At 45.8% G+C, this 230,686-nt stretch carries 218 protein-coding genes, 1 pseudogene and 1 other annotated feature (2 of these 220 only partly in view); of the genes and pseudogenes, 184 read left to right on the top strand and 35 right to left on the bottom strand.

The genetic code is table 11. The features are described from left to right. Positions 1–778: the 3' portion of a divergent polysaccharide deacetylase family protein gene (locus NLX74_RS02560; RefSeq protein WP_254327857.1), read on the top strand. Its footprint begins 158 nt before the window's first position; 778 of the gene's 936 nt are visible here — the last part of the coding sequence; its start codon lies off the left edge, out of view; it ends in the stop codon at positions 776–778. Here NLX74_RS02560 and NLX74_RS02565 read toward each other — a convergent pair. Further along, positions 753–1,514 (bottom strand): N-acetylmuramoyl-L-alanine amidase, encoded by a 762-nt coding sequence (locus tag NLX74_RS02565; RefSeq protein ID WP_254327858.1) that lies wholly within the window; start codon positions 1,512–1,514, stop codon positions 753–755. The two genes, NLX74_RS02560 and NLX74_RS02565, sit on opposite strands and share 26 nt — an antisense overlap. 290 nt (positions 1,515–1,804) lie before the next feature. On the opposite strand from NLX74_RS02565, the gene NLX74_RS02570 reads away from it, so the two are divergent. Continuing rightward, entirely contained in the window at positions 1,805–1,996 is a 192-nt protein-coding gene (locus tag NLX74_RS02570) for a YqzE family protein (protein ID WP_029516735.1), read from the top strand. 96 nt (positions 1,997–2,092) lie between these two features. Here the strand turns inward: NLX74_RS02570 and NLX74_RS02575 are convergent, their stop codons facing one another. The 4 genes from NLX74_RS02575 to NLX74_RS02590 form a co-directional block, all read right to left on the bottom strand. Next, on the bottom strand, positions 2,093–3,148 hold the full coding sequence (locus NLX74_RS02575; protein WP_254327859.1) for a hypothetical protein: 1,056 nt from the start codon (positions 3,146–3,148) through the stop codon (positions 2,093–2,095). Positions 3,149–3,406: 258 nt separating this feature from the next. Further along, positions 3,407–4,357: a YqhG family protein gene (locus NLX74_RS02580; RefSeq protein ID WP_254327860.1), complete on the bottom strand. Its 951-nt coding sequence runs from the start codon at positions 4,355–4,357 to the stop codon at positions 3,407–3,409. A gap of 1 nt (position 4,358) precedes the next feature. Next, entirely contained in the window at positions 4,359–6,173 is a 1,815-nt protein-coding gene (locus tag NLX74_RS02585; RefSeq protein ID WP_069291644.1) for a DEAD/DEAH box helicase, read from the bottom strand. Positions 6,174–6,309: 136 nt separating this feature from the next. Further along, positions 6,310–7,149: a helix-turn-helix transcriptional regulator gene (locus NLX74_RS02590; protein WP_165175805.1), complete on the bottom strand. Its 840-nt coding sequence runs from the start codon at positions 7,147–7,149 to the stop codon at positions 6,310–6,312. A 163-nt stretch (positions 7,150–7,312) separates the two neighbouring features. On the opposite strand from NLX74_RS02590, the gene fabF (NLX74_RS02595) reads away from it, so the two are divergent. The 5 genes from fabF (NLX74_RS02595) (at position 7,313) to NLX74_RS02615 (ending at position 11,026) form a co-directional block, all read left to right on the top strand. After that, complete coding sequence (fabF, locus tag NLX74_RS02595) at positions 7,313–8,551, top strand: beta-ketoacyl-ACP synthase II (protein WP_235308046.1); 1,239 nt, start codon at positions 7,313–7,315, stop codon at positions 8,549–8,551. 146 nt (positions 8,552–8,697) lie between these two features. After that, on the top strand, positions 8,698–8,943 hold the full coding sequence (locus tag NLX74_RS02600) for a GNAT family N-acetyltransferase (protein WP_235308047.1): 246 nt from the start codon (positions 8,698–8,700) through the stop codon (positions 8,941–8,943). Positions 8,944–8,955: 12 nt separating this feature from the next. Continuing rightward, positions 8,956–9,204: a GNAT family N-acetyltransferase gene (locus NLX74_RS02605; protein WP_336076995.1), complete on the top strand. Its 249-nt coding sequence runs from the start codon at positions 8,956–8,958 to the stop codon at positions 9,202–9,204. 20 nt (positions 9,205–9,224) lie between these two features. Next, a complete protein-coding gene (locus tag NLX74_RS02610; RefSeq protein WP_235308370.1) occupies positions 9,225–10,178 on the top strand; it encodes a helix-turn-helix transcriptional regulator in 954 nt (317 codons plus the stop codon). Positions 10,179–10,285: 107 nt separating this feature from the next. Next, positions 10,286–11,026, top strand: coding sequence for a zinc ribbon domain-containing protein (locus NLX74_RS02615; protein WP_235308048.1), 741 nt, complete (start codon positions 10,286–10,288; stop codon positions 11,024–11,026). 85 nt (positions 11,027–11,111) lie between these two features. Here NLX74_RS02615 and NLX74_RS02620 read toward each other — a convergent pair whose 3' ends face one another. Continuing rightward, positions 11,112–12,347 (bottom strand): MFS transporter, encoded by a 1,236-nt coding sequence (locus tag NLX74_RS02620; RefSeq protein WP_254327861.1) that lies wholly within the window; start codon positions 12,345–12,347, stop codon positions 11,112–11,114. Between the two features lie 195 nt (positions 12,348–12,542). Here NLX74_RS02620 and NLX74_RS02625 point away from each other — a divergent pair, with 195 nt between their 5' ends. Genes NLX74_RS02625 through NLX74_RS02640 form a run of 4 tightly spaced genes read left to right on the top strand, consistent with a single transcriptional unit; the run spans position 12,543 to position 14,748 of the window. Further along, positions 12,543–13,130: a TetR/AcrR family transcriptional regulator gene (locus NLX74_RS02625; protein ID WP_254327862.1), complete on the top strand. Its 588-nt coding sequence runs from the start codon at positions 12,543–12,545 to the stop codon at positions 13,128–13,130. Positions 13,131–13,151: 21 nt separating this feature from the next. Further along, a complete protein-coding gene (locus NLX74_RS02630) occupies positions 13,152–13,544 on the top strand; it encodes a hypothetical protein (RefSeq protein WP_254327863.1) in 393 nt (130 codons plus the stop codon). A 32-nt stretch (positions 13,545–13,576) separates the two neighbouring features. Then, on the top strand, positions 13,577–14,152 hold the full coding sequence (locus NLX74_RS02635; protein WP_254327864.1) for an O-acetyl-ADP-ribose deacetylase: 576 nt from the start codon (positions 13,577–13,579) through the stop codon (positions 14,150–14,152). A gap of 35 nt (positions 14,153–14,187) precedes the next feature. Further along, on the top strand, positions 14,188–14,748 hold the full coding sequence (locus NLX74_RS02640; RefSeq protein WP_254327865.1) for a GrpB family protein: 561 nt from the start codon (positions 14,188–14,190) through the stop codon (positions 14,746–14,748). Between the two features lie 175 nt (positions 14,749–14,923). Here NLX74_RS02640 and NLX74_RS02645 read toward each other — a convergent pair whose 3' ends face one another. After that, on the bottom strand, positions 14,924–16,108 hold the full coding sequence (locus NLX74_RS02645; protein WP_061828572.1) for an aminotransferase class I/II-fold pyridoxal phosphate-dependent enzyme: 1,185 nt from the start codon (positions 16,106–16,108) through the stop codon (positions 14,924–14,926). Positions 16,109–16,151: 43 nt separating this feature from the next. Further along, positions 16,152–16,390 (bottom strand) — a binding site (T-box leader). Between the two features lie 188 nt (positions 16,391–16,578). On the opposite strand from NLX74_RS02645, the gene NLX74_RS02650 reads away from it, so the two are divergent. Beyond that, a complete protein-coding gene (locus tag NLX74_RS02650) occupies positions 16,579–17,187 on the top strand; it encodes a DUF1349 domain-containing protein (protein WP_254327866.1) in 609 nt (202 codons plus the stop codon). A gap of 93 nt (positions 17,188–17,280) precedes the next feature. Then, positions 17,281–17,991: a DUF1361 domain-containing protein gene (locus NLX74_RS02655; protein ID WP_254327867.1), complete on the top strand. Its 711-nt coding sequence runs from the start codon at positions 17,281–17,283 to the stop codon at positions 17,989–17,991. 56 nt (positions 17,992–18,047) lie between these two features. On the opposite strand, the gene NLX74_RS02660 is transcribed toward NLX74_RS02655, so the two are convergent. Next, positions 18,048–18,977, bottom strand: a complete 930-nt coding sequence (locus tag NLX74_RS02660) for an ArsR/SmtB family transcription factor (RefSeq protein WP_254327868.1) — start codon at positions 18,975–18,977, stop codon at positions 18,048–18,050. 508 nt (positions 18,978–19,485) lie between these two features. On the opposite strand from NLX74_RS02660, the gene NLX74_RS02665 reads away from it, so the two are divergent. The 11 genes from NLX74_RS02665 to NLX74_RS02715 all read left to right on the top strand — a co-directional run bounded on the left by NLX74_RS02665 (position 19,486) and on the right by NLX74_RS02715 (position 31,547). Beyond that, entirely contained in the window at positions 19,486–20,829 is a 1,344-nt protein-coding gene (locus NLX74_RS02665; protein WP_029516750.1) for an ABC transporter substrate-binding protein, read from the top strand. A gap of 93 nt (positions 20,830–20,922) precedes the next feature. Then, complete coding sequence (locus NLX74_RS02670; RefSeq protein ID WP_013309768.1) at positions 20,923–21,813, top strand: carbohydrate ABC transporter permease; 891 nt, start codon at positions 20,923–20,925, stop codon at positions 21,811–21,813. A gap of 27 nt (positions 21,814–21,840) precedes the next feature. Next, on the top strand, positions 21,841–22,683 hold the full coding sequence (locus NLX74_RS02675; protein ID WP_025723511.1) for a carbohydrate ABC transporter permease: 843 nt from the start codon (positions 21,841–21,843) through the stop codon (positions 22,681–22,683). A gap of 80 nt (positions 22,684–22,763) precedes the next feature. Next, positions 22,764–24,149: an arabinan endo-1,5-alpha-L-arabinosidase gene (locus tag NLX74_RS02680; RefSeq protein WP_254327990.1), complete on the top strand. Its 1,386-nt coding sequence runs from the start codon at positions 22,764–22,766 to the stop codon at positions 24,147–24,149. Between the two features lie 41 nt (positions 24,150–24,190). Continuing rightward, entirely contained in the window at positions 24,191–25,162 is a 972-nt protein-coding gene (locus tag NLX74_RS02685) for a glycoside hydrolase family 43 protein (protein ID WP_254327869.1), read from the top strand. A gap of 357 nt (positions 25,163–25,519) precedes the next feature. Beyond that, a complete protein-coding gene (locus tag NLX74_RS02690) occupies positions 25,520–27,628 on the top strand; it encodes a class I SAM-dependent methyltransferase (RefSeq protein WP_254325890.1) in 2,109 nt (702 codons plus the stop codon). Positions 27,629–27,718: 90 nt separating this feature from the next. Then, a complete protein-coding gene (locus NLX74_RS02695; RefSeq protein ID WP_254325889.1) occupies positions 27,719–28,258 on the top strand; it encodes a GrpB family protein in 540 nt (179 codons plus the stop codon). Between the two features lie 25 nt (positions 28,259–28,283). Beyond that, the gene (locus tag NLX74_RS02700; RefSeq protein WP_254327870.1) at positions 28,284–28,934 is read left to right on the top strand and encodes a hypothetical protein; all 651 of its coding nucleotides are present in this window, start codon (positions 28,284–28,286) and stop codon (positions 28,932–28,934) included. 91 nt (positions 28,935–29,025) lie between these two features. After that, positions 29,026–29,451, top strand: a complete 426-nt coding sequence (locus NLX74_RS02705) for a VOC family protein (protein ID WP_235308060.1) — start codon at positions 29,026–29,028, stop codon at positions 29,449–29,451. A 231-nt stretch (positions 29,452–29,682) separates the two neighbouring features. Further along, positions 29,683–30,156, top strand: a complete 474-nt coding sequence (locus tag NLX74_RS02710) for a MarR family transcriptional regulator (RefSeq protein WP_235308061.1) — start codon at positions 29,683–29,685, stop codon at positions 30,154–30,156. A 155-nt stretch (positions 30,157–30,311) separates the two neighbouring features. Further along, positions 30,312–31,547: an MFS transporter gene (locus tag NLX74_RS02715; RefSeq protein WP_254327871.1), complete on the top strand. Its 1,236-nt coding sequence runs from the start codon at positions 30,312–30,314 to the stop codon at positions 31,545–31,547. A 175-nt stretch (positions 31,548–31,722) separates the two neighbouring features. Here the strand turns inward: NLX74_RS02715 and nrdF are convergent, their stop codons facing one another. The 3 genes from nrdF to nrdI form a co-directional block, all read right to left on the bottom strand. Next, positions 31,723–32,688 (bottom strand): class 1b ribonucleoside-diphosphate reductase subunit beta, encoded by a 966-nt coding sequence (nrdF, locus tag NLX74_RS02720; RefSeq protein WP_254327872.1) that lies wholly within the window; start codon positions 32,686–32,688, stop codon positions 31,723–31,725. 218 nt (positions 32,689–32,906) lie between these two features. Beyond that, a complete protein-coding gene (gene nrdE, locus NLX74_RS02725) occupies positions 32,907–34,991 on the bottom strand; it encodes a class 1b ribonucleoside-diphosphate reductase subunit alpha (RefSeq protein ID WP_061828561.1) in 2,085 nt (694 codons plus the stop codon). After that, on the bottom strand, positions 34,978–35,337 hold the full coding sequence (gene nrdI / locus NLX74_RS02730; RefSeq protein WP_016819181.1) for a class Ib ribonucleoside-diphosphate reductase assembly flavoprotein NrdI: 360 nt from the start codon (positions 35,335–35,337) through the stop codon (positions 34,978–34,980). The genes nrdE and nrdI overlap by 14 nt, the downstream gene beginning before the upstream one ends. 405 nt (positions 35,338–35,742) lie before the next feature. On the opposite strand from nrdI, the gene NLX74_RS02735 reads away from it, so the two are divergent. From NLX74_RS02735 to NLX74_RS02745, 3 genes are read left to right on the top strand one after another with little or no spacing between them, the layout of a single operon-like run. After that, entirely contained in the window at positions 35,743–36,105 is a 363-nt protein-coding gene (locus NLX74_RS02735) for a DUF2500 domain-containing protein (RefSeq protein WP_336076919.1), read from the top strand. Between the two features lie 60 nt (positions 36,106–36,165). Beyond that, a complete protein-coding gene (locus NLX74_RS02740; protein ID WP_254327874.1) occupies positions 36,166–36,726 on the top strand; it encodes a GNAT family N-acetyltransferase in 561 nt (186 codons plus the stop codon). Positions 36,727–36,728: 2 nt separating this feature from the next. Next, positions 36,729–37,952 (top strand): MFS transporter, encoded by a 1,224-nt coding sequence (locus NLX74_RS02745; RefSeq protein WP_254327875.1) that lies wholly within the window; start codon positions 36,729–36,731, stop codon positions 37,950–37,952. Between the two features lie 72 nt (positions 37,953–38,024). Here the strand turns inward: NLX74_RS02745 and NLX74_RS02750 are convergent, their stop codons facing one another. Beyond that, complete coding sequence (locus tag NLX74_RS02750) at positions 38,025–39,716, bottom strand: ABC transporter substrate-binding protein (RefSeq protein ID WP_254327876.1); 1,692 nt, start codon at positions 39,714–39,716, stop codon at positions 38,025–38,027. Between the two features lie 280 nt (positions 39,717–39,996). Here NLX74_RS02750 and NLX74_RS02755 point away from each other — a divergent pair, with 280 nt between their 5' ends. The 6 genes and pseudogenes from NLX74_RS02755 (at position 39,997) to NLX74_RS02780 (ending at position 46,303) form a co-directional block, all read left to right on the top strand. Beyond that, positions 39,997–41,064 (top strand): LacI family DNA-binding transcriptional regulator, encoded by a 1,068-nt coding sequence (locus NLX74_RS02755; protein WP_254327877.1) that lies wholly within the window; start codon positions 39,997–39,999, stop codon positions 41,062–41,064. A 205-nt stretch (positions 41,065–41,269) separates the two neighbouring features. Continuing rightward, on the top strand, positions 41,270–43,822 hold the full coding sequence (locus NLX74_RS02760; protein ID WP_254327878.1) for a beta-mannosidase: 2,553 nt from the start codon (positions 41,270–41,272) through the stop codon (positions 43,820–43,822). 164 nt (positions 43,823–43,986) lie between these two features. Further along, positions 43,987–44,325, top strand: a pseudogene (locus tag NLX74_RS02765) (sugar phosphate isomerase/epimerase); the annotation flags it as partial. A gap of 312 nt (positions 44,326–44,637) precedes the next feature. Next, on the top strand, positions 44,638–45,378 hold the full coding sequence (locus tag NLX74_RS02770) for a DUF1361 domain-containing protein (RefSeq protein ID WP_165175775.1): 741 nt from the start codon (positions 44,638–44,640) through the stop codon (positions 45,376–45,378). A 64-nt stretch (positions 45,379–45,442) separates the two neighbouring features. Next, a complete protein-coding gene (locus NLX74_RS02775; protein WP_254327879.1) occupies positions 45,443–45,646 on the top strand; it encodes a YwbE family protein in 204 nt (67 codons plus the stop codon). 24 nt (positions 45,647–45,670) lie between these two features. Then, positions 45,671–46,303, top strand: a complete 633-nt coding sequence (locus tag NLX74_RS02780) for a DUF2238 domain-containing protein (RefSeq protein ID WP_254327880.1) — start codon at positions 45,671–45,673, stop codon at positions 46,301–46,303. A gap of 57 nt (positions 46,304–46,360) precedes the next feature. Here the strand turns inward: NLX74_RS02780 and NLX74_RS02785 are convergent, their stop codons facing one another. Continuing rightward, positions 46,361–47,530 (bottom strand): glycosyltransferase family 4 protein, encoded by a 1,170-nt coding sequence (locus NLX74_RS02785; RefSeq protein ID WP_254327881.1) that lies wholly within the window; start codon positions 47,528–47,530, stop codon positions 46,361–46,363. Positions 47,531–47,623: 93 nt separating this feature from the next. After that, positions 47,624–48,946 (bottom strand): MFS transporter, encoded by a 1,323-nt coding sequence (locus NLX74_RS02790; protein WP_483311643.1) that lies wholly within the window; start codon positions 48,944–48,946, stop codon positions 47,624–47,626. Positions 48,947–49,132: 186 nt separating this feature from the next. On the opposite strand from NLX74_RS02790, the gene NLX74_RS02795 reads away from it, so the two are divergent. The 5 genes from NLX74_RS02795 to NLX74_RS02815 all read left to right on the top strand — a co-directional run bounded on the left by NLX74_RS02795 (position 49,133) and on the right by NLX74_RS02815 (position 56,024). Then, on the top strand, positions 49,133–50,164 hold the full coding sequence (locus NLX74_RS02795) for an FUSC family protein (RefSeq protein ID WP_172828310.1): 1,032 nt from the start codon (positions 49,133–49,135) through the stop codon (positions 50,162–50,164). A gap of 354 nt (positions 50,165–50,518) precedes the next feature. After that, entirely contained in the window at positions 50,519–52,897 is a 2,379-nt protein-coding gene (helD, locus tag NLX74_RS02800) for an RNA polymerase recycling motor HelD (protein ID WP_254327882.1), read from the top strand. Between the two features lie 153 nt (positions 52,898–53,050). Beyond that, positions 53,051–54,892: an adenine deaminase gene (locus tag NLX74_RS02805; protein ID WP_254325876.1), complete on the top strand. Its 1,842-nt coding sequence runs from the start codon at positions 53,051–53,053 to the stop codon at positions 54,890–54,892. A 125-nt stretch (positions 54,893–55,017) separates the two neighbouring features. Beyond that, positions 55,018–55,599, top strand: coding sequence for a Crp/Fnr family transcriptional regulator (locus NLX74_RS02810; RefSeq protein WP_254327883.1), 582 nt, complete (start codon positions 55,018–55,020; stop codon positions 55,597–55,599). 83 nt (positions 55,600–55,682) lie between these two features. Then, a complete protein-coding gene (locus NLX74_RS02815) occupies positions 55,683–56,024 on the top strand; it encodes a darcynin family protein (RefSeq protein WP_254327884.1) in 342 nt (113 codons plus the stop codon). Positions 56,025–56,163: 139 nt separating this feature from the next. Here the strand turns inward: NLX74_RS02815 and NLX74_RS02820 are convergent, their stop codons facing one another. Then, positions 56,164–57,012: a copper amine oxidase N-terminal domain-containing protein gene (locus NLX74_RS02820; protein ID WP_254327885.1), complete on the bottom strand. Its 849-nt coding sequence runs from the start codon at positions 57,010–57,012 to the stop codon at positions 56,164–56,166. A 244-nt stretch (positions 57,013–57,256) separates the two neighbouring features. Here NLX74_RS02820 and NLX74_RS02825 point away from each other — a divergent pair, with 244 nt between their 5' ends. Together NLX74_RS02825 and NLX74_RS02830 are read left to right on the top strand one after the other, a co-directional pair. After that, positions 57,257–58,528, top strand: a complete 1,272-nt coding sequence (locus NLX74_RS02825) for an ABC transporter substrate-binding protein (protein WP_254327886.1) — start codon at positions 57,257–57,259, stop codon at positions 58,526–58,528. Positions 58,529–58,561: 33 nt separating this feature from the next. After that, on the top strand, positions 58,562–60,265 hold the full coding sequence (locus NLX74_RS02830) for a methyl-accepting chemotaxis protein (RefSeq protein WP_254327887.1): 1,704 nt from the start codon (positions 58,562–58,564) through the stop codon (positions 60,263–60,265). A gap of 95 nt (positions 60,266–60,360) precedes the next feature. Here the strand turns inward: NLX74_RS02830 and NLX74_RS02835 are convergent, their stop codons facing one another. Further along, a complete protein-coding gene (locus NLX74_RS02835) occupies positions 60,361–61,635 on the bottom strand; it encodes an oligosaccharide MFS transporter (RefSeq protein ID WP_254327888.1) in 1,275 nt (424 codons plus the stop codon). Positions 61,636–62,118: 483 nt separating this feature from the next. On the opposite strand from NLX74_RS02835, the gene brnQ reads away from it, so the two are divergent. Further along, positions 62,119–63,477, top strand: coding sequence for a branched-chain amino acid transport system II carrier protein (gene brnQ, locus NLX74_RS02840; protein WP_254327889.1), 1,359 nt, complete (start codon positions 62,119–62,121; stop codon positions 63,475–63,477). 16 nt (positions 63,478–63,493) lie between these two features. Here brnQ and NLX74_RS02845 read toward each other — a convergent pair whose 3' ends face one another. Next, entirely contained in the window at positions 63,494–64,414 is a 921-nt protein-coding gene (locus NLX74_RS02845; protein ID WP_235308075.1) for an AraC family transcriptional regulator, read from the bottom strand. A gap of 180 nt (positions 64,415–64,594) precedes the next feature. On the opposite strand from NLX74_RS02845, the gene yicI reads away from it, so the two are divergent. Continuing rightward, positions 64,595–66,919 carry an alpha-xylosidase gene (gene yicI / locus NLX74_RS02850; RefSeq protein WP_254327890.1) on the top strand — a complete coding sequence of 775 codons (2,325 nt, stop codon included), beginning with the start codon at positions 64,595–64,597 and terminating at the stop codon, positions 66,917–66,919. Positions 66,920–67,070: 151 nt separating this feature from the next. Here the strand turns inward: yicI and NLX74_RS02855 are convergent, their stop codons facing one another. Continuing rightward, the gene (locus tag NLX74_RS02855) at positions 67,071–68,015 is read right to left on the bottom strand and encodes a serine hydrolase domain-containing protein (RefSeq protein WP_254327891.1); all 945 of its coding nucleotides are present in this window, start codon (positions 68,013–68,015) and stop codon (positions 67,071–67,073) included. Positions 68,016–68,286: 271 nt separating this feature from the next. On the opposite strand from NLX74_RS02855, the gene NLX74_RS02860 reads away from it, so the two are divergent. Together NLX74_RS02860 and NLX74_RS02865 are read left to right on the top strand one after the other, a co-directional pair. Next, positions 68,287–70,005, top strand: coding sequence for a methyl-accepting chemotaxis protein (locus tag NLX74_RS02860; protein WP_254327892.1), 1,719 nt, complete (start codon positions 68,287–68,289; stop codon positions 70,003–70,005). 89 nt (positions 70,006–70,094) lie between these two features. Further along, the gene (locus NLX74_RS02865) at positions 70,095–71,402 is read left to right on the top strand and encodes an MFS transporter (RefSeq protein WP_254327893.1); all 1,308 of its coding nucleotides are present in this window, start codon (positions 70,095–70,097) and stop codon (positions 71,400–71,402) included. A gap of 91 nt (positions 71,403–71,493) precedes the next feature. Here the strand turns inward: NLX74_RS02865 and NLX74_RS02870 are convergent, their stop codons facing one another. The 3 genes from NLX74_RS02870 to fsa all read right to left on the bottom strand — a co-directional run bounded on the left by NLX74_RS02870 (position 71,494) and on the right by fsa (position 74,000). Beyond that, complete coding sequence (locus NLX74_RS02870) at positions 71,494–72,693, bottom strand: MFS transporter (RefSeq protein ID WP_254327894.1); 1,200 nt, start codon at positions 72,691–72,693, stop codon at positions 71,494–71,496. 1 nt (position 72,694) lies between these two features. Further along, the gene (locus tag NLX74_RS02875; RefSeq protein WP_254327895.1) at positions 72,695–73,150 is read right to left on the bottom strand and encodes a MarR family winged helix-turn-helix transcriptional regulator; all 456 of its coding nucleotides are present in this window, start codon (positions 73,148–73,150) and stop codon (positions 72,695–72,697) included. 202 nt (positions 73,151–73,352) lie between these two features. Beyond that, complete coding sequence (gene fsa, locus NLX74_RS02880) at positions 73,353–74,000, bottom strand: fructose-6-phosphate aldolase (RefSeq protein WP_013309811.1); 648 nt, start codon at positions 73,998–74,000, stop codon at positions 73,353–73,355. Positions 74,001–74,218: 218 nt separating this feature from the next. On the opposite strand from fsa, the gene NLX74_RS02885 reads away from it, so the two are divergent. Then, positions 74,219–74,896 carry a CBS domain-containing protein gene (locus NLX74_RS02885; RefSeq protein ID WP_254327992.1) on the top strand — a complete coding sequence of 226 codons (678 nt, stop codon included), beginning with the start codon at positions 74,219–74,221 and terminating at the stop codon, positions 74,894–74,896. Between the two features lie 23 nt (positions 74,897–74,919). After that, a complete protein-coding gene (locus tag NLX74_RS02890; RefSeq protein ID WP_254327896.1) occupies positions 74,920–75,540 on the top strand; it encodes a TraX family protein in 621 nt (206 codons plus the stop codon). Between the two features lie 91 nt (positions 75,541–75,631). Here the strand turns inward: NLX74_RS02890 and NLX74_RS02895 are convergent, their stop codons facing one another. The 3 genes from NLX74_RS02895 to NLX74_RS02905 all read right to left on the bottom strand — a co-directional run bounded on the left by NLX74_RS02895 (position 75,632) and on the right by NLX74_RS02905 (position 82,353). Beyond that, positions 75,632–76,630: a polysaccharide deacetylase family protein gene (locus NLX74_RS02895; protein ID WP_254327897.1), complete on the bottom strand. Its 999-nt coding sequence runs from the start codon at positions 76,628–76,630 to the stop codon at positions 75,632–75,634. Positions 76,631–76,749: 119 nt separating this feature from the next. Beyond that, complete coding sequence (locus NLX74_RS02900) at positions 76,750–80,445, bottom strand: non-ribosomal peptide synthetase family protein (protein ID WP_254327898.1); 3,696 nt, start codon at positions 80,443–80,445, stop codon at positions 76,750–76,752. Between the two features lie 138 nt (positions 80,446–80,583). Next, positions 80,584–82,353 carry a methyl-accepting chemotaxis protein gene (locus tag NLX74_RS02905; RefSeq protein ID WP_061831317.1) on the bottom strand — a complete coding sequence of 590 codons (1,770 nt, stop codon included), beginning with the start codon at positions 82,351–82,353 and terminating at the stop codon, positions 80,584–80,586. A gap of 467 nt (positions 82,354–82,820) precedes the next feature. Here NLX74_RS02905 and NLX74_RS02910 point away from each other — a divergent pair, with 467 nt between their 5' ends. The 10 genes from NLX74_RS02910 to NLX74_RS02955 all read left to right on the top strand — a co-directional run bounded on the left by NLX74_RS02910 (position 82,821) and on the right by NLX74_RS02955 (position 91,209). Further along, positions 82,821–83,291 carry a GNAT family N-acetyltransferase gene (locus NLX74_RS02910; RefSeq protein ID WP_061831318.1) on the top strand — a complete coding sequence of 157 codons (471 nt, stop codon included), beginning with the start codon at positions 82,821–82,823 and terminating at the stop codon, positions 83,289–83,291. Between the two features lie 60 nt (positions 83,292–83,351). Next, a complete protein-coding gene (rpiA, locus tag NLX74_RS02915; protein ID WP_254327899.1) occupies positions 83,352–84,020 on the top strand; it encodes a ribose-5-phosphate isomerase RpiA in 669 nt (222 codons plus the stop codon). After that, entirely contained in the window at positions 84,020–84,469 is a 450-nt protein-coding gene (locus NLX74_RS02920; RefSeq protein WP_061831320.1) for a VanZ family protein, read from the top strand. Before rpiA ends, NLX74_RS02920 begins: the two co-directional genes overlap by 1 nt. Positions 84,470–84,668: 199 nt before the next feature. After that, positions 84,669–85,130 (top strand): MarR family winged helix-turn-helix transcriptional regulator, encoded by a 462-nt coding sequence (locus tag NLX74_RS02925; protein WP_013309820.1) that lies wholly within the window; start codon positions 84,669–84,671, stop codon positions 85,128–85,130. Positions 85,131–85,322: 192 nt separating this feature from the next. After that, on the top strand, positions 85,323–86,387 hold the full coding sequence (locus tag NLX74_RS02930) for a cobalamin B12-binding domain-containing protein (protein WP_254327900.1): 1,065 nt from the start codon (positions 85,323–85,325) through the stop codon (positions 86,385–86,387). A gap of 48 nt (positions 86,388–86,435) precedes the next feature. Beyond that, entirely contained in the window at positions 86,436–88,151 is a 1,716-nt protein-coding gene (locus NLX74_RS02935) for an ATP-binding protein (protein ID WP_235308089.1), read from the top strand. Positions 88,152–88,205: 54 nt separating this feature from the next. Then, a complete protein-coding gene (locus tag NLX74_RS02940) occupies positions 88,206–89,459 on the top strand; it encodes an MDR family MFS transporter (RefSeq protein ID WP_235308090.1) in 1,254 nt (417 codons plus the stop codon). Positions 89,460–89,478: 19 nt separating this feature from the next. Then, the gene (locus NLX74_RS02945; protein WP_061831324.1) at positions 89,479–90,033 is read left to right on the top strand and encodes a nucleotidyltransferase family protein; all 555 of its coding nucleotides are present in this window, start codon (positions 89,479–89,481) and stop codon (positions 90,031–90,033) included. A gap of 43 nt (positions 90,034–90,076) precedes the next feature. Beyond that, entirely contained in the window at positions 90,077–90,499 is a 423-nt protein-coding gene (locus NLX74_RS02950; RefSeq protein ID WP_069291686.1) for a GNAT family N-acetyltransferase, read from the top strand. Between the two features lie 71 nt (positions 90,500–90,570). Next, entirely contained in the window at positions 90,571–91,209 is a 639-nt protein-coding gene (locus NLX74_RS02955) for a GDSL-type esterase/lipase family protein (RefSeq protein ID WP_235308091.1), read from the top strand. A 110-nt stretch (positions 91,210–91,319) separates the two neighbouring features. Here the strand turns inward: NLX74_RS02955 and NLX74_RS02960 are convergent, their stop codons facing one another. The 4 genes from NLX74_RS02960 to NLX74_RS02975 form a co-directional block, all read right to left on the bottom strand. After that, the gene (locus NLX74_RS02960; protein WP_254327901.1) at positions 91,320–91,997 is read right to left on the bottom strand and encodes a tetratricopeptide repeat protein; all 678 of its coding nucleotides are present in this window, start codon (positions 91,995–91,997) and stop codon (positions 91,320–91,322) included. Positions 91,998–92,166: 169 nt separating this feature from the next. Continuing rightward, entirely contained in the window at positions 92,167–92,538 is a 372-nt protein-coding gene (locus tag NLX74_RS02965; protein ID WP_254327902.1) for an iron chaperone, read from the bottom strand. 242 nt (positions 92,539–92,780) lie between these two features. Next, positions 92,781–93,311, bottom strand: a complete 531-nt coding sequence (locus tag NLX74_RS02970; protein ID WP_254327903.1) for a GNAT family N-acetyltransferase — start codon at positions 93,309–93,311, stop codon at positions 92,781–92,783. 211 nt (positions 93,312–93,522) lie between these two features. Further along, positions 93,523–94,557: a C40 family peptidase gene (locus tag NLX74_RS02975; protein ID WP_254327904.1), complete on the bottom strand. Its 1,035-nt coding sequence runs from the start codon at positions 94,555–94,557 to the stop codon at positions 93,523–93,525. Positions 94,558–94,808: 251 nt separating this feature from the next. On the opposite strand from NLX74_RS02975, the gene NLX74_RS02980 reads away from it, so the two are divergent. Next, a complete protein-coding gene (locus NLX74_RS02980; protein WP_254327905.1) occupies positions 94,809–95,960 on the top strand; it encodes an iron-containing alcohol dehydrogenase in 1,152 nt (383 codons plus the stop codon). Between the two features lie 95 nt (positions 95,961–96,055). Here NLX74_RS02980 and NLX74_RS02985 read toward each other — a convergent pair whose 3' ends face one another. Further along, on the bottom strand, positions 96,056–96,652 hold the full coding sequence (locus NLX74_RS02985) for a TetR/AcrR family transcriptional regulator C-terminal domain-containing protein (RefSeq protein WP_254327906.1): 597 nt from the start codon (positions 96,650–96,652) through the stop codon (positions 96,056–96,058). A 247-nt stretch (positions 96,653–96,899) separates the two neighbouring features. Between NLX74_RS02985 and NLX74_RS02990 the strand changes: the two genes are divergently transcribed. From NLX74_RS02990 to NLX74_RS03010, 5 genes are all read left to right on the top strand, one after another. Beyond that, positions 96,900–98,021, top strand: a complete 1,122-nt coding sequence (locus tag NLX74_RS02990; RefSeq protein ID WP_254327907.1) for an NADH:flavin oxidoreductase — start codon at positions 96,900–96,902, stop codon at positions 98,019–98,021. A 294-nt stretch (positions 98,022–98,315) separates the two neighbouring features. Then, on the top strand, positions 98,316–98,738 hold the full coding sequence (locus NLX74_RS02995) for a MarR family winged helix-turn-helix transcriptional regulator (RefSeq protein WP_235308101.1): 423 nt from the start codon (positions 98,316–98,318) through the stop codon (positions 98,736–98,738). 72 nt (positions 98,739–98,810) lie between these two features. Continuing rightward, a complete protein-coding gene (locus NLX74_RS03000) occupies positions 98,811–99,392 on the top strand; it encodes an NAD(P)H-dependent oxidoreductase (protein WP_235308102.1) in 582 nt (193 codons plus the stop codon). A 422-nt stretch (positions 99,393–99,814) separates the two neighbouring features. Beyond that, positions 99,815–100,252 carry a MarR family winged helix-turn-helix transcriptional regulator gene (locus tag NLX74_RS03005; RefSeq protein ID WP_235308103.1) on the top strand — a complete coding sequence of 146 codons (438 nt, stop codon included), beginning with the start codon at positions 99,815–99,817 and terminating at the stop codon, positions 100,250–100,252. Positions 100,253–100,273: 21 nt separating this feature from the next. After that, positions 100,274–101,104, top strand: a complete 831-nt coding sequence (locus NLX74_RS03010) for a DegV family protein (RefSeq protein WP_254327908.1) — start codon at positions 100,274–100,276, stop codon at positions 101,102–101,104. Positions 101,105–101,176: 72 nt separating this feature from the next. On the opposite strand, the gene NLX74_RS03015 is transcribed toward NLX74_RS03010, so the two are convergent. From NLX74_RS03015 to NLX74_RS03025, 3 genes are all read right to left on the bottom strand, one after another. Beyond that, positions 101,177–101,812: a BclA C-terminal domain-containing protein gene (locus tag NLX74_RS03015; protein WP_254327909.1), complete on the bottom strand. Its 636-nt coding sequence runs from the start codon at positions 101,810–101,812 to the stop codon at positions 101,177–101,179. A 210-nt stretch (positions 101,813–102,022) separates the two neighbouring features. Beyond that, a complete protein-coding gene (locus NLX74_RS03020) occupies positions 102,023–103,249 on the bottom strand; it encodes an MFS transporter (RefSeq protein ID WP_254327910.1) in 1,227 nt (408 codons plus the stop codon). 69 nt (positions 103,250–103,318) lie between these two features. Continuing rightward, positions 103,319–105,346 carry a beta-galactosidase gene (locus NLX74_RS03025; protein ID WP_254327911.1) on the bottom strand — a complete coding sequence of 676 codons (2,028 nt, stop codon included), beginning with the start codon at positions 105,344–105,346 and terminating at the stop codon, positions 103,319–103,321. 138 nt (positions 105,347–105,484) lie between these two features. On the opposite strand from NLX74_RS03025, the gene NLX74_RS03030 reads away from it, so the two are divergent. From NLX74_RS03030 to coaD, 9 genes are all read left to right on the top strand, one after another. Next, complete coding sequence (locus tag NLX74_RS03030; protein WP_254327912.1) at positions 105,485–106,321, top strand: helix-turn-helix domain-containing protein; 837 nt, start codon at positions 105,485–105,487, stop codon at positions 106,319–106,321. Between the two features lie 199 nt (positions 106,322–106,520). Beyond that, positions 106,521–108,338, top strand: coding sequence for an APC family permease (locus NLX74_RS03035; protein WP_061831344.1), 1,818 nt, complete (start codon positions 106,521–106,523; stop codon positions 108,336–108,338). Between the two features lie 138 nt (positions 108,339–108,476). Further along, positions 108,477–108,548, top strand: a complete 72-nt coding sequence (locus NLX74_RS25770; RefSeq protein WP_367987578.1) for a hypothetical protein — start codon at positions 108,477–108,479, stop codon at positions 108,546–108,548. Then, the gene (locus NLX74_RS03040) at positions 108,517–109,635 is read left to right on the top strand and encodes an acyltransferase family protein (RefSeq protein ID WP_254327913.1); all 1,119 of its coding nucleotides are present in this window, start codon (positions 108,517–108,519) and stop codon (positions 109,633–109,635) included. The genes NLX74_RS25770 and NLX74_RS03040 overlap by 32 nt, the downstream gene beginning before the upstream one ends. A 171-nt stretch (positions 109,636–109,806) precedes the next feature. Continuing rightward, on the top strand, positions 109,807–110,439 hold the full coding sequence (locus NLX74_RS03045; RefSeq protein ID WP_061831346.1) for a hypothetical protein: 633 nt from the start codon (positions 109,807–109,809) through the stop codon (positions 110,437–110,439). After that, positions 110,432–110,947 carry an accessory gene regulator ArgB-like protein gene (locus NLX74_RS03050; protein WP_336076992.1) on the top strand — a complete coding sequence of 172 codons (516 nt, stop codon included), beginning with the start codon at positions 110,432–110,434 and terminating at the stop codon, positions 110,945–110,947. The genes NLX74_RS03045 and NLX74_RS03050 overlap by 8 nt, the downstream gene beginning before the upstream one ends. A 5-nt stretch (positions 110,948–110,952) precedes the next feature. Continuing rightward, positions 110,953–111,075: a cyclic lactone autoinducer peptide gene (locus NLX74_RS03055; protein ID WP_023988155.1), complete on the top strand. Its 123-nt coding sequence runs from the start codon at positions 110,953–110,955 to the stop codon at positions 111,073–111,075. 315 nt (positions 111,076–111,390) lie between these two features. Continuing rightward, complete coding sequence (rsmD, locus tag NLX74_RS03060; protein ID WP_061831348.1) at positions 111,391–112,032, top strand: 16S rRNA (guanine(966)-N(2))-methyltransferase RsmD; 642 nt, start codon at positions 111,391–111,393, stop codon at positions 112,030–112,032. Next, positions 112,025–112,546 (top strand): pantetheine-phosphate adenylyltransferase, encoded by a 522-nt coding sequence (coaD, locus tag NLX74_RS03065; RefSeq protein ID WP_013309846.1) that lies wholly within the window; start codon positions 112,025–112,027, stop codon positions 112,544–112,546. Before rsmD ends, coaD begins: the two co-directional genes overlap by 8 nt. On the opposite strand, the gene NLX74_RS03070 is transcribed toward coaD, so the two are convergent. After that, positions 112,509–113,792 (bottom strand): nucleoside recognition protein, encoded by a 1,284-nt coding sequence (locus tag NLX74_RS03070; protein WP_254327914.1) that lies wholly within the window; start codon positions 113,790–113,792, stop codon positions 112,509–112,511. The genes coaD and NLX74_RS03070 overlap by 38 nt on opposite strands. 198 nt (positions 113,793–113,990) lie before the next feature. Between NLX74_RS03070 and NLX74_RS03075 the strand changes: the two genes are divergently transcribed. Beyond that, complete coding sequence (locus NLX74_RS03075; RefSeq protein WP_254327915.1) at positions 113,991–115,022, top strand: YlbL family protein; 1,032 nt, start codon at positions 113,991–113,993, stop codon at positions 115,020–115,022. Here the strand turns inward: NLX74_RS03075 and NLX74_RS03080 are convergent. After that, positions 115,012–116,244 carry a nucleotidyltransferase gene (locus tag NLX74_RS03080; protein WP_254327916.1) on the bottom strand — a complete coding sequence of 411 codons (1,233 nt, stop codon included), beginning with the start codon at positions 116,242–116,244 and terminating at the stop codon, positions 115,012–115,014. The genes NLX74_RS03075 and NLX74_RS03080 overlap by 11 nt on opposite strands. Positions 116,245–116,599: 355 nt before the next feature. Here NLX74_RS03080 and NLX74_RS03085 point away from each other — a divergent pair, with 355 nt between their 5' ends. The 28 genes from NLX74_RS03085 to NLX74_RS03220 all read left to right on the top strand — a co-directional run bounded on the left by NLX74_RS03085 (position 116,600) and on the right by NLX74_RS03220 (position 142,837). After that, positions 116,600–117,118, top strand: coding sequence for a YceD family protein (locus NLX74_RS03085; RefSeq protein WP_069291707.1), 519 nt, complete (start codon positions 116,600–116,602; stop codon positions 117,116–117,118). A 187-nt stretch (positions 117,119–117,305) separates the two neighbouring features. Beyond that, positions 117,306–117,479 carry a 50S ribosomal protein L32 gene (rpmF, locus tag NLX74_RS03090; RefSeq protein ID WP_007429979.1) on the top strand — a complete coding sequence of 58 codons (174 nt, stop codon included), beginning with the start codon at positions 117,306–117,308 and terminating at the stop codon, positions 117,477–117,479. 280 nt (positions 117,480–117,759) lie between these two features. Beyond that, positions 117,760–118,356 (top strand): transcription factor FapR, encoded by a 597-nt coding sequence (gene fapR, locus NLX74_RS03095; protein WP_007429980.1) that lies wholly within the window; start codon positions 117,760–117,762, stop codon positions 118,354–118,356. Beyond that, the gene (gene plsX / locus NLX74_RS03100) at positions 118,340–119,332 is read left to right on the top strand and encodes a phosphate acyltransferase PlsX (protein ID WP_061832012.1); all 993 of its coding nucleotides are present in this window, start codon (positions 118,340–118,342) and stop codon (positions 119,330–119,332) included. Before fapR ends, plsX begins: the two co-directional genes overlap by 17 nt. 8 nt (positions 119,333–119,340) lie before the next feature. Next, on the top strand, positions 119,341–120,330 hold the full coding sequence (locus NLX74_RS03105) for a beta-ketoacyl-ACP synthase III (protein ID WP_069291709.1): 990 nt from the start codon (positions 119,341–119,343) through the stop codon (positions 120,328–120,330). A gap of 81 nt (positions 120,331–120,411) precedes the next feature. Next, positions 120,412–121,356, top strand: coding sequence for an ACP S-malonyltransferase (gene fabD, locus NLX74_RS03110; RefSeq protein ID WP_254327917.1), 945 nt, complete (start codon positions 120,412–120,414; stop codon positions 121,354–121,356). 50 nt (positions 121,357–121,406) lie between these two features. Further along, positions 121,407–122,156: a 3-oxoacyl-[acyl-carrier-protein] reductase gene (fabG, locus tag NLX74_RS03115; protein ID WP_025721716.1), complete on the top strand. Its 750-nt coding sequence runs from the start codon at positions 121,407–121,409 to the stop codon at positions 122,154–122,156. Positions 122,157–122,264: 108 nt separating this feature from the next. Then, a complete protein-coding gene (locus tag NLX74_RS03120) occupies positions 122,265–122,498 on the top strand; it encodes an acyl carrier protein (protein WP_007429985.1) in 234 nt (77 codons plus the stop codon). 228 nt (positions 122,499–122,726) lie between these two features. Continuing rightward, entirely contained in the window at positions 122,727–123,965 is a 1,239-nt protein-coding gene (fabF, locus tag NLX74_RS03125) for a beta-ketoacyl-ACP synthase II (protein ID WP_061832008.1), read from the top strand. 12 nt (positions 123,966–123,977) lie between these two features. Further along, on the top strand, positions 123,978–124,676 hold the full coding sequence (rnc, locus tag NLX74_RS03130; RefSeq protein WP_013309856.1) for a ribonuclease III: 699 nt from the start codon (positions 123,978–123,980) through the stop codon (positions 124,674–124,676). 255 nt (positions 124,677–124,931) lie between these two features. Continuing rightward, positions 124,932–128,501: a chromosome segregation protein SMC gene (smc, locus tag NLX74_RS03135; RefSeq protein ID WP_254327918.1), complete on the top strand. Its 3,570-nt coding sequence runs from the start codon at positions 124,932–124,934 to the stop codon at positions 128,499–128,501. 38 nt (positions 128,502–128,539) lie between these two features. After that, complete coding sequence (ftsY, locus tag NLX74_RS03140) at positions 128,540–129,556, top strand: signal recognition particle-docking protein FtsY (RefSeq protein WP_061832006.1); 1,017 nt, start codon at positions 128,540–128,542, stop codon at positions 129,554–129,556. Positions 129,557–129,717: 161 nt separating this feature from the next. Beyond that, entirely contained in the window at positions 129,718–130,368 is a 651-nt protein-coding gene (gene trhA / locus NLX74_RS03145) for a PAQR family membrane homeostasis protein TrhA (protein WP_013309859.1), read from the top strand. 166 nt (positions 130,369–130,534) lie between these two features. Further along, positions 130,535–130,903 (top strand): putative DNA-binding protein, encoded by a 369-nt coding sequence (locus NLX74_RS03150; protein WP_069291713.1) that lies wholly within the window; start codon positions 130,535–130,537, stop codon positions 130,901–130,903. Between the two features lie 51 nt (positions 130,904–130,954). Beyond that, entirely contained in the window at positions 130,955–132,331 is a 1,377-nt protein-coding gene (ffh, locus tag NLX74_RS03155) for a signal recognition particle protein (protein ID WP_254327919.1), read from the top strand. A gap of 67 nt (positions 132,332–132,398) precedes the next feature. Then, complete coding sequence (gene rpsP / locus NLX74_RS03160) at positions 132,399–132,671, top strand: 30S ribosomal protein S16 (RefSeq protein ID WP_013309862.1); 273 nt, start codon at positions 132,399–132,401, stop codon at positions 132,669–132,671. Positions 132,672–132,694: 23 nt separating this feature from the next. Beyond that, positions 132,695–132,925 carry a KH domain-containing protein gene (locus NLX74_RS03165; protein WP_013309863.1) on the top strand — a complete coding sequence of 77 codons (231 nt, stop codon included), beginning with the start codon at positions 132,695–132,697 and terminating at the stop codon, positions 132,923–132,925. Between the two features lie 97 nt (positions 132,926–133,022). Further along, positions 133,023–133,538, top strand: coding sequence for a ribosome maturation factor RimM (rimM, locus tag NLX74_RS03170; RefSeq protein ID WP_069291714.1), 516 nt, complete (start codon positions 133,023–133,025; stop codon positions 133,536–133,538). Beyond that, on the top strand, positions 133,538–134,356 hold the full coding sequence (gene trmD / locus NLX74_RS03175; RefSeq protein WP_061832001.1) for a tRNA (guanosine(37)-N1)-methyltransferase TrmD: 819 nt from the start codon (positions 133,538–133,540) through the stop codon (positions 134,354–134,356). The genes rimM and trmD overlap by 1 nt, the downstream gene beginning before the upstream one ends. A 224-nt stretch (positions 134,357–134,580) precedes the next feature. Further along, the gene (gene rplS / locus NLX74_RS03180; RefSeq protein ID WP_010346403.1) at positions 134,581–134,925 is read left to right on the top strand and encodes a 50S ribosomal protein L19; all 345 of its coding nucleotides are present in this window, start codon (positions 134,581–134,583) and stop codon (positions 134,923–134,925) included. Between the two features lie 101 nt (positions 134,926–135,026). Continuing rightward, complete coding sequence (lepB, locus tag NLX74_RS03185; RefSeq protein ID WP_061832000.1) at positions 135,027–135,653, top strand: signal peptidase I; 627 nt, start codon at positions 135,027–135,029, stop codon at positions 135,651–135,653. 86 nt (positions 135,654–135,739) lie between these two features. After that, positions 135,740–136,600 carry a ribosome biogenesis GTPase YlqF gene (gene ylqF / locus NLX74_RS03190; RefSeq protein WP_235308115.1) on the top strand — a complete coding sequence of 287 codons (861 nt, stop codon included), beginning with the start codon at positions 135,740–135,742 and terminating at the stop codon, positions 136,598–136,600. A gap of 209 nt (positions 136,601–136,809) precedes the next feature. Beyond that, entirely contained in the window at positions 136,810–137,457 is a 648-nt protein-coding gene (locus NLX74_RS03195; RefSeq protein ID WP_254327920.1) for a ribonuclease HII, read from the top strand. Positions 137,458–137,547: 90 nt separating this feature from the next. After that, the gene (locus NLX74_RS03200) at positions 137,548–139,668 is read left to right on the top strand and encodes a DNA ligase (protein ID WP_254327921.1); all 2,121 of its coding nucleotides are present in this window, start codon (positions 137,548–137,550) and stop codon (positions 139,666–139,668) included. Continuing rightward, a complete protein-coding gene (locus NLX74_RS03205) occupies positions 139,665–139,964 on the top strand; it encodes an EscU/YscU/HrcU family type III secretion system export apparatus switch protein (protein ID WP_023988176.1) in 300 nt (99 codons plus the stop codon). The genes NLX74_RS03200 and NLX74_RS03205 overlap by 4 nt, the downstream gene beginning before the upstream one ends. After that, on the top strand, positions 139,964–140,347 hold the full coding sequence (locus tag NLX74_RS03210) for a YraN family protein (protein ID WP_250261692.1): 384 nt from the start codon (positions 139,964–139,966) through the stop codon (positions 140,345–140,347). The genes NLX74_RS03205 and NLX74_RS03210 overlap by 1 nt, the downstream gene beginning before the upstream one ends. Positions 140,348–140,502: 155 nt before the next feature. After that, positions 140,503–141,054: a nitroreductase family protein gene (locus NLX74_RS03215; RefSeq protein ID WP_254327922.1), complete on the top strand. Its 552-nt coding sequence runs from the start codon at positions 140,503–140,505 to the stop codon at positions 141,052–141,054. Positions 141,055–141,217: 163 nt separating this feature from the next. Further along, complete coding sequence (locus NLX74_RS03220; protein WP_254327923.1) at positions 141,218–142,837, top strand: YifB family Mg chelatase-like AAA ATPase; 1,620 nt, start codon at positions 141,218–141,220, stop codon at positions 142,835–142,837. Between the two features lie 369 nt (positions 142,838–143,206). Here the strand turns inward: NLX74_RS03220 and NLX74_RS03225 are convergent, their stop codons facing one another. Next, positions 143,207–143,635, bottom strand: a complete 429-nt coding sequence (locus NLX74_RS03225) for an organic hydroperoxide resistance protein (RefSeq protein WP_254327924.1) — start codon at positions 143,633–143,635, stop codon at positions 143,207–143,209. 147 nt (positions 143,636–143,782) lie between these two features. Between NLX74_RS03225 and NLX74_RS03230 the strand changes: the two genes are divergently transcribed. The 84 genes from NLX74_RS03230 to NLX74_RS03645 form a co-directional block, all read left to right on the top strand. Beyond that, positions 143,783–144,253: a MarR family winged helix-turn-helix transcriptional regulator gene (locus NLX74_RS03230; protein ID WP_069291720.1), complete on the top strand. Its 471-nt coding sequence runs from the start codon at positions 143,783–143,785 to the stop codon at positions 144,251–144,253. Between the two features lie 338 nt (positions 144,254–144,591). Further along, a complete protein-coding gene (gene sucC / locus NLX74_RS03235; protein WP_053325253.1) occupies positions 144,592–145,752 on the top strand; it encodes an ADP-forming succinate--CoA ligase subunit beta in 1,161 nt (386 codons plus the stop codon). Between the two features lie 49 nt (positions 145,753–145,801). Next, complete coding sequence (sucD, locus tag NLX74_RS03240; protein WP_254327925.1) at positions 145,802–146,731, top strand: succinate--CoA ligase subunit alpha; 930 nt, start codon at positions 145,802–145,804, stop codon at positions 146,729–146,731. Between the two features lie 227 nt (positions 146,732–146,958). Next, positions 146,959–148,077 (top strand): DNA-processing protein DprA, encoded by a 1,119-nt coding sequence (dprA, locus tag NLX74_RS03245; protein ID WP_254327926.1) that lies wholly within the window; start codon positions 146,959–146,961, stop codon positions 148,075–148,077. Positions 148,078–148,362: 285 nt separating this feature from the next. After that, positions 148,363–150,465: a type I DNA topoisomerase gene (topA, locus tag NLX74_RS03250; RefSeq protein ID WP_254327927.1), complete on the top strand. Its 2,103-nt coding sequence runs from the start codon at positions 148,363–148,365 to the stop codon at positions 150,463–150,465. Positions 150,466–150,492: 27 nt separating this feature from the next. After that, positions 150,493–151,833 carry an FADH(2)-oxidizing methylenetetrahydrofolate--tRNA-(uracil(54)-C(5))-methyltransferase TrmFO gene (gene trmFO, locus NLX74_RS03255; RefSeq protein WP_254327928.1) on the top strand — a complete coding sequence of 447 codons (1,341 nt, stop codon included), beginning with the start codon at positions 150,493–150,495 and terminating at the stop codon, positions 151,831–151,833. A 26-nt stretch (positions 151,834–151,859) separates the two neighbouring features. Further along, positions 151,860–152,402: an ATP-dependent protease subunit HslV gene (gene hslV, locus NLX74_RS03260; protein ID WP_013309881.1), complete on the top strand. Its 543-nt coding sequence runs from the start codon at positions 151,860–151,862 to the stop codon at positions 152,400–152,402. Positions 152,403–152,438: 36 nt separating this feature from the next. Further along, positions 152,439–153,839: an ATP-dependent protease ATPase subunit HslU gene (gene hslU, locus NLX74_RS03265; protein WP_023988186.1), complete on the top strand. Its 1,401-nt coding sequence runs from the start codon at positions 152,439–152,441 to the stop codon at positions 153,837–153,839. A gap of 408 nt (positions 153,840–154,247) precedes the next feature. Beyond that, on the top strand, positions 154,248–154,655 hold the full coding sequence (flgB, locus tag NLX74_RS03270; RefSeq protein WP_013309883.1) for a flagellar basal body rod protein FlgB: 408 nt from the start codon (positions 154,248–154,250) through the stop codon (positions 154,653–154,655). A gap of 6 nt (positions 154,656–154,661) precedes the next feature. Then, a complete protein-coding gene (gene flgC / locus NLX74_RS03275) occupies positions 154,662–155,114 on the top strand; it encodes a flagellar basal body rod protein FlgC (RefSeq protein WP_013309884.1) in 453 nt (150 codons plus the stop codon). Between the two features lie 39 nt (positions 155,115–155,153). Beyond that, on the top strand, positions 155,154–155,468 hold the full coding sequence (gene fliE, locus NLX74_RS03280) for a flagellar hook-basal body complex protein FliE (RefSeq protein WP_061831861.1): 315 nt from the start codon (positions 155,154–155,156) through the stop codon (positions 155,466–155,468). Positions 155,469–155,503: 35 nt separating this feature from the next. Further along, positions 155,504–157,087, top strand: coding sequence for a flagellar basal-body MS-ring/collar protein FliF (gene fliF / locus NLX74_RS03285; RefSeq protein ID WP_013309886.1), 1,584 nt, complete (start codon positions 155,504–155,506; stop codon positions 157,085–157,087). 11 nt (positions 157,088–157,098) lie between these two features. Next, a complete protein-coding gene (fliG, locus tag NLX74_RS03290; RefSeq protein WP_235308121.1) occupies positions 157,099–158,115 on the top strand; it encodes a flagellar motor switch protein FliG in 1,017 nt (338 codons plus the stop codon). Beyond that, a complete protein-coding gene (locus NLX74_RS03295; RefSeq protein ID WP_104495247.1) occupies positions 158,108–158,944 on the top strand; it encodes a FliH/SctL family protein in 837 nt (278 codons plus the stop codon). The genes fliG and NLX74_RS03295 overlap by 8 nt, the downstream gene beginning before the upstream one ends. After that, the gene (fliI, locus tag NLX74_RS03300; protein WP_029516991.1) at positions 158,931–160,250 is read left to right on the top strand and encodes a flagellar protein export ATPase FliI; all 1,320 of its coding nucleotides are present in this window, start codon (positions 158,931–158,933) and stop codon (positions 160,248–160,250) included. Before NLX74_RS03295 ends, fliI begins: the two co-directional genes overlap by 14 nt. A gap of 10 nt (positions 160,251–160,260) precedes the next feature. Further along, a complete protein-coding gene (gene fliJ / locus NLX74_RS03305) occupies positions 160,261–160,704 on the top strand; it encodes a flagellar export protein FliJ (RefSeq protein ID WP_013309890.1) in 444 nt (147 codons plus the stop codon). A 47-nt stretch (positions 160,705–160,751) separates the two neighbouring features. Further along, positions 160,752–161,735: a magnesium transporter MgtE N-terminal domain-containing protein gene (locus NLX74_RS03310; protein ID WP_069291726.1), complete on the top strand. Its 984-nt coding sequence runs from the start codon at positions 160,752–160,754 to the stop codon at positions 161,733–161,735. 26 nt (positions 161,736–161,761) lie between these two features. Next, entirely contained in the window at positions 161,762–163,219 is a 1,458-nt protein-coding gene (locus tag NLX74_RS03315; protein ID WP_254327929.1) for a flagellar hook-length control protein FliK, read from the top strand. Between the two features lie 19 nt (positions 163,220–163,238). Then, entirely contained in the window at positions 163,239–163,772 is a 534-nt protein-coding gene (locus tag NLX74_RS03320) for a flagellar hook capping FlgD N-terminal domain-containing protein (RefSeq protein WP_235308123.1), read from the top strand. Then, positions 163,769–164,149, top strand: a complete 381-nt coding sequence (locus NLX74_RS03325; protein ID WP_103047878.1) for a TIGR02530 family flagellar biosynthesis protein — start codon at positions 163,769–163,771, stop codon at positions 164,147–164,149. The genes NLX74_RS03320 and NLX74_RS03325 overlap by 4 nt, the downstream gene beginning before the upstream one ends. A 103-nt stretch (positions 164,150–164,252) precedes the next feature. Beyond that, positions 164,253–165,062 (top strand): flagellar basal-body rod protein FlgF, encoded by an 810-nt coding sequence (gene flgF, locus NLX74_RS03330; protein ID WP_254327930.1) that lies wholly within the window; start codon positions 164,253–164,255, stop codon positions 165,060–165,062. Positions 165,063–165,122: 60 nt separating this feature from the next. Beyond that, positions 165,123–165,347 (top strand): flagellar FlbD family protein, encoded by a 225-nt coding sequence (locus tag NLX74_RS03335; RefSeq protein WP_013309896.1) that lies wholly within the window; start codon positions 165,123–165,125, stop codon positions 165,345–165,347. Continuing rightward, on the top strand, positions 165,344–165,817 hold the full coding sequence (locus NLX74_RS03340) for a flagellar basal body-associated FliL family protein (RefSeq protein WP_023988194.1): 474 nt from the start codon (positions 165,344–165,346) through the stop codon (positions 165,815–165,817). The genes NLX74_RS03335 and NLX74_RS03340 overlap by 4 nt, the downstream gene beginning before the upstream one ends. A gap of 43 nt (positions 165,818–165,860) precedes the next feature. Further along, complete coding sequence (gene fliM, locus NLX74_RS03345) at positions 165,861–166,859, top strand: flagellar motor switch protein FliM (protein ID WP_235308125.1); 999 nt, start codon at positions 165,861–165,863, stop codon at positions 166,857–166,859. Then, on the top strand, positions 166,849–168,159 hold the full coding sequence (gene fliY, locus NLX74_RS03350; protein ID WP_069291729.1) for a flagellar motor switch phosphatase FliY: 1,311 nt from the start codon (positions 166,849–166,851) through the stop codon (positions 168,157–168,159). Before fliM ends, fliY begins: the two co-directional genes overlap by 11 nt. 29 nt (positions 168,160–168,188) lie before the next feature. Beyond that, positions 168,189–168,554 carry a response regulator gene (locus NLX74_RS03355; protein ID WP_010346372.1) on the top strand — a complete coding sequence of 122 codons (366 nt, stop codon included), beginning with the start codon at positions 168,189–168,191 and terminating at the stop codon, positions 168,552–168,554. 12 nt (positions 168,555–168,566) lie between these two features. Then, positions 168,567–169,100 carry a flagellar biosynthetic protein FliO gene (locus NLX74_RS03360; RefSeq protein ID WP_023988197.1) on the top strand — a complete coding sequence of 178 codons (534 nt, stop codon included), beginning with the start codon at positions 168,567–168,569 and terminating at the stop codon, positions 169,098–169,100. Then, positions 169,097–169,852 carry a flagellar type III secretion system pore protein FliP gene (fliP, locus tag NLX74_RS03365; protein ID WP_013309901.1) on the top strand — a complete coding sequence of 252 codons (756 nt, stop codon included), beginning with the start codon at positions 169,097–169,099 and terminating at the stop codon, positions 169,850–169,852. The genes NLX74_RS03360 and fliP overlap by 4 nt, the downstream gene beginning before the upstream one ends. Before the next feature lie 37 nt (positions 169,853–169,889). Next, positions 169,890–170,159: a flagellar biosynthesis protein FliQ gene (fliQ, locus tag NLX74_RS03370; protein ID WP_007430038.1), complete on the top strand. Its 270-nt coding sequence runs from the start codon at positions 169,890–169,892 to the stop codon at positions 170,157–170,159. A gap of 10 nt (positions 170,160–170,169) precedes the next feature. Then, positions 170,170–170,955: a flagellar biosynthetic protein FliR gene (gene fliR, locus NLX74_RS03375; protein WP_254327931.1), complete on the top strand. Its 786-nt coding sequence runs from the start codon at positions 170,170–170,172 to the stop codon at positions 170,953–170,955. Beyond that, complete coding sequence (gene flhB / locus NLX74_RS03380; RefSeq protein WP_254327932.1) at positions 170,955–172,067, top strand: flagellar biosynthesis protein FlhB; 1,113 nt, start codon at positions 170,955–170,957, stop codon at positions 172,065–172,067. The genes fliR and flhB overlap by 1 nt, the downstream gene beginning before the upstream one ends. 23 nt (positions 172,068–172,090) lie before the next feature. Further along, positions 172,091–174,124 (top strand): flagellar biosynthesis protein FlhA, encoded by a 2,034-nt coding sequence (gene flhA, locus NLX74_RS03385; RefSeq protein WP_235308127.1) that lies wholly within the window; start codon positions 172,091–172,093, stop codon positions 174,122–174,124. Continuing rightward, positions 174,121–175,563: a flagellar biosynthesis GTPase FlhF gene (gene flhF / locus NLX74_RS03390; protein WP_254327933.1), complete on the top strand. Its 1,443-nt coding sequence runs from the start codon at positions 174,121–174,123 to the stop codon at positions 175,561–175,563. Before flhA ends, flhF begins: the two co-directional genes overlap by 4 nt. Beyond that, on the top strand, positions 175,560–176,447 hold the full coding sequence (locus NLX74_RS03395) for a MinD/ParA family protein (protein ID WP_254327934.1): 888 nt from the start codon (positions 175,560–175,562) through the stop codon (positions 176,445–176,447). Before flhF ends, NLX74_RS03395 begins: the two co-directional genes overlap by 4 nt. A 30-nt stretch (positions 176,448–176,477) precedes the next feature. Beyond that, entirely contained in the window at positions 176,478–178,022 is a 1,545-nt protein-coding gene (locus NLX74_RS03400; protein ID WP_254327993.1) for a chemotaxis protein CheB, read from the top strand. Positions 178,023–178,055: 33 nt separating this feature from the next. Further along, positions 178,056–180,152: a chemotaxis protein CheA gene (locus NLX74_RS03405; protein ID WP_235308129.1), complete on the top strand. Its 2,097-nt coding sequence runs from the start codon at positions 178,056–178,058 to the stop codon at positions 180,150–180,152. Positions 180,153–180,214: 62 nt separating this feature from the next. Next, positions 180,215–180,676, top strand: coding sequence for a chemotaxis protein CheW (locus tag NLX74_RS03410; protein WP_007430046.1), 462 nt, complete (start codon positions 180,215–180,217; stop codon positions 180,674–180,676). Positions 180,677–180,679: 3 nt separating this feature from the next. Further along, a complete protein-coding gene (locus NLX74_RS03415) occupies positions 180,680–181,306 on the top strand; it encodes a chemotaxis protein CheC (RefSeq protein ID WP_061829449.1) in 627 nt (208 codons plus the stop codon). Beyond that, on the top strand, positions 181,299–181,796 hold the full coding sequence (locus NLX74_RS03420) for a chemotaxis protein CheD (RefSeq protein ID WP_010346358.1): 498 nt from the start codon (positions 181,299–181,301) through the stop codon (positions 181,794–181,796). The genes NLX74_RS03415 and NLX74_RS03420 overlap by 8 nt, the downstream gene beginning before the upstream one ends. A 2-nt stretch (positions 181,797–181,798) precedes the next feature. Beyond that, entirely contained in the window at positions 181,799–182,212 is a 414-nt protein-coding gene (locus NLX74_RS03425) for a hypothetical protein (protein WP_025722357.1), read from the top strand. Positions 182,213–182,226: 14 nt separating this feature from the next. Beyond that, on the top strand, positions 182,227–183,015 hold the full coding sequence (locus NLX74_RS03430) for a FliA/WhiG family RNA polymerase sigma factor (RefSeq protein ID WP_016820968.1): 789 nt from the start codon (positions 182,227–182,229) through the stop codon (positions 183,013–183,015). Between the two features lie 44 nt (positions 183,016–183,059). Continuing rightward, a complete protein-coding gene (locus NLX74_RS03435) occupies positions 183,060–184,469 on the top strand; it encodes a flagellar assembly protein A (protein ID WP_254325822.1) in 1,410 nt (469 codons plus the stop codon). A 79-nt stretch (positions 184,470–184,548) separates the two neighbouring features. Next, the gene (locus tag NLX74_RS03440) at positions 184,549–184,869 is read left to right on the top strand and encodes a hypothetical protein (RefSeq protein ID WP_061829447.1); all 321 of its coding nucleotides are present in this window, start codon (positions 184,549–184,551) and stop codon (positions 184,867–184,869) included. 41 nt (positions 184,870–184,910) lie between these two features. Next, on the top strand, positions 184,911–185,543 hold the full coding sequence (locus tag NLX74_RS03445) for a hypothetical protein (RefSeq protein WP_254327935.1): 633 nt from the start codon (positions 184,911–184,913) through the stop codon (positions 185,541–185,543). Next, positions 185,540–186,187 carry an endolytic transglycosylase MltG gene (locus NLX74_RS03450; RefSeq protein WP_061829445.1) on the top strand — a complete coding sequence of 216 codons (648 nt, stop codon included), beginning with the start codon at positions 185,540–185,542 and terminating at the stop codon, positions 186,185–186,187. The genes NLX74_RS03445 and NLX74_RS03450 overlap by 4 nt, the downstream gene beginning before the upstream one ends. A 253-nt stretch (positions 186,188–186,440) precedes the next feature. After that, positions 186,441–187,139, top strand: coding sequence for a 30S ribosomal protein S2 (gene rpsB, locus NLX74_RS03455; RefSeq protein ID WP_013309916.1), 699 nt, complete (start codon positions 186,441–186,443; stop codon positions 187,137–187,139). A 131-nt stretch (positions 187,140–187,270) separates the two neighbouring features. Continuing rightward, a complete protein-coding gene (tsf, locus tag NLX74_RS03460) occupies positions 187,271–187,921 on the top strand; it encodes a translation elongation factor Ts (RefSeq protein ID WP_013309917.1) in 651 nt (216 codons plus the stop codon). Positions 187,922–188,042: 121 nt separating this feature from the next. Then, the gene (gene pyrH / locus NLX74_RS03465; protein ID WP_013309918.1) at positions 188,043–188,771 is read left to right on the top strand and encodes a UMP kinase; all 729 of its coding nucleotides are present in this window, start codon (positions 188,043–188,045) and stop codon (positions 188,769–188,771) included. Beyond that, positions 188,771–189,325 carry a ribosome recycling factor gene (gene frr, locus NLX74_RS03470; protein ID WP_029517013.1) on the top strand — a complete coding sequence of 185 codons (555 nt, stop codon included), beginning with the start codon at positions 188,771–188,773 and terminating at the stop codon, positions 189,323–189,325. Before pyrH ends, frr begins: the two co-directional genes overlap by 1 nt. Before the next feature lie 84 nt (positions 189,326–189,409). Next, a complete protein-coding gene (locus tag NLX74_RS03475) occupies positions 189,410–190,177 on the top strand; it encodes an undecaprenyl pyrophosphate synthase (RefSeq protein ID WP_254327936.1) in 768 nt (255 codons plus the stop codon). Between the two features lie 17 nt (positions 190,178–190,194). After that, positions 190,195–190,986, top strand: a complete 792-nt coding sequence (locus NLX74_RS03480; RefSeq protein WP_029517015.1) for a phosphatidate cytidylyltransferase — start codon at positions 190,195–190,197, stop codon at positions 190,984–190,986. A 145-nt stretch (positions 190,987–191,131) separates the two neighbouring features. Beyond that, positions 191,132–192,271 carry a 1-deoxy-D-xylulose-5-phosphate reductoisomerase gene (locus NLX74_RS03485; RefSeq protein WP_254327937.1) on the top strand — a complete coding sequence of 380 codons (1,140 nt, stop codon included), beginning with the start codon at positions 191,132–191,134 and terminating at the stop codon, positions 192,269–192,271. 106 nt (positions 192,272–192,377) lie between these two features. Continuing rightward, positions 192,378–193,649 (top strand): RIP metalloprotease RseP, encoded by a 1,272-nt coding sequence (gene rseP / locus NLX74_RS03490; protein WP_061829443.1) that lies wholly within the window; start codon positions 192,378–192,380, stop codon positions 193,647–193,649. A gap of 51 nt (positions 193,650–193,700) precedes the next feature. Further along, positions 193,701–195,149, top strand: coding sequence for a proline--tRNA ligase (gene proS, locus NLX74_RS03495; protein ID WP_103047860.1), 1,449 nt, complete (start codon positions 193,701–193,703; stop codon positions 195,147–195,149). A 202-nt stretch (positions 195,150–195,351) separates the two neighbouring features. Next, positions 195,352–199,668, top strand: a complete 4,317-nt coding sequence (locus tag NLX74_RS03500) for a PolC-type DNA polymerase III (protein ID WP_250244739.1) — start codon at positions 195,352–195,354, stop codon at positions 199,666–199,668. A gap of 312 nt (positions 199,669–199,980) precedes the next feature. Beyond that, the gene (gene rimP, locus NLX74_RS03505) at positions 199,981–200,442 is read left to right on the top strand and encodes a ribosome maturation factor RimP (protein ID WP_061829440.1); all 462 of its coding nucleotides are present in this window, start codon (positions 199,981–199,983) and stop codon (positions 200,440–200,442) included. A gap of 101 nt (positions 200,443–200,543) precedes the next feature. Next, on the top strand, positions 200,544–201,641 hold the full coding sequence (gene nusA / locus NLX74_RS03510) for a transcription termination factor NusA (protein WP_013309927.1): 1,098 nt from the start codon (positions 200,544–200,546) through the stop codon (positions 201,639–201,641). 23 nt (positions 201,642–201,664) lie between these two features. Next, a complete protein-coding gene (gene rnpM / locus NLX74_RS03515; protein WP_007430067.1) occupies positions 201,665–201,973 on the top strand; it encodes an RNase P modulator RnpM in 309 nt (102 codons plus the stop codon). Continuing rightward, positions 201,966–202,289, top strand: coding sequence for a L7Ae/L30e/S12e/Gadd45 family ribosomal protein (locus NLX74_RS03520; RefSeq protein ID WP_025720915.1), 324 nt, complete (start codon positions 201,966–201,968; stop codon positions 202,287–202,289). The genes rnpM and NLX74_RS03520 overlap by 8 nt, the downstream gene beginning before the upstream one ends. After that, complete coding sequence (infB, locus tag NLX74_RS03525) at positions 202,282–204,837, top strand: translation initiation factor IF-2 (RefSeq protein WP_061829439.1); 2,556 nt, start codon at positions 202,282–202,284, stop codon at positions 204,835–204,837. Before NLX74_RS03520 ends, infB begins: the two co-directional genes overlap by 8 nt. Positions 204,838–204,857: 20 nt before the next feature. Then, on the top strand, positions 204,858–205,208 hold the full coding sequence (gene rbfA / locus NLX74_RS03530) for a 30S ribosome-binding factor RbfA (protein WP_010346342.1): 351 nt from the start codon (positions 204,858–204,860) through the stop codon (positions 205,206–205,208). 51 nt (positions 205,209–205,259) lie between these two features. Then, positions 205,260–206,237 carry a DHH family phosphoesterase gene (locus tag NLX74_RS03535; protein WP_254327938.1) on the top strand — a complete coding sequence of 326 codons (978 nt, stop codon included), beginning with the start codon at positions 205,260–205,262 and terminating at the stop codon, positions 206,235–206,237. Next, a complete protein-coding gene (gene truB / locus NLX74_RS03540) occupies positions 206,234–207,169 on the top strand; it encodes a tRNA pseudouridine(55) synthase TruB (RefSeq protein ID WP_254327939.1) in 936 nt (311 codons plus the stop codon). The genes NLX74_RS03535 and truB overlap by 4 nt, the downstream gene beginning before the upstream one ends. 58 nt (positions 207,170–207,227) lie before the next feature. Then, positions 207,228–208,166, top strand: coding sequence for a bifunctional riboflavin kinase/FAD synthetase (locus NLX74_RS03545; protein WP_254327940.1), 939 nt, complete (start codon positions 207,228–207,230; stop codon positions 208,164–208,166). 132 nt (positions 208,167–208,298) lie between these two features. After that, on the top strand, positions 208,299–208,568 hold the full coding sequence (rpsO, locus tag NLX74_RS03550) for a 30S ribosomal protein S15 (protein WP_007430074.1): 270 nt from the start codon (positions 208,299–208,301) through the stop codon (positions 208,566–208,568). Between the two features lie 214 nt (positions 208,569–208,782). Further along, a complete protein-coding gene (gene pnp, locus NLX74_RS03555; RefSeq protein ID WP_254327941.1) occupies positions 208,783–210,885 on the top strand; it encodes a polyribonucleotide nucleotidyltransferase in 2,103 nt (700 codons plus the stop codon). A 230-nt stretch (positions 210,886–211,115) separates the two neighbouring features. Then, complete coding sequence (locus NLX74_RS03560; RefSeq protein WP_254327942.1) at positions 211,116–212,120, top strand: polysaccharide deacetylase family protein; 1,005 nt, start codon at positions 211,116–211,118, stop codon at positions 212,118–212,120. A gap of 66 nt (positions 212,121–212,186) precedes the next feature. Further along, positions 212,187–213,452 (top strand): M16 family metallopeptidase, encoded by a 1,266-nt coding sequence (locus NLX74_RS03565; protein WP_061829434.1) that lies wholly within the window; start codon positions 212,187–212,189, stop codon positions 213,450–213,452. Next, complete coding sequence (dut, locus tag NLX74_RS03570) at positions 213,430–213,876, top strand: dUTP diphosphatase (protein ID WP_013309936.1); 447 nt, start codon at positions 213,430–213,432, stop codon at positions 213,874–213,876. Before NLX74_RS03565 ends, dut begins: the two co-directional genes overlap by 23 nt. Positions 213,877–214,059: 183 nt before the next feature. Next, a complete protein-coding gene (dpsA, locus tag NLX74_RS03575) occupies positions 214,060–214,959 on the top strand; it encodes a dipicolinate synthase subunit DpsA (RefSeq protein WP_235308139.1) in 900 nt (299 codons plus the stop codon). Continuing rightward, the gene (locus NLX74_RS03580) at positions 214,956–215,549 is read left to right on the top strand and encodes a dipicolinate synthase subunit B (RefSeq protein ID WP_254327943.1); all 594 of its coding nucleotides are present in this window, start codon (positions 214,956–214,958) and stop codon (positions 215,547–215,549) included. The genes dpsA and NLX74_RS03580 overlap by 4 nt, the downstream gene beginning before the upstream one ends. 133 nt (positions 215,550–215,682) lie before the next feature. After that, positions 215,683–216,720 (top strand): aspartate-semialdehyde dehydrogenase, encoded by a 1,038-nt coding sequence (locus NLX74_RS03585; protein ID WP_254327944.1) that lies wholly within the window; start codon positions 215,683–215,685, stop codon positions 216,718–216,720. A 23-nt stretch (positions 216,721–216,743) separates the two neighbouring features. Further along, a complete protein-coding gene (gene dapG / locus NLX74_RS03590) occupies positions 216,744–217,961 on the top strand; it encodes an aspartate kinase (protein ID WP_254327945.1) in 1,218 nt (405 codons plus the stop codon). A gap of 37 nt (positions 217,962–217,998) precedes the next feature. Next, complete coding sequence (gene dapA / locus NLX74_RS03595; RefSeq protein ID WP_254327946.1) at positions 217,999–218,880, top strand: 4-hydroxy-tetrahydrodipicolinate synthase; 882 nt, start codon at positions 217,999–218,001, stop codon at positions 218,878–218,880. A 349-nt stretch (positions 218,881–219,229) separates the two neighbouring features. Then, positions 219,230–220,909: a ribonuclease J gene (locus tag NLX74_RS03600; RefSeq protein ID WP_013309942.1), complete on the top strand. Its 1,680-nt coding sequence runs from the start codon at positions 219,230–219,232 to the stop codon at positions 220,907–220,909. Between the two features lie 229 nt (positions 220,910–221,138). After that, positions 221,139–221,987: a ClpP family protease gene (locus NLX74_RS03605; RefSeq protein ID WP_254327947.1), complete on the top strand. Its 849-nt coding sequence runs from the start codon at positions 221,139–221,141 to the stop codon at positions 221,985–221,987. Further along, on the top strand, positions 221,984–222,196 hold the full coding sequence (locus tag NLX74_RS03610; RefSeq protein WP_061829428.1) for a YlzJ-like family protein: 213 nt from the start codon (positions 221,984–221,986) through the stop codon (positions 222,194–222,196). Before NLX74_RS03605 ends, NLX74_RS03610 begins: the two co-directional genes overlap by 4 nt. Before the next feature lie 103 nt (positions 222,197–222,299). After that, on the top strand, positions 222,300–224,978 hold the full coding sequence (locus NLX74_RS03615; RefSeq protein WP_254327948.1) for an FtsK/SpoIIIE family DNA translocase: 2,679 nt from the start codon (positions 222,300–222,302) through the stop codon (positions 224,976–224,978). A 225-nt stretch (positions 224,979–225,203) separates the two neighbouring features. Continuing rightward, positions 225,204–226,055, top strand: coding sequence for a spore cortex-lytic enzyme (gene sleB / locus NLX74_RS03620; protein ID WP_254327949.1), 852 nt, complete (start codon positions 225,204–225,206; stop codon positions 226,053–226,055). 165 nt (positions 226,056–226,220) lie between these two features. Further along, complete coding sequence (gene yfmF / locus NLX74_RS03625) at positions 226,221–227,501, top strand: EF-P 5-aminopentanol modification-associated protein YfmF (RefSeq protein ID WP_235308144.1); 1,281 nt, start codon at positions 226,221–226,223, stop codon at positions 227,499–227,501. 2 nt (positions 227,502–227,503) lie between these two features. Beyond that, positions 227,504–228,784 (top strand): EF-P 5-aminopentanol modification-associated protein YfmH, encoded by a 1,281-nt coding sequence (yfmH, locus tag NLX74_RS03630; protein WP_254327950.1) that lies wholly within the window; start codon positions 227,504–227,506, stop codon positions 228,782–228,784. A 20-nt stretch (positions 228,785–228,804) separates the two neighbouring features. Continuing rightward, a complete protein-coding gene (ymfI, locus tag NLX74_RS03635; protein WP_061829423.1) occupies positions 228,805–229,572 on the top strand; it encodes an elongation factor P 5-aminopentanone reductase in 768 nt (255 codons plus the stop codon). A 100-nt stretch (positions 229,573–229,672) separates the two neighbouring features. Further along, on the top strand, positions 229,673–229,927 hold the full coding sequence (locus NLX74_RS03640; RefSeq protein ID WP_013309950.1) for a DUF3243 domain-containing protein: 255 nt from the start codon (positions 229,673–229,675) through the stop codon (positions 229,925–229,927). Between the two features lie 227 nt (positions 229,928–230,154). Continuing rightward, positions 230,155–230,686: the 5' portion of a DUF3388 domain-containing protein gene (locus tag NLX74_RS03645; protein ID WP_013370747.1), read on the top strand. The gene runs 242 nt beyond the window's last position; the window shows 532 of its 774 coding nt (coding positions 1–532); it begins with the start codon at positions 230,155–230,157; its stop codon lies beyond the right edge, outside the window.

Consider the following 230,686-nt stretch of genomic DNA (forward strand, 5'->3'; position numbering starts at 1 on the left):
GGTCTGTAGTACTGGTGTTGCAGAAGCAATAGACAAACAGGACGATCCGCAAAAGATGGTTGCTGTCATTATTGACGATCTGGGAAACCATATGAAAGGAACTGAGCAAATTTTAAATTTACCCGTTAAGATTACCGTTGCTGTGATGCCCTTCCTGCCTACAACCAAGCAGGACGCTATGGAAGCGCATAAGCGCGGTCATGATGTCATCGTCCATCTTCCAATGGAGCCAAAGCAGGGGAAGCCCGAATGGCTTGGGCCTGGGGCAATTAAGGCTAATATGACGGATGAAGAAGTACATGCGAAGGTGACAGCAGCCATTAAGGATGTTCCTTTTGCGATAGGGGTGAACAACCACATGGGTTCCAAGGTCACTTCGGATAAGCGCATTATGTCCATTGTTCTTGATGTTTGTAAGGAGCATGGACTATTTTTTGTCGATAGCCGTACTAATTATCGGTCAGTGATCCCTGAGCTTGCCGCTAAAAAGGGAATGCCACCAGTACGAAATGATGTTTTTCTGGATGATGTCCATAACCTTCCCCATGTGAATCGGCAACTTACAAAAGTGGTTGAATGGCTGGATGAGCACAACACCTGCGTAACGATTGGGCACGTCGGCGTGTCTGGTATGTACACATCCTCCGCTCTTCATTCGTCGGTTCCCAAGCTAAAGGAGCACGCCAAATTTGTGGGTATTAGCGATTTGGTACGAGCTGTATGGGGATGGACGGGAGACCCAGCCATCAACACTACCATGCCGTCAGATGCGCAATAATACCTGCGGCAATAGCTTCGGCAATGCTTTTTTGACCACGATCCTCGGAAAGCATAGCTCTGTCCTGTTCGTTACTGATAAATCCGGTTTCAACAATTACAGCAGGATGCTGGATTTTATTCAAAAGATAAAAGGGTTTTCCGTACACTGTTTTTCTATTCATGCAAAATAAGCGGTTCAATGAATGCTGAATCCGTTCAGCTAACAGATAGCTGCTGCCTTCATCCTGATACAGTACAATGGGTCCCCGTTTTTCGGTACGTTTGCTCCAATTGACATGCAGGCTTACAACCAAAGCGGTGGGCAGTTGTTCTGTTAGGCTTTTACGTTGGGCGAGGTCTTTAAGGTGCCGGGATTTGGACTGCAGCCAACGGTTGTCGTCACTCAGTGCGTAGTCCTTGTCCCGATTCAGGACAGCAGGATATCCCTGGGAGCGTAAAATCAAGTACAGCTTTTGAGCAATGGCAAGATTGATATCTTTTTCCAAAATTTCTTTGTGACTTGTTCCACCATCCACACCGCCATGGCCTACATCAATCAGGACAACGGGCTTAGCAAAAGCGTGATAGGACGAATGTACGTTGGATGGACTATCTATATACTTGTTCGGTTCGTTACTTTTCTCGTCGAGCTGAGCAGCTATATAGGTAAATGGGGTGAATACAGCACTGCAAAGGATGCATAGACTGAACCCCAAGCATGTCAGCCATATTTTGTTTAACTTTTTTTTCCTCACATTCTATTCCCCCAGTGGACGAATTGATTATTTACTGAAAAACCATGCATAACAGGCGTCAAACCTAAAGCAGCGTAGCTGCCTTCAAATATGACAATTAGCCTTGGGGTAACTGTTATGTTGAAGATAGTATGTTCCATTTAAGGTAAACCATGCATAGTTATTCCCACAGGGGTTAGACCTTTTGGAAAATGAGCAAGCTAGTTTTATCTGCACCTAACGTGTGAATCCGATATTTCCAAGCAACGTAAGTGGAAACAATAGGCGCAGATTGGAGGAGGTCATGGAGGATGGCGAAGAGTGACGAACTGGTGACGTATATTACGCAGCGGATTGTTCGCTATATGGAAACGCCGCGTGATGTTCGGCGCAGTCAAAAACAAGCCAGAGAGCCGTGGGGGAGCAAATGGTTTGGCATGTTGCCTCTCGCTCTGAAAATGTGGATGAAATCCACACGCAGAGGGCGAAGGGAGCGACATTAAACTCGCCAAAGAGACCACAAGAGGCATAGGGTATGCCATTTGAGGTCTCTTTTTATGTTGTAGGGATCATTCCAATCTTTTCGTGTTTCTTAATAACTAGGAGTCCAAACGATAAAATTCGCCAGCTGACAATAACTGTTTTAGTGGTACAAATCGTGAAAGTCCATGATGGTAGGTTAACGCATATAAATTGGGCTGGGACGGATGATCTGGGGATATCCAGGACTGATACCCACTAATGGATAAGGGACCTCCAAAGGCAAAATTGATACCTGTGGCAGAAAATATAATACGCGGTGAAATACTCAGTGTATCCATAAATTGGGCTGTGTTACGGACAAAAAGTTTTTGCTTGGGTTGAAGCCAACCCAGATCGTCATAGGGATCGAAAGGAGCAGACGAGACCGTAACTGCTTGCGCCTGTGTTTTCAAAAAGGGTACAGATGAAGAGAACACATTGTTTTGGAGCTTATGTTTCCAACTCCCATCTGCCACTTCTTCAGGTAACGGATCGCCAGTTACAGCATCAATACATATTTTGCTGCCTGTAGAGGAACGCACCAGCCAATAGGCTAGTAGCGGTTCCTCATACATAGGTGTGATTTGCAGCTTGTCGATAGATGAAAAATCGGTTTCTGTGAGCGACACCAGAGATTGGCGAAGTATATCCATACTATAAGGTCCACCCGGACCATTCCCATATTCGTTGAGTTGATATACGCCATTTGAGTCTGATCCGATAATCAGGTAGCCGATGTATTCTCCCGCACGGTTTACTTGAACAAGCCAACTATGGGTTCCAGGTCCGAGCGGATGATAGCTAAGCTCAGCATCTTTCCACGAGGCAAAAGGGGGCTGCGACGATAGGGATTGTACCATGTTGTCTGCAGTCTGTTTTACGTCTGCGGGCACGCCTTGCTCCTCAGTAGGAAAACTTGCTGAAACGTCACCCGGGGAAGGAGTAGCAGGACTCGTGGAGTTCAATGGAGGAACCCGCGAGCTTTCGTTGTAGAGAGACACCAAGTTTAAATTGTTGCCTTGTGCGACTGAGGGAGCCGCATGAATGGAAGCGAACGGACAGACTGCGGACAGGCCGATCAGAACAGCTGCGATCATACCTATGCTATAGTGCCCGGAATGATTCTTCTTCAATGAAATCCACCTTTCTGTCGGCTTGATTGCCCGACGGAGGCATTCTTTTTATACAGCATACAGCCTGTCCGATAAAAAGACTGCTGCACCTTGTCGGCGCAAATGTCGTATCCAGGTTCGCTTTTTGCTGTCGATACATAGGAGACATGTTTAACCAAACTTGTGGTTACAGCAGCGGAAACTGGTGTAGGCTGAAGCAAGATGTTACAAGCTGACGATACCTCTGCAACTCTCCTGCGAAGGAGCAAGAGATATCGGTTACCGCAGATGAAATATCCCGCAGTTAATGGCGGATACGAGTACCTTGGGCTCATACTGCCATACCATTTCTTTACGGCGGGCTTGATGCTGCTCTGATAAGGCTTCTTTTTTATCCTCTTCCTCTTTCTGCTCATTGATTAGATCATCATAGTAGTGGTCAATAACCTCCAATTCCTCGCGCAATCGTTCCTTCGCCTGCTCAGCCCAATCATAATCTTGCTGACGGAGCTGTTCGGTGAGATAGCTTTCAAGCGAGCTAGAAGCTTCAGGGACAGATAACTCGGCAGGCTGCACATGCATATTACCCGCCAGCAGCGGGCTGAGCTGCCGAGTTTCGAGCATGGCGCCAAAATCGGTTACAATGGTGCCGCTTTTAAGCGAAATACCTAGCCACTGAAGTTCCTCACGCTTCAAATCGCAGGCGAATTCAATCTTATAGCAGATGCTGAGCCAAGCTTCATAGACTACGGGAGAGCGAGCAGACAGCTGACGGGCATCAGGCTGTTCAAACAAATAAACATATTTCCCTCCATCTCGTGCGGCTTCAAAAATTTGATGCAGCCGACGGCTTCCATATCGAAGCTCCTCCTGCAAAATACGTCCAGGTCCCAATTGTGGTAATGTCGGTACATGACCGAAGTAACGCCCCATGACCTGATCTTGTGCTGCGTTGCATGATGCTGGAGTTGGTGGCGTATGATCTGCTAAACGTTCCTGTTCTGTGCGATAGGCTTCCCCATCAAAGATGAAAGTGAAGGACATCGTCTGCGCTGGAACGCCAGTACGCTCTACGTATCCCCAATAGTAGGGGCGGTTTGTTAAGGCTTTATCCGCTTCTGGAGAAAGCTTGACGGTTACATGATGAGGCGACCTCTCAATGACACTGCATCCGGTAGCTTCCAGATAGGTGTGTACAAAACGCTGGACTTGCTGTGCATTCATGGTCAAACTAGCGACCTCCCTTCACACTGCGTCGAGCTTTGCCTGGAGGAACCGTATTGCCTGCTAGGCCTAATAAATCCTCGGTGTTTGGCTGGTCTGTGCGCAGTTGTTCCATTTCCTGCTTGATGGAATCCAGCGAGTGGCCCAGCTTTTGCATTTTTTTGCGAATTTCATCATCGCTACTGGATTCAAGCATGATCTTATACAGACTTTTTTCAATGGATTCTTTTTTCTCAAACTTCTCAAGAATAACGTCCAATCCGCCAATGACCATCTCAAACATATTTATCTTTTCATGCAGCAGATGCAGGATATGCTCCTCAATCGTTCCGGTTGTGGACAAGTTGAAAATATTAACATCATGCGTCTGTCCAAGCCGATGTACCCGTCCGATCCGCTGCTCCACGCGCATGGGATTCCACGGTAAATCGAAGTTAATCATATGGTGACAAAATTGCAGGTTAATTCCTTCACCACCCGCTTCGGTGGCAATCATGACCTGAATGCGCCCACGGAACAGATCCATCATCCAATCCTTGCGTCCACGGTTCATACCGCCTCGGTAAGGAACAGCAGATAGGCCACGGTCACGGAAATAATTCAGCAAATACTCCTGTGTGGCCCGGTATTCTGTAAAAATGATCACTTTTTCGTTCATCTGACGGATAAGCTCGAGCGCTTTTTCTGCTTTGGAATTAGCCTTGATCGCTTTAATATGTGCAACCAAATCCCAGACACGATCGCGTAGGGGAGAGTCTGGGGCCATCTTTTTAGACAAGTTGACCAGCGTCACGAACACAGCGTCCCGGCTGCTGCACACTTCCCGTTGAAGGGTGACGAGAGACAGCATACTACTTAAATTTCCGCCATTCGCCTGGTATTGCTCTTTCACAAAAGAAGTCACCCCATCGTACAGCGCTTGCTCTTCCGGCGAAAGTTCCAAGTGAATGTTGGAAACATTTCGTTTGGTGAATTGAACCGGGCCTTCTCCGCGACGATTGCGGATCATGACTTTAGATAGCTCATCCTTGAGCTGATCTTCATTTTTGGGTAGACGTTTATCTACAACAAAGTTGGCTGAAAAATCGCCATGTCTTCCCAATTGACCAGGCTTGAGCAGTGTAATCAGGTTAAACAGCTCAGACAGATCGTTTTGTACGGGTGTTGCTGTCAGGAGCAAACAATATTTTTTACGCAGCTTCATAATGAACTGGTAGTTGGATGTCTTTTTATTTTTCAGCTTATGAGCCTCGTCTATAATGAGCAGGTCATAATCGGTATCTAGTAGGATGTTACTATGGGGCTCCCGCTTGGCGGTATCCATAGAGGCCACGACGACCTCGGAAGACCAAGAATACGCTTTTTTCTGGGCGACAGCGGGAATACCGAATTTGCTGTTCAGCTCACGCACCCATTGTAGGACCAGAGATGCGGGTACAAGAATAAGCACTTTGGAAGCCAGCCCGCGAACCAGATATTCCTTTAGGATCATTCCAGCTTCGATTGTTTTGCCTAGGCCGACTTCATCGGCAAGAATGGCACGTCCGGACATTTGAAACAGTACCTTTCGAGCGGTATCCAGCTGATGGGGTAGTGGAGTGAGGTCTTGCAAATGCTGTAGACATTGAAGCTCATCAAAGCTCGGCACCAGTTTGACTTTTTCAGCCTCAATGGCCAGCTGATACAGATTCCAATCTCCCCAAGGGCCACCTTTGCGCAGCCGCTGGTCCAGCTCATCCTGCCAGCTTCGATCAAATTGCACCGGAACAGGCAGTGGCGCTTGATTAGGTATGTGCGGGGAACTTGTCGATTTGGCTTTCATGATGATTTCCCTCCCTCCTGGTAGTAGCACAGTTGAAGCTCTTGGTTCTGTCACATATGTGGCATCTATTTAGCACAGATCGTAGATGTAGTATGGACGGAAAAAGATATCTTCATAACAGGAGGGATGAAATCCTTTAGCTGCCTTCCATTAACTTTTGGAGTTTACTTTCCGTAGAGGTCTGCGCAATAGGCGTGTAGATGCTGCAACGGAGATCAACACTGCCCTGTACCTGAAGAGAAGTCAGGTCAAATAGCATTTTGCCAGCCTTGGCATGACGAAATTCAATGAGCACCTCCGGCGCGGAGCTTACTTCACTCTGATTCCAAAGCTCGTTAAACTCTGGGTAGGTCTGACTCATATTTTGTATAAATTGTGCATACCAGGGGTCTGTTACGTATTGTCCGTAATAAGCGCGGAAAATTGCAAGGAACCCCTTTACAAAGTGTTCCCAATTCACGGCTAGACTTTTAAACTCCTTTTTGGTGAATAGCAGTTCAATCATATTGCGTTGCTCATGTGGTAGCTCGGCAAAATCCATAAAAACATGAGCAGCAGCGGCGTTCCAGCCGACAATATGACAACGCCGATCTGAAATAATAGCAGGGCAGTAGTGTAGCTCTTGTACGATCTTTTGCAGAGAGGGGGAAATGACGGCCTGCTCTGCAGGAACAGGAAGGCTGTGAGACCCGGCCTCGATCGCCAAATCATACAAATATTTGCGCTCGTCTGTGTTCAACTGCAATGCGGCAGCAATAGCATCCAACACAGAGGCGGACACCTTAATATCTCGTCCTTGCTCCAGCCAGGTATACCAGGTCGTACTGACACCTGCCAGCTGAGCGACTTCTTCTCTGCGCAAGCCTGGTGTTCTGCGACGTGATCCTTGGGGGAGACCGACCATATGTGGGTGTAGGCGGGCCCTTTTTGTTTTTAGAAAAACAGATAGTGCTTCCAGACGTGCTTCCGTTTTCATAGGTATTTTCTCTCCATTCAATGGGTATATCCGAAGTGAGCAAATAAGGCGTTTACTATAGTAGTGTTCATTATACCAGGATAAACAAACACTTGTAATAGGATAAGACAAGGGTAAAATGAGGATTATAAGTAACTCACCGAGCAGGAGGAATGAATAGCTTATGCAAAGAGTAGTGATAACAGGTATGGGTGTCGTTTCCCCACTAGGTAATGAAGTGGACACGTTGTGGAAGAATTTGCTGGAAGGCAATTCAGGTATACGTAAAATTGATACATTCGATGTGTCCGATTTGAAAGCACAAATTGCTGGACTGGTACAGGATTTTGATGCAGAAAAGCAATGGGGACGTAAAGATGCTAGACGAATGGATCGGTTTACTCAGTTTGCATTATATGCGGCAGAACAAGCGCTTAAGGATTCCGGTCTGGAACTGGATCACACCGATTTGGAGCGTGTAGGTGTCTATGTGGGATCGGGAGTCGGCGGTTTGGATACGTTGGTGGACAATGTAGATGTTCTGCTACAACGTGGACCGGGTAGAGTTAGCCCGACGCTGGTACCCATGATGATCTCGAATATGGCTGCTGCTCAAATTAGTATCGCGTTTGGAGCGATGGGACCTACGCTTTCACCCGTGACGGCTTGCTCTATTGGGAATACAGCAATCGGAGAGGCATTTCGGACGATTCGAACAGGAGATGCGGATGTTATTTTTGCTGGTGGAGCTGAAGCGGCGGTGACTAGATTGGCCTTGGCAAGCTTCGCTAATGCGACTGCCTTGTCCACACGTAACGAGGAGCCTTCTATAGCAAGTCGACCTTTTGATCAGGATCGAGACGGCTTTGTCATGAGCGAAGGTGCAGGTATTCTGGTACTGGAGTCACTGGAACACGCTATCCGCCGTGGTGCGGAAATCTATGGTGAGGTCATCGGTTATGGAGCCAGTTCGGATGCTTATCACATGGTTGCACCGCATCCCGAAGGAACCGGAGCTTACTTGGCGATGAAAGCAGCCCTTCATTCGGCCCACATCTCCCCTGAAGAAGTGGACGTGATTAGCGCCCACGCAACGAGTACGTCTGTCGGGGATGCCGCTGAGACCCTTGCAATCCATAAGCTGTTTGGTGATTATGCCTATCAGATTCCGGTTACTGCGAATAAGTCCATGCTGGGTCATATGCTGGGAGCTGCGGGCGGGGTCGAAGCGATTGCGCTTGTGCAAAGCCTACGGGAAGGCATCATTCCACCAACGATGCATCTGGACAATCCGGACCCGGTTTGCGATCTGGATTATGTGCCTCACGAAGCGCGCAAGGCTCCACTAAATATTGGGCTATCTAATTCTTTCGGCTTCGGTGGTCATAATGCGGTCATTGTGCTGAAGCGCTACGAGTCATAATATGTAAGGAGTTATTGAAACCAAACCTCAGGCATTCTATCCGGCTGGATAGAGCACCTGAGGTTATTTTAATCGAAGAATAACAGATTCATTTTAGATAAGAGATAGAGTAAGATGAAGGAAAACATTTGGAGGGACGGGAAGCCATGGTTTTAATCAGGAACATACAACCAGCAGACGCTGAGGCTTATTGGAATTTGAGACTGGAAGCCCTACAAATGAACCCCGAAGCTTTTGGAACCTCCTATGAGGAAGCCGCACTAGTTCCGCTATCTGATGTGGTGAAGCAGATACAAAATAAACGAGATCATTACATACTTGGTGCATTTACAAAGGATCATCAGCTGGTTGGCATGACCGGGTTTAGAAGAGAGCAGAAAATAAAGACGTAGCATAAGGGAGCAATTTGGGGAGTTTATGTACCATCGACCTATCGAGGCCAGGGGATCGCTAAAAAACTTTTATTGGAAGTGATCAGCCAAGGTAGAAAAGTGGAAGGTTTGAAGCAAATCAACCTGAGTGTGGTGACTACCAATCAAGCTGCTGTTGAGCTGTATAAGAAATTGGGATTTGAAACCTATGGTATAGAAAAGAATGCTTTGGAATATCACGGTCAGGGATATGATGAGGAGTTCATGGCTTATTTTTATTAATGACGAAAGGTTTTGAAAAAATGAAAATTGACCGATTGCTTTCTATCGTCATTTTGCTGCTAAAGAAAAATAGAATACAAGCGAAGGAACTGGCTGATTTATATGAGGTTTCGATCCGGACGATCTATAGAGATATTGAAGCGATTAGTATGGCAGGTATTCCGGTGGTCACTTATCAGGGAGCCAACGGGGGAATCGGTCTTATGGAAGGATACCGCCTGGATCGCAGTATGCTGACGGATCATGATATAAAGGATATCGTGATGGGTTTGCAGAGTTTGTCCTCGTCGCTGGGCGGCCCGAATGTGTCGCGGTTACTTCATAAATTTGAAAGTATTATACCGGAATCTGGGAAAGAGCAATTTAGTGTCCATACCACACAGTTTATCGTCGATCATTCGGGATGGGGAAATCGGGCTGCGCAGGAAGGTAAATTGATAAAGGTGAAAGAAGCAATGAGCCAAGCACGTACTGTCGCCTTTACCTATCGAAATGCGGGGGGAGCCATAACAGAACGGAATGTTGAACCGCATACGCTCGTTCTGAAAGGACAACAATGGTTTGTATATGCATATTGTCCCGATAGGGAGCAGTTTCGTCTATTCAAACTTTCGCGCATGAGTGACCCTGTGGTTACAAAGACCGTTTTTGCTCGCAGGGATCTTTCTTATGAAGTGCTGCCGTGGAATGAGGAGCGGATGGAGGTATCCAGAGCTGTACAACCATTTACGCTGCAATTTAACCGTAACTCAAGGCATTTGGCGGAGGACTGGTTTGGTGTAGAAGCATTGACCGAGCAGGAGGAAGGGATCTATACGGTTTCGGTCCCGTTCCCCGAGGATGCATGGGCGTACGGATTTATTTTAAGCTTGGGACCGGATGTGGTTGTCAAAGAACCAGCCCATTTGCGGGACAAGATTCATAAGATGGCGCTGCGTATTGCATCTAATTATGAAGAAGTTCGGGAATCATAAAGGAAATCTTAGATTAAAGTAAAACAAACCTGACCCATAGTTGTCAGGTTTGTTTCGTTATACTGGTGGCATACCTAATATCAGTTAGCGAAAGGGGATTTACGAGGATGGATAAAGCTTGTCAAAGTTGCGGGATGCCGCTAGAGCATGAGGACCAATATGGAACGGATGCACAACATCATAAAACGGATGAGTATTGCAAGTATTGTTACAAGGAAGGCGAATTTGTACAGCCTGAATTGACTATGGAGGGAATGATTCAGCAGTGTGTGCCTATCCTAGTAGAGGAAGGGATGCAGGCAGAAGAAGCGACTTCGATGCTGCGCAATTACCTACCGTATTTAAAACGATGGCGGTCCCCAGAGGATACAGAGCTTCAACTTGATGGACCCATTCGGGAGGAGTACCGAGGTGAAATCCATTTAATTGGGTTGAAAGCACGTACAAATAATCAGAAGGAACAAACATCTCACGGGATCATTCCAAACATGTGGGAACGTTTTTGGAGTGAGGACGTGCCTGGTCGGATAAAGGAAAAAGCAGGACATGCTTCTGTCTATGGTTGCTATACTGACTATGAAAATGGAGCTTTGGGCGAGTATACGTTTTTTATCGGAAAGGAAGCGGATAAGGATTTCCAGACTCCTGATGACCTTCAGGAACTTGTCATTCCGGCTGCACGCTACGCCATTTTTCAGGCAACTCAGGAACCCTCTTCTATCTTCCGTGTATGGCAGACGATCTGGCAGTGGGCTGCCACGGGACAAGGGGAGCGGACATACACAGGTGATTTTGAAGTGTATGGCAGTCCTGATGAACCTGTTTTGATTTATATTGCAATCAAGTGATGATTTTGTCATGACAGAAGAGAACCGCCGGTCATTGTCGTGGACCCGGCGGTTTTTTCTGATTCAATCAATAGCAGTCTCCCCATCAAGTTGAACGTCGAGTTAAAGCCCAAAAGATGAGAGCCAGAGCACTGACACCAGCTCCTAATAGACACACCCCGTTCCATCCGGCATAGATGTACATATGAGTGGAAGCAATGGCACCGGTGGCGCTACCAATGGAATAAAATATCATGTAGCCTGCAGTAAGTCGGCTCCGTGCCTCAGGGCGCACATTGAAAATCAAGCTTTGGTTGGTGACATGTACAGCCTGTACCGCCAAGTCCAAAAGAATGACGCCAAGAACTAAAGCGAACAGAGAATGCTCGGTGTAGCGGATAGGTAACCAGGACAGCAGCAACACAACTAGTGCGATACCCGTCGTCCGTTGTCCCAAGCCCTGATCGGCAAGACGCCCTGCTCGTGCTGCTGCTAATGCCCCGGCGACTCCAGCCAGTCCAAAGGCCCCGATAGCAGTATGTGAAAGAGACAATGGGGGTGCACTGAGAGGTAACACAAGCGAAGTCCACAATATGCTGAACGCCGTAAAAATGAGCAATGCAAGGACAGCACGAATACGCAGAATTCGTTCTTGCAAGAATAGCACGATAACCGATCGGAGCAGCTGCGGATAGGAAAGTGTCGCACTTGTGGGTTCGTTCTTTGGCAACACCCGCAACAGAGTTCCAGCCATAAACAGCGTAAGTATAGCAGAAACAAGGTAAACTGAACGCCAGCCTGCCAGATCAGTTAATACACCGGCCACGGTTCGTGCCAGCAGAATGCCGATAACGACTCCACTGGTCACCAGACCTACGATACGCCCACGTTCAGTCGGATTAGCCAAGGTAGAGGCGAAAGCCACGAGTGTTTGAGTGACTACAGCCAGCAGACCAACCATTGCCATTCCTATAAGCAGTATTGTACGGGTAGGAGCAAAGCTAACCACAATTAGTGCCAGCACGGATAGCAGCATTTGCCCTGTAATCAGTCGCCGTCGATTCAAAAGATCGCCAAGCGGGACGAGCAGCAATAATCCCAACGCATAACAAATTTGCGTGATAGTAATGACCATGCCTACCGATGAGTGCGTAATGCCAAATTCGTTTGCCAGCGCATCCAGCAATGGCTGTGCATAGTAAATGTTAGCGACAGCCAGCCCGCAGGCTATGGCAAACAAGAGTGCCACAGATCGGGACAGGGAGGGAATGGGGACTGTTTCGGCAGCATTTGCTACCGTTTGATGAGGGAGGAGTACCGCTTTTTCTTCTGACGTCTTCATTTTCACATACCACGTCGCTTTCTGTAATTTACATACCGTTGAATATAATATACCGATTGGTATGTAATGAATTTAGGTCAATATAACTCGTGTATATATGAAATGTCAAGAGTTCATCATGTACATATTTGACAGTTTCTTATCGTGATCATACAATCTTAATATACTGAACGATATGAAAAGAAGGAGCTGCTTATGGTTCGACCACGGGAATTTGATGAAGATCAAGCGTTGGATGCAGCGATGCGAATTTTTTGGGAAAAGGGATTCGAGGCTACATCTTTAAGTGATTTAACCTCCAAAATGGGAATTCAGCGCCCTAGCATTTACGCTGCCTTTGGAGACAAGAAGCAATTATTTGAAGCCGCGCTGCGCAAATATACGCAATCCCACGCTGCTTATGTACGCTCTAGACTACAAAGCAATTCTTCTGTAAAAGAAGCGTTTTACAATTTTTTTGGAGGAGTCGTGGCAGAAGAGTACGAGGATGGGCCTAATAGAGGATGCTTTTGTATTAATACGATGGTAGAATTAGCCCCTCATGATGAGAAATTTGAGATTTTAACCAGAGAACATCAGATGTATCTTTCTGCCGTCTTTCAGGAAACCCTCGAGCGTGGTATAAGATCAGGAGAGCTGGAGGCTAGCATGGACGCACGAGCTCTGGCCCATACGATGGTCTCTTTGTTAATTGGGATTACCGTGATGATGAAATCACGTCCAGCGCGCTCTTTTGTGGATCAGTCGGTTACAACTTTACTTATATTACTCGATGGAAAATAGAAATGAAGGGAGGAAGCAGGGATGCCACAGATAAAGGCCGTTCAAACTTCAATTGGAGCATTGTATGGACGTGATGCAGTCTATTTGGACCATGTACATATGAATTATCCGAAGAAGGAGCTGGTTTTAAAGGGAGAAATTAATGGGGGGCTGGCAACGGAAGCAGCAGATGATTTTGTGCCCTATGAACTGATATTTACAGAAGTCTACTACTTCAACATGATTGAATTAGACGTCGCTTTGCACATGTCTGAACGGGAATATACGCAGGGCAGCAGCTTTGATGAGCTTACAGATACGCCATTATTAGCTACAATAGCAAGCGCGCGGGGGAAAAATCTAAAGCACTATATGCTGAAAACCTATGACGATATCGTAGAAATTGCTTGTGCTGACTATAAAATGGTTATATAACGAAGTTGTTTTTTACGAGAGGAGGAGGATTAATGAATACCCAAATTGAACTATTAAACGTGACAATACGTGTGATGCAAGGGGATATTACCCGTTGTAAGGCGGATATTATTGTCAATGCAGCCAATACAAGCTTGCTGGGTGGCGGTGGTGTAGATGGCGCGATTCATAGGGCTGGCGGTCCGGCTATCTTAGAAGATTGTGTAAGTATCAGAAACAAGCAGGGTGGATGTCCCGTAGGAGAGGCAGTTTATACCACAGCTGGCAAGCTGGATGCCCAACATGTTATTCATACCGTCGGCCCTGTGTGGAATGGTGGCGACCATCGGGAAGAGGAGCTATTGGCGAAATGCTACCATAATGCACTCCAATTAGCTTTAAAACTGAATGCACGAAGCATTGCCTTTCCGAATATCAGCACAGGCATCTACCGTTTCCCGAAAGAAAAGGCGGCGGATATTGCTATACAGGAAGTGACACGTTTTGTACGTGAACATGCGGCTTTGAATGAGATTGTTTTTGTTTGTTTTGATGCGGAAAATGCTCAGTTATACAGCCGTAAGTTACAAGATGGTGTTAACGATATTCAAAAAGATACAGTTGAATGAGAGAATACAGGAGTAGAAATTAGGGGGGATCATGAATGCATGAGGAGCAAAACCAGGAACATTGGCCGGTGTGGGCTACGGAGCCTGTAAAAATAGTGAATCCTGATCCTGCCTGGTCAGAGCAGGGTTTAAAGATCATTCACCAGTTGCGGGAGTTATTACTGCCGTTTAAGGTGACGGAAATCGAACATATAGGAAGCACGGCAATTCCCAATCTTTCCGCTAAGCCCATTATTGACATAATGGCAAAATTAGAATCTTGGGATCAACTGGAACGGATCGTGTCTGCTTTACAACCAGCAGGCTGGAACTATGTTCCGCCTGAATTGGACGGTCGGGAATGGAGAAGATTTTTGGTTAAAGTGGAACAGGATCAAAGAAAGGGACATCTGCATCTCATACTGAAATCTGATGAGCATTGGGATCGGCAGCTATTGTTTCGGAACCGACTTCGTGAACAGCCTGAGCTGATTCAGCAATATGATGTATTAAAAAGGCGGCTGGCGATGGAAAATCAGCATGATCGTGAAGCGTACACGGAGGCCAAGACTGATTTTGTGCAAAACGTTCTGAATACCGGACATCCTAAAGATTAGAATGTCCGGACTCCCGGGTACTTTCCGACCAAGCGCCGAAATCTCCGACATTTGTTATTGCCGTGTAGGGGAATGGCCGGAAGGCTTGCCAGCACACCAGAAAAAGCTTATTCAGAAGCTACTACAATAGTGTTCATCCAGTACTCATGTTCATTTCGTGATAGGAAAATCGTATTTATAGACGTTTCAAGAATGCGCTGATGCGTTCCAAAGCCATTTCCAGCTGTTCTCGCGATGACGCGTACGAGCAGCGGATAAAGCCCTCGCCGCCTGGGCCAAATGCGGAACCGGGTACAGTAATGACTCCTTCTTCTTCCAGCAACCGCTTGGCAAACTGCTCTGAGCTTAACCCTGTGTGCATAATGGAAGGAAAAGCATAGAAGGCACCGTTTGGTTCGTGACATGGCAGTCCTGTCTGACATAGGCCTTCAACGAACCATTTTCTACGCAGATTGTAAGATTCCATCATACGATCTTTTTCCTCCAGCCCGTTACGGAGGGATTCAATAGCGGCAATTTGCCCGATAATAGGAGCGCACATGGCGGTATATTGATGAATCTTCAGCATAGCTGAAATCAACTCTCTTGGGCCACACACATAGCCGACCCTCCAGCCTGTCATCGCAAATGCTTTGGAAAAGCCGCTAATGAGCAGGGTACGCTCTTTCATTCCCGGCAGAGAAGCGAAGCTTACATGCTTCTGTCCATAGGTCAGTTCAGCATATATTTCGTCTGATATAACGACAAGATTATGCTCCTCAACCAGGCGGGCAATCGGCAACCAATCCTCATAGGTCATTACCCCACCCGTCGGATTATTCGGATAACAGAGAATAAGCACTTTGGATCGTGGAGTCAGCTTGGCTTGGAGTGCCTCAGCTGTTAGCTTGAACTGCTGATCCGCAGAGGTTTCAACCGTTACGGTATGTCCTCCGTTCAGAAACGTGATGGGCGAATACGAAATATAACATGGAGCCGGAATGAGTATTTCATCGTGTGCGGTGATCAAAGCGCGTAGTGCCAAATCCAGTGCTTCACTGCTTCCAATGGTAACCATGATTTCATCTGTCGGGTTGTAGGATGTGCTAAAGCTGCTCTCCAGATACCCGGCAATCTCCTCACGAAGCTCAGGAAGTCCAGCATTCGGTGTGTATGATGTTTTACCATTTTCCAGTGCTGTGATACAGGCCTTTCTGACATGTTGAGGGGTTACAAAGTCAGGTTCACCGACACCAAGCGATACAATATCTTTTCTGCCTGTACTATATTCAAAAAACTTACGGATGCCTGAAGGTGGCATTTCCCGTACAGCTGGAGTCAAAAAATCGGTTATAGATACTGCTGTCGATACATTTGTCATGATGATTTCCTCCTTTTTGAAAAACAAAAAAACCCGCCCCTGTAAAAGGGACGAGTTTATACCCGTGTTACCACCCTAGTTTCATTCCATACGAAATGACACTCTGTTCACGTATCCATCAATACGTGTTCCGGTTAACGCTGGAAAGGCGGCAGAGCTTACTTCAGGTTCAGCCCGCTTCTCAGAGATGGCATTCGGCTACCCTCGGAATGTTGGCTTTCACCTGCCCCAACTCTCTGCAAATCCGCTGTATAGCTTACTCGTTCTCGTCATTGAAATTTGTTACCGTATCAAGTTAGGTGTAATTATAAGCACAACATTTCAGGATGGCAAGTCTTTTTTTATAAACCTTAAAGACAGATCATCATTATTGACGACTGGAAAATAACGTATATAGTGGTATCAAGGGGATTGTGCCCCAGATTTCAATGTGTTATATGACTATATTGCCAGAGAGGAATGGTATCCATATGAACGTATTTGAACGCTTTAGCGGTAAAGTTTTGCCGGCGGATTGGAGTTGGATCAATGAGCCGGCTGAATGGAGATTCGATGATTCCAAGTCTTTGCAAATTTCTGCACCTTCACAGGCAGATTTCTTTAGAGATCCGTCTGGCGCAACGGTAAAATCGTCCGCACCCTTTTTGCATACAACGCTTCAAGGTGATTTTACAATATGGACGAGGGTTCGTGTTGATATGAAGCAGCCTTATGATTCAGGATGCTTGATGATGATGGCGGATGATACCCACTGGGCTAAGCTGTGTTTTGAATATTTTGAAAGCACTCCATCTATTCTTAGTGTGGTCACTCGGGATACATCCGATGATTGTGTCTCTGGGGCGATGGACGTGTCCAATCCGTATTTACGAGTGGCACGAGCTGGAAATTGCTTTGCATTTCATTATTCATCAGACGGTCAGCATTGGAAGCTGGCGAGATATTTTGGTATGAATGTTCCTAACCAGCTCAAAGTCGGAGTTGTTGCTCAATCTCCGGTGGGGGAGGGCTGTGCTGTTACCTTTGATGCCTTGACGATAACAACCCATGTATCCGAGGACATACGAAACGTGGAGTAAATAGACAAAGGTCCTCTCTAAATATGAAAGCGCTATAAAATAGGGCTTAAGAAGACGTATATACGCATACTTAGGCAGGAGGTAGATGGAAACTTGCTGTTAAGAAGGAAGGGTTACAAGCTGCCCAGTTTGTTGGGAGTGCTGCTTGTAGCTACGTTGGGCTGTTTCGGACTCATTATGTATTTACAGTCCACAAGCGGAACAAGGATGTATCAATTTCTGTATTGGGATATATTCCTGGCCTGGGTTCCGGTCTTTATCACTCTGGGAATGATGGCTTTAACCCGACTACGAAGTACAAAAGTGAGAAGTATTCTTTTATTTTTCTCCTCAATTGTATGGTTGTTTTTTCTGCCGAATGCTCTTTATTTGGTGACTGAGTTACTTCATGCGTTTCGTTTTTACGATGTGAATCCTGATACACGTTTTTGGTTGAACACACAATTTTGGTTAATCTTATTTACGTCTTTTTCAGCAGCAGGGCTTGGCCTTTTTCTTACATCCCTTTGTGTATTGGTGATCCACCATATGCTGAGGAGGATTTGTTCAGGTGGGCTCGCATGGGCTGTAGTATTTGTGTTGTTGTGGCTAGCCAGCATAGGCGTATATATTGGTAGATTTGCTCGCTGGAATAGCTGGGACATATTATTGCAGCCACTGGTGCTCCTTACGGATATTTGGAGATGGGGAGTACATGCAGTACCAAGGCTTCATTTACTGTCCTTTTGCTGGTTGGTGTTTGGGATAGCAGTCATTTTTTATTTATTGATCTACATCTCTTTAAGTGAGGATCAGGATATTTAGGCCGAGGACATGTATTCAATGAATACAGGCTTCGGCCTATTTTTACATGTGGCGTGTCAGGAGTTGGCGTTGTCCTCTCCGTGCACATCATAAAGCACACGCACAAGCAGATCCTGACTGAAATTCCCAAATCTTTTGCCGAAAATAGTAAGCCCACCTTTGTTTTCCGATTGATCGGTTACGGATAAGCGGAGTGTAATGTCGCTTTTATAGTTAAGGTTAATATCGTCAATTGTGACTTCGGAAATGCGGCACCCGTCAATGAAGCTGCCTTGCTGATTGATGCGAATTAATTTGAGCATACCATATTGATTTAAATGCGGTGGCCACCAATCTGGATTGAGAACCCCCGGCACTTCTCCAAAATCTCCGGCGCTGGTCCAGTGCCCAATAGAAATACCGTTAATGTGAAAACAAATGTCGGAGGGATATTCCTCACAATAGCAGGGTGCTTCTGAGCCTAGTTCTGCGGAGAATTGAATTTCTTTAAAGGATTGATTCGCTTTCAAATAGTTGGGGATGCGGTATTCCAAAAAGCCTTCGGCCATCCAGATCATTTCCGACTCCAGCCGCCCGGGATCTGCAAAATAGCGTGGATCATCAAAATCGCCGATAATGCTGTCTCGGGTCACCAATCCACAAGTGGGGAACGCTTGATAGTTACTGTAATGGCCTACGCGAATCTCAACCTCATACACATTTTTTTGTTCTCTGCTGCGCAAATCTACCATCAGCTTATCCTTGTTCAAATAACACATTTTTCGGGTACCGTGCTTGCCACTCACGGTATTGATCTCCACAAGACCGCATTCTTCCAATTTTCGAATATGCATTGTAATGGTACCGTTACTCAAATTAAGTTTATTGGCAATGTCATTCATACTTTGTCCCTGGTAAGCAAGTAACTCGAGAATTTGAATGCGGATTTCTGAACCCAGTGCTTTAAAAATATCTAACCCTGATATTAAGTTCTTAATATAAATCATAGCTATAGACCATCCTTATCTATAAAAATTGTAATGTAAGCGCTTATATATTTACTTTGATTTATGTTAAAATAAAATCAAAAAGAAGTAAACTGCTTTTTTGTAAATTTTTTTTACTAAACCAAGAGGGGAGCGAATTGAACTCCAAATTAGGGATTACTTCATAAATAAATCGTATTTAAGATTTATTTCTAGTTTTTTTGATGTGAATAAACTTAAATACGATTTAATTTTGCTTTCCATGTTACTCTAACCTATGTTTTATAACTATTTAAAAAGATTGAAAAATACATTGACGAACCGAGGAAAGGCATGCTATATTTTGTTTGTAAACGAATTCATTATTGATAAAGAAAAATGTTAATTATACGGTACATGAGAGGGATGATAATCACAGCGGCAATCAACAACGGGTTGTGTACCGCACAGTTAAAGATTAGGCCGAGTGGTATGAAGTTATTTTAGCACCGATTGTATGCGGTTTCATTTAAATTTAGGAGGGGTCGCGTTGATAAAGAAAAAAGGTTTTGCAATAACAATGGTTGTTCTGTTGTTAATGGTGGCTGCACTGGCTGGTTGTAGTGGGGGAAGTTCCAGTAGTGATGGAAGTAAGGAACTGACATTCATGTTCCGTGGTGGAACAGATGAACAAAAGGCTTATAAGGAAGTAATCAAGAAATTTGAAGAGGAACATCCTGGCGTAAAGGTTAAAATGGTCGTGACGGCAGCAGATCAATATGCTACAAAGCTTAGAGCTGCGATTACAGGAAACAACCTCCCAGATATCTTTTATTTTGCCCCTGGAGATGTGAAAGCTTATGTAAACAGTGGGGTGTTGAAGAATCTCACTCCTTACATTGAGAAGAACAAGGATATTAAACTGGATAACATCTGGAAATATGGTATAGATTTGTATCGCTATGACGGCAAAATGGCCGGTCAAGGAGATATTTACGGTATGCCGAAGGACTTAGGTCCATTCGCACTCGGCTACAACAAAACGATGTTCGAAAAAGCGGGCGTTCCATTGCCTGACAAAGACAAACCGTATACATGGGATGAATTTATCAAGGTTAGCCAAGAGTTGACCAAGGATACCAATGGTGACGGCAAGCCAGATCAATACGGTACAGGCTTTAACGTTCAGTGGGCATTGCAAGCCTTTGTATGGAGTAATGGGGCGGATTGGCTGGATGAGAGCAAAACTAAAGTAACGATTGATGATCCGAAATTTGCGGAAGCGCTTCAGTACTTTGCTGATATGCAAAATAAATATAAAATCACACCTGGTATTGAACAATCACAAACATTGGACACATACCAACGTTGGATGAAGGGCGAAATGGCATTCTTCCCGGTAGGTCCTTGGGATATGAGTACATTTGAAAAACTGCCATTTGAATATGATTTGCTGCCGTTCCCAGCCGGATCGACTGGTAAATCGGCAACATGGATTGGTTCTCTGGGTATCGGCGTTTCCTCTAAAACAAAATACCCGGATGAAGCTGTTGAACTGGTTAACTATCTGACAACTTCTAAAGAAGGTATGAAGCAGCTCGTAGATGCCAAGGTACAAATTCCGAATCTGTTAGACATGGCTGATGAATGGTCCAAAGATACGAAAACCAAGCCTAACAATAAACAAGAGTTTATTGATATCGTGAATGACTATGGACGCTCATTACCAGGCAACTATACGTATAATGCAGAATGGTACGATATTTTCTTCACAGATATTCAACCTGTGCTGGATGGTAAAATTACGGCGGCAGATTATGTGAAACAAGAACAACCGAAGATGCAGAAACTGCTGGATAAAGCGGTGGAGCAAGAGAAAAAATCACAGAAATAATGCGTAAATAGAGGAAAAAGGGATGATGTTAGTGGCTAAATATCATGCTGCTAACATCATCTTCATTCCAAATTAGAAACAGAGGTGAGCCCTGTGATAACCAAATCTAATCTCTACCGCAAAGAGAAGGTATATGGATACTTATTTATTCTTCCACCTATTCTCGGTCTGCTAATCTTTACGTTATTCCCGTTTGTCTATTCGTTATACGGCTCTTTTACAGACTGGGACGGATTGGGACAAATGAACTTTATTGGCCTCGACAATTTTAAAGATTTATTTAGCGATGAGCTCTTTTATAAATCGATGTACAATACTCTTTTCTTAATGCTGGGTATTCCGATTGGTCTTGTACTAGCTTTACTGCTGGCACTAGGTTTGAATCGCAAGATTCCAGGTACGACAACATTTCGTGTGATTTACTATATCCCGGTTATTTCTTCGTTGGCTGCCGTTTCTATTATGTGGAACTGGGCATACAACGGAGACTATGGTTTGGTGAACCAATTCCTCGAAATATTCGGTATTAAGGGTCCTAACTGGCTGATGGATAAAGATACGGTCAAACCGGCCTTGATTCTCATGACCGTCTGGAAGGGTCTTGGATATACGATGCTGCTATATTTGGCAGCCCTGCAAAGCGTATCTCGCTCTTATTATGAAGCAGCAGAGCTAGATGGAGCTAGCGGATTCCAGATGTTCCGCAATATTACATGGCCAATGGTGAAACCAGTAACCTTCTTCCTAGTCGTAACTAATATCATTGGTGGTTCGCAAATCTTTACTGAAATGAACATTATGACACCTACAGGGGGTCCGGAATACTCATCCGCCTCAATCGTCTTTTATATTTGGGATAAGGCATTTAAAAACCTGCAAATGGGATATGCCTCCGCGATGGCTATGATTCTCGGCATCTTCATTTTTATCGTAACTTTGATTCAATTTAAAATGAATGAAAAATCGTCCTTTGATGGGGATTGATTTTCGCGGAAAGGAGTGAGTCTGATTATGTCCCATAGTCAAAAAACGAAAGTTACCAATATCATTATCTTTATTGTACTAGCGATTGGAGCGATTGTGATGATCGCGCCGCTGCTTTGGATGCTGTCCACTTCGGTGAAAGAAAAGCAGGATGTCTTTGCTCTTCCACCAGTATGGATACCAGAGGTGTTCCAGTTTGGCAAGTATAAGGAAATTTGGGAAGCAGGACCTTTGTTAAGCGGGATCAAGAACAGCGTGATTGTGGCTGTAAGTGTTACCGTTGTAGGTACCTTCACATCCAGTGTGGCCGCTTTTGCATTTGCAAAGCTGAGATTCCCTCATAAAAACAAACTGTTTTTGGCACTCATCGCATCTATGATGATTCCATACCCAACGGTTATGATTCCACAGTTTATGATGTTTTCCAAACTTGGCTGGGTCGATACACTTTTGCCTCTGATCGTTCCAGGTTTGTTCGGAAATGTAGTTATGATCTTTTTCCTGCGGCAGTACTTGCTTAGCGTACCGGATGCCATTATCGAAGCTGCGAAAATTGACGGAAGTTCTTATTTCCGACTCTATTCGTCGATTACATTCCCGCTCATTAAGCCGGCAGTTGCGGCACAGCTTATTTTATGGTTCATGGGGATTTGGAACGATTATTTGGCACCGATTATTTACTTGAACTCACCAGAAACGCAAACATTGCAGCTGGTTATCGCGAATTTTAATGCGACTTACGCCATTCAGACGGACTATCCGCTTATTATGGCAGCATCGATTATAGCCTTGTTACCTGTACTGATTATATTCTTGATCTTCCAAAAACAAATTATTGAATCGGTTGCCATTTCGGGTGTCAAAGGCTAATTGACACTTGGAGGGGACGGATGAATGATGTATGGCAGTCACCATATGTAATGGGTAAAGGAAGGAGGAGAATAACAGTTATGGTTATGCTGCTCATGCTGGGTCTATCCGGCTGTGGGGATAACACTCCGGACCCTGTGTATCCGCAGGCTCCGCCTCCCGATCACTTGTATGATCAGAGTACGATTAATGATGAACAGCGCTGGACCATTAACAATGCACATGACCCGGCGATTATAAAAACAGATCAAGGCTATTATGTCTACTCAACGGATGTAAAGACAGGTGGAGAATTGAGACCTGGTGTCATGGTACGCAAATCGACTGATCTGATTCACTGGAACTGGGTTCAGTATGCACTCCCCGGCATTCCAAAGGAAGCAGAGGCGTGGTCATCGGCAACCAATCTGTGGGCACCGGACATCATCAAGGTGGGTGATACCTATCGGATGTATTACTCCGCTTCTACCTTTGGCAGCACACGGTCTGCGATTGGATTGCAGACATCCAGCTCCCCGGAAGGCCCTTGGAAGGATGAGGGGCTGGTCGTTAAAACAGGAGAGCATGACAAGCTGAATGCGATTGATGCCAATCCGGTGCTGGATGCAGAGGGAAATCCATGGATGGTATACGGCTCTTTTTTCGGCGGTATCTATATTACACCGCTTGATCCCCAGACTGGAAAGCTCAAAGAATCTGGCTATGGTAAAAATATCGCTGCCAGAGATCGGGCAACTGAGGACGGTGCTGTAGAAGGGCCTTACATTGTGTACAATCCAATGTTCCGTAAATACTACTTGTTCGTCTCGTATGATTCTTTGTTTGAGGACTACAATGTTCGTGTTGCCCGTTCAGATTCGATCACAGGCCCTTATGTGGACATGAATGGACATGATATGGCAGATACCAGCTATTTGCCTCAATACGAGATTGGAAACAAGGTATTGGGCGGTTATCGGTTCAGCGAAGGAGAAGGCTGGGTTGCGCCAGGTCACAATTCTGTCCTGAAGGACGGTGCGGATTATTATATTGTACATCATGCGCGGGGAGAAACGGACAAGAGCTGGCCGTACCTGCATGTACGCAAAATATTGTGGACGGCAGAGGGCTGGCCGGTCGTCTCTCCGGAGCGCTATGCGGGCGAAAAGGAGCAGGATATACCCAAAAGGCTATTATCCGGCAACTGGGAGCGCATCGTGATCAGGCAGGAAGTAGACGGCCAGGTGGAAGCTGAACCGCTCCGTCTGGAAGATGGAGGGCGGGCAACCAGCGATTCTCTTGAAGGTCACTGGAGTTTTGATGGCAAGCGTACTCTAACAATGGATTGGAGTAATACATCCGCAGGAACAAAGGAAGAATTGTTATTGCTTCCTTCATGGGACTGGGAGCTTGGTCGCCATACTTTAATTTTCACGGGTATGAATGAAAAAGGAATTTCCATTTGGGGAAAACGTATCAGCGATTAATTTGTTTGAACTACATACTACACATAGAGGAGAGAATAACCATGAATCAATCTGTACCCATTAATAATCCGGTCATTGAGCAACGGGCAGACCCTTGGATTTACAAGCATAGTGACGGATACTATTATTTCACCGGATCTGTGCCAGAGTATGACCGCATTGAGGTTCGACGAGCAAGTACTATTCAAGGCTTGAGTACAGCAGAGCCTGTCGCAGTGTGGCACAAATATGAAACGGGCCCGTTAAGTGCGAACATTTGGGCACCTGAAATTCATTATATTAACGACAAATGGTACATTTATTTTGCAGCAGCTCGTACAACGGAAACGAAGGAAGGCCTGTTCGACCACCGGATGTTCGTGCTGGAAAATGATTCAGCTAATCCTCTGGAAGGGGAATGGGTGGAAAAAGGACAGATCAAAACCCGTTGGGAGACGTTCGCTCTCGATGCGACAACCTTCCAGCATAATGGGGTTTTGTATTATGTGTGGGCTCAGAAGGACCCTGACATCGTCGGTAATTCCAATCTGTATATTTCTGAAATGAGCAATCCATGGACGCTGCGCGGTGAGCAGGTCATGATCTCCACTCCTGAATATGATTGGGAAATCATCGGTTTTAAGGTGAATGAAGGAGCAGCGGTTCTGAAACGGAACGGGCGGATCTTTATCAGTTATTCAGCTAGCGCCACAGACCACAATTATTGCATGGGCCTGTTGACAGCAGATGAGAATGCGGATTTACTTGATCCGAAATCATGGACGAAATCACCTGAGCCGGTATTCTGCACCAATGAGGAAACAGGACAATTCGGGCCAGGTCATAACAGTTTTACGGTTGCTGCTGACGGTAGCGATGTAATCGTATATCACGCCCGGAATTACAAGGAAATTACAGGCGACCCGCTGTATGACCCGAATCGTCATACACGTGTTCAGCCGTTCAACTGGAAGGAAGATGGAACACCTAATTTTGGTATTCCAGTGCCAGATGGCGTCTCCGTTAATAACTAAGCAGAATATATGCTAGACGATTGACGCGTCACATAGCGACGCTATAACTTTATAAAACATCGCAGAGAAATGATTTTGCTGCGTCTAACAATATCAATGAGATATCTTCGGCCTTAGGCTGGAAGGTATCTTTTTGCTTTTGGGAGGGAGAGACGTCTCGGAAACTATGGGAACTTTAAATCAGGTTATGTGAAGCCTAGAATATGTCAAGCGATTAATTGATACAAATGTTTAATATTTTCCACGAGATGGAAGCTACAAATGTATGGTAAAGTGTACTATATACAAGGTTTTATCCAAATATCCTATCCAAAGTCTCCTGTGCATACCGAATCCGAATTACACGAGGTGAGAAAAATGCTGCAATCGTTAAAAGCCATTGCTAATTACAGGAAAGAAAATGATCTGGCCTGGGATACACCGACTTGGCTAAAGCTGCTTGTTTCGGCTGAGGAGCGTATTGTAAATTTGGAACGCATTCGATCCATAGGTGAGTTAAAGGATGCCAATCCTGTACTGGATTACGTGGAGCGTACGTTGCTTATTTTGGACGGACTTCCATTGTCATTCTGGGTTAAAGAGCTACTGGAGGATGTTTTGGTATGGTCTGAGACAGCCAAAGGAGGCACAGTCCGCGAACGGCTACGTTGGCAGCATGAGGGCATTAATTTATTTGTACATAATATCGGCTCCTCTCAACTGTATGTTAGACAGGCCCAAGCGGAGTCCCCTGCTTACCCGCGCAATAGCATGACCCGAATTCTGATTGAGACGCATGGATTGATTGGGCAATATATACGGGGAGAAATTCCTTTTGCGGAAAATCGACTGCTGCTTGAAATTACTCGTAAGGGCTGGCTGAGCCCTGAGGAACTGGAGCTTGTTTTACGGGCTCTGAACGAATGTATTATCGCCGGGGTAGAACCTGCATTATGGGACCAAGTACGCGGGGAAGTGGAGGAGCTAATCGGTTGGATTGCATGGGACAACGCACCTGTAGTCTGGAGTGTAAAGGAACGATTGAAGAGATTGCGGTCGGTTTCGATACATGCAGGGGAGCCGTTTGAGCAGGCTTACGCCGAGCTGGAGCGGGAGCTGAATGTAGAGAAGGCGCTGGCTCCGCTAGAGAATCGGACACTTTGGTATGTAGAATCCGCTTTGCAGGATTTTTCACTTCAAGAACTGGTCAAGGTATTCTTACTCACACTGAGGGATGGTACAGGACAGGAACAGCCGGCAACGGTACGGCATATCAGTTTTGAATCGCTTATGAATACGATGTATTATGACTATCGTGGTGTTAAGAAAATTAACGTATACAAAAAACGAATGATAGAAAAATACTTAAGCTCACTGTCCTGGCAGGACATTTCAAAGGGAAAACGGAAGCATAATCCTCATTTGAGTGTAACTGTAGAGCATAAAGAGGAGCTGCCAAGTACCGTATTTTTCAATTTTGTATTTTCATCAGCTGCTGAAAAACTGATCGACTTTTGTATTGAGGCAGAAAAGACGCCTCTGTATGACAAAGCAGTTTTGCTGCTGTTTGATCTGTTCGGCTTACGGCGCGATGCTTATGATCGCTTTCACAATGAGGAAACGTATCTTACAGATATGAACCAGACCGTAGATTACAAAAGGGTCATTTTGGATTATGTGACTGGAACCCGCATACTGGATATTGGACCCGGCGGGGGCGTGCTGCTGGATCTGATCGAACAGGAAAGACCAGATGCGAAGCCATTAGGTCTTGATATTTCTGTGAATGTCATTGAGGCACTTAAACGTAAAAAGCAATTGGAGCGCCATCGTTGGGATGTCATCAAAGGAGATGCGCTTCGGTTGGAGGAATATGTGGAAACGGGGAGTATGGACACGGTTATCTTCTCTTCGATTCTTCACGAGCTGTATTCCTACATCGAACGAGATGGAAAAAGGTTCAACTCACAAACAGTGGAAGCTGCTTTGCAAAGCGCTTATCGTGTACTTGCACCCGGCGGACGCATTATCATTCGAGACGGTATTATGACCGAACCCGTAGAGCAGCGCAGACGAATTCGATTCTTGGAGCCGGACGGAATGGAATGGCTGATGCGGTATGCGCAGGATTTTGCGGGTCGTCCCATAGAAATAGAGCGTATAGGTGAGCATGAGGCTGTTTTGCCGGTAAATGATGCAATGGAATTCCTATATACCTATACATGGGGAGCGGAAGCCTATGTGCATGAAGTGCAGGAGCAGTTTGGTTATTTTACTCCGTCACAGTATGAAGAATGTATTCGTAACACACTTGGTTCACAAGCGATTATCCGGGTGAGTCGCCACTATTTGCAGGAGGGCTATGCCGAGGCGCTGTCCAGTCGTGTTGAGTTCATGGATGAGCAGGGACAGCCGGTTCCTTTGCCAGACAGTACCTGTCTGATCGTGATTGAGAAGCCAAATCATAGGGATGAAGCAACTAAATGATTTTTAATTTGAACAAGAGAATGCCTTCTGAGGTGTGCCAAGCACGATTAGAAGGCATTTTTTAGAAAGCTAGTGGAGGTGTGTTCATGTATGTCCTCGCAGGTGGAAATATCCGGGTATGACCCGCAGTGGGCTGAAGAGTATATGCGAGAGAAAAGGAAAATTGTAGAGGCTCTCGGAGACGTATGTGTCGGCGTAGAGCATATTGGCAGTACATCCGTTCCTGGTCTGGGAGCCAAGGCTATTATCGACATTATGGTTGGAGTAGAAGATTTGGCTATTATTCAATCCGAACAGCGACAGCGTTTACTAGGTATTAAATATGAATATGTACATAAGCCTGATTTTTCAGAGCGAGCTTTCTTTCGCCGTGGAGAATGGGGGGCTGGGACCCATCATTTGCATATTTACAAGTATAAAGGAGAACATTGGGAAAACCATTTATTGTTCAGAGATTACTTGAAAGCGCATCCTGAGAGCCTGCGAGCGTATGAGACTTTAAAAAAAGATTTGGCGCATCAATTCAAACATGACCGTGCAGCGTATACCGAAGCCAAGGGACCTTTCATTCGGCAGATAGTTGAGCAAGCAAAGCTTGAAAGACAAAAGCAGAGACAAATGGAATTTTAGTACGCATGGACAAGGTGGAGGTATGATGAAGAATATGATGCTTGATGCACAGGTAACGCCGAATGGCTTAAAAGACAGAATGCTGCTGCTGTCAGCGCTGGACATTATATTGTCTCCAGAAGATTGGTTACGCACGTATCGTATGCAGTCTGAATGGTCTGGTGATGTGTGCCTAGGTGAGGTGAACAACGGCGCTGGAGATACGATTCATATGCTATGGACGCGTGGAGGTATGCTATTGAAGGGTTTTGACCACGAATCCCCTGTAAGTCCTCATGCGAGAGACGAATATGAGGTCTGGCCGGGCATGTACGACGGTGTGCCTGATGATATGATGGAGCTTTTGGAAGATGAAGCGTTGGAGAAAGAGGACGTTACCTTTTGTATGTGGAGGGAAGCGGGAGATGAGGAGTGGCGTATGGGCAACGCGAACTTTCCTGAGGGATATGACGATGGCTCATCCTTTTTGCTGGGGAAAATTATAGTTACACCGGAGGAATATCAGGATTGGGCTGAAAGTTACTATGAGTTGCCGATTTCTCTAGGGGTGGTAAACCAGATTTTCAACGGCGTTCCGATCACTGCCCAGATGATCTCTGCGCTTCATCCACAGCGTAACGTTACGGAAGCGATAAAGGAGCTAAAGCAGCTTGGCGTTCAAGTGCATGAAAGCTAAGAATACAGATTTGTTTTTCTTGACAAGTTTTGTATATAATACAGGAGAAATGCTGGGTTAATCACCTCGAATTAAAGGAGCTGTGTTGAAGATGTCCAAACGTTTGATTCCTTACATCACGATGGATGGAAATGCAAAAGAAGCAATCGAATTTTATAAAGAGGCATTGGATGCTCAACTGCTTTTTATTCAAACCTTTGGGGAAATGCCGGAAAACCCCGATTTTCCCATTCCCGCAGAGGTCAAGGAACGTGTGGGACATGCTACCCTTAAAGTGGGTGAGACAGAGCTCATGTTTTCTGATACCTTTCCCGGATCACCGTTTAGCAGTGGGAATCAGGTGAGCATCTGTATTACAACCGATAGTGTGGAGCAAGCTCAAAAAATGTTTGATGCTCTACAGCAAGGAGGACAGGTGGGAATGCCTTTGCAGGAAACCCATTTTAGTCCAGCTTATGGGAATGTAACAGACAAGTTTGGTGTCACCTTTCAAATGTTCACAGAGGCTCGGTCTTAAGAAATGGAAAACGGCTCGATTCCGCTACTTTAGCGATCTGGCTGTTTTTTTGCGTGTATGTCCTCGTCTGAAGAATAAATATACATACAGCATGGGGAGTGATATCTTTTTTACCCTGCTTGCCGTTTAGTAGATTAGGTTTATTTACTGAATGCTTAGACGCTTGTTGAAATAGAAACAAAAATATATTATATTATGTTGTTAATGCACCAACGGGTGGGAGGACAGGCCATGAACAAAGAAGAACAGGTCATGATGGGGTTCAGGGACTTATATAACAAGATGGTGTGGCTTAATAAGGATAAGATGGAAGACAGTCTTAAGGGTTATAAGTCTTCTGAAGTCCATTGCATCGAATACATTGAAAGAAATGTAGATTCCAACGTGACAAAACTTGCGGAGTCCCTTTATATGACTAGCGGTGCCATAAGTAAAATAACTAAGAAGCTCATAAAAAAAGGCATTATCGAAAGCTACCAGAAGCCGGATAACAAGAAAGAAATCTATTTTCGGCTTACGGAGCAAGGGAAAGTAATCTATAAAATCCATGAGGACTTGCATAAAGAGTTTCAAGAGCGAGATAAAGCCGTGTTTGAACAGGTAACCGAGGAACAATTTGATAGTATGCTTAGCTTCGTGGAAAAGTATAATAGGCATTTGGATGCGGAAATAAAGAAACAGGGTATAGATATTAAGTCGGAATAAATCTGAATAATGAAAATCAAATCACAGGCAGCCGGGCTCTATTGAGAACAGGCTGCCTTTTTTTTGCTATTATTTTGTTGCCGAGGAAGCAAAATTGTGATACGATGTTTTTGCTTCCAAGGAAATAAAAACATAGCCTTTGAGGGGAGAATTTAATGTTCAAATTTAGATCACACAATGAACAGAACACAGAACAAACCGTAGATAAACACGCTTTAATATTCGGTCTTATCTCTGTGTTTCTTTGCGGAATAGGCTTCAGTATCATAGCACCTGTCGTCCCTTTCTTAGTACAGCCTTATATAAGCAATCCGGGAGAACAAGCTATCGTTGTCACGCTGCTGACTTCTGTTTATGCCTTCTGCGTGTTTTTTGCGGCCCCCGTGCTTGGAGCTCTGAGTGACAAATATGGCCGTCGTCCATTGCTCTTAGTATGCCTTTTGGGTTCCGCAATTGGGTACTTGGTTTTTGGCATAGGAGGAGCTCTATGGGTACTATTTGCGGGACGCATAATAGAGGGTATAACAGGTGGGAGCATAAGCACGATCTTCGCCTATTTTGCAGACATCATTCCTACAGAACAGAGAACTAAATACTTTGGATGGGTGAGTGCGGTTGTAGGTGTAGGTACCGTCATTGGCCCAACTGTAGGCGGGTTACTTGCCAAGTTTGGTTATTCTGTACCCATGTATTTTGGAGCAATTATAACTTTAGTGAATGTTATATATGGATTCTTTTTTATGCCTGAGAGCCTTGACAAGAAACATAGACTGAAAGAAATTACTTTTGTAAGACTTAATCCATTCATACAGCTTGCAAACCTGCTTTCCATGAAAAACTTAAACAGGCTACTTATCTCGGCGTTCTTACTTTGGATACCCAACGGATCTTTACAGGCCGTTTTTTCACAATTTACAATGGATACTTATAGTTGGAAGCCTGCACTAATCGGACTTATGTTCTCAATTATGGGTGTCCAAGACATTATCTCACAAGGTTTCATCATGCCAAAGCTTTTGAGAAAACTTAGTGATAAACAGATAGCCATTCTTGGAATGGTTTCGGAGATTATAGGCTATAGTCTTATTGCGCTATCTGCTTTGTTCTCATTCTATCCTCTTTTTATCGCTGGAATGTTTATATTTGGTTTTGGTGATTCAGTCTTTGGGCCTTCATTCAATGGGATGCTCTCCAAGTCTGTTGATTCTAGTGAACAAGGAAGGATTCAAGGAGGTAGTCAATCTATTCAGGCTTTAGCAAGAATGATGGGGCCTATCATTGGAGGTCAAATCTATGTATCACTTGGTCATGCCGCACCCGCTTTTATGGGTATGATTCTTATAGCAGTGGCCATACCAGTTTTATATAAGAGAACGCATGTGAATATGTAAACTACTGCTCGAAGCTTTCCGGAACCACCTGCATAGCAGGTAGTTTTAAGAAAATAATAGGGTTTCAGAACTTAGGAACAAGTTCTGAAACCCTATTATTTTACAGTCTGAGCCATCCGCATGCGGACGGCTCTTCATAGTATCACCTTGCTAAATTAATTTCACGTATTTGTACTTATACGCCAAAATTAAAATCATCATCTGTCAGCGGCTCTACATTCATCGCCCGCACATAGCCGTTTCCTTTTTTAGAAAAGAAATCATGCTGCTTAGTGTGAGTGCTGATGCCGTTGAATACAATGGGATTAACTTCCTCTTCTTCAAACAGTGGATCAAAGCCCAAGTTCATCATGGCCTTGTTGGCGTTGTAGCGCAAAAAGACTTTCACATCGTCTACGAGTCCAATAGGAGTGTAAATTTGCTCGGTGTATTGTTCCTCGTTATTGTGCAAGTAGCGCAACAAGCCTACCAGCGTCTGGTAAAGATCACGTTGTTCTTCCTCATCCAATTCTGCATAAATCTCCTGTGCCAGTACACCTACGTACACACCGTGAATACTTTCGTCCCGTAGGATCAAATCGATAATTTCTCCACTGCATGTCAACTTGCCCTGGCCCGCCAGATAAAGAGGGTAGAAGAAGCCGCTATAAAATAAATAGCTTTCTAACAGCACCGACGCTGCCATCGCGAGATACAGGTCTTTCGGTGTGTGGATATTCATATAATACTGACGAATGGTTTCTGCCTTGGTTTGGAGATGTGGATTTTCTTCCACCCAGCGGAATACACCGTCAATTTCTTCCGTGGAAGCTAGCGTTGTAAAGATGCTACTGTACGACTTGGCATGAATTTGTTCCATCATCGCCATAAAGCTTAGTACGGCTTTGCGTTGCAGTCCGTCCACATGCTCCATAATTTGCGGCATACCCACGCCGCCTTGAATGGTATCCAGTAGCGTCAATCCGCCCAGCACCTTCATGTAGGCTTCTTTTTCGATATCACTGAGGGTTACCCAGGACATTTTATCGTCAGACAACGGGATTTCATCATCCGTCCAAAATTGCATAATGTTCTGGTTCCAGAACATCAGTGTGAAATCATCGTCCGAGCGATTCCAGTTTACAGCTTTTATACCTGTCATTGTTAGCATTCTCCCTTCAGCTTGCGAGATTCCCTGGAAACACACATTGAAATAGTGTAGGCGAATCATCATATGCTTGACATACGGAAGCTGTATCCGCGAGGGTCTGTCCAGTCCCGTAAAGGTCTGAACCACACGCTGGATACAGCTTCTAATGCAAAGCATCTATATCTATTCAAAATCTAATTTTTATACTACAGCTTGTTACCCTTTATGCTTTAGATGGAGCAGGTAAGGCACTCTTCCACAGACAGCTTTTTGGTGCGTGTGTAGTATAACGATTTAAGTCCTTTGTGTGCAGCGTACAGATAGCAACGTGCTAACTGACGCGTAGTCACGTCACTGTTCACATGAAGCACGGTCGAAATTCCTTGGTCCACGTGCGGCTGGATTTCTGCAATCAGATCAAGCACTTTGAACTGGTCCATTTGATAAGCAGATTTATAGAAGAACACGTTATCCTTTTGCAAATAAGGCATTGGATAGTAGGTCGTCGAATTGGCATAGGTACGGGTTTCAATCTGCTCAACAATCGGCATGACGCTGGATGTTGCATTTTGAATGTACGAAATGCTAGCAGTCGGCGCAATCGCCATACGATAGGCGTGGTACAGACCATTTTTCATCACATCTGCTTTTAATTTGTCCCAGTCCGCTGAAGTCGGAACATAGATGTCTTTGAACAACTCTTGTACACGTGCAGTTGTTGGACGATAATCTGTGTTCAGGTATCGGTCAAAATATACGCCTGTCGCATAATCCGATTCCTCAAATCCATAAAAGCTTTGTCCAGCTGCTTTCGCGATTTCCATACTTTTTTCGATGGAATGATAGTTCATCGTCATGAAGAAGGTACGGACAAAGTCCTTCGCTTCATTGCTTTCATACGCAATTTTGTTCTTGGCAAGATAGCCGTGCAGATTCATAACACCCAGTCCGACGGAGTGCATTTCACGGTTTGCTTTCGCAACACCCGGTGCATTAGCGACTTGGGTCATATCGCTGACCGAGGTGAGAGCAATCATACCCTCGTGAACGGATTCGCGGATTTTGCCATGTTCCATCACATTTACAATGTTCAGAGAAGCTAGATTACAGCTCACGTCCCGGCGGATGGTATCCTGTTGGCCGTAATCTGTAATTTCTGAAGTTTCCTGCAACTGGAAGATTTCCGTGCATAGGTTCGACATCTTGACTTGACCCACGTTTTTAAGAGCATGTGCCTGGTTCGCGTTACTTTTGTTCATGATATATGGATAACCAGACTCCAACTGAATCATGGCAATTTTCGTCAGCATGTCACGTGCGCTCATCGCTATTTTTTTCTTCACCCGATCGTCAGCGAGTAACGTGTCGTACATTTCATCCAAATCCATGTCGTCCAGATGCGTTCCATAGGCTTTGAACACACTGTAAGGAGCAAATACATGCAGCGGTTCGTTATCTTGAGCCAGCTTGTAAAAGCGGTTTGGCACCAGCAATCCAATAGAAAGTGTCTTGAGACGTACTCTTTCGTCAGCATTGATCTTTTTGCTATCCAGGAACTCAAGCACGTCCCATCCGAAAATGTTGTAATAGGCTGCCCCAGAGCCTTTACGTTGCCCCATTTGATCCGCATAGGAGAAGCCGTCTTCCATCAGCTTCAGCACAGGCATAATGCCTTTTGCTGCGCCTTCTACGCCTTTAATCGCTTCGCCGCGTGCCCGCAGTTTCGACAGGTTGACCGCAACACCGCCCCCGATTTTGGACAACTGCATGCAGGTGTTCAGCACATAGTTGATTGAGTTCAGGGAGTCGTCCATTTCGAGCAGGAAGCAGGATACCAATTCCCCACGGCGGCTTTTGCCTGCATTCAGGAAGGTTGGTGTAGCTGGCTGGAGGCGTTGCTCCATCATCGAGCGGGACAACAGGCGTGCCGTATCGGCGTTACCGCGTCCTAAATGCAGCGCGACAGCAGCAACCCGGTCAGGGTAATGTTCCAGATAGACTTTCCGGTCGTTACTCTTCATTGCATAGTCGGTGTAAAACTTGGATGCTGCCATATAGGAAGGAAATTTAAAATTATAGCTATGAGTGATATGGAAAATATCATTAATTTCGTCAGCCGTGTAGCTGTTATAGAAATTTTCGTAATAATCATTCTCAATCATATACAGCACTTGAGCGGCTGTGTCAGCAAACTTCAAACTCCGTTCCTGAACTTCCTTCATAAACTCTGCTACAGCCTCTTGGTCTTTTTCCAATTGGAAAAAGCCGTCTGTATCGCGTTTCATCAACATGTTGTTCAATTCAATATGCCGCAACTCGGCTCACCTCCTGTTTAAAACGCTCTACATCTCCGAACGTTCCAGATAATTCAAATTTACTAATCACGGGGACATTATAATGATCGGCAATCAAATCCGCACTTTTGGCAAATTTCTCACCCCAGTTACGGTTGCCGCTTGCAGCTACACCAACAAGGTTTTGAGCATTCTTTTTCAAAAAGGAAGATACCCTCTCAGGTATCTGCCCAAACCCAGTTGTATATGTAATAAGTACGTAAGGTTCTTCTATAGTCATTTGCTCCTCAATCTGAACCGCTGGAAGCTTGAGCTTGTTTATAAATCTTTTTACATTGCCGGTCTTCGAATCATATGCAATCAGCATGGTATGCAACCTCCTTAAACAATTAACGAAAAAAGAAAACGCATTGCCTGGGATCTATTATAGATGGAATCCCTTGCTGGCTGCGCCATTTAAGATTTTGACTCTATATTTACATGTATTTTCATACCTGTATCTTCAAGATATCGGGCATAAATACGTTTTTTACACTATATTTAGAGTACATTTTCTATTTTATATCTATATATAGTTTTGTCAATCGGTCTAGAGGGGATCAGAGGACCCAGATCGGGTATAAGTCCAAGCGGGGTGCGGAAAAGAGCGAAAGAACTTTTTTTTCGTAAGTATGTTAAAAAAGTATTGGAGTTTTTGAGGGTGAAGATGTACGATTTGTCAATGGGCAATAGAATGGAAAATTTACATTTTACTGTAGAAAGGATGAAGTGAATGGGAAGTGATTTTATGGAATTTCAATCGTTTAATATGATCTTTTTTATCGTATTTGGACTCATTGCTTTTGTAATCATTATGGGAATTGTCAAAACGATAGGAGCAGGCCTGTCCAATCAAGCAGCCGAACGGGTACAACGTTCATGTAAGGTTGTGGATAAACGGACGAGAGTGCGTGGGGGATCAGGCGATTTTTCAGCTTCGACATATTATTATATCACCTTTGAGTTTGACGGGGGTGAGCGTATGGAGCTGGAGGTGAAGGATACGGATTTTGGTATGATTGTGATCGGGGATCGTGGGGAGCTTCATTATAAAGGTACACGTTTTCTGGAGTTTGTAAGAGTAATGGAAGCATAAAGGTGTTGGAGGGGAGTTAGTATTGCCAAAACAAATACATAATTTGGAGGGAAGATTACGATGCCGCATATCATTGGAAAACGAATTGTATTGAGAGAATACCGTCAAGAAGATATACCAGATATCCGAAAATGGGTCAATGACCCGGAAATCACACGTGGTTTAAGCGACGTGTTTATCTACCCGCATTCACAGGTGAATAGCGAATCCTTTGTACAGATGATGATTGACGGCAACCCCGAGATCAAAGGTTTTGTCATTGCGCATAAAGACACACTGGACTATATCGGACAACTGGATTTATTCAAAATCAACTGGGTGAATCGGCACGCCACCCTGGGTGTTGTGATCGGGCGTGACGGTGATCTGGGCAAAGGTTACGGACGGGAAGCGATCCGGCTGTTACAGAAATTTGCATTTCATACGCTGAATCTGCATCGTCTGGAGCTGGAGGTCTATGCGTTCAATGAACGTGCACACCGTTGCTATCTGGCCTGCGGCTTCAAGGAAGAAGGTCGGCTACGGGAAAAGCTATTCAGGGAAGGGGAATACTATGACATCATTCAGATGGGGATTTTGCGCAGTGAATACGAGGCTGCAGAGCAAGCGACGGAATCCTGAAAGTGCAACCTCATAAGCTATTTTACTCCGTCAGCTTTCTTCAATTTTTTATGAGTGAAATCACGGGGACTACGCTCATCCTATTTCTATTAGCTAAAGGACTTTCTCTGCAAAGTGCGAACTTCTTACTGGTTGTATTTTTTGTAAGTATTTTTTTGTTTGAGATACCCACAGGGGCGATTGCAGATAAGTATGGAAGAAAAATCTCCGTTATTTTGGGACTTTGTTGTTTTCTAGTCTACAGTGTGTTGTTCGTTTGGACAGATCATATCGGGGTACTTGTGTTTGCGCAAGTCTTTGGGGGTCTGGCTATATGTTTACAATCAGGTTCGTTAGAATCCTGGGTTGTGGAAAACAGTGATAAGCCCATGGAAGTTCTTTTTACAACCTCTAACAGTATACAGTACATTTCGGGATTTATTTGTGGTCTGTTGGGGGCCTTTCTCGCAACCTATAACTATTCACTTCCATGGGCAGTCAGTATTTTATCTATTATTGTATGCATTTTTCTATGTTCCTTTTATATGGATGAGGAGAATGTTGCTCATCGAAAGACGTCTACTACTCGCATTAAAACGATTATCGGAGAAAGCGTCCGTATCGGTTTTGAAAATAAGTCCATCTGGATTGTGTTTATGATTGGTTTATTTATCAGCTTTTCGAACTCAGCGGGGAATACATTTCAACAGCCACGTCTGGTTGGCCTTTCCGAACAAGGAATTTGGATTATGGGGTTTATCAAGGCAGGGTATTCACTATGTATGACTTTGGGAAGTTATCTAGTTCGAAAGCTAGGCGCACGATACAGTGATGTACATATACTCGTGTATGCTTGCGGCATGATAGGGGTCTGGCTCATTTTAGCCGGTGCGTTCAACACATTTTATCCTGTATTGCTTACCTTTTTAATCTATGAGATTGGGCGCGGGATGTACCCGGTTGCCAAACAAATTTTTCTCAACAAAAGAATCACGAATGAGTATCGTTCCACATTACTATCTCTGGATTCTGCGATTTCACAATTAGGCATGTGCGTAGGTTTAATCGTGACAGGGATCATCAGTCGTAATTTTACGGATTTGTCTTCCGATCAAACACCTATTCAAATATCTTGGGTGATGTGTGGCGGGATTGCCTTGATTCCAATCATTTTATTGTTTTACGTCCATCGTGTTTCAGGGAAAAGTAATTCTTGGAAAGAAAAAGAAACCAAACAGAATATTTAATGTAAAAGTTAATCTAGAAGGGCTGAACAGCATGGTCTGCCAGCCCTATAATATTTTATTAAAAAGCAAACCTTATTTTTCACCGTACCACAGTTTCAGCCGATTTTGGATTAGGCCAGTATAGATTTCTTCAGCCTTTGGCACACCTGCCTGATCCAGCTCTTGGAGCATGCGGTCATACAAAGCGTCGAACTGATCTGGCTTGGCGAGTACAGCCTCAGGAATCCGTTTGCGTACAATGTCTTGCGACTTTTGATAAATAACATTGTAATTCGTATCGGTCGGAACAGGCATGTTGTAGGCAGCACCCCACTCTTTTACCGGAAAATCCTTTTCGTTCGGAAACAGGTCTTTCCACGTCTGGGCTTTGTATGCCTGAAGGGACTCTTTTTCGGCTTGACTATAATTTTCGGTAATCATTTCCGGATAATTGGTTGTGTAATAGTTGCCAGAAGGGTCCTTCACGCTATCGCCATAATGAGGCCCCCATATCCAGTACAAACCGATTCCTGACTCTCTGCTAAAAGAAGCGTTATCGGTGTTTTTACGTTGTTGCACATCCGCCGGAATGACTCGTTTGCCGTTCTCTACGTTGTAATGCTGGCCTTCAATTCCCCAATTACGTAAAATTTGTCCTTCGTCGGAGGCCAGAAAATCCAGAAACTTGATAGCTCGCACCGGATTTTCGCATGAGGTTGTAATTCCGATCCCGGATGCAGTATCGAAGCCAATGGGCTGGAGGGAATGGTCCTCGTATTTCTCATTTAAAGTGACTGGAAAATGGGCATAAGTGAATTCATCCTTACCTGCTGCCTTGAGCGCATTTTCGGCATCTTGATAGTTCCATTCCTGATCAATCAGTCCGATGACACGGCCTGCGGCGATTTTGGACTTGTACTGATCACTTTTTTGCACAAAAGTATCCTTATCCAACAGTCCTTCATTGTACATATGGTTCAACCAACGGAAATATTCGCGTTCTTCTGGGCGCTTGTAGTGAAGAATGGCTTTGTGTGTTTTAGGATCAATATAATATTCGCCATCGTCGGGTCCACCTGTAGCAGTAACAGCCGGGTTTGTCACTGTAATTTGAATTTTCCAGTCTTCGGCATCAAGTGATAGGGGGATGGTTGGCTGGCCATTGGTGGTAGGGTATTTGGCGACATAATCTTTAAGTGCTTTTTCAAAATCTTGAACGGTGCGGATTTTAGGGTATCCGAGCTTCTTAAGTGCCTGATGCTGAATTTCGAAGCCGGCTTGTGCATCAAACGCGATGTGATCCACACCCAAATTGGTCGGGATCGTATAGATGGCTGGATCTTCACTACTATATTTAATACGATTAAAATAGTCTCCATACACTTTTTTAATGTTAGGGCCGTATTTGTCAATGAGGTCGGTTAAGTCAATGAGTGCTCCGGCATCGACCAACTTGCCAATGTCTGATTTGGGGTACACGAGATCTGGATACTCTCCGCTTGCTGCCATTAAAGCAAATTTTTCCTCGCCTCGACCATTGACAGCATGTTCGGCATTTAGCGTAACACCCGTTTTCTTGATAATTTCCTGCCCGACAGCATCCTTCATGTTGTTCCAGTTAGAGCTAGAATCACCGCCAAAGAAAGTAAGAGTAATGGGACTGGTGTCATTAGGATCTTCCTTTTCTGCCTTACCGTCTGTTCCATTCGCGCAGCCCGTTGTAACGAGCAGCAGCAAAGACAGGAGTAGAATGGAACTCTGTCGTACCGACCTGTTCTTGAACATTTGCAAATCCCCCTTAATAAGTATGATTTACACAATGTAAGTGCTTTCAATAGTAAATTGTAGGAAATAAAGAACCTCACGTCAAGTAATTTATAATTGCTTGTTATGCGGTTTGTTTTTTTATTAAGCAAACATATTTTGGTGGAGGGTGTGGATTTGTACAAATCTATCATTTGATGATCTAAAACAAAGTATGCTACGATGGTACCAGTTTATAGGTACACCCGTGTATTAGAAAGATTAAGGTAGAAAAAGATTCCGAATAGGGTTGGGTGAGAAGATGCGTGGAAAAGTAACGTTGCAAGAAATTGCGGATGCGGCGGGTGTTTCAAAGTTCGCTGTTTCGCGTGCACTGTCAGGCAAACCCGGTGTAAGTGAAGAGACAAGGGCGGTTCTGGTCAAGCTTGCCGCCCAGATGGGCTATTTTCGCAGTCATCCCAAAATGACAGGGGTAGAGCCTCGGGACACAGATACCAGAGAATGGTCGGGTACCGTGCTAGTGTTATTTCCGAATATTAGGTACCAGAACAGGGAATCCAGATACTGGGGGCCTGTATTTGAAGGGATTTCCGAGCGTCTGAACCGTAAGGGTATGGATATGATCACGTTAACGGAGCCCTCGACTGAAGACATGTTTTCTTTACTGAATCCAGAGTCGATTAAAGGGATTATCACGGTAGGGACGATTTCAACTTCATTGTTGCTGAACATTTATCGGATGGGTATTCCGGTCGTCATGGTAGATCATTGGGATTCTGCATTTTTAAGTGATACGGTGTTTACAGATAATCGCACATGCATGAGTGAATTAATGAAGGACTTGCTGTGTAGGGGCTATACCCGCTTTCAGTTTGTGGGTCATATTGATGACGCTCACAGTTTCTACGAACGCTGGGAAGCATATCGTTCCACACTGGAAATGAGCGGAGTAGAATTGCGGCAGATTAAAGCTCTTCTTCACAGGGGAGCGCAAGCGCTTGCTGAGGAAATGGAAAAGTTGTCCGAGGACGAACTGCCTGAGGTTTTTGTATGTGCTAATGATGTGACTGCTGCGCAAGTCGTGGATGTGCTGAAAGAAAAGGGGATTGACGTTCCGAGGCGTTGCGGAGTGACCGGGTTTGACGATACGAATGAACAAATGCCGATTTATGCCACGGTGAGAGTGGATAAGGAATTGCTGGGAATGCGTGCAGTGGACCAGTTGTTATGGCGCATAACGAACCCGAACTCGCCTGTCGAGAAAAAGTTGCTACATGCTGAGCTATTCGTACGGGAAGTTCATGCACCCCGGATCCGTCGGGAAAATGATGACCGTGAGCGTCCCATCAGCACAATCACATATAGTTAATGTCCAGATACGTGTTATGACACCATACACCGTGAAGACGAAGGAGGTCGCTTTTAGCCTGTTTAGGGGCAGAGGGCGACTTTTATTTTGTATTTTGTCATTTGTTCTAAAAAACAATTGACTATTTTGTTAGCTTAATGTTATTTTTGTTATGTTACTGACGAATCCAGATGTTCCCAATCGTGCTTATAGGAGGCTTGTAACGATGGTTAATGTGATAGGGTTGGATGGCTGGAGGTTTAGGGAAGCACAAAGTGATGAGTGGCTCAGCGCGAAAGTGCCGGGTTGTGTGCATACTGATCTTTTACGACATGGCAAAATTCCTGATCCGTTTATTGGTATGAACGAGATGGAGGTACAGTGGATTGATAAGCAGGATTGGATATATGAAGCCCATTTTGAGATAAATGCAGATCAGCTTCAATGTCAATGTGTAGAGTTGGTGTTGGAAGGTCTGGACACATACGCGAATGTAAAAGTGAATGGCCAATATGTCTTGTCAGCCAATAATATGTTTCGGGTATGGAGACAGGATGTGAAGGCAATTGTTCAGCAAGGGGAAAATCGGCTGGAAATCAGTTTTCGTTCTCCGATTGCTGAAGATGTACCCAAGCTGGAAAACTTAGATTATGGACTCCCTGCCCCCAATGATCAGTCCGAGATCGGTGGTTTGTCCGACAAAAAGGTAAGCGTTTTCGCACGTAAGGCTCCCTACCACTATGGTTGGGACTGGGGACCGAGGCTTGTGACGAGCGGTATCTGGAGAGAGGTCCGGATCGAGGCGTGGTCCGGTCTAATCGTGAGAGACTTGTTTATTCGACAGGACGAGGTGAATTCGGTAGGGGCTAAACTCATGGCAGTGGTAGAGATCGAAAATGCAGATGAGATTAGAGATGCCGAGTTGCGTATTTCCGCTGACGGGAAGGTGTGGTCCAAGCCGGTACGGCTGCTGAAGGGGAAGCAGACGGTCGAGCTGGAGCTGGAGATGAAGAAGCCGAAGCTGTGGTGGTGCCGTGGACTGGGGGAGCCGCATTTATATACGTTTGTGGCCGAATTGGTGGAGCAAGAACAAGGAGCTGTAATCGCGGAAAAATCAGTAAAAACGGGACTGCGTTCCATCCGTCTTGTACGTGAACGGGATGCAGCAGGAGAGAGCTTTTATTTTGAGCTGAACGGAATTCCTGTATTTGCAAAAGGGGCTAACCATATTCCGAATGACAGCTTTGTCACTGAAGTTACGATGGAACGATATCGGTATGAAATTGCCAGTGCAGCCGCCTCGAATATGAATATGCTGCGGGTGTGGGGTGGCGGTATTTATGAACAAGACATATTTTATGAGCTTTGTGATGAATACGGTTTGCTCGTGTGGCAAGATTTTATGTTCGCCTGCAGTATGTACCCGGGGGATGAGGATTTTATAGACAATGTGGCACAGGAAGCCGAGGACAATATTAAGCGGCTGCGTCATCATCCCTGCATTGCCTTATGGTGCGGCAACAATGAGATCGATTCTGCATGGGCGCATTATGAAGAGAATGGAGGCTGGGGCTGGAAAAAGGACTACACACCTGAGCAACGGGAACGCCTATGGAATGATTATAAAACACTCTTTCATCGGATTCTACCGGAGGCGGTACACACCTGGTCTGCGCAGACAGCCTATTGGCCCTCCTCCCCGCTGATTGACCTGACCAGAGATCGGAACCAGCATGCCCATCGGTCTTCAACTGCAGGTGATATTCATTATTGGGGTGTATGGCACGCGTCTGAGCCGTTTGAGAATTATCATGTACATGTGGGTCGTTTTATGAGTGAATATGGTTTTCAGTCCTTTCCTGAATACAAGTCTGTTCGTACTTATGCGGAAGAGAAGGATTTGGAGCTGGAATCTGAGGTGATGCTGGCACATCAGAAGAACGATGCGGGCAATCGTCTGATTAAAGAATATATGGAGCGATACATGCGAGAGCCAAAGGATTTTACATGTTTTCTTCACATGAGCCAAATTTTACAGGCAGAAGCAATGAAAGCAGCTATAGAGGCGCATCGTCGTCACAAGCCCTATTGCATGGGAACATTATACTGGCAAATGAATGACTGCTGGCCCGTTGCCTCCTGGTCGAGTATGGACTATTTTGGGCGTTGGAAGGCGCTCCAATATACGGCTAAGCGCGGCTTTGCTGATGTGCTGTTGAGTGCAACAGATACAGAACAGGGGAATAAGGCCCTGCATCTGGTCAACGATACACTAGAGCCGATATCAGGTACGCTGCGGCTGACTCTTTTGCATATTCGTAGCAGCCAGGCAATTCATGAAGAGAACGTTAAGGTAAAGCAACCAGCAGGCGGTGCAGGAATTGTACATATACTGCCTATCGACAAATGGCTGAGTGGCCTGAACCGTGCGGAGCATATGCTGGTCGCGCGTCTAACGCAGAATGGTGAACAGGTGGCCTCTGGTGAAATTTATTTTGCAGACACGAAAGAGATGGATTTACCCCAGGCAAAAATTGAAGTGACAGAGATTCAGGGAAGCGGGGGCAGCAGATTCATGCTGTGTTCGGATGTACTTGCTAGACACGTGTGGTTATCGGCAGAGCAGGAAGGTATTTTCAGCGACAACCATCTGGATCTGGCTCCTGGTATTCCGAAGACAGTGGAATTTTTGGCCATGCGCAACGGTTCATCAGCATTTGTGACAGCTGCGCCGGGTACATTGACAGTACATTCGTTGGTCAATTGGATACAAGGTTAGACAACAGTAAAAGCTTATCCGTCTTTAAGTAGATGATGGATAAGCTTTTTTTTATAATATAAATTTGTTTTATGATATGTAGAGCGTCTTCATAATGTTAATATACATAACAAAAGAGAACTTGGGAGTTAAGTGATAACAGATCATTTGTAAGAAATCAATCTATCTATTTAGCCTCTAACTGTTGGAATATAAAAAAAGCATACGGTCGGCCGAGAACTTGTAGAGGAAATCCGTCAGTTGGGCTTTAGCAGGGTGGAGCTGAACTATAACATTACCCGGGAAATGCTAACGACGTTTGAACCTATGATTGAGCGGGGAACAATGGCATATCGAGTGTGCACAATACATTTCCTCATACACCAGATCCGGATTACGGCACGAATTCCGTTCTGCTCGGGTTTGACGATGAAAGCAAGCGACAACGTGTGATAGAGCTGCTGGTGCAATCTGTGGAATATGCGCATCATTATGGAGCAAATGCGGTAATTGTGCATTCCGGACGCTGGATGGCGAATGGACGGGGTTAGTGACGAAATTTATAAGCCGTTAGCGATATTACGCTAATTCATGCTGCCCGAATATTAAAACTACCGGAGCTACGCCTTTACCTGTGAGTGAAGTCTAAAACACAGTAAGCATCTATTTTTCGGGGATGAAGTCCATTCCCGGAGAACAGATGCTTTTTTGTGTTCATTGATGCAGAGGTAGAGCGCTTCCATTGAGCTTGAAGCCATTGTGGTGTACACTGTCCAGAACAGGTGTAAATTGGAACGTCAGGAAGGCAGGACGGTTACAAGGAGGGAAAGACACATATGTATGCCCGTTTAAGATCGTTAAATTATCCACTAAAACTCTATGTTTTCTTAGCACTGGCCTTATGCTCCGTAATCAGTACATTGTGGATCATTAACGTGCGACTGCCCTCAGGGGGCCGCCCTTATCTTTTTATTTGGTGGAATATGATGTTGGCCTGGATTCCTATGCTGTTGACGTTACTGCTTGATGTAATGTACAGCTCGTGGAGGCGGGGAACGAGGACATTTTTACTCTGGGTTATGGGGGCGGCATGGCTTTTCTTTTATCCCAATACACCCTACTTGATCACAGATTTGCTGCATGTATTCGCCAGATATCCATTTCTCGGGGAGCAACGTTTCTGGGGCAATCCGTACTTTTGGAATCATGTACTGGGAATGCTGCTGGTAGCCGTACTTGGCCTGACAATGGGTTTTGTATCGCTCGAATCCGTACGACAGTTGGTACAACGTGCACGTGGTGGGCTTGTTAGTTGGCTGTTTATGCTGGCGGTACTCTTGTTGAGCAGCTTGGGTATTTACATTGGCCGTTTCTTTCGAGGGAACACATGGGATATTGTTTCTGCGCCCTCTCAACTGTATGCACAGGTATCTTCCATATGGGCAGACTCCTTGCAACGTACTCATTTTGTGGAGTTTAGTGGGATGCTATTCGTCATTTTGCTCGTCAGCTATGTATCCACGATGTGCGTAGTCTGGATGGGGAACAACCGCCAGGACGAATGGCGTCGCTGGTGATTTGATTGCAGCTGAGTGGCTGAATATCATCAAAAAATGTAAAATCAAAGGAGGAATAGCTACAATGAACGGACAGAATCGATCCGATATCCGCGCTGGTCTTCAGGTGGATATTGTGCTTAAAAAGGATCAGTCTACTGGTAAGTTGACGCGAGGAACGGTGAAAGATATTTTGACCAATTCCCCGCGTCATCCGCATGGAATCAAAGTGCGTTTGACAGACGGACAGGTTGGGCGTGTCAAACATATCGTAACGAACGAAGGATAGAGCTTTGGCTGAGGAGGAATGAAGATGAATCAGGCAACGGCATGGTCTAAAAATGATCGCTACCCGCTTGTTTTACTTGTATTGCTGGTGCTTGCCCTCATTTGGTCTTTAATTCGCCCGGCGGATTACTTTACATGGGTACTGGAAGTTCTCCCGGCAGTTTTGGGAGCTGTGCTGCTGGTGGCTTTGTACCGTAGATTTCGGTTTACCAATCTGGTATACACCCTAATCTGGCTGCACGCATTGATCCTGATTGTCGGTGGACATTATACCTATGCCGAAATGCCACTGTTCAACTGGATTCGGGATACGTTCGGACTGGAGCGCAATTATTATGATCGACTTGGGCATTTTGTACAAGGTTTTGTACCTGCACTCATTGTCAGAGAAGTGCTGTTGCGTAAAACGGCCTTGGGAAGCGGGAGCTGGCTTACTTTCCTCACGGTTAGTGTGTGTCTTGCGATCAGCGCTGTGTATGAGCTGATTGAGTTTGCTGTAGCCAAGGCAACCGGAACGGCAGCAGAAGCCTTTTTAGGCACACAGGGAGATGTATGGGATACCCAATGGGATATGCTTCTTGCGTTCATCGGCGCCTTGACCGCAGTGATTTTGTTGAGTGGGGTACATAACAAGCTGCTGAAGCAATTAAGGTATTAGCAGAATTTATTTATCCCGCCATTATCATGCTATCTGAAATTTCGCTGTTTTTGAAGGCTACATTCGCGTCATGGGACGGCTGTCGAGGTGTAGGGTTGCTGCGTCCATGTAGCTGTCCAGTAGCCGTTCAAAAATACGGTCCCATGTCTGCTCCAGGCTGTAGGCTCTACCAGCTCTGGACATAGCATCACGAAGTGAGGCATCCTCGTACAACAGATGTACAGCTTTGGCAAAGGCAGCGGCGTCCCCAGCAGGACACAATAGCCCTGAATTTCCATGGATTAGATTATCTTTTACCCCGCCTTCATTGGCACCGACCACAGGTGTACCGCTCGCCATAGCCTCCAGTACAACATTACCGAAGGTTTCAGTGGTGGAAGGGAAGAGAAATACGTCGGCTGCGGCGTAGAGTTCAGCTAATTCCGGCCCTTTCACAAAACCAAGCCAGTGGACTGCATGCTCCGGCACCCCTAGATCCGCTGCAGTTTTGACCTTATACAATGGACCACCTCCTGCAATGACCAGCACAGAGGCTGCGCGGACGTCATCGGGTAACTGGAGATAGGAATCCAGTAATGTGTCTATCCCCTTTTCCGGTGCAAGCCTGCCTACATACAAAATAACAAATGCATCTGCATGAACGCCCCATTTCTTCCAAACTGCATTACGGTCCACCTTTGGTTGGAATCGGTCAGTATCAATGCCTCTACTCCAGATTTCGAGCTGTCCCATTCCTTTATTGCGCAACAATTCCATGGTTGATTGAGAAGGGACATATACCCTTTCGCAATGTCTGTGAAACCAGAGCATGTATTTCCATAACGCAGGTTCAAGCCAGCGAAGCTTGTAATATTCGAGGTATTTATCAAAATGGGTGTGATATGAGGCGACGAGTGGAATATGGTGTTTGGCTGCGTAGCTTGTTCCATACAGGCCAAGGTTAAATGGAGTAGCGACATGAATCAGATGCGGGGAAAAGGCTGACAGACGCTCGTTGATCTGTTTGGCGTTGGGGATCGCAAGTCTGCATTCCCGGTACAACAAAAAGGGAATACTCCGAAATCGCTCTACACCCGGCCCAGAAGGCAGATGATGGTCTGCCTCCGGTGCGAAGACGAGCGTAGATACTCCATGTGTCTCCAGATAGCCAATCCATCGTTCCAAGGTCAGAGCAGCGCCATTCACGTCAGGCGTATACGTGTCCGTAAATAATGCAACTCGAAGCATGCCTTCATTCCTCCTCCGCCATTCTCATTTATCCTATGACGTTCCAGGGGAGTCCGCTTGGAGGCTCCGGCTTTTATTGTGTCATGATTTTGTTTACGGGCTTGCCGGGTTTTGTAAAAGCTGGCCCGCGGACGGGCGCTTTTCTCGGAACATTCTGTAATAGACGAGGGAGGACAAAATATAGAAAATACCTGTCATGCTAAATGTGATGGCATAGCCCCAGTAGTTTCCATATGTTGTAACCAAATAGGCTTGTACAGGTCCCATACCTGCGGTGCCTAGCATCCAGGTCGTCTGGAGAATGGAGTTGGCAATGCCGCGATTTTTATCTGACACACGTTCGACGAGAATGGCGGTTTGCAGCGGATTGGCTGCATTCATTAGCGCTTGCCTGAATAGAAAGCTGATGGAAGCGATCCATAGCACGTTCGTAAAGCCTGTAATGAGAAGGAAGGGTAGCGAAAGCAGTTGGAAGCCAACTACAGCTCTGACCAGTCCAATCCGGCTGCCGAGGGTAGGCCCGATCAACATGGAGAGGATGGTCATAAGCTGGCCGAGTGCAATCAGTAAACTCATTGCGCTGAGCGATACGGAGAAGCGGTTCGTAAAATACAAATTAAGATACGGGATGACCAGACCTGAACCTAACCCAAGAAAAAACTGGGCAAGAACAAATTGTCCAATAACCCGGCGATCAGAAGAAGCAGCAGGCGTCTCCAAGGCAGGGATATCGGATGTACTGTGCGGTGTATGTACTTGTTCTGTTTGAGGTGAAGATTCGGCAGGAGCTGGTGCTTCTACGGTTGCCGTAGTTTTTGTGATGAACAATAGAGGAATAAAAGCAGTCAATGTTGCCATTCCTCCAAGGAACAGAGCAACCCGCAGACTGGATAGCGGTGTGATTCCCCACGTCTGCAGCCCATCTGCGAGTACGCCACCCCCGAAGCTACCCAGAACCTGGGCTGCCAGTACAAGAGCTGAGTAATAGCTGAATATTTTTAAGCGTTGGGCTTTACTTATGCTTTCCGCTAAAAAAGGCACAGCCAGCACCTGAATAAAGGCGGCGAATACACCTGAGATTACGGCAAATACCAACATGCTTCCGCTGGTATCTGTAAAGGTACGGGCGAGAAAGGCCAGGCCGCTGAATAACGCGCCGATGACCAGCATATTTTTGCGGCTCGTCCGATCCCCCAAAAATCCGACCGGAATGAACAGCAACGCCGTCGCCAGCGCCTGCATGCTGACCACCCGACCGTTCATATCATCATCAAAGCCAAGCCCTTGGATATACAGGTTATACAGTACAGAAAACATTCCCGTGCCCATCTGGTACAACAGATTGGCCATAAAAAACAATCGGATATTACGCGGCCACTTTCGGGGCTCTTCTAACATTTTGCTAATCCATGGCACGATGAGTTCCTCCTGTGACGTGTTGCAAATAAGTTAATACTGTTGATATGTATTCTAGCAGGAACTGTACATTTCATAAATATTCCTGATCTCCGATTGTTTTGGGTAATAATAAAGCATGGACTTTACATTGAATTTTCATTATAGTAATTCGGTATGAATAAATTTGAAAGGTAAGCAGGAGGGATGGCTTTGGCTTTTGGAGCACGGGTGTTAAAAACGGGAATCGCAGTGACGCTCGCCCTTTTTCTGAGCACGCTTTTGAACACCCATTCGCCTGTGGGGGCAGCGATAGCCGCTATTTTTGCCATGCAACCGTCGATATATAGGTCGTGGCGTTATTTTCTGGATCAACTCCAAACAAGCACACTCGGTGCAATCATGGCGTTGCTGGGCGGAATGGTATTTTCGAATGAGCCGATTGCAGTTGGACTGGTATGTGTATTGGTACTTATGATATGTCTGAAAATAAATATGGCTGATACGGTTGGATTGACACTCGTGACCGTTGTTTCTGTAATGGAAGCCTCAGGGGACTGGAAATTTGCGGTGACCCGCTTTGCGCTCACTTTGATTGGGATTGTGTCTGCTTTTGTCATCAATGTTAGTGTTTTTCCCCCGAAACCGAAAAGGCAGTTTATTAATCAGATTCAAAATGTATTTAACAGCATGTCCTTGCTGCTGCGTACTGCCATTTCCGATGAGATTAAGGAGTCTGTCTTCAAAGAGGAAAAAGGAAATCTGGAGGGAGCCATTAAATCGCTGTCGGACAAATATCATTTGTTCGAGGAAGAGCAGAAGAAGCTCAAGCGCTCCAAGTTTAGTCAAACGAGACAAATGGTAGTATACAAACAAATGCTCGGAAGTTTACACAAAGGATATGAGGTACTGGATGCGGTGGAAAGACACTACTTCCAGTCTTTACGGCCAAAGGGAACGGATGCTTTTTTTGACAGTCATCTGGAGCTGCTGATTCGTTTTCATGAGCATGCTCTACTGAAATTCGAAGATAAGCTAAAGCCGAATGAGGACGAAAGTGAATTGTTTCAGCAAGCCAACGGCGAATTTATGAAGCATGCGATTACACGTTTTGACCATTGTCAAGAAGGAATGCTGCGGCTGTCCATCGTCGCTGCGGCGATGTACGATTATGGTCATCAGCTGGAGAGGTTGAGCAGACTGGCCGATCATATTCATCCTGTAGAAGAGAGCAGATAGGCGAATTTCCTAAAGAAAAGCGACCGCATTCATCAATCAGATGGACGGTCGCTTTTTTATGTAATGAATTCAAGTATGTAAGAACAGGTTAATAGATGGTTGCCAGAACGCACAAAAAAAGCCCGCTGGTTGCGAACAGGGACTGAACTTGCTACAATAGAGGATGCTCTGTTTTATGGTGAAACCATATGCATAAGTTGTTAATTACACTTCTTTTTACATTATAGCATGCTTCAAAGGATTAGTCAATTTTCCCGGATCAGGGGGATGCCGCGAGTATGCCCGGGTCCATAATAGAGCATAGTTTGTACGCAAGGGAGCCCTGCATGAGCAGGAGGAAACGGAACAGGAGCGATGCCAGTGACTACTGAACAGCAATGGAATGAAGAACAACGAAGAGTAGAAGATGTGACCGCAGTGATTAGCGGGCGTATTCGGAAGCTAGAGACAGAGGTTGGTTCTGTGCGCGGAGATGTCGTCGATATGCGTAAAGACTTCTGGGATGAGGTAACGATCAATTTCAGTGAGGCGGACGATGTGGGCGAGACGTCCACCAGTTTGCGTCAGCAGTCTGAGATTTTGTCTGAGCGGGAACGAAGACACAAGCATTCCACAGAGGCGTTAGGTCGTTTGAAAAAGTTGCTTGATTCACCGTATTTTGCACGAATTGATTTTGCTGAGGAAGGACAGACTGCGGAACGTGTTTATCTGGGGATTGCCTCCCTGCTGGATAATCAAGATGAGGAATTTCTGATCTACGACTGGCGCGCGCCTATTTCCAATCTTTATTACGATAACATGCCGGGGCCTGCCTCATATAAGACCCCGGCCGGGGAGATGGAAGGGGAACTCACGCTTAAGCGCCAATTCTCGATTCGTGATGGACAGATCCGTTTTATGTTCGATACAGGGGTGACGATTGGAGACGAACTTCTTCAAGCAGTATTGAGCCGCAGCTCGGATGCTCAAATGAAAAGTATTGTCGCTACCATCCAAAGGGAGCAGAATCGCATCATCCGTGATGATCGAAGCCGGATGCTCATTGTTCAGGGGGCGGCAGGAAGCGGCAAAACCTCTGCTGCGCTTCAGAGAGTAGCGTATTTGCTGTATAAGTACCGGGATCGCTTACGAGCGGATCAGGTAGTGCTATTTTCGCCTAACCCGATGTTTAACAGTTATGTATCGACAGTATTGCCTGAATTAGGTGAGGAAAATATGCTTCAGGCCACGTTTCAGGAATATTTGGAGCGGCGTTTGGGCCGGGAGTTTCAGTTAGAAGATCCATTTGAACAGCTGGAATATGTGCTTTCAGCATCGTTACAGCCTGGGTATGAAGCTAGGATGGAGGGTATCCGCTTTAAGTCGTCCAAGACGTTCTTACATGTGATTACAAGCTACAAGACGTATTTGGAACAGGAGGGAATGCGTTTTAAACCCATCCGTTTTCAGGGACGTGAGGTGGTTTCAGTGGAGCAAATGACACGCAAGTTTTATGAATTCGACTCTACGGTGCGGCTGGCGAACCGATTGGAACTGCTGCGGGATTGGATGCTCAAAGAGCTGGCCCGCTTTGGTAAGGAAGAATGCTCCGCCCCATGGGTGGATCAACAGATGGATCTGATGGAGCCGGAGGATTATCAGCGTGCCTATAACCGTATGCGCCGTAAATCCAAGAATAAGGGCGATACCTTCGACGATTTTACGCGTGAAAGAGAAATATTGGCGCGTATGGTGGTCAGTGAGCGCTTAAAGCCCCTGCGCAAATGGATTAAGGCGCTTCGCTTCGTAGATACGACCCGGCTCTACAGCGAGCTGTTTATGAATGAGGCATTGTTGAGCCAACTGGCGAATCATGCAGAGCTGCCCGTCAGCTGGGGTGAAATTAGTCGACAAACTCTGGAACGAATTCGGGCTGGGGAGTTAGCGTATGAGGATGTAACACCCTTTTTATATTTGCGTGAGCTGATGCTGGGCTTTCGTTCCAATAGCAACATCCGTCACGTGTTTATTGATGAGGCACAGGACTATTCCCCATTCCAGCTGGCGTTCTTCAAGCGTTTATTTCCACAGGCTAAAATGACGGCACTGGGTGATTTTAATCAGGCCATCTATGCCCATGCCTCGGTGCTTCAGGATGCAGAGCCATTGTATGACTTGTATGGTGCAGATCAGACCGAGATGATTTCCCTGACACGCAGCTATCGCTCAACACAGGAGATTGTGGAATTTACCCGGGGGATGGTCGCTGGGGGAGAGCACATTGTACCGTTTAACCGTAAAGGTGAGAAGCCTCTTGTTACTGAGGTGCGTTCGCTTGAAAAGTTGCATCAATTGATAGTTGGGAATGTTACAGAATTGTTGGCAGAAGGCTATGAATCCATCGCGGTGATCTGTAAAAATGCTGACGAAAGCGCGGCAGCCTACGAAGCGCTGGAAGGACAGCTGTCAGTGAAGCCAAAACTAATTAAGAAAACAACTCCTGCTTTTGAAAAGGGGATTCATATCATTCCGGCCTACCTGGCAAAAGGCGTGGAATTCGATGCGGTTCTGATTTATGACGGATCAGCGAAACAATACCAGCGTGAGAGTGAGCGTAAGCTGTTCTACACCGCCTGTACGCGAGCGATGCATCTGCTGCATATTTATAGCATAGGGGAGATTACGCCATTCGTGAGTTTACGGGATTCGGATACGTATACCCGCAAAGTGGAAGAAAGTGATCGTGTTCTATAGAGAGGACATTGGCAATCAGCCGGGGACCAATGCCTTAGGAACCCATGCGATACTTGAATAGATGTAGAGTTGGCTGGCATTATGGAGCGTATTCCAGTAACATAAGCAAATAAGCAAAACAGGTAAGAAGCATAAACGGAGGTTACAAACGTAATGGACATGAAGAGTGTATTTCAACGCCCGCCGCTAGCGGACTGTGTACCTGAGTTGGTAGCTACAGCTAGAGGAGAGCGCAAGGCATCGCTGGTGATCCGCGGAGGAACACTGGTCAATGTGGTATCGGGCGAGTTGCTGCCGGGCATGTCTATTGCTGTGCAAGGTGCTCGTATCGCTTACGTCGGTAGGGACGTCAGTCATACGATTGGAGAAGACACCATAATCATTGAAGCGGAAGGCCGCTATATGGCACCGGGGTTACTGGACGGACATTGTCACATCGAAAGCACGCAGCTGACCGTAACGGAGTTCGCTAAGGCTGTACTGCCGCTGGGAGTGACGGGTGGTTTTTTTGACCCGCATGAAATTTCCAATGTACTGGGTCTAAAAGGGCTTCGTCTGATGCTGGACGAAGCACGTACGACACCGCTGGCTGCTTACATGCAGGTGGCTTCTTGCGTCCCGTCCACAGGTCCGGAGCTGGAAACGACGGGTGCCTCCTTCGGCCCGGCGGAAGTCGCAGAGGCGTTAAGCTGGGGCCCGGATATGATCGGGCTGGGCGAAGTCATGAATTTCCCTGGTGTCGTCTATGGAGACGATGTGATGATCGGTGAAATTCAGGCCACGCTGCGCGCGGGCAAGGTGGCGGATGGCCATTTTACATGGGCCTCCGATGATTGGCGGCTGCCGGTCTATGCAGCCGCGGGAATTACGGGCGACCACGAGTGTGTCACGCCCGAGGATGTAGCCGAGCGTATCCGGCTCGGCATGTATGCCAAGATGCGGCAAGGCTCCGCATGGCATGATGTGGCCGAGACGATCCGAGCCAGCACGGAAATGGGTCTCGACACGCGCCGCATGATGCTGGTAACGGATGACCGCAGCGCAGAATCCTTGCTCCATGAAGGGCAGATGGACTTCGTCGTGCGTCATGCCATTGCACAGGGCGTCAAGCCCGTAACCGCGTTTCAGATGGCCACGCTGAATACGGCAGAGCGCTTCGGCGTGGCACGGGACATCGGATCGATCATTCCGGGTGCGATTGCCGACATTATTTTGCTTGATGGCCGATTGGCCGAAGTGAATGTGACGGCTACCATCGCAGCGGGCCAGCTGGTGGCCGAGCACGGTCAAATGGTCGCCGATTGGGACGGCTTCGTTTATCCTGCGGAAGTGATGGACACGGTCCATCTGGGACGAGAGCTGAGTGCTGCAGATTTTCGCATTGCGGCTCCAGTACAGGAGGGGAATGTACCTGTACGGGTGATTCGTGTTACGGAAAACCACGTGGACACGAAGGAAGTGCGAATGACCGTTCCGGTCCGTAATGGAGAAGTCACGGCAGATCCTGCACAGGATTTGTGCAAAATAGCCGTTTTCGAGCGCCATCATGCCAGTGGCAGTCACGCGGTGGCACTTGTGACAGGTGTCGGCTTCACCGAGCCGGCTGCGATTGCCATGACCGTCGCGCATGATAGCCACAACCTGCTCGTCATTGGTAATGATGACGAGCTCATGACCCAGGCGGCGAAGCAGGCTGTTGCCCTGCGTGGCGGCGTGGTGGTCGTATCCGCCTCGGGTGAGACGCGCTTCCCGCTGCCTATCGCCGGGCTGATGTCCCCAGCTCCGTTTGCAGAGGTAGCCGCGCAGTCCGAAAGTATCAGCCGGGCGCTTCAGCAATCCGGCTGCATGCTGAACAACGCGCTGATGACACTGTCACTGCTCGCACTGGTGGTTATCCCTGAAATTCGTCTGTCGGATCAGGGGCTTGTCGTGATCGGAGCGGATGGCATCCGCAAGGTATCTCTTTTTGTGGAAGAGGATGCTGCGGAAGTCTGATAGAACACGTCGCTGGGGGTTGTCCTACAGGTCTGCCCAGACCTGAGGGATAACCTCTGTTTTTCATACACGAAGTCAAAAAAATATCTTCGATTCCTTTATAAAAGTCAAGGAGCGGTGAGCAGATGCATCCCTATTATCGTTCATTAGAAAAAATGGCTCATCATGCCTCGATTATAGAGCAGGATTGGAACAGGTTTGTAGAGCAAACCTGTGTGAAGCATATTCAGCAGGGAACGGTTCTCATTGAAACGGGTGAGCCTGTGAAACGTGCCTATTTTTGTTCAGAGGGATTATTTCGTTTATTTTATACATTAGCAGATGGCAGAGAATATAATGTTGGTTTTTCGCCAGAAGATGATTACGTAACCTCTTATGGGGCTATGATCCAAGGAAAACTATCCACTTTTTCGATTGAGGCCATGGAAGATTCGGTTGTCATTGAAATTCCATATCACGTGTTGAAGGAGCTTATGGATACAAGCCATATGTGGGAAAGATTCGTCCGTAAAAGTGTAGAAAGACTTTATATTCGAAAAGAGGAACGGGAGCGCGAATTATTGTATCTTTCCGCTAAGGAGCGTTATCATGCTTTTCTTCTCAAATACCCCGGATTGGACAAACGAGTTGCCCAATATCATATAGCTTCGTACATAGGCGTCTCCCCCGTATCACTTAGTCGTTTGCTGCGTAGTGATCCGCATTAACCTATGTTAATGCGGCTTAGAAGACAAGCAGCGTACAATAACGATAAATCATTCAAGCTTCACCAAAAAAGGAGATAAGGCATATGCGTTATATGATGATTGTATTATTGGAGTTCTACCCTTCCTGGCTGGCTCTACCTCGGGAGGAACGTCGAAAACATGCGGGGGCCTTGCAGGCTACCATTCAAAAATATAGCGAACATGTTCAGATTCGTTTTTTTGATGCAGAAGCACTGCCTGGAAAGGACTACACTGATTTCGTCGTATGCGAAACGGAGGACATGAAGCAATATCACTATATGTGGGAAGAAATTCGCGATTCGGAGCCGTATACCAAAGGATACATGAAGATTAAAGATGTAGTGATGGGTATGGAAAATGCTTTTCAGTCCTATGAGTCAGAAATGCTACAGATGGAAAAATAACGTCATTCCGATTTCTATGTAAAATGAAGAGTTCATCCTATATACGATTAAAAAGACGAATTCCTGTGCTGTTTATGTTCAGCTGGGAATTCGCCTTTTATCTTTTGGAGACGAAAAAGTGTGATAAGAAAAAATCACATTATACAACTGTGTTACTTATAATCTTCAGAAAACCGTTCTTCTCAGCGGTATCCATTAACTGATTAATGGATTTTCTTGCGGTATCGTTAAACAAATACCACTCATCTTTCGATACGTCATGAATCAAAATCTCTGGATATTCTGTTGAAAGTTCAGATGGAACAGGACTAATTAAAGAATACACATCAAAACGAGCTAAGCTTTTCCCCTTTTGGTCTAAAAAATCGTATTGTGCATTTTTATAATAAGATCCAGGTGTGTCAATAGTGAAGCTCCAAGAATAGTTTGCAGGTGCTTCGACCTTTTCACCTTTGTTTTTTGCAAAAATATTATAAATGGTTTCATTATATGCATTGCCATGAATTTGCTGAACTACGCCGCCCAAAGTCATATGGTATTCCTGTTGAAGTGCTTTTACTTGTACACCGTTTATGAACAATGGTTTAGTATCAACAGTCACTGCAAAGTTGCTGTAATTAACATTGCAGCCAAACGCCTCTGCAATAAAACGAAGTGAAACATATATGCGATTATTTTTCGTATATGGTTTTACATCAAGCAGCATCTTTTTACCATTTTTCTCCGCTATGCTTCTGTTTACTGCTAATTTTACTTTCATCTCGCTTTTAGCGAGAATAACCTCGGAATCGGACCATTCGACACTAGCCCCCAAACTTTCGCTTATAACACGTAGAGGTACCATGGCGCGTTTATTCTTCATTTCGGGCTTCACATCGGATGTAATAGTCACACCGTCAACTTTGATCTGATTTTGTGCTGCATAAGTAGTGGACGATGAAATAAATAAAAAAATTGCAAGAAAAGCCGCAAAGAATGCTTTTTTCATAAATGATTACTCCTTTTTCGGTTAAATTTGTTGCGCAGTAACTTTCCCCCATATGAAGACGCAACTGGATAAAAAAACGTTGCGCTGTCCTGTCCGTTAACTTAACGTAACAACCAGTTTGTACTATTTAATTACCTTCCGATATTTACCAACTAAAAATTACTAATCTTCCTGGAGAATTATGTCGATAACATTGAATATTATTCATAAAATTTATCAAAGTAAATCCTTAGGGGGAAAGTTAATGAGAAAACAGCTAAAAGTTGCGATTTCTCTAGTATGTTTAATGATGTTTATAGGTTGTTCAGCTTCACCAGTATCACAGCAGACGACCAAGATTACACTTTTGAATTCCAAATCAGAAATAAAAACCCAATTAGAAGAAGTAGCAAAACAATACAATCAAGAGCACCCTGAAGTATCTTTAGAGATTATAACCGCTCCTGAGGGGTCGTCTGCATATCAAAAGCTGATGTCGATGTACGGCACAGGAAGTCCAGCAACGATGTCGATGCTTGACCCGGGCGACACGCAGACATTCCTGGATAAAGCCGTTGATTTAAGTAAAGAGAAGTGGGTAGCCGATACGATAGAAAATGGACTTGATGCAGTTAAGAAAAACGATGCTGTGCTGGGATTCCCATTTGCAGTGGAAGGCTACGGATTAATCTATAACAAGAAAGTATTGGACAAGGCAACAGGGGGTTCTTTTGATCCTTCTTCGGTGAAAAGTAGAAGCAACCTGAACTCATTAATGGCTAAGATTCAGAAGACGGGAGTAGCACCGGTCATGCTTTCACCAATGGACTGGTCTCTCGGCTCTCATCTTTTAGCTCTGTCTTATTCTGTTCAACCTGGGGGGTTTCCGGAGTTTGTTAAGGGTATGCAGGATAACATAGACATGTCCCAAAATAATGTAATGTCTGGATGGGTACAAACTTTAGACTTGCTCAAGGATAACAGCATCAATAAGAATTCGCCTTTGGACAGCACGTATGACGATGGAGCCAAAGCATTAGGAGAGGGAAAAGTGGGGCTTTGGTTTATGGGAAACTGGGCTTGGGCTGGGATAAAGAGCAATGATACAGCAAATGAGGAATACGGTTTTTTGCCTCTTCCGTTAAGCGATAATACGGATGACCCTAACAATGCTAAAATTACAGTCGGTGTAACAAAGTATATTTTCATTGACTCCACAGCTACCACACCTCAGGAGCAAGAGGAAGCAAAGAAGTTTCTGAACTGGCTGGTATACGACAAGTCCGGACAAGATTTTCTGGTAAACAAGGCTAATACGGTACCTGCGTTCAAAAATATTGATTTAGAGCCTGCCGATCCTTTGGGACGATCGATCAAGTCGTATATCTCGACCGGAAAGACACTGCCGTTTATGGCAACCCTTCCACCTGATCATGCGGCCATCACAGGAGCATCTATCCAAAGCTACCTCAGTGGAAAGATAGATAAGGCTGAGCTGTTGCGCCAAATACGCATATACTGGAAAGCTCAGCAGTGATGATACGAGACCAGTTACGGGAGGAAGATAAAGATGTTTAAATTAACGTTAAAGAAAAAAATAATTAGTGCAGCGCTCATACTGGTTATCGTACTGTCCCTTTCAAGTGTTATAGGCGTCATTAAGATGTCGGAAATGGGTGAGGCTTCTGATAAGGTAAATAACAGGTCTTTACCCGCGGTTATTCTTCTTCAAGGTATGGATAAGCAGATTACAGAAATTGATAGACTCACCGTTCGATTGATACTTGAAGAGGATGCGGCTGTTCGCAGCACTTATCAAGAAGAATTAACCAAAGCTACAGCTTCAATGGATAAGAGTGTAAATGAATATCAAAGTTTAGCCTCGACAGTAGAGGAAAAAGAACTGTTCACCAATTTTTATGGTCAGTGGGCAATGTATCTTCGCCATCTAAAGGTGGTTTCCGCTGCTATGGAAGAAAACGACAAAGTGATGGCCTACATGATCATTCATGGAAATTCTTCTATTTATAAGGCAGCATTAGACAATGTAAATAAACTGAAGTTACTTAATGAGCAGTACGCTACTGATGCCGCTAATCAATCGAGTCAATCTTACCATTCAGGTAGAATTTTGATGATTTCTCTGACTATCATATGTACGATCCTAGGAATTATCGGTTCTTTTTTACTGGCTCAATCGTTCACTAAGCCCATATTAAAGATTGCGGAACAGATAAAGCTGGTAACGAGGGGGGACCTGCAAGTGGAGCCCCTTAGAGTCCGGTCAAAAGATGAGGTCGGGGAACTGGCATCCGATTTTAATGAAATGTGCGATTCACTGCGCAACCTTTTAAAGGAAGTTGTGGATAATTCCTTACTGGTTGCCTCTACGGCTGAACAGTTAACGGCCAGTGCGGAACAGACAAGCATCGCTACCGAGCAGATAGCTATAAGTGCCACACAAGTCGCAGAGGGATCTCAGACACAGCTTGCAGATATAGCTGAAACGCTGAATTACACGGTAGACGTTTCTAAAAGTGTAGACAACATAACCAATCGCTTTGTTCATGTGGCTAATCTCACAACCCAAGCACAAGAAAAAGCAAACAACGGGAAAACCCAAATGTCTTCGACTGTCTTCCAAATAAGAGATGTGCATACCAAGGTAACTCAATCCGCTGAAGTGGTAAATATTCTAGGCGAAAAGTCGGCGGAGATTAAACAGATCACAGCTATGATCAGTGATATAGCAGCCCGAACCAATTTGCTTTCACTAAATGCGAGTATAGAAGCTGCAAGAGCGGGAGAGCAGGGAAAAGGATTTGCGGTTGTCGCTTATGAAGTACGCAATTTATCGGCACAAGCAAGTGAAGCAACGGGCAAGATTTCTTCGCTGGTCAACGAAATCACATTAAGAACAGATGAAGTTGTGGTTTCAATGAATGAAGGTGTTCAATCTCTGAATGAAGGCATGATGCTTGTCGAAGGTGTAGGTAACGTTTTTTCTGAGATTGTGGGTGCCGTTGAAGAAGTGGGTAGTGAGGTGGACACGGCGGCTTTAGAAGCAAGATCCGTAAATGAAGGAACCGTTTCTATGGTTGAATCGATGAAGAAAATTGCTGAAATCTCCGAACGTGCTGCAGATTCTACTCAAACAGTCGCAAGCGTAGTCGAGGAAACTACCGCATCCATGCAGGAAGTGTCTGCAGGTGCTAACATGCTTGCCAAGAGAGCGGAAGAGATGAATCAAACGGTGTCGGTATTCAAGATTTAAAATAAGCTTCAAATCAAGTGGAGTTAAGAGCGGCAGCCTTGGACGAGAAAAAAAGTCTTAGACTGCCGCTGTTTTGTTAAGCTCAAACCATTAGATTACGAATGAACGGCTTCAGCTTTTTTGGCTGCTCTTTTCAGATCCTGTTTACGACGTTCCTCCAGATACCGCTCCCCATTCTTCTTGTCTGCTGTCAGTGTAAAGCAGGATATGGTGGTGAACAGGCCTGCAATGGAACCCAGAATTACATAAGTTATCGGGAAATTCAATACTTCATACATATGTCCCACAATGGGCGAGAAAATGGAAACCACCAGGGAGCCCATAAATAAATACAGCAGGTACATGGTGGAGGACAAGCGCTGGTCAAAGTTAACGGTAATGTATTTGAAGATGGCTACCAGAATAAGCGGTTTCTCCAGAGAGTGAATCATCTTCATTGCAGCTACCCATATGGAACCGAATGGCAACGAAGAGCCGATAATACGCAGAGACATAATCGACCCGGCAATAATTAATGCCCATTTGGCGGTCGTTTTGTTCACAAACCAAGGGGTAACGAAAAGGAACACAAATTCCAGGAAAACCTGCACAGCGCTTAAATCACCGAGGAATTGATTTCCTTCCGCTTTGGAACTGAACTGCGATACGAAGTATGTGGCAAACTGCTGGTCATATACCTCATAGATTTGGGTCACGCCAACCATGAATAGCATAAGAAACCAGAACTTTTTGGTACGCACGAGATGCAGCACATCGAGTAGCTTCAACGATTCTGTTTTCTGCTGCTCCTGTCCGGAAATTTCGACTTTGGTCAGAAAGATGCAGATCATGGCAACAACGGCAGATACCGAGGCAATCCAGAAGGTCAGGTTTACATTGATATTGATGACCCGTCCTGCAACAAAAGTAGCCGCCGCCCACCCAAGTGAACCCCACATACGAACCCGTCCGTATTCAAAGCCGTATTTACGCGAAACTTTGTCCATATACGAATCGACGACACCGTTACCTGCATTAAATACCAGGCCGATAAATAGCGCACCAACAATGGCACCAATGACGAACTGCGTTTGAAGTAATGGACCGTACACATAGATAAAAAAGGGTCCGACGAGCAAAAGAATTGTAAAGAGTATGTACAGCAGATGTTTTCTCAGACCCAGCTTGTCGGATAAGTAACCGAACAGGGGTTGCATAATCAAGGCCACGATTGAGTTAGCCGCATATAGAAATCCCGTGTAGGTTTCTGAAATTCCCAGGCTTTGTCCCAGCCAAATGACAAAAAAAGACATGGCGGCAGACCATGTAAACAGATAAGCGAAGTTAAAAATACTCAGAGACCAATAGTTGCGTTTTGCCAAATTCATCATGTTTAAGCACCCCTTCAAATTGTAGCCGCTCAATGTGTTGCCAACGTCAATATGTATTGTCTGTACTATTAATTGTAAGGATTATTCACTCGCTTCCATAGGGCATTTTCCCAAGATTTCCTGTGCTTATTTCAATCAGTTGAGAATTCGGATAAAACAGCAGATCCTGATATGGATTAAATGGGGGCTCAAACTATTTTAAATATGTTGAAGAAGAATAGTACTATATCTACATCTTGTAAGAAATAAGTCCTAAGTGTAAAATTCTCTTATAGTTCATTAAGCTCACTAAGTTCATTTTGCAAGTACAAAGTTACTTGAAATACTGATCGTATATAGAGTATTGTGTAACGATGAGTTAAGACGAAACCCACTCATCCTAAAGGCGCGGGTTATCACTAGGCTCTATTAACATATATTTTATAAATTAAAAAGAAAACGAATAAAACAAAATGTTGTGAGTTCGTAGTTGGAGGATTTATTATGTCGAAAAGTGTTTCTTCGTCCTTTATTATCATTATAGGCTCAATGCTATTTGCCTTATTTTTTGGTGCAGGGAATCTAATCTTTCCACCTATGCTTGGGCAAATGGCTGGAAAGAATGTATGGGTAGCCAATGCGGGTTTCTTGGTTACCGGAGTTGGCTTACCATTACTAGCCGTCACAGCCTTTGTTTTTTCGGGCAAAAGCAATTTGCAAACTTTAGCGAGTCGTGTACATCCTGTATTCGGCCTTGTCTTTACAACAATTCTTTATCTGGCCATCGGGCCTTTATATGCAATTCCTAGAACCGGTAGTGTGTCATTTGAAATTGGAGTAAAGCCTTTTTTTTCTAACAATGCAGATCATCCTGTCGCACTTGTTGTATTTACTATTCTTTTTTTTGCAGTTGCATGCTTGTTATCGCTTAATCCTACAAAAATTATTGATGTTATCGGAAAGTTCCTAACACCCATTAAATTGACATTCATTGGATTACTTGTGATTGTAGCTATTATTCACCCAATAGGAAAATTCCAAGAACCTGCGGAAGGTTATACATCGAATGTCTTTTTCAAAGGCTTTCAAGAGGGTTATTTAACATTGGACGCTCTTGTAGCCTTTATTTTTGGAATTATCATTGTGAATGCAATTAAGGATAGAGGGGTTACTACAAAAAAAGAGTTGATGATCATTTGTGCCAAAGCGATAGCAATTGCGGTTATACTCTTAGCTTTTATCTATACGTCTCTTTCATACATGGGAGCTTCTAGCGTTGAAAAATTGGGTGTTTTGGGAAATGGCGCTGAGGTGTTAGCTAAGGTTTCCTCCTATTATTTTGGATCTTATGGTTCTATTCTATTAGGCTTAATGATTACAGTAGCGTGTTTAACGACAAGTGTGGGGCTTATCACTTCCTGTTCTTCCTTTTTTCATGGATTATTTCCAAAAATCTCTTATAAAAGAGTTGCTCTCATGTTATCTATATTTAGTGCTCTTGTAGCCAACATAGGTTTAACACAGCTTATTAAGGTTTCAACGCCAGTATTAATGGCAATATATCCTATTGCTATTTCTCTTATATTTTTAACTTTTTTACATCCCGTATTTAAAGGAAAGCCAGAAGTATATCAAGGCAGTTTGATATTAACCTTTATCGTTAGTTTATTTGATGGCTTGAATGCTGCTGGAATAAAAATTAATGTAATTAATGACTTTTTCACTCATCTTCTTCCATTATATAATGTAGGGTTAGGGTGGTTAATTCCCTCTGTTTTAGGAGGTGTAGCTGGCTACATATTTACTAAATTAAGAGGAAGAAAAATAATTTTAGTACTTTTGAAGCCCAAAAAGAATAAATGATTTACCCTATGGCATATTAGTCTGTTATATAAGGGACAGCAAGCGCCTGATCTGCTTCGTGCTGCTTACGGTACTGCGAAGGGGTCAGGCCGTTCCATTTTTTAAAGGTCGCAATAAAATAGCTTAAATTGTCAAAACCAACATCCAGCGCAATATCAACCACTTTGCGATCACTTTGCTCCAGCAACCTGCAAGCCTTCTGAATCCGATGATAGTTGATATATTCTACCGGGCTTTTCTGAACCATCTGCTTAAAAAAACGGCAAAAATGCCCCTCACTCATTCCAATCTCATCTGCGATCTCCCGTAAACGTATAGGTTCATGAGCATGACTATTGATATACGCCAGCGCTTTTTTGATCCGTTCAACTTTGTTGCGTTGACCCGCCATAATCACATCCTCTCCGTTAGCAGGGGTCATGTGTGGAAACAGGCAGGCAATTATGCTATAGAGCTGCGCCTTGGTCGCCAATTCACGGGCAGACGCATTCTGCTCATGGCTGGTGATAATGTGTCGCAACGCAACCAGCACCTCCTGCTCCCAGGGCTGCACGCCTCGAATGTGAGGGGGAGGGACAAGCTTTTTACTGATAAATGGGTCAATAAACTGCGTCTGTACCGTATCCTGCGTGCGGCTGTGTAGCATGTCTGGATGAAACACCACCGCTGAAAATATGCAGCGAGGGCTTTTTTGTAAATAACCGGCGTGAAGCTCGCCGCTGTTGACAAAAAGAGCTTCACCTTCGTTCACCTCCGTATAGACCATATCCGTCTGAAAAATGGCGCTTCCCTGCTCCACTACGATAAACTCCATCTCTTCATGCCAATGAGACTCCAGTATACTATTTCCGTTCAACTGCTCTACGCTCGGATATACGCTGACTGGGTACATGGGATTGCCGTGAATGCGGTTTTCCCGCAACATTTCCCTTTGCATTTCAACGACTCCTCTTCTGCAAACTGATTTATATAGAAAACATCAAAATATTGATACAATACGTCAAAATAAACGAAGTAAACCCTTACATAAATCAATATTATTATAGTAAGGATTTCGAAAAAATCCAACAAGCGATTTGGGATCAAGAAATAAAGATTGAAGCGGAGGAAGTAACAGATGAAATTTACTGATGGCTATTGGATGGTTCGCAAGGGCTATGAAATACAAAATCCTGCTGATATCCGTGATATTGTGACGGACGATGCTTCTATGACGGTATATGCAGCGACCCACCGGATCGAGCACAAAGGAGATACACTGAACGGAGCGTTGCTGAAAGCGACCTACAGCTCGCCTATGCCGAATGTCATTCAGGTGCGTCTGAACCACCATAAGGGACGGGTGCATCAGGGGCCAAATTTTGAAATTCACACCTTGCCAACAGAGGTAGATATTACAGTGGATGAGGACGCAGCGGTACTGAAAAGCGGCGATCTGAGTGTGCGAGTCGGTCGTGGGAAGAGCTGGGATGTAGGCTTTTATGTCGAGGATCGTAAAGTCACAGGCAGCGGACATCGGGGACCAGGCTATATTACAGACCCGCAGGATCAGCCTTTTTTCCGAGAACAGCTGGAGCTGGGCATCGGTGAGTACGTATACGGACTCGGAGAGCGTTTCACCCCGTTCGTAAAAAATGGCCAAGTGGTCGATATCTGGAATGAAGATGGCGGGACTAGCAGTGAGCAGGCCTATAAAAACATTCCATTTTATCTTTCGAATAAAGGGTATGGTGTGTTCGTCAACCATCCGGAAAAGGTATCCTATGAGATTGCATCGGAAAATGTATCAAAGGTTCAGTTTAGCGTCTCCGGCGAATCGTTAGAGTATTTTATTATTGGTGGAGCTAACCCTAAAGAGGTACTGGACAATTACACCAAACTGACGGGTAAGCCTGCATTACCACCAGCCTGGACCTTTGGTTTGTGGCTGACCACTTCGTTCACAACAGATTATGATGAAGCGACCGTGAACCATTTTGTGGACGGGATGGCTGAGCGGGATCTACCACTCTCGGTATTCCATTTTGACTGCTTCTGGATGAAGGAATACCAATGGTGTGATTTCCAGTGGGATCAAGATATGTTCCCAGATCCAGAAGGCATGCTGCGGAGATTGAAGGCTAAGGGCCTCAAAATCTGCGCATGGATCAACCCGTATATTGCAGAAAAGTCCATTTTGTTCGATGAAGGCATGGAGAATGGCTACCTGGTCAAAACAGCTGATGGCAGCGTTTGGCAATGGGACCTGTGGCAGGCAGGGATGGGGCTGGTTGACTTCACGAATCCGGCTGCTGTCGCATGGTACCAGGATAAGCTGAAGGTGCTGATCGATCAGGGCGTGGACTGTTTCAAAACCGACTTTGGTGAGCGTATTCCAACACATGTAGTTTATCATGATGGCTCTGACCCAATGAAAATGCATAATTATTATACGCATTTGTATAACAAGGCAGTGTTTGAAGTGCTGGAGGAAAAGCTGGGTAAAAATGAAGCAGCGTTATTTGCACGTTCTGCTACGGCCGGGGGGCAACAGTTCCCAGTTCACTGGGGCGGAGACTGCTCGTCGACGTATGAGTCGATGGCAGAATCATTGCGGGGCGGATTATCACTTGGCTTGAGCGGCTTCGGCTTCTGGAGCCATGATATTAGCGGCTTTGAACTAACGGCTGCGCCGGACTTATACAAACGGTGGGTGCAGTTTGGACTTTTATCCTCCCATAGCCGACTGCACGGAAACGTGTCGTACCGTGTTCCTTGGCTGTTTGACGAAGAGTCAGTCGACGTGGTACGCAGCTTTACCAAACTCAAATGCTCGCTGATGCCACACCTGTATGCTTCTGCTGTGGAATCCTCGGTGAAGGGACTGCCGATGATGCGGGCTATGGTGTTGGAATTCCCGCAGGACCCAACCTGTGCAACGCTCGATCGACAGTACATGCTAGGAGATTCCATTTTGGTAGCTCCGATCTTTAATAAAGAAGGCAGTGTACAGTATTATGTACCAGAGGGTCAGTGGACGAATTTGTTAACAAACAAGAGCATGTCTGGTGGTCGTTGGGTCAACGAGTATCATGATTTTACAACCTTGCCTGTGCTCGTGAAGCCGAACACACTGTTGGCAATTGGTCATGAGGACAGTCGTCCGGACTATGATTATGCAGATCAAGTGGAGCTTCATTTGTTTGAGCTTGGAGAGGGGCAACAGGCTCGAACGGTTATCGTGAATACGTCAGGTGAAGAAGAGCTAACGGTTACTGCCAGCCGCAAGGATTCTGTTATTACGGTGAAGGCAGAAGGTGCTGTTAAACCATGGTCGATAGTTCTGCGTGGTATCCACGAGGCTGTTCAAGTGGAGGAAGGCAGCAGCCAGTCGGGAGAACAGGGTGTAATCATTACACCAGCTTCCAGCGGACAGCAAGAGCTTACGATTCACTTGGGCTAAGTAAGGCTCTAGATAGTGGATGAAGTATGTCATAATGTATCGATTATATGCAAAAAAGGGCTTGCCTGATCCAACAGGCAGGCCCTTTTTGATGCAGATTTTTGCTAGAGCCAGTTGCAACTTTTAGCTCGGTATCTATTCCTTATCCATTCTACTGGAGTAGCAGCGGTACAATATACTGCCGAAAAATATCCACAGGAGCCCGTTTCTTTTTGAATTTATCAGCGGTAACGATAACAACCATGTCATACGACGGGACGACAACAATGTATTGCCCACCGAAGCCGAGAGCGTAAAAATAGTCCCTTTCAGTTCCTGTCTCTGTTTCATCTGAAAAGGAAGAAGTCCACCAGTGCCAGCCGTAAAATGCCTTTTGTGGTTTGGCAGCAGGAAGAAACGGACGGGTTGAATATCGAACTGTCTCTGTTTGGATGATCTGCCGTCCTTCCCAGCCTCCTTCGTTCAGATAAAGCCGCCCGAATTTGAGCATGTCCATCGGCCTGAGATGCAGTCCGAATCCACCCGTATGCGTGCCCTGAGGATCGGTCTCCCAACGGTAGCTTTCGATACCGAGCGGTTGGAATAATTGCTGCTCGGCAAATTCAGCAACTGTTTGTCCAGAAACATTACGTAGTATGGTGGCCAAAAGTTGAGAACAGCCAGAACTGTATTCCATTCGCGTCCCTGGCACATCCGATAATGGCTGTGAAAGCACAAATTGCACCCAGTCTGACGTTTTGCTCATGGTAGGAAAAGAATTTTGCCCGCCAAATTCCGTCCAGTTAAAGCCTGCAGACATCGTCAGCAGATGTTCAATCGTCATATCACGCTTTCGAGAATCACTATCTGTGGCCAACTGGGGAAAGAATTCGAGGATTGGCGTCTCCGGTTTCGGTCCCCGTTGCTGGTCCATAGCGATACTAACTAATGCAGAAATCACGCTTTTGGTACAGGAATTTATTTTATAGAGTTCGTTAGCAATTTGAGGTTCACGATAATAATTCATGATCATGTTACCCTGCTGCTCAATAAGGCAGCTGCGGGTTTCCAACTCGTTAAGCACGTGAATAAGTGGATTGAGTTCCAGACTTTTCATGCGGATCCTCCTTGAGGCTTATGGCATACCAATACATAGTATATCATTTTAATAGTCTATAATTCGAAGGCTACAAACGGAAAACAGTTCATTTACCTAATTTAGAATTTTTTTGTTTTTTGATATTAAAAAAGATATATATGTTCACTGAATAGACACAAATATATTTAAAAATCTATACACTTTTTCTGTTTCATTCAAAAAAACTGTCGAATAAAACGATATATAGTAAGTTGGACATTTTATTCAGAAATAACTGGGGGACCGATTCATGAATTTAACCATTAAGGCCAAAATGATTCTTAGCGCGATACTGATCCCGAGTGTGATTGCAGCCATGCTGCTGACCAATTACATTTTAAGCGTACATAGTGAGAATGAGTACAAGGACATTATGAATCGTGAAGAGGCTATTGCGTATAACTCGAAGTCTCTTCAATTTTTGTTAAACGGCATATCTAATGATGAGCGGGCATATTTGCTAACTCGTGACGAACAGTACGGGCGAGAGATCGGAAACAAGCAGAGTGAAGTTGCAAAGTTGCTACAGGAGACAGAAGCTTTGCTTAGTACAGGCAATGAGGATTCTAAGAAAAAGATGACTGATCTCAAGACGGGGATTAATACCTATATGAATCAAGTTCATCGCTTACTGACTACAGCGGGATATCAGAGTACAAGAGATGATGCTTTCCCGCCATTTTCTGATTTGCTCGATGATTTTGAAAACGAACGGGTGTTGCGGAAGCAACTGGATACCAAGGTAGTAGCCTTTGTCAAAGCTCAAGAGGATATGGTGACGGTGAAAATACAGCAAGCGCACCAAACGATGACGAATACATCCTTGATTACGAGTGTTGTAGGACTTCTAGTTATCATTTACAGTATTTTTCAATCCATCGTGCTGATTCGTTCCATTCGTCCATTACACCATATGAATGAGCAGCTGTTGGAAATGTCTGAAGGTGGGGGAGATTTGCGTAGCCGACTGGATATTACGTCCAAAGACGAAATCGGTATGATTGCAAGCTCCTACAACAAGCTTATTGAGGGATTCCGCAGTATTATAGTGGATGCTCAAGATACGGCGCGTACATTAACCGTAACCGCAGAGCGGGTTAGCGTAAGTACAGAGGAAATGAATCAGGCCAATCGTCATACTTCCGGTGTAATGGAAGAGCTAGCGGCTGGTATGGAGCATCAGGTCGATGATATTACACAAACTACAGATACCGTGAAAGAGCTAGCCCACGAACTGGAGCATATTGCAGCTACGAGCCAGCAGGTGTACGAGTTATCTGATACAGCCGCTAAAGATGCAGAAGCAGGAGAACAATCTATAGGTCAGGCTATGCGTCAGATGGAAAAGGTAAGCGAAAGTGTAGACAGCTCTGCACGTGCTGTGCGTTCACTTAGTGAACAGGCCGAACAGATTGGCATGATTGGAGCTGTCATTACCGGAATAGCCAAACAGACAGGAATGCTAGCGCTCAACGCGTCGATTGAAGCGGCAAGAGCCGGAGAGCAGGGGAAAGGATTTGCTGTTGTAGCCTCTGAGGTAAGAAGATTGGCCGAGCAGGTATCAGTTTCAGCAGCAGAAATTACACAATTTGTGCAAAATATTCAGGAGCATGTTGGAAATGTCGCTTCCAGTATGCAGACAGGTACGGTTGAAGTGCAGTCTGGAGTAAGGGTCATGCAATCCGCAGAAACCGCGTTTCGTCAGATTGGGAGTTCCATTCAACAGGTCAGCGAACAGATTCATAGTGTAAATCGGTCTGTAGAACAAATGTCCGGCGGATCCGAGCGAATGGTGGAAGCAGTAGAACGTATTCGTGAAGTAGCAGAGCAGTCGGCAGGGGGAACCCAGAGTGTCAGTGCGGCGGCTGAAGAGCAACTGGCTTCCATGGAGGAAATTGCGTCTTCCATTCATACACTGGCGGATATGTCGCAACTTCTGAATGCAAGGGTCGGTGGATTTAAAGTGTAGCCGCATAAATTGCCACCAATGTAAACACAATAACATCTGTTGAACGAATCAGAACAGCTGTGTTATTACTTTGCAAAGGTGGTAACGGGATGCAACAAAATAAAGGGAATCTGCTTGCGTTAGGTTCCATCCCGCTGATGATGACGCTGGGTAATTCCATGCTGATTCCAGTTTTACCGGAAATCGGACGTAAGCTACATGTAAGCTCTTTTCAGATTAGCATGTTGATTACAGTATATGCGGTGGTGGCCATTTTACTGATACCGATTGCGGGCTATCTTTCCGACCGATTTGGCCGTAAGGCGGTGATTGTTCCCTGTCTGATTCTGACTGTGATTGGAGGGGGGATTTCTGCTGTGGGAGCATGGCTGCTTCACGACTTGGCAGCTTACTGGACCATTATTGCAGGCCGTCTACTACAGGGTGCGGGAGCGGCAGGGGCTTTTCCTATAGTCATTCCACTTGTGGGTGATCTGTACGAAAACGAGGATGAGGCCAGCAAAAACCTAGGGGTAGTTGAGACCTACAACACATTTGGTAAAGTGTTAAGTCCGATACTCGGTGCCGCGTTAGGAGCTGTTCTATGGTTTTTGCCATTGGCGGTGATTCCGGGGCTCTGTCTGATTTCGCTTATTTTAGTGCTTTGGCTGATCCATGTGCCTAAGCGTAAGAAGCAACCGATTATGTTTCGAGAATTTGTGGGAAATGTGAAGCAAGTGCTTGCCGAAAAAGGACGCTGGCTCTATGCTATTTTTGCAATGGGCGGTATTTGTATGTTTGTCATTTTTGGCGTCCTGTTTTACTTATCTGACATACTGGAAAGTCGTTACAACCTCCATGGAGTGTGGAAAGGTTTTGTGTTAGCCATTCCGCTGATTTCCCTCTGTCTGTGCTCTTATGTAGGAGGCAAGATCATCGGCAAGCACAAAAAGCGCATGAAGTGGATCGGTTTCAGTGGTTTGGCCGTATTGACGATCAGCTTTGCCATTCTCGGATTTTTCCAAAATATTTATGCGGTGATCGGATTGTTTACGTTAGGGGGCGGCGGGATTGGGCTCGCACTGCCTTGTTTGGATTCCCTCATTACGAAGGGAATTGAAAAAGAGGAGCGCGGAACCATTACTTCGTTGTATAGCAGCATGCGCTTTGTCGGGGTATCGTTAGGCCCTCCGGTTGTTTCATTGCTGCTGGGTCGCAGTGGACATGGTCTGCTTTTTGGCGTGATGGCCGCAGTGGGAGGCATTGCAGCTATGCTGATGCTGTTTGCGGTCAGACCCAAGCAGGATGAACCCACAGATGACAAATCCACTGACCCTAATGTGGATAAGGGGCTAACCGATGTGTCCCGAGAAAAGCCTCTTTCTCCCAAGCTAAGACGCAAAGCTCCTGTGAAATAAGAAATAACACCCGTTGTCCATGAAATTATGGCAACGGGTGTTTTTGAAAACTGAGCAAGTATAAACTAATATTCATTTGTATATCATAGACTTACCCTTCTAGAGGGACATGTGTCTTAGGCTTACGGCTTGCGACGATTTGTATGACATAGATCAGTAAGAACAGTACAATAAACAGCGAGGAGAGACGGTACATCCACGCATAATCACTTGCTTTGGCGATAATGCCAAGTATAAGCGCTCCGGCTGCAACCCCAAAATCGAGGGAATTGAGAAACATTCCGTTTGCCATACCCCTCTGTTTAGGAGACACGACCTGAATCATCCAGGTTTGCAGGGTCGGCTGCATGACACCAAACCCGATACCGTAGCAAAGAGCAGACATATACATGAAGACATCACTGTGCGCGTAGGATAGCAGGATCAGACCGCCAATTAAAAACAGGGAGCCGGGGATGAGCAGTGCTTTTGCCCCCTTTTTGTCATAAATACGGCCCGAGAAGGGACGCACGATCAGCACGGATACCGCATTAAACAGGAAAAAGTAGGCAGGATGCGCCAGATTTGCTTCATCCCCGTAAAGCGCCATAAAGCCGAGTAACCCACCATATGTGATAGACATCAGCATGTTCAACAAGGCGGGAATCCACAATTTACGGTTAAATGCCGGTTTTCGCCCATCTTCCAAAGGAACCATAGGTGGTTCGATGTGCCCCTTAGGTAGTGTACGAATCAGCCAGTAAGCCAACGGGAATATCACAACAATTACAGCTGCTGTCGTATAGGCAAGCAGGTTGAAACTCCCGTATTGCAGCATCGAAATGCCGATGGTTGGCCCAATTGACATTGCTAAACTGGTGGAAAGACCAAAAAAACCCATTCCTTCACCGAGACGTTTGGGCGGGATGACGTCAGAGGCCATCGTTGGAAAGGCCGTACTACTCATACCGAAGCCGATTCCAAACAACATCCGCATGAGCAGGAGCACTGTAATCGTCGGTGAAACGCTGTATCCCAGTGTTCCTGCTAATGCAAACAGCAGTCCGATGAAGATCAGGGTGCTGCGATGTCCTTTTTCCAGCATACGGGCTGAAAAGAGTCGTGCTGCAATCGCACTTAAAGCGAATAAGGTGGTAACGAGACTGACCTGAACGGAACTGGCGTGGAATGCATTTTTCACATAGGAAGGGATAGAAGAAACGATCATTTGTAATTCCAGAAACAAAAATAAATTGGAAACCGTAAGAACGATAAATTCCTTGGTCCAAAGAGGTTGCTTGCCTTGTTGCATATTAATCGTTCTCTCCTTGTTTTTCTGATTCGGTCATGTTGGCGTGAATTTGTAAAAGAGTCTGGCGGAATTGCTTCAGATCGGCCGAGGAAATTCCTTTTACAAAATCGTGATTGGCATCACGTTCGACAGGAAGAGTCTCCTCCACAAGCTGTCGGCCTGCTTCAGTCAAATGAAGCAAATAGGCCCGACGATCCTGTGGGCTATTGACACGCCGTACCCAGCCCTTCTTGTCCAACAAATCAATAATTCGAGTCGTGGTAGGCTGGTCCTTCACGGCCTTAGCTGCAATTTCTTTCTGATTTAAACCCTCAGCCTGATAGATTTGGTACAGAACCGACCATTGCTCTGGGGAAATATCATAAGGTTTGAGGCGCTGCAAGAGCTGCTGACTCATTTTGCGGTGAGTAATCCCGAGCAACATCCCAATGGAACAATCGGGAGGCAAGTTATTCATAGATACTCCTTTCTGTTTCCCGTACATAAATTACTTTTAAATTAATTAGTTGTTATAACAATTATATGAACAACAAGTTATTTTGTCAAAAAAAGTTGTTCAGCGTTTTGGGTTCTGCCATCACTAAAGCCAAAATAAAAAACAGCCCGTAAAATACGGGCTGTTTGGGTTGATATAGTATCGTTTTGCCATGACTGGCGAATTAAGCTTTAGGTACAGTTTCCCAGTCCTTCAGGAAGCGTTCGATACCGCTATCTGTCAGCGGGTGTTTCCACAGAGAAGGGAGCAAGGAACCTGGAATGGTGGCAATATGTGCACCAGACAGAGCAGCATCTTCTACATGCTTAATATTACGGATGGATGCGGCGATAATTTCGGATTTCAGACCATGAATGTCCAAAATTTGTCTCAGTTCACGAATCAGCTTCATACCATCAACAGCAATATCATCCAGACGTCCTACGAATGGACTGATAAAAGTAGCGCCAGCTTTGGCTGCCATCAAACCTTGAGCCGCGGAGAAAATCAGTGTTACATTCGTTTTGATTCCGTTCTTGGTCAGCTCGTTACAAGCGTACAAGCCGTCTTCGGTCATAGGAAGCTTGATAACCACGTTGGGTGCCCACTTGGCGATATCATAAGCTTCTTTGAGCATATCTTCAGCCTTCAGACCAATAACCTCAGCACTTACGGGACCTTCAACGATACTGCAAATCTCCTGAATGACTTCCTTGAACACTCGACCTTCTTTAGCGATCAGTGAAGGGTTCGTTGTTACACCATCAACCAGACCCAAACGTTCAATACGTTTGATTTCTTCAATGTTACCAGTATCCAAGAAAAATTTCATTTGATTTCCTCCTCAGGTTTATATAATACATAATACATATCACATGCGATGTACAATAGTTCATTTAAATGTAGCATATTGCACACGTTAAACTTATAATTAGTATGTATTACATTCTTAATTGTGACACATTTTAAATTCGAAAACAAGCTGTGTATGATTAAAATTTGATGAATTGTCGGAAGAAGCTGAAATTTACCGATCTATGCTCGTCTATAATGTATACTACCCCACTCCATAAGGAGGTAATGACTATTCAACTGTCTGAAAGACAGCGGGAAATTGTTGAAATTGTCCGGCGTCTGGCACCTGTTACGGGGGATAAAATTGCTAAAACACTGGGACTGACGCGTCCGACTCTCCGTTCTGACCTTGCTCTGCTCGTTATGCTCGGGCTGGTGGATGCCAAGCCGAAGGTAGGCTACCTGCCAGGACGTTATCCTAAATATGATAGTCATATCGGCAACATGCTCAAAAAGCTGACTGTGGCAGATATACTTAGCGATCCGATTTTGATTTCCGGTGACACGAGCGCCTATGATGCGGTGCTGATGTTGTTTCAGCAAAATACAGGCACGCTGATGGTCACAGGGGAGGAGCAGGAGTTCATTGGGATTGTTACCCGCAAGGATTTGCTGAAGGTCATGCTGGGGCATACCGATCTTCACACTGTCCCGGTGACCATGGCAATGACGCGCCGGGCCCAAATGACGACGCTTGCTCCAGAAGACACTTTACTGGAAGCGATATTGAGACTGATTCGGCATCAGGTCAATTGTCTTCCAGTTTTGGACGAGCAATGTAGCTCCTCAACTCCAATTCGGGGGTTGGTAGGACGGGTTACGAAAACGGATATCATGAATGCCATTCTGGGCTTGACAGAAGAAAAAACGTAAAACATTGAATAAGGGGGCCTTGTATGTACTGGTTGGCCATGCTGACGATGCTGATTGACCATGTCGGACTTGTGTTTTTTCCGACGGATCCGGCTTGGAGAATTGCCGGCAGGCTTGCTTTTCCAATCTACGCGTACGCGCTGTATTTGGGATATACTCATACCCGAGACATACGGAGCTATATGCTCCGTCTACTCGGACTGGCTCTGATATCTCAAGTTCCCTATATGCTAGCGTTTGATGTGCTTAGACCGAACGTAATCTGGACGCTATTGGCCTCATTGTCCGCGCTGGCTGCTGCATCCCGCTTGAAGCACTGGACGGCTGTAATGGTTCTGTACGTCCTTTCAGCTCTGGTTATGGAGCTCAGCCAGATGGATTACGGAGCCTATGGACTGCTGTTGGTTCTCATTTATCGATACACCCGTTCATATATGATGATTGCAGCCCATTTTATGTTGAACGTAGTGTATGATTTAGTGCATCACGCGAATCTCCAACACTTTAGTCTGCTGTCCAGCATTCTGATCGTATGTTTTGCAACTGGAGAAAGCGGATTTTATAATAGGGTACCGCGCTGGTTGTGGCGTAGCTTTTACCCGGTACATCTGGCTGTTATCGCGGCAATTCGTATCTGGCCCTAATCTATATCTTATACAGCAAAAGAACCTTTAAAACCACAACATAAATGGTTTTAAAGGTTCTTTTGTTTTCCTTTATTAAGCTAGCCAACGTTTAGGATACCTTGTTGGGACCTTGGGCAAAAGGAAGTGGGCGAAGGGGAGCACCTTCCTTCATGTATTGTACCAACACTTCTGGAATATTATGTATTCCACCTGCATTGACGCGATAGCCGTTTGTTTGCCCGGGCGAGTTAATCCCCCGTTTCACCGTGAACGTAACGTCAATTCCCAAGGAACGGCAAACTTCCAGCGTCTCCTTGGTATACCCACCATAAGGGAAGGCAAGTACATTCTGATCATTGTGTAGATGCTTAAACAGCTTCTTGTCAGCCATGCCCAAGTCTGTATAAACCCGCTGTTTGAATTCATTCTCGGTTTCCATTCGCCCCAGCTTTTTCGAATACACCGGACCCATCAGAAGTGGCTTTTGTTTGGTGCGCGCTGTGTTGGAGTATCCGTAAGCATGCTGGTCATTGGTATGGTTGTAAAAATCAATACCCTCGGCATGCATCTGATGAATTTGATCCCATGTCAGCTTAGGAATTCCAATATGTTTGGGATTGCTGATCGTGGACGTGATAAGAAAATTGGTTGCCGGTACCTGGTACTTTTTCAACACAGGAAAAGTGTCCGTATAAAAGGACTCATATCCGTCGTCGAATGTCATAAGTACTGCATTATCAGGAACCTTGGCTTTATGTAAAATAAAGTCCGTATACTCTTTCATCGTGATCCAGTGGAAGCCGTTAGCTTTCATTTCGTCCAACTGCCTCGTTAAATTACTAAGCTTGAGAGCGCCGGGATCAGGTGGAGTCTTGGTCACCTCATGATACATCAGGACAATTACTTTGTTTTGGTAATATACTTTATCTGGTGTAGGCGTCAGTGAGAATAAATGGCGTACCAGTCGATCTGCATGAGCTGTACGTGTACGATGAGTCCCTTTAACTGTAGGGGTGTGGTATATGCTACGTGCTTCATACACCAAAATCCCTAAAATAGCCAACAAACTTATGATTAGCAACGTTCTTTTAAAAAAAGTGTGTTTCATTGAATGACATCCCCCGCATGCAAAAAAATTCTGAAAGTATAGAGGTTTATACTAAATATAAAACTAGCAAAATCTAGTCTATCATACCGAAAACATGCGGGGGAAATATCACAACTTTGTTACCTCTGTGTTGCTTTTACAGATACCGATGAAGAGGTCGGGAAGTAACCGATCTCGACGGCATGCTGGATCATGTTCCGAATAAAGTTAAGGTCGGTTACCGGGCATTGAACGCCAGCTTGTTCCAGCAGAGCTGCGGTTACAGAGCATCCGTAACGGTAAGCTGAATCCTTGGCTCCGTCACCTTCCAGTTGTCCCATAGCAAGGTGAAGGGCATCCTCCTGAATGCCGGAAGACGGATTCAGCAGCCAAGAGCTGTAATCGTCAAAAGGCAGAGTTTCTACTGCGTAACCGAGTTGGTTTACCATAGCGATCAGTTCATCATATGGCAGTGGGTTCGGATTGCAGATATGGAAAATGCGGTTTGCGCTTTTTTGATGAACGGACAGCTCTACGATAGCACGGCTGGCGTAATCAATCGGTGTGAAGTCCGTATGCCAATCGGCTTGTGGCGCTTTGCCCAGCAGCAGCATCGCCTTCATCATACGATAATAAGCATTGCTGTCGATATTTCGCTGGAAGCGTCCGTTGGCCGAATGGGCTGTCAAATTGCCTGCGCGATAGATCGAGACAGGCGTACCCGCTTGAGCTGCTTGGAACAACAGCTTCTCCGCCGAGAGTTTACTGTTCGTGTACAGGTTGTCCACGTTCAGTTCTTCTGGGAAGGCAGAAAGCTCCAATACCGACTCCCATTTTCCTTCGTTAGCAAGATCCTCCGGTATTCCCATAGTAGAGACATGATGGAAGGATACTCCTGGCTTGGCTTGAGCGATTTTCAGCAGTTCCAGTGTTCCGGTTACATTCGTGCGATCGAAGGCTACCGAATCACCAAAATGGCGAACGTCAGCGGCGCTGTGAATGATGCCGTCGATTTGGTGCTCCAGCATATGGCGGTCGACGGAAGAGAGACCCAGATCAGCTTGCTCCAGATCCCCATAGACAGCTTTTACCCGTCCTTCGATCAAGCTGGAGATATCTTGTCCAAAATATCCCGTCAATACGGACTGAATACGCTCGATACCGGATGGACCGTCCTGAGAAGGGCGTACCATCGCGTATACTTTGGCTTCTGTCCGTTGAAGTAGGTCATACAGAATGTGCGAGCCCAGATAGCCTGTAGCACCGGTCAACAAAATCACGCGCAAGTCGCGGACTTCAGCTAAGTCAGAAGCACCAGACAACTCAATAGGATGCTCATTCAAGTCCATTTTTTCTTGAGAAATCGCGAGTGGCTTGCGTTGTGGCGTTTGTTCCGTACCTAATTGTTCCACATATTCAGCAAGCTCGCGAACGGTTTTGTAGCGGAAAAAATCTCCGATGCGCAACGCGCCATAGCGCGGTTTTAGAATAGCCAGCACATGAATGACACGAAGCGAATCGCCCCCGATCAGGAAGAAATCATCGGTAGCGCCAATGTTATTTTTACCAAGCACTTGAGTCCATGCTTCGGCAATGAGTGTTTCGGTTCCTTCTCGGAGAGGTTCCCCGCCAAATGAAAGATCAGACGCTTCGGGAAGTGGTCGCAGGGCCAGCTTTTTGCGATCGATCTTGCCAGTTGGTGAAATTGGCATGGCTTCTAGATGAACGACATGGCTTGGTACAAAATAAGAAGGCAGCTTGCCCCCAATATAAGACTGAATAACGTCTTGTGGAATGGATTGTCCATCCGAAGTGGTAAAATAGCCAACTAACATGTTCTGATCTGTGTGATCTTTGACGGCTACTACAGCGACGTCCTGAACACCTGGATGTTTGGAAAAATGGTCTTCAATTTCTCCAATTTCAATCCGATTCCCCCGAATTTTGAGCTGTGAATCCTTGCGGCTTACATATTCAATCGTACCGTCTGGCAGCAGCTTGGCGATATCACCCGAGCGGTACATTTTTTCACCCGGAACAAAAGGATTGTCCACGAACGATTGGGCTGTACGTTCTGGCTGATGGAGATAGCCATGGGCCAACGCAGGCGTAGCAATGCATACTTCGCCCGGAATATTGACAGGGCAAAGCTTGTTATCATCGTTAACGATATACACTTTGTAATTGTAAATCGGCTTGCCGATCGGAATATTGACGACATGCTCAGGCACGGCACCACGGACTCGATGGGTCGTCGTCGCTACGGTGCATTCGGTCGGTCCGTATACGTTTACGATGTCGGTATCTGTACCGAATTTGCTTTGGAACGCTCGAACTTGTGAGCCGTACAGCGCTTCGCCTGCCACGGTAACGATCCGTACCTTAGCGAGTTTGCGATAACCTTCGTCTGACAAGTACGTAGATAGCTGATTAAAGAATACGGTCGGCAAAATGGTAATAATCGTCGTGCCTGTACGTGCAATGGCTTCAGCGAATTCTTCAACAGATACACGTTCTTCGGAAGACAGCAAGTACAATTTTGCACCGTAAAACAAGGCTCCAATTGTATCCCAAACGGATGCATCGAAGCTGTAGGTTGCAAATTGGGTCAATACATCCTGAGGTGTAATGTCGCAATCGCGTTGCACGACAGCTCCTAGGTTAACGACACCGCGGTGAGCGATCAGGGCACCTTTCGGTTTGCCTGTAGAGCCGGATGTATAGATGACATAAGCTAGATCATCCGGACTTACATTAACGTTTGGATTGCTTGCAGTATAGCCTGCCAGTGGTCCGTTAATTGCTAAAATTTCTTTTACCGTCTCAATGGAACCGCACAGTTCAGTCGCTTGTTCCATGAGTGCGGAAGTTGTTAAGACAAAAGGAGAACGCGTGTCTTCGACAATGTAGCTGCTCCGGTCGGCGGGGTGGGCGGGATCAACAGGCACATATACTCCCCCGGCTTTCAGGATACCCAGAAGGGAAATAACGGTCTCCAAGCTTCGTTCCATGAAGATAGTCACGAATTCACCTTTGGTAAGACCTTTAGATAACAAGACACGTGCGACTTGGTTAGCACGTTCGTTCAACTCACGGTACGTGTACTCTCCAGTGTGGGAAGCAATAGCCGGACGATCAGGGTATTGTGAAGCAGCCTCCTCAAACATTCCATGAATAGTTTGATGCTCAGGATATTTCACGACTGTATTATTTAAAGCTTCGTGAGCAGCTCGATCTGCATCTGATAATATATCAATGGAGTTCACAAGTGCATGGCTGTTGGTTAGCGCGCCGCGCAAAAGAGTTTCAAAGTATTCTGCGTATCGGACAACCGTTGTTTCCAGCAAGAGTGATTGATCATATCGGATCTGTATTTGATAAGTGCCATTGTGTTCACTAACAGCCCAGTCCATAATACGGGATTCTACTCCGCTGTCCGTAGGCAGATTTGCCGAAAATGAAGTATCGGCTTGTGGTTCCGCTAGGTATGCATTAGGCTCACGGAGCATCTCCTGAAATAAGTCTGCTAGTTCATGAAAAGTCGTTTCCTTTTCGACTGTCAGCGAAGCTGTAAGCAGACCGGTTTGTGGCACAAATGTAGAAAAAGAAACTTCTTCTTCTGCGGATAGGCGATATACCCATGCAGTATATGCTGATAAAAGCAACGTTTGTTTGTCTTCCGCAGTTTTTTGCTGATTTAATTGTTCCGAGATGGACGCTTCTAACTCTACTTGATAAGTAGAGAATGTATGCTTGCGTTGTATACGTGCACAATCCAAGGGAACTAGGAATGGGGATGGGGTTGTCTGTGTGCTGTTTTGTAGTAATGAAGCCATTACGCTAACCTCCTGAATGTATGATGTCTTAATATAAATGGTAAACTCAGTAAATGCCTCCGATCCCTTCAAATGCATGAACAGGAGGGAGGCATTACCGAATAATTTACTTATAAATGTTGGAGCCGATAAAGGTTATTATGATTTGGTACGGTTGGTGTCTGCAATTTTGAAATAAGATGTAATTTCTTGAAGCTCTTCAGACATGGACGTCAATTTATGGGATGAATCAATGATCGAATCCAAAGAAGCTTTTTGCTCCTCCACCGTTTGCACAATGTGAACACTGTTATTGGCTGTTTTGGTTACAGTGGAAGAAAGATCGTCTGCTGTCGCGGTCATTTCCTGTGTACCCGCAGATATTTGCTCAGTAGCGCTGGAAACTTCTTGGATTTGCCATGCTACATTTTTAGTTGCTTGAAGAATATCATTGAACAGCACGCCTGCTTGTCCGGCAACGACGATTCCGTTTTGAACTTCAACGTTTCCTTGCTCCATCGACTTCACAGCTTGTCCGATTTCACTTTGAATTTCTTCAATCAGGGACGTGATTTGTTTGGTTGCATCCGCAGATTGTTCTGCCAGCTTACGTACTTCACTGGCAACAACGGCAAAGCCTTTACCTTCTTCACCAACGCGCGCAGCTTCAATAGAAGCGTTCAAAGCGAGCAGGTTGGTTTGACTGGAGATGCCTGAAATGGTACTGATGATATTGCCAATTTCCTGCGAACGACTGTCCAGCAACTTGATGATACGGGAAGTATTGGTGACTGTATCGGTAATCAAGTGCATTTGAGATGATACCTTGCTTACAATCTCATTGCCTTCGTTAGAACGTTTTTCTACCGAATTGGCTTCTTCCGCAACATTGGAAGAACTCGTGGCAATATTTTGAATTACCGAAGCCATTTCAGCCATGGCACGTGCACTATCGCCTGTTGCTTTTTCCTGCGAACGGATATTCTCCGTAATTTCACTGATGTTTTGATTGATGATGTTGGAGTTGATTCCGTTTTGTTCGCAGATTGCGAGTAGTTCCTTGGCAGATTCATTAACTTCATCAGTTGTCTGCTTCACTTTGGTCATAATGCTGTTAATATGACTTACCATATCGTTGAAATTCTGATTTACGAGCCCCAAATCATCATGACCTGCATGAATTTGAACATCCAGATTTCCTCTGCTTACTTCACTGATACCGTACATCAGTTGCTTAATCGGGGACAGCGTGCGCTTCACAACCCAATATTGAAGCGCCAGGCAGATTAGTAGGAAAATCACTAAAATGGTAGCGCCGCTAATGAGCAGCTTGGTTAAGCCGGCAGGTACGGCGCCAGCATCTGCATCGACTGCAAAATATGCAAAGATTTTGCCACTTGAATCTTTAATCGGAGTCATCAAAGTCGTCCATGTACCAAAAGAATCATCGTAGAAGCTGGTAAATGTTGGTTTGCCACTGTCCAGCATACCGGTTACGCCGACTGCCACGACATTGGGTTGCTCGTACATAGAGCCAACGAGCAGCTTATCTTTTTCAAATGCTTCTCTGAGATCCGTTGGCATCGCCACAATAGATGTTAGATTGCCGTTTTCGAGCTCCGTCCCGAATATATAGGCATGAGAGATATTCGGATTGGTCGCCATGATGTTATCTAGGTACGTGCGGAGTTTGGTTTGAACGGGTCCATCATAATTTTTCTCTTGAACCGCTTGGGTTACTTCATCGGAATTAATGCCCTGGGCCCACTTCAATGTGATTTTTTCCACTTGCCCATGCAATTGGTCTATCAAAATCGTACGTTGGATCAAATAACTGGACACAATAAGGACTAGTCCAATCAATACGATGTTGAAGAAGGATAATAATAAGTTTTTGGTGAAGAATGATAAGCTACTCCACTTTTTCAAAATGTTCCACTCCCTGGTTGTATTTTTGTATATGGTGTTGAACCGCTTATCGAATGAGATAATCAAGTCCCCCTTACAAACATAATAATAGAGATAATAGACCCTTGAATTTTACGTAATAGGTCTTAAGTCCTTTTATAGACAAGTATGATATCCCTATATATATGTCGTACGAAAAGCCCTTGAAATGAATACCTTACACAATAAAAAATTAATTTTTAATAGGTAAACGCTGTCTGTGTTTCAGTATATTCCAATTTATACTTCAACTTGAAATTCGAATTCATTACAGTCCATAAGCAACTATTCAACAGAAACCATCATACTTTATAATAGAGTCAAATGCACTTATCAATTTGGGACATTTTTCATATTTAACGTTGAAAATGCTTGATTTATCGCGGTTTTTGTGAATTGTTTGCGAAATGAGTCCTTATATCCATGCAAAGAGAAGAGGGATAAGAAGAATGTCCAAGCTTACGATTTTAAAGGTTGAGAGTCATCACGAGGATCTGCATGAGTTGATTCAAAGGCTGGATGAGGACTTGCTAGAAAGGTATCCTGCCGACGAAATTTACTTGGTTGATTTTTCCAATCCGAAAGTTAAAGAAATGGTTTTCGCTGTTGTGTATGTGGACGAAAAACCGGTGGCTTGTGGAGGGCTTAGGCCTATAGATGCGGAAGAAATGGAGCTCAAAAGATTTTATGTCGATTCCTCTTATCGCAGACAAGGAATTGCGGTGAGCCTATTATCTTTTTTGGAAGAGGAAGCCAGCAAACGGGGAGTTGTAAGGATTAAACTGGAGACCGGAGCGGCTCAACCTGAAGCGATTGCTCTCTATACCAAGCGGGGATATGAACCTATTGAACGGTTTGGGGAGTATGAACACGATGAAAACAGCCTTTGTTATGGTAAAAAGCTGTCTCTGTTATTATAAAGCGTTCTCTTATAAAATGGATGATGATCAATACTAGCCTATATAGCGGGAGAGATGATAATGAATTTGAAGCAAAAAGCGGCCGAAAAAGCAGTTGAGGCGATTCAGGACGGCATGAAAGTAGGACTTGGTACAGGCTCGACAGCCTTTTGGGCTATTCAAAAAATTGGTGAGCGTGTAGCGCAAGGATTACATATACAGGCTGTAGCTACATCCCAAGCTTCGGAGGATCAGGCCAGGGAGCTGGGAATTCCCATCATTCCGTTTGATCAGATTGGAAGGCTTGACGTTACCATCGACGGTGCAGACGAGGTGAACGAGCAGCTGGTGCTGGTGAAAGGTGGAGGCGGAGCCCTGCTGAGAGAGAAAATTGTGGAAAGCAATAGCGACCGATTAATTATTATTGTCGATGAGTCCAAGGATGTGAAGGTACTGGGTGCATTTCCTTTACCCGTTGAGGTCGTACCCTTTGCCAGTGAATGGACGTTGGAGGCTTTGCGGCAGACAGGCTGTAGGGCGGAGTGGCGTATGAAAGACGGCGAGCGCTTCCTTACGGATAACGGTAATTATATTGCTGATTGTCGCTATGGTACGATTGAGAATCCGCAGGAGTTGGAAATCCGCTTGAATCAAATTCCGGGTGTAGTCGATAACGGACTGTTCATTAATATGGCGGACCAGGTTATTATCGCACGGGCCAATGGACAGATCGACGTCCGTAACAAGTAATGTTTAGGACCCGCCTGCTTCATCATGTGGCGTTGATGTTATTGATTTTATATACAGGACTTCTATTATATTGGATGTTTCTCGGTTTTGGTCGTACATTACGGCCAGGACCCCCGTATTCGTATAATATTGTTCCGTTTGATACGATCAGGCAATACTGGCGGGCAATGGAGTCGTTTCCTTTTCGGGTATGGGGTGTTAATTTGCTCGGCAATATTGGCGTATTCATTCCCTTCGGTATTCTTGTGCCTATCATTTGGGTGTCCATGCGAAGTATAGGCAGTCTGTTGTTAACGATAGTGATCGCACTGGTCATTCTTGAGGTGTCCCAAATGCTGCTGGGCGCAGGTACAATGGATGTAGATGACATCATATTGAACGTTCTGGGAGTATTATGCGGCCGTGTTGCCTACGTGTTTTTACGTAAGAAGTTAGGGATTACAACATAATCGTCCTGCTCTCTGGATCAGTGCATTAAGACTGACTGAGAGCGGGCTTTTTTTACATAATGAACTGTAACCTTCACATAATAGACGGTAATTCCTCCATTTATAGGCCGTAGGAGCAGGGGAAGGAACGCTTAAACTTGACAAAAGTGCACAATTAAGATATCTTGGAATAAAGATATGAGTAACGGAGGCTGTTAATATGTCTGTAAAACCAGATGATCAGGACTTAGCGCTTAATTTGTTCGTTGTTCTGGCTCGTGCTTATAATTCGGTCACGTCCCGTACGAATCGGGACATTCATAGTCATGGTTTAAATACAACAGAATTTGGAGTGCTTGATCTGCTGTATTATCGGGGACCACAGCCTTTGCAGAAGATTGGAGAAAAGGTACTAATCTCTAGTGGGAATATTACGTACGTGGTAGATAAACTTCAGAAAAAAAACTTGCTTACCCGTCGTGCATCACAAGATGATCGGCGTGTGATTTATGCAGAATTGACTGATGATGGACGCCATTTCTTTGAGCAAATATTCCCGCAGCATCATCGTGTCATTATGGAGACCGTAGATGGCTTATCTGTGGAAGAGAAGGAGCAGGCTATTCATCTGTTAAAAAAGCTTGGACTCACGGCTGAGGGACAGAAGAGTAACGGATCATAAATTGTGCGTGTGCAGGTTAAATCTGCTTTAGATAAAATACCGACTTCTCGGTATTTTATTTTTTTGTCGTATTTTGGGGGAGTAGGGTTAATGTAGAGGCGTAAATCAGGTATAATTATCTAATAGTCACGTCCGGAACAAATTCCTAGTACCTGTTTCGAATACAAAACCTTGTCGGGGAAGGAGCTGTACATGAGTATACAGCAATATACCGCAGGTGAATCGCTATTGATGCAAGCAGGAGCTTTGGCTGAATTAGTTACCCATAAGCAATACGAATTACAGCCCGATCTTTTGCAGCGTTTTGGGGATAACGGTAAAATAAAGACAAAACAGGATTCTATATATAGTTTGAACTATTTAGCTGAAAGTGTAATCATGAACAGCCCTATTTTATTTACACAGTATGTTTCTTGGTTAAAAAAGCTTCTGGAGGGTTTCGGCATAACCCAAGAAGACTTGAGCATCAATTTCAGATTAATCCAGGAGACGTTGGTAGAGCACTTCGATCATACAGATAAAGCTATGGTGCTGGAGCATCTGGATTTGGGGATACAGCAAATAGGGAAGAAAGAGGAGTATGCCTCTTTTATTACAGATGATAATCCCTATGCTGCTGACGTGGCTCAATATTTGGAACATTTACTCTCAGGTAATCGCAGACAGGCTTTGGATTGGATCGTCCGTTTGCTGGATGAGGGTATCTCTATTCAACATACGTATAAATATATTTTTCAAATTTCGCAATATGAAATAGGTCGTCTATGGCATGAAGGCAAAATCACCGTTGGTCAAGAGCATTTTTGCACTGCTGTGACTCAATTTATTATTTCCAGCCTGTACCCCCGATGGATGGGAAATGGAAATAAGGAACGCTGCCTCGTGGCGGCGTGTGTAGGCAGCGAGCAGCATGAAATTGGTCTGCGTATGCTGGCTGATATATTTGAAATGGATGGTTGGGATACGTATTATTTAGGCGCCAATGTACCTAATCGGAGTCTGCTTCAGGCCATTGTGAGTTACGAGGCGGATGTGGTGGCTATCTCAGCTACCATGGCTTACCATGTCCATCTAGTGAAAGAGTTGATTGCTCTCATTCGGCAAGACCCAACGACTAGCCATGTGAAAATTATGGTCGGAGGCTTGCCTTTTAATCTCGATTCCCACTTGTGGCAGGAAGTAGGGGCGGACGGATACGCACCAGGTGCGGAGGAAGCGCTGGAGGTTGCAGGGGACTTACTTTCGCTCAGGAAATAAGGTTAGTTATGTGAACCTGTAGTCATTTTGTAAAGGGGGCCTTTTAATATGAAGGAACCGACAGCAGAAATGGCTGTCCTGCGGAAAACGGTCGAACAATTAACGGATGAGATTGTGAAAAGCAAGGCCGAGGAAGAAAAGTTGCTGAATGAATTTTCATCAATGAACAACGAGCTGGTCAATCTGCAGCGTCAACTTGCCAAAAGCAATGCGGAATTAACACGGACGAAGGAAGAAGCGGTACGGGCTAATGACCTAAAGAGCACTTTTCTGGCTGTGGTTAGTCATGAATTTAGAACGCCAATGAACGGAATACTTGGAATGATTGAAATGTTAGGTTCATCCAAACTTTCCCCAGATCAACGGCAGGCCATCGATGTCATACGTGAGTCAGCCTCTCTGTTGTTGAACATGATTAATAATCTGCTCGATATATCTAAAGTGGAAGCAGGACAGATGGAACTGGAGATCGGAAACGTCAGAGTGCAGGCGATTATGAGCCACGTTGCTCAGTTGTTGGAGCCACAAATCTATCAGATGGGTAACCGTTTGAGTATAGAGACCGATTCCGGTGTGGCAGAGCATTTGGAGGGAGATTCGGCAAGGATCATGCAGATCTTGCTCAATCTGTTGAACAATGCGAATAAATTTACCAGTGAAGGATTGCTCATCATTCGAACAAAATTGGTGGAGGAAACAAAAGATTCCCAACGTGTTCGGTTTGAGGTGCAGGATTCGGGTATTGGTATTTCACCGGAGGATCAGAATAAGCTGTTTCAGCCTTATGTACAAGCCGGTGAAGGCAGCGCCTCCCAATATGGAGGAACGGGTTTAGGGCTATGGATATGCAGTTCATTTGTGGAACTCATGCAGGGAAAAATTGGGGTCGTCAGTAAAGAAGGCCAAGGCTCTACGTTCTGGTTTGAAATTCCCCTCATGAAAGGATCGGAGCAAGCAGACGAAATGGAGAAGCATGAAAATGGTGATTTGAAGGCATTTAGCGAGTTGCTGCGTGAGCATAGTCATTCTCAAACTATTTTGGTAGCTGAGGATAATCGGGTGAATCGGCAGGTGGTGCAATTACAGCTTAACCACCTGGGATTCCAGCATATTGATTTTGCTGAGGATGGACAAGCTGCTGTAAGAGCGGCCTCCGAACGATCCTACGCTTGTATTCTAATGGATCATCATATGCCTCTGCTGAATGGTCATGATGCGGCAAAAGCGATCCGCCAGCGGGAAGCAGAAAACCAGCAACCCCCTGTACCGATCATTTCTTTGACCGGAAATGTATCCGAGGAGGATCAGGCACGGAGCCAGGAGGTTGGAGTGAACGATTACTTGATGAAGCCAGTAACGATTGAAAAGCTCTCTGAAAAGCTTGTAAAATGGCTTCCAAAGCCGGAAACCGAGCCGATTTTGGATGAGGAAGTTATACGTGAAATTATGCTGCTGGACGAGGATGGCAGCACGGGACTACTGGAGTCATTGGTCGAAATGTATACGAGTGATACACCTGCCAAAATCAATAAGTTAAATGAACTGGCTGCTGCGGGCGAAGTTACAAAAGTAGTAGAGGCTGCTCATGAGTTGAAATCAGGCAGCGTGAGTCTGGGTGTCGGACGTTTGTCCTCGTTGCTGTCCGATATTGAACAGCTTGCACGGGAGAACCGACTCGAGAATGCGAAAGCGAAGTTGTCTGCGCTCCAATCTGTCTATCAAGCAACGTGTTCAGAACTGGAACGTTATATTCACCAGTGCTAGCCAGGTTTCCCCCTTGTTAGACTTGCATACGGAAGGAGGACGTAAGAGACATATATGAAAGAACAGTTGCGTTCTATTCACCCGCTGGCCTGGACGATTATTGTCGGTACTATTTTTGGGCGGATGGCGACATCCATGAGTATCCCGTTTTTGTCTATTTACCTTACCACCCGTTTAGGGGTGTCCCCCTTTCATACGGGGGTGATCGTATCGGTCAGCTCGTTGGTCGGCATTTTTGCCAGTTTTTACGGTGGATATATTTCAGATCGAATCGGACGGCGTAAGGTGATGCTGGTGTCCATTGCGAGCTGGGCGCTTGTATTCGTTGCTTTTGCGTTGGCGGAAGCGGCCTGGGCCTTTTTTGTCATTAATGCTCTGAATGGCCTGTGCAGATCCTTGTTCGAGCCAACCTCACGGGCGCTGTTATCAGATGTAACCCTGAAGGAGAAAAGACTGCTTATCTACAATATGAGATATGCGGCCATTAATGTTGGGGTGGTGGCAGGGCCGTTGCTTGGTTTAATGCTAGGATCTGCATCCACGGGTACGCCGTTTATGGTAGCTGCTGGTGTGTACGCATTGTACGGGGTACTGTTGTTGATCCAATTTGCCCGGTATGCATCGGATCTGCATATAGGTACAACAGCGGGAGAGGCTCCACTGCGAATGGGTGAGGCATTCCGTACAGCCAGCCGTGACCCGGTGTTTATGCCAATTTTGCTGGGAACGGTATTTTGTGTGATGGGCTATGCGCATTCCAATTCCACAATGCCTCAATTCTTGTCCTTATCCTTCGCAGAAGGAACCCGATGGTTTACATACATGCTGACGGTCAACGCGGTTTGTGTATTGGCATTTCAATATCCGCTGGTGCGACTGGCAAGCCGATTTTCCCCGGTGAATTCTTTGATTGCAGGGAATATATGTATTGCGGTCAGCCTGTTGCTGTGCGGTATGCTAAACTCAGGCTGGATGTTTATACTGGATATGGTGCTGTTTACGGTTGGTGAAGTGTTATTGTTCACGATGCTGGACGTATTGATTGACCAAATTGCAGATGCTCAATATAAAGGGACCTACTTCGGTACAATCGGCTTTAATAATTTGGGAAGCGTGCTGGCTCCTTTATTTGGTGGCTGGTTGCTGGATATCTATGGTCAAACGGCGCCGCTTGCCGTTTTTGTTCCGGTTGCCCTGTCGGTTGTGATTGGTATTCCATTCCTTCTGGTCGCACGCCGCCGTCTGGTGCAGCGTACAGCACGGATCGCGGCTCAGGGAGGAAAATCGGTGCAGCAACTGTCATCATAAAAAGGGAGTTGAGTGCAGGATGAAGTCGGAAGAAAATGCGCTACGAATCATACAATATATGAATGATCCGCAGGTACTGCAAGACTTGCGCTATGTGCGAGAGCTGAAGTTGCCACAAGGATGTATTGCCGCAGGCTATGTACGTAACCGGGTTTGGGACAAGCTCCATGGCTATACAACTGCTACACCTTTAAACGATATTGATGTTATTTATTTTGACCCGAAAAATACGCTAGAGGAACGAGATGAGTATCTAGAATTGTCCTTGAACCGTAAGCAGGCCGGACGTAACTGGTCTGTCAAAAATCAGGCTCGGATGCATATTCGCAACGGTGAGGCTCCGTATTCCTCGGTAGAGGATGCGATGAGCCGCTGGCCAGAGACGGCAACGGCTGTGGCGGTTAGAATGAATGACAAGGATCAAATAGAGGTCATTTGTCCGCATGGATTGGAAGATTTACTGGATATGCGGGTACGGCAAAGCCCTTTGTTTCGTCACACAACGGCTTTTCGTCAGCGTGTATTTGAGAAGCAATGGCTTGATAACTGGCCGTTGCTTATTATGGAGAATTAGAGTGTAATCCTAATTTCAGGATATTAAGGAGAGACGACAAACAATGTTTAAAAATATAAAAACAGATTCAGATCGTGAGGAGGTTCTGGAGCTGTTAACCTACGCTGTGCTGGATCACCCTGAACGCGGAGAAGCAGCTTTACGTACCTATCAAGCCTCGGATGACTGGAAGCTGTTCGGTGTAGAAGATGAAGGACTTATTGTAGGTATTGTCGGCTTTGAGGAGCAGGAGGATGGGACAACCGTAATTCGTCATCTGGCCGTGTTGCCTGAAAACCGTCATAGAGGATATGCCAGAGGTATGCTGCTTACGCTCATTCAGGAGCGTAATCCGAAACGGCTTACTGTGGACACGGATGCGGAGGGGGCAGATTTCTTCCGCAACGTGGGCTTTGCCGTCTATGGATCAGAGGATTTGCCAGAGGGTGGGCAATTCCATTGTGTATATGAAATAGACGAAGAATAAGCGAATCTCCGGGTCCCGCGTCCCTTTTTCTACATAAGATATGTTATGTAGAAAGAGGGAGGTGAGTTTCATTGGCGTACCATTACACAGCGATTGGAGATTCTTTAACAACAGGTGCAGGGACGTTGCTGAGCGGCGGATTTGTACCTATCTATCGGCGAATGACAGAAAGACATCTCCGTACGCCAGTCAGTTACGAGAATCTGGGAATCAATGGGCTGACATCGCAGGAGTTGCTGTCAATGGTCCGCAACAATCCGCTTTTTCGGTCGGCGCTCAGCCGGGCTGAACTTATAACCGTAACGATCGGCGGAAATGATCTGCGCCCATACATCAGCGCCCTTGCTGGAGGTTCCGGCTTGTCGGGTTCTTCCATTCCGCAAGCGTTGAATCACACAAAAGAACATGTGCGCCAAATTGTACATGCCCTGTATCAGATAAAGTCCGGTCAGCGTGAGCCATTTATCATCCGAATGGTGGGATTATATAATCCTTTTCCAGGGGTGAGGGAGGCGGGAGTATATGTGCGCCAGTATAACTCGTTTCTCTATACATTGGGCGGACCAAATTACCGGGTGGCGAACATTTATCCCGCATTTGAGGGCTATGAACGGGCACTGCTTTCGTTAGATCGGGTGCATCCGAACAGTCGTGGTTATCGCGTGATTGCGGAAGAGCTGAATCGGCTTGGTTATGCGCCGTTACGGTGAGCGTGAGAGGATGCTTTGGATCGGACAAAGTATATTAGAGAAAGAGGTTCATGATGGCAGTAGCAACTGACCATCATGAACCTCTTTCTTTGCATTAGTAGGCGTGCTGTTTAGCCGATTAATTTACGGAATAAGCTACGTACAGCCCACTTGCGCTCACTTCGTTTACGGTATTTGGGCAGAGAGCGATAGACGGCAATGGACTGGTTAAAGGCTACAATGGCCTCATCCTTGCGTCCCAGCATACGGTACATCAAGCCTGTCAGATAATAGCCCTCACTGGAAGAAGACTGAATTTCCTGAAATTGCTGCAGATAATGAAGTGACTTATTTACGTCGCGTTCTTTGAAAGCAGCGGCTAAATGCAAATAAGGCTCACCGTATTTCACCCGCGGGTTAATATCCAGTGCTTTCAGTAAATCCTGTTCTCCATCCTCCAGATGGTTTGTGTGTACTTCAGCCGTTCCCCGTGCGTTCCAATAGTCTGCTGAATCTTCGTAACGGGATTGAATTTCCAATAATAGCTCCAAAGCCTGATGATATTTCTTGCTTTCGATCCAGATACGAGCCAAATCGAACTTGGCAGCCACATCGTTGGCGTTTAGCGTAATCTGTTGGCGCAATCGAGCGGCATTGCGTCTTCTTTTCCATGGTTTACTGATGCTGGGCAGTACACCGACAAAGCTGCGATCCAATATATAGATCACGATTAGGAGTACGAGCATTGCCAAAAACGGGTTGCCGAGCAAACTCCATAGTAGAGAGAAAATTAAAAATTTCCCAATCATTTTGCTCCAATCCTCCTGTGCATGTAACAATCCATACTTTCCACATTATAGCATAGTGTTACTTTAAGGGTCATTAGCATGATGGATTTGGAAGGATGGTAGAGGGGAGAGAAGAAACATACTTATTTGTGATGCTCGATGTATAGTTTTAGAGAAAAGGAACCTTTTTTTATCCCCGCCAAAAGGTTGAACAGTCTGCCTTATCCAAAATATTAAACTCGATCATTTTCTCAAGTAATGAGAAATCAACGGGACTATCCCACTGGATACGTATCAACTGCTTGGTGTGATCATAGCCAGCCTGCACAATTAACTCAGAAAAATGATTAATCCCTGCCTTTTCAGGAGCAACGGCCAAATGATGTTTGGCTACGCTAAAGCCAATAATAAATGTGCCGTGATCCGTAAACATAGGCTGACTCCACGCAATTTTTGCCATTAAATTTGGAAACTTCTTGGTTACCCAAGCCAAAACCTCTTGCGTTCGAGCCCGATGTTGTGGGTTCTCAATATGCGCTAAATATTCTGTAAAAGCTTCCATGTTGTTCCCTCCTTAATTAAAAATTATATCGTTCAGAAAAGTTCCTCAAACCTATTTGTCGTTAAAACTCCTCACAGAATGGCTCAGACAGATTCTTAACAACACCTATTTCCAACTATATATATTTTCAAACTAGATAGTCAAAATGGTTTAACTATCATTTTATCGCAGCAACATGTTTCTTAAGAAGTAATTGTCTGTTGAAAAATATAAAAATATATTTAGATATAAAAAAATACCTTTTATGTCCTGTTATATTCCTCAGCAAGAATAGAGTACAAATATGAATCATGAAACTCGCCTTTGTAGTACCAGTGTTCACGCATCAAACCTTCACGTTGCATTCCGATCTGTTGCATAACCTTCTCAGAAGCCTTGTTTTCTGGACGACATGTTGCATAAATACGGTGGACAGCAAGTGTGCTAAATCCAAAGTCTAGTAACGCTCGTGCTGCCTCTGCTGCATAACCCTTCCCTTGATAATCTGGATTCAAAACATAACCGATTTCTGCATTAGTATCTTTGACATGAATACCAACACCGCCGATCAGGGTTCCATTGTTTTTCAGACAAACGGCTAGTTCATAGTCTTGTCGTGGCTGTTCCTGCTGTGAAGCTAGAACTTGTTCTATATATTCCTTTGTATCTTCTTCTGTATTCGGTCCCCAGGCCGTATATCTAGTAACTTCAGGCAATGACGTGTAGGTATGTATACTTTCCCAATCGGATCTGCCAATATCACGAATGATGAGCCGGTTTGTCTCAAATTGCATAACGATTCCTCCTGTCTATAATCAACAGACTCTACTTAGTATTTTAAAACGATTAACATCTCAATCCAATCTTTTATGCATTCGTAGCCTTTAAACGTTAGACCTCCATTTAACAATGAACCCAGACCTTTTGCCGCCTGAACGCAAACCGCAATCAGAAGTTAATGAATGTGGTACTGGAATCCTCCTGTTATTGGCTATCTGGTTCGTCCTAAAACAGCCTGCGCGCTGTGACGAAACGTTTCTGCCATTTATCATCAAACGTGTCAAAATGAACGCCGCGTTCTTTGGAGAAGGTATGCAGCAATGTGTTGTTCCCTGCATAGATCGCCACATGGCCGATCTCCAGGCCGCGTGCGCTAAAGAACAGCAGATCGCCTTTACGCAGCTCGTTCAGCCCGACCTTCCGGCCTTCTTTAGCCTGATCGTAAGAGACACGGGGGAGGTCGATAGAGAGCGTATGCCGGAACACTTCCTCCACAAATGAAGAACAATCAAAGGTCGATGTCTGGCCGCTTGCTGCTCCGAATTCATAAGGAGTACCAAGGAATTTTTCTCCGTAGGCGATCAGTTCATCTCCTTGTCGTTCCACCAGGGATGGGCTGGTATAATCGCTGTATTTTGGTTTAGCCGATATATATCCGGTCAGGTTGTCTTTAGTGCGCACTTCCAGCCAGAGAGCATTGACCTCGCGAATGACATGAACCTTTTCGTCGGCTGGAATAAGCCGTAGGGAAGAGGAAGCTATCGATGAATCCGGTTTGCTGCGCAGGTTGACCCCGAAAAGAACCGTTGTGAAAAAATCGTCCCTGGAGGCAATTCGGATGGTCCGGGTCAAGGCCTCCCACTTTACTGTGCTCCCAAGTGCTTCGCTTACAAAACGCAGTGGAATCATCGTGTTGCCCTCAACAATCTGTCCTGGAACATTCAGGGACAGCGTATCGCCGTTTAAGGTGGCAGCGAGTTCCCCGATGCGATAGGTCAGCACCGTGTCGTTTTTGGTTGCCGTTACGGTTTTGTCGGATCCATCCCAGGAAAGCCTGGCTCCTTGCGCCTCAAACAACTGGCGCATGGGGATGAGCGTTGTCCCGTCTAGCAGCAGCGGCTGGACGGCAAGCTGAAGCGGGCGGTCATCTACATAAACGGTTGTCACCGGAGTCGTCCGTACCGACTTTGCATAAGAGGGGGGAGCTTGGAGCAGTGATACCGCCAGCAGAGCCAGCAATACTTTCTTGTTGATTGTCATGCTGTTATCACCTCATTGTGAATGTGTTCATCTAAGTTGTACGAGACTGCCTCCGATTAGTTGTACACCAAATATTGGATTTATTCAAAAAAACAAAACAAACAAAAATAAAACAAAAAAATATCTGTGTTTTATTATTGACATCAAAATAAAGTAAAGATAAAATTATATTTGTGAAATATTTCACTTTAGAGATTGATTCCATAATTAGCGAGGCATTAAGAAGTGAATTCTTAGGAGGCCGATTTTTTATGAGTGCACATGTATTTTTTGTACCATCTATCAATCTTATGGGAACAGGATGTTTGCATGAAGTTGGGCCGTATATAAAAGAACTAAATTTAAACAAAGCTCTAGTCGTTACGGATAAATTTTTGATGAAGAGTGGCATTGCAGGCAAGGTTACATCTTTGCTGGATGATATTGGATTGAACTATGCGGTATACGATGAAGTAAAACCAAATCCGACCTGTAAAAATGTACATGATGGTGTTCAGTTTCTGCAAGAAAACGGATGTGACTTTTTAATTTCGATTGGCGGAGGATCACCACAGGATACGGCTAAGGGAATCGGCATTATTGCTACCAATGGGGAACATATAACCGAGTATGAGGGCGTTCATAAATCCACGCATAAATCGCTTCCTATTGTGGCTATTAATACCACAGCAGGAACATCGGCTGAAATCACGATTAATTATGTCATTACGGACGAAGAGCGCAAGGTCAAGATGGTTATGGTGGATAAGAATAGTGTAGCTACGATTTCGGTCAACGACCCTGAACTGATGGTAGATAAACCCGCCACATTAACGGCAGCTACAGGACTAGATGCTTTGACTCACGCTATTGAAGCTTTGGTTACGCCAGGCTCCTATCCTGTAACGGATGCGACTGCATTGGCAGCAGTAGAGATTATTTTTAATCATTTGGCTCGTACGGTGAGCAACGGTCATGATATAGAAGCACGTGAGCAAATGGTATACGCTATTTTCTTGGGAGGACTAGCATTTAATAATGCTGGATTGGGTTACGTTCATGCAATGGCGCATCAGCTTGGCGGCGTATACGATTTACCTCATGGTGTTTGCAATGCCATGCTGCTGCCGATTGTGGAGGAGGAGAACGCCAAGCATGTACCAGAGAAATTTCGTGCCATCGCTAAGGTCATCGGTTTTGAAGATAAGGGGAAAACGGATAAGGAATGCGCAGACTATGTAATCCAAAGAATCAAAGACCTGTCGAAGGAAGTTGGAATTCCTTCCAAACTTTCTGAACTGGGTGTAAATGAAGTGGATTTGGATCTGCTTGCCGAGAACTCAATGAAGGATGCTTGCGCTCCGGGCAATCCGTTCATACCTAGCAAAGAACAAGTTATCGAGATGTTTAAGAAAATTCTTTAAATAAAAGGTACAATTATTGTGTTAAATATTATAAGGGCTGTCTCAGGAAATGATCGAAGAATACTGGGAACGGCCCTTTTTATTTGCATTTTCTACTAAGAGATTTGTGAGACTAGAGATAAGACAGCCCCATTGAAGATTAATGGCACAGCTCTCTCGGCTAAAGCTGTAGGAGACTCTTTTTTTCCTTCCGCATTCCAACGAAAGGTTACACCATAAATGGACCAGCTTAATATGTTCGCGGCAAGTTCTAACGTTCTTTGGTCTGTATTATTGGCTTCTCTTGTTATGAGTTGAAGTATGAATTGCTCTAATTGATTCTTAATATGTTCTTCCAGGATCGGTGCCACTGAATTATATTTATGAACGCATTGATTACTTGAGTCGTGATAGTCACATAACGAAAGAATAAGTTTCTGAATGGTCTCCTCCGACAAACGTGCCTCAGCATCAATCCTCTTGATAACATACTCCAAAAATACGTCTGACAAAAGGGTTTCAAGCAGTGCATATTTATCTTGAAAATGTGCATAGAACGTGGCACGGTTAATGGTGGCTTTTTGGGTAATGTCATTGATCGTAATCGTGTAGAAGTCTTTCTTATTTAATTGGTCAACGAATGCGTCGAGAATTAATCTACGTGTTCGAATGACGCGCGGATCGTTTGGGTTGGGTGAAGTTACACCAGGCATCCTCAAGACACTCCTTTCAGGTAAATCAAATGATTTCCCCATTATAAACATGTGTTGTTTTGTCAACAAGTGAATTTAGATATACAACAATTTCATAACCCTTTTGGTTAAGCAACAGAAAGAACATTTTGTCGGTTGAATGATAAATTAAACATTGCTAACATTTTACTTGCACCCCGTTTGATGATGCACGAGCCTTCTATATAATCCTTTTAAAACGATAAAAGAAAATGAGGAGGTACAAGCCTTGAGTAATCAACCGCAAAATGTCCATTCAACAGAAGCTTTATTTCAACCTTATACCATTCATAATCTGACCTTACAGTCTCGTATTGTAATGCCGGCAATGGGCCGCGCTTTTTCACCCAATGGTGTGCCAGGACCGGATGTAGCCGCTTATTATCGCCGTCGCGCAGAGAATAATGTAGGTCTTATTATTACTGAAGGCGCAGTGATTGACCATCCGGCTGGAACAAGTGAGCCGAGGATACCTAATTTTTATGGGGAAGCGGCTTTAAACGGTTGGGCTGAAGTGGTCAGACAGGTTCATGAAGCTGGTAGTAAAATTTTCCCACAGCTTTGGCATATGGGAATGGCTCGTCCTTTGGGATCTCAGCCGAATCCGGAAGCACTATCGATTGGTCCATCGGGGCTGGATCTGGATGGTAATAAAGTGACCGAGCCGATGACAGAAGAAGAAATCGCCAAGGTCATTGGCGCCTATGTCGATGCAGCGGCGAATGCAAAACGACTGGGCTTTGACGGCGTTGAAATTGACGGAGCACACGGTTATCTGGTTGATCAATTCTTTTGGGAGAGAACGAACCAACGTACGGATCGCTATGGTGGCGATATCATAAAACGTGCACAATTCGCCATTGAGCTTGTGGAAGCTATTCGTGCTGAGGTTGGCCCTGACTACCCTATTGCCATGCGTCTATCCCAATGGAAAATGAATGATTACAACGCAAAGCCGTTCGATACACCGGATAAACTGGGGCAGCTACTGAATGTGTTAGTACAAGCGGGCGTGGACATCTTCCATTGCTCGACACGTCGCTTTTGGGTACCTGAATTTGAAGGCTCCGATTTGAGCTTTGCCGGATGGGTGAAGAAGCTGACTGGAAAAACCACGATTACGGTTGGTTCTGTAGGTCTGGATGAGGATTTTGTAAGTTATACGGAAGGGAAAGGGGCAGGACACCAAGATATTAATGAACTTCTGGAACGGCTGGACAACAATGAATTTGACTTGGTAGCTGTTGGGCGTGCGCTTCTGGGAGATCCTACTTGGGCTACGAAAATACGTGAAGGCCGAATTCATGATCTTCAAACCTTTACACCTGAGGTACTTCAAACGCTCAACTAAAACATATCATACTTTGAACACCACTTCATTTCATAAATAAACACTGTAAGCCAAAATACTCAAAGTGAGGTAAGGAACTTTGGTATTTTGGCTTTTTTATGCGTCTGCGATAGTAGTCCATCATGAACCATTTTAGATTAAGTCATATTTGCTTTAAAGTTTTCTTTTCTTGGGTAATTTAGATCTCATTATAACAGACTTAATCCTAGTTCTTTGAAATCATTCATATACTAAAACCAGATCAGACTGACACCAATACTTGATATATATAGATGTCTATGTAATAATGCTTGTATGTTAAAAAATAATGCAGCTGCACTGATAGGAACCATTAGAGACTTGATCAATAAATTGATTGTGTCTGAGCTTGAAGCGAATGGAATTGAAGGGATTGTTCCTACTCATGGTGGAATTCTAATGTTCCTTTATCAAAAGGATGGGCTTTCCATTAAGGAATTGACGCAAAAAATTTCTCGGCAGCAACCCACTGTCACTGTTTTGATCGACAAGCTAGTGAAGTTGGGATATGTCGAAAGAAAAAAAGAAAGGGAGGATAGTCGAGTTACCCTGATATTTCTGACCGATAAGGGAAGAGAGATAGAGCCTATATTTGAGATGATCTCCAACAGATTACAAGAAACGATCTATGGTGGTCTTAAAGATGAAGAAAAAGAACAGCTGGAATATTTGCTGGAGCATGTCAAAAACAGATTATAAATTTTTTTAAGTAAATGTATAGATATCTATATTAATATCAAAATAACAATAAAACATCGGGAGGTTATTAAAATGAAACATCTTATCATCTATGCTCACTCTAACGCAGAAAGCTTTAATCATGCGATACTCGAAACGGTTGTAAATACCTTGAAAGAAAAAGGTGACGAAGTCGTTGTACGCGATCTATATGCCCTTGATTTTCAACCTGTATTAAAACCTGAGGATACTGCCGCTATGAGAGCAGGGCAAACCCCGGCTGATATCAAAGTCGAGCAGGAATACATCTCACAATCGGATACGATTACTTTTATTTCTCCCATCTGGTGGACAGGTCTTCCGGCTATCCTGAAAGGTTACGTTGACCGTGTATTTGCATACGGCTTTGCATATACGGCTGGTGCAGAAGGGATTAATAAGCTGCTTAGAGGTAAAAAAGGTTTTATCGTAAATACACATGGCACTCCCAACGCGATCTACGATGAAATCGGTATGACCGCAGGATTGAAGATCACATCAGATACGGGAATTTTTGATTTCGTTGGAATTGAATCCGTCGGTCACTTACTGCTTGGAAGTATTGGTTACCTTGATGAAGATGGCTATAAAGGACTGCTGAAGCAAGTCCAAGATACGGTTAAAACGGTGCTGTAAAGTCAGTTTATGTTCTCTTAGAAACGTAAGACATTCTTTAAATGATGAGGTCAACCCGTATTTAGTGGTTGGCCTTTTCTTATAGTGCTTATATATCTTCAACATCCCGGTTCATAGATCTTTGAATTTGTAATAGCATCTTGGGGCAGATATAACTGGAAATTCAAGGGTGTGTTGAAGCATGACTCTATGATCTTTCGACGGTTTTGGTGAAGAGTAAACCGTTTCATGTTATATAAACAACTCCTTTACCGTAAACTGGCAAGAGGTGATCAAGCGTATTTTTTCTTTTTCGACGCTGAGCTCATTTACCCTTGTATTAAAATTCACAAATATTTCATTGTTATTATTGTGGGCAATTCATTATAGTACATAGTATTAATAGTTAACTGTATGTATTATGTGTGTTGCGGAGGTTCACTATGAAAGATTATGAACTAAGGGACGAATTGAGAGAATCCGTTAACCGGATTTATGGCATGGAATTATTCAGTAGCCTGACGGAGCTTGTTCAGGGGGAAAACCATGTGCTTCAATATTTAGTTCAGCATCGGGATGATGAAATTAATCCGTCCTTGCTCAGCGATCATCTGCATGTATCCAGATCAAGAATTACGGCAGCGCTTACGGGATTAAGAAAAAAAGGCTATGTGACTATGGAAATGTCTGAGCATGACAGACGACGAATGTGTGTAAGGCTCACAGTAGATGGTGAATCCTTGATCAAACAGAAGCAAGAGAGAATTGAAGGTTATTTTGAAGCGCTTGTAGTAGGTTTGGGTGAGAAGAATGTGAAGGAATTTATACGGTTAATTGAGCTTTCTTTGAGTATTATGAATGCGCGTTCTATTGAAAAATAACATAATGTGAGGGTGTACCGGGTGAGATATAAAATAATAGTGGATAGCTGCTGTGATTTAACGAGAGAGCTTAGAGAAGAGATGCAAGTTACTACGATTCCGTTGAATATGACGCTGGGAGATAAATGCTTTGTAGATGATGACACATTGGACTTGCCTCAGTTTATGGAAGAAATGAAAGCCTGTACAACCAAAATTGGATCCGCATCACCGTCACCTATGCTGTATAAGGAAGCCTTTCAAGGTGCGCATACTTCTTTTGCCATTACATTATCCAGCAACCTGTCCAGTTCGTATTCCAGTGCATTGGTAGGAAAAGATATGGCGGAAGAAGAAGGGGCGGATGTTCATGTATTTGATTCGAAAAGCGCTTCGGCTGGACAGCTTTTGTTAGCTCTAAAACTACGCAAGTTAATTGACGAGGGATATCATAAAAGCGAAATTATTTCTTCCTTGGAGAGCTTTATCAGCAAGATGAAAACCTACTTTGTTTTAGAAAATCTGGATAATTTGGTTAAGAACGGACGAATGAATAAAATCACTGGAAAGATACTTTCACTCTTGCATATCAGGCCTATTTTAGGCTCGGATGGTGACGGGAATATCGCATTTTTTACTCAAGCACGCGGTCAGAATCAAATTATCGAAAAGCTGGCAGATACTATTGAAAAAAGTGGTCGGGCTACCGAAGGGGAAAGCATCGTCATTACTCACTGCAATAATCCTGGGCTGGCGGAAAAATTAATGAATGCGCTAAAGAAACGCTATCAATTTAAAGATATTCATATTGTGTCCACCAGAGGGATTAGTTCAATGTACGCCAATGACAAAGGGATCATTATGGCCTTTTAAAATATTCAGGGTTTATCCTCGCTGTATGGATAAACCCTTTTTAGTACACTAAGACTTTGCGGGAGTTCAAGCCTATCTCAATTTTCTAATGAGGACAGAAGCGTTTATGCTGGCTTGAGTTCCTCCGGCTTGTGTTTGCAGGGTAACAGCAGTAGTAGAGCTATGGTTTCGCAAAGTAAGGACGTCACCGCATGCCAGAGCGAGGATGGCTTGCCCTGTGTTCTGTTGTGTCCCGGCTCCTGAGCCGTATACAGTTCCCTCAGCCAGTGCGCCATTAATAAAGAGGGCGAATTGGTTAGGTTCCACACCGGACACCGAAAAGTGAACTTCATATTTTCCAGCATCGGATACAGCAATCTGTGTAGTTCCTGGAACATGAGCAATTCCAGGTGTAAGTATACCGTTTGTATCCAAAATGACATCCCCTTCAATCGGAACAACTTGGGACTTCACATTATAAATATAACCGAACTGCGCTAAATCACCTATGGTTCCAGAATCCCCTTCAGGCCCTAAAGCGCCATGATTAATATTCACACTTACAAGTTGCTTTTTGACGATGATGTCTTTCCCGAACCCTTTCCGTTTCGAGCGGCCTTTTCTTTTTGGGGGCTTTTCCTCAAACTTTTTTTCTAACTTATCAAACCAGGCACGGACAAAAACATTTTTTTTACGGCCTTTTTTTCGTTTTAATTCAGGATGACCCAATACAAACACCTCCATATGGTTTGTTGTATACTACTCCATTCATCTAGAAGAGGCATGGATATCTGTCCTGTGATCCATAGGAAACGATCTATTTTGACTAAAAACAGGCTGCTGTACAAGGTACATTCGTCTAGTATGTAAAAAAGCACCTTTGAATGTGCACTTGGATAATAACCAAGGAACAGACAAAGGCGCCAGTAGAGACGTGTATCATGATGAAGCGGTTTGAAGCCGCTTTTTGCGCACATATAGGGCGTACAAGATGCCCCCAAGCAGACACAGGATGCAGGCGAATCCTGCCAGCAACCACGCCGATGAGACTGCTCCACCACGATCCATGCTATTTCCGAGCCATAAAGGCAGCAGAGCTCCTCCAACTCCACCTGCGCCTATAAGCAGGCTGGTGGTGGATTCTTCGGTGCCTGGCATCATTTTGCTGGCAAAAACAAGTGCGATGGAGAAGATCCCGGACATGCCCAGCCCCAGCAGTACAATAAGGATAAAGGCGCCGGCAGTGCCTTTGATCAGCGGGAACACGCATAGCAGCAAGGTCGCTGCCAGCGAGCTCAGGGCGACAAAGACACCGTAGCCGTATCGATCGGCAATGTAGCCTGTGAATAACCGGCCGGTAGCCATTGCTAACCAGAAGCAGGTGACACTAAGTGCTGCTTCGGCTTGTGTGAGACCCAAACGTTCGATGAACATGGAGGGCAGGAAATTAGCCAGGCTCATCTCTGTTCCTACATAGATAAAGAAAAAGACGATAAATAGTGCAAGTAGCTTCCAATTGCCTATAGGGCTACCTTTAGAAGCCTCCACCGTGGGGGATTTGGGTGAGTTGGTGGAACGCGCATGGTTGTCACCTCGGTGTTCCTGTTGGTCTAATACAGCGTCCAGCGTGCCGAATGACCCACGCAGCCAAGCTATGACGGTCACGGCTGCAAACATGGAAATGATGGGAAAGGCCAATCGCCACCAACCGAGAGCAATGAGCTGGCTGGCGATAGCGGGCATAGCCAAAGCGCCGATCCCAAAAAAGACTTCCAGACGGCTCATCGCCGCGCCCGTTCCTTGAGTAATACCGCTGATAATAATAGTGCCAATAAGTGTTTCTACCATGCCGAAGCCAAACCCGGCTGCTGCCCCGACGGCATATAGCCAACCCCAAGGCAGCAGCAATGAGTACAGCACTTCAGCCGCGCACAGCAGGAGCAGGGCGAATACTAGACTTCGGCGTTTGCCGAAACGCCGGGCAAGCCACGGCGACAGCAGGACTCCAGCCAGAAAACCGGAAAATTGAGCGAAGATTAGGCTTCCGCCGTCCGTATAGTTTCTACCGTAATGCTCTAACAACACAGGCAGTAGGGAGCCTACAACCACGTGTGCCAGGCCGATTAAAAAATAAGACAAGCTGCCGATCCATAGCAGTCGTTTCATGATGAACTCCTTTGATACCTAGATTTGAATCATGCAACAAACTGAACTGCATGATTCAAATCTGAGTGATTATGATAGCTCCAGTACTTGAAAGCCGTAGCCTTCAATAGAAATATCTCCTTCCAGATATTTACCGCTGATCAGCTCATTCCCTTTCTGATCATCCAGATGATATTGCTGCGTCTGGGCGTTATGATTCAGAACGAATAGATACGATTTTCCATCTTTGATCCGTACAGTGGCTTCTACACCCGCAGGAGCGCGCAGCAGGGATGGAATCCCTTTTTGCTCACAAATGTAGCCCAGCAGGCCATCAAGGAAAGTCTCTTCAGGATCTGAAGCAACGTACCATGCCTCACCTTGACCGAAACGATTGCGTGTCAGCACTGGCATGCCCTGATAGAAATCATCGCCGTATTCGGCTAGCACTTCAGCGCCTTCGCTATGCAACAAGTCGCAGAGCAGACCGCATTTATATTCACCTTGTAATACGCCCACCTTTTCTTTCAATACAATGCGATTGTGTGATTCCGGCAGAAGCGCGTCTATTTCTTCCACCCAGATCCCAAGCAAGTTACGCAGTTTACCAGGATATCCTCCGGTTGTGACCAGATCATTTTCATTTACAATGCCACTGAAAAAGGTCGTTACGAAGGTGCCACCATGCTCTGTGAATTGTTCCAGCTTCTCGGCGGTACCCGGCTTGACCATGTAGAGTACAGGCGCGATAATGAGATCATATTTCTGGAAATCTGCATCAACAGAAACCAGGTCTACCTGTACATTCCGCCGGAAGAGGGGAGCATAATACTTGTGCACCTGATCCACATATTTCAAGGCGACAGAAGGGCCGCTTGATTTTTCCAAAGCCCACCAATTATCCCAATCGAATAAAATGGCTACTTTGGCATTAACGGTCGCGTCAAGTAGCGTGTTGCCTAATGCGCCAAGCTCACTGCCAAGCTGTGCCACCTCGCGAAATACACGTGTGTTCTCATGCCCGGCATGTTCAATGACGGCCCCGTGGAATTTCTCACAGGCGCCGATCGAGCGGCGAAGCTGGAAGAACATGACCGTGTCCGCGCCATGCGCGACTGCCTGATAACTCCATAATCGCATAACGCCAGGCCGTTTAAGCGAATTATACGCCTGCCAGTTCTGCTGGCTCGGTGTTTGCTCCATCAGCATAAAGGGTTGCCCATCCTTCAAGCCGCGCATCAGATCGTGCGCCATCGCCGTATAGCTTATCGGAGTATTGGCCCCGGGATAGCTGTCCCAAGATACAATATCCATGTGCTTAGCCCATTTAAAATAGTCCAGTTGTTTAAAAAAGCCCATCAGATTGGTCGTTATCACGGCATCGGGAACATGTTTTTTAATCGCGTTATACTCCAGCAGATAACAATCAAGCATACTGTCTGAATTAAAGCGTGCATAATCGAGGGATATGCCCTGAAAGGTCGAGTGATTTTCTCCCCAATGCTCGCTCAGATTATTTGGTGGTACAATTTCATCCCAATCATAGAAGGTGTGACCCCAGAAGGAAGTATTCCACACCCGGTTTAGTTCTTCCAGTGATCCGTATTTTTGCTTGAGCCACACCCGAAATGCGGCCGCACAGTTATCACAATAGCAATCCCCGCCGTACTCATTGGACACGTGCCACACGAGGATCGCAGGATGGTTTTTGTATCGTTCTGCAAGTCGATCAGCCATCTGCTCCGCATATTTTCGGTAAGTTGGGCTATTCGGACAAGAGTTGTGGCGGCCGCCGAATTTCCGCTTACGCCCGTCAGCATCGACTCGTAGAATGTCGGGATAACGCGTAGCCATCCAGGCTGGATGCGCTGCCGTGCTTGTAGCTAAACAAACGAAGATATCGCTTTCATAAAGACTGTCAATCAATTGATCCAGCCATTCAAAATGATATGTGATTTCGTCGGATTGAATTTTGGCCCATGAGAATACGTTGACCGTGGCGATATCAATCCCTGCCTGCCTGAACATCCGCAAATCTTCCTGATGCGTGGCCTCATCCCATTGCTCAGGATTATAATCTCCACCGTAAAATACTTTAGGAAGTTTACTGCTTATCATGCCAATCACCTCTGTATATAAGAATAATCCTATCTTATAATACAAATAACTGCTTTTAAATATAATAAAATGAACGTATATATAACAATATGGATCTACATGTGAAATACATACCCGCATACGCCGGAGGTGCTTTTTATGATTTTAACTCCCCATCATTTAAGATTTTTCCTGACTACGCGCGAGCATTCTTTACCCCTTTTTATTGAAAGTATCGGATTTAACAGCAGGCAGGAAGATGTGTCCCGTCCAGAGGGTTATCCGTGCTTTCACTGGATTCAGACGGTGTCTGGTGAAGGGATGTTTTCATTTAAAGGGGGGAGTTTCCGTCTGGGAGAGCAGTCCGGGGTTCTGCTGCTGCCCGGGGAATCCCATGCATACAGACGGGCGACCAAGGTATGGCGAACGTTATACATTACATTTGACGGCCCCATCGCCGCTGCTGTATTGACTGCACTGGGATTGAAGCATACGCGTGGGTATCATTGGGACCCGGATAGCGAGCTACACAGCTTTGGGGAAACTATGCTCCATTCCATGGTTAGTGAACGTGATTTGTCTGGATTAGATGCTTCGGCCAATATGTATCGTTTTCTGACTTTACTGCGTAAACATGGACAACATAGCTCGATGCCTTCCCTATCCCATAATGTAGAACGTTTAACCCCTGTACTAGCCTTTATGGAGCAAAATTATGCCAGTCCCGATGTGGGCCTAGGTGATATGGCAGTTATGATGAATGTCAGCTCCCGTCATTTAAATACATTATTTAAGCAAGCGTTTGGTGTGACTTCTTATGCTTATCTGATTGTAATTCGGCTGCGGAAGGCCAAGGAAATGATGACGGAATATCCGCAATTAACAGTAAAGGAGATTTCGGAGCGAGTAGGATTCCGAGATGCCAGTCATTTTGTGGCAACTTTTCGCCGAGCTGAAGGAATTACGCCTGAAAGGTTCAAATTACTGTATACATAAGGGTATTTTATCGAAATACTCTTTCTTACTCGGGAATGCTCATTTTAGGGAGCATTCCTTATTGTTTTTTTCAGGATGAGGGAGTATAAAATAATAGTTCATTTGTTTCATCAATCTGATGTTCAGGTGACATAATAAAAATAAACATAAGATCCATAGTTCTTTTGCAAAACCCTCATCCAAAGAAGGAGTCAACGAAATGCTGAGTAAAGTCAAAAGATTATTAATCGGTCGTCCGCGAAAGTCGACGGCCCTTGAAGATGAGAAACTGAATAAGCTCAAGGCACTGGCCATTCTGTCCTCAGATGCCTTGTCCTCTGTAGCTTACGGAACGGAGCAAATTCTGCTGGTTTTAATTACAGCCGGCTTCGCTGCCCTATGGTATTCCATTCCTATATCCATTGCGGTATTGGGATTGCTGATCATTCTGATCCTGTCCTATAGACAGACCATATTTTCCTATCCTGGTGGCGGGGGAGCATACATTGTTGCACAGGACAATTTGGGGAAAAGTCCGAGTCTGATTGCAGGCGGATCTCTGCTGGTCGATTATATTCTGACGGTAGCAGTTAGCTCATCAGCAGGTACAGATGCCATTACATCGGCGTTCCCATCGTTACATGATCATCGGATCGCCATTGCTCTGATTATGATTATCTTTTTGACTATTATGAACTTGCGCGGGGTGACAGAATCTGCCTCGGTGCTGGCTGTACCGATTTACTTATTTGTTGTTGCCATTTTTGTTTTGATTATAAGCGGTATCATTCATTACGTGGCAGGGGGAGCTCATGCTGCAGCACCGCAATTTGGAGCTACGGTATCCAACGTCAGTCTGTTCCTGTTACTGAAGGCGTTCAGCTCGGGTTGCTCGGCGTTAACTGGGGTAGAAGCTGTCTCGAATGCCATTCCGAACTTCCGCAAGCCTGCTGCCAAAAATGCAGCAACTACACTAATGATGATGGGTTTGATTCTCGGGTGTATGTTTATCGGAATTAGTTTGCTGGCTTATTGGTACGGTGTTCGTCCTAATCCGCATGAAACGGTCATCTCGCAAATTGCGAACGCCACTTTCGGGCGCGGTGTGATGTATTACATCATTCAAGGCGTAACGGCGCTCATCTTGTTTTTGGCGGCGAATACAGCCTATTCGGCCTTTCCGTTGCTTGCTTTTATGCTGGCGAAGGACAAATACATGCCGCACATGTTCATGGTCCGTGGAGATCGGCTCGGATACTCTAATGGTATCCTGTTTCTGAGTATCTTCTCGGCATTGCTGGTCATCGTATTTGGCGGTAACACAGAAAATCTGATTCCGCTTTATGCGGTAGGGGTATTTATTCCGTTTACCCTTTCACAGCTTGGTATGATGATTCGCTGGATCAAGCTCAAACCGCCAGGCTGGATCGTTAAACTTGCTATTAATACGGTTGGGATGCTGACCACGCTGTCGATTACGCTTATCTTTATCTTCACCAAGTTTAGCCAGGTGTGGGTAATCTTTATCTTCCTGCCTTTGGTTTTGTATTTCTTTATGAAGATCAATAGGCATTACAAAAATACGGCTGAACAACTGCGCATTGATATTACCAAGGATAAACCTATGGTGAAAGGCAATACGATTATTATTCCGGTGGCAGGTATTACGCGAGTCGTTATGAATACGATCAGCTATGCCAAAACCTTGTCGGACAATGTGGTTGCCGTATATGTGGGTGTAGATGATGAAGCGATTCGCAAAATGGAACAGAAATGGGAAGAGTGGGATGTCGGTATACGTTTGGTGGTACTGAAATCCCGTTATCGCAGCATTATTAATCCGCTTCGCAAGTTCATCGATACAGTAGAGTGGAAAAAAGCAGACGAGGACCATATCACTGTTCTCATTCCACAATTCATCACCAAGCACTGGTGGGAAAATATTCTACACAATCAGACCAGCTTACTGATGAGAGCTTATTTGATTAATTATAAAGACGTGATCGTAACGACCGTTCCTTTTCATTTAAACAAATAAAGTCACTGCCAATTGTAGGGTACAGTTGAATATAGCATGACCAAAATGAACATCTTTTGGCCGCATTTCTTTGCGGTCGGAGGGTGTTTTTTGCATAACGGAGATATTTACTTTGGTGATACATTTTGTGTATTATAGATACGAAATGTATCATTTAAGACTGTTATGGAGGGATACGATGCCCGAAGCCACGGGGAAAATGGAAGATGACAAGCTGCAATTTGTAGATACGCTGAGGGCGCTGGCTATTATTGGAGTTTTACTTGTGCATGTCAGCCAGCATGTAGACGGATTAAACGGATGGTTGCAAAAAGGCTTGAGTATAGGAGCTAAAGGAGTCGCTTTATTTTATATGGCCAGCGCTTTTACACTATTTCTGTCCTTGAGTAAACGTTCGGGTGACAAGAGGGAAAGAATTTCAGCTTACCTGTTGCGTCGTTTTTTTCGGATTGCTCCTTTGTATTACGTGATGTTAGGAATCTATTTGGTTGTGAACGGGACAGGTCCAAGATTTTGGCTTGGAGATCAGGAGGGAGTCACTGCCGCCAATATCGCTGCTCATGTCCTGTTTTTGAATGGTCTGAATCCGTACTGGATCAACAGCATTATTGGTGTAGAATGGTCCATTGCGGTGGAATGTATGTTTTATCTGTTTATCCCCCTATTATTTAAGCTGATCCGATCAGTCCGCCATGCGACCTGGTTTGTTGTGATGGCGCTTGTGGTAAGCTTTGGGCTAAATACGGTATTTGCTCAATATCCATGGATTAGTAATCACTCTTTATGGGGTCACTATCTGTATTTATGGTTTCCGAATCAATTGCCTGTCTTTGGGCTAGGTATATTGTTGTTTTTCATTTGGAAAGACGAGCGGCATTGGAAAAGTATAGACCGAGTCAGTGGAGGTATGTTACTTGTTTCTGTGCTATTTGCATTTTTTGGAGGCATGACCGATTATCTCATAGGTTTCGGGTTGCTACTGGGAGCGTATGCTTTGTATCACTGGCAGCCAATATGGCTGCTTAATCGGTTATGGTCATGGATCGGCCGCCTTAGCTACAGCATGTATTTGACGCATATGCTGGCTCTGGAACTAATCGTACAGGTTAAAATACCTTTTGCTCCCCTAGTCAGCCTCACACTTATGTTTATCATGACGTTGCTAGTCACCATCGGACTATCTTGGTTTACCTACTCGTGGATTGAACAGCCCGGCATCCGTTGGGGGAAAAAGCTTATATCACGTATGAAGCCTGTGCGCAAGCAGGGAGATTCGGTCAAAGAAAGTGTTGCCTAAGCTACAACTTGAAGCAGCATCCGATAACATTTGGTTGAAGTGCTTGAATAAATCTATGAAATAATTGAAAAGACCTCTTGAAAAGTAGCTCTTAGCCCTTTATATTCGATGTACATCCAAGTTTTTGAATACACCGATGAGGTTGGTTGGAATTGTAAAGGAGATGCACGCATGCTTTTGAAGCCAATCGGCTTTTTGCTTTTCTCCACGCTTGAGGGAGTAGCTGTTTTTGCGCTGATTTTGAGTATTTTTAAAGTTAAAATGACCCCTTATCTTTGGCAGGCCATTTTTGTTAACCTGATTATGAATATGCAAAGTTATATGCTCCGAGAGGAGTTTTCCCTTTCGTATTTGGTGCCTGTCGTAAATATGCTACTTTTTATTTTTTTACTCGCTACGGTCGTGAAGATTCCGATTGTGTGGTCCGGTATTATGACGGTTACAGGTTATTTTGCATATGCCGTTGTTCAGTCGGTATTCTTAAAAGTCATGTTCGGCAACCTTCCGGTTTCTGAGCTGCAGGATGGGTCCTTGAAGGGCTATCTGCTACAAGTGGTAAGCGCGGCAGTAGGTCTGCTTATTTCATTGATGTTGTATCGAAAAGGGATCGGCTTTTCCCCTAATTTCAAGAAGCTTAAGTTCAAAGAGGAATATGGCATTGTCATCACGCTGATTATCCTGTCCCTCATTTCAACTTCTATTGTGCTCTACTATAACGAGGTATGGTTAAGTATGATATTTTTTGCACTGGTTTCGGGATTTTTCATCTATTATGCAATCGGAAAGGAATACCGGGATGATTGAAGCGATGGCTTTCAAACTTGCTAACCAGATTAAACGTACTGTGCCTGATCATCCAGCCTCTGTCGCAGTACTTAAATACGCACTTGCTCTCATTCTGAATGCGTCAATGATCATCGTGTTAACACTATTCGCCTCAATCTTCACGGGACGGATGGTAGAAGCTGTATCGATTCTTGTCGCTTTCGCCCTACTGCGCCAAATATCAGGAGGCATTCATTTGAAAACGGGCATGGCATGTGTGTTGGTGACCTCAGCAGCTTTTACTTACATATCCTGCATTGCCTTAAATAGTTGGTGGACAAACCTGTTTACCGGAATAGCTCTCATTCTCGTTTTATGTTTTGCCCCGTCCAGAATTGAAAAGCAGTCGCGCATTCCAGTACGTTTTTATCCCCTCTTGCGACTGTTATCCTCCTTGCTTGTATGTACTAATTTTGTAATCGGTTCCTCTGTAGTGGCTGTTGCTTTTTTGGTCCAAAGTCTAACATTGATCCGAGGAAGGAGGTGAGTGGAATGATGAGGAAAATGGTATATGGATTAGCCACATCGTTGTCTATGTTTGCAACATTTGCTGTATCAGTGGCGAGTTATGTGTATGTTTATCAAGGGGATACACCCGAGGAACTTCTGAAATAAACAAAATGCCGAAATAGAAAAATGATACATAGAGCTGCTATTAAGCAGCTTCTTTTTATGTAAAAAAAATCAGGCGCTCCATTAAAGAGCGCCCGAATGGGAGAGGAGAAACCGGACGAAGAGCTTATGGGGAAACGTAAGTCTTCTCCGCGGTTGTCTACGACATTGGTTGAATGCCGATATCCTAAGGATGCCCAGGGAATGGTTTTTTATACCTGCCTCATCCTAAGTTTTTCAAACGACGGTGCATGTGGTACGATAGCGTCATAATCTTATATGGTTATGAACACATATAGAAAATAGGTGAGTTTCAGCGTGAGAGTGGTATCGGGTAGTGCCAAAGGAAGGCCGTTAAAGGCAGTTCCCGGCACAGGGACGCGGCCGACCACGGATAAGGTCAAGGAAGCGCTATTTAGCATGATAGGTCCTTATTTTGATGGGGGAGTCGCACTTGATCTGTTTGCTGGTAGTGGTGGCCTGGGTATAGAGGCGCTTAGCCGGGGAATGGACAAGGCTGTTTTTATTGATATGGAATCCAAAAGCATTGATGTCATTAAAGAAAATTTACGAAAAACTGGGCTGGAAGGACAGGCTGAAGTGTTCCGCAATGATGCCGGACGAGCACTCAAGGTGCTGGCAAAACGTGGAGCTCTTTTTGATGCTGTTTTTCTCGATCCACCCTATCGTCTCAAACACGGAGATGAATTAATGAGCCGTATGGCTGAGTTGAACTTGCTTCGTTCAGATGCAATCATTGTGCTGGAGTATGAATCGGGACATGAATATCCGGAAAGCTTCGGACCGTTCGAACAGGTCAGAAAAGCAGTCTATGGTGAAACGGCGTTATCTATTTATCATTTTGCAGCCGATGCTTTGTCGGATGTCGTAGAACATACGGAAGCCGGAGTGGTCAAATTCGGCATCAGCGAATCAGACGGGGAGGACCATCATGATTGAGCACAAACCACGTATTGCCGTATATCCGGGAACCTTTGATCCCGTGACGATGGGGCACCAGGATATTATTCAAAGAGCAGCCAGACAGTTTGATCTATTGATTGTCGCGGTTCTTAACAATATTAGTAAAAACCCGCTGTTTTCACTTGAGGAACGAATGGAGCTGCTGCGAACGGTAACTCGCGATATCCCGAACGTTGAAGTGGACAGCTTCCGTGATCTGACAGCTAATTATGTACGTCAAAAAGGGGCCCAGGTTATTGTCAGAGGAATCCGGTCGGTGACTGATTTTGAATATGAGCTGCAATTAGCCTCTACAAATCATAAGCTGAACCCGGATGCGGAAACGATCTTTATGATGACCAATCCGGCTTATTCATATCTGAGTTCCAGTATGGTGAAGGAAATTGCGCATTTTGATGGCAAGGTTGTAGATCTGGTGGCACCCGAGGTGGAAGACGCGCTGCGTGCGAAGGTCAACGCGAATCGCGGCGGCTCCACCATGAAGTCATAAAGGAAAAGGCCAGCAGGGTAACTATAATTGTACCCAGTAGCGCAATGGACAGTACGGTTAGTTGCCAGGGGTACATAGATGTTCCTTCTATTTGTGTTAGTAAGCCGCTGGCTCCGGTCATGGCAGGATGCGTGGCGGATTCATTTACTCTTTCCACAAAAGAAGACACAGAACTGCGACTGACGTAAGCGGGAGTTGTATTGCTGACGAAGCGGTTAAGCGGGACCCATGTCGCTAAGGTAAGTCCAAAAGCAATGATCCCATGGAGCACTCGTGACAAGGTGAAGGTGATGCCCTTGTCGGAAGGTCTGGTGACGGCGGTAATCTGAAGCCAGCCGCACAGGCCGCCCCAGCCCAACACAGCACTGATCAGGGCTGCTTGTGTACGGAGATCGTAGGGCAGACGGCTGATTTCATAGGAACCCAAATGGATTTCCATCCAGGCAGGCCATATGAAAGAAAGCGATCCTTGGCCTGTGTATATGGACAGCAGTCGAATCAGTACGGAAAAGAAAATAATGAATCCACCTGTCACCATCAGCGTCTGTACAGCATGGGATACGGTTTCGCCCAACAGTTTTCCGAAACTGCGGCCGTCCCGTTCTCTGGCAGAGCGGGTAGCTTCCCATGCGGATCGGATCAGGGAGGGAGAAGTACGGGAAACTGAGGTGCGCCGTAGGGCAGCTGGCGTTTCCCGTTTTTGCAATTCTTTGGACGATACAGGTAGTCTTGCGGTGATCCAGCCTGCCAGCAGCCCGGAAATCCAGTGGACTGCAAGTAACATCACGCCTGCGGTAGCATTGTGCAGTAGCCCTGTCCCGATGACGAGCAGGATGGTAATCGGATTGCAGAAATGAGCGATAGAGGTTAGACGTCGAAGCTGAAACGCAGTCATATCCTCCTGTTGTGCCCATTGGCGCACCGCTTCCGCTGCAGCGGGGAATCCCGCGGTCAGGCCGAGGGCCAACACCCAGCCGCTTCGCCCGGGTAGACGGAACCAGGATCGCATAAACGGCTCCAGCAGGATACCTAGTCCATGTACTAGACCAAAGGCGATGAGCATTTCGGACAGCATCAAAAAAGGCAGCATGGCTGGGAAAATAATACTCCACCATAGCTTAAGGCCTTGAGTAGAGGCTTGAAATACTTCTTCTGGTGAGGCGACAACAGCCAGTACAAGCAAAATGGCTCCGAGGCCAAGCAGTATGGTTGTCCAATAAGGAGCGGAATGGGCTTCCTTTTGCATCAAAGAATTCACCTCTCATAAATATACTAAGGAGAGTGGGATGCTGTCTCCAGTGTTTATTCACGTTCGTTGTCTTGGGATAGGTTGTTCGTATACGTTGTCGTAAACAATGTATGCTTTTTCGGAAGGCTTGAGAACAGGTGGCGCAGAGGCACTTGGATAAGATGGAGAAGTTAGGCTGCAAGGGGAGGAGAAGCAATGAAACGAATAAACCGGAAAAGAGTTTTTTTTACAACCGGTTATGTCTTAATGCTGGCTGCAATGGTCTATGTGCTGGTCTATATGCCAACCCCTTATCTGATCTATGGACCAGGTGGGGCTAACGAGATCAAACCGATGGTTAAAGTCCGGGAGGGTGACAGCATCGAACGGGGGACCTTTATGATGACGACGGTATCGGCGCGTTATGCCAATGTTATTATGTTGGGCCTGTCCAAGCTGGACCGCAATTCGGAGATTCAGCGCAAAGAGGATCGTCTGCATGGAAGAAGTGAAGACGAATATGCGGCAGAGCAGGTATGGTATATGGGTGATTCCCAATCTTCCGCGATGGAGGCTGCCTACACCCGTGCCCATGTTCCCTATCGCATTGTGCCAGATTATGTGTATGTATTTAAGGTCCCGGGATCGAACAGCGTGTTTGAGCCTGGAGATGAAATATTGGAGCTGAACGACGTGCGGGTGACCGATAATCGTTCCATTCGGAAGGCTTTAGAGGATGAAAAATCGGGAAAAATGGCTAAAGTGAAGCTAAAGCGCGATGGAAAGTTGCTGACCGTGCAAGCTCCCTTAACGACCATCACGGACAGTGAGACGGGTAAGCAACGTTCTGGATTTGGCGTCAGTATTGCCACGGTACAGAAGGTAGAGCCGAAGGACGAACGTAAAACGATTCATTTTACATCTACGGATGTTGGCGGTCCTTCGGCAGGTTTGATGTTTACCATGGAAATCTATAACCAACTGACACCAGGTGATCTGAGTAAGGGATATCGTGTAGCCGGTACGGGTACTATTGATAAGGACGGTCAGGTTGGAGCGATTGGTGGTGCAAAGTATAAAATAGTTGCTGCTGACCGTCAGGGTGCGGAATTGTTTTTCGTCCCTGCGGATAATTATAAAGAGGCCAAGGCCAAAGCTGAGCAAATGGGAAGCCGGATGAAGCTTGTTTCGGTTCGCAAGCTTGGTGATGCGCTGAATTATATGGAAAAGCTGCCCATCAAACCATAATGGGCGGTCGCAAGTAATCAGCATACATGCCGCGGATGGCGGGACGTGGCATCCCGGCTGCGTGTATGGCGGCTGCGGCTGTATCCCAGTCCAGGTGGGGATGTGATCCGGCAGACAGCTTGACCCATACTGGAAGGGTGGCTGTCTGCTTCATACGTGCCAGCAGCTCGCGTCCAGCCCTGTTAAAGCCGAGCACGCGGATATAGCCCGGACCTTTCGCCAGCTCATCCGGAGTCATATCGGCTTTGGCATGATTCAGCAAAATATGTGCACACATCCGCTGAAGCTTCGTACGAGTATACCGCCTTGTCTTGATCGCGGTGAGCAGGGCCTCCACAGAAGGCTGGGGCAGCGTGTACAGCGATTGCCGCAGACGATGCTCCAGCCCTTCGGTGACCTCGTGCAGCTCCGCCAGCTGCTGTGGGCTACGTGTGATTAGGGCGTTCAGCAACGGCTGGCTGAACGCTTCCCAGTGCAGCGGCGCGCGTTCAGCTTGCCACTCGCGCCGCAAAATCTCCAGTGTCGCCGCAGGTATGTACGGTGACGCGGCTTCCGGCCCGCCGTCCAGCAGCAGACGGCGGATGGCCGTGGCGCTGGCGATGATTCCGTCCGCAGGGGCCACGGCTTCGTGGTAGCCCGATCCCGTGCGGGTTACCGTGAAGGGCTTGATTGTGCTGCCCAGCCGTTCCAGCGCAATCAAATAATGCAGCCCCAACGTATTGTTGGGCTGCTGCATGAGGGCAGCGAGCGCAGCGCCGTCCGCTCCGGCCGCGAGCGCGGCTGCGGCTCCCGCGTAGGCAGCGGGATAGCTCGTGCCGCTGCTTAGGCGCTGCGCGATGCCGGCCTTGAGCTCGGCCGGCTCTGCCGCCAGCACGCGAGCCAGCGCGCGCAGCGGGGCGATGTCTCCGCTCTCGCTGCCGAAGCAGAGCGCGTCGACGATGCCCGTCGCATGGAGCAGGGCGACCGCTCCGCGGGCAAACCATTCTGCGGGCTGGACGGCATAGGCCACAGGCAGCTCCAGAACTAGGTCCACACCCATGGCGAGTGCCATTTCGGTGCGGGACCATTTGTCTGTAATCGCGGGTTCACCCCGCTGAAGGAAAGGACCACTCATCACAGCCACTGTGCGTTGTGCACCAGTGATGCGAAGAGATTCCTCCCAGTGATGGACATGTCCGTTATGCAGGGGATTGTACTCTACAATCATACCGAGTGTTTTCAAGACCGTAGTCGGCTCCTTTCTTAAAGTAGCTTATTGGGTAACACCTTTGATAATAATGGTTAAGTACCCGTCAATGTTTGTTTTCAGGGCAGCTATACTGATTTTTCATCGTCGGCATGAACAAGACCATTGAGACCTGGACGAAAAAGCTTTATACTCGCATTATTGTACACGAAGAGTGGCGGGGGTACGAATACTCATCAGTACATGTTTAGCACAATGCATTTTTGCTTCTGCATAAAACTTGTCGAACCATTGGAAAACCGATGGATTTGTGAGTGGTGTAAAGTGAAAGGTGTTGACAAACGACTCGATCAGTCGGTATAATAATTTTTGTTTGTTTGGAGTGATAGTGATGCAACTATTTTTTCGCAAAGTAGCAACAAGTGACGGTCCTTTTCCTATCCGTGAATCTCTTAATGTGAGTGAATTGGTGGATGATCGTGCTGATGTTACGGCCGTTTCCCCGCTGGAGACCGACTTGGTCGCCGTTAGTCTGGGTCAAGGCTTGATGAGCGTGGAAGGCACGTTGACCGCAGGTCTGGACATGCTGTGCTCACGCTGTTTAAGCCCGATGCACGAGGATTTAAAGATTGAATTCCGTGAACGGTTCAAGCAAACCTCTTCGAGTGTTGAAGAGGAGGATGAAGATGGCGATTTTATCGCAGTGACGGAGGACTCCTTCGACATTGCACCGTATTGTGAAGAACTGTTTGTACTGCATGTGCCGTTTGCGCCTTTGTGCAGTGAGGATTGTCAGGGAATCGCACCAAAGACCGGACAAAACTGGAGTATTGGCTCCGATGACAGTAGCGATGGCAATACGGAAAAGATTGATCCGCGTCTGGCAGGGCTTAAGGATTTTTTTAAATGAGAATTGAGTTCAATTCTGAAAAATCATCATCCGCTTGTGCCGGAGAGTTACTGAACCGATGCGTGGATGTTGCAGGCTTGATTCACCGGCTGTAAGATAATTGCTTCTAGCATTTTCTTTCAGTCTTGAATGAGATAAGAAGTCATACCCGTTATGCGGGGTTGATCTGGTTAAGGAGGTGGGAAGAATGGCAGTACCTCAACGGAGAACATCCAAAACTCGTCGCGACAAACGTCGTACTCACTTTAAACTGGCAGTACCAGGTATGGTGAAATGCTCCGAATGCGGCGAATTGAAACTTGCTCACCATGTGTGCAAAGTTTGCGGAACGTACAAAGCTAGAGAGATCATCTCTCAATAATGTCCGATAAGCGGATTCTTTGGAATCTTCGCAGAAAGAGTAGCGCTTCACTTCAGTGAGGCGCTACTTTTTTTGTCTGCATGCTTCCTTTTTACGTCAGCATGCTATATACTGTTTTAGTACCAGGTTCTAAGAAAGAAGGGCCGAAGAGGTTCCTTTATACATACAAGAAGACAAATCGGCTTGAAGTCCGCCGTTAGAAAGTGAAGTAAAGTAACCCAAACTGTTGTCTGAACGACAGTTTATTGTAGAGAAAGGAGGCGTCACTGACATCGAACGTTTGCCGAAGAGACAGAGACAGCAGCGGCTGACTCAATTAATTGATGATAATCCGTTCGTAACGGATCAGGAATTGACAAGACAGCTGAAGGTAAGTATTCAGACTATTCGGCTGGACCGGATGGAGCTGGGAATCCCGGAATTGCGGGAACGGCTAAAGCTGATGGCTGAGCGCTCCTACGACCAGGTTCGTTCCTTGCCTTTGCATGAAGTGATCGGGGATATCGTTGATCTACAGTTGGATCGAAGCGGTATTTCGATTTTTGAGATTAAAGAGGAACATATTTTTTCGCGTACTGGCATTGCGCGGGGGCATTATGTATTTGCCCAGGCCAATTCATTGGCCGTTGCCGTGATTAATGATGAGATAGCATTGACCGCGTCAGCGGATATACGCTTTGTCCGACCGGTTCATTTAGGTGAGAAGTGCATTGCCAAGGCATATGTGCGCTCCAATCCAGAACAAAAAGGGAAGGCTAAAGTGGAAGTCTTTGCCTACGTAGGAGAAGAAATGGTGTTCCAAGGTAACTTTGTCATTTATCGCTCCACGGAGGAAGAGTATAGCGAAGGAGGAAGTCAGCATGCGGATCGCCATTGATGCCATGGGGGGAGATAATGCTCCTGAGGCGACAGTAGAGGGCGCGCTATCTGCGGCGGCGGAATGGAAGGATACGGACATTACGCTGGTTGGTGACCGGGAACGAATTGAATCGGTTCTGAACGGTAGGGCGTTGCCGACGAACCTCAGCATTCGCCATGCATCCGAAACGATAGATGCACAGGACGAGCCTGTAAAGGCAGTGCGCCGTAAAAAGGATGCTTCGATGGTCGTGGCTGGTCGAATGGTCAGAGAAGGCGAAGCGGATGCCATGATATCCGCAGGTAATACAGGCGCGCTAATGACCACAGGGTTGCTGGTGGTTGGAAGAATGGAAGGCATTGAACGTCCGGCTCTCGCGCCGATGATACCAACGATTGATGATCAGGGTATTCTGGCGCTTGACTTGGGAGCCAATATGGATGCCAAGCCTGAGCATCTTGCCCAGTATGCACTGATGGGGAGCTTGTATCGTCAGAAAGTTCACGGTGTGACTTCTCCAAGGGTGGGTCTGCTGAATGTGGGGACTGAAGCTGGGAAGGGCAATGAACTGACGAAGTTGGCATTTCCACTTATTGAGCAGTTACCTGTCAATTTTGTGGGTAATGTTGAATCGAGAGATGTGTTAACCGGAAATTGCGATGTACTGGTGTGTGATGGATTTGCTGGAAATATCATGCTAAAATCACTGGAGGGTACAGCCGGAGCCATATTTTCTCTCTTAAAAGAGCAATTCACCAAATCCTTGAAGACCAAGCTTGCAGCAGCCTTGATTATGCCTGAGCTTCGCAGTCTGAAAGGTAAATTGGATTATAAAGAGCATGGCGGGGCTCCTTTGCTGGGTTTGAGTGGACTCGTCCTGAAAAGTCACGGTTCGTCTGACGGCGTTGCCGTCAAAAACGCGGTAAGGCAGGCTCGTACGGCCTTGCAAAACCGGTTGGTGGAAAGTATATCCAAGGAAATCAGCAGGAAGTGAGTGACGATATGAATAAATTACGGCCGGTTGGTGTTATCGGAACAGGGAAATACGTACCTGAGAAAATTCTGACCAATAAAGATTTGGAAGCAATCGTAGAAACGAGTGATGAATGGATTGTCAGTCGTACAGGGATTCAGGAGCGCCATATTGCGGCTCCAGAACAGGCTACATCTGATTTAGCTTATGAAGCAGCAATTAAGGCGTTGGAGTCCGCGGGTATGACGGCACAGGATCTGGATTTAATTATTGTAGCTACGGTTACACCGGATATGGCGTTTCCGTCAACTGCCTGCATTCTTCAGGACAAATTGGGAGCCAAAGGCGCAGCAGCTTTCGATTTGTCTGCGGCATGCTCGGGTTTTGTATACGGACTGGCTACGGCAACGAGCTTCATTAAGACAGGTATTTATAATAATGCATTAATCATTGGGGCAGACTGTCTTTCTCGGATTACAGATTATACCGACCGCAATACCTGTGTTCTATTCGGAGATGGTGCAGGAGCTGTAGTGATTGGCGAAGTGCCTGAAGGTAGAGGATTCCAATCCTTTGATCTCGGGGCTGAAGGTGCCGGAGGCAGCTTACTCAAGTTGGAAGCCGGAGGCTCGCGTTTGCCTGCGAGTGCAGACACACTGGAAAATAAACAGCACTATATTTACATGAACGGACGCGAAGTGTTCAAGTTCGCGGTTCGTGTTATGGGAACGGCAACGGTTGATGTGTTGGAAAAAGCAGGGCTGTCCAAAGATGATATTGATCTGTTCGTTCCGCATCAAGCCAATATTCGCATCATCCAATCGGCGATGCAACGTCTGGATTTACCAGAGGAAAAGGTAGTTGTTAATGTTCATAAATATGCGAATACATCTGCAGCATCAATCCCTCTCGCTCTTGTGGAAGCAGCTGAGGAAGGCCGCATGAAGGAAGGCGACCGTGTATTAATGGTGGGCTTTGGCGGTGGCTTGACCTGGGGAGCGTCGGTTCTTGTCTGGTAATTAGTTGGAATTTTCGATATAATATTGAATTTGTGTAGTGTTTTACAGGACAAGCATTGGATACAGAGAGGTGCATACACGATGGGCAAAACGGCATTTATATTTCCCGGTCAGGGTTCACAAGCTGTAGGTATGGCTAAAGATGCTTATGAAGCAGTTCCAGCTGCAACAGAAGTATTTCGCCAAGCGGACGAACGGTTAGGGTTCGCACTAAGCGCACTGATTTTTGAAGGGCCGGACACAGCTTTGAAGCAAACATCCAATACGCAGCCTGCACTGTTAACGGCGAGCATTGCGTTGTATGAAGCGTTCAAGGAAAAAATGGGCGTTCATCCCGATTATGTGGCTGGACACAGTCTAGGAGAATACAGCGCGCTAGTCGCTTCCGGTGTCCTCGCATTTGAGGATGCGGTTGAGATCGTTCGTACACGTGGCGAGTTCATGGAGCAGGCCATTCCTGATGGGCAAGGCGGGATGGCTGCTGTGTTGGGAGCTGATCGTGAAGCATTGGCAGCATTGTGCCGTGATATTACGGAGTCTGGTCAACTGGTCGAACTAGCCAACATCAATTGTCCCGGACAAATTGTTGTATCTGGTACGAAGGAGGGCGTAGCTGCTGTCGCTGAACGTGTGAAGGAAGCAGGAGGCAAGCGCGCTATTACTCTGGAGGTTAGCGGTCCTTTCCACTCGTCATTGATGAAGGAAGCAGCGACCAAGCTCTCCGGCAAGTTGGGGGCTGTAAATTTCTCCAAAGCTCAGATTCCAGTTGTTGCCAATGTAACAGCTAAACCTGTACGTGAGGGGAGCGAAATCCGCCAACTGTTGGTGGATCAGGTCTATTCTCCGGTACTGTGGGAAGACAGTGTAACATGGCTACTAGAACAAGGTGTTGACACCTTTGTTGAGTTTGGACCGGGAAGTGTTTTGACTGGACTGGTTAAAAAAATCGACAAAACGGTTAAGCTGTATAATATAAGTAGCCTGGAGTCGTTTGCTTCTGTAACGGAAGCCTTGGAGGCCCGTTAAAAGTATAATCATTGCCTTAACGGGTTATATACTTGCAAGGGGGGACTATGATGTCTAAGCCATTGAGTGGAAAAACGGCGCTCGTTACGGGAGCGTCGCGCGGAATTGGCCGTAGTATCGCGCTGGCGCTGGCTGAAGCAGGCGCTAATGTGGCAGTAAACTATGCTGGTAGTGAAGCGGCTGCGACTGAGGTAGCAGAGCAGATTCGTGCCAAAGGTGTAGAGGCTATTACAGTTCAGGCTAATGTCGGTCGCGCTGACGAAGCAGATCAGTTGATCAAGGATGTGATTGGCGCTTGGGGCAAGATTGACATCCTGGTGAATAATGCCGGCATAACAAGAGATAATTTAATCATGCGCATGAAGGAAGAGGAATTCGATCAGGTGATCGAAACGAATCTGAAGGGTGTGTTTAATTGTCTTAAGGCGGCAACACGTCCAATGATGAAGCAGCGTTCTGGCCGAATTATCAATATCTCCTCCGTGGTCGGTGTACTTGGCAACGCAGGACAAGCCAACTACGTTGCTGCTAAAGCAGGGGTAATTGGTCTTACCAAATCCTCTGCTCGGGAGCTTGCGTCGAGAGGTATTACAGTGAACTGTGTGGCTCCTGGATTCATCGATACTGAGATGACACAGGTACTGGCTGATGATTTGCGTGACAATATGCTTAGCGGTATACCGCTGGCCCGTCTTGGACGGCCTGAGGAAATTGCTGACGTGGTGCTGTTCTTGGCCTCGGATGCTTCCTCATATATGACGGGCCAGACTTTGCATGTGGATGGCGGCATGTATATGTAGTAGCATGTTGCCAATCCGCATGCCCCGATGAAGAGTTGTCAATGAAAACTCTCTTCTATGGCATTTTAATTGTAATTTTCGTATAATACCTAAGAGGAGGTGAGCCGGATGTCCGATGTATTGGAGCGCGTAAAACGCATTGTCGTTGACCGTTTGGGAGCCGACGAAGCCGAAGTTACACTTGAAGCATCTTTTAAAGATGATTTAGGCGCTGATTCTCTCGATGTAGTTGAATTGGTAATGGAATTGGAAGATGAGTTTGATATGGAAATCTCTGATGAAGATGCAGAGAAAATTACAACTGTAGGTGAAGTTGTGAAGTACATACAATCTCATACCTAATTCATGTCATCAAAAGTCCCGTTCTGTTACAGGCGGGACTTTCTCCTAATTATACAGATTGAACTAAAGACGGAATTGCCGCGTGTTTTTGAGTTTGGCTCAGCTTCACTTAGTCAAAGGCTGAGAAGTACGCGGCATTACTAACTTTAGTTGATTCTATATTATTTTTACGCACAAGAGTGTGCGGTCTTAAAATACAATATGCAGTAGACATAGAGGTGATTATCTTTGAAACAACGTGTTGTCATAACAGGAATGGGTGTAATCACTTCGCTGGGACAGGATTTGAACACACTATGGGATAATCTGATGGCTGGAAAATCCGGCGTCAGTGAAATCGAAGCTTTCGATACAAGTGAGTACACTACAAAAATAGCCGCTTCCATTAAAGATTTTAATCCAGAGGATTATATTGAACGTAAGGATGCGCGTAAAATGGACCGCTTTGTGCAGTTTGCGGTTGCTGCTAGTAAGTTGGCGCTTGAGGACAGCGGACTTGTAATCGGAGAAAATGCGGACGCTGAGCGTGTTGGTGTATCTGTCGGTTCCGGTATTGGCGGATTGGGAACTTGGGAAGATCAGCACAACGCACTGATTGAAAAAGGACCTAAACGCGTAAGCCCTTTCTTCATTCCGATGATGATTGCTAATATGGGTTCCGGTCAAGTATCGATTTCACTCGGTGCTAAAGGTCCTAATACATCACCAGTTACGGCATGTGCCACGGGCAGTCATGCTATTGGCGATTCCTTCCGCATGATTCAGCGCGGTGACGCAGACGCCATGATTTGCGGAGGAGCTGAGGCCACTATTCGTCCGATTGGTATGGCTGGATTTTGTTCCATGCGAGCGATGTCTACGCGTAATGACGAGCCTCAAAAGGCAAGTCGTCCTTTTGATACCGAAAGAGACGGGTTTGTTATGGGCGAAGGCTCTGGTGTTCTTATTCTGGAATCGTTGGATCATGCTTTGAAGCGTGGTGCGCGTATTTACGGTGAAGTGATTGGCTACGGTCTTTCTGGCGATGCCCATCATATGACGGAGCCTGATCCAGAGGGAGCGGCACGCTGCATTAGAATGGCGATCCGTGATGCTGGATTGAATCCTGAAGAGATTGATTATATCAATGCACATGGTACATCTACACCAGTCGGTGATAAATCCGAAACGGAAGCAGTTAAGAAAACGCTTGGAGAGCATGCCTATAAGGTAGCGATCAGCTCAACCAAGTCGATGACAGGGCATTTATTGGGTGCAGCGGGCGGCGTTGAAGCCGTGATCTGTGGTCTCGCCCTTCAGCATCAGACGATTCCGCCAACGATTAATTTGGATAATCAAGACCCGGCATGCGATCTTGATTATGTACCTAATAAGCCGAGAAAAGCGGAACTGAATGTGGTTATGTCCAATTCCTTTGGTTTTGGCGGTCACAATGCTACGGTTATTCTAAAAAAATATGAAGCATAAGGGGTCAGTTCGTTGAGTGGAGACTTGAAGCAATTACAGCAGAAACTTCATATTCAATTCAACAATCGGCAGCTTCTGAAGCAGGCCTTTACGCACGCTTCCTACGTAAACGAACATCGGTTCAGTCAGCATGCAGACAATGAGCGTCTTGAATTTTTAGGTGACGCTGTTCTGGAACTGACGGTGTCCGAGCAATTGTACAATCAGTACCCTAACCGACCCGAAGGCGAACTCACCAAGTTGCGTGCAGCTATTGTCTGTGAGCCTTCGCTGGTGAAATTTGCTGTCGGGCTGGAGTTCGGGCAATATGTACTGCTTGGAAAAGGTGAAGAGTTGACAGGTGGGCGTACTCGTCCGGCTCTGTTGGCTGATGTATTCGAAGCGTTCGTAGGTGCGCTTTATTTGGATCAGGGTCTGGAGGCCGTCCGGTCGTTTCTGGAACGTTATATTTTTCCTCAAATTGTATTAAACGGAAAGCTTCAGATGAGTGATTTCAAAACAGAGCTTCAGGAACTGACGCAGCATCATAACATGGGGATGCTTGAATACAAGATTGTAGAGGAGCGCGGACCAGCCCATGAGCGCGAGTTTGTAGCCGAGGTATATATGGACAGCGAACGGCTAGGGGCAGGTACGGGACGCTCCAAAAAAGAAGCTGAGCAGCAAGCGGCGGCAGTAGCTTTAAACCGTTTGAAGCTAGCGGAATCGTAATCGGTACCTGAGCAGCCCGGACGGGTTACGCAAGCAGGGGACACAAAGTAAGAGCAAAGGGCAGTCCGCGGGGAGTCCCGGCCCGTAATGGCGAATGGACTGCGTTTTGCTCTTTTTTCGTGGCTTTGCTGGTGTAACATGAGGTCGGTACTGTGCTTTATACAAGCTAGTTTATGCTACAATAGGGATAATTCATATCAATCAGGTATACGGTGTTGTACAAGCATATTTGAAATGTTAGAGGTGAGATTGAGCATGTTTTTAAAGCGCATTGAGCTGGCGGGCTTCAAATCGTTTGCAGATAAAACAGAAATGGAATTTGTCCGCGGCATTACGGCAGTCGTCGGACCCAACGGAAGCGGAAAAAGTAATATTTCCGACGGAATTCGTTGGGTGCTGGGCGAACAGAGTGCCAAATCACTGCGTGGCGGCAAAATGGAGGACATTATTTTTGCGGGTAGTGATGCTCGTAAGGCTGTTAATTACGGTGAAGTATCGCTTACGTTGGATAATGAAGATCAGGCGTTGCCTCTGGATTTTGGTGAGGTCACGGTAACGCGACGTGTACATCGAAGTGGGGATAGTGAATATTTCATTAATCGGCAATCATGCAGACTCCGAGATATTACAGAGCTGTTTATGGATACAGGCATTGGTAAAGAAGCTTATTCAATTATTGGGCAGGGACGCATTGAGGAAATTCTGAGTACCCGATCTGAGGATCGTCGAGGTATTTTTGAGGAAGCTTCGGGTATCGTAAAATATAAATCGCGTAAAAAAGATGCGGTTCGCAAGCTGGATGAAACGGAGCAAAATTTGCTGCGTATTCACGATTTGGTTAGTGAACTGGAGGATCAGATTGGACCGCTTAAGGAGCAGTCTGAAAAAGCGATTCATTTTAAAGAGCTGCGCGGTGAATTGAAATCAAAAGAAATTTCAATGTACGTCCATCATATTGAACAAATTCATACTTCGTGGAGCGATGCGACTTCCAAACTAGCTCTGTTGCAGCAAGAGCAGCTTCAGTTGTCTACGGTGGTGTCCCGCCATGATGCGATGCTGGAAAGCGACCGCAACGAATTGCGCCAGCTGGAAGAGCAAGTAGAACAGTTGCAAAGGGATCTGCTGCAATACAGTGAAGCGACGGAGAAAAGTGAAGGCTACGGCGAATTGCTCAAAGAGCGCACACGCAATCTGGAGGCTAATCGGGAACAATTGATCTTATCACTTAGCACAAGCGAATCACGGCATTCCGAGCGCAGGAGTGAACTGGATCAGCTGAACGAAAAACTGTCTGCACTGAATGTAGAGCTTGACGAGTTGCGTGCGCGGCTGTCTGACGAAGAGGCCAAACTGATTGGTGTTACAGGCGGAATCAGCCAGGAGCAGGAAGAAAGCCTAAAGGGTGGTCTGCTGGAGCTGATGAATCAGATGGCGCAGGCGCGTAACGAAATTCGTTATACAGACCAACAGAAGGAAGCATTGGAACGGCGTGTGACTCGCGTAAGTGACGAATCCGGCAAATGGGAAGCCCAGAAAGTACAACTTGAACAGCGCAAAAAGGGATTGGAAGCTGCAGTTCAGAAGCTGGGGCAGGAAATCAGTAGTTTGCGTAATGGCTATATTCAGGGAAGTGAAAAGTACCAGGCCCTGCAAAAACTACTGGAAGAAAACCAGGGTACGGTTCGTAAATGGGAACAAAAACGTGAGGCTCAAATTTCACGGCGAGATACAATGAAGGAAATGCAGGATGACTTTGACGGCTTCATGCTTGGAGTTAAAGAGGTATTGAAGGCTGCACGAAAAGAAACTTTGCACGGTGTGCATGGAGCGGTAGCGGAGCTGATTCGGGTGCCTGAGCATTTAGAGCAGGCGATGGAAACTGCTTTGGGTGCTTCAGTTCAGCATATCGTGATGGAAAATGAATCCGTATCTAGACAGGCGATCAGTTTTCTAAAGCAACGTCAACTGGGCAGAGCGACATTTTTGCCTATGGATGTTATCCGTCCTCGTCAAATCGGTGCAGGAGAACGCCAAATTGCAGAAGGAGCCGAAGGCTTTGTCGGAATCGGTGCAGATCTTGTTCAGTATGATGATCGATATGCCGGAATTGTAGGCAGTCTCTTGGGGAATGTGGTCATTGCCCGTACGTTGGAAGATGCAAACCGTATTGCGGCCCGTTGCCAATATAGATACCGCGTGGTCACTTTGGAAGGCGATGTTGTCAATGCAGGGGGTTCCATGACTGGGGGAAGCCAGTTCAAGAAAAATGCTAATCTGCTTGGACGCAAACGTCAGCTGGATCAGTTGGATCAGGACATTGTAGATACGGAGCAGCAAATTGCAAGGTTGCGCCAGAGTGCAATAGATACCAAACGCCAGTTGGAGGAGACACAGATCCGTCTGGACGAGCTGCGCCAGGGCGGCGATGTGAAGCGCGGTGAAGAGCAGCAGATGGCAATGGAACTCAAGCAACTGGAGCATGAACTTCGTCATGTTCTGGAGCAGGTCGCTGCGTCTGGTCAGGAGAAAAAGGGCTTTGATCAGGAAATCAAGGAGCTGGAAACTTCCCGTGAAGAAGTGTTGGTAAAGTTGGCTGCGTTGGAGGAAGAAGAAAAGAAAACGCATCAGGCCATTCACGCTGCTGAATTTGCCCGTAAAGCCAACGAATCTGCCAAAGAGCAGCTGCAGGGAGAGCTCACGAATCTTAAGGTAAGGGAAGGAAAGCTGGACCAAGAGCGCTTTTCTTTGGAAGAGCAGTTGCGCAGATTGCGTGGGGATTATGATACTCTTGGTAAGGATTCGAGACAAAACAAAACCTTGCTTGCTTCCATCGAAGCAGATTTGCTGACCAATGAGCAGGAGACCGTGAAACAGATTGAAAATCTCAATCAATACCGTTTGAAAAAGGAAGAAGCCGCACAGCAACTGGAATTCAAGCGGGCTGCACGCAGCAGCTTGTCCAAAAAGCTTGAAGTGGCTGAGAACGACACGAAAGAACAGCGAATTCAGCTCAAGTCAGTGGAGGAGTTGCTTCGTCAAACGGAAATTGGAGTAAATCGGCTTGATGTGGAACTGGAAAACGTTCTGAAAAAATTAAGTGATGATTATGAACTCAGCTATGAGTTAGCCAAGCAGCGTTACCCTATACCGGAAGATATTGAAGGTACGCAGAGCGAGGTAGAGAGACTCAAACGGGGTATTTCCGCGTTGGGTGAGGTGAATCTGGGCGCCATTGAAGAATACCAGCGTGTGCATGAGCGTTATACGTTTCTTGATGAGCAAAAGTCTGATTTGGTGGAGGCCAAGACAACGCTTTATCAAGTTATTCGTGAAATGGATGAAGAAATGTCCAAACGCTTTAAGACAACGTTCGATGCTATTCGGCGCGAATTTGGAACGGTATTCTCCAAGCTGTTCGGAGGCGGACGTGCTGATCTCGTGCTGCTTGACCCGGAACGCTTGCTGGAGACGGGGATCGACATCGTAGCTCAGCCACCAGGCAAAAAATTGCAAAACTTGCAGCTGCTGTCGGGCGGTGAGCGTGCGTTAACAGCGATGGCGTTATTATTTGCCATTTTACACGTTAAACCTGTCCCATTCTGTGTACTCGATGAAGTAGAGGCTGCATTGGACGAAGCAAACGTGGTGCGTTTTGCCCAGTATTTACGAGAATTCTCGGAGCAGACACAGTTCATTGTAGTCACACACCGTAAGGGCACAATGGAAGAATCTGATGTGCTTTACGGGGTTACGATGGAGGAAGGCGGGGTTTCCAAACTCGTATCTGTCAAGCTAGACAACGATGAAGCTGAGATTGCCTGACATTAAATAACATACTTTCAGACCAACGGAGGGAATCCATGAGTTTCTTTAGGAAATTGAAGGAAAGCATTGCAAACAAAACTGAATCTGTCACAAAACAGTTCAAAGATGGTTTGGAAAAAACACGTAAAGGTTTTGTTGAAAAAGTAACGGACTTGATGATTCGCCGTAAAAAGATTGATGAGGAATTTTATGAGGAACTGGAAGAAATTCTGATCGGAGCGGACGTAGGCGTCAACACGGTTATGAACCTCATTGAAGACCTGCGAGAAGAAGTGAAAAAGCGCAAAATTGAGGACGCATCGGAATTACAGCCTGTATTGTCGGAAAAGCTGTCCGAGTTGCTGCGGGGGAATGACAATAGTCAGCTCAAAATGAGCGCTGACGGGATTACAGTCATTCTATTCGTGGGAGTCAATGGCGTCGGCAAAACGACAACCATTGGCAAGTTAGCTCACCGTTTTAAACAAGAGGGCAAAAAAGTTTTGTTGGCTGCCGGAGATACGTTCCGGGCGGGTGCGATTGAACAGTTGGAGGTTTGGGGCGAGCGGGCAGGTGTAGAGGTTATTAAGCAGCAATCCGGTTCCGATCCGGCTGCGGTTATGTTTGATGCCGTACAGGCTGCCAAGCAGCGTCAAGTGGATGTTTTGTTGTGTGATACCGCAGGACGTCTTCAGAATAAAAGCAATCTGATGGAGGAACTGAACAAAATTTTCCGCGTGATCCAACGCGAAATTCCAGATGCTCCTCATGAAGTGTTGTTGGTACTTGATGCGACGACTGGACAAAATGCACTTAACCAAGCCAAGCTGTTTGGTGAGAAAAGCGGTGTGACCGGGCTGGTACTAACGAAGTTGGATGGTACAGCGAAGGGCGGGATTGTTGTGGCCATCCGTCAGGAGCTAAATTTGCCTGTTAAGCTGGTGGGCTTAGGTGAAAAAGTGAATGATCTTCAACCGTTTGATTCCGAGCAATTCGTTCATGCGTTGTTTGCGGGGTTGATTCAGGAAGAGACCGTCGAAGCAACTGCTGCAGACGAGGAAGAACAGAACTGATACGTTTAAAGTAGGCTTTCATGCTACGTTTGGGACTAAGTAGCCATCCTGTTGCTGTTCAAGTTCGCCCAGATGTATAATGAAAGCAAGAGGTCTGTCGATGCCGTATATGTAATGTATGTTGTATGTAAATATAAATAAGGAAGCCGGGTGAAAAACCGATGGCAAACACCTATACCTACTCCCGACGGGAAGAAGTAGCCAACGCCATTACACATGGAATTGGAGCCGTTTTAAGCGTGGCAGCGCTTGTGTTACTCATTGTTTTTGCTAGCTTGAAAGGAACCACTTGGCATGTCGTCAGCTTTACGATTTACGGGATTACGATGTTGCTGTTGTACACCAATTCAACGTTGCTTCATAGCCTGCGTGAAGGGAAAATGAAGGATTTGTTCGAAATATTCGATCATTCTTGCATTTACCTGTTCATTGCAGGTAGCTACACCCCGTTTATGCTCGTTGCACTGCGAGGTACTCTGGGATGGACACTGTTTGGAGTGATTTGGGGGATTGCACTGTTTGGTGTGTTGTTCAAGGCGTTCTTCACCAAGCGCTTCCTGTTTATGTCTACCGTATTTTACATTGTGATGGGCTGGCTCATCACCATTGCCTGGAATCCTCTGGTTGCGACTGTTCCCGCCGGAGGGATGACGTTATTGTTCGTAGGTGGTCTTATGTATACGTTGGGCACGATTTTCTACGTGTGGCGGGCATTTCCATATCACCATGCGATCTGGCATCTGTTTGTTTTAGCAGGTAGCATACTTCATTTTCTGGCTGTTCTGCTGTATCTTACTCCAGTAAGGGTTTAAGTAACAGTGGGCAAAAAGCCGATCCGTACTTCCGTTTGAGGGCAGTGGATCGGCTTTTTTTTGTATGACAAGGGATAACGCTTGACATCTTCTTTTCTTTTATGTATCATAAGGAACGTTGAAAAGAACTGTAAAGTGTTTTTCCTTGACGATGGAGGTATACAAGATGAGTCAGGAGAATCGGCTGGAAAAGACAAACCGGATTAACCGACTGTTTGACTTCTATGAACCTCTGCTTACAGAGAAGCAACAGATGTTTTTAAAATATTACTTCCATGATGATTTTTCTTTAGGGGAAATCGCATCGGAATTTCAAATTAGCCGTCAGGCAGTATATGAACATATTAAACGTGCTGAACAGGTATTGGAAATGTACGAGGAAAAGCTTGGTTTGCTAAGCAAGTATGAGCGTAGAATCCAAGATCTCGAAGAATTAAATAAGACGTTGTATGAGGCATTCGGTAAAATCGGTGAGTCCGATGAAGGCATTCTGCAACATGTTCATCAAATTGTAAATCGCCTGCAGGAACTGTAGGACATATAGATTAAGAACAAACAACCCTGGTAGACAAGGAGGTGCGAAAGTATGGCATTTGAAGGATTATCGACTCGCTTGCAAAATGTATTCAGTAAACTGCGCGGTAAAGGAAAAGTGTCTGAGGAGGATGTAGCTCAGGCGATGCGTGAAGTACGATTAGCTTTGCTTGAGGCGGACGTTAACTTCAAGGTTGTAAAGGACTTTATTGCCAAGGTAAAGGAGAAATCCGTTGGTAAGGAAGTGATGGACAGCTTTACGCCAGGCATGGTCATCATCGACATCGTGAACAAAGAACTGACCGAGTTGATGGGTGGCAGTCAGGCCAAGCTTGCCAAAGCAAACAAACCGCCTACGGTCATTATGATGGTGGGTCTCCAGGGCGCAGGTAAGACGACAACGTCTGGTAAACTGGCGAAATTGCTGCAAAAGCAAAATCATCGTCCATTGCTTGTAGCTGGTGATATTTATAGACCAGCCGCGATCAAGCAGCTTCAGGTTCTTGGGGAGCAGATTAATACTCCTGTATTTACACTGGGAGATCAGACAAGCCCGGTAGAAATTGCAAAACAGGGTTTGCAGCATGCTAAGGATAATGGTAATGACTACGTTATTATAGATACTGCTGGTCGTCTTCATGTTGATGAAGAGCTCATGGAAGAGTTGCGCCAGATTCATACCAACGTCAACCCGGATGAAGTTCTACTGGTTGTAGATAGCATGACGGGGCAGGACGCGGTTAACGTTGCGGAGCACTTTAATAATAGCTTGGAGTTAACGGGAGTTGTACTGACGAAGCTGGATGGTGACACTCGTGGTGGTGCAGCTTTATCGGTTAAGGCTGTGACGGGATGCCCAATCAAGTTTGCTACATTGGGTGAAAAGCTGGATGCGATGGAGCCGTTTCATCCTGAACGGATGGCTTCACGGATTTTAGGCATGGGTGACATGTTGTCCCTGATTGAAAAGGCGCAGTCCAATATCGACGCCGATAAGGCGAAGGAAATGGAACGGAAAATGCGTAATGCCGAGTTTACTTTTGAAGATTTTCTGGAGCAAATGGATCAAGTTAAGAAGCTTGGCCCAATCGACCAGATTCTTGATATGATTCCCGGTATGGGCAACATGAAGCAAATGAAAGATATCAAAGTGGATGACAAACAGATGGGCCGGATTGAGGCTATCGTTCATTCTATGACCACACAGGAAAAGCAAAACCCAGACATGATTAATCATAGCCGACGCAAACGTATTTCTGTAGGCAGTGGAACATCACTGGCTGAGGTAAATCGTCTGATAAAGCAATTTGACGAAATGCGTCGTATGATGAAGCAGTTCTCAGATATGATGGGACCTAAGGGTGGCAAAAACAAGGCTATGAAGCAGTTGAAGAGTATGGGTAAAGGTATGAAGTTTCCTTTCCGCTAAGGCCAATAGGCCCTTGGAATTATGGGATAACAATATACAGTCTACTTTTTGAAGGAGGTGAATTTTCGTGGCAGTTCGTATTCGTCTGAAACGTATGGGTGCACATAAAGCTCCTTTCTATCGCGTCGTGGTATCTGATTCTCGTTCCCCGCGTGACGGTCGTTTTATCGAAGAAATCGGTTACTACAACCCAATCACAGTACCAGCGGTTGTAAAAATTGATGAAGATAAAGCGCTGAAATGGTTGCAAGATGGTGCACAAGCATCCGACACAGTCCGTAACTTGCTTAGCAAAGCGGGCGTAATGAAAAAGTTTCATGAGTCTAAACTACAGAAATAAGGTGCTGATACGGAGGGTCAACCATGGAAGAATTAGTGATAATCATTGCTAAGGCTTTAGTCGATCATCCGGAAGATGTGACCGTGAAGACCTTGGAGAAGGATCGGCTTGTTGTATATGAGCTTAGTGTGCATCCTGAGGATGTAGGCAAAATCATTGGTAAGCAGGGTCGTATCGCCAAGGCGCTTCGCACTGTGGTTGCATCAGCAGCCGTTAAGATGGATAAACGGGTTACCGTAGACATCATATCTTAAAGATATACGAAAGTGGGTTAGGATGTATGTCCTAACCCTTTTTCGTACATGATGAAGATGATATGGAGCGGGACCGATAACAAGCAGGAGGAACATGATGCAACAATTGTTTAATGTCGGAAAAATTGTGAACACCCATGGAATCCGTGGGGAGCTTAAAATATTAACGACGACAGATTTCCCAGAGGATCGCTTTGCTAAAGGTAGTGAACTTTTGATTGTCCCGGCTGAAGGTAAAGCCCCGATTCCCGTAACTATTGAAACAGCGCGTTTTCAAAAAAATATGGTTGTCGCTAAATTTAAGGAATATCACAATATCAATGAAGTTGAAAAATATAAAGGTACTTTGTTGAAGGTATCTGCTGAGCGGTTAGGCGAATTGGAAGAAAATGAATTCTATTTTCATGAAGTAGTCGGCATGGAAGTGGTGACCGAAGACGGAAATGAGCTCGGCGTGGTCAAAGAAATTTTGACTCCGGGAGCCAATGATGTATGGGTAGTCAAAATGCCTAAAGGCAAGGAACTGCTATTGCCGTATATAGAGGATGTTATTTTGGATGTAAACGTGCGCGAAAAACGGGTTACGGTACGGTTAATGGAAGGTCTGCTGTAATGCGGGTAGATGTGCTGACCCTGTTTCCAGAGATGTTTGACGGAGTATTTAATGCAAGCATTCTGGGAAAAGCAAGGGATAAGGGAATTGTATCACTGCAAGCGGTTAATTTTCGTCAGTATGCCGGCAATAAGCATGGACAAGTGGATGATACGCCCTATGGCGGTGGGGGCGGCATGGTTTTGAAGCCTGACCCTATTTTTGCTGCCGTGGAAGCGCTGTTGGATAAATCAGAGGAATCAACATTAGAAACTGCCGACGAAGTTATTCAACATGAAGGGATAGAACGTAACACAGACATAAAATCTCCGCGTATCATTTTGATGTGTCCACAAGGCGAGACTTTTACGCAAAAGAAAGCGGAAGAGCTGGCCAAAGAGGACCATCTTATTTTTATATGTGGGCATTATGAGGGTTATGATGAGCGTATTCGAGAGCATTTGGTGACGGATGAGCTTTCTATCGGAGACTATGTGTTGACTGGTGGTGAGCTTCCAGCCATGGCCGTCATTGACAGTGTGACACGGTTGCTACCAGGAGTGCTGGGGAACGAAACGAGTGCGGTAACGGACTCGTTTAGTACCGGGTTGCTGGAGTACCCCCATTATACCCGGCCTGCGGAGTTTCGGGGCTGGAAAGTTCCTGATGTACTCCTGTCAGGGCATCACGTCAATATTGATTCTTGGAGACGCCAAGAGGCGTTACGTCGCACGATGGAACGCCGACCAGACCTGTTGGAACAGGTTGAACTGACAGGCAAGGAGCGCGTGTGGGTTGAGGAGCAGCGCAAATCTGACTGTTTGGGCGATAAGCAATAAAGCGTCTTAGGCATGAGTGGATTTGAAAGCAGGGAGTGACCTGTTTTATAATGGAGTCAATTAAATAATGTTTGGTCAAATCCCTTTTTGTTGTTGCAATGCGGTATCCTCCATGATACAATACATCTGTTGTGTGTAATACGGTGGTCCTCTGTGGATGATGAAGGAAACGGTTGTGTTTCCAGAAGAAGCATGAACACCTGTACGGAAGGAGGGAGTCATAGATGAATATCGTCCAAGCGATCACTGAAGAACAACTGCGTAAAGATTTGCCTAACTTTCGTCCTGGTGACACTTTGAAAGTGCACGTGAAAGTTATTGAGGGAACTCGTGAGCGTATCCAGTTGTTTGAAGGTGTTGTCATTAAACGCCGTGGTGGTGGAATCAGTGAGACTTTTACAGTTCGTAAAATTTCTTACGGTGTAGGTGTGGAAAGAACTTTCCCGCTTCATTCCCCGAAAATCGATAAAATCGACGTGGCTCGCCGTGGTAAAGTGCGTCGTGCGAAGCTTTATTATCTTCGTGAACTGCGCGGTAAAGCAGCGAGAATTAAAGAAATTCGTCGTTAATACAACGAATAACGAAAGGGGCTTGGTTACAAGCTCCTTTCGTTTTTTCTACGTACATAGGGAACTGTGGATTATTGACCGTAAAGAGAGGACAGTGAGCTATGGAGCAAGAAGTAGGACAAGGAGCTGTACAGCAGCCAACTGAACAGGATGGTACGCCCAAGCGTAAACCAAAAAATGAGATTTTTGAGTGGCTCAAGGCCATCATTATTGCGTTAGTGCTTGTCTTTTTAATCCGCTGGCTTCTCTTTAAGCCGTTTATTGTGGATGGCCCGTCGATGCAGCCTAACTTTCATACCGGAGAACGCGTCATTGTAAATGAGATTTTGTATGATTTCCGTGCCCCTAAACCAGGGGAAGTGATCGTGTTTCATGTGCCGGAGGAAGGAAGAGACTTTATCAAACGCGTCATTGCCGTTGAAGGAGATACGGTCAAGGTAGAAGGTGACACGATTACAGTAAATGGTAAGCCGATTCAGGAATCTTACTTGAAAGCTCCTTTAGAAGAAGCGCACCAAAATGGTGAACTTTACAACAAGTTTACAAATTTTCCAAATGAGAAATTTAAGGATGGAAAAGTTCCGGCGGGGCATATTTTTGTAATGGGAGATAACCGTTCCAATAGTACAGACAGTCGGATGATTGGATATATTGATTTGAAGGAAGTTGTAGGTCGGGCTGACGTTATTTTCTGGCCGGCGAAAGATATGCAGTGGATTAACCACTAGAATAACTAATAAGCAGCATAGCTGCCGTAATCCTAACTAAGAGCCTAAGGGTAAAAGTAGGAGTTACGATCAATGGGGTGATGACGGTGACGATTCAATGGTTTCCTGGTCATATGACCAGAGCGCGCCGCCAAATTGAAGCAAAATTAAAGTTAATTGATTTGGTCATTGAGCTGATTGATGCTCGATTGCCGCTCTCTAGCCGAAATCCAATGATTGATGATATTTTGCAAGGCAAGCCGCGAATGATTATTTTGAATAAAGCAGATTTGGCGGACCCGGTAGTATCACAGCAATGGATTGCCTATTTTAAGGAGCAGGGGCATGTGGCCATTCCGGTGGATGCCACAACTGGGACGGGACTAAAAGAAATTCCAATTCAGGCCAAGCTGCTGCTTAAGGAAAAGATAGATCGGCAGATTAGGAAGGGAATGAATCCGCGTCCTATGCGTGGGTTGATTGTTGGTATTCCGAATGTCGGCAAATCGACACTGATCAACCGAATGGCGGGACGTAATATTGCAGCTACGGGTGACCGTCCAGGGGTAACGAAGGCACAGCAGTGGATCAAGATTGGAGAAATTGAATTGCTGGATACACCAGGGATTCTATGGCCTAAATTTGAGGATCAGAATGTAGGCTATCGTCTGGCAGTTACAGGTGCGATCAAGGAAGAAATTCTGAATGTCGAGGATATTGCCTTTTTTGCGACTAAATATTTGGTTCAGTACTATTGGGACGCACTGGCAGAGCGCTTTGAGCTCACCGAACGTCCTGAAGATACAGAAAATCCTGATGAAATTGTCAACGTCATGGAAGCGATCGGACGTAAACGTGGCTGTATTGTTAGCGGCGGACGTGTGGATCTCGAAAAGGCGTCAAAAATCATTTTGCGTGAGCTGCGTGCAGGGAAGCTGGGACGGTTCAGTTTGGAAGCTCCTTACTGATTCTACTGGTACACCGATAGAGAACATAGCATTTTGTGGCAAGGAAGAACCTTCCCCATCTCTCCGGAGAGGAGGAAGGTTTTTTTGGTATTTGAAGGCAATTAGAAAAGGGTTTTGGACGATGAAGGTCTGTGGTAAGCTGAATTCAATCGCTAGAGCTACGGCATGAATGACGCGTTAAACTACATATAGATGGGCAGGTATTGAATATGGAAGATAAAAAGAATGTAGTGAAGGACATGCTACATTATGAAAAAAAATGCTGGGAGCAGTCTTGTGAGCGGATTGCAGGTATTGACGAGGTAGGTCGTGGATGCCTGTTTGGTGATGTTGTGGCCGCAGCAGTCATTTTACCAGTGGGTGAGTTACTGGAAGGTGTGGATGATTCCAAAAAATTGACGAACAAGAAGAGAGAAGCATACTACGAGCTAATTATGGAGAAGGCCATTGCTGTAGGAGTTGGCTATGTAGACGCGCAGACAATTGATGATATCAATATTAAGCAAGCAGCCCGTTTGGCTATGAAGCAGGCTATTGAGGCTTTACATGTGTCTCCTGATTATTTACTGGTGGATGCAGAAAAGGTAGATGTGCCTATTCCTCAACTCTCTATTATTAAAGGAGATGCCAACAGTCAGTCTATTGCGGCGGCCTCTATCATCGCCAAGGTAACCCGTGATCGGCTGTGCAAAGGTGAATGGGATGCGAAGTATCCGGAATATGGGATCGGTATACATAAAGGTTACGCTACCAAGTTACACAGGGAACAAATTTTGGCGCTAGGACCTACAAAGATGCATAGACGCAGCTTTCTGGGCAATTTGTTGACGGAGCAACCGACGCTGTTTGATCTGTAGTTACTTATTATGAATCGGGATAATGCCGATATAAAGCATAACTAATACCATAAGCCCCTTTGAATGGGGGAGAGTGAGAGGAGGGGCGATATGAACATCGGATCTGTATTTCGTGGATTACTTGGAGATGTGAAGGCTGGAGAGGCTAAAAAACTTGATATGCAGCCAGGTCAGGTTGTACGAGGAGTCGTGCTAAAGGTGTCTGAGGACGGCAGCGAGGCTGTGTTGCAAATACAAGGTTCTCAGGTCAGGGCAAAGCTGGAGACCCCTCTTCAACCTGGACAGACTACAACGTTTCAGGTTCAACCGGCTTCCCCCAGCGGAATGACGGTGCTTAAGCCTCTGAACGATGCGGCCAATACACCACAGCAAACCGTAGCGCTGACAGATGTATTGGAATCGGTGGGACTGTCGGATACAGCCCAGAACAGGGAGCTTATACAGGCAATGCAAAAGAATGGTGTGCCGTTGACATCTGAAAATGCGGCTTCTTTGCGAGAAGCTATGGCGAAGCAAAACGGCAATGTACAATTGGGAACGTTTGTGCAGGCGGCGGCAGTTGCCTTTCAGCGGGGACTTCCATTGACGGCAGAAAGCATAAACGGATTGCGTCAAGCGATGTTTGGGCCTCCTTTAAATGATCTGTTGTCTTCGCTGGAGCAAGAGCTTGAAGCGGTATTAAAGCAGCCAGGACAGGGAATATCCACTGACCGTTCAGTGGGGGAATCAACAGCTATAAAGAGCGCTGATCGAATGCCTACTAGTCCAACAGGTGCTTCTTCCGGGGTGGTTGTAGATGGACAGGAAGGCCAAGCTCCCATACTGTCCAAGGATGCTTCTACCGCTTTAAAGCAGGCAGAAGCTGGACAAACCACAGGCGGCAAAGAATTGTTAAAAGGGACTCAAGCAGCCAACCTTGCTGCTGCAGTGAGTGAAGCGAGTGCTTTGGCAACAGATTCAGATACTGCGACGGGGGCTACCTCTGCAGCCAAAGGGACTGCTCCAGGAGAAGCGGAGACAGTCAATGGACGCGGAGCGACAGTGGCATCGGAAGCTAGCGTGAATGCTCCAGAATCGGGTGCTGATGCATTAAACGGTCCTCGCACCAGAGTGGAGCAGTCACAGTCACAGCAAGCTACTGCGGCAAGCACACAGCTTAAGGATGCGGATGGCGCTCCAGCAACTGCCACGGCAGAGCCTGCGGGGGCAAAGACAGCCTTAACCGCGGCCACGGCTGACCGTCCCACCGCACAGCAGGCTGGTAGCTCTATGCCGCAGCAATCCACGGCAGGCAACACTGCCGCGCCAGAGGTGTCACTCCAGCGACTGCGCACGTTGCTGCAAGAGCTACGCGCGGCGGTGCCGCCCGCACTGAGCACGGCTGCGCCGGAGCAGCCCGCAACGAAAGTGGCGCAGCCAATGGCTGGCGCCTCGCGGGCCGCAGACGCGGCTGCATCGCAGCCTGCGGCGTCCAGCCCGCAGCTCACCCCCACGGAGGACCCGTGGGTGGGCCGCGTACTGAAGCTGCTTGGTGCAGAGCACGAGCAGCAAGTACACCGCGCGACTACACAGGTCGCGCAAGGGGCGGCGGCACGTATGGAGCCGCCAGAGGGAATGCCTCAGACGCTGCCGGGATTAGCGGCTGCGTCTGGGGACACGGTGTCAGCAGACGCAGACACCGTAAAAGGGGCGCTGCTCCAGCTGATGAGCAGTGACGATCTGCCGCCCGCTTTGAAAGAGGCGGCTCAGCAGGTTGTACAGCACCTGACAGGTCAGCAGTTGCTACTCAATACAGACCGAACGGCGCCTTTTGCCCAAGTACACATGTTTATACCGTTCGTTGGACCGGACGGTCGTGAAACAGCTACGATCCAGATTCAGTCCCGCCGCGGCAAACGTGGAGAGCTGGACGCCTCCAACTGTCGTCTTTGGTTTGATTTGGACATGAAGGGACTTGGAGCGACCCTGGTAGATGTCCAGGTTGTAGATCGGATTGTAAGTGTTAAGCTCCATAATGATCATGAATGGGCGGCTTCGTTGTTAACCAGTGGGCGTGAGTCCATTCACACAGCGTTGGAGTCACTAGGATACCAACTTTTATCGCTTCGTACCGAGCCTATGCCCATAAGGACTGAACAGAACAGTCTCGCCTCTTCTGAAGTACAAAGCTATGTGCCTCAGCCGTATAAAGGAGTCGATCTTAAAATATGAAAGAGCCGTTGGAACCTCCTTCTCCTTCCATAAAGAAGGCGGTCGCCCTTAAATATACGCCTGGTGAGAGCGAAGCACCGATTGTCGTTGCCAAAGGGAGCGGCCGTATTGCGGATAGCATTTTAGAAAAAGCTAAAGAACATGGTGTTCCAGTACAGGAGGATGCTGCGCTGGTTGAAGTACTATCCAAACTCGATTTGGACGAACAAATTCCTGCTGAGCTCTATCAGTTGGTGGCAGAGGTGCTTACCTATATATATCAAATGGATAGGCTTGCATCAAGGGATGACTGGTGATGTCGAATGAAATGAAGGCTGGAGGCAAGGACCAACGGAAAGCCAAAGGAGCGATGGGCGAAGAGACAGCGGCTTTGTTTTTAGAAAACTTGGGTTACCGTATCATAGAGCGTAATTGGCGATGCCGCAGTGGTGAAATAGATCTGATTGCCAAGCAGGAGCATACACTCGTGTTTATTGAGGTACGTAGTCGAAGTAGCTCCAAGTATGGAACGCCAGCAGAATCAGTTACTGCGCGTAAAATAGCCCAAGTTCGCCAAACAGCCGCTGTATATTTGCACCTGAACGGGATTGGAGAAGCTCCAATCCGCTTTGACATGATTTCTGTACAATTAACTGACGAAAAGGCAGTTGTTACGGACCATTTAATAGGCGCATTTTAAACGAGTAAGAGCTTATTCAAAGGTAAGAGTGCGGGACTGAATTCATATGTGCAGGTTGACAGGAAGGAAAGCTACAGGTATATTTTATTGAGAATAGTTATCATTTTCATCTTAAAATGAATATCTAGAAGTTGTACCTGTGAAGGAGGATTTACGTGACAAAGCATACCTTTAGTGAACATGTCATAGATGTAATTCAGGAACGCCGGACGATTAAACGATTTAAATCCGACTCCATTCCGGTAGATACGATCAAAGAACTGCTGGACGTCGCTGTGTGGGCTCCTAATCATAAAATGCGTGAACCGTGGCGTTTTCTGTTGTTTGCTGGTGAAGGACGGAAAAAGCTTGCAAAAGCAATTGCAGCCGATATTGGTAAGGACAACAAGTTTGAGAGCGGCATTTTGCACAACCCGATCCAGCTTTTAGTAGTATTGGAAGAAGACCCGCGTCAAGCGGTTTGGGATGAGGATTTTGCAGCGGTCAGCGCGCTTGTACAAAACTTTATGCTTGCCGCATGGAGCAAAGGAATCGGAACGTTTTGGGTGACAAAGCCATTTTTGTATTCGCCTAAGTTCCGTGAGTACTTGGGAATTCAACCGGGTGAGAAGGTAATAGGAATGATATATGCAGGCTATCCTGACGTTATCCCGGAATCAAGACCACGTACTCCGGCAGCCGATAAGCTGACCTTGTTTGACAAATAATCTGTCGTCAGATAAACTTAGTCAAGAATTTTGAAAGCATGGTCCGAAGCTAAAATTTCGAACATCACATTTGCAAAGAATGAAAATTTGGAAGCACCTTTTTTCATATATGCAATGATTCCCGAGAGGGAGCATTCCAATATGAGGAGAGGTGCTTTTTGATATGTATGGAAAATTACACGGAGCTTGTTTGTATGGAATAGATGGCGTTCTGATTGAAGTTGAGACTGATTTGTCCAATGGCTTGCCTCAGACAGCGATTATAGGATTGCCGGATTCGGCGATTCGAGAGGCAGTGGAGCGTGTCAGAGCAGCAATCAAAAACTGTGGCTTTAAATATCCGTCCCAGCGTGTCACGATTAATTTAGCTCCTGCTGATTTGCGTAAGGAAGGTTCATCTTTTGACCTTGCTATCGCTTTAGGGTTGCTGACAACCAGTGAACAGGTCGTTTTACCAGTGGGAGAACGGACGCTGTTTATTGGCGAGCTGGCGCTGGATGGCAGCATTCGTCCTGTGAATGGGGTGCTGTCCATGGTTGATTTGGCCAAGCGAGAAGGATTCCATTCCGTGCTACTCCCCAAGGAAAACGCCAACGAGGCTCGTCTGATCACGGGTATACGTATTTACGCTATACGTCATCTAGCAGATCTTATCCCGATTGAAGATCATGCACAGGGGACTGTTGATAGCCAAGCGACAAATCAGAATTGTACTGCTAGTAAACAGGTCATGATCCAGTCCTATGCCCATTTACCTCAAGCAGAGCATATACCGTTGTGTGAAAAAGAAGGGATAACTAGCAATATGGAGGATTACAGCGATGTACTGGGCCAGCTGCACGCCAAACGTGCGTTAGTCATCGCTGCAGCCGGAATGCATAATATCTTGCTTATGGGACCGCCGGGGGCTGGAAAAACGATGCTCATCCGCAGATTGCCATCTATCCTTCCGCCTTTGACTGAAAAGGAGGCGCTTGAAGTTACCAAAGTATACAGCGCTGCCGGGAAGTGGAAGGAGTCATCGCCTCATCTGATGAATATTCGTCCCTTCCGTTCGCCTCATCATACGATCTCTGCTGCTGGTTTGGTGGGCGGGGGAGGTATACCCAAACCAGGAGAAATCAGTCTTGCGCATCGGGGGATTTTATTTCTGGATGAGTTGCCTGAATTTAGCCGTCATGTGCTAGAAGTGCTGCGCCAACCTTTGGAAGATCACAATGTTACGATCAGTCGTTCACGTGCAGTTTTTAAGTATCCAGCGCATTTTTTACTTGCCGCCTCCTTAAATCCATGTCACTGTGGTTTTTTCGGTAATGACACGGAACATCAGCGCTGTACCTGTTCACCTGCAGCAGTAGCCCGCTACCGTTCACGTATTTCTGGTCCACTGCTGGATCGGATCGATCTTCAGCTTGAAGTATCGCAGCCAAAGGATTGGCGGGAGGAAAAAGAATCATTGTCGTCCGCTGAAATGCGAAGGCAGGTGCTGGCTGCTCAAGCGATACAAATCCACAGATACAGCAAGCTTCCCTTTTCATGGAATAGTGAGCTGTCTGGTCAGATGCTTCGTAAATATGCCGTATTAGAAAGAAATGCAGCAGAGTTGCTTGACCAGACAATGGACGCACTCGGTTTAAGCATGCGCGCGTATGATCGAATTCTCAAGCTTTCGCGTACCATTGCAGACTTACATGACTCAGAGAAAATTTTGACTTCACATGTGGCTGAAGCTATTCAATACTGCCATATGGATAGAGCAAATGCCAGTTTTCCCGAAAGTTAAAAAGGCGATAAAATAGTAGCTATAACACGATCATTTTTATGAAAGAGTTTTCCAAAGCGTATGTACAATAGAAAATGGAAAAAGGACAAAAAAAGCTCCAGACAATAAAGATCTGGAGAAGAAAAATAAGATTATGACAATAGTGATTATACTATGAGTATATCAATTTTGTATATACGTTTATACATCATCTCCCATGTTACTTGATGGAAAAAAAACAAACAGTCTTTAACGAAGGGATAGCTGAAAGGATAATAGCCCCTCGACAAAAACGGTTGAGGGGCTTGTTGTGAAATTCATTCTAACGAAACTATTGAATCCATGAAGAGAGATGAAGACGTCCCCTACATGTGCTAAAGAAAATCTAAGTTACAAAACGTTCAGTTTCACTTCAATATTACCGCGGGTAGCGCGGGAGTATGGACATTGTTCATGTGCGCCTTCCACCAGTTTTACTGCAGTTTCATGATCGACGCCTTTTACCAGTACGTCGAGACTTACTCCGATTCCGAAGCCGCCGTCTTCCACTTTGCCGAAATGGACCGCAGCTGTTACTTCAGTACCTTCATGCTTAATACGTTGCATGCGAGCAACCATATTTAAGGCACTGTCAAAGCAAGCGGAATAGCCTGCTGCGAACAATTGCTCTGGATTCGTACCTGCACCGCCTGCGCCGCCCATTTCTTTTGGGGTATCGATATCTAAACGGAGTTCAGGGGAAGAAGACTCGATATAACCGTTACGTCCACCAACCGCTTTTACTGTTGTTTCATACATTTTTTGTTGAATGGTCATCATAATCCAATCACTGCCTCTCGCTCAATTTATATTTTACACAATTTAACTTATCAAAATAATTATTGTTTGTAAAGTATTTTGTGCAATTAGCATGTATTTTATTATATAATGTGCTAAAATAATGACGAAAGTAGGTGATCAGACAGCATGGAAGACAATCCTAATGAAGGTACAGCGTTGAAACTTGATAATCAGTTATGCTTTGCCATATATGCATGCTCCAGAGAGATTACGAAGCTATACCAGCCTTATCTGGAAAAGCTCGGTGTGACGTACTCGCAATATTTGGTACTTATCGTGCTCTGGGAGCGTGAAGAGTGTACAGTGAAGGAATTGGGTGAGGCACTATATTTGGACTCCGGCACACTAACTCCGCTATTGAAGAGATTGCAGAACGCCGGGCTTATCGATCGAAAGCGTTCCACTCAGGATGAGCGTAAGGTGCTGATTTCTTTGACGACAGAGGGAAGCGCATTACGGGAAAAAGCTCTGTCCGTACCAGGATGCATCCAGGAAAAAACAAGTATGACTCATGATCAATTTGGGTCGCTTCTGCTCCAGTTCAATGATCTGCTCGATCGTGTTCATCAAGCTAATGTACAAATTGAAAAATCATAAGGTGTTTTCAGTTGCTCTTGCGAATCTTATGGCATGAGTTGTTCTCAGCTGAAAGAAAAAATACCTAATAATGCTTGAAGAATTAAAGTGCCTCTTAATGTGGATTAGGTAATCCCATGTTGTAGAGGTGCTTTTTTTGTGTGAATTTGTATTAAGAGAAATATCCAATAATATCCAAACATTCGATTTTGGGAATGATAATGATATCAAAATACTGTAATTCATGAGGTTAAATTATAAGGAAAGCGTTTTAAAAACATGTTACAATGATGTAGGTTTAGTATAGATTTCCTTGTGAACCGCCCTTGTTGCAGTCATGTTGATAGGAGGATTCCAGAATGAATATCCATGAATATCAGGGTAAAGAAGTATTGAAGCAGTACGGAGTGGCTGTACCGAACGGTAAGGTTGCCTATACGGTGGAGGAAGCCGTTGCTGCGGCAGAATCGCTTGGAAGCGCTGTTACGGTGGTGAAAGCACAAATTCATGCTGGTGGACGCGGTAAAGCGGGTGGCGTGAAAGTTGCCAAAGGTTTGGATGAGGTGCGGACTTTTGCTTCTGAAATTTTGGGTAAGGTGCTGGTGACGCATCAGACTGGACCTGAAGGTAAAGAGGTCAAACGCCTTTTGGTTGAGGAAGGCTGCGATATTCGTAAAGAATATTACGTCGGCGTTGTCGTAGATCGTGCGACTGGACGTATCGTAATGATGGCCTCAGAAGAAGGTGGTACGGAAATCGAAGAGGTGGCTGCAGCCACTCCGGAGAAGATTTTTAAAGCGGTTGTTGATCCAGCGATTGGGCTTCAGGTGTATCAGGCCCGTAAGTTGGCGTATGACATTAATATCCCAAATGAACTGGTAAACAAAGCGGTCAAGTTTATGCTGGCGCTATACGAAGCTTTTGTGGACAAGGACTGTTCGATTGCAGAAATCAATCCCTTAGTCGTTACGGGTGATGGGAATGTACTGGCGTTGGATGCCAAACTGAATTTTGATTCTAATGCGTTGTTCCGTCACAAGGATATTTTGGAATTGCGTGATTTGGATGAAGAGGACGAGAAGGAAATTGAGGCATCTAAATATGATCTAAGCTATATCGCTCTGGACGGAAATATTGGCTGTATGGTCAATGGTGCGGGCTTGGCGATGGCAACCATGGATATTATCAAATATTACGGTGGCGATCCGGCCAACTTCCTGGACGTAGGGGGCGGTGCGACGACGGAAAAGGTAACCGAAGCGTTCAAAATCATTTTGTCCGATCCGAAGGTAGAAGGTATTTTCGTGAACATTTTCGGCGGAATTATGCAGTGTGACATCATTGCGAACGGCGTCGTGGAGGCTGCCAAACAGTTGGGGCTGACTCGTCCGCTTGTTGTCCGTCTTGAAGGGACAAATGTTGAGCTCGGCAAACAGATTTTAGCGGAATCCGGTTTGAATATCGTAGCAGCGGATTCCATGGCGGATGGCGCCCAAAAAATCGTCGAACTTGTTCAATAGCCTGTTTGCATTCCGATATGCCGAATAAACGATAGGGGATGTGAAGATCGTGAGTATTTTGGTCGATAAGCATACAAAGGTGATTACACAGGGGATTACGGGAAAAACGGCGTTGTTTCATGCCAAGGGTGCACTTGATTATGGTACACAAATGGTAGGTGGCACCTCTCCAGGTAAGGGGGGCACCGAGGTAGAAATTACGCTGGAGAACGGACAACAGGTCAAATTGCCAGTGTTTAACACCGTAAGCGAAGCCAAGGAAGCTACTGGCGCAACAGCGAGCGTGATTTACGTGCCACCGGCTTTTGCAGCAGATTCCATTTTGGAGGCTGTAGATGCGGAACTAGATCTCGTGATTTGTATCACGGAGGGCATTCCGGTGCTTGATATGATCAGGGTCAAACGTTTTATGGAAGGTAAAAAGACCGTTCTGATTGGCCCTAACTGCCCAGGCGTTATTACGCCAGGAGAATGTAAAATCGGTATTATGCCAGGTTACATTCATCTACCAGGTCATGTAGGTGTTGTGTCACGTAGTGGTACTTTGACCTATGAAGCAGTGCATCAGTTAACGACCCGAGGTATAGGACAATCTTCCGCTGTTGGTATTGGCGGTGACCCCGTTAAAGGTTCAGAATTCATTGACATTTTGCAACGTTTCAATGAGGACCCCAACACTCACGCTGTCATTATGATCGGAGAAATTGGGGGTACAGCCGAGGAAGAGGCTGCTGAGTGGATCAGGGACAATATGACGAAGCCAGTAGTTGGTTTTATCGGCGGTGTGACCGCGCCTCCGGGCAAACGGATGGGGCATGCAGGCGCCATTATTTCTGGTGGAAAAGGAACGGCCAAAGAGAAAATTGCCACGCTTGAAGCCTATGGGATTAAGGTGGCACCGACTCCTTCCGAAATGGGCTCGACACTGGTAAGTGTGCTGGAAGCACGTGGTATTTTGACTTTGTGTACGACACATTAAATCGTGTTTCTTCATTAATATACAGGCCATAAAACTGCATCGAAATTTGCCGCAGGCTAGTGTATAATGAAAGAAAGGTAAGCAACCTTTTTATCTTCTGAAACAGGGGATGAAAAGGTTGCTTTTTTTGCGTTAAGACAGGCTTGTCAGGGAAACGCTTGCAAAATGATTCATTGTGCCACAAAATAAGGGAGGGTTCACTCTTCCGTGAATGGGGGAACCATAGTTTGGAAGAAAGATGGCTTTTGTTAGGCTTGCATGAGTTAGAGGGAATCGGAAGAAAAACAATTCAGCGTATTTGGTCGAGTGACTATCGATTGCATGAGCTACTGCATTTTAGCGAACAAAAGTGGATGGAGATAGGGTTAAGCCCTGCTCAGGCACGAATTGCGGCTCAGTGTTACGATGAAGAATGGGTGCATGAACGATATCAGCGAGTTCTATCCGGTGATATTGGGACGGTAACTTATGTGGACGAGGATTATCCCATATTAATGAAGGAAACAGTTGACCCACCTTGGGTAATGTATACAAAAGGGGATAAATCACTTTTGCATACATGTTCTGTAGCCATGGTAGGAACTCGCGTTCCCACCGCTTATGGACGTAGAGCAGCGGAGATACTAACAGAGGGATTATGTTATGCAGGGATTACAGTAGTTAGCGGATTGGCGAGAGGAATTGACAGTATTTGTCACGAAACAGCCCTGCGCCGGGGAGGAAACACGATTGGTGTACTGGGAACAGCGATTGATCAAATTTATCCTCCCCAAAATGCGTCCTTATTTGCAGAGATGGCTAGCAAAGGCTTGATCGTATCGGAGTATCCTCCAGGCACGAGGTCACATCCGGGAATGTTTCCACAACGTAATCGGATTATAGCTGGCCTAACGAAGGGAACGCTCGTCGTCGAAGCAGATGCAAGAAGCGGCTCCTTGATTACAGCTGATGCTGCGTTAGAGGCAAATCGAGATGTGTTTGCTGTTCCCGGACCCATTACGTCACCGAAGAGTAGAGGCACGCTGAGCTTGATTAAGCAAGGAGCTAAAACAGTCACTGAAGCTTCGGATATTATTGAGGAGTATGAAGCAGATTTGCGTACAAGGGAGGTTTCTTCATACAATAGAGAGCAGAGTCTTAATCTGAAGCAGGTCTCCAAAGTGCCAGAAAGTGAGACTTCTGAGGAAAACCGTGTCATACTGTTGCTCGAACAGGGAACCATGACACTGGATGAACTGCTTGATACTACGGCATGGGATTTTGGACTTTTACACGCAGTTCTGTTATCGTTAATCATAAAAAAAAGGATCGCCCAGCTAGCGGGCACAAAATACAAGCTTATTTAGTAGTTGTTTTTGCAAAGTCCTTAGTTAGTAAATGCACAAATTCAATTTTAAACATCAGGTGGAGGGCAGTATGGTATTCATCCGCGCCGCGGATTCCTACTCCTTCCCCACTTCCTGATATGTGTTGACATCATGACTCGCAGTAGCGGAGCAGATGGAATCTTTCTGAACAAGCACAGCGATCTGGAAAAATGACCAATCTGTGAAGCGCTCTCCGCGTCATAACTCACCACATTTCAGGAAGTCTATCATATTCATGTGTGTAATTGAGAGGAGGAAGAGCCTATGGCGGATTCACTCGTCATCGTGGAATCGCCTTCCAAGGCGAAGACGATCGGCAAATACTTAGGCAGCAAATATATCGTCAAGGCTTCCATGGGTCATATCAGGGATTTACCGAAGAGTCAGATCGGCGTAGAGGTCGAAAATGATTTTAATCCCAAATACATTACCATTCGAGGTAAAGGCTCAATTCTAAAAGAATTAAAGGATGCCCGAAAAAAAGTAAAAAAAGTATATCTGGCGGCTGACCCGGATCGCGAAGGTGAGGCTATTGCCTGGCATCTGGCGCATGCGCTGGAACTGGACGATACAGCAGATTGCCGTGTTGTATTTAATGAAATTACGAAGCAGGCTGTCAAAGATGCTTTTAAAACACCCCGTAAAATCAATATGGATTTGGTCAATGCTCAGCAGGCACGACGGATACTGGATCGACTTGTTGGCTACAAAATCAGCCCGTTGCTCTGGAAAAAGGTAAAAAAGGGTCTATCCGCTGGGCGGGTGCAGTCGGTTGCGGTGAAAATTATTTTGGACCGGGAAAACGAAATTAGTGAGTTTGTACCGGAAGAATACTGGACGATTACAGCTAAACTAGCTATTAAAGACAGCACCTTTGAAGCGAAATTTCATAAGCTGCGCGGTGAAAAGAAAGAGCTCTCCAGCGAAGCGGATGTACAAGAAGTGTTGGAAGCTATCGGAAAATCGCCTTACAAGGTGCGCGAAGTGAAAGAGAAAGAACGTTTACGCAATCCTTCTCCTCCATTCACAACAAGTTCCTTGCAGCAGGAGGCGGCTCGGAAGCTCAACTTCCGTGCATCTAAAACGATGTCTGTAGCTCAGCAGCTATATGAGGGTGTGGATTTAGGAAAAGAAGGGACCGTGGGTCTGATTACGTATATGCGTACGGATTCCACACGGATCGCTGCTTCAGCTCAAGAGGAAGCGAAAGAATTAATTATTCAAAAATATGGCGAAGCTTTTGTACCTGAAACTCCTCGTCAATATTCAAAAAAAGCGGCCAACGCCCAGGATGCGCATGAAGCGATTCGCCCAACCTCTGCGTTACGCGATCCGGAAACAGTTAAGCCGTTTATGAGTCGAGATCAGTTCCGTTTGTACAAATTGGTATGGGAACGTTTCATGGCCAGCCAGATGGCTTCTGCTATTATGGATACTTTGTCCGTAGATATTGAAGCGGGTGAGACGATATTCCGGGCAGCAGGTTCTAAGGTTCGTTTTCCAGGTTTCATGAAAGTGTATGTAGAGGGAAATGACGACGGTAAAACCGAAGAAGATAAACTGCTGCCACCACTTCAACCAGGCGATAAATTAAAAAAAGAAGCGGTTGAGCCGAAGCAGCATTTTACACAACCGCCTCCCCGTTATACGGAAGCTCGACTGGTGAAGACGCTGGAAGAACTGGGTATAGGACGTCCAAGTACGTATGCACCAACGCTGGAAACCATTCAGAAACGTGGGTACGTTGCTATTGAAGAAAAGAAATTTTTCCCTACAGAGCTGGGCGAATTGGTCATCGAACAGATGGAGGAGTTCTTTCCAGAGATACTGAATGTGGAGTTTACAGCTAATATGGAAGGTGATCTTGACCACGTCGAAGAAGGCGAAGGTAATTGGGTCAAGGTGTTGAGTGACTTTTACGAGTCATTCGAGAAGCGACTTGAAGTGGCTGAAGAAGAAATGAAAGAAATTGAAATAAAAGATGAAGTATCCGATGTCATTTGTGATAAGTGTGGCAGTCAAATGGTGTATAAGCTTGGCCGATTTGGTAAATTCCTGGCCTGTTCTGCTTTTCCAGATTGCCGTAACACAAAGCCAATTGTTAAGGATATCGGGATTAATTGTCCTTCATGCGGTGAGGGCCATGTCGTCGAACGACGGAGTAAAAAGGGACGTATCTTCTATGGATGTGACCGCTACCCGGAATGTGATTTTGTTTCCTGGGATAAACCGTCCATTAAGCCTTGCCCAAGTTGCAGTAGCCTAATGGTCGAAAAACGTACAAAACAAGGGACGAAGCTCAACTGTACGGTCTGCGATCACAGCGAAATGCTGGAAGAGAGCGATGAGAGCGTAGAGACTTCTTAAGAACAACAATAGCAGGGGGATTTAAACGTGAGTGAACTACAAAAGGTAACGGTCATCGGAGCAGGTCTGGCGGGCAGCGAAGCTGCCTGGCAAATTGCAAGCCGTGGATTGCCAGTCAAGTTATATGAAATGCGGCCGGTTGTAAAAACACCAGCACATCATACAGATAAATTTGCCGAACTGGTATGCAGTAATTCCTTGCGGGCAAACGGCCTAACGAATGCAGTAGGTGTACTGAAGGAAGAGATGAGAATACTAAACTCCTTGATCCTGAGTGCAGCAGATCGTCATGCTGTTCCGGCTGGCGGTGCATTGGCAGTGGACCGTGACGGATTTTCCGGTCATATTACTGAGACGCTTCATCAACATCCTTTGATCGAGGTTGTTAATGAAGAGCTTCAGGAAATCCCACAGGACGGTATTGTGGTCATTGCGACGGGGCCTTTAACTTCTCCGGCTTTGTCGGAACAGATTAAATCACTGATGGGAGAGGAGTATTTCTATTTTTACGATGCGGCAGCCCCGATTGTAGAAAAGGACTCTATCGACATGAGCAAGGTTTATCTGGCTTCCCGTTATGATAAGGGAGAAGCAGCGTACTTGAATTGTCCGATGAACGAAGCGGAATTTGATGCTTTTTATGAGGCCCTGATTGCGGCTGAGGTAGCGCAAGTCAAGGAATTCGAAAAAGAAATTTATTTTGAAGGCTGTATGCCCATCGAAGTGATGATGCAACGTGGGAAACAAACGGCATTGTTCGGACCGATGAAACCCGTGGGTCTCGTAAATCCACATACAGGTGAACTGCCCCACGCAGTTGTTCAGCTTCGCCAGGACAACGCCGCAGGAACGCTGTATAATCTGGTTGGTTTCCAGACTCACCTCAAATGGGGGGAGCAAAAGCGTGTATTTTCAATGATTCCGGGTCTTGAAGAGGCAGAGTTTGTACGTTACGGTGTGATGCATCGCAATACCTTTATTAATTCTCCGCAGCAACTTCATCCAACTTATCAGTTTAAGGGAAGAAGTAATCTATTCTTCGCCGGACAAATGACCGGTGTAGAGGGATATGTGGAGTCAGCGGCTTCTGGTCTGCTGGCCGGGATGAATGCGGCACGAGCAGCGCGTGGACAGGAAATGTTTGTATTTCCTGCGGAAACGACATTAGGTAGCATGGCACGGTATATTACCACCGCTGATTTTAAGCATTTTCAACCGATGAATGCAAACTTTGGTTTGCTTCCAAAGTTGGAGAAACGGATTCGTAACAAAAAGGAAAAAAATGAAGCTCTCGCTAATCGCGCGTTGGAAAGTTTGCGGGGTTATATCAACGAAACGGGAGTTATGTCAGCTGAAGTACAGGCATAAGGATGAAGGAAAAGGAGGAGCGCGTTATGGATATGTCCTTTCATGCTACCACCATCTGCGCTGTACGCCACAATGGCAAAGGAGCTATTGCGGGTGATGGACAGGTAACGTTCGGCAACAGTGTTGTCATGAAGCAGACGGCTAAAAAAGTGCGCAGATTGTATCGAGGTCAGGTCGTTGCAGGATTTGCGGGTTCAGTGGCCGATGCTATCACGTTATTTGAAAAGTTTGAAAATAAGCTGGAGGAACACCACGGAAATCTTCAAAGAGCAGCCGTGGAACTTGCCAAGGACTGGCGTCAGGATCGTATCCTGCGCAAGCTGGAAGCGCTCATGATTGTGATGGACTCATCCGGAATGTTGCTCATTTCTGGAGGCGGCGAAATTATAGAGCCGGATGATGATGTGCTTGCGATTGGCTCAGGTGGTAATTTTGCATTGGCGGCTGCCCGTGCTTTCAAACGCCATGGGTCTGGCATGGAAGCAAAGGACATGGCACGGGAAGCGCTAGAGGTTGCTTCGGAAATATGTGTGTATACAAACAATCAGATTATCGTGGAAGAACTGTAAATCGGCTCTGAGTATTCAAGGGTGGAGGAGTGCAAAATGAATAATCAATCGTTGACGCCCAGACAAGTGGTATCCGAGCTGGATAAGTATATTGTCGGACAAAAGGAAGCTAAAAAATCTGTTGCTGTTGCCTTGCGCAACCGTTATCGGCGTAGTAAGCTGCCGGATGATATCCGGGATGAAATTGTGCCTAAAAATATTTTGATGATCGGACCGACAGGTGTGGGTAAAACTGAAATTGCACGTAGACTTGCACGGCTCGTGGGAGCTCCTTTTGTCAAGGTAGAGGCGACCAAATTTACAGAAGTGGGTTACGTCGGTCGTGATGTGGAATCCATGGTGCGTGATCTGATGGAAACCTCTATTCGCATCGTTAAGACGGAACGAACAGAGAATGTGAAGGACAAAGCGGAAGACATGGCAAATGAACGGATTGTCAGCATCCTTGTACCTGCAGAAAAGTCAAACAAATCGCAACGTAATCCCTTTGAAATGCTGTTTGGCAATAACACGGGAACTTCAGTAGAAGAAGAACCACCACAACAGGATGGATCTTTGGCAGAAAAGCGCCGTAAGGTTAAATTCGATCTATTGTCTGGTAAGCTTGAGGATGATGTCATAGAGATTGATGTGGAGGATACTGCCCCCAATATGCTCGATATGTTTGCTGGGCAAGGGAATGAACAAATGGGTATGAATATGCAGGAGATGTTCGGAAGTTTTCTGCCCAAGCGGACGAAAAAGCGCAAGCTACCAGTCAAGGAAGCTCGCAAGGTGTTGATTCAAGATGAGGCCGCCAAATTGATCGATATGGATGATGTGATTCAGGAGTCTGTGAAGCGTGCTGAGCAATCCGGTATTATTTTTATTGATGAAATAGATAAGATTGCCAGCCAGGGTAAGGGTAGCGGCCCCGATGTGTCGAGAGAAGGCGTCCAGCGCGACATTTTACCTATTGTCGAAGGATCTACCATCATGACCAAATACGGTCCGGTAAGAACAGATTACATTCTGTTTATTGCGGCAGGAGCTTTTCATGTTGCAAAACCATCTGACCTGATCCCTGAGCTTCAGGGCCGTTTTCCAATCCGTGTGGAATTAAGTAGCCTGACTTTGGATGAGTTTGTGTCGATACTGACGGAGCCTAAAAATGCGCTGACCAAGCAATACACTGATCTACTCCGTACTGAGGAGATTGAAGTCGAATTTTCTGCGGAAGCGATCCGTGAGATTGCCAGCATTGCTGAGTCTGTAAATCGTAACACCGAAAATATTGGTGCACGTCGTTTGCATACCATTCTAGAAAAGCTGCTGGAGGATCTGTCGTTTGAAGCACCAGAGCTTACATTGGATCGTATGATCATTACTCCGGAATATGTACGTGAGAAGCTGGGAGATATTGCCCAAAACAGGGACCTTAGTCAGTATATTTTATGAATAGGGTTTCTAAAAATAGGGTGTGAGGTCCAGAATAACACTATCTTGCACCGTCGTTTAGACCTAGATAATGGTCAAGTTGATGATTTTTCTGTCTATTCCAAAAGTAGGACGTATAATCTTTTACAGGTGTAAAGTGCTAAGAAAACATTCATTTTCTTGAAATAAACCTGAAAAATTTAACATTTTATGCATCTAAAGCCCTCTTTTTTAAAAAAGATAGGGCTTTTTTCTTATTGTAATTAGGTCCCAACTCTACGAAACTTAGAATATATGACAGAAAGTTATTGTTTTCTACTTAAGACCTAAAAGAAATGTATAATTATGAAATTTTATTGTCGAAAAAAAGTGAAAAATCTTGTTTTATTGAATCTTACTTTGGAGTAGACGCTGGGAGGGAGGAGCTAAATGAATCTGCTGGGTGATATGAGCTTTCAAAAGCTTCAGGCAGGTGTACAGGCGGCAAATACGAGACAACGTGTGATGGCCGACAATATATCCAATGCGGATACCCCGTATTTCAAGCGTTCGGAGGTTTCATTTGAAGAACTGCTTCAGCAGCAAATGGACGGTGATGTCACACCACTACGTGGAAAAGTAACCAATTCAAGACATTTTCAAATAGGACCTGTGAACTCCATTCCAGATGCCACGGTCACCAAAGATGGGTACTCAGTCATGAATAACAATATGAACAACGTAGATATCGACAGAGAAATGAGTCTTATGGCTGAAAATCAACTAAGATATAATACCTACATCCAAGAAATTAATGAGCGCATCAAGATGATGAGAACAGCGGTAGAAGGGAGATAGGACTAGGTGAAGATTAACAACGGCTTTGATATTAGTGCATCTGCTCTTACGGCCCAACGGTTGCGGATGGACGTTATATCTAGCAACATTGCCAACGCAGAGACAACTCGGGCGAAAGTAGAGAATGGACAAGCAGTTCCATATCGGAGAAAAACGGTTGTTTTGGAGCCGAACCAATCTGGCTTTGCCGATGTTTTGAAGGCTCAAATGGAAGGAAGTAGCACAAGCGCTGCTGGCGTTAAGGTTTCGCAAATTCAGGAAGATCAGTCACCTTTAAAGCCTGTGTACAATCCGGGTCACCCGGACGCTGATAAAGATGGCTATGTATATATGCCTAATGTAGACATTATGAAAGAAATGGTCGACATGATTTCCGCAACACGCTCATACGAAGCCAATGTAACAGCTCTGAATGCATCAAAGGCTATGGTTTCCAAAGCGCTTGAAATCGGTCGCTAAGTTCTAGGACTACTAACTACTTAATAGGGAGAGTAAAACATGATTCAGAACGCCATGTTTAATGTACAGACACCGGCAATACAGCAGATTCAATCGCCTAACAATGAGTTGACGAAAGCGACGCCTTCCGAATCCTTGAAGGATTTTGGTTCCTTCCTAAAGGATGCTCTCAATGAAGTAGGGCAGCAGGAAGCCGCTACGCACCAGATGTCCGACCAATTCATGGCAGGCAAAGTTGATGTAGATCAGGTCATGATCACTTCCCAACAAGCGCTGCTTTCCCTGCAGCTTACTACACAGGTCCGAAACAAAGCGATCGAAGCCTATCAGGAGATCATGCGTACACAGATGTAAAGAGGGTTTAGCAAAGTTTCGGATGGGGTGACGGAGTGAACGAGAGAATCGCCCAATATCGGGATAAGATTTCCGGGTATTGGAATAATTTCAGCAAAAAACAGAAGATATTACTTGTTTCGACATTAGCATTCATCATTATCGCCGTTGTAGTGCTAACGATGCAGTTTACCAAAACCGAGTATGAAGTGGCTTTCCGAGATTTAAATGCTAACGATGCTGCCGGAGTCATTAAATATCTCGATTCTGCGGGTATACCGTACCAACTTAATGCTGGTGGGACACAAATCTCAGTCCCAACTGCTAATGCGGATAAGGCGAAGGTAGATGTTGGGTCTCAAGGCCTGATTCAGAAGGGTTCAATCGGCATGAGCGCTTTTGACCAGTCCTCCTCTGCGATTGGTATGACGGAGAACGAGTTCAATGTGAAGTACAATAATGCATTGAACGGCGAAATACAGCAACTGTTGGAACGGATGGATGGTGTCCAAAGCTCCAAAGCTGTCATTAATATGCCAAAGGAAAACATTTTTGCCGGACTTGAAGAAAAGGACAAAGCCTCCGCTTCGATTCAAATGGAATTCGAGCCCGGCTTTACTCCAAATCAGCAAGCGATCGATGGATACTTTAATCTGGTAAAAACGGCCGTGCCGAATCTGCCAGTGGAAAACATTACGATCACCAATAAGGAATATGAGTTGATTCCAACGGCCAAGGGCGGTCAAGGTGGACTCACTAGTGGTGTTCAGGAAAACATGGCTCTACAGAAGAAGTTTGAGAGCGATGTAAGGAATAATGTTCAACAATTTTTGTCGAAAATTGTTGGAGACGACAAGGTGAACGTGCTGGTTATGTCCCAGCTAAATTTCGACAAAGTCACATCAAAAGAACAAATGGTCACACCTGTTGATCAAACGAAAATGAAGGGTATTGAAATTAGCGCCCAACAAATTCAGGAAAGCTATACGGGCAGTAGTGGACAAACCGGAGGAGTTGCAGGAACAGGAACACAGGATGTTCCGGGCTACCCGGGAGGAGCTAATTCCGGCAATACCAGCTCAGATAAGAGCTCAAGTACGATTAACTACGAAGTTAACCGAATTGCAAGGGATATTATCCAAAGTCCGTACACTGTAAAAGATTTAACCATTAATGTTGCAGTTGAACCACCAACAGGTCAGCAAACGTTGGATACTGCAACTCAGACAGCAATTCAAAACATTTTGGTTAATATTGTAAGAGCATCGTTGGCGAATTCTGGCACTACTATTACAGACGCTGATTTGGCTAAGAAGGTTTCAGTGTTTTCACAAGCTGTTCCAGCACCTGCGAGCACGAATACATTCTTCTCAGCTTCCAACCCTTGGCTATGGGGCATCGGAGCTGCTGTTCTGGCACTGCTGGCGGGGGTAATCTTCCTCATCGTACGCGGTCGTCGTAAGCAGGAAGAAGAGTTGGATGAAGAATTGCAACTCATGCCAACGCCGACGGAGTTCCCGTCTATTACCATGGAAAGTGTGACAAATGAAAGTCAAGTGCGTAAACAGCTTGAAAGTCTGGCGAAAAAGAAACCCGACGAATTCGTCAATCTGCTTCGTACATGGCTGGCTGACGAATAGAGGTGAGTTCATTGGCAAAGGCAAGCAGTCAAGGTTTAACGGGAAGACAGAAAGCAGCTATACTTCTGATCACAATGGGACCAGAGGTATCTGCTCAAATATTCAAGCATTTGCGTGATGAGGAGATCGAGCAACTTACATTGGAAATTGCCAATGTGCGGAAGGTCGATGCCATTGAGAAGGACTCCATCATGGCCGAGTTTCATCAAATTTGTCTGGCTCAGGAGTACATTTCCCAAGGCGGTATTAATTACGCTAAAGAAATATTGGAGAAAGCACTCGGATCGCAAAAAGCAGTTGAGGTCATTAACCGTCTAACAGCGACGTTACAGGTAAGACCCTTCGATTTTGCCCGCAAGGCTGATCCAAACCAGATATTGAATTTTATACAGAATGAGAATCCGCAAACGATTGCTCTCGTGCTTTCGTACTTGCAATTTGAGCAGGCGGCTACAATTCTGTCGTCTCTGCCACAGGAAAAACAGGCAGATGTGGCCCGGCGTGTCGCTGTTATGGACAGTACATCTCCGGAAGTTATTTCCCAGGTGGAACGAGTGTTGGAGCAAAAGTTGTCTGCAACCGCGACGCAGGATTATACGAATGCGGGTGGTATCGAGTCCATTGTTCAGATTTTGAATGGCGTAGACCGCGGAACCGAACGTACGATTCTCGACTCGCTTGAAATTCAAGATCCAGAACTGGCTGAGGAGATCAAGAAAAGAATGTTCGTGTTCGAGGATATCGTCAATGTGGACAACCGTTCCATTCAGCGCATTATCCGCGATATCGACAATGCAGATTTGCAATTGGCGCTTAAAGTGTCCAGTGAAGAAGTACGCGATGTGATTTTCCGAAATATGTCGAAACGTATGGCAGAAACATTCAAAGAGGAAATGGAGTACATGGGACCGGTGCGGTTGCGTGATGTGGAAGAAGCACAGACACGTATCGTATCGACGATCCGCAGATTGGAAGAGGCCGGTGAGATTATAATCGCACGCGGCGGAGGAGATGACATCATTGTCTAACTTGATTAAATCTTTCCAATATGTTCCTGTAGAGGCTTTGAAAACAATTGATGTGGCACATACGTATGCGCCAGAAACGACGGATGAAGAAATCACAACTGAATATACGGAGCCGGAGCCTCAGCGAGATCACGAGGCTGAACGGCTGCGCGATGAAATGCTGAATGATGCCAAGGATTTTGCTGAACGTCAGGTTCGCGAGGCAGCTGAAGAAGCGGAACGGATGCTTCAGGAGGCACAGCAGCAGATTGAAGCCTGGTGGCAGGAACGACGCGAGCATGACGATCAGTTGACTCAGTCGTTAAAAGCTGATGGGTTTCAGCAAGGATATGAAGAAGGCCAAAAGCTGGCTGAGGCCGAGCTCCAAACGAAATCGGAGCAGATGATGGAAGAAGCACAGGATATTCTGCGTCAGGCCTATGAGATTAAGGAACAACTGATTCAGGAAGCGGAGCCTTTCCTGGTCGAACTGAGTAGTGCTATTGCTGAGAAGGTCATTGAGAAACAGCTTAGCCTTGAACCGGACTACACGATTGAATTAATTCGTAAAAATTTGGCTCGTAAGCGGGAAAAAGGAACCATTACATTGTGTGTGTCGCCTCAGCATTTCGCATTTGTGCAAGGTGCACGAGAAGAATTGTCATTAACTGTCGATTCGCAGGCAGAACTGCAAATTATTCCTGATGGTACCGTGAAAGATCGCGGTTGTGTTATCCGTTCTTCTTTTGGGAGCGTGGATGCGCGGATTGATACGCAATTAGCTGAGATCAAAAAGGAACTACTGCGTCTGGCACATGAGAATGAGGAGCGAAGACATGAAGGGGCTTAATACGCAGCGCTACATGGATCATTTGCGCCAGTTGGACCCGGTCCGGGTAAATGGCAAGGTTACGCAGGTTATCGGCCTGATGGTTGAATCGGAAGGTCCAGACGCCAGTATCGGGGATGTTTGTTACATTTATCCGGGTAAAACGGCAAAGCCGTTGCAAGCAGAGGTTGTAGGCTTCAGGGACAATAAAGTGCTTCTGATGCCACTTGGAGAACTGCAGTCCATTGGTCCCGGTTGTGATGTTGTAGGAACAGGGAAGCCGTTGAATGTGCAGGTCGGGTCAGAGCTGTTAGGCAAAGTGCTGGACGGCTTGGGTCAGCCTCTGGATGGCTCATTGATCCCCTCGCGAATGGCGAGATATTCAACCTTCAATATTCCGTCCAATCCGCTGAATCGTCCGCGTGTGCAGGAACCAATCAGTATCGGGGTGCGCGCTATCGACGGGTTGCTTACTATCGGTAAAGGACAACGGGTTGGTATTTTTGCAGGTTCGGGTGTAGGTAAAAGTACCTTGATGGGAATGATTGCTCGTAATACGGAAGCCGATGTGAATGTAATTGCCTTGATCGGGGAACGTGGACGTGAAGTGCTGGACTTTATTGAACGCGATTTAGGTCCGGAGGGACTAGAACGTTCCGTGGTCATTGTGGCAACTTCCGACCAACCTGCGTTAATCCGTATTAAGGGTGCACTTATTGCAACGACCATCGCGGAATATTTTCGGGATCGCGGATTGAATGTCATGCTGATGATGGATTCAGTTACCCGGTATGCGATGGCCCAACGTGAAGTCGGCCTAGCCGTAGGGGAACCACCAGCAATGAGAGGGTATACTCCTTCCGTGTTTGCTAGTCTACCTAAGCTTCTGGAACGTGCAGGGACAGGTCCTACTGGCTCCATAACCGCCTTTTATACGGTGCTGGTCGATGGGGACGACATGAATGAGCCCATCGCGGATGCGGTGCGCGGGATTTTGGATGGACATATTGTCTTGAATCGTGGGATTGCGAACAAAGGACATTTTCCCGCAATTGATGTGTTAGCGAGTATTAGCCGGGTTATGAAGGATATCGCACCACGAGATCAGATAGACGCTGCCGAGAACATTAAGCGCTTGATGGCCATTTACAAAGATTCGGAGGACCTGATTAATATCGGGGCCTATCAGCAGGGTTCAAATGCAGAAATTGACGAATCCATGGAGCGCATACGGGATATATGGGATTTTACAAGACAAAGAACAGATGAAAAGGCTGAGCTGGACGAGGTAAGGGAGCGTTTGATTTCTGAATTTACGAGGAGATGAAGGTTGAACGATGAGATTTCAGTATTCCTTTCAGAAAGTTGTAGACTTGAAAACCAACGAAAAGTCACAGGCCGAATGGTTGCTTTCCAGTGCTGTCGGACAATTGCAGGCTGAGGAGCAGACATTAACACAGCTTGTAGGCGAAAGGAATCGGGTCATATCAGCCATTCAAAAGGCTGCCGAGGATTGCGCGCCACTCTCTACCATTCAGGAATTACAGGCTTATGTTAATCATCTGGACCAATGTATTACACGCAAGCATAGGGATGTTCAATATGCGCAGCAAAATGTGCAAAGCAAACAAACCGTTTTGACCGATAAAATGCTGGATGAACAGGTTTGGCTGAAAGCGAGAGAGAAGGCCAACGTGAAATTCCAACAGGAAATGCTCCTGCGCGAGCAGAACGAGCTGGATGAAATGGCTTCCGTGCGATTTGCCATGAAAGCCCGGTAAGCGGAAAGTCATAGGATACGCATATCAGCTGCCTGAGGAGGAAGACGATGGCACAGAAGTTAGCAGAAAATGAACTGGATATGGATTTAGGAAAAGAATCAGGCGGGGGATTTGAACGGTTTATGTTTTTCCTGATTCCGATTGTGTTCACAATCGTTCTGGTCGGGGTCCTGCTTACATTGTTCAATATGGACTTCAGAAGCGAAATGATTTCATTAGGGAACAAAATACCAGTTGTTAAAAATTGGATACCTGAACCGAAAGATAAGGCTACTCAGACGAAAGAGGCAGATCAGAAGGCTCAGTCTGAAAGTTCTGAAGCAACTATTGAGCAGTTAAAGGCAGATTTAGCCAAGCAGACGGAGGAGCTTAAAAAGGCTACCGCTGCTAAGACGACACAAGATAAAAAGGTTACTGAACTGCAGAATCAGGTCAATACGCTGCAAACGCAACAGGAACAGCAGTCACAGGCGAGTCAGCCGGGACAGGCCGGTACGCAAACTACAGGTGGAACAACAAATGAAGATCCTTATGTAAAACAGGCCAGAGATCTTGCTAGCATGTATGAAGGGATGACAGCTAGTAAAGCGGCACCGATTATGGAGAATCTGACCACGGAAGAGACTGTGCAGCTGTTAAGCTACATGGACCCTGCCAACAGTGCAAAGATTTTGCAAAAGATGGACGCTAAAAAAGCAGCCGATATTACTATGGCTCTGAAAAACGTAACGCCATCTACGGATTTGTCAGTTGCTGCGTTGCAGTCTCGTCTGAAAAAGGATCAAGGTACCACAGCTGGAACAACGAGTAAGAGTTTGCAAAGCACTCAAATCAGTAGCACATTTGCTTCCATGGACAAGAAGAGTGGTGCCGAACTTATTTTACAAACTTACAAAATCAGTCCAGACAAGGCATTAAACATATTAAATACAGTAGATGATTCGACACGTGGTTCTTTACTACAAAATATGTCTGCCAAGGATGCTGCTCAGACCGCAAAAATTTTGAACAAACTGATGGGCAGTAAGTAATTTAAATGAAGGGAGGTGAAAAATAAATGACCCTTATTTCTCAAAGTGTATCGCTCGGCACCAGTCAGACAGCTAGCAGTACTACGGCCTCAACAACGACTACAGCGACAGCTGCTGGAGCAACCACGGGTGCTTTTAATCAAACACTTACCCAAATGATGACAGGCGGGCAAACGGGCTCAGCAGGCACAGATGCGAACGGTTCTCCATTAGTTATGGTACTTCCGCTTATTGCAACTGGAGAATCCACGGAAGCTCCAACCGAGCCGCTGGCCGAAACACTGGCTCCTTTGCTGCAAAATCTTGAAAAGCTGGATGATCAAGTAGCTGCTGATCCTGCTCTGCTTGCAACTCTGCAAGCGTGGATTCAGCAAGTACAACAGTTTTTACAAGGCGACGGAACAAATCAACAGTTAAACGGTGGAGAAACGACAGAGGCGACAGGCTTAACAGCTTTGGCAGCCAACCCGGCTACTCTTCGATTTGCATTACAGGACGCTTTGTCACAACTTGCCAATGTAGCAGAGCAGGCTTCTGGAGACCAAAAGTCCCAGGTGGCACAATTACTACAATCGCTCCAAAGTGCAACGGCAGGTACGGGAGCTATTTCCGATGAGCAGTGGAATGGTGTAATGAAAGCTGTGGAACTTGCTGATGGTGGGGATTCACAAGCAGTTCAGCCTTCTGCAAATCGAGCAAATGGTACTCAGACCGTAGCTACAGCGACTACAGACAAACAGGTTGTTGCTTCTCAGCAGCAAGCAAGTCAGGGCGAAACTAATCAACAAGGTTCAGAAGGGCAACGTTCATCAACTAATATTCTCGTTCAGTCTGCAGTTAAGACGACTGTAACGGATGAAGCGAGTGCATTCGTAGATGCAACTGAGCGAGCGGATTCGACAGCAACTGACAATCAGACTCCAGTGATCACGACTGCGGGACAGCTTTCGGTACAAACGCAAGGAACAACACCTTCGGCTCCGGCTCAACCAGTCGTACATGTACGGCAATTTGCCAAGGAGATGACCGAATTTGTAGTGCAGAAACTTGACATTGTAAAACACACTGGTTTGACGGAAGCGACTATCATGCTTCGTCCAGATCATCTGGGCCAGCTGGAAGTTAAGCTGACAATGCAAAATGGTCATCTGGTTGCCCAGTTCATGACTGAGCATAGCGGAGCGAAGGATTTGCTGGAACAGCAAATGTCGCAGCTGCGTTCGAGTCTCCAGAGCCAAGGTATCCAGGTAGATAAGGTAGAAGTAACGCACAATGAGTCGCTTTCCTCCCATATGTATCAGGATGGACGCGGATCTGGAGCTAATCAGCAGCAGCAATCCAATCAACGTTCCAAAGCTCGAGGTAGAGAAGAGAGCGAGGATGCTTTGAAGGTAGCTGAAATGGCAGAAGAGCTTCGTAACTGGACAGCTGAACAACGCGCAGATGATATGAATCGGACAGGCTCCTTTACAGCACAAGCGTAATGATGGAGGTGAGAACACAATGACGACTACAGACAACAATGTATCCACCAGTAACGTCTGGCCGAATTACAATGTGAATAATGTCAAAACAGCAAGTGCCAAGGATACTAAAACGATGGGTAAAGATCAGTTTTTGAAAATTTTGATCACCCAGCTACAAAATCAGGACCCGATGCAGCCTTTGGAGGATAAAGAATTTATCGCTCAAATGGCCCAGTTTTCCTCGGTAGAACAACTGATGAACATTTCTACGCAGTTGAATGCATTGGGACAGTCTTTAGGTACAGCCTCCGGTTTGATAGGAAAAGAAGTCAGCTGGATTGAGGCAGGTAAAAAAGACTCCATTACAGGTGAAACAGGTGCGGGTACAGTGAAAAGTGGAATCGTGGATTCCATCGTTATTCGTGACGGTGTGCAGTATGCCAAAATGGGAGCGGCTGAGGTGGCATTAAAAGATGTAACATCAGTGAGTCAGGCTAATACAACGACTCCCGCTACAAATACATCGGATACTTCCCCTTCTTCCTCTACTGGAAGCGGTGAGAACTCATGAATGACAGGATAACGGTCGGACGCCTTTTTCCCGCCAACGTGCCACCGGCAGCAATCTCACAAAACCGAGTAAATTCGGTATCCAAGGATGCCAGACCGTTCGGTCAGGTGTTGCAGGAACAGGTGCTCAAGCTGAGCAACCATGCAGCCAAGCGTCTGGAGCAGCGGGGAATAGAGTTGAGAAGTGACCAAATGGCGAAAATTAACTCTGCTGTGGATAAAGCAGCTGCCAAAGGCGCCAAAGAATCACTGATCTTAATGCAGGATATGGCTTTGATTGTAAGTGTACCTAATCGAACAGTTGTTACCGCGATGGATAAGAAATCCATGGAGGATAACGTATTTACGCAGATAGATAGTGCTGTAATTATTTCATAAACATGTATACGAAGTGGCTGGCCCGAATAGGAAAGCCATGAAAAAGCCGCGGATCGACTGATGCGGTCAACTAAGCAACCAATCAGAGGAGGATTTATACTCAATGTTGAGATCAATGTATTCAGGTGTATCGGGCATGAAGGGCTTTCAAACGAAGCTGGACGTTATCGGTAACAACATTGCAAACGTAAATACTACAGGCTTCAAGTCCAGCCGAGTGATGTTCAAGGATATCTTGAGCCAAACGAGTTCAGGTGCAAGCGCACCAGACGCTACGACAACTGCAGGTCAAAATGCCAAACAGGTTGGTCTAGGGGTGTCGGTCAGCTCGATTGATACACTGCATCTTCCAGGTAGTGCAATGACTACGAACAATCCAACGGATTTGCGTATTAACGGTGATGGATTTTTCCTGATCAAAATGAATGATGCACAGGAAGTCCCTTATCTGACTCGTGCGGGTGATTTCCACATAGACGCAAACCGAAATCTGGTTACTGCCGATGGATTTTTTGTAGGAGATGCCGGTGGAGATCCAATCACACTTGCTGACAATGTTACGGCAGTTTCTATCTCACAAGATGGTACGATTGTACAGCAATTAGATGATGGTACAGTAGATAATGGCACGCAAATTGGTATAGCCAGAGTTACTAACCCGGAAGGTTTGGAGAAAATTGGAGGCAGCTTGTATCGTACAACGGTCAACTCCAACATTGATGAACTTGAGCCTGGAGCAGCCAACTCAGAGGGGCGTGGAGCTATCATCGCGGGTCAGCTGGAAATGTCCAACGTTGATCTGACCGGCGAATTTACCGAAATGATCGTAGCTCAGCGCGGATTCCAAGCGAACTCGCGTATCATTACGACCTCGGATGAAGTTCTTCAGGAAGTTGTAAACTTGAAACGATAATCTCATTTAAACGCGGAGGAGTAGAGGCTCCTCCGCACCTATCAGGAGGTTGGTGTTACGATGATCCCGTTAACGCGGCTGAACGGCTCGCCTATGTGGCTTAATGCGCTGCTCATTGAGACTGTGGAGGAAACACCGGATACATACGTCACTTTGGTGACGGGGAAACGGTTGATTGTATTGGAAAAAGCGGCAGATGTCGTCTCCTTGATCAAGGGTTACAGCCGTGAAATCGGCATGCATGCCGCCACGATAAAAGTGCAACAAATGGAGGAAGACGAATGAAGAAGATGCTGCCATGGCTCATTACAATTTTACTCGCGATTACTTTGATTGCAGGCGCGGCCTTTGTACTTATACCAGCGCTTAGCGGGAAGAAGTCGGAAGTCATACCGAATGCGCAAGCTGCTCAAGCAGAACAACTTCCAAGATTGTCAGCAGATGAATTGGTGGAAGTGAGCTCTGAAATTACCGGTATCAAAACGAATTTGGCAGACGCAGATTACATTGTCCAGATGAACCTATCTTTTCAATTGAACGATGCCAAAGCAAAAGAATCTTTTGAAAAAATTAAAGACATCAGTATTAAGCCCATCGTTATTCAATTGCTTGCAGACACCAAACCTGATGAGCTCAGAACGGCTAAAGGCCGGGACCAGTTCAGTGACAAGCTGACGGATCTCATCAACAAGTCGCTCCCTGAAGGTCACCTGGGGAACGCCAAAATTACAGACTTTTTGCTGGCAGCCATTTGATTCCAGGTGAACTTGTCAGGAACACGTAAGGGGGTGAATAACATTGGTGGATGTACTGTCACAAGGGGAAATTGATGCCCTTTTAGCAGCTCTTTCGTCCGGTGAAATGGATGCGGAAGAACTTAAAAAGGAAGATACCCAAAAGAAAGTTCGCGCTTATGATTTTAAAAGAGCGCTTAGGTTTTCCAAGGATCATATACGGAGTCTGACGCGGATACACGAGAACTTTGCGCGGTATCTGACCACATATTTTTCAGCGCAGCTTCGTACTTTTGTCCAAATTAATGTCGTTCAGGTGGAGCAGCTTCCTTATGATGAATTCATTCGCTCTATTCCGAAAATGACCATTCTAAACATTTTTGAAGCTGAACCGCTGGAAGGCCGTATGGTGCTTGAGGTTCACCCGAACGTTGCTTATGCCATGTTGGACAGGCTTCTCGGAGGAACAGGTTCGGCACCGTCAAAGGTTACTGCGTTGACCGAAATCGAGACGACGATCATGGAGCGAATTTTCAGCCGTACCTTTGATAGCCTGCAAGAGGCTTGGAAAACGGTACTGGACATTGAACCGCGCCTAGAGGCGATGGAAACGAATCCGCAGTTTATGCAGATTGTTTCGCCCAATGAAACGATTGCTCTGATTTCGCTTAGTACCAAAATTGGTGATACCACAGGGATGATTAACCTCTGTATCCCGCACGTGGTATTGGAACCCATTATGGCCAGACTGTCCACGCACCAGTGGTTTACATCCGAAAAGAAATCAAGGGCGCCCGAAGAGATCGACGCCTTGAGATTACGGGTCACCAAAGCAGAGCTCCCTATTATTGCGGAGTTGGGTGAATCCCGGATAAATGTAGCCGAGTTTCTGGGTCTTTCGGTAGGGGATGTCATTTCATTGAACAAGCCTGTCAAAGAAGGACTATCCATCCGGGTGGGCGATAAATTGAAGTTTATGGGAAGTCCCGGCATGGTAAGAGATCGTGTTGCCGTACAAATTGATGAAATTGTCAACGAAGGAGTTGAAGAAATTGACGAGTAAAGACTATTTGTCCCAGGAGGAAATCGATGCCTTGCTGAAACAGTCTGAAGCGGGGACGGATTCTACTCCCGCCAACAAGACCGTTGACGATTTTCTGACTCCTCTGGAGCAGGATGCTCTTGGGGAAATCGGTAATATAACGTTCGGCAGCGCAGCTACGGCTCTTTCCACACTGCTCGGTCAAAAGGTGGATATTACGACACCTAAAGTTTCAATTATTACCCGTTCTGAATTTGAAACTGCATTTCCAAAGCCACACGTAGCTGTACATGTAAATTATGTCGATGGATTCGAGGGTATTAACTCACTCGTAATCAAAAAGCGTGATGCACAGGTGATAGCGGACTTAATGCTTGGTGGTGAAGGTAACCCAGCGGATGAAGAATTGAATGAAATTCACATCAGTGCCGTGCAGGAAGCGATGAACCAGATGATGGGATCGTCGGCGACCTCTATGTCTACCATGTTTAATCGTTTTGTTAATATCTCTCCACCGGGTATTGATATTTTGGATCCTATGCACGGTGATGGAGTATCTAGTCTGCCGGATGAAGAAACGCTCATTACAGTATCCTTCCGGTTATTGATCGGGGATCTTATTGATTCTACGCTGATGCAACTGTTGCCTGTTAATTTCGCCAAAAAAATGGTGAGCATCCTAATGAATGGCGGAGAGGATGAAGAACAACCGCAAGCGTCCGCACAGCAGGTAGCTGCAACAGCTGCTCCCGAAGCGCCGCAACAAGCCAGCGTTCCGCAGCAACCGCCTGCACCAGCCTATCAACAGCCACCAGCAGCCGCGCAGGCGCCGCAAGACGCAGGCTATGGGCAACAACCGCCAATGTATCCTCAAGACCCGGGATATGGGCAGCAGGGCGCTCCAGGCTATGGAACACCGGGTTATGGAATGCCAGCTGGCGTACCGCCGCAAGCTCCTTACGGAACGCCTCATCACTACGGTGCAGTACCGGGACGTAATGTAAATGTACAACCTGTACAATTTTCTAACTTGCAGTCCGGTGCATTTGCGCAAGTGGATGAAAACAATTTAAATTTATTGATGGACATTCCCCTTAGAGTCACCGTAGAATTAGGAAGGACCCAAAAGCAAATTAAAGATATTCTGGAGCTCTCACAAGGTTCAATTATTGAACTGGACAAGCTTGCCGGGGAGCCGGTGGACATTTTGGTTAACAACAAACTGATTGCCAAGGGCGAGGTTGTCGTAATCGACGAGAACTTTGGCGTGCGTGTAACAGATATTGTAAGCCAATGGGACCGTATTCAAAAATTACAATAAAAGCATAATTTAGGGAGGATTTATTTCAGATGGCAAACCGTATTTTGATCGTGGACGATGCTGCATTTATGAGAATGATGATTCGGGACATCCTGTCCAAAAATGGATTTGAAGTAGTAGGAGAGGCCCAGGACGGATCACAGGCCATTGAAAAATTCAAGGAGCTTCGTCCGGACCTGATTACGATGGATATCACGATGCCTGAAATGGACGGCATTGCCGCTCTGAAGGAAATCAAACAAATTGACGCGAACGCAAAGGTTATCATGTGTTCCGCGATGGGTCAGCAAGCAATGGTTATTGATGCCATTCAAGCTGGCGCAAAAGATTTTATCGTTAAGCCTTTCCAATCGGATCGGGTTATCGAAGCCATCAACAAAACACTGGGTGTGTAAGGCGCACCCAGTATGGATACACAACAGGGTGCCTCTGACGCATTGAGTACATCCAGCAATATAGGCAACATTGCCTGGGTCCTTTTCGTGCTAATCTTTATCATCGTACTGATCGTGTACTTGATACGGTTTTTGAGTAAAAGAAATCAGAGCTGGTTCAGCAACCGCTCCGTTCGCATACTGGGAGGCGTGGGACTTGGTCCCAATAAATCCCTTCAGCTTGTTGAAGTTGGTAGCAGTGTGTACCTCATTGGTGTGGGAGAAGATATCCGGCTTGTTGACAAAGTATCCGATCCTGAAGAAGTGGAGCAAATTTTGGCCGCACTGGAGCAAGAAGCTTCTCTGCAGCGCGGCCCGATTGCCCCGCTATTCGCTAAAATTGCGGATAAGCTTCGCCGGAACAACGCGGCACAGCAGCAGCCTGAAGAGGAGACATCTTTTCACGAGATGTTTGAATCCAAGCTTCGGCAAATGCCGAATCGCAAGGATAAACTTGAAAAGCTGCGCAATGAGGAGAATACTACAGATCGGTCGGGAGATTCATGAGAAAAAAGATTATACTTGCATGTTTGCTGCTTGTCTTGTTCAGCTTCATTTCGGTGACGGCGGCCTCTGCGGAACCGATTCCGAACATTGATATTCAAGTCGGCAATTCGGACAAAGGACAGCCCGGTGCCACCTCGCTGTCTATTATTTTACTTATTACTGTCATTAGTGTAGCGCCCGCGTTGCTTGTACTTATGACAAGTTTTACGCGAATTGTGATTGTGCTTGGCTTTGTGCGAACTTCGCTGGGAACCCAGCAGATGCCGCCTAATCAGGTGCTTGTCGGACTGGCTTTGTTTCTCACTTTATTCATTATGGCACCGACGTTCTCAGCTATGAATGAAACTGCACTTCAGCCGTATCTCAAGGGGGATATAACACAGTCTCAGGCGTTGGATAAGGCATCGGTACCGATCAAGACCTTTATGTTCTCTCATACACGTGAGAAGGATCTACTACTGTTTATGAAATACACCAAAATGGAAAAACCAAAGAATTATCAGGACATTCCACTAACGGTGATGGTTCCGGCTTATGCAATCAGTGAGTTGAAAACGGCATTTCAGATGGGATTTATGATTTTCATACCATTTTTAGTTATAGACATTGTAGTGTCGAGTACACTCATGGCTATGGGGATGATGATGCTACCACCGGTAATGATTTCACTTCCTTTTAAAATACTGCTCTTCGTACTTGTAGATGGTTGGTATTTGGTAGTCAAATCATTGCTTCTGAGTTTTAACACATGAATACTTCATGCAAGGACAGCAATCAAGGAGGACGGCAATGACTTCGGAGTTTATTATTTCCCTGGCTGGGCAAGCGGTGTACATTGTACTCAAGGTGAGCGCTCCGATGCTGATTTTGGGGCTAGTCGTGGGTTTGATTATCAGTATTTTTCAGGCGACAACCCAAATTCAGGAGCAGACACTGGCCTTTGTTCCGAAGATTGTCGCCGTATTGCTGGCATTGCTTTTGTTCGGGCCCTGGATATTGACCACATTAGTGGACTTTACGTATAACATTCTAGACAATTTGTACAAATATATAGGTTAGGCTGAATGTTATGAATATATTGTTACAGAGTTTTCCTGTTTTTTTGCTGATTTTTTGTCGGATTACCTCATTTTTTGTAGTGGCGCCTATTTTTTCAACCCGAGGGGTACCTAATATCTTTAAGGTTGGAATTTCAGGATTTCTAGCTTTGGTCGTGTATCTTACATATGGTACGCATCAACAGGTACCGACCGATGTATCGTACGTGCTGTTAGTGAGTCGTGAAGTGCTGATTGGGTTGTTATTGGGGTTTACTGCATATCTGTTCATGACAGCGATCCAAACTGCAGGTTCATTTATAGATCTACAGGTGGGCTTCGGAATGGCGAGTGTGTTTGATCCCATGACAGGGGCTTCAACGCCTTTAACGGGGAATTTTAAGTTTGCCATTGCAGTATTGTTCTTTTTAAGTATAAATGGGCACCATCATCTGCTAAATGCTATCTTATACAGCTATGATTGGGTACCGTTGACAAATGATTTTTTTGTAAAGCTGTATGGTGGCAGTGTAACTGAATTCCTGGTACGTTCTTTTGCGGAATCATTTATGCTTGCTTTTCAAATTGCTGCTCCCATTGTAGTGGCTACCTTTTTAACAGATGTGGGACTTGGTTTTTTAGCTAAAACAGCGCCACAATTCAACATTTTTGTTATTGGCGTACCTCTTAAAATTATTGTGGGACTGTTCATGTTACTGCTTCTCATGCCAAGTTTTGCTTTTATATTCGAAAGATTGTTTTCGGTGATGTTCGAATCCATGCGCAACTTGTTGGATATTATGGGTAATCGTCCTTAATGTCTGGTCTGGAGGAACGTAGTTTGTCATTTAAATATGCTATGAACCTGCAGTTGTTCTCAGGGGAAAAAACGGAAAAAGCTACACCCAAAAAGAAACAGGATGCAAGACAAAAAGGGCAGGTTGCCAAAAGCATGGAGTTGCCCGCCGCTGGTGTCCTGCTGGTTACGTTTTTTTGCCTCATGATTTTCGGCGGGTATTTTAAGGACCATGCAGTTCGACTATTTCGAGATATTTTTGTGAATCGGCTCTCTATGGAGGTAACGCCGAACACAACGCTGCTGATGATGGGAGAGTATGGCGTGCAAATCTTGATTATGCTGGCGCCTATTTTTATTGGGGCTATTGTCATCGGGATAGCAGCGAATTACATGCAGATCGGTTTTTTATTAACCGGAGAGGGCATTACGCCCAAGTTTAGCAAGATTGATCCGATTAAAGGATTCAAAAATATTTTTTCCATGAGGTCATTGGTTGAATTCCTAAAATCTGTTTTAAAAATGACTGTAATTGGTTATCTGGTGTACAGCGTACTCTGGAAAACTAAGGCTGACCTACCTAAACTGGCTGAAATGTCCGGTGATCAGATGTTGAGCTTTACAGCTTCATTAACAATGGAACTGGGACTCAAAATTGGTGTGGTGCTGTTCGTTTTAGCGGTGTTGGATTATATGTATCAACGTTATGAGCATGAGAAAAACCTGAGAATGTCCAAACAGGACATCAAGGATGAATACAAGAAAATGGAGGGTGACCCGCTGATCAAAGGGAAAATTCGCGAGCGTCAGCGCCGTATGGCTATGCAGCGTATGATGCAGGAGGTTCCTAATGCAGATGTCATCATCACCAACCCTACGCACTTTGCTGTGGCTTTGAAATATGACGGTTCGGAGATGGAAGCGCCGCAGATTATTGCGAAAGGGCAAGATTACGTTGCGCTCCGAATTAAAGAAATTGCCAAGCAAAACGGCGTAATAACGATGGAAAACAAGCCGCTGGCGCGGGCGCTGTTTCAAAGAGCCGAAATCGGAGATGCGATACCAGCTGATCTGTTCCAGGCCGTTGCCGAAGTGCTGGCGTATGTATATAAATTAAAAGGTAAAGTGAAATAAAGGGATCGGAGGGCTAGAGACCCGTGAAAATAAAAGAAATAACTGTCCTTGCAGGCGTCATCGGTATCGTTCTTATGATGATTCTCCCGATCCCATCATGGCTGCTGGATATCCTACTCGTCATTAATATTTCTATTGCTTTGATGATTCTACTCGTTTCTATGAATACGAAGGAAGCTTTACAGTTTTCTATTTTCCCTTCATTGCTGCTCATTACAACGTTGTTTCGTTTGGCACTTAATATCTCTACAACCAAACTTATTTTAGGTGAGGGACATGCAGGGGAAGTAGTTGCTACGTTTGGTAGTTGGATTGCAGGAGGGCAAATTGCCGTCGGTTTTGTTGTCTTTCTCATTCTCGTGGTCGTACAGTTCATTGTTATCACCAAGGGATCTGAGCGGGTTGCTGAGGTAGGCGCACGATTTACATTGGATGCGATGCCGGGTAAACAAATGAGTATTGATGCTGATCTGAATGCAGGTTTGATCAATGAGCAGCAAGCCCGTGAACGACGCAGTAAAATCGAACGGGAAGCGGATTTTTACGGAGCGATGGATGGTGCGAGTAAATTCGTTAAAGGTGATGCCATTGCTAGTATTATCATTTTGATCATTAACTTGGTTGGCGGCTTTATTATCGGTATGGCCGTTCAGGGGAAAGGATTTCAAGAGGCGCTGTCGACTTATTCTGTACTCACCATCGGTGACGGACTGGTCAGCCAGATTCCCGCACTGCTCATATCCACGGCGTCAGGCTTGATTGTTACGCGGGCTACATCGGATGGCAACTTGGCAGAGGATTTAACTGGACAGCTCTTTTCTTATCCAAAACTGATCTACATTGTGGCTGCCACAATTGCATTATTGGGTCTCTTCACGCCTATTCATATCATTACAACTCTTCCACTGGCGATTCTGCTGTTTTTCGCGGCTCGAAGAATGCAGGGCAATATGGAACGCAAGCAGATAGCTGATGAGCAGCTGGAAGAGGAGCAACAAATTGAAGAAGTCCGTAGTCCAGAAAGTGTCATTAATCTGCTTCAGGTAGATCCAATTGAATTTGAATTTGGATACGGGTTAATTCCGTTGGCGGATACACAGCAGGGCGGGGATTTATTGGATCGGATTATTATGATCCGTCGTCAATGTGCTTTGGAGCTGGGTTTGGTTGTGCCGGTCATTCGTATTCGGGATAACATTCAGCTCAAGCCTAACGAATATGTCATTAAAATTAAAGGTAATACCGTGGGCGGCGGGGAGCTTCTGTTAAATCATTACCTGGCTATGAGTCCGGGATACGATGACGATTCTATTTCAGGGATTGAAACGACAGAACCGGCCTTCGGATTGCCCGCGCTCTGGATTGATGAGAACACCAAGGATGTTGCGGAACTATCGGGTTATACCGTAGTTGATCCACCTTCAGTTGTAGCTACTCATCTTACGGAGACGATCAAGAAACATGCTCATGAGTTGCTTGGCAGACAGGAAACACGGTCGCTGGTCGACAATCTCAAAGAGAATTATCCAGTGCTGGTGGACGATCTTATTCCTTCTGTGCTTGCGATTGGGGATGTACAAAAAGTGTTAGCCAAGCTGTTGAAAGAAAAAATCTCCATTCGCGATATGGTGACTATTTTCGAAACGCTAGCTGACTACGGTACTTATACAAAAGATCCCGACGTGCTGACTGAATATGTCCGTCAGGCGTTGTCCCGACAGATTACGCAGCAATTTGCCCAACAAGGGGAGACGTTACGCGTTATTACAGTGGGACCAGGATTGGAGAAGAAAATTGCTGAAAGCGTGCAACAGTCGGAGCAAGGTAGCTATTTGGCTCTTGATCCGGTGTCTACGCAAACGGTGTATCAAAGGATGATGGAGCAAATCAACCGTCTCATTCAATCTGGACAGCAGCCTATTGTGTTAACGTCGCCGACAATTCGGATGTATTTGCGGCAAGTGATGGAGCGGACTATGCAGGATGTCCCGGTGCTGTCGTACAGTGAGCTGGAGCCGAACGTTGAAATTCAAAGTGTCGGGGTGGTGAACTTATGAGAGTGAAACGATATGTAGTGGATACCATGCCAGAAGCTATGCTGCAAATCAGGGGTGACTTAGGAACAGATGCCGTCATTTTAAGTACAAAGGAAATGAAGGTCGGCGGTTTCATGGGAATGTTCAGTAAAAAGAAAATCGAAGTGGTAGCTGCGGTAGAGGAAAAGCAACCTCAAAAGCCACGACGGTTTGGACCATCTTCACAAGAGCCTACCCAGGCGGCTTCATCTTCAATGAATGCTCCTGAACAGCCAGAAAAATCATTTATGCCTGTGGTTCCCAGACAAGCTGCTCCAGAAGCTTATCGGCGGGTAACGCAGATGACGGGTGGTTCCAAAGAAGAACAAGCTGAGTTAACGAATGATGCAGAACAGGCAGCTTCAGCAACTGAGCATTTGTTATCTAGGCCTGCTAATAATCTGGAGACTATGTCTCAAGTACTTGATCATGAAGCATTGCTTTCGAACATGAAATCATCCAGTGAACTGTTTAAACAGCCCATTGAAGTAAGTGTTCCAGACAAGAGCGGAGCAGAGGGAAATCAGGCTCTGCTTAATGAATTGCGGGAAATGAAGGCTATGATGACTCGGTTTTCTCGAAATTCTTCATTGGAAAGTACTTGGCCGGAGCCGCTGCAAGAGATTTGTGAGCGTATGCTGGAGCAGGAAGTGGAACGCGATTTACTGGAGTATTGGCTCGAACAGGTATATGTGCGCCGGAGTGAGCATCCTTTTGCGCCTGAAACTTTTGATTGGGAACAAGCCTTTCGTGAGGAAGTGGCCAGTTTTATTCAGATAAGACTGGACAAAGGGATCTCCAAAGATACCAAAATTGTGTATGTGGCAGGTCCTACCGGAGTAGGGAAAACGACAACCATTGCCAAGTTAGCAGCAGAGCAGTTGTTTAAGCATCATCGCAAAGTTGGATTTATTACTTCTGACACGTACCGGATTTCAGCCGTCGAGCAACTGCGTACATATGCTACGATTTTGAATGTACCGCTTGAAGTTGTGCAGTCTCCCGGTGAAGTCCACAGAGCCATTCAACGTCTGGAACATTGTGACCTGATCCTCATGGATACCGCAGGACGAAATTATCGTAATGAATTACTTGTTTCGGAACTGCAAAGTCTGCTTTCGCCTATTAATGAAAGTGAGACGTATCTGGTACTCAGCCTGACATCCAAAAGCAAAGATATGCTCAATATAACTGGACATTTCAGTAAGTTTGGTCTTGGTAAGGTTGTATTTACTAAGATGGACGAGACAGGTAGCTGCGGTGGAATGTTTAATCTTTTGCATCAATTTCCGATGCAACTGGCCTATATTACCAATGGACAAAATGTTCCTGACGACCTGCTTCATCCCGATACAGAAATGGTGACAAGCATGCTGCTTGGACCCAAAGCATCATCAGGAGCTAACGGAGATTCCATATGAGTGACCAAGCCCAATCACTTAGACAAATGGCTTCTTCCTTGGATAAATATCGATTGCCCCCACGTAATCGTCAAGCCAAAATTATAACGATCACCAGTGGTAAAGGCGGGGTGGGCAAATCCAATTTTACGCTGAATTTTGCTCTGGCTCTGCAATCCCTTGGTCGAAAGGTACTTGTGTTTGATGCTGATATCGGTATGGCCAATATTGATGTATTAATGGGGGCCAATTCACAATACAATCTTCTTCACCTGTTAAAACGTGAGAAATCAATTGATGAAATTATTCAAACGGGTATAGGTAGTTTGCCTTATATTGCTGGAGGATCGGGCTTGAGCGAATTGTTTGCGTTATCGGATGACGATCTGAATTATTTTGCCGAAGAAGTAGAAAAAATGGCGGCAGATATGGATTACATTCTATTTGATACAGGTGCAGGTTTATCTAAAGAAAACCTTAAATTCATCACTTCAGCTGACGAATGCCTGGTCGTAACCACACCGGAACCGACGTCCTTAACAGATGCGTATGCGCTAATTAAAGTCGTCAGCGGGTTGCAAAAGAATACGGTATTCAAAATTATAGTCAATCGTGCCGATAACGATAATGAGGCCCGTCAAGTTGCCGATAAGATCGCACTGGTTGCGAGACGCTTTTTGGAGATCGAAATCCCGTTGCTTGGGCATATCAGTGATGATACTCATGTCATGCAAGCAGTCAAAAGGCAAATACCTTTTATGGTTGCTTTTCCGGGATGTGCGGCTTCAAGAGATATATTGAATCTGGCACACCGTTTTGCAGCAATGCCACAGATCCCGCAATCAGGTGCATTGAATGGAATTAAAGGGTTTATGCAAAAATGGTTGCGACGTTCTGTACATTGATTTTGATGAGAGGAAACAGAGGTGTTTAACATGTGTGCTTACCGGGTGCTGGTTGTAGATGATTCGGCCTTTATGCGCAAAATTATTACAGATTTAATTGTAAGGGATGAGTCGTTCAACATCGTAGGTACAGCCGCCAATGGCAAAGAGGCTGTAGAGAAAGTGAAGGAATTGCAGCCCGATTTGGTCACCATGGATGTCGAGATGCCTGAAATGAATGGTCTTGAAGCATTGCCATTGATTATGGCAGCCCATCCGCTACCTGTTATTATGCTGTCAGGCATTAATGAACAAGGCATGAAGGAGACCATCATGGCTCTGGAGGCAGGAGCTTTCGATTTTATAAGAAAGCCTTCCATTGCTCATGCGCAAGATATCGAGCAAGTGAGCAAGGCGTTGCTGGAACAGATGCACACTGCTATGCAAGCAGTGCGGAGCCGCCTGGAGCGCAAGGAAGCTAATGAGCGCAAAGCTGCATTGGAACAAGCGAAAAAAACGCCACAGGAAAAGACTACAGGACAGGCGGTGACTGAGAAACGAGCAGGCAGTCAAGCTTCGACAGACAAGCCTCCGGTTGTTCCGCTTGCTCCTTCACCTGCTGTATCAACTCAGCCGAAGCGTGATGCTGGCAAGTCCGTCCCGGCAGCAGCCAAGCAGGAAACGAAACGACAACAGTCTGGAACATCTGTTACGGCGGGGCGCATAGAACAGCCAGCTGCTCAGCCAAGCAAGTCAGTCCAAGCATCTACTGTTCAGAAGAAGGAAGACTTGTCCAAGAGGATGGGACGAACACCAGAGAAACTAAACAGTTCTAATACGGCCGCTGACAAATCGCTGCATGGTAAGGATAAAGCAGGGCTGGTTAAGCCGGAGCCCCGTAAGACGGTGAGTTCATCAGCTACTCCTATTCCAGCGGCTGCTACGCCTCCAGTAACGGCACCTACAGTTCCTGCCGCATCTAAAGGATTTTCTCTTAAAAAAGGTGTGCATACGTCCAGCTTTCGCAAACTGGTGGCGGTGGGATGTTCTACGGGCGGTCCGCGGGCGCTTAAGACGCTGTTGGAACGCATTCCTGGTGATTTTCCTGCTCCAATCGTTATCGTTCAGCATATGCCGCCAAACTTCACTCGTTCGCTGGCACAACGTTTGAACACGTTAAGTCCACTCCGAGTTGTGGAGGCTGAGCAGGGAATGACGCTGGAGACTGGAACGGCCTACATTGCCCCAGGGGGATATCAACTAAGAATTGTGCCAGGAGCCGGTGGTAAATACACTGTGTCACTGAAGATGGAGGAAGCTCGCAATGGTCACCGTCCTTCCGTAGATACGATGTTTGAATCGTTGCTCTCGTTAACCTCGTTGGAGCGGCATCTAGTATTGCTCACTGGAATGGGGAGCGATGGGGCCAAAATGATGAAAAAGCTTTATGATGCTGGGGTACAATCCACATTTGCTGAAAATGAGGAAACTTGTGTAGTGTACGGAATGCCCCGCTCAGCAGTAGAGTTAAAATGTGTGCGTCACCTTCTGCCAATGCAGGAGATCGCCCCCAAGCTTGTACAAGTTGTGAAATAATCGGAGTGTAACTCATGGAGGAGGTGTCTCACAATGGACATGAACCAATATTTAAACATGTTTATTGATGAGTCGAATGATCATCTGCAATCTCTTAACGAAAAAATGCTTCAACTGGAAAGCAATCCAACCGATCTAGGCATCGTTCAGGTGATTTTCCGTTCTGCCCATACCCTCAAAGGAATGGCTGCTACGATGGGATTTGAAGACCTAGCATCGCTAACTCACCAAATGGAAAACGTTCTTGATCTGGTACGTAACAACAAGCTGGCGATGCATGAATTTATATTCGATACCTTATTTAAAGGATTGGATGCTTTGGAGTCCATGGTGCAGCACATTACAGAGGGGGGCGACGGAAAAGCGGATGTCTCCTCTATTGTATCTTCACTACAATCCATCGTGAGTGGGGATTTCCAAAAGTCCGGCACAAATGCTGCCACTGAGGAGTCTCCATCTAAAAAAGTGGACAAAAACGATCGTGCTGGGCTTGTCTTGGATCAGTTCCAGTATTCTGTACTGGAGCAATCTATTTCTGAAGGACATCGTGTTCACTATATACAGGTAACAATCAGCTCAGAGAGCCAGTTGAAAGCGGCACGTGCCTTTATGGTGTTCAACACGCTGGAAAACTCTGGTGAAATCGTCAAGGCCTATCCGTCGGTACAGGATATTGAGCAGGAGAAATTCGAGCAAAGCTTCTCGTTATATTACATAACGCAGAAAGAAGTTGGGGAGCTGGAAAAGGAAATCGCGGGTATCTCTGAAATTGACACTGTCTCAGTGGTACAACTAGATCAGGAATCGCTTAAACAAATGAGCGAAGTTACTGCTGGACTGGCTGAGGCTGCTGCGGTGCAGGAAGCACCTGTTGCCGTGCAACCACCTGCTCCATCCCAGCCGCAGTCTCCAGCTGCGGCCTCTGTGGCTAAGCCAGCAGCAGGAAAAGCACCAGCAGCTAAGGCAGCTGCGCCTACGCATAACCGTACGATTCGCGTAGATATTGAACGCCTGGATGTACTTATGAACTTATTTAGCGAGTTGCTCATTGACCGTGTGCGGTTAGAGCAGTTGGCAAGTGAAGCTTCCAATCCAGCACTGACAGAAACAGTAGAGCACATGAGTCGTGTGAGCAGCGATTTGCAAAACGTCGTTCTTAAATTGCGGATGGTACCAGTAGATACTGTTTTCAATCGTTTCCCGCGTATGGTGCGCGATCTGGCCAAATCGCTGGATAAAAAACTTGATTTGGTTATTACTGGAGCAGAGACTGAAATGGACCGCACTGTTATCGACGAAATTGGCGATCCTCTGGTGCATTTGCTTCGGAACTCCGTGGATCATGGCATTGAGTCGGTAGCCGACCGGATTGCAGCTGGTAAACCTGAGACAGGAACGGTTCACTTGCGTGCTTTCCATAGCGGAAATAACGTATTCATTGAGATTGAAGATGACGGAAATGGTATTAATCGCGATAAGGTACTAAACAGTGCTATTTCTAAAGGGATTTTGACGGCAGAGCAAGCAGCGGTCATGACCGACGAGGAAGCCTATCAGGTATTGTTTGCTCCGGGCTTCAGTACAGCTGCAGTCATTTCAGACGTATCAGGACGTGGTGTCGGTTTGGACGTTGTTAAATCCAAAATCACCGCTTTGGGTGGCAATGTTACGGTTCACTCTACACTGGGCCAAGGCACTAATTTCTCTGTGCAATTGCCGCTGACCCTATCCATTATTGCAGCCATGATGATACAGATCGGTTCTGAAAAATATGCGATTCCATTGTCCTCCATTGTGGAGACTGCGATCGTCAAGCGGACACAAATTCGTTCAGTACATGGCAATAAAATGATTGCTTTCCGCGATTCTCATATCCCGCTCATCTCCTTGAGTCAGCTGTTCGAGGTACCGGACTTCAATGAAGATGAAGAAGAAGAGACAGAGGTCGTGGTCATCCGCAAGGGAGACCGTCTGGCAGCTCTTTCCGTACAGGACTTTTTGGGACAAAGTGAAATTGTCCTTAAAAATCTGGGCAAATACCTTCCAAACATCCAAGGAATTTCAGGCGCCACGATTCTGGGTGACGGTCAGGTTGCTTTGATCATCGACCCGAATGTTTTCATTAAATAATGTCTTCATCAAAAATGAAAGAAATGTGAAGTTGCTGACATCAATAAGGAGGTTTTTTAGACATGGGAGAAGAAATTAAAGTTATCGTATTTAAGCTTGGTGAAGAGGAATACGGTGTTGAAGTAGAAAAAGTCCAATCTATAGAACGCATGGTGCCGATTACACGGGTTCCAAGAACCTACGATTTTGTTAAAGGCGTATTCAACATGAGAGGCGTAGTCATTCCGGTTATTGATCTTCGTGGCCGGTTTGGATTACCTGAAGCTGAATATACCGATCAAACTCGCATCATTATCGTTGCAGTGGGTGAAATGCAAGTCGGCTTTATCGTTGACTCAGCGAATGACGTTATTGACCTGAATACTGACAATATCGAGACACCACCGGAAGTGATTGGCGGAGTTAAGGCTAAATACCTTCGCGGAGTTGCTAAGATTGGTGAAGAGCGCTTGTTGATTATGCTGAACTTGTCTGAAGTCCTGAATCGTAGCGAGATGAACCAACTGGAAGGCTTAGAGGATTAACATATGGAAAATCTAGGAAATCTTGAAGACTTCAAGTTGGATGTGTTGAAAGAAGTCGGTAACATTGGCTCGGGGAACGCTGCTACAGCGCTCTCCCGGCTTCTCAATAAACCGGTCGATATGGGTGTACCCAAAGTACAAATGCTGCCCTTTGAGGAAATTGCCGAGAAAGTCGGCGGCTATGAGCAACTTGTTGTCGCCATATTTTTTAGGGTAGAAGGGGAAGCCCCCGGGAATCTATTCTTCATATTGCAGCCTCAGGCGGCAAAAGGCTTACTTTCCCGTTTGGCGAATATTCCTTCAGATGACGAGGACAGTTTTAACGAAATGGAGCACTCAGCCCTGTCGGAGATCGGAAACATTTTAGCAGGCTCATACTTGTCTTCGCTGGCAGACTTTACGCGTTTATCTATGTATCCAACAGTCCCTGCACTGGCGTTGGACATGGCAGGAGCAATTCTCAGCTATGGACTGCTGCAGTTTGGGCAGATGGGGGATGCTGCATTATTGATTGACACATCGTTTCTGGAAGGGCAGAATCAGATAGAGGGTCAATTTTTCCTGATTCCTGATCCAGAATCGTTCGGGAAAATCTTTAGGTCGTTAGGAGTCCCGATGAACGATGATTGAGGATAAAAGCATCATTAAAGTCGGTATGGCTGACTTAAATGTTACCAGTAACCCGAACTCGATTCGCACGACAGGACTTGGTTCTTGCGTCGGATTGACTCTCTACGATCCTCACTTGAAACTGGCAGGTATGGCACATGTGATGCTACCATCCTCGGATATTGCACGTGAAGGGCAACTGAATATTGCTAAATACGCCGATACGGCGCTGCCCGAGTTATTTGAGAGGATGCTGAAATTGGGTGCTGAACGACGTAGACTGATTGCCAAAATGGCAGGGGGAGCGCAGATGTTCGCCTTTGCCGGTAGTGGAGATACCATGCGCATTGGTCCACGCAATGTAGAATCATGCAAAGAGATGCTCGTAGATCTCGGTATTCCCTTGATTGCGGAGGACACAGGCGGTAATTATGGACGAACGATTGAGTTGGACTCTGAAACTGGCGTTTTGAATATTCGAAGCGTACAAAAAGGTGTAAAGGAATTATAAACATGTTATTTGGCAGCTTACGCATTAATCTTTGGTCTGGAGTAGTCGGATTTATTCTGACTTTTGTGTTGTCCGTTGGCAGCAATCTGCTGACCACGAGCTTAATTCGTGGCTTGATCGCCTTCGTTTTTTGGTTCCTACTTGCATTTGTGCTGCGCTGGACACTAGGTGTTGTAGCGCGGCCAGATCTGGGGAATGCCCAAAGCCGGGCAAGCTCTCAGGTAGATGGCGTAGGGGGGAATCTGGACCTGACGACACCAGACGAGAATGAAAACCTGAATGAATTGCTGAAACCGAAACCAGAGCAGACGGACGAAGGGAACAATGGTTTCGCGCCTTTAAACCCACCTAAGCTGGTTTCCAACAAGGACCCTGAAGAATTGGCCAAGGCCGTTCGTCACCTGACAGACAAATAAGGAGGGTGAAGCCGATGAACGAGCGTAAAGCCGCTCATTTAAACCATTCCGAACTATGGGAGCAATGGAAAGAACACGGTGACAAGGAAGCAAAGAAACAGTTAATTGAAAAGTATCTCCATATTGTGGAATATGTGTCGGGCCGCCTTGCAGTAGGCTTGCCCAAAAATGTATCCAAGGATGATCTGGCGAGTAACGGCGTTATGGGTTTGATTGACGCTTTAGAGAAATTTGACTATGAGCGTGGTTTGCAGTTTGAGACTTATGCTTCTTGGCGTGTTCGCGGAGCGATTTTGGATGGTCTTCGTCAAGGGGATTGGGTTCCTCGTTCAGTTAGGGAAAAAGCAAAAAAAATCGAGGATGCCTACCAGCATTTGGAACAAAGATATTTACGCACGGTAAGCGACGAAGAGATGAGCCATTATTTGGACGTTTCTGAAAAAGAGTTTCAAAGTATGATCCAGGAAGTCGCTGTTATGTCGATTGTCTCACTGGAGGACCCCATCCGTGAAGAGGAATCGGAAACACGGCTTTCCCTTTTGGTGGACGAGAAGGCGAAAAATCCGGATCATAAGGTCAATGAATTTACACTTCGTGATGCCCTTGCACAAGGCATTGATAAATTGACTGAAAAAGAACGTATCGTTGTTTCTTTATTGTATTACGAGGATTTGTCACTCAGCGAAATCGCTGAGGTCATGTCGCTATCTCCATCGCGAATTTCACAGTTGCATTCCAAAGCAATATTACGTCTAAGAGCGACATTGGACAAACAACGGGATTTGCTAATGCGTAAAGATTAACGTACGGGAGGTTACAGTAACAGTTAGACGGAAGGAGCACCCTTGTGGAGAAGCAATATGCTTTGGACCAGTATTTAAAAGTGGTTGTCTCACCTGACAAACAAACAGCCTACTTGGAGTTTGCCAAACGTGAAGAAGGTTTTGCCTGTTCTGTGGAAGAATTAGAGCGTTTTCTAAGCAACCAAAAAATATCCTACGGTTTAATGACCGATGCGATTCGTGTATTTGCGGCAAATCCGGAAGATCATTTCTTCGGAAAATTACTGATTGCTCAGGGAAAGCAGCCGGTCCATGGCAAAGACGGAAAAATTAATCTGGCTGATATTGTGACTGGCGAAGATGCACATAAGCCACTTGAAACCGTAGATGGACGGGTGGATTATAAAGAACTAACTCGTTTAAGAAATGTAAAACGTGGACAATTGATTGCCGAACGAGTTGATCCTCTGCCGGGTGTACCGGGGATTGCTGTAACCGGAGAGGAAATTCCTTTTCTTCCAGGTAGAGAGGCGCGTTTTAAAGTTGGAAAAAATGTAGTGATCCATCCGGAAGGTGTTGCCATGTATGCGGCTATTGACGGACTGGTGACTACGACTGAAAAGGGCAAACTTAATGTGTTCCCCGTATATGAAGTGAACGGGGACGTCGATTATAGTGTCGGTAATATTGATTTTGTTGGAACCGTCGTCATTCGTGGGAATGTCTTGACAGGGTTTCGCGTTCGGGCGGCTGGCGACATTCGTGTCATCGGTGGTGTGGAAGGCGCTGAAATTGAGGCGGAAGGTTCAGTGGAAATCAGTGGCGGCATTATCGGATACCATAAGGGGTTCGTGAAGGCTGCACAAAATGTCAAATGCTCATTCATACAAGATGGTAACGTGATTGCGGGAGGCGATATACTTGTATCCCAGAGCATCATGCATTCCCAGATTAAAGCGAGTGTAAATGTACTCTGCGAGGGGACCAAAGGGCTTATCGTAGGTGGCAGTGTACAAGCTGGTAAAAAGGTAGTAGCTCGTACCATCGGTAATACAATGTCCACAGCTACTGTTATCGAAGTGGGTGTGCTTCCTGAACTGCGCGATGAACTAACAGAACTCCGCGCACGTTTGAAGCAGCAGACAGACAGCCAGGATAAAACGAATAAGGCCCTTACCATATTGGATCAACTTGCCGCCGCCGGACAGCTTGCACCTGAAAGAATGGCTATGCGAATCAAGCTGACATCTACTAAAAAATCTAATGAACAGGAGCTTTTGGAAACCAAGTCCAGAATGCTTGAAATTGAACGAACATTAGAGGATACGAGCCGGGCACGGGTAGAAGTGAAAAATGTGATTTACGGTGGCTCTAAAATAGTTATCGGCAGATATACAAAATTTATTAAAGATTCAGTGGAAAGAATGGCGTTTTATTATCATGAGGGAGACATCAGCATGTCCTCCTACGTGTAATTCAGCACACTGTTAATCATTCAACATTGTATTCCTTGAAAGACAGATACGGATGCCCAATCGGAAAGGGTGTGGTCCAATGAGCTTGAAGGCTGTTGAATTGCAAATTGCCGTACCTCGCACCAGTGAAGCAGGAAAATACCAAAGTGAGTCCCAGCAGCGGCCGATGAATGATCAAGCATTGCTTGGACAAAAGGCCGCGCTGGAGACAGAGAACATGCGTCAACGAAGCGGCGCCATAGATCAGTCTGCAGAAACATTCGTCGGTGAGCGGCAAACGGGAGGGCAGAGCAGAGATTCTTCCCAGCAGAGCCGTTCCCAATCAGATGAGACTGAGGTGCCTAAGGAGCATCCGGCAGAGCATCCGTACAAGGGACATCATATTGATTTTTCGCTCTGATCCGACAGGTGGAGAAGCGTTATTAAAGGAGACGATGGGCAGTGGATCAACCATGGATTTATATTGTTCTGCTGGGCGCTGCAGCTGTTGTCTACGCCTGGCTTCTGCCTAAGCGTCAGCCAGGCCGGGGAACAGAAGAGGCCGTCGTTCAAAAGGTCGAGGCCACATTGGAGCAGTATATGGCCGATATTGAAAACGACAATGACGAGCTGATTGAGCTCGTATCTGGTATGAAGCAGGAGCATACAGTTAAACAGGCGGCATTACAGGAACAAGTAGCTGAGCTTCGGAACCGTATCGTGGAGCTTGAGCGCCAGGCTATGTTTGCTACTGTTTCTATGCAAACCGAGTCTGTATCTAAGGAAATACAACATACAGTAACTTCTCATCAGGCAGCGGTTGCTTACGGTCAATTTCAAAGTCCGCAACCTGGAGTGTCTGTACAGGAAGGCTATTCTGATTCAGAAGCTCCTCTCGTAACTATGGAGGAGCAGACAGTATTGCAAGACGCTGAAACTGAGCAGGAAGTAGAGTCCATCCGTGATCGTTATCAAGAGTTGTTTGCGCTGCATGAGCAAGGCAAGTCGTTGGATTATATAGCCAAGCAATCAGGCATCCAGCGGGGGGAAGTACAGCTTATATTGCAACTCGCAGAGCGGGAGGATGTAACGTGATCAAAAACCGTTCATTTATGCTAGGCATGGGTACGGGCCTTATAACGGGGGCATTGCTGTTGCAACTGGCAATGATCGGTCAGGGACAATCGCAGCAATCTTCAACAGACCCAAAAAACATGACGCGAGAGCAATTAGAAAAGGCAGCTGCCGAATTAAATCTTCAGATCAGTGACAGTTCTGATCCGAAAATGACAGAAGAGGAATGGCGTAATAAGGTGATCAAGGAAGGCAACAAAACTCCGGTTGCACCCCAAAAGGCTAAACCAGCTCAAACGCCGTCAACACCAAAGGTACCTGCAAATAGCACATCCTCGGCGGCTTCTAAACCTTCGACCAGCGCATCGGTTCCACAAAGTCCGAATAAGCCGCAAACTCAAAGGTCTGGCACTACAACGACTCCCAACATCCCCAAGCAGCCTGCCACCCCACAAGTGCAGTATAGCATTGCATCGGGAAGCAATTTGAGAAGTGTGGCATCAGGATTGCAACGGGCAGGGGTTGTGTCGGATGCTAGTGCATTTGAGGCAGCAGCTAAGGCCCAAAAAATCAATACCAAAATTCGTACGGGTACCTATCAGTTTGCTAAAGGTGAGGATTTCAGTTCTATTATTACTAAAATTACGAAAAAGCCGTCCAACTGACCAGACCGGGAAGTGGACGGCTTTTATTCATGCTGACAAGTTCGATAAGAGGCGTAAAACGTCACATTTTGCGTTGTTCCAACTATTGTCGAAAAGTTGGTTGCAACGATGCAAGTGTTATGGTATATTAATTGACGGTGTTAAAAACGCACGTCGGTTAATTTTATAGAGGGTGCTTTCCAATGGAAAGTCTTTATGAAAAATGATGTCGGCGGAGGACACACAAAAAACCAAACTTAGGAGGTGCGTGAAGATGGCAGTAATCTCCATGAAACAGCTTTTGGAAGCTGGGGTTCACTTTGGTCACCAAACACGTCGCTGGAACCCGAAAATGGATCGTTATATCTTCACTGAAAGAAACGGTATTTACATCATTGACTTGCAAAAGACAGTGAAAAAGGTTGAGGAAGCTTACAACTTCGTAAAAAGCATTGCAGCTGAGAATGGTACAATTCTGTTCGTAGGCACGAAGAAACAAGCACAAGATTCCGTTAAAGAAGAAGCAGCACGCGCTGGTCAATTCTACATTAACCAACGTTGGTTGGGTGGTACGCTGACTAACTTCCAAACGATTCAAAAACGTATTGACCGTTTGAAACAACTGGAAGCTTGGGAAGAAGACGGTACATTCGCAGTTCTTCCTAAAAAAGAAGTTATCATTCTTCGCAAAGAAAAAGATCGTCTTGAAAAATTCTTGGGCGGTATCAAAAACATGAAGGGCCTTCCAAGTGCTCTGTTCATCATTGATCCACGCAAAGAACGTATCGCGGTTGCTGAAGCTCGCAAATTGGGTATCCCAATCGTAGGTATCGTTGATACAAACTGCGATCCAGACGAAATCGACTATGTTATCCCAGGTAATGACGACGCAATCCGCGCTGTTAAATTGCTGACAGGTAAAATGGCTGATGCAGTTATGGAAGCAAACCAAGGCGAAGAAACTACAGCATAATATTTCCATTAGGAAATACCTATATGAATTAAATGAAAAGGGTGGTTGGCAGGTGTATAACCTCTCACTACCCTTTTTTTAAGGAATAAAGCACGGTATACCACTGAAAATCAAATTTGGAGGGAAATAATATGGCAGTTAATGCTAGCGCAGTAAAAGAGCTTCGTGAAAAAACAGGCGCAGGAATGCTGGATTGTAAAAAAGCGCTTGAAGAAGCAAACGGTGATTTGACAAAAGCGGTTGAAGTTCTGCGCGAAAAAGGACTTGCAGCTGCAGCCAACAAAGCAGGTCGTATTGCTACTGAAGGTGTTGTTGAATCCTACATCCATGCTGGCGGCCGTATCGGCGTACTGGTAGAAGTAAACTGCGAAACAGACTTCGTAGCTAAAACAGACCAGTTCAGAGATTTTGTGCGCGATATTGCAATGCATATCGCTGCATCGAACCCTCGTTATGTTCGTCGTGAAGAAGTGCCACAGGAAGAGATCGAAAAAGAAAAAGAAATCCTGAAAGCACAAGCTCTGAACGAAGGTAAACCAGAGAAAATCGTTGAAAAAATGGTTGAAGGCCGCATTGGTAAGTTCTATGAGGAGTTCTGCTTGTTGGAGCAATCTTTCATCAAAGATCCAGACAAAACAATCTCCACGCTTATCAACGAAAAAATCAGTACAATTGGCGAAAACATCTCTCTGCGTCGCTTTGTTCGTTTTGAACTGGGTGAAGGTCTGGAGAAAAAAGAAGATAACTTCTACGAAGAAGTTATGTCTCAAGTGAAACAATAATTACCAACGAACGGTAATTGCATATGGAAAAAACGGAAATGGAACACATCAGTGTTCCTTTTCTTGCAACAGGACACCTATCCTGTTACATAAAGTATAAATGATATTGGAGGGTGATCATTTGGAAAAACCTGTGTTTAAGCGTGTTGTCCTGAAAGTTAGTGGTGAATCGCTGTCAGGTCCTAACGGTTACGGTATTGATGCGGATACGATTGCGTCCATTGCCGAACAAGTCAAAGACGTGGTGGAACTGGGAGTAGAAGTTGCTATCGTGTGTGGTGGCGGTAACATCTGGCGTGGTATTGCTGGAAGTGCCAACGGAATTGACCGGGCCACGGCAGATTACATGGGTATGCTGGCAACAGTGATGAACTCACTGGCCTTACAGGATGCTTTGGAACAGATTGAAGTACCTACTCGTGTACAAACATCCATTGCGATGCAACAGATTGCTGAACCTTATATCCGCCGTAGAGCTATCCGTCATTTGGAAAAAGGTCGGGTTGTTATTTTTGCAGCAGGTACAGGTAATCCGTTCTTCTCGACTGATACTACTGCTGCATTACGTGCTGCTGAAATTGAAGCGGAAGTAATTCTGATGGCTAAAAATAAAGTGGATGGCGTATATTCTGCTGATCCGTTTAAAGATAGCACAGCCGAGAAATATGAGCAGCTTACGTATTTGGATGTGCTCAACAAAAATCTCGGTGTCATGGATTCTACCGCTTCCTCGTTGTGCATGGATAACAATATTCCGTTGATTGTCTTTGCTATTACAGAGCAAGGTAACATTAAACGTGTCGTGCTGGGTGAGAAAATTGGTACGATCGTCAAAGGGAGTGTAAATTAATGCCACAATCTGTGAAAAAGAGTGCTGAGGAACGCATGCAAAAAGCAATCCAAGCATTGCAACGTGATCTTGCATCTTTGCGTGCAGGACGGGCGACACCAGCTTTACTGGACCGTGTACAGGTAGAGTATTATGGTGCAATGACTCCAGTCAACCAGCTGGCGAATATCAATACACCTGACAGCCGGACCTTGATGATTCAGCCTTGGGACAAATCTTCCTTGGCCGATATCGAGCGCGCTATACAAAAATCCGATTTAGGTTTGACACCTTCGAATGATGGTAATACCATTCGTCTGAGCATTCCTGCTTTGACGGAGGAACGCAGAACTGACTTGGTGAAGTTGACGAAGAAGAACGGTGAAGAAGCGAAGATCGCTATTCGTAACATTCGTCGTGATGCCAATGATGACATCAAAAAATTGGAGAAAAGTGATATTTCCGAGGACGAATCTCGTAAACATCAAGAAGATATCCAGAAAACAACTGATAAGTTTATCGCTGAAGTGGATAAAGTTTTAGCTGCAAAAGAAAAAGAAATTATGGAAGTTTAAAAGATTGGCAGCCCCTCCCTTACGGTGGGGTTTGTCTCTTTTCAAGCCTGAGGCACATTTTCAGAGAATGCTGGAGGAACTGGAATGATCAAACGGGTTCGGTCTTGGTGGAACGGGGAACAAAAACAGCAAACACCGGCCATTTCAAAAGACAATATTCCGCAGCATGTTGCTGTCATCATGGATGGGAACGGCAGATGGGCCAAACGGATTGGAATGCCGCGGATTGTAGGGCACCAAAATGGAATGAAGGCAGTGAAACGCACAGCAATTGCAGCGGATGAACTGGGTATTAAGTATTTGACTTTGTTTGCATTTTCAACTGAAAATTGGACGCGTCCAAAGGACGAAGTTGATTTTCTAATGCGCTTACCGCAGGAATTTCTGGCTATTGAGCTAGATGAGCTGATTGGAAAAAATGTGCAAGTGCGTATGATGGGCAATAAGGAACATTTACCTTCCCATACCGTTGAGGCGCTGACTGAAGCGACTCGACGAACTGAAAATAATACCGGACTTGTTCTTAATTTTGCATTAAATTATGGAAGTCGGTTGGAAATCACAGAATGCATGCAAACATTGGGCCGTCAAATTGCGGATGGGAAGCTTAAAACAGAAGATATAACATCTGAGCTGATCGGTAATACGTTGCTTTCTAGTGGTATGCCAGACCCTGATTTACTGATTCGAACAAGCGGTGAGCTTAGACTTAGTAATTTTATGCTCTGGCAGCTTGCCTACAGTGAGTTGTGGTTTACTGATATTTATTGGCCTGAGTTTAAGAAAGAACACTTATACGAAGCAGTGATCGAATATCAGCAAAGAACACGGCGGTATGGCGGACTGAAGTAAATGGAGGATGAAAGCCGTTGAGACAGAGATTAATTACCGGTATTCTGGCAGGCATATTCTTTTTGGCGATGGTCCTGTGGGGCGGCTTGGCCTACCATTTGCTTATATTGGCGATGGCCCTAATCGGATTTTATGAGTTCGCACGAATGACGCAGGTATCTCCTTTTGGAGGTACAGCAATACTTGGATACGTAAGCATATTAGCTTTTGTATTCCCGTATGAACCTTTTGGTTTGCACTCACCCTTACCCTTTGCCAGTATGCTTTGGCTGGTAATGATAGCTTTTATGATCATCACGGTAGGAACAAAAAATAAAATCCCGATTCAAACGGTAGCTATATTATTTCTTGGTACCGTTTATATAGGGTTTGGATTTTCGTATATTGCGGAATCACGTCATATGGAACATGGACTGTTATGGACATTTTTATTATTGGCTTGTATTTGGGCAAGTGATGCAGGGGCATATTTTGTAGGCAAAATGGCAGGAAAGACGAAATTATGGCCTGCGATCAGTCCGAACAAAACGGTCGAAGGATCCATTGGCGGCATCGTTTTAGCGTTGGTTATAGCTCTTGTATTCGCTGGATTATCGGGTGGACTGCTGCCATGGGGCAAAGCCATCGGCATCGGTTTGTCATGTGCAGTTGTGGGACAACTGGGCGATTTGGTACAATCTGCATACAAACGAGTGTACGGCATTAAAGATTCCGGTAATCTGCTGCCAGGGCACGGTGGTATACTAGACCGCTGCGACAGCTGGATTGTCGTTTTTCCATTTGTACATATGCTGATGCTGCTTCCATGAGTCTATTGATTACAGTTTATGCTCAGGCTAATCTCTATGCTGCTCACTCTGCGCTACTAGAAGGTTGGAACCAGTAGCATAGCTGCCTGAATAACAATCAATGAGCTCCTGGATAAAAGTGATTTTCAGGATAGGAAGGTGCATCATGAAAAGAATTACGGTACTTGGTTCAACCGGATCTATTGGAACTCAAACGCTGGATGTAGTGTCCATGCACCCGGATCAGTTTACTGTTGAGGCTTTAGCAGGTGGTTCTAATATAAAGTTACTTGCTGAGCAGGCTCATCTTTATAAACCCAAAAAAGTGTCTGTGGGTACTCGGCAGTTGGCGGATGAAATTCGTCCTTTACTGCCTTCTGGAACGGAACTGTATTGGGGAAATGAAGGACTCGTTGAGCTTGCTGCGAACACAGAGGCGGATATGGTTGTGACGGCTGTAATGGGCAGTGTCGGATTGCACTCCACGCTGGCCGCAATTGAGGCTGGAAAACAGATCGGTTTGGCCAATAAGGAAACACTGGTTACTGCTGGTCATCTGGTCACAGCGCGGGCTCGGGCGAAAGGAGTGCCGTTGCTGCCGATTGACAGTGAGCATTCAGCTATTTTCCAATGCTTGAATGGTGAGCGTATGAAAGATGTGGCACATATTACTCTCACAGCATCAGGGGGTTCTTTTCGAGATTTGACAAGAGAACAGTTGCGTGAAGTTACAGTGGAAGATGCACTCAAGCATCCCAATTGGTCAATGGGGGCCAAAATTACAATTGATTCAGCAACGATGGTAAACAAGGGGCTGGAAGTCATTGAGGCGCATTGGCTATTCGGACTTGATTATGAGCAGATTCATGTGTTGCTTCATCCGGAAAGCATTATTCATTCCTATGTTGAGTTTCAGGATACAAGCATTGTTGCTCAACTTGGGAATCCGGACATGAGAGTACCCATTCAATATGCATTGACTTATCCTGAGCGTATGAAGTCCCCGGCGAAGCCGTTGTCACTGGCTGAAGTGGGCAGACTCCATTTTAAGGAAATGGATTATAATCGTTTTCCTTGTTTAAGGCTTGCCTTCGAATGTGGTAAAATGGGTGGTACAGCACCGACCGCATTTAATGCAGCTAATGAGATTGCTGTTGCCCGTTTCCTGCGTGAAGAAATTTCTTTTCTGCATATTGAAGCTATTATTGAACGTGTGCTGGAGCGGCATGTCAATGTGGCTAATCCTGATCTGTCTGCGATTGAAGCATGTGACGGAGAGACTCGTAGCATAGCTGCAGAATTGTAGGCTAATGTTGGGTTAGAAACGAAATGTGATTCTCTTGTGCGGGATCGGAGAATAATGATAATCTAGGAAGACAAACTCGATCTCATTGAAAGGGGAACGGAAACGATTGGAAACGATTCAAATAGTGTTGATGACGGTGCTCATGTTTTTCGTCATAGTGACAGTGCATGAATGGGGGCATTATTATTTTGCCAAGCGCGCCGGGATTCTGGTACGGGAGTTTGCGATCGGTTTCGGTCCGAAACTGTTTTCTTATAAAAGAAACGAGACGCGATTTACGTTGCGTTTGTTGCCGTTCGGTGGCTTTGCCCGCATGGCGGGAGAGGATCCGGAGGTCAATGAAATTGAGACCGGACAAACGATTGCTGTACGCGTAACGGATGATGTCGTGAAGACCATCTATCTGGATCAACTGGATAATCGCAAGAATGTGGTGCGCGGCGAAGTGTTGGATATTGATCTGGAACAGTCGTTAACTTTAAAATTGGATGTAGATGGCGAAGATCAGCAATACACTGTACACCCGCAAGCGATGATGGTAACGAAAGGTCAATCCATTCAGATTGCACCCAAGGATCGGCAGTATGGGAGTAAAACAGTAGGACAGCGTGCGATGGCTATTTTTGCTGGACCACTGATGAATTTTATTCTTGCCTTTATTTTGTTTGGTCTGCATATTCAGATGGTCGGCATTCAAGTGGACAACCCGACGTATGTCCAAATTAGTGAAATTACAGCAGGTATGCCTGCTGCTGAAGCTGATTTGCATAAGGGAGATATCATCGAATCGGTGAATGGAATAGCCATTGGTGCGAATGTTGAAAACATGATCAAACTGATTGCGGATTCTCAAGACAAGCCGATGAAGTGGACGGTTCGCCGTGATAATAAGACCTTTGATCTTACTATTACACCTCGTGCAATGGAAGGACAAAAGGGTGGCAAGGTGGGCATTGTGCCTGAACTTCCAAAACGCCAAGCAGGTGTCGGTGAAACGTTCAAATTTGCCGGGCAATCCATGGTCAGAACGACCGATATTATTTTTCAAGGATTTAGCCAGCTTATTCAACGTTTTTCTATCAATGACCTGGGAGGACCGGTACGTACTTTTGAAGTGACGGGGCAAATTGCCAAGCAGGGGATTGAGCAGTTGACGTATTGGACTGCTATAATGAGTCTTTATCTGGGGATATTTAATTTATTGCCTATTCCGGCGCTGGATGGAAGCAGACTTGTTTTCCTTGGTGTGGAGGCGGTAAGAGGGCGTCCCGTCGATCCGAGCAGGGAAGGAATGGTCCATTTCGTTGGTTTTGCTATGCTATTCCTGCTTATGATTGCGGTCACGTATAACGATATTTTACGCTTAATTAATGGTTAATTAGAGACGGACTTATATAAAAACGGTCTGTATGGGAGGACATGCATTTCTATGTCGAACGATAAACAGTTTGTCGAGGAAATTACGCCGCAGAGCGAAGATTTTTCCCGATGGTATATTGATGTTATTAAAAAAGCAGAACTGATGGATTATTCCCCTGTTCGCGGATGTATTGTATTCCGCCCCGATGGTTTTGAAATCTGGGAGCATATCAAGGAAGCCATGGACGTGCGCTTCAGAGAAACAGGGCACCGTAATGCCTATTTTCCAATGTTCATTCCAGAAAGCTTTTTTCAAAAGGAAAAAGAGCATGTTGAAGGGTTTAATCCTGAACTGCCTTGGGTAACCGAGGCTGGCGGGGAAAAGCTGGAAGAGCGTCTTGCTATTCGTCCGACTTCGGAAACGATGATTGGTCATATGTACTCCAAATGGATTCAATCCTATCGTGATCTGCCTGTGCTTATTAACCAATGGGCTAACGTAGTGCGTTGGGAAAAACGCACGCTGCCTTTCTTGCGCACAAGTGAATTTTTGTGGCAAGAAGGTCACACGGCCCATGAAACAGAAGAAGAAGCACGTGAAGAAACGATGAAAATGCTGGAAGTATACCGTGAGGTTATTGAGGAAGTTCTGGCTATTCCGGTTATTACTGGACAGAAAACACCTTCTGAAAAGTTTGCAGGTGCGAAGGATACATTTTCACTGGAAGCGATGATGAAGGATGGACGGGCGGTACAAGCTGGGACCTCCCACTATATGGGAACTAATTTTGCCGTTGCATTTGACATTAAATATTTGAGTCGTGAAAACAACTTGGAATTCGCGCATACGACTTCATGGGGAACAAGTACACGTTTGATCGGTGCACTGATTATGGTCCATGGAGATGACCGTGGTCTGGCATTGCCTCCTAAAGTTGCGCCTACGCAGGTTATTATGGTTCCAATTGGACCACCTAAGAAGCGTGATGCCGTTATCGCTCGTGCAGATGAACTATTTGCTGAGTTGAAACAAGCGGGAGTGCGTGTTAAAATGGACGACCGCAGCGATGTAAGTCCAGGCTGGAAATTTAATGAATATGAAATGCGCGGTGTGCCGGTTCGTCTGGAAATCGGACCTCGTGATATGGAAAACGGTGTCTGTGTGCTCGTATCCCGCATCAGCGGTGAGAAAAAAATCGTGCAGCAGGATAATCTGGTTGAGGAAGTACACGCGATGCTCGCACAGGTACAGCAGGAGATGTTTGATCGTGCGAAAAATTTCATGGAAGAAAACTTCTATTCCGTCGATACGCTGGATGAAATGAAGACTCTCATGGAAGAAAAACGCGGCTTTACTTTGGCAGGCTGGTGCGGATCTGAAGAATGTGAAGACAAAGTTAAAGAAGTAACAGGTGCTACAAGCCGTAACATACCGTTTAAAACAACCGAGCAAAAGTCCACATGTTTGTGTTGTGGCAAACCTGCCAAGCATACAGTAGTGTTTGCACGAGCGTACTAATATAGATGTAGGGCAATATCACTATACTCACTTCATTCTTTTTGCTGACATCGTAGCTATTACGGGACAATGTTCCGAAGGATCTATGTCGTTGTGAGAAGGATTGAAGAGGGCTACGAAAAGCTTTTGCGGTCGGAGATGTTTTTGACGCAGAAGCTTTTCATGTTTTCAGAATGGTAGATTTAAAATTGGGGGGAGAGCCATGGGCGGAGCTGAAGAAAAGAGAAAGCGGCTGGAACTGCTGATGAAGCAAGTTGGGATGCCGGCTGGAGTGGTTGAACCTTATTTTTTGGACGGTTGGATTGATCAAGTGGAGATTAGCCGTACCAATAAGGATTGGAATATCACCATTGCCAAGGAGACACTGGTCCCCGCTCAGGTGTATCGTACGTTCTGTATTCAAGTACAGGAAAAAATGAATCACATCGCAAAAATTACGTTCCGTTTTCAGTATAGTGAGCAGATTCAGCCTGGTGATATTATTAGTGAATACTGGAAACTTTTTCTAGAGTGGGTGCATCGTGAGATCCCATCTGTTAACGGTTGGATGAATCGGGCTGTGCATGAGTGGGAAGACGGTCTATTATTGCTGACGATGAGCGACAGTATGTCATTGGAACTGGCGCGTAAAAAACAGATAGATCAAGCTATCATCAAATTTTACGATAAATATTTCGGACTCTCTATGCGCATTAAAGTCCAAGTGGGTGAAAGTAACCAGGAGGCATTACAGCAATTCCAAGAAAAGAAGATGCAGGAAGAACGCGAAGTTATTCAGCAGATGATGGAAAGTATGGAATCCGAAATGCCGCCTTTGGATGAAGAAGAAGGAGACGTACGGCTTCAATTTGGTTATGACATCAAAGAACCAGCTGTTCCGATGCAAGATATTCAGGACGAAGAGAAAAAAGTCACCTTACAAGGAACAATCTTCGGTTTGGATAGTAAAGAATTGCGCAATGGCAGTACGTTGTTTACGTATTATTTGACCGACTTTAGTGATTCCCTGCAAATGAAAATGTTTGCTAAAACTAAAGAAGATCTGAAGATCCTCAGTTTGTTGGCTAACGGGAAATGGGTTAAAGTGCGGGGGCGAGTTGAATATGATCGTTTTATGCAAATTCCCGAGCTGGTTATGATTCCTTCCGATCTAGTTGAAGTACAGGCTCCACCCACACGTAAGGATAATGCAGAGGAAAAACGGGTTGAGTTCCATCTCCACACAAAGATGAGTGCTATGGATGCTGTTGCCTCGATTGATCAATACGTCAAAACAGCTGCCAAATGGGGGCACAAGGCGATTGCGGTCACTGATCATGGCGGTGTGCAGTGCTACCCTGATGCTGCTAAGGCTGCAAAGAAAAACGGCATTAAAATGATCTACGGTGTTGAGGCCAATGTGGTTAATGATGCTGTTGAGGTTGTAATGCAGGCACAGCCATTAAATTTGAAAACAGCGACTTATGTCGTTTTTGATATTGAAACCACCGGTTTATCGGTTACACAGAATAAAATCATTGAGATTGCGGCTGTAAAAATGCATGATGGCAAAGAAGTTGATCGTTATGCTACCTTTGTTAATCCGCATGAGCGCATACCATACAATATCCAGCAACTGACCAACATTAACGATGAAATGGTCAAGGACGCGCCGGATGTAGAACCTGTTATGAAGGAGTTTGTAGCTTTTGCTGGTGATGCTGTATTGGTTGCCCATAATGCGCGATTTGATGTCGGCTTTATCCAGGCGACCCTTCGAAATATGGGTTTGCCTGAAATGACCAATCCGGTACTGGATACCCTAGAACTGGCTCGTTTACTGTTTCCAACAATGAAAAACCACCGTCTGAATACGCTGACGACCAAATATAAAGTGGCGCTAGAAAGCCATCATCGAGCCATTGACGATACAGTCGCACTGACTGAAGTGCTGAATGGCTTGCTGAATGATGCGGAACAAATTAAGGGTTTAAAAATGCTCGATCGTCTGAATGATTATGTGGGTAAGGATTTATCGACCGTTCGTCCTTTTCACTGCTGTATTTATGCCCTCAATCCGATTGGTAAAAAAAATCTGTACAAGCTGGTTTCGATGTCTCATACCGAATATTTCAAGCGTGTGCCTTGTATTCCTAAATCCAAATTGTCAGAAATGAGAGATGGATTGCTTATTATTTCTGGTTGCGAAAAAGGAGAGTTCTTTGAGGCTGTGTTAAACAAGTCCGAGGAAGAGGCCGAGGAAATTGCACAGTTTTATGATGTGTTGGAGATTCAACCTTTGACGATGTATATGCATTTAGTAGAAAAACAACTGGTAAGCGGGCCTGATGCTCTGAAAACGGCAATACGCAAAGTATGCGAAATTGGACGGCGACTTGATAAGCCCGTAATTGCCACAGGCAATGTTCACTATTTGGAAACTCGCGATAAGTTGTACCGTGATATTACGATACACGGCATTACGGGATTTAGCCCGCTAAAAGATATTCGTAAGCCAGATGCGCATTTACGCACCACAGACGAAATGCTGGCAGAATTCGAGTTTTTGGGCGAGGAGAAAGCCTATGAAGTCGTTGTGAAGAATACCAGTGAGTTGGCGGATCGATTTGAGGAGCTGGAGCTGTTCCCTGACAAGCTGTTCACACCTTTGCTGGATGGGGCGGATGAGGAAATCCGCAACACTTGCTACGAGACAGCTAAATCCATCTATGGTGAGGAATTGCCCGAAGTGGTTGTAGCCCGTCTTGAAAAAGAACTAGAGCCGATTATTAAATACGGTTTCTCTGCCAACTATCTCATTTCCGAGCGTTTGGTTAAAAAGTCTAATAAGGATGGATATCTGGTAGGTTCACGGGGTTCTGTTGGATCTTCTGTGGTCGCTACCTTTCTCGGTATTTCCGAGGTTAATCCACTGCCTGCACATTATATTTGCGGTAATCCTGAATGCAGACATAGCGAATGGATTTTGGACGGTAGTGTGCCGAGCGGATTTGACTTGCCGGACAAAAACTGTCCCAAATGCGGTGGAAAACTGAAGGGTGAGGGACAGGATATTCCGTTTGAAACGTTTCTTGGGTTTAAGGGAGATAAAGTTCCCGATATTGATTTGAACTTCTCTGGCGAATATCAACCTGTCGCACATAACTATACGAAAGTACTGTTTGGTGAGAAAAGTGTATTCCGTGCTGGAACCATCGGTACAGTTGCCGAGAAAACAGCCTTTGGCTTTGCAAAGAAATATGAAGAGGCGCATCATAAAAAATGGCGTGGGGCTGAGCTGAACAGGCTGGCTTCGGGTTGTACAGGGGTCAAACGCAGTACCGGGCAACATCCAGGCGGAATTGTCGTTGTTCCCGATTATATTGAGGTCGAGGATATTACGCCGGTACAGTACCCCGCCGATGATACAAGCTCGGAATGGAAAACAACGCATTTTGATTATCATGCTTTTGATGCGAATCTACTCAAACTCGATATTCTGGGTCATGATGATCCGACTATGATGAGGATGCTTCAGGATTTGACTGGTGTCGATCCTACGACCATTCCAATGAATGATCCTAAGGTGATGAGCATGTTCAACTCCACGGAGGCGCTCGGTGTAACACCCCAGCAAATCCGCACACCTGTAGCTACCTATGGTGTACCAGAAATGGGGACGAAGTTTGTACGCCAAATGCTAGTAGAGTCGCAGCCGAGTTCTTTTGCTGACTTACTGCAAATATCCGGACTGTCTCACGGCACGGGCGTGTGGTTGGGGAACGCACAAGAACTGATTAAGAATAATACCTGTAACATCAAGACTGTAATTGGTTGCCGTGATGACATCATGCTATTTTTGATTTACAAGGCAGGGATGGACGCAGGTCTGGCCTTTAAAATTACGGAGAGCGTACGTAAAGGTAAGGGGCTTAGTGCTGAATGGATTGAGGAAATGAAAAAATGCAAGGTGCCACAGTGGTACATTGATTCCTGTCTGAAAATCCAGTACATGTTTCCGAAGGCGCATGCTGCAGCCTACGTTATTTCAGCAGTGCGCACAGCGTACTTTAAGCTGTATCATCCGATTGAATATTATGCGACTTACTTTTCAGTACGTGCAGCCGATTTTGATATTGAGCTGTGCTGTCAGGGATATGATGCAATCGCACGGAAGATTGTCGAAATCGAGCAACTCGGCTTTCAGGCACCACCCAAAGAAAAAGGGATGCTTCCGATCCTGGAAATGGCTCTGGAAATGACGGCTCGCGGGTTTAGTTTTAAATCCATTGATTTGTACCGTTCTGAAGCTACACGCTTCAAGGTGGATGGAGATTCACTCATTCCGCCATTCGGAGCTCTTCAGGGAATTGGAGACAATGCAGCACGTAACATCGCAGCCTCCCGTGAACATGGTGAATTTTTGTCTGTCGAGGATTTTCAACAAAAATCGAAAGCTAGTAAAACCATTGTCGAAATGCTGTCCCAGATGGGTTGCTTTCGGGGTCTGCCAGAGAGTAATCAGCTGTCTCTGTTTTAATCCGAACCACAGTAGTCAAGCTCTGGCACTTGTCACATAACTATGGTTATGTTATAATTTTTTTGGTAATCATGGAGATAAAACCGTTGCTAAAAGAGTGGGGAAACCCACTCTTTACTGTTTGATATACAGTTACAACGTGAAAAGGTTATTTTTGGGCACGAAACCGGTACGCCGGTTTATTTGCAGTGAGCCCGAAATGAACATTACATCAAATGAAAATGAAAAAGCCGGTGATGGAGAAGCATTGTCCATGGTAATAGGGCGTCTTTTTTTCACCACAGGAAAGTTCACTTTTGGAGGTTATAATCTTTGAGCACACCAAAGATCAAATCAGTAGTAGAAGAAATGGCCCAACCTTTCCTCGATGAGCATGGTTTTGAACTGGTCGATGTCGAGTATGTCAAAGAGGGCAGCAATTGGTTTCTTCGCGTTTTTGTGGACAAAGACGGAGGAATTGATCTGGACGACTGCAGTATGATCAGTGAATATCTGGGTCAAAAGTTGGATGAAAATGACCCTGTTTCTACAGCATATTTTCTGGAAGTGTCTTCACCAGGCGCCGAAAGACCGCTGAAAAAAGCGGAGGACGTTACTAAAGCGGTAGGCAAAAACGTATTCGTTACTACATACGAGCCGATCAACGGCCTGAAGGAATTCGAAGGTCGTTTGCTTTCTTTTGAAGACGGGGAACTCACCGTTCAAAGCGGACAAAAGAAGCATGCCATACCTTATGACAAGGTAGCTGGTGCAAGGCTCGCGATCATATTTTAATTCAGATTTGACTGTTGCTGTTTGACATGTACTACATGTTTTTTTGCCTCGTGTGCCGACCAGTACGCAGGTGCATCATTTGAAAGGGGGAGCAGTAATCCATGAGTATGGATTTTATTGAAGCAATGAACGAGTTGGAAAGAGAAAAGGGGATCAGCAAGGATGTGCTGTTTGAGGCCATTGAAGCAGCCTTGATTTCCAGTTACAAACGGAATTTCAACACCGCACAAAACGTGCGTGTTGATATGAACCGCAACTCGGGAGTCATTAAGGTATATGCCCGCAAGCTGATTGTTGAGGAGGTATTGGATCCTCGCACTGAGATTTCGTTACCTGCGGCCCGTGAGATTAACCCGCATTTTCAGTTGGAAGATATCGCTGAAATCGAAGTCACGCCACGTGATTTTGGACGGATTGCTGCACAAACTGCGAAGCAAGTCGTGACCCAGCGTATCCGCGAAGCGGAACGGGGACTGATCTACAACAAGTTTGTGGACAAGGAAGAAGATATTGTAACAGGAACTGTACAGCGCCAAGACCCGCGTAACATTTATATTGATCTTGGTAAGGTGGAAGCGGTTCTCCCGTTAGGTGAATTGATGCCTAATGAGAAATTTAGCCATCTGGATCGAATCAAGGCTTATATTACCAAAGTAGAAAACACAACCAAAGGACCGCAAATTATGCTGTCCCGATCACATCCGGGTCTGCTTAAGCGTTTGTTCGAACTCGAAGTGCCTGAAATTTTTGATGGTGTTGTAGAGATTCGTTCCGTAGCGCGTGAAGCAGGCTTCCGTTCTAAAATCGCGGTTCATTCCCGTAACGCCGAAGTTGACCCGGTTGGCTCTTGTGTGGGTCCTAGAGGAACACGTGTACAGACTATTGTAAATGAGCTGCGTGGCGAAAAAATCGACATTGTACGTTATTCCGATAATGTTGATGAATACGTGGCTAATGCGCTGAGCCCATCCAAGGTGCTCGAAGTGCAAGTATTTGAAGAAGAGAAAATGGCGCGTGTTATTGTGCCTGATTATCAGCTTTCTCTTGCTATTGGTATCAAAGGGCAAAATGCTCGTCTTGCTGCTAAGCTTACGGGCTGGAAAATTGATATTAAGAGTGAAACACAGGCGGAGGAAGAACTCGGCAGACCGAGAACATCCACCGATGAAATGCATCAGGATTCCGTTTCTGTAGATTAAGCGGAGTGTAGGGGGGTTAATGCATGAAACAGAGAAAGATACCTTTGCGCAAATGTGTGGCCTGTCATGAAATGATGCCAAAGAAGCAGTTGATCCGTGTCGTCAAAACCCCTGAAGACGAAGTGTTGATTGACTTGACTGGCAAAAAGTCGGGACGCGGCGCTTACTTGTGCGGCAAAGCCGCCTGCTTCAAGCTGGCTCAAAAGAGCAAGGCACTGGATCGAGCATTGAAGCACTCGGTTCATCCTGATATTTATGAGCAGCTAAGTCGTGATTTTGCTGCCGTCGAGGAAGAATTCCTGGCGGCACAAGGCAGCGTGCAGGATGAATAAGGCGCTGTCTGGATTGGGTCTTGCCATGAGAGCTGGCAAGCTGCTAACAGGTGATGAGATCGTTTTTAAAGCGATCAGGTCTTCAGAAGCCAAGCTGGTCATTCTTGCGAAAGATGCTTCAATGAATACTCAAAAGAAATTCCGCGACAAATGCGGGACGTACAAAATCCCCTTATTGATAGGATTTGACCGGGAAAGCTTGGGAAGCAGTATCGGCAAACCTGAACGGGTTGTGCTGGCTGTGACGGATCAAGGATTCGCGAAATTGATCAAGAAACATGCGGGGATAATGTCGGAGGTGGAGTATATTGAGTAAACAAGAAAGCAAAGACAAAGTGCGGGTATACGAATACGCCAAATCGTTGAACATGAGCAGCAAAGAAATTATCACCATTCTTAAACGGCTGGATATTCCCGTGAACAACCATATGAGCGTCATGGAACATGATGCCGTAGGTAAAGTGGAAAGTTTTTTTAAGAATATTAAATCCAATGCTGCGGCCAAGCAAGGCGGAGCAGGTACGGCGCAAGTAAGCTCGAATCAGGCCGGTTCAAGCCAGAATAGTAATCATTCAACTGAGCAAACCAAAAATCAACAGGAAAAGCAGGTAAGTATGAATAGGACAAACAACAACCAAAACAGTAACCGAAGCAGCGCTCCAAAAGCGCAAAGCAGTCAGCAGGGCGGTCAAAACCGCAGTCAACAAAGTACTAGCAGACCCACTGGTCAGCAAAGTACACAAAACCGCAGTAATGGTCAACAGCAGGGAGGACAACAGCGTCCTAGTGGCAACACAGGTTCGCGTCCTCAAGGTAACCAAAGCACTAACTCACGCCCTCAGGGAAGTAGTCAGGGTGGTACGGCTGTAAGAACATCATCCTCTACAGGTAGCAACAATGCGAACCGTAGTGGTGGCAACCGTACAGGCAGTAACTCCAACAACGGTGGTAACCGTTCCGGTCAAGGACGTTTTGACGATAACCGTCAAGGCGGCGGACGCGGTGGTAACGGTGGTCGTGGAGGCAATAATCGCGGTGGCAGTAATCGTGGCGGGAAATTTAACAATCGTGGTAAAGGTCAACAACAGGAACGTCGCGAGAAAATCGACAACACGCCTAAGAAAATTATTGTGCGTGGTGAGATGACCGTAGGCGAAACAGCCAAGCTTCTTCATAAGGATGCGTCAGAAGTCATCAAAAAGCTGATTATGCTCGGAACGATGGCGACCATTAACCAGGAACTGGATATGGATACCATCCTCTTGCTTGCCGGAGACTTTGGCGTCGAGGTAGAAGTGAAAATTCCGGTCGAAGAAGATCGTTTTGAAACCGTGGAAGAAAATGATGATCCTGCGGATCTGAGAACACGCCCACCAGTTGTAACGATTATGGGTCACGTCGATCATGGTAAAACAACTTTGCTGGATGCCATTCGCTCGACTAATGTAACCGGTGGCGAAGCTGGCGGTATTACACAGCATATTGGTGCATACCAAGTTGAAATTAATAGTAAAAAAATCACTTTCCTGGATACACCGGGTCACGAAGCCTTTACCGCTATGCGTGCACGTGGTGCTCAAGTGACAGATATGACGATTATCGTGGTTGCAGCTGACGACGGTGTTATGCCACAGACGGTCGAAGCTATTAACCATGCGAAGGCAGCAGGTCTGCCAATTATCGTAGCTGTCAACAAGATCGACAAACCGGATGCCAACCCGGATAAAGTGAAGCAAGAACTCACTGAATATGAATTGGTACCTGAAGAGTGGGGCGGCGATACGATTTTCGTCAACGTTTCCGCGAAACAAAGAATGGGTCTGGAAGACCTGCTTGAAATGATTCTGCTCGTAGCTGAAGTGAATGAGTACAAAGCGAACCCGAACAAACGGGCACGTGGTACCATCATCGAGGCAGAACTGGATAAAGGCCGCGGTTCTGTAGCCCGTATCCTCGTTCAGAACGGTACACTGAAAGTCGGCGATGCTTTCGTAGCGGGTAACTGCTTCGGACGTGTGCGTGCTATGGTCAACGATAAAGGTCGTCGTCTTAAGGAAGCGGGTCCTTCCACTCCAGTTGAAATTACTGGTTTGACAGAAGTTCCACTTGCTGGCGATCCATTCATGGTGTTTGAGGATGAACGCAAAGCTCGTGCTATTGCTGATAGACGTGCGATCACACAACGCCAATCTGATCTGGGCAGTAATACACGGGTAACACTGGATGACCTGTTCCAACACATCAAGGATGGCGAAATGAAGGATCTGAACGTCATTATTAAAGGTGATGTACAAGGTTCCGTCGAAGCGTTGAAAGGTTCCTTGAACAAGATTGAAGTCGAAGGTGTGCGCGTTAAAATTCTTCACAGTGGTGCAGGAGCAATCACCGAATCCGATATTATTTTGGCCGCAGCTTCCAATGCTATTGTCATTGGTTTTAATGTTCGTCCGGATAACCAGGCGAAATCTACAGCGGAAGCTGAAAAAGTGGACATTCGTCTACACCGTGTCATTTACAATGTCATTGAAGAAATAGAGCAAGCCATGAAGGGCATGCTGGATCCTGAATATAAAGAAAATGTGATTGGGCATGCTGAAGTACGTAACGTATTCAAAGTTACTAAAGTCGGTACGATCGCTGGTTGTATGGTGACATCCGGTAAAATTACCCGTTCAGCAGAAGCACGCCTGATTCGTGATGGCATCGTCATTTTTGAAGGTAAAATCGACTCACTGAAACGCTTTAAGGACGACGCAAAAGAAGTTGCCCAAGGTTACGAATGCGGTATTACCCTTGATGGCTATAATGATGTTAAGGAACTCGACATTATTGAAGCGTTCGTCATGGAAACAGTGGAGCGCTAACGGCAGAGAGGTGAGCATCCATGGCTAAAATACGTACAGGTCGGGTTGGCGAACAGATCAAGAAGGAGCTAAGCCAACTCATACAAACTGAATTAAAAGACCCCCGCATCGGTTTTATCACCGTAACGGGTGTCGATCTTACAAATGATTTGTCCCAAGCGAAAATATACTTGAGCGTGCTCGGGGATGAAGAACAGAAAAATTCTTCCCTGAAGGCATTGGACAAAGCGAACGGTTATCTTCGTTCTGAACTCGGCAAACGGATACGGCTGCGCCATATTCCTGAGTTGATTTTCAAAATTGACGAATCTATTGCTTACGGCAGTCGAATTGAAAAACTGCTGAGTGATATCGACAAGGATGAAAAATAAAACTTTTAGTTTGTCCGAAGGAACCATGAACTGAATGTAAAGGAGAAGGCAATGCATACCTATGAACAGGCGCTTCAACAAGCGAAGGAATTTATTCTGGAGCATGATGATTACCTGATCGTATCGCATGTACAGCCGGACGGAGACGCAGTCAGCTCCACCGTAACGGTGGGCTGGCTTCTCTCATGTCTGGGGAAGAAATTTACCATGCTAAATGAGGGGCCTATTCCCAAACGTATGGATTTTTTATGGCATGCCGATGAGATTATGGATATGAGCCAGCAACCGCCAGAACGGAAATACAACCGGATCATTTGTGTAGATTGTGCGGATTACCGTCGTGTTGGTTTGACAGAGCAGTTTTTTTCGAAAGATGCCATTATCCTGAATATTGATCATCATCCAACGAATGATGCTTACGGTACAGTAAATGTGATTAAGCCGGATGCTGCGGCAACAGCAGAAATTCTTTTTGATCTACTGAAAGAGTTTGCAGTAACCTGGGATGTCGAAATAGCAACGGCTTTATATACAGGGTTGCTAACGGATACAGGTGGTTTCCGTTACTCCAACACTTCACCGAAAGTGATGTCTACTGTGTCACAGCTTCTTGCTTACGGTGTAGATGGTCCATCTTTATCCGAGAAATTGCTCGAGGAAATGACCTTTCCACAAATGAAGGTGCTAACAAAAGCATTGCAAACGCTCACGATGTCGGAGGATGGGAAAGTCGCTTGGGTTGTTGTAACCCCTGACGATATGACGGATTGTGGTGCTGTAAATGAGGACTTGGAAGGCATCGTGAATTATCCAAGAAATATTCGTGGAGTTGAAGTAGGCATTTTCTTTAAGGTTATTAATGATCAAGCGGTCAAGGCCAGCTTGAGATCGGCAGGGAATGTTGATGTAGCTGCGCTGGCTCAATCATTTGGGGGCGGTGGACATGTGCGTGCGGCTGGCTGCCGGCTAGAGGGTAAGCTGGGAGATATCATTGAGACAGTAGTAGGGCGGGTGAAGTCTGAGCTATGAATCCGATAAAGAAGGAACAGGCAACTTGGGAAGGCGTTCTACCTGTCTATAAACCTGCTGGATTTACCTCTCATGATGTGGTGGCCAAAGCTCGCCGTTTATTAGGTATGAAGAGAATCGGACACACTGGAACGCTTGATCCGCAGGTAACCGGTGTTTTGCCCTTGTGTCTGGGACGTGCTACCCGTGTGGTGGAATACATGCAGGAGCGGCCCAAGGAATATCGGGCTACACTGCGATTAGGAATTGCCACGGATACCGAAGACCTGAGTGGGAAAATCACGGAAGAGAGTGAACGTCCCGTAGAGGTGACGGAAGTGGAAGTCAAAGCGGTTCTGAAGCGTTTTGTTGGTACGATTTCTCAAGTACCTCCAATGTACTCCGCGCTAAAAGTGGACGGCAAACGTCTATATGAACTGGCTCGAGAAGGCAAAACCGTGGAGCGCAAAAGTCGTGAAGTGAGTATTTACGAGTTGGAAATGACGGGATTCGCGGAGACGGGGACGTATGTGGATATTTCTTTTCGTGCCTTATGCTCCAAAGGTACTTATATCCGTACACTATGTGTTGATATTGGTCGTGAATTAGGATATCCTTCAACGATGGTTAAGCTGGAGCGAACCATGTCTGCGGGAATTCCTGCGGAACGTTGTCTGACTTTCGAAGAAATAGAGCGTTTCGTTGCGGATGGCAGTCTTGGAGAGCGACTTATTACAACGGATCAAGCGATTGACTATATGCCTGAGCATATAGTGGCTGAAGCCAAGGTAACTGCGGCTCTGCAAGGCCAACGCCTGTCGCTGAATATGATTTCACCACCTGTGACAGACAATCAGCCCTTCCGTTTGTATAAAGAGGATAAAACGTTTTTAGGCATATATGGTCGGGATGAATCAGACGCGATCGCTCCCATTAAAGTTTTTTTACCTTGAATTGTGCTATAATTTTGACGAAGTTAGTCAAATGATGTGAAATGCAGGTGAATTAATAATGATTACCGTATCGTTATCTTATCCATTGAGTGATGAGCTTTTGCAGCAATGGGGACGTCCACAGGTCACGGCGATCGGTCAGTTTGATGGTCTTCATCTGGGACACGCAAGCGTGATACGTAAGGCTGTTACGCTGGCTCGTGAACAGCAGGTGCCGGTATCTGTCATGACATTTCATCCTCACCCGAAGGAAGTCATGAAAAAAGGCGATTATGAAGGTTATTTAACACCGCTTCCGGACAAGCAGGCTATTCTGGCTGATATGGGTGTGGACGTACTTTATATTTTGAGTTTTAACGAAGAATTTTCCAAGGTCAGCCCTGAGGCGTTTATGAGCGACGTGCTGCTTCCATTGCACATTCGAACAGCGGTAGTAGGCTTTGATTTTCGGTTTGGCCACCGGGGAGCCGGGCATGAGGATACACTTCGGAAGCTGGGAGGAGAGCTGATGTCGGTGCACACCGTACCACCGTTCGAACTGGATGGGGACAAGGTGAGCAGCTCTGGCATTCGCCGTGCTTTACAGACCGGGGATCTAGCACATGCCTCTCGCTGGTTGGGACGTCCGTATCGTATCCAGGGTACTGTAATGGATGGAGAGAAGCGCGGACGTACGATCGGTTTTCCGACCGCTAATCTCAAACTGGATGACACTTACGTGATTCCGATTAAGGGTGTGTACGCTGTACGGGCGCTTGTAGGCGATCGTTGGATAAACGGTGTAATGAATGTAGGGGTTAAGCCTACTTTTCATGAAGGTGTGCTGAATCCGTCGTTTGAGGTACATTTATTTGATTTTAATCAGCAAATTTATGGAGAGTCTGTGCTTGTGGAGCTTCACCACTACATCCGCCCTGAACGCAAATTCTCTTCGGTGGATGAGCTGATCAACCAAATTGGCAATGACGCACAAACGGCTAAAAAGCTGTTAGGCTAATTTATTTACATAAGACAGGCGCTGTGTTATACTGACTTATGTTGTGTAAACAACGATGAACCTTAGCTTGGTTGTCCGCTTTCACCGGCGGCTACGAGGCTAATGGCGATTATAATGAAGGAGGTGAACAGGATGGCATTGACTCAAGAGCGTAAACAGCAATTGATCGAGGAGTACAAAACTCATGAATCCGATACAGGATCACCAGAGGTACAAATCGCTATCCTTACTGAAAACATCGTCAACTTGCAAAGTCACTTTCGTTCGCACAAGAAAGACCATCACTCCCGCCGCGGGTTGTTGAAAATGGTCGGTCAGCGTCGTAAACTTTTGGCTTACCTGAAGAAGACTGATGTTAAACGTTACAGTGCGTTGATCGAGCGTCTCGGACTGCGTCGTTAATTTTCAGACATGTAATGAGAAAAGAAGCCTGGTTGTTCACCGCTTGTCCCTGCTAAGGCGACGGCGGACAGCAGCCGGGTTCTTTTTTGAAATGAGGAATCTTTTTTTGAATTACATATCCTGATTTGTCTGCTAGCTTCTTATGAATAAGACCTGCGCAGGAAATACTGGATATGTATAGAACTTTTACAATGAAATGAAATGGAGGGATACCATGGAGCAACGCGTAGAAATGCAGCTCGGCGGAAGAAAGCTGGTGTTGGAAACAGGACGTCTTGCGAAACAAGCCAATGCGGCAGTTAAAGTGAGCTACGGAGAAACAGTTGTGCTTTGTACCGTGACCGCTTCCCGTGAACCGAAAGATTTGGACTTTTTTCCACTGACCGTAAACTATGAGGAAAGATTGTATGCTGTGGGGAAAATTCCTGGCGGATTTATTAAACGTGAAGGACGTCCGAGTCAAAAAGCGATTTTGTCCAGCCGTTTGACAGACCGTCCAATTCGCCCATTGTTCCCGGAAGGTTTCCGGAATGATGTACAGGTGTTGAATCTGGTTATGAGTGTCGATCAGGATTGCGAACCTGAAATTGCAGCAATGATCGGAACCTCGGCAGCACTTAGCATTTCGGATGTGCCTTTTAATGGGCCAATCGGGGGAGTCGCTGTAGGACGTGTAGACGGGCAATTTGTGATTAACCCGGATATTGCACAGCAGAATGCAAGCGATCTGTACCTGGTTGTAGCCGGAACGAAAGATGCCATCATGATGGTAGAAGCCGAAGGCAATGAGATTCCAGAGGAAGTTATGCTGGAAGCTATTATGTTCGGTCATGATGAGATTAAGAACATTGTGGCAGTTATTGAACAATTGGTGCAAGTAGCAGGTAAAGAGAAAATGCAGGTTAAACTGCATGCTGTTGATGAAAAAGTGAACAGTGAAGTACGTGCTTATGCAGCTGAACGTTTAATGCAAGCTGTTAAAATTGCAGAAAAACATGCCCGTCAAGAGGCAATTGATGCAGTCAACGAAGAGACAGTTGCTCATTTTGAAGCACAATACATAGAGACACCTGAGCTTTTGAGTGACGTGAGCGAAGTTCTCTATGATATCGTTAAGGAAGAAGTACGTCGTCTGATCACGCATGATAAAGTGCGTCCTGATGGTCGTAAGCTTGACGAAATTCGTCCGATTGAAAGCGACACTAGCATTTTGCCGCGTACTCATGGTTCGGGCTTATTTACACGCGGTCAAACGCAAGCACTTAGCATTTGTACACTTGGTGCATTGGGTGATGTACAAATTTTGGACGGTATTGATCTGGAAGAAACAAAACGCTTCATGCATCATTACAATTTCCCGCCATTCAGCGTAGGTGAGGCTCGTCCTTTGCGTGCGCCAGGTCGTCGTGAAATCGGACATGGTGCTCTTGGTGAGCGTGCGCTTTCCAAAGTAATTCCTTCCGAAACTGAATTTCCATACACCATCCGTCTGGTTTCCGAGGTACTGGAATCGAATGGTTCGACTTCACAAGCTAGTATATGTGCAAGTACACTGGCTATGATGGATGCAGGTGTACCGATTAAAGCTCCGGTTGCAGGTGTAGCCATGGGATTGATCAAGGATGGAGACCATGTTTCCGTATTGACTGATATCCAAGGTATGGAAGACCACCTGGGCGATATGGACTTTAAAGTTGCTGGTACCGCGAAAGGCGTAACTGCCATTCAAATGGATATTAAAATTAACGGTATTGACCGCCAGATTTTACAGGATGCGCTCAAGCAAGCTAAAGAAGGACGTTTGTTCATTCTTAGCAAAATGATGGAAGCGATCCAGAAGCCGCGTGAGCAGTTGTCTCCGTATGCTCCAAAAATTATGACGATGCACATTAACCCGGACAAAATCCGTGATGTTATTGGGGCTGGTGGTAAAATCATCAACAAAATCATCGAAGAAACCGGCGTGAAAATCGATATTGAACAAGATGGTCGTGTGTTCATCGCTTCCACAAATCAAGAGATGAATGAAAAAGCACGTTCCATTATTGAGGGTATCGTAAAGGAAGTCGTGGTCGGTGAGATTTACATCGGTACAGTAAAACGGATTGAGAAATTCGGTGCATTTGTTGAAATTTTACCGGGCAAAGATGGTCTGGTTCATATTTCTCAACTGTCTACTGAGCGTGTAGCCAAAGTTGAAGATGTAATTGCTATTGGGGATACAATTACGGTGAAAGTAACCGAAATTGATCAACAAGGTCGTGTCAATCTGTCCCGTAAGGCTGTTCTGACTGCAGAAGCACCTGCAAAATCCTAGGTATCTGCATGTTGCAGACTAGAAAGGCAGGAGTAGCTTTTCGTATTAACAGTACAAGGGATTTGAATAGCATTGTTTAAGCTTTTGGAAAGAGGCAGAGCTACGTTTCTGGCTCTTTTTTCATACATATGCACAAGCTGCACCCAAGTGAGCTTCTAGAGCTTGCTACGTCATAGTTCTTGTCCTCGCCGCATACAATGTGGACAAACGGGCGGGGGGATGAAGGAATTATGGGTAGGGCAAAACGAGCAGTGTGGGTGGTAGCCAGTTTAGCCATCACACTTGTAATCGGGCAGTTTAGTGGGGTTCGTGACTACGCTAGTCAATTACGCAATGGAGACGTTACAGGGGTTAAAGAGCCAGAAGCTGTAACCACGATGGCGATAGCAGCTTTGCCCGACAATGCGCTTATGCAGCGACTAAGAACAGAAGCAGCACGTCAGCGGCGGGAACCAGTTGATGCCAAGATCGACAGGGTATGGAAGGCTATTCCAGGCTATAACGGACTGGAGGTGGATTTGGATGCTACCTATCGCAAAGCGATTGCATCTCCGGATCGACCCATTCAATATGTATATCGACAATTGGCACCTAAAATACATTTAAATCAGCTTGGTAATGTTCCAATTTACAGGGGGAATCCCGAAAAGCCGATGGTATCTTTCATGATCAATGTAGCATGGGGGAATGAATTTATCCTGCCGATACTGAACACGCTGGATCAGGAAAAGGTCAAGGCTACATTTTTTCTTGATGGAAGTTGGTTGAAAAAAAATCCTGATCTCGCCAAGGAGATTCAAAAAAGAGGGCATGAGCTTTCGAACCATGCATACTCTCATCCGAATATGAGCCGTCTGAGTCGGGCCAGAGCCACACAAGAAATTGAAAAGACTCAAGTGCTTCTTCGAGAAACTTTGAGTATCAAAAATAACTGGTTTGCCCCTCCATCGGGTGATTTTAATCAGCAAACGGTGGATATAGCAGCAGAACTTGGGCTCAAAACAGTGTTGTGGACATTGGACACTGTAGATTGGAGACATCCGTCACCGGAATCGGTGATTAACAAAATCAGTAGTAAGGTTGAATCAGGCTCCCTGATATTGATGCACCCAACAGATTCCTCATCGGCTGCTCTCAAAGGCATGATTCATGCTATTCGTAGTAAGGGACTTGTGCTCGGAACTGTCAGTCAGACACTTTCCCCTGATCGGCAACTACCTGCTCCGGTTGAGTGAACGTCTTTTTTCTGTTAGGATTGAACATTATGGCTAAGTATGCAATTCAGTTTAGGAGGGCCAATCGTGGAAAGAATTCAACTTAAAAACGGCCTAAGAGTGGTCATTGAAAAAATTCCAACCGTACGTTCAGTTTCTTTCGGTATCTGGGTTAAAACTGGCTCCCGGAATGAAACGCCGGACAATAGCGGTATTTCTCATTTTATCGAACACATGCTTTTCAAAGGAACAGAGCGTTTTAACGCTAAGGAAATCGCTGAGCAATTCGATGCCATCGGAGGAAATGTTAATGCTTTCACTTCGAAGGAATATACATGCTATTATGCCAAAGTATTGGATGAGCATCTACCGATCGCAGTTGATGTGCTGTCTGATATGTTCTTTAATTCCAAACTAGATCAGGAAGAATTGGCAAAAGAGAAGAATGTGATTTTGGAGGAAATCTCCATGTATGAGGATACACCGGATGATATGGTGCACGATCTTGTATCTCGCGCGGCCTATGGTGAACATCCACTGGCTTATCCGATTCTCGGAACCGAAGATCACCTGCTTGCTATGGATAGCTCACACCTCAGTCATTATATGAAGGAGCATTATACAATCGACAATACAGTTATCAGTGTGGCTGGTAATGTTGACGATCGCTTGGTAGAATTGTTGGAGCGACATTTTGGACATTTTGATAATCATGGAACCGTTTCGCCGCTGACAGTACCTGTGTTTAACGGTGAGCTGTTGTATCATGAGAAAGCAACGGAGCAAAATCATATTTGTTTATCCCTGCCTGGATTTGCAGCGGGTGACGAGCTCCAGTATGCTATGGTTTTGCTGAATAACGCGATCGGCGGCGGCATGAGTTCACGTTTGTTTCAAGAAATTCGGGAAAAGCGTGGACTGGCTTATTCGGTTTATTCCTATCATAGCTCCCATGCGGACAGTGGGTTGTTCACGATCTATGCAGGTACGGCTCCTAAGCAAACAAAGGACGTGCTGGATTTGACGCTGGAGCTTTTACGAGATGTGGCTGTCAACGGTTTGGACGCTAATGAGCTTCGTAAAGGTAAGGAACAATTAAAAGGAAGTTTGATTTTAAGCCTTGAAAGTACAGGTAGCCGGATGAATCGGCTTGGAAAAAATGAATTAATGCTCGGTCAGCATTATACGCTGGATCAAATGATCGAACATATCGAGCAAGTGACGGCAAATGATGTGAACAAAGTGCTGGATCGGATGTTCTCGGAGCCGTTTGCCCTGTCGATGGTGGGAGCGAGTGATTCAGCGGTAAAGGATATGAGGAGGGACTATTTTGTTAACTTACGTGGAAATTAACAGACTTGCGGGCAATGAAGATATTGAGCTGCCCCGCAAAATGTCAGAGCTTGCATCAGGGTTTGACTTGTATGCAGCAGTACAGGAAAATCTGGTACTGGAACCCGGCAAACGTTGCCTCGTTCCAACTGGATTTGCAATAGCTATGCCAGCGGGATTGGAGGCACAAATCCGTCCGCGAAGTGGACTGGCTCTTAAGCATGGTATTACCTGTCTCAATACACCGGGAACGATTGATGCGGATTATCGTGGGGAGATCAAGGTACTTCTTATTAATTTGGGCGAAGAATCGTTCACGATTACGCGCAATGAGCGAATTGCACAAATGGTATTTCAGGTTGTACCTGAGGTAGAGCTGAAACAAGTAGACCAATTATCTGAAACAGTGCGTGGTGCTGGAGGCTTTGGCCATACAGGACGCTGAGCTATGGTTGGTTTGCAATGTAAGAATGTCTATTTTGTAAAAGCTTCAAATTTACTTGCTTAAGAGTAAGCATGCAAATAAAGGTCGCCTCATCAAGGGGCGGCTTTTTTTGTGTTTTTTCACCCCTCTCCGGGCACTCGCATAGACTAAAAGCATATCGTGTCTCGGAAAGGAGTGATCCGGATGCTAACAGGAATACGCGTCGTTGTTTTGGGTGGCGATGCGAGGCAGCTTGAGGTAATCCGCAAATGTGTGGACATGGATGCTACCGTCAGTGTGGTCGGTTTTGACAAGCTTGAAGTACCACTCAAAGGAGTGACACTAGAACCAATGTCTGTCAAGCTGCTGGAATCGTCAGACGCACTGATTTTGCCGGTGGTGGGATGCGATGAGGAAGGCAACGTAAATGCACTTTTCGGAGCACAGAAGCTCCAGTTTCTGAATGAACATGCTGCTGCTCTTCCACCGCATTGCGTTGTATATACAGGGATGGCGCGGACGTACTTAAAAGAGATTTGTACCAGACATGAGTTAAAGCTGGTAGAGCTGCTGGAGAGAGATGATGTGGCCATATACAACTCTATACCTACGGCCGAAGGCGCACTGATGATGGCCATTCAGCATACTGATTTTACGATTCACGGTGCAGATTGTATGGTTCTAGGCATGGGACGGACTGGATTTACCATGGCAAGGGCACTACAGGGGTTGGGAGCCAGAGTGAAGGTTGGAGTACGGCGGGCAGAGGATGCAGCAAGAGCCGTGGAAATGGGTTGGAGGCCTTTTATGACAAGGGATTTGGCGCATGAGACAAAGGGAGTTGACTTGATTTTTAATACGATACCCTCTATGATTATCACAGCGCAAATCCTGTCTAAATTGCCATTGAGCACCGTGATTATAGATCTTGCTTCCGCACCAGGCGGATGTGATTTCCGTTATGCGGAAAAGCGTGGAATCAAGGCTATGCTTGCCCCTGGTCTTCCCGGTATTGTTGCTCCCAAAACTGCTGGCGCCATTATAGCGAATACGCTGGTGCAGTTGTTAATGGAAGATAATCCTGATCGGGGGGATGCACAATGAGTTGGCAAGGGAAAACAGTAGGTTATGCAATTACAGGCTCACATTGCACATTTGAAGAGGTAATGCCTGTTATACAGCGCTTTGTTGATGAGGGTGCGAAGGTCGTTCCTATTATATCCAATACAGTACTAACAACGGATACGCGCTTTGGTACTTCGCAAAGTTGGCAAAAACAGTTGAAAGATATAACAGGGAATGATATCATTTCTACAATTGTGGAGGCTGAGCCACTGGGTCCCTCCCAAATACTCGATGTGCTGGTGATTGCACCTTTGACGGGGAATTCGATGAGTAAGTTAGCGAATGCAATGACAGACAGTCCAGTTTTGATGGCTGCCAAGGCGCAATTGCGCAACGGTCGTCCACTTCTTTTAGCTATATCTACTAATGATGGACTGGGTCTAAATGCTGCCAATATCGCCAAATTACTCGTAGCCAAAAATATCTTTTTTGTGCCGTTCGGACAGGACAATCCAGTTAATAAGCCGAACTCGCTTGTAGCTAACATGGAGTTGATTCCGGAGGCTGCTTATGAAGCATTGCAGGGCAAACAGCTTCAGCCGATGATTGTGGAACGCAAGACCCCATGAAGTATTATAGTTAACTGCTGAGCATCCCTCGCCTAGAAGATGATTCGATATTGTATCGGGTCTAATTTCTTGTTGGCGGTGGATGCTTTCAGAATAAAAAATGGTTTTTAGTCGAGAAGGGGAGATACACCAGATGAGCAATAGAAAGTTTAATGTAGCTGTCGTTGGAGCGACAGGCGCTGTAGGAGAACAGATCGTAAATCTGCTGGAAAAACGGGATTTTCCTGTGGACAAAATCAAATTTCTTTCTTCGCCTCGTTCTGCCGGCACGTTAATTAGCTTTAAAGGTCAGCAAATTCCAGTAGAGATTGCTACCCCCGACAGCTTTGAAGGAATCGACATTGCTTTGTTTAGTGCAGGTGGAGACGTAAGTAAGGAATTGGCGCCGCATGCTGTTCGTCATGGGGCAGTTTGCATTGACAACACCAACGCATTCCGAATGGATCCGACAGCTCCTCTTGTAGTGCCTGAGGTGAACAGCGACAAAATTGCCGAACATCAAGGAATTATTGCGAACCCGAACTGCTCCACCATTCAGATGGTAGCTGCTTTGAAACCATTATATGATCAGTATGGCATTTCTCGTATCATTGTATCCACATACCAGGCCGTTTCCGGCGCTGGAAGCCGAGCTATTGATGAATTGAATCGTCAAAGCGCAGCGATTCTGAACGGAGATGAAGTTCAGCCTGATCTGTTGCCAGTAGGCTCGTTGCCAGTAAAGCATCAGATTGCTTTCAATGCTATCCCGCAAATCGATAAATTCCAGGACAATGGTTATACACTGGAAGAAATGAAAATGGTACGTGAAACGAAAAAAATACTGGGTGACGAATCTGTGGACGTAACAGCAACGTGTGTGCGTATTCCTGTTGTATATGGTCACTCGGAATCTGTATATGTAGAACTTAAAAAAGATTATGATTTAAAAGAAATTCGCAATCTGCTGGCTTCGGCACCGGGAGTAACGCTGGTGGACGATCCTGCTGCTCAGCTTTATCCACTGGCATCTGATGCTGCAGGAAAACCTGACGTATTTGTGGGGCGTGTACGCCGTGATTTGGGCAATAGCCGTGGATTGAATTTGTGGGTCGTATCCGACAACCTGCTCAAAGGAGCAGCATGGAACGCGGTGCAAATCGCGGAAATTATTGCTGCAAACGCGGAGTAACGTTCCGATATGGGGGAAGAATAATGGGTATTTTGGTGCAAAAATTTGGGGGAACCTCGCTGTCCACACCTGAAGCACGTCAACTTGTGCTGGCACATATGAAGCGGGAGTTGGAACAAAATCTTCAATTGGTTGTTGTTGTGTCGGCCATGGGGAGAAAAGGAGAGCCTTATGCCACCGACACGCTGCTGGATTGGGCGGCGTCTAACGGCGACAGTCTTCCGAAGCGCGAACGGGATTTACTGCTGTGCTGTGGTGAAATCATTTCTGCTGCTACATTATGCAGCCTGATGGAGAAGGAAGGTATTCCTGCTACGGTGCTAACTGGGGCACAGGCGGGCTTTATTACGGATGATCAATACGGCAATGCTCGTATTTTGGATATAAAGCCAGACCGTGTTGTTGAAGAGTTGAACCAAGGTAGAGTTGTCATTGTGACAGGTTTTCAGGGACAAACAGCAGACGGTGATATGACTACCTTGGGTCGGGGAGGCAGCGATACGTCAGCTACTGCTCTGGGTGCTGCTCTACATGCGGATATGGTTGATATTTATACGGATGTGAATGGTATATTGACTGCCGATCCGCGCATTGTGGAAAACGCAAAGCCACTCACACATGTTAGCTATACGGAGATTTGTAATATGGCTCATCAGGGAGCAAAGGTTATCCATCCTCGTGCTGTTGAAATCGCCATGCAGGCTAATATCCCGGTCCGTGTTCGCTCTACCTTCTCCGAAGGAGAAGGTACGTTAGTTACCCACCCGGAAGGCTTCAAAGACGTGCAGGCAGACATCGTAGACCGTTTCGTGACCGGTATTGCGTATGTCGGCAATGTCACTCAGATTAATGTTGAGTTAAAGCCGGGTTTGGAGCACTTGCAATTACAAGTATTCAAATCTATGGCTGAACATGGAATTAGCGTTGACTTTATTAACGTAACGCCAACGGGGGCAGTTTATACTGTGTTCGATCATGATGGAAGCAAAGCGGTTGAAGTATTGAACGGTTTGGGTCTAGAACCTAAGATACTGGCCGGGTGTGCTAAAGTTTCTGTCATTGGCGGTGGTATCAACGGGGTACCAGGCATTATGGCGACGATTGTGGAGGCATTGGCAGAATCAGACGTACAGATCCTTCAATCCGCAGATTCCAACACGACGATCTGGGTACTTGTTAAAAAAGAAGATATGGTGCAGGCTGTACGCGCATTGCATAATAAATTTGAACTCCATCAATAGGCATTGTCCGTGCTCGGACTTGCAAAAAGGAGGCAGCATGGTGAACTTCGGCAGATTGATTACCGCAATGGTGACACCTTTTGATAAGCAAGGAGAGATTGACTGGACTGCATTGTCCTCGTTGATTGATTACTTAATAGAAGAACAGCACTCAGAGTCACTTGTTGTATCTGGAACAACAGGGGAGTCTCCTACCCTGAGCGATGATGAAAAAATCAAGTTGTTTGCATTTGTTGTAGAAAAAGCAGCTGGACGATGTAAAATTATTGCCGGGACTGGAAGCAACAATACGCGTCACTCCATTCATCTAACCCGTGCCGTGGAGCAGGCAGGAGCAGATGGTGTTCTACTGGTAGTGCCATATTATAATAAACCGAATCAGGAAGGGATGTATCAGCATTTCGAAAGTATTGCGAACTCCACATCACTCCCAGCTATACTGTATAATGTTCCAAGTCGTACTGGAGCGAGTCTAACAGCTGAAACAACACTGCGCCTTGCACAAATTCCGAATATTGTGGGAACTAAAGAATGTGCATCACTTGCGCAGGTCACACAGATTGCAGCGGCAGCGCCGGAAGGTTTTCTGGTTTATTCCGGGGATGATGCTTCCGGGTTGCCTGCTATGGCTGTAGGTGCTTATGGTATTATCAGCGTAGCGAGTCATGTGGTAGGTGCTGAAATGAAGCGGATGATCGATTCACTTGTAGGAGGACACTCGCAGGAGGCAGCCAAGTTGCATCAGCAGTTGTTCCCTATTTTCAAGGGCTTGTTTGGTTGTCCTCATCCTCTGCCTAATCCGGTGGCAGTAAAATATGCATTGGAATTACGGGGGGTTAAGGTCGGTTCGGTTCGGTTGCCGCTCATTCCTCCAACTGAGGATGAAGCGGAATTTATTAAGAAATTATTTACCCGGTAAAGGGAAATAGGAATGTAAGATGTTAATTAATACTAAGGAGTATCCTTGTTAAGGGCAGTCGGTAGGTACAAAACCGATAGGGTTTATTGTCTGACAAGGTTCCCAGCGTGAAGGGCGTTCTTATAGGACGCCCTTTTTGCTGTGCTTTTAACCATGTATGTAGACAAAATGACGGATACTAATGGTTTCAGACGGCAATGGGAAACCTAGCTTAACGAACAGGATGACTTGTTTTTTCGTATTTTAATCATGTATAATGGGGTCAAGTGACTGGGTGCGGTATTTTTTTGAAAATTAAATAAACAAATCAAGGTACGACGTCCAACTACCATAGGAGGTTTAGATTCATTTGTCTAAAAAAACAAACAACGATAAATTGATGATTTTCGCTTTGGGCGGCGTCGGTGAAATCGGGAAAAATATGTATGTCGTTCAATACGGCAATGACATTGTCGTGGTGGATTCCGGTTTGAAATTCCCGGAAGAGGACATGCTGGGCATTGATATCGTTATTCCTGATATTTCCTACCTTACAGAGAACCGCGACAAAGTAAGAGGCATTGTGCTGACTCATGGTCACGAGGACCATATCGGCGGTTTGCCTTACGTGTTGAAACATTTGAATGTACCAGTATATGGTACCAAATTGACGCTGGGATTGGTGGAAAACAAGCTGAAGGAAGCGAATCTGCTTGGTGAAACCAAACGTATTTTGATCAATGCTGATTCTGAAATCAAGCTGGGTTCCACACTGAAAGCAACATTCTTCAGAACCAACCATAGTATTCCAGATTCTGTAGGTGTATGTATTGATACTCCTGAAGGCGCTGTTGTTCATACAGGTGACTTCAAATTTGACCATACTCCGGTGAACGGACAATATGCAGATTTGCAGCGTATGGCTGAAATTGGCACACGTGGCGTACTGGCTCTTTTGTCAGACAGTACGAATGCCGAAAAACCAGGCTTTACACCTTCGGAAAAGAGCGTTGGTATTGTCCTGGAAGACATTTTCCGCAAGTCGAGACAGCGTGTGGTCGTAGCTACTTTTGCTTCTAACGTACATCGTATTCAACAGGTAATTAATGCTGCTGAAGCAACGGGACGTAAAGTAACAGTTATTGGTCGAAGCATGGTTAATGTCGTAGGTATTGCTTCAGACTTGGGCTATTTGGAAATTCCAGATGGAATGCTGATTGAGCCTGAAGAAGTTGGCAAAATGTCAGCGGATCGTGTAGTTATTCTCTGCACAGGCAGTCAGGGTGAACCGATGTCAGCTTTGACAAGAATGGCTCGTTCCACACATCGAAAGGTTGACATTCTTCCAGGGGATTCAGTCATCATCGCAGCTACTCCAGTACCAGGTAATGAAAAATACGTTGGACGCACAATTGATGAGCTGTTCCGTCTGGGTGCCAATGTATATTACAGCGCAGCTAATCCAGGTATCCACGTTTCTGGACACGGAAGCCAGGAAGAACTCAAGCTGATGCTGAATCTGATGAAACCAAAGTTCTTCTTGCCAATTCATGGTGAGTTTAGAATGCAACGTCGTCACGCTCTTCTTGCTGAAGGTGTAGGTATTGAGCCTGAGAATATCTTTATCACGGATATCGGTGAAGTCATTGAAATTCAGAATGGTGGAGCACGCAGAGCTGGTAAAGTTACAGCAGGTAACGTACTGATCGATGGACTAGGCGTAGGGGATGTAGGAAATATCGTATTGCGCGACCGCAAATTGCTGTCACAGGACGGTATTTTGGTAGTTGTTGTTACGCTGAGCAAGCAAGACGGAACGATTAAATCGGGACCAGATATCATTTCCCGAGGTTTCGTATATGTCCGTGAATCGGAAGGTTTGCTGGATGAAGCGAATCGTATTGTCTCAAGTACACTGCATAAGCTCATGAGTGAAAATGTAAATGAATGGGCTTCCCTCAAGACAAATGTCAAGGATGCACTAGGTCGCTTCTTGTATGAGCAAACTCGTCGGAGACCGATGATCCTGCCAATTATAATGGAAGTGTGATTCAATTGAAATTTGTTCAAAAACCTGAATTAAAAACTTAAGTCACAGGCACACAGTCGCCTCTCTTCCCGCAGGAAATATTGGACGGTTTCCGCGGGAGGAGAGGCTTTTTTGATTTCCTGGGACAAGGAAAGGCATGGGGGTGGGTATAAAATATTCCATTTCTATCCCATACTATAGGGTGAATACGGGTCATATAGATGCGTAAAGCGAAAGGAAGATCACCCATATGGAACAATACAGCAATCTAAAATCTGGAAATGAGGAAAGCGAAGCGCCAGATCAACCAGGAATTGGGCAAAGACCCGCTTTACCTGCTATGGAGGCTTTGCAGCAACTGGGTCAAACCTCCATGCCTGGAGGCGAGTCCAATATTTTTTGCATGACGATTATCGGTCAAATTGAAGGGCATCTCATTTTGCCGCCTCAAAACAAAACGACAAAATATGAGCACATTATTCCCCAGTTGGTAGCGGCAGAACAAAATCCTCGTATCGAAGGATTAATGATTTTGCTGAATACAGTTGGTGGTGATGTAGAGGCAGGACTAGCTATTGCTGAAATGATCGCATCGATGAGTAAACCAACGGTGACCATTGTCATAGGTGGGGGGCATAGCATCGGTGTGCCTATTGCTGTGTCTTCCACTTATTCCTACATTGCGGAGAGTGCGACGATGACCATTCATCCCATTCGTATGAGCGGTCTGGTCATTGGAGTACCACAAACTTTTGAATACATGGAAAAAATGCAGGAACGTGTTGTACGCTTCGTCGTTTCTCATTCTCGTATTACAGAAGAGCAGTTTAAGGAATTAATGTTTAAAACCGGTGAGTTAAACCGCGATATTGGTACAGCGGTTGGAGGAGCTGATGCAGTGAAGTATGGATTGATGGACGCGGTTGGAGGCATCGGAGAGGCTTTAAAACAGCTGAACACCATTATTGAAACGCGCCGTCAGCAAAACGGGATCGCTGGGATTCAACAGCAGGCTCCGTATGCTCCTTTTTCTCCTAGTGCCACAGGAACTCCTACAGAGACACTGTCAGGGGAGCCTAGCGGGGAGCTACCACAATGACACTATATACTGTAATGCCAATGGAAATGGTATGGCAAGGGATGTGGAAAGAGGCTGAGGAGTTTGCAGAAGTTCGGGTAGACGGTCTACTTATGCAAGTACAGCCGCTTGAAAGTCGTCGGGGGATCATTGTACGGTTGTTGGACTGTCCGTTGGAAGCCTACCTGAATCCGCGTTATGGACCAGGTCAAGTCATCGAGTGGTCGTAGAAGGTGTCGAGTAGTATAGAAATAGGTCGTTTACTGTTGAAAAAGAACATATGTGCGGATACCGGGTGACGTGGTATAATATTCTTCTGGGGGGTGACCTTGTATGTCCAGAAGAAGAAAAAGAAAAAAGAAAGCCGCATTTGGCGGAGTTCTAAAATTTGAAATTTACGGCATTGTGCTGATTACATTAGCGGTCATTGCGTTGTCGGGTGAAGCGGCGGTTGGTCGGTCGCTATCCAAGATGTTTGGGCTCGTACTGGGGAAATTCTATTTTGTTATCCCTCTCATTGGCATTTATTATGGTCTGATGGTGATGATTCACCGCAAGTGGCCGAACCAGTGGAACTCCCGTAAAACGGGTTTGCTCCTGTTAGTATTTGCCTTTACACTTATGAGTTCTATTTCATCTATGGAGCAGCGTTTGGGGCCGATCAACGCGCTTCAGCCGGGCGGAGTGATGACCCAGATACATATAGATATGCGTGAGCAGTTGCTGTCGCCTGACCAGCAGGGTCATACCTCAATGCTGAACAAGGATATCAGCGGGGGTTACGTAGGCGCATTGCAGCTTACTGTTCTGTTATGGCTGTTTGGTCTCACCGGAGCTAAACTGATCATGATTGTTATGTTCGTCATTTGTTTCATGCTGATGACCCAACTGTCCTATGTGGATTTGGTACGGATTGTAAAAACCAAGCTGCTGACAGCCGGGGGAAGCGTGCGCAAAAAATGGACTGGTAAAGCTACTCCGCTTTCAGCATCAAGCAAAGGCAGTGGAAATAGAAAAATCAAGTCTGACCCCATTCCTGCCTATGAGGAAGACATGGATGATGACTTTGACGAAATGCAGCCTCCTGCACGCAAACAGCCGATTTTCTTTCAGTTGTTTGGTCTCAAAAATTCAGATAAAGCGGACAGGGATGAGCATTCCGTCGATACGGATGAGGATGATCATGATCTTCCATATGAAGCTGAGGACGCGCAGGCCCAGTGGAGAAACGGCAACCAGAGTGAAGAGATGTCTGACGTAGTCGAACACGTTGAGCAGGAAGCTGCAACTCTGGTAAAAAGGTCGCCGATTATTAGGGATTTCTTCGAACAAGTAAAGCAGGAGGAAAGAAGACCGGAAGCTGAATTTGGAGAGTCCCTGTCAGGAGCAGAGCAGACAACTTCCATTATTGATGAATCCCTGGATGATGACTTTGTGGATGCCAATGCAAATACGGATATGGATGATTCGACAGCGATCCAGGGGACATTAGAAGGTGCTCAGGGACAAGCTCAGACGATTGCAACTGGGGTGGCAGGCGAAGAGGCTGAAGGTAACCATACAGCTATTCCGGCTCCGCCGCCGCCTAAACCGTACAAGCTCCCATCATTTCGTTTACTTGCTAAACCACAAAACGCAGGCAAAGGTATGGGACAAAAGGATTACATGCAAACGGCACGCAAGCTGGAGGCAACGCTGGAAAGCTTCGGTGTGCGGGCCAAGGTGCTGGAGGTTGTCCGTGGCCCTGCCGTAACGCGTTATGAAATTCAGCCGGACATTGGAGTAAAGGTCAGCCGCATTGTGAGTCTGACGGATGACATTGCGCTTGCGCTTGCTGCCAAAGATATCCGTATGGAGGCTCCGATTCCTGGCAAATCAGCTATCGGAATTGAGGTTCCGAATAATGAAGTTTCCATTGTAACGATGCGTGAGGTTATGGAGACAACCGTTTTCCAGGAGTCAGCTTCCAATTTATCTATTGCATTCGGACGTGATATCGCAGGACAGACGATTGTCGGTAATTTGGCCAAGATGCCCCATCTGCTTGTAGCTGGGGCAACTGGTTCGGGTAAATCAGTGTGTATCAATGGGATCATTACGAGTATTTTGTACAAAGCAAAGCCGGATGAGGTCAAATTTTTGATGGTCGATCCTAAAATGGTGGAGTTGAACGTGTACAACGGAATCCCGCATTTGTTGGCTCCGGTCGTGACTGATCCAAAGCGAGCCTCACTTGCATTGAAGAAAATTGTAGTTGAAATGGAAAAAAGATATGAGTTATTTTCCAAATCAGGAACCCGTAATATTGAGGGATATAATAATCTGATGAAAGATAACCCGGATGCATTTCTGCCTTACATCGTCGTTATTGTGGACGAGTTGGCAGATTTAATGATGGTAGCTGCGGGAGATGTGGAGGATGCGATTGCACGACTTGCCCAAATGGCGCGTGCAGCAGGCATCCACCTTATCATTGCAACGCAAAGACCTTCGGTTGATGTAATTACCGGGGTGATTAAAGCCAATATTCCTTCACGTATTGCCTTCGGCGTTTCCTCGCAGGTAGACTCCCGTACCATATTGGACATGGGTGGAGCCGAGAAGCTACTCGGACGTGGTGATATGCTGTTCATGCCAATGGGTGCTTCCAAACCAGTCCGCGTTCAGGGAGCATTCATGAGCGATCAAGAAGTCGAAAATATTGTTAGCTACGTACGTGAACAGGGTGAGGCGCAGTATGATGAAACGCTAGTGCCGGAGGTGGAAGAGGTATCGGCTGATGCAGATGAAATGCTGGATGAGCTGTACGATCAGGCGGTCAACATCATTTTAGAGGCTAAACAAGCTTCCGTTTCGCTCCTTCAGCGCCGTATGCGGATCGGTTATACACGTGCTGCTCGACTGATTGACTCCATGGAAGCTCGCGGAGTCATCGGCCCTTATGAGGGCAGCAAGCCCCGTGAGGTCCTTATCTCAATGGAGCAATATCAGCAAAATAAAGTAAGTTCCTAAGCATGATCTCTATCCAGCACTACATTAAAACGCTGTTTGTTCGCATGGTGGTTGTTCTAATATGACAACTCCGAGTGCACAAACAGCGTTTTTTTGTGATGTTTTTTGAGGTGTGGCGACTATCTGCTGAAAGAAGATTAAAAGGGTGAATAGCTTTAAGCGGACCTTGTCATAATAAACGTAGCCATCCTGTTAATCCCACAAAAGAAAGGTAGAGCGCAGCATATGAAAAAGACAATGGTCTGGATTTGCACGGGTATCCTCGCAGCCTCGGCTATTACGTACACAGGACTTTTTAAAAGTGACTCTGCACAGCAGCAAGCAGAGCCGCTGAGCACACAGCAGAAAGTACAAGCGGCGCAACCTTCTCAGCCGACATTCAGCTCGGGAGCGGTTGATTTTGGATCTTACGGTCAGGATGTATATGAGTTGCAATCACGTTTGAAGTTGCTGGGCTTTTTTGGCGGGAAAGTGGACAGCCATTTTGGCAGCAGTACACTAAAAGCTGTTAAGGGTTTTCAAAAGGAATTTGGCATCCGTCCTGATGGAGTGGTCGGAGCAAAGACGAAATTAAAGCTGGTGAATGCTACTCCTAACTGGAAGCCAACGGAAACTCCTATGCATCGTAACAATCAAGGTTCCGCTCAGGGACAGACAGCAGACAATAACGATAAAGCGGATCAAAATGATGAAACGATGGGATCGGTCAACACCATGGGACTATCTGAAAACGATCTTAAAATTATGGCCAACGCGGTCTACGGTGAATCCCGCGGCGAGCCGTTTGAAGGACAAGTTGCCGTCGCGGCTGTTATTTTGAACAGGGTCAAGTCACCTAGCTTTCCCAACTCACCATCTGGAGTGATTTTTCAACCAGGAGCTTTCACAGCAGTAGCAGACGGTCAAATCTGGCTCACACCGAATGAGAATGCACAAAAGGCGGTACGCCAAGCCCTGAACGGCTGGGATCCAAGCGGAGGATGTCTCTATTATTTTAACCCAAAAACAGCCACCTCTAAATGGATTTGGTCCCGTCCGCAGGTGAAAACCATCGGGGAACATATTTTTTGCATGTAAAACGCCGAAGCAGCCGGGAGCTTGTCTCCGGTTGCTTCTTGGCTTTTGCATGGTTAGAATAAAGATTGGTACACTTTACCTCTTTACAGGAGGAAGATTCACAGCAGCTAATGCTTTGCTAATCAAAGGCTAGACGCAAATTGACGTCACAAAGGAGTTTTGGACTTGAACAAAACAGGTTTCGAGCGTGGCACACGCAGACAACTGAGGATTCATGTACTGCCGACCAAGCGCTTTAAGACGTTTGCTATATCATTGTATGTAGGCACTCCGCTACGGGAGGACACCGTAACTCGAGTGGGGCTGGCACCTTTCGTTCTGCGACGGGGTACAGAATCGTATCCGCAGACTACACAATTCAGAGAACAGTTAGAGCAATTGTATGGCGCGGGTTTCGGTTTCGATGTGTATAAACGTGGAGATTATCAGATCGTGCAATTTCGCATGGATACGATTAATGACAGCTTTGTAAATAGTCCAGATAGTTTACTGGATCGTTCGTTTTCTTTTCTCGGAGAAGTACTAACGAAGCCTGCATTGGAAAATGGTGCATTTCAAACGGGATACGTCCAGCAGGAACGAGAAAATGTGCGTAAGAAGCTGGAATCTATAGTTAACGATAAAATACGTTATGCTGGTGAGCGCTGTATGGAGGAAATGTGCAAGGATGAGCCTTATCGTTTGCACCCTCTTGGTCAACGATCTGATCTGGACAGTATAGATGCACAGAGCTTGTATAAGGCTTATGGAGAATGGCTGAATCATGCCAGCATGGATTTATACGTTGTGGGAGATACGACGCTAGAAGAAGTTGAGAAGTTTGTTGATCGCTATTTTCAATTGAACCGTTCAGCGGAAACAGGGTATGTTCCTGAACAGCCCAAGTCGGTAGAGCGTGATGTTCAAACCGTTGTAGAGCGTCTTGATGTGAACCAGGGCAAGCTCAACATGGGGTTGCGCACCCCTATTACGTATGGAGACGATCGCTATGCTTCCGCTCTGATGTACAATGGCATTCTGGGCGGGTATCCGCATTCAAAGCTGTTCGTTAATGTGAGGGAGAAGGAAAGTTTGGCGTATTACGCTTCATCACGGTATGACGGGCATAAAGGTATTGGTACGATTCAATCTGGTATTGAAATTCCTAATTATGAAAAAGCGGTTACTATTATCCGCAAGCAACTGGAAGATACGCAAAACGGAGCGATTACTGAGCTGGAAATGACCCAAACGCAGGCGATGATTCGCAACTTGCTAAAGGAGATGCAGGATTCCGCTTTTGAAATGATCGCCTATGATTTTAACAGACAGCTTTCCGGTAAAGAACGGACAGTAGATGAGCTGCTGAGTCAGGTGGAGGCAGTCAAGGTGCAGGATGTTCAGGATGCCGCCCGGACGTTCCGACTGGACACTATTTATTTCTTGAGAGACCAGAAGGGGGAATAGCGGTGGAGCATATACCTTATGAGCATTTGCAGGAAACGCTGTACTATGAAGTAATGGATAACGGTTTACACGTTTATGTGTTGCCCAAACCGGGTTTTCAGAAGACATACGCCACATTTGCAACTAAATACGGCTCAGTTGATAATCATTTCCGCGTAGAAGGTCAACAGCCCGTAAAGGTGCCGGATGGCATAGCCCATTTTTTGGAGCATAAAATGTTTGAAGAGCCTGAAGGCGATATTTTTGCTACCTTCTCCTCTAATGGGGCATCGGCGAACGCATTTACCAGCTTTGATCAAACAGTATATCTGTTTTCGGCAACCGAGCGTATTCAAGAAAATTTGACCACGCTGGTCAATTTTGTGCAGCATCCTTACTTTACAGATGAAAATGTAGAAAAGGAAAAAGGCATTATTGGCCAGGAAATTAATATGTATGAAGATAACCCTGATTGGCGGAGTTACTTTGGTCTGATCGAGGCGTTGTACAAGGTTCATCCGGTGCATATTGATATCGCAGGTACTGTTCAATCCATCAGTACGATTACAAAAGAAACGCTGTACAGTTGCTATGAAGCTTTCTACCACCCAAGCAATATGATTCTTTTTGTAGTGGGCGGAGTGGATCCAGCTGAAGTAATAGAGCTGGTACGTAACAATCAGGCCAAAAAGGACTATAAGCCGCAGGGAGAGATTGAGCGGATTTTCGACGATGAACCCACTACAGTTGCAGAACCACGTCGTGAGGTGAAGCTGGCCGTTTCTCTGCCAAAGCTACTGTTTGGATTCAAGGAGGCTGAAGTAGGCCTAACGGGTGAAGAATTACTTCGTCATGATCAGGAAACCAAGCTGATGCTTGATCTCCTGTTTGGTTCCAGTACACAACTATATCAAAAGCTCTACGATGAGGATCTGATTTCGGACAGTTTTGGTCATGAGTACAATAGTACGCAGCAATATGCATTCTCTGCAATCGGCGGGGATACCAAAGACCCGGATCGGCTGTTGGCGAGAATACGTGAAGAGGTGGAGTCCATTCAGAAGCAGGGCTTTGCAGCAGAACATTTTGAACGGGCACGCAAAAAGAAAATCGGTGGTTATCTGCGTACACTCAATTCACCAGAAAATATTGCACATGAATTTACAAGACATCGCTTCCGGGGCAGCGATTTTTTCCAACTGCTCCCTATTTATGAAAGTATCACGCTCGAGGATGTAAATCGCCGTCTAAAAGACCATATCCAGTGGGATCAACTCGCAATATCACTAGTGGTGAGTCCGTAATGTCCAGGGAGAGGGAAACAATGACCACCGAGGGCGGAGAATTAAAAGCAATTGGCGATACAACCGTGCTGATTACAGGAGCGAGTGGCGGAATTGGTGCGGCTATTGCTGAGCGTTTTGCAGCCGTAGGGATGAATGTTGTCATTCACTACATGAAGTCCCATGAAAAAGCAAATGAAGTTGCCCGTCGTTGCATGGCTTATTCAGGCAAGGTAATGACCGTGTCAGCGGATCTGCGGAGCAAGGAGCAGATCGAACGCATGCGGGAAAAGCTGGATAATCACGGGATGAAGCCGGATATTCTTGTGAACAACGCCGGATTATCTCATTATGGGCTGTTGACAGATGTTTCGGAAGAGGAATGGGACGAAGTGATGGCCGTCAATGTTAAGGGAACCTTTCTGTGCACGCAGGTTTTTATGCCACATATGATTTCCCAACGCTATGGCCGCATTGTGAATGTTTCCTCCGTGTGGGGGATATGTGGCGCATCGTGCGAGGTGTTGTATTCCACCACCAAGGGAGGCATTAACGCTTTCACTAAAGCGTTGGCTCAAGAGGTAGCACCTTCCGGGGTGACAGTGAATGCTGTAGCTCCAGGTGCAGTGGATACGTCGATGCTGGATCATTTGGATAAAGGCGAAATTACCAGTTTGGAAGAAGAAATTCCTGCCGGACGGTTGGCTCGACCTGATGAAATATCGTCCCTGGTTTATTTTCTTGCGCTTCCTGAGTCAGGTTATATTAATGGCCAGGTCATAAGTCCTAATGGAGGATGGGTGACTTAAGGGATAGCGCTTGGAGGAATCCACCAGTATAGTAAGCGTTTGAGAAGAGCATATTATAACTGTTGATTTTAAATCTGAATCATCTAAGGAGGATTTAAGTATGTCAACAGTTGTTCAGAATTTTGATGTTTGGAAAAAGTTCCTTGGTCAGCGTGTAGAGCAAGCGGAGAAGCTGGGAATCAGCCAAGATACCATTTCAGAGCTTGCTTATGAAATTGGTGATTTTCTGGATGAGAAGGTCGACCCAGCGAACCACTCCAACCGCGCACTGAAAGAACTGTGGGGAGTTGCCGATGAGGACGAGCGTCACACCATCGCCCGGCTAATGGTTAAATTGGCTAAGAGCAACGCATAAGTAGGAACCAACATGAAAAGCTCCCTTTTGGGGGCTTTTCTGTAATGGTTACAGAGCTGTTCTTGTAATTCCATTGTAATTTATATATCATAAACGTGATTGAGGCTTACAACACAATGTAACCTATCGAATTTCAATAATTGGTTTTGTCGAAAGATGTTATTTTATGATACAATAATGCTTTGATTTGGAGTTGTTGACGGTTTGAATGTGAATGAGGTGCTAACGTGACGGAAGAAACGAAACAGTGGTACATGGAGTACAAGATACATAAAAATCGACCCGGACTGCTGGGAGACATTGCTTCCATGCTTGGTATTCTGGGGGTTAATATACTGACAATCAACGGTGTTGAAGGGGAAAGACGGGGGATGTTGCTTGAAACGGATGATGACGAGAAAATACGCATTCTCGGAGACACGTTAAAAAAAGCGAGCAACATTACAGTCACGGCCTTACGTGCTCCGAGACTGGTTGATATATTGGCAGTAAGACACGGCCGTTACATCGATCGGGATTCAGATGATCGTAAAACATTTCGCTTTACACGCGATGAGCTTGGGTTGCTGGTCGATTTTTTGGGTGAAGTATTAAAGAGGGACGGCAATCAGGTGATCGGTCTTCGGGGGATGCCGCGTGTGGGCAAAACGGAATCCATTATTGCCAGTAGTGTATGCGCAATGAAGCGTTGGACTTTTGTGTCTTCAACGTTACTACGACAGACGGTGCGCAGTCAGCTCTCTGAAGAAGAAATGAACC

Source organism: Paenibacillus sp. MZ03-122A (assembly GCF_024213325.1).
GTDB lineage: Bacteria > Bacillota > Bacilli > Paenibacillales > Paenibacillaceae > Paenibacillus > Paenibacillus polymyxa_B.

Coding starts and splice junctions, on each gene's coding strand:
- NLX74_RS02860 (WP_254327892.1), top strand. CDS start 68,287: ATGAATTTAACCATTAAGGCCAAAATGATTCTTAGCGCGATACTGATC.
- NLX74_RS03165 (WP_013309863.1), top strand. CDS start 132,695: ATGGAAGAATTAGTGATAATCATTGCTAAGGCTTTAGTCGATCATCCG.
- NLX74_RS03340 (WP_023988194.1), top strand. CDS start 165,344: ATGAAGAAGATGCTGCCATGGCTCATTACAATTTTACTCGCGATTACT.
- NLX74_RS02980 (WP_254327905.1), top strand. CDS start 94,809: ATGAGTGCACATGTATTTTTTGTACCATCTATCAATCTTATGGGAACA.
- NLX74_RS03315 (WP_254327929.1), top strand. CDS start 161,762: ATGACCCTTATTTCTCAAAGTGTATCGCTCGGCACCAGTCAGACAGCT.
- NLX74_RS02710 (WP_235308061.1), top strand. CDS start 29,683: ATGAACAAAGAAGAACAGGTCATGATGGGGTTCAGGGACTTATATAAC.
- NLX74_RS03325 (WP_103047878.1), top strand. CDS start 163,769: ATGAATGACAGGATAACGGTCGGACGCCTTTTTCCCGCCAACGTGCCA.
- NLX74_RS03560 (WP_254327942.1), top strand. CDS start 211,116: ATGGGTAGGGCAAAACGAGCAGTGTGGGTGGTAGCCAGTTTAGCCATC.
- NLX74_RS02705 (WP_235308060.1), top strand. CDS start 29,026: ATGTCCAAACGTTTGATTCCTTACATCACGATGGATGGAAATGCAAAA.
- rbfA (WP_010346342.1), top strand. CDS start 204,858: ATGGCTAAAATACGTACAGGTCGGGTTGGCGAACAGATCAAGAAGGAG.
- dapA (WP_254327946.1), top strand. CDS start 217,999: ATGGTGAACTTCGGCAGATTGATTACCGCAATGGTGACACCTTTTGAT.
- NLX74_RS02945 (WP_061831324.1), top strand. CDS start 89,479: ATGAAGTCGGAAGAAAATGCGCTACGAATCATACAATATATGAATGAT.
- NLX74_RS02910 (WP_061831318.1), top strand. CDS start 82,821: ATGTCCAAGCTTACGATTTTAAAGGTTGAGAGTCATCACGAGGATCTG.
- rpsB (WP_013309916.1), top strand. CDS start 186,441: ATGGCAGTAATCTCCATGAAACAGCTTTTGGAAGCTGGGGTTCACTTT.
- dpsA (WP_235308139.1), top strand. CDS start 214,060: ATGCTAACAGGAATACGCGTCGTTGTTTTGGGTGGCGATGCGAGGCAG.
- NLX74_RS03230 (WP_069291720.1), top strand. CDS start 143,783: ATGGAAGACAATCCTAATGAAGGTACAGCGTTGAAACTTGATAATCAG.
- rplS (WP_010346403.1), top strand. CDS start 134,581: ATGAATATCGTCCAAGCGATCACTGAAGAACAACTGCGTAAAGATTTG.
- fliR (WP_254327931.1), top strand. CDS start 170,170: ATGAATATATTGTTACAGAGTTTTCCTGTTTTTTTGCTGATTTTTTGT.
- NLX74_RS03585 (WP_254327944.1), top strand. CDS start 215,683: ATGAGCAATAGAAAGTTTAATGTAGCTGTCGTTGGAGCGACAGGCGCT.
- NLX74_RS02815 (WP_254327884.1), top strand. CDS start 55,683: ATGCGTTATATGATGATTGTATTATTGGAGTTCTACCCTTCCTGGCTG.
- sucC (WP_053325253.1), top strand. CDS start 144,592: ATGAATATCCATGAATATCAGGGTAAAGAAGTATTGAAGCAGTACGGA.
- NLX74_RS03310 (WP_069291726.1), top strand. CDS start 160,752: ATGGCACAGAAGTTAGCAGAAAATGAACTGGATATGGATTTAGGAAAA.
- dapG (WP_254327945.1), top strand. CDS start 216,744: ATGGGTATTTTGGTGCAAAAATTTGGGGGAACCTCGCTGTCCACACCT.
- NLX74_RS03075 (WP_254327915.1), top strand. CDS start 113,991: ATGAAACGAATAAACCGGAAAAGAGTTTTTTTTACAACCGGTTATGTC.
- NLX74_RS02835 (WP_254327888.1), bottom strand. CDS start 61,635: ATGATGAATTTGGCAAAACGCAACTATTGGTCTCTGAGTATTTTTAAC.
- NLX74_RS02825 (WP_254327886.1), top strand. CDS start 57,257: ATGAGAAAACAGCTAAAAGTTGCGATTTCTCTAGTATGTTTAATGATG.
- NLX74_RS02895 (WP_254327897.1), bottom strand. CDS start 76,630: ATGAAACACACTTTTTTTAAAAGAACGTTGCTAATCATAAGTTTGTTG.
- nusA (WP_013309927.1), top strand. CDS start 200,544: ATGAGTATGGATTTTATTGAAGCAATGAACGAGTTGGAAAGAGAAAAG.
- NLX74_RS03195 (WP_254327920.1), top strand. CDS start 136,810: ATGGAAGATAAAAAGAATGTAGTGAAGGACATGCTACATTATGAAAAA.
- NLX74_RS03430 (WP_016820968.1), top strand. CDS start 182,227: ATGAACGAGCGTAAAGCCGCTCATTTAAACCATTCCGAACTATGGGAG.
- rpsO (WP_007430074.1), top strand. CDS start 208,299: ATGGCATTGACTCAAGAGCGTAAACAGCAATTGATCGAGGAGTACAAA.
- NLX74_RS02610 (WP_235308370.1), top strand. CDS start 9,225: ATGAAAATTGACCGATTGCTTTCTATCGTCATTTTGCTGCTAAAGAAA.
- NLX74_RS03205 (WP_023988176.1), top strand. CDS start 139,665: ATGAAAGAGCCGTTGGAACCTCCTTCTCCTTCCATAAAGAAGGCGGTC.
- NLX74_RS03105 (WP_069291709.1), top strand. CDS start 119,341: ATGAATAAATTACGGCCGGTTGGTGTTATCGGAACAGGGAAATACGTA.
- NLX74_RS03045 (WP_061831346.1), top strand. CDS start 109,807: ATGCTTTTGAAGCCAATCGGCTTTTTGCTTTTCTCCACGCTTGAGGGA.
- NLX74_RS02805 (WP_254325876.1), top strand. CDS start 53,051: ATGGACATGAAGAGTGTATTTCAACGCCCGCCGCTAGCGGACTGTGTA.
- NLX74_RS02585 (WP_069291644.1), bottom strand. CDS start 6,173: ATGAAAGCCAAATCGACAAGTTCCCCGCACATACCTAATCAAGCGCCA.
- NLX74_RS03475 (WP_254327936.1), top strand. CDS start 189,410: ATGATCAAACGGGTTCGGTCTTGGTGGAACGGGGAACAAAAACAGCAA.
- NLX74_RS02775 (WP_254327879.1), top strand. CDS start 45,443: ATGAACGGACAGAATCGATCCGATATCCGCGCTGGTCTTCAGGTGGAT.
- NLX74_RS02630 (WP_254327863.1), top strand. CDS start 13,152: ATGCCACAGATAAAGGCCGTTCAAACTTCAATTGGAGCATTGTATGGA.
- ftsY (WP_061832006.1), top strand. CDS start 128,540: ATGAGTTTCTTTAGGAAATTGAAGGAAAGCATTGCAAACAAAACTGAA.
- NLX74_RS03440 (WP_061829447.1), top strand. CDS start 184,549: ATGAGCTTGAAGGCTGTTGAATTGCAAATTGCCGTACCTCGCACCAGT.
- NLX74_RS02590 (WP_165175805.1), bottom strand. CDS start 7,149: ATGAAAACGGAAGCACGTCTGGAAGCACTATCTGTTTTTCTAAAAACA.
- pnp (WP_254327941.1), top strand. CDS start 208,783: ATGGAGCAACGCGTAGAAATGCAGCTCGGCGGAAGAAAGCTGGTGTTG.
- NLX74_RS03415 (WP_061829449.1), top strand. CDS start 180,680: ATGGAAAATCTAGGAAATCTTGAAGACTTCAAGTTGGATGTGTTGAAA.
- NLX74_RS02660 (WP_254327868.1), bottom strand. CDS start 18,977: ATGATTTATATTAAGAACTTAATATCAGGGTTAGATATTTTTAAAGCA.
- hslV (WP_013309881.1), top strand. CDS start 151,860: ATGGATATGTCCTTTCATGCTACCACCATCTGCGCTGTACGCCACAAT.
- NLX74_RS02900 (WP_254327898.1), bottom strand. CDS start 80,445: ATGGCTTCATTACTACAAAACAGCACACAGACAACCCCATCCCCATTC.
- NLX74_RS03520 (WP_025720915.1), top strand. CDS start 201,966: ATGAATAAGGCGCTGTCTGGATTGGGTCTTGCCATGAGAGCTGGCAAG.
- NLX74_RS02885 (WP_254327992.1), top strand. CDS start 74,219: ATGTATACTACCCCACTCCATAAGGAGGTAATGACTATTCAACTGTCT.
- NLX74_RS02635 (WP_254327864.1), top strand. CDS start 13,577: ATGAATACCCAAATTGAACTATTAAACGTGACAATACGTGTGATGCAA.
- coaD (WP_013309846.1), top strand. CDS start 112,025: ATGATTGAGCACAAACCACGTATTGCCGTATATCCGGGAACCTTTGAT.
- NLX74_RS03395 (WP_254327934.1), top strand. CDS start 175,560: ATGAGTGACCAAGCCCAATCACTTAGACAAATGGCTTCTTCCTTGGAT.
- NLX74_RS02755 (WP_254327877.1), top strand. CDS start 39,997: ATGCGTGGAAAAGTAACGTTGCAAGAAATTGCGGATGCGGCGGGTGTT.
- NLX74_RS02615 (WP_235308048.1), top strand. CDS start 10,286: ATGGATAAAGCTTGTCAAAGTTGCGGGATGCCGCTAGAGCATGAGGAC.
- plsX (WP_061832012.1), top strand. CDS start 118,340: ATGCGGATCGCCATTGATGCCATGGGGGGAGATAATGCTCCTGAGGCG.
- NLX74_RS02600 (WP_235308047.1), top strand. CDS start 8,698: ATGGTTTTAATCAGGAACATACAACCAGCAGACGCTGAGGCTTATTGG.
- NLX74_RS03055 (WP_023988155.1), top strand. CDS start 110,953: ATGATGAGGAAAATGGTATATGGATTAGCCACATCGTTGTCTATGTTT.
- NLX74_RS02785 (WP_254327881.1), bottom strand. CDS start 47,530: ATGCTTCGAGTTGCATTATTTACGGACACGTATACGCCTGACGTGAAT.
- NLX74_RS03220 (WP_254327923.1), top strand. CDS start 141,218: ATGTATGGAAAATTACACGGAGCTTGTTTGTATGGAATAGATGGCGTT.
- NLX74_RS02795 (WP_172828310.1), top strand. CDS start 49,133: ATGGCTTTGGCTTTTGGAGCACGGGTGTTAAAAACGGGAATCGCAGTG.
- frr (WP_029517013.1), top strand. CDS start 188,771: ATGCCACAATCTGTGAAAAAGAGTGCTGAGGAACGCATGCAAAAAGCA.
- trhA (WP_013309859.1), top strand. CDS start 129,718: ATGGCAAACACCTATACCTACTCCCGACGGGAAGAAGTAGCCAACGCC.
- NLX74_RS03225 (WP_254327924.1), bottom strand. CDS start 143,635: ATGATGACCATTCAACAAAAAATGTATGAAACAACAGTAAAAGCGGTT.
- lepB (WP_061832000.1), top strand. CDS start 135,027: ATGGAGCAAGAAGTAGGACAAGGAGCTGTACAGCAGCCAACTGAACAG.
- NLX74_RS03410 (WP_007430046.1), top strand. CDS start 180,215: ATGGGAGAAGAAATTAAAGTTATCGTATTTAAGCTTGGTGAAGAGGAA.
- NLX74_RS02750 (WP_254327876.1), bottom strand. CDS start 39,716: ATGTTCAAGAACAGGTCGGTACGACAGAGTTCCATTCTACTCCTGTCT.
- rimM (WP_069291714.1), top strand. CDS start 133,023: ATGCAACAATTGTTTAATGTCGGAAAAATTGTGAACACCCATGGAATC.
- NLX74_RS02975 (WP_254327904.1), bottom strand. CDS start 94,557: ATGACAATCAACAAGAAAGTATTGCTGGCTCTGCTGGCGGTATCACTG.
- trmD (WP_061832001.1), top strand. CDS start 133,538: ATGCGGGTAGATGTGCTGACCCTGTTTCCAGAGATGTTTGACGGAGTA.
- NLX74_RS02685 (WP_254327869.1), top strand. CDS start 24,191: ATGAATCAATCTGTACCCATTAATAATCCGGTCATTGAGCAACGGGCA.
- NLX74_RS02770 (WP_165175775.1), top strand. CDS start 44,638: ATGTATGCCCGTTTAAGATCGTTAAATTATCCACTAAAACTCTATGTT.
- NLX74_RS03085 (WP_069291707.1), top strand. CDS start 116,600: ATGCAACTATTTTTTCGCAAAGTAGCAACAAGTGACGGTCCTTTTCCT.
- NLX74_RS03640 (WP_013309950.1), top strand. CDS start 229,673: ATGTCAACAGTTGTTCAGAATTTTGATGTTTGGAAAAAGTTCCTTGGT.
- NLX74_RS02855 (WP_254327891.1), bottom strand. CDS start 68,015: ATGAAAAGTCTGGAACTCAATCCACTTATTCACGTGCTTAACGAGTTG.
- NLX74_RS03020 (WP_254327910.1), bottom strand. CDS start 103,249: ATGAAACGACTGCTATGGATCGGCAGCTTGTCTTATTTTTTAATCGGC.
- NLX74_RS03545 (WP_254327940.1), top strand. CDS start 207,228: ATGATTACCGTATCGTTATCTTATCCATTGAGTGATGAGCTTTTGCAG.
- NLX74_RS03000 (WP_235308102.1), top strand. CDS start 98,811: ATGAAACATCTTATCATCTATGCTCACTCTAACGCAGAAAGCTTTAAT.
- NLX74_RS02845 (WP_235308075.1), bottom strand. CDS start 64,414: ATGCAAAGGGAAATGTTGCGGGAAAACCGCATTCACGGCAATCCCATG.
- ffh (WP_254327919.1), top strand. CDS start 130,955: ATGGCATTTGAAGGATTATCGACTCGCTTGCAAAATGTATTCAGTAAA.
- rpiA (WP_254327899.1), top strand. CDS start 83,352: ATGAATTTGAAGCAAAAAGCGGCCGAAAAAGCAGTTGAGGCGATTCAG.
- NLX74_RS03535 (WP_254327938.1), top strand. CDS start 205,260: ATGCATACCTATGAACAGGCGCTTCAACAAGCGAAGGAATTTATTCTG.
- NLX74_RS03070 (WP_254327914.1), bottom strand. CDS start 113,792: ATGCAAAAGGAAGCCCATTCCGCTCCTTATTGGACAACCATACTGCTT.
- NLX74_RS02810 (WP_254327883.1), top strand. CDS start 55,018: ATGCATCCCTATTATCGTTCATTAGAAAAAATGGCTCATCATGCCTCG.
- yicI (WP_254327890.1), top strand. CDS start 64,595: ATGAAATTTACTGATGGCTATTGGATGGTTCGCAAGGGCTATGAAATA.
- NLX74_RS02780 (WP_254327880.1), top strand. CDS start 45,671: ATGAATCAGGCAACGGCATGGTCTAAAAATGATCGCTACCCGCTTGTT.
- flgB (WP_013309883.1), top strand. CDS start 154,248: ATGAATCTGCTGGGTGATATGAGCTTTCAAAAGCTTCAGGCAGGTGTA.
- fliQ (WP_007430038.1), top strand. CDS start 169,890: ATGACTTCGGAGTTTATTATTTCCCTGGCTGGGCAAGCGGTGTACATT.
- truB (WP_254327939.1), top strand. CDS start 206,234: ATGAATCCGATAAAGAAGGAACAGGCAACTTGGGAAGGCGTTCTACCT.
- NLX74_RS03005 (WP_235308103.1), top strand. CDS start 99,815: ATGAAAGATTATGAACTAAGGGACGAATTGAGAGAATCCGTTAACCGG.
- NLX74_RS03485 (WP_254327937.1), top strand. CDS start 191,132: ATGAAAAGAATTACGGTACTTGGTTCAACCGGATCTATTGGAACTCAA.
- NLX74_RS02950 (WP_069291686.1), top strand. CDS start 90,077: ATGTTTAAAAATATAAAAACAGATTCAGATCGTGAGGAGGTTCTGGAG.
- fliE (WP_061831861.1), top strand. CDS start 155,154: ATGATTCAGAACGCCATGTTTAATGTACAGACACCGGCAATACAGCAG.
- NLX74_RS03605 (WP_254327947.1), top strand. CDS start 221,139: ATGGAACAATACAGCAATCTAAAATCTGGAAATGAGGAAAGCGAAGCG.
- flhB (WP_254327932.1), top strand. CDS start 170,955: ATGTCTGGTCTGGAGGAACGTAGTTTGTCATTTAAATATGCTATGAAC.
- NLX74_RS02700 (WP_254327870.1), top strand. CDS start 28,284: ATGAAGAATATGATGCTTGATGCACAGGTAACGCCGAATGGCTTAAAA.
- flhF (WP_254327933.1), top strand. CDS start 174,121: ATGAGAGTGAAACGATATGTAGTGGATACCATGCCAGAAGCTATGCTG.
- NLX74_RS03360 (WP_023988197.1), top strand. CDS start 168,567: ATGGATACACAACAGGGTGCCTCTGACGCATTGAGTACATCCAGCAAT.
- sleB (WP_254327949.1), top strand. CDS start 225,204: ATGAAAAAGACAATGGTCTGGATTTGCACGGGTATCCTCGCAGCCTCG.
- NLX74_RS02830 (WP_254327887.1), top strand. CDS start 58,562: ATGTTTAAATTAACGTTAAAGAAAAAAATAATTAGTGCAGCGCTCATA.
- ymfI (WP_061829423.1), top strand. CDS start 228,805: ATGACCACCGAGGGCGGAGAATTAAAAGCAATTGGCGATACAACCGTG.
- fabF (WP_235308046.1), top strand. CDS start 7,313: ATGCAAAGAGTAGTGATAACAGGTATGGGTGTCGTTTCCCCACTAGGT.
- NLX74_RS02650 (WP_254327866.1), top strand. CDS start 16,579: ATGAACGTATTTGAACGCTTTAGCGGTAAAGTTTTGCCGGCGGATTGG.
- NLX74_RS02640 (WP_254327865.1), top strand. CDS start 14,188: ATGCATGAGGAGCAAAACCAGGAACATTGGCCGGTGTGGGCTACGGAG.
- NLX74_RS02985 (WP_254327906.1), bottom strand. CDS start 96,652: ATGCCTGGTGTAACTTCACCCAACCCAAACGATCCGCGCGTCATTCGA.
- NLX74_RS02760 (WP_254327878.1), top strand. CDS start 41,270: ATGGTTAATGTGATAGGGTTGGATGGCTGGAGGTTTAGGGAAGCACAA.
- NLX74_RS03210 (WP_250261692.1), top strand. CDS start 139,964: ATGTCGAATGAAATGAAGGCTGGAGGCAAGGACCAACGGAAAGCCAAA.
- fliP (WP_013309901.1), top strand. CDS start 169,097: ATGAGAAAAAAGATTATACTTGCATGTTTGCTGCTTGTCTTGTTCAGC.
- NLX74_RS02935 (WP_235308089.1), top strand. CDS start 86,436: ATGAAGGAACCGACAGCAGAAATGGCTGTCCTGCGGAAAACGGTCGAA.
- rpmF (WP_007429979.1), top strand. CDS start 117,306: ATGGCAGTACCTCAACGGAGAACATCCAAAACTCGTCGCGACAAACGT.
- NLX74_RS02735 (WP_336076919.1), top strand. CDS start 35,743: ATGGGAAGTGATTTTATGGAATTTCAATCGTTTAATATGATCTTTTTT.
- NLX74_RS02820 (WP_254327885.1), bottom strand. CDS start 57,012: ATGAAAAAAGCATTCTTTGCGGCTTTTCTTGCAATTTTTTTATTTATT.
- nrdI (WP_016819181.1), bottom strand. CDS start 35,337: ATGCTGATTGCATATGATTCGAAGACCGGCAATGTAAAAAGATTTATA.
- fabG (WP_025721716.1), top strand. CDS start 121,407: ATGTCTAAGCCATTGAGTGGAAAAACGGCGCTCGTTACGGGAGCGTCG.
- NLX74_RS03050 (WP_336076992.1), top strand. CDS start 110,432: ATGATTGAAGCGATGGCTTTCAAACTTGCTAACCAGATTAAACGTACT.
- NLX74_RS03500 (WP_250244739.1), top strand. CDS start 195,352: ATGGGCGGAGCTGAAGAAAAGAGAAAGCGGCTGGAACTGCTGATGAAG.
- fliJ (WP_013309890.1), top strand. CDS start 160,261: ATGAGATTTCAGTATTCCTTTCAGAAAGTTGTAGACTTGAAAACCAAC.
- NLX74_RS03025 (WP_254327911.1), bottom strand. CDS start 105,346: ATGATAAGCAGTAAACTTCCTAAAGTATTTTACGGTGGAGATTATAAT.
- NLX74_RS02920 (WP_061831320.1), top strand. CDS start 84,020: ATGTTTAGGACCCGCCTGCTTCATCATGTGGCGTTGATGTTATTGATT.
- NLX74_RS02930 (WP_254327900.1), top strand. CDS start 85,323: ATGAGTATACAGCAATATACCGCAGGTGAATCGCTATTGATGCAAGCA.
- NLX74_RS02940 (WP_235308090.1), top strand. CDS start 88,206: ATGAAAGAACAGTTGCGTTCTATTCACCCGCTGGCCTGGACGATTATT.
- NLX74_RS03150 (WP_069291713.1), top strand. CDS start 130,535: ATGAGTCAGGAGAATCGGCTGGAAAAGACAAACCGGATTAACCGACTG.
- NLX74_RS02875 (WP_254327895.1), bottom strand. CDS start 73,150: ATGAATAACTTGCCTCCCGATTGTTCCATTGGGATGTTGCTCGGGATT.
- smc (WP_254327918.1), top strand. CDS start 124,932: ATGTTTTTAAAGCGCATTGAGCTGGCGGGCTTCAAATCGTTTGCAGAT.
- NLX74_RS02965 (WP_254327902.1), bottom strand. CDS start 92,538: ATGGAAGCTTTTACAGAATATTTAGCGCATATTGAGAACCCACAACAT.
- NLX74_RS02865 (WP_254327893.1), top strand. CDS start 70,095: ATGCAACAAAATAAAGGGAATCTGCTTGCGTTAGGTTCCATCCCGCTG.
- NLX74_RS03120 (WP_007429985.1), top strand. CDS start 122,265: ATGTCCGATGTATTGGAGCGCGTAAAACGCATTGTCGTTGACCGTTTG.
- NLX74_RS03030 (WP_254327912.1), top strand. CDS start 105,485: ATGATTTTAACTCCCCATCATTTAAGATTTTTCCTGACTACGCGCGAG.
- NLX74_RS02570 (WP_029516735.1), top strand. CDS start 1,805: ATGGCGAAGAGTGACGAACTGGTGACGTATATTACGCAGCGGATTGTT.
- helD (WP_254327882.1), top strand. CDS start 50,519: ATGCCAGTGACTACTGAACAGCAATGGAATGAAGAACAACGAAGAGTA.
- NLX74_RS03580 (WP_254327943.1), top strand. CDS start 214,956: ATGAGTTGGCAAGGGAAAACAGTAGGTTATGCAATTACAGGCTCACAT.
- NLX74_RS03615 (WP_254327948.1), top strand. CDS start 222,300: ATGTCCAGAAGAAGAAAAAGAAAAAAGAAAGCCGCATTTGGCGGAGTT.
- NLX74_RS02740 (WP_254327874.1), top strand. CDS start 36,166: ATGCCGCATATCATTGGAAAACGAATTGTATTGAGAGAATACCGTCAA.
- NLX74_RS02690 (WP_254325890.1), top strand. CDS start 25,520: ATGCTGCAATCGTTAAAAGCCATTGCTAATTACAGGAAAGAAAATGAT.
- flgF (WP_254327930.1), top strand. CDS start 164,253: ATGTTGAGATCAATGTATTCAGGTGTATCGGGCATGAAGGGCTTTCAA.
- NLX74_RS03320 (WP_235308123.1), top strand. CDS start 163,239: ATGACGACTACAGACAACAATGTATCCACCAGTAACGTCTGGCCGAAT.
- NLX74_RS02715 (WP_254327871.1), top strand. CDS start 30,312: ATGTTCAAATTTAGATCACACAATGAACAGAACACAGAACAAACCGTA.
- NLX74_RS03040 (WP_254327913.1), top strand. CDS start 108,517: ATGCCCGAAGCCACGGGGAAAATGGAAGATGACAAGCTGCAATTTGTA.
- topA (WP_254327927.1), top strand. CDS start 148,363: ATGGCGGATTCACTCGTCATCGTGGAATCGCCTTCCAAGGCGAAGACG.
- NLX74_RS03420 (WP_010346358.1), top strand. CDS start 181,299: ATGATTGAGGATAAAAGCATCATTAAAGTCGGTATGGCTGACTTAAAT.
- NLX74_RS02625 (WP_254327862.1), top strand. CDS start 12,543: ATGGTTCGACCACGGGAATTTGATGAAGATCAAGCGTTGGATGCAGCG.
- hslU (WP_023988186.1), top strand. CDS start 152,439: ATGAATAATCAATCGTTGACGCCCAGACAAGTGGTATCCGAGCTGGAT.
- NLX74_RS02970 (WP_254327903.1), bottom strand. CDS start 93,311: ATGCAATTTGAGACAAACCGGCTCATCATTCGTGATATTGGCAGATCC.
- NLX74_RS03200 (WP_254327921.1), top strand. CDS start 137,548: ATGAACATCGGATCTGTATTTCGTGGATTACTTGGAGATGTGAAGGCT.
- NLX74_RS03405 (WP_235308129.1), top strand. CDS start 178,056: ATGGACATGAACCAATATTTAAACATGTTTATTGATGAGTCGAATGAT.
- NLX74_RS02695 (WP_254325889.1), top strand. CDS start 27,719: ATGTCCTCGCAGGTGGAAATATCCGGGTATGACCCGCAGTGGGCTGAA.
- NLX74_RS02620 (WP_254327861.1), bottom strand. CDS start 12,347: ATGAAGACGTCAGAAGAAAAAGCGGTACTCCTCCCTCATCAAACGGTA.
- NLX74_RS02645 (WP_061828572.1), bottom strand. CDS start 16,108: ATGACAAATGTATCGACAGCAGTATCTATAACCGATTTTTTGACTCCA.
- fliI (WP_029516991.1), top strand. CDS start 158,931: ATGAAGGGGCTTAATACGCAGCGCTACATGGATCATTTGCGCCAGTTG.
- NLX74_RS03335 (WP_013309896.1), top strand. CDS start 165,123: ATGATCCCGTTAACGCGGCTGAACGGCTCGCCTATGTGGCTTAATGCG.
- NLX74_RS02890 (WP_254327896.1), top strand. CDS start 74,920: ATGTACTGGTTGGCCATGCTGACGATGCTGATTGACCATGTCGGACTT.
- NLX74_RS03400 (WP_254327993.1), top strand. CDS start 176,478: ATGTGTGCTTACCGGGTGCTGGTTGTAGATGATTCGGCCTTTATGCGC.
- fabD (WP_254327917.1), top strand. CDS start 120,412: ATGGGCAAAACGGCATTTATATTTCCCGGTCAGGGTTCACAAGCTGTA.
- NLX74_RS03355 (WP_010346372.1), top strand. CDS start 168,189: ATGGCAAACCGTATTTTGATCGTGGACGATGCTGCATTTATGAGAATG.
- brnQ (WP_254327889.1), top strand. CDS start 62,119: ATGTCGAAAAGTGTTTCTTCGTCCTTTATTATCATTATAGGCTCAATG.
- NLX74_RS03035 (WP_061831344.1), top strand. CDS start 106,521: ATGCTGAGTAAAGTCAAAAGATTATTAATCGGTCGTCCGCGAAAGTCG.
- NLX74_RS02995 (WP_235308101.1), top strand. CDS start 98,316: ATGTTAAAAAATAATGCAGCTGCACTGATAGGAACCATTAGAGACTTG.
- tsf (WP_013309917.1), top strand. CDS start 187,271: ATGGCAGTTAATGCTAGCGCAGTAAAAGAGCTTCGTGAAAAAACAGGC.
- NLX74_RS02960 (WP_254327901.1), bottom strand. CDS start 91,997: ATGATTGGGAAATTTTTAATTTTCTCTCTACTATGGAGTTTGCTCGGC.
- nrdF (WP_254327872.1), bottom strand. CDS start 32,688: ATGACAGGTATAAAAGCTGTAAACTGGAATCGCTCGGACGATGATTTC.
- NLX74_RS02675 (WP_025723511.1), top strand. CDS start 21,841: ATGTCCCATAGTCAAAAAACGAAAGTTACCAATATCATTATCTTTATT.
- NLX74_RS03425 (WP_025722357.1), top strand. CDS start 181,799: ATGTTATTTGGCAGCTTACGCATTAATCTTTGGTCTGGAGTAGTCGGA.
- rnpM (WP_007430067.1), top strand. CDS start 201,665: ATGAAACAGAGAAAGATACCTTTGCGCAAATGTGTGGCCTGTCATGAA.
- fsa (WP_013309811.1), bottom strand. CDS start 74,000: ATGAAATTTTTCTTGGATACTGGTAACATTGAAGAAATCAAACGTATT.
- NLX74_RS02925 (WP_013309820.1), top strand. CDS start 84,669: ATGTCTGTAAAACCAGATGATCAGGACTTAGCGCTTAATTTGTTCGTT.
- proS (WP_103047860.1), top strand. CDS start 193,701: ATGTCGAACGATAAACAGTTTGTCGAGGAAATTACGCCGCAGAGCGAA.
- NLX74_RS02680 (WP_254327990.1), top strand. CDS start 22,764: ATGGTTATGCTGCTCATGCTGGGTCTATCCGGCTGTGGGGATAACACT.
- NLX74_RS03610 (WP_061829428.1), top strand. CDS start 221,984: ATGACACTATATACTGTAATGCCAATGGAAATGGTATGGCAAGGGATG.
- NLX74_RS02870 (WP_254327894.1), bottom strand. CDS start 72,693: ATGCAACAAGGCAAGCAACCTCTTTGGACCAAGGAATTTATCGTTCTT.